The 229,298-nt window shown below is 71.6% G+C and carries 197 protein-coding genes, 1 tRNA gene, 1 rRNA gene and 3 pseudogenes (1 of these 202 running past the window's edge); 123 read left to right on the forward strand and 79 right to left on the reverse strand.

Features of this window, described 5'->3' with window-relative positions; genetic code table 11:
- From rrf to ACIBN2_RS22880, 3 genes are all read left to right on the forward strand, one after another.
- Positions 1-91, forward strand: a 5S ribosomal RNA gene (gene rrf / locus ACIBN2_RS22870); the annotation flags it as partial.
- Positions 92-321: 230 nt separating this feature from the next.
- Positions 322-1,302, forward strand: coding sequence for a hypothetical protein (locus tag ACIBN2_RS22875; protein WP_399137472.1), 981 nt, complete (start codon positions 322-324; stop codon positions 1,300-1,302).
- Positions 1,281-2,147, forward strand: coding sequence for a hypothetical protein (locus tag ACIBN2_RS22880; RefSeq protein ID WP_399137443.1), 867 nt, complete (start codon positions 1,281-1,283; stop codon positions 2,145-2,147). Before ACIBN2_RS22875 ends, ACIBN2_RS22880 begins: the two co-directional genes overlap by 22 nt.
- A gap of 61 nt (positions 2,148-2,208) precedes the next feature.
- Here the strand turns inward: ACIBN2_RS22880 and ACIBN2_RS22885 are convergent, their stop codons facing one another.
- On the reverse strand, positions 2,209-3,501 hold the full coding sequence (locus ACIBN2_RS22885) for a DUF1015 domain-containing protein (protein WP_399136712.1): 1,293 nt from the start codon (positions 3,499-3,501) through the stop codon (positions 2,209-2,211).
- 72 nt (positions 3,502-3,573) lie between these two features.
- Between ACIBN2_RS22885 and ACIBN2_RS22890 the strand changes: the two genes are divergently transcribed.
- The 4 genes from ACIBN2_RS22890 to ACIBN2_RS22905 all read left to right on the forward strand — a co-directional run bounded on the left by ACIBN2_RS22890 (position 3,574) and on the right by ACIBN2_RS22905 (position 7,589).
- Positions 3,574-4,602 carry an HAD-IIA family hydrolase gene (locus ACIBN2_RS22890; RefSeq protein WP_399136714.1) on the forward strand — a complete coding sequence of 343 codons (1,029 nt, stop codon included), beginning with the start codon at positions 3,574-3,576 and terminating at the stop codon, positions 4,600-4,602.
- A gap of 61 nt (positions 4,603-4,663) precedes the next feature.
- A complete protein-coding gene (locus tag ACIBN2_RS22895) occupies positions 4,664-5,707 on the forward strand; it encodes a FecCD family ABC transporter permease (RefSeq protein ID WP_399136716.1) in 1,044 nt (347 codons plus the stop codon).
- Positions 5,704-6,741: a FecCD family ABC transporter permease gene (locus tag ACIBN2_RS22900; protein ID WP_399136718.1), complete on the forward strand. Its 1,038-nt coding sequence runs from the start codon at positions 5,704-5,706 to the stop codon at positions 6,739-6,741. Before ACIBN2_RS22895 ends, ACIBN2_RS22900 begins: the two co-directional genes overlap by 4 nt.
- On the forward strand, positions 6,738-7,589 hold the full coding sequence (locus ACIBN2_RS22905) for an ABC transporter ATP-binding protein (protein ID WP_399136719.1): 852 nt from the start codon (positions 6,738-6,740) through the stop codon (positions 7,587-7,589). The genes ACIBN2_RS22900 and ACIBN2_RS22905 overlap by 4 nt, the downstream gene beginning before the upstream one ends.
- Here ACIBN2_RS22905 and ACIBN2_RS22910 read toward each other — a convergent pair.
- The gene (locus ACIBN2_RS22910) at positions 7,573-7,920 is read right to left on the reverse strand and encodes an SCP2 sterol-binding domain-containing protein (protein WP_399136720.1); all 348 of its coding nucleotides are present in this window, start codon (positions 7,918-7,920) and stop codon (positions 7,573-7,575) included. The two genes, ACIBN2_RS22905 and ACIBN2_RS22910, sit on opposite strands and share 17 nt — an antisense overlap.
- Positions 7,921-7,962: 42 nt before the next feature.
- Between ACIBN2_RS22910 and ACIBN2_RS22915 the strand changes: the two genes are divergently transcribed.
- The 6 genes from ACIBN2_RS22915 (at position 7,963) to ACIBN2_RS22940 (ending at position 13,999) form a co-directional block, all read left to right on the forward strand.
- Positions 7,963-8,262 carry a hypothetical protein gene (locus ACIBN2_RS22915; protein ID WP_399136722.1) on the forward strand — a complete coding sequence of 100 codons (300 nt, stop codon included), beginning with the start codon at positions 7,963-7,965 and terminating at the stop codon, positions 8,260-8,262.
- Positions 8,263-8,269: 7 nt separating this feature from the next.
- Positions 8,270-9,085 carry a TlyA family RNA methyltransferase gene (locus ACIBN2_RS22920; RefSeq protein ID WP_399136723.1) on the forward strand — a complete coding sequence of 272 codons (816 nt, stop codon included), beginning with the start codon at positions 8,270-8,272 and terminating at the stop codon, positions 9,083-9,085.
- Positions 9,082-9,987, forward strand: coding sequence for an NAD kinase (locus ACIBN2_RS22925; protein WP_399136725.1), 906 nt, complete (start codon positions 9,082-9,084; stop codon positions 9,985-9,987). The genes ACIBN2_RS22920 and ACIBN2_RS22925 overlap by 4 nt, the downstream gene beginning before the upstream one ends.
- 135 nt (positions 9,988-10,122) lie before the next feature.
- Positions 10,123-11,841 (forward strand): DNA repair protein RecN, encoded by a 1,719-nt coding sequence (recN, locus tag ACIBN2_RS22930; protein WP_399137445.1) that lies wholly within the window; start codon positions 10,123-10,125, stop codon positions 11,839-11,841.
- A gap of 43 nt (positions 11,842-11,884) precedes the next feature.
- Complete coding sequence (locus ACIBN2_RS22935) at positions 11,885-12,649, forward strand: hypothetical protein (protein ID WP_399136727.1); 765 nt, start codon at positions 11,885-11,887, stop codon at positions 12,647-12,649.
- 213 nt (positions 12,650-12,862) lie between these two features.
- Positions 12,863-13,999: a glycosyltransferase family 4 protein gene (locus tag ACIBN2_RS22940; RefSeq protein WP_399136728.1), complete on the forward strand. Its 1,137-nt coding sequence runs from the start codon at positions 12,863-12,865 to the stop codon at positions 13,997-13,999.
- 30 nt (positions 14,000-14,029) lie between these two features.
- Here ACIBN2_RS22940 and ACIBN2_RS22945 read toward each other — a convergent pair whose 3' ends face one another.
- Both ACIBN2_RS22945 and ACIBN2_RS22950 read right to left on the reverse strand, forming a co-directional pair.
- Positions 14,030-15,673 (reverse strand): PucR family transcriptional regulator, encoded by a 1,644-nt coding sequence (locus tag ACIBN2_RS22945; RefSeq protein WP_399136730.1) that lies wholly within the window; start codon positions 15,671-15,673, stop codon positions 14,030-14,032.
- A gap of 120 nt (positions 15,674-15,793) precedes the next feature.
- The gene (locus ACIBN2_RS22950) at positions 15,794-17,596 is read right to left on the reverse strand and encodes a glycoside hydrolase family 15 protein (RefSeq protein WP_399137446.1); all 1,803 of its coding nucleotides are present in this window, start codon (positions 17,594-17,596) and stop codon (positions 15,794-15,796) included.
- 464 nt (positions 17,597-18,060) lie between these two features.
- On the opposite strand from ACIBN2_RS22950, the gene ACIBN2_RS22955 reads away from it, so the two are divergent.
- The 10 genes from ACIBN2_RS22955 to ACIBN2_RS23000 all read left to right on the forward strand — a co-directional run bounded on the left by ACIBN2_RS22955 (position 18,061) and on the right by ACIBN2_RS23000 (position 29,734).
- Positions 18,061-19,725 carry a CTP synthase gene (locus tag ACIBN2_RS22955; protein ID WP_399136732.1) on the forward strand — a complete coding sequence of 555 codons (1,665 nt, stop codon included), beginning with the start codon at positions 18,061-18,063 and terminating at the stop codon, positions 19,723-19,725.
- Positions 19,726-19,808: 83 nt separating this feature from the next.
- Complete coding sequence (locus ACIBN2_RS22960) at positions 19,809-20,435, forward strand: NUDIX domain-containing protein (RefSeq protein ID WP_399136734.1); 627 nt, start codon at positions 19,809-19,811, stop codon at positions 20,433-20,435.
- A gap of 172 nt (positions 20,436-20,607) precedes the next feature.
- A complete protein-coding gene (locus ACIBN2_RS22965) occupies positions 20,608-22,680 on the forward strand; it encodes a tetratricopeptide repeat protein (RefSeq protein WP_399136735.1) in 2,073 nt (690 codons plus the stop codon).
- Between the two features lie 132 nt (positions 22,681-22,812).
- Positions 22,813-23,937: an alanine dehydrogenase gene (gene ald / locus ACIBN2_RS22970; protein WP_399136737.1), complete on the forward strand. Its 1,125-nt coding sequence runs from the start codon at positions 22,813-22,815 to the stop codon at positions 23,935-23,937.
- Positions 23,938-24,489: 552 nt separating this feature from the next.
- Positions 24,490-25,482, forward strand: a complete 993-nt coding sequence (locus tag ACIBN2_RS22975; RefSeq protein ID WP_399137447.1) for a ParA family protein — start codon at positions 24,490-24,492, stop codon at positions 25,480-25,482.
- Positions 25,467-26,054, forward strand: a complete 588-nt coding sequence (locus tag ACIBN2_RS22980) for a hypothetical protein (RefSeq protein WP_399136739.1) — start codon at positions 25,467-25,469, stop codon at positions 26,052-26,054. The genes ACIBN2_RS22975 and ACIBN2_RS22980 overlap by 16 nt, the downstream gene beginning before the upstream one ends.
- A gap of 18 nt (positions 26,055-26,072) precedes the next feature.
- Complete coding sequence (locus ACIBN2_RS22985; RefSeq protein WP_399136741.1) at positions 26,073-27,158, forward strand: segregation and condensation protein A; 1,086 nt, start codon at positions 26,073-26,075, stop codon at positions 27,156-27,158.
- Positions 27,155-27,808, forward strand: coding sequence for an SMC-Scp complex subunit ScpB (gene scpB / locus ACIBN2_RS22990; protein ID WP_399136742.1), 654 nt, complete (start codon positions 27,155-27,157; stop codon positions 27,806-27,808). Before ACIBN2_RS22985 ends, scpB begins: the two co-directional genes overlap by 4 nt.
- Entirely contained in the window at positions 27,808-28,929 is a 1,122-nt protein-coding gene (locus ACIBN2_RS22995) for a pseudouridine synthase (RefSeq protein ID WP_399136744.1), read from the forward strand. Before scpB ends, ACIBN2_RS22995 begins: the two co-directional genes overlap by 1 nt.
- 259 nt (positions 28,930-29,188) lie before the next feature.
- The gene (locus ACIBN2_RS23000) at positions 29,189-29,734 is read left to right on the forward strand and encodes a TIGR03086 family metal-binding protein (RefSeq protein ID WP_399136745.1); all 546 of its coding nucleotides are present in this window, start codon (positions 29,189-29,191) and stop codon (positions 29,732-29,734) included.
- A 6-nt stretch (positions 29,735-29,740) separates the two neighbouring features.
- On the opposite strand, the gene ACIBN2_RS23005 is transcribed toward ACIBN2_RS23000, so the two are convergent.
- Complete coding sequence (locus tag ACIBN2_RS23005) at positions 29,741-30,631, reverse strand: DUF72 domain-containing protein (RefSeq protein WP_399136747.1); 891 nt, start codon at positions 30,629-30,631, stop codon at positions 29,741-29,743.
- A gap of 84 nt (positions 30,632-30,715) precedes the next feature.
- On the opposite strand from ACIBN2_RS23005, the gene ACIBN2_RS23010 reads away from it, so the two are divergent.
- The 3 genes and pseudogenes from ACIBN2_RS23010 (at position 30,716) to ACIBN2_RS23020 (ending at position 33,128) form a co-directional block, all read left to right on the forward strand.
- Positions 30,716-31,462: an NUDIX hydrolase gene (locus ACIBN2_RS23010; protein WP_399136748.1), complete on the forward strand. Its 747-nt coding sequence runs from the start codon at positions 30,716-30,718 to the stop codon at positions 31,460-31,462.
- Positions 31,459-32,478 (forward strand): ADP-ribosylglycohydrolase family protein, encoded by a 1,020-nt coding sequence (locus tag ACIBN2_RS23015; protein ID WP_399136750.1) that lies wholly within the window; start codon positions 31,459-31,461, stop codon positions 32,476-32,478. Before ACIBN2_RS23010 ends, ACIBN2_RS23015 begins: the two co-directional genes overlap by 4 nt.
- Positions 32,479-32,481: 3 nt before the next feature.
- Positions 32,482-33,128, forward strand: a pseudogene (locus tag ACIBN2_RS23020) (DNA polymerase beta superfamily protein).
- Here ACIBN2_RS23020 and ACIBN2_RS23025 read toward each other — a convergent pair.
- Genes ACIBN2_RS23025 through ACIBN2_RS23040 form a run of 4 tightly spaced genes read right to left on the reverse strand, consistent with a single transcriptional unit; the run spans position 33,057 to position 35,496 of the window.
- Positions 33,057-33,794 (reverse strand): DNA polymerase beta superfamily protein, encoded by a 738-nt coding sequence (locus tag ACIBN2_RS23025; protein WP_399136751.1) that lies wholly within the window; start codon positions 33,792-33,794, stop codon positions 33,057-33,059. The pseudogene ACIBN2_RS23020 and the gene ACIBN2_RS23025 sit on opposite strands and share 72 nt — an antisense overlap.
- 22 nt (positions 33,795-33,816) lie before the next feature.
- The gene (locus ACIBN2_RS23030; RefSeq protein ID WP_399136753.1) at positions 33,817-34,227 is read right to left on the reverse strand and encodes a Rieske (2Fe-2S) protein; all 411 of its coding nucleotides are present in this window, start codon (positions 34,225-34,227) and stop codon (positions 33,817-33,819) included.
- Entirely contained in the window at positions 34,224-34,808 is a 585-nt protein-coding gene (locus ACIBN2_RS23035) for a DUF6529 family protein (RefSeq protein ID WP_399136755.1), read from the reverse strand. The genes ACIBN2_RS23030 and ACIBN2_RS23035 overlap by 4 nt, the downstream gene beginning before the upstream one ends.
- A gap of 28 nt (positions 34,809-34,836) precedes the next feature.
- Positions 34,837-35,496 (reverse strand): hypothetical protein, encoded by a 660-nt coding sequence (locus tag ACIBN2_RS23040; RefSeq protein WP_399136756.1) that lies wholly within the window; start codon positions 35,494-35,496, stop codon positions 34,837-34,839.
- A gap of 259 nt (positions 35,497-35,755) precedes the next feature.
- Between ACIBN2_RS23040 and aroH the strand changes: the two genes are divergently transcribed.
- The 5 genes from aroH (at position 35,756) to der (ending at position 40,271) form a co-directional block, all read left to right on the forward strand.
- Positions 35,756-36,118: a chorismate mutase gene (aroH, locus tag ACIBN2_RS23045; RefSeq protein WP_399136758.1), complete on the forward strand. Its 363-nt coding sequence runs from the start codon at positions 35,756-35,758 to the stop codon at positions 36,116-36,118.
- A complete protein-coding gene (locus ACIBN2_RS23050; protein WP_399136760.1) occupies positions 36,115-37,200 on the forward strand; it encodes a prephenate dehydrogenase in 1,086 nt (361 codons plus the stop codon). Before aroH ends, ACIBN2_RS23050 begins: the two co-directional genes overlap by 4 nt.
- Before the next feature lie 133 nt (positions 37,201-37,333).
- Positions 37,334-38,020 carry a (d)CMP kinase gene (gene cmk, locus ACIBN2_RS23055; RefSeq protein WP_399136762.1) on the forward strand — a complete coding sequence of 229 codons (687 nt, stop codon included), beginning with the start codon at positions 37,334-37,336 and terminating at the stop codon, positions 38,018-38,020.
- Positions 37,978-38,715 carry a lysophospholipid acyltransferase family protein gene (locus tag ACIBN2_RS23060; RefSeq protein WP_399136764.1) on the forward strand — a complete coding sequence of 246 codons (738 nt, stop codon included), beginning with the start codon at positions 37,978-37,980 and terminating at the stop codon, positions 38,713-38,715. Before cmk ends, ACIBN2_RS23060 begins: the two co-directional genes overlap by 43 nt.
- A gap of 77 nt (positions 38,716-38,792) precedes the next feature.
- The gene (gene der, locus ACIBN2_RS23065) at positions 38,793-40,271 is read left to right on the forward strand and encodes a ribosome biogenesis GTPase Der (RefSeq protein ID WP_399136766.1); all 1,479 of its coding nucleotides are present in this window, start codon (positions 38,793-38,795) and stop codon (positions 40,269-40,271) included.
- Between the two features lie 58 nt (positions 40,272-40,329).
- Here the strand turns inward: der and ACIBN2_RS23070 are convergent, their stop codons facing one another.
- Both ACIBN2_RS23070 and ACIBN2_RS23075 read right to left on the reverse strand, forming a co-directional pair.
- Positions 40,330-40,716: a hypothetical protein gene (locus ACIBN2_RS23070; protein ID WP_399136767.1), complete on the reverse strand. Its 387-nt coding sequence runs from the start codon at positions 40,714-40,716 to the stop codon at positions 40,330-40,332.
- Between the two features lie 74 nt (positions 40,717-40,790).
- Positions 40,791-41,570 carry a hypothetical protein gene (locus ACIBN2_RS23075; RefSeq protein ID WP_399136769.1) on the reverse strand — a complete coding sequence of 260 codons (780 nt, stop codon included), beginning with the start codon at positions 41,568-41,570 and terminating at the stop codon, positions 40,791-40,793.
- Positions 41,571-42,106: 536 nt separating this feature from the next.
- On the opposite strand from ACIBN2_RS23075, the gene ACIBN2_RS23080 reads away from it, so the two are divergent.
- Both ACIBN2_RS23080 and ACIBN2_RS23085 read left to right on the forward strand, forming a co-directional pair.
- Complete coding sequence (locus ACIBN2_RS23080) at positions 42,107-42,787, forward strand: transglycosylase family protein (protein WP_399136771.1); 681 nt, start codon at positions 42,107-42,109, stop codon at positions 42,785-42,787.
- 113 nt (positions 42,788-42,900) lie between these two features.
- Positions 42,901-43,590, forward strand: a complete 690-nt coding sequence (locus ACIBN2_RS23085) for a transglycosylase family protein (protein ID WP_399136772.1) — start codon at positions 42,901-42,903, stop codon at positions 43,588-43,590.
- On the opposite strand, the gene ACIBN2_RS23090 is transcribed toward ACIBN2_RS23085, so the two are convergent.
- Genes ACIBN2_RS23090 through ACIBN2_RS23100 form a run of 3 tightly spaced genes read right to left on the reverse strand, consistent with a single transcriptional unit; the run spans position 43,493 to position 47,348 of the window.
- Complete coding sequence (locus tag ACIBN2_RS23090; RefSeq protein WP_399136774.1) at positions 43,493-44,203, reverse strand: ABC transporter ATP-binding protein; 711 nt, start codon at positions 44,201-44,203, stop codon at positions 43,493-43,495. The genes ACIBN2_RS23085 and ACIBN2_RS23090 overlap by 98 nt on opposite strands.
- Positions 44,200-46,869 carry an ATP-binding cassette domain-containing protein gene (locus tag ACIBN2_RS23095; protein WP_399137449.1) on the reverse strand — a complete coding sequence of 890 codons (2,670 nt, stop codon included), beginning with the start codon at positions 46,867-46,869 and terminating at the stop codon, positions 44,200-44,202. The genes ACIBN2_RS23090 and ACIBN2_RS23095 overlap by 4 nt, the downstream gene beginning before the upstream one ends.
- Positions 46,869-47,348, reverse strand: a complete 480-nt coding sequence (locus ACIBN2_RS23100) for a hypothetical protein (protein ID WP_399136776.1) — start codon at positions 47,346-47,348, stop codon at positions 46,869-46,871. The genes ACIBN2_RS23095 and ACIBN2_RS23100 overlap by 1 nt, the downstream gene beginning before the upstream one ends.
- A 143-nt stretch (positions 47,349-47,491) precedes the next feature.
- Here ACIBN2_RS23100 and ACIBN2_RS23105 point away from each other — a divergent pair, with 143 nt between their 5' ends.
- The 3 genes from ACIBN2_RS23105 to ACIBN2_RS23115 all read left to right on the forward strand — a co-directional run bounded on the left by ACIBN2_RS23105 (position 47,492) and on the right by ACIBN2_RS23115 (position 50,232).
- On the forward strand, positions 47,492-48,067 hold the full coding sequence (locus ACIBN2_RS23105; protein ID WP_399136778.1) for a hypothetical protein: 576 nt from the start codon (positions 47,492-47,494) through the stop codon (positions 48,065-48,067).
- On the forward strand, positions 48,036-49,331 hold the full coding sequence (locus ACIBN2_RS23110; RefSeq protein ID WP_399136780.1) for an ABC transporter substrate-binding protein: 1,296 nt from the start codon (positions 48,036-48,038) through the stop codon (positions 49,329-49,331). The genes ACIBN2_RS23105 and ACIBN2_RS23110 overlap by 32 nt, the downstream gene beginning before the upstream one ends.
- A 91-nt stretch (positions 49,332-49,422) precedes the next feature.
- Positions 49,423-50,232 (forward strand): hypothetical protein, encoded by an 810-nt coding sequence (locus ACIBN2_RS23115; RefSeq protein ID WP_399136781.1) that lies wholly within the window; start codon positions 49,423-49,425, stop codon positions 50,230-50,232.
- Here the strand turns inward: ACIBN2_RS23115 and ACIBN2_RS23120 are convergent.
- Positions 50,221-51,354 carry an epoxide hydrolase family protein gene (locus ACIBN2_RS23120; RefSeq protein WP_399136783.1) on the reverse strand — a complete coding sequence of 378 codons (1,134 nt, stop codon included), beginning with the start codon at positions 51,352-51,354 and terminating at the stop codon, positions 50,221-50,223. The two genes, ACIBN2_RS23115 and ACIBN2_RS23120, sit on opposite strands and share 12 nt — an antisense overlap.
- Positions 51,355-51,417: 63 nt before the next feature.
- Here ACIBN2_RS23120 and ACIBN2_RS23125 point away from each other — a divergent pair, with 63 nt between their 5' ends.
- Positions 51,418-52,458, forward strand: coding sequence for a helix-turn-helix transcriptional regulator (locus ACIBN2_RS23125; protein ID WP_399136785.1), 1,041 nt, complete (start codon positions 51,418-51,420; stop codon positions 52,456-52,458).
- Here the strand turns inward: ACIBN2_RS23125 and ctaD are convergent.
- Positions 52,352-54,028 (reverse strand): annotated as a pseudogene (ctaD, locus tag ACIBN2_RS23130) (cytochrome c oxidase subunit I); the annotation flags it as partial. The gene ACIBN2_RS23125 and the pseudogene ctaD sit on opposite strands and share 107 nt — an antisense overlap.
- 422 nt (positions 54,029-54,450) lie before the next feature.
- On the opposite strand from ctaD, the gene ACIBN2_RS23135 reads away from it, so the two are divergent.
- Complete coding sequence (locus ACIBN2_RS23135) at positions 54,451-54,666, forward strand: I78 family peptidase inhibitor (RefSeq protein ID WP_399136786.1); 216 nt, start codon at positions 54,451-54,453, stop codon at positions 54,664-54,666.
- A 91-nt stretch (positions 54,667-54,757) separates the two neighbouring features.
- On the opposite strand, the gene ACIBN2_RS23140 is transcribed toward ACIBN2_RS23135, so the two are convergent.
- Positions 54,758-55,783 (reverse strand): phosphatase PAP2 family protein, encoded by a 1,026-nt coding sequence (locus tag ACIBN2_RS23140; protein ID WP_399136788.1) that lies wholly within the window; start codon positions 55,781-55,783, stop codon positions 54,758-54,760.
- Between the two features lie 239 nt (positions 55,784-56,022).
- Entirely contained in the window at positions 56,023-57,291 is a 1,269-nt protein-coding gene (locus tag ACIBN2_RS23145; RefSeq protein WP_399136790.1) for a hypothetical protein, read from the reverse strand.
- A gap of 261 nt (positions 57,292-57,552) precedes the next feature.
- On the opposite strand from ACIBN2_RS23145, the gene ACIBN2_RS23150 reads away from it, so the two are divergent.
- Positions 57,553-59,160, forward strand: a complete 1,608-nt coding sequence (locus ACIBN2_RS23150) for an MFS transporter (protein ID WP_399136791.1) — start codon at positions 57,553-57,555, stop codon at positions 59,158-59,160.
- Between the two features lie 96 nt (positions 59,161-59,256).
- On the forward strand, positions 59,257-60,447 hold the full coding sequence (locus tag ACIBN2_RS23155) for an acyl-CoA dehydrogenase family protein (RefSeq protein ID WP_399136793.1): 1,191 nt from the start codon (positions 59,257-59,259) through the stop codon (positions 60,445-60,447).
- A 37-nt stretch (positions 60,448-60,484) separates the two neighbouring features.
- Here the strand turns inward: ACIBN2_RS23155 and ACIBN2_RS23160 are convergent, their stop codons facing one another.
- On the reverse strand, positions 60,485-60,925 hold the full coding sequence (locus ACIBN2_RS23160; RefSeq protein WP_399136795.1) for a cell division protein SepF: 441 nt from the start codon (positions 60,923-60,925) through the stop codon (positions 60,485-60,487).
- Positions 60,926-61,262: 337 nt separating this feature from the next.
- Here ACIBN2_RS23160 and ACIBN2_RS23165 point away from each other — a divergent pair, with 337 nt between their 5' ends.
- The 5 genes from ACIBN2_RS23165 to ACIBN2_RS23185 all read left to right on the forward strand — a co-directional run bounded on the left by ACIBN2_RS23165 (position 61,263) and on the right by ACIBN2_RS23185 (position 66,848).
- Positions 61,263-62,435: a DUF5685 family protein gene (locus ACIBN2_RS23165; protein WP_399136797.1), complete on the forward strand. Its 1,173-nt coding sequence runs from the start codon at positions 61,263-61,265 to the stop codon at positions 62,433-62,435.
- Positions 62,436-62,534: 99 nt separating this feature from the next.
- Positions 62,535-63,170, forward strand: a complete 636-nt coding sequence (locus ACIBN2_RS23170) for a GTP-binding protein (RefSeq protein WP_399136798.1) — start codon at positions 62,535-62,537, stop codon at positions 63,168-63,170.
- 370 nt (positions 63,171-63,540) lie between these two features.
- Positions 63,541-64,440 (forward strand): S1 family peptidase, encoded by a 900-nt coding sequence (locus tag ACIBN2_RS23175; RefSeq protein WP_399136800.1) that lies wholly within the window; start codon positions 63,541-63,543, stop codon positions 64,438-64,440.
- Positions 64,441-64,612: 172 nt separating this feature from the next.
- Positions 64,613-65,536: an SPFH domain-containing protein gene (locus tag ACIBN2_RS23180; RefSeq protein ID WP_399136802.1), complete on the forward strand. Its 924-nt coding sequence runs from the start codon at positions 64,613-64,615 to the stop codon at positions 65,534-65,536.
- Positions 65,537-65,768: 232 nt separating this feature from the next.
- Entirely contained in the window at positions 65,769-66,848 is a 1,080-nt protein-coding gene (locus ACIBN2_RS23185; protein WP_399136804.1) for a S1 family peptidase, read from the forward strand.
- A gap of 70 nt (positions 66,849-66,918) precedes the next feature.
- Here the strand turns inward: ACIBN2_RS23185 and ACIBN2_RS23190 are convergent, their stop codons facing one another.
- Positions 66,919-67,947 carry a DUF3533 domain-containing protein gene (locus ACIBN2_RS23190; protein ID WP_399136805.1) on the reverse strand — a complete coding sequence of 343 codons (1,029 nt, stop codon included), beginning with the start codon at positions 67,945-67,947 and terminating at the stop codon, positions 66,919-66,921.
- Between the two features lie 134 nt (positions 67,948-68,081).
- Between ACIBN2_RS23190 and ACIBN2_RS23195 the strand changes: the two genes are divergently transcribed.
- Together ACIBN2_RS23195 and ACIBN2_RS23200 are read left to right on the forward strand one after the other, a co-directional pair.
- Complete coding sequence (locus tag ACIBN2_RS23195) at positions 68,082-71,594, forward strand: DNA polymerase III subunit alpha (RefSeq protein ID WP_399136806.1); 3,513 nt, start codon at positions 68,082-68,084, stop codon at positions 71,592-71,594.
- On the forward strand, positions 71,591-72,565 hold the full coding sequence (locus ACIBN2_RS23200) for a DNA polymerase thumb domain-containing protein (protein WP_399136808.1): 975 nt from the start codon (positions 71,591-71,593) through the stop codon (positions 72,563-72,565). The genes ACIBN2_RS23195 and ACIBN2_RS23200 overlap by 4 nt, the downstream gene beginning before the upstream one ends.
- 3 nt (positions 72,566-72,568) lie before the next feature.
- On the opposite strand, the gene ACIBN2_RS23205 is transcribed toward ACIBN2_RS23200, so the two are convergent.
- The gene (locus ACIBN2_RS23205; protein WP_399136810.1) at positions 72,569-72,943 is read right to left on the reverse strand and encodes a cupin domain-containing protein; all 375 of its coding nucleotides are present in this window, start codon (positions 72,941-72,943) and stop codon (positions 72,569-72,571) included.
- Positions 72,944-73,038: 95 nt separating this feature from the next.
- Here ACIBN2_RS23205 and ACIBN2_RS23210 point away from each other — a divergent pair, with 95 nt between their 5' ends.
- Together ACIBN2_RS23210 and ACIBN2_RS23215 are read left to right on the forward strand one after the other, a co-directional pair.
- Positions 73,039-73,485: a MarR family winged helix-turn-helix transcriptional regulator gene (locus tag ACIBN2_RS23210; protein ID WP_399136812.1), complete on the forward strand. Its 447-nt coding sequence runs from the start codon at positions 73,039-73,041 to the stop codon at positions 73,483-73,485.
- Positions 73,486-73,657: 172 nt separating this feature from the next.
- The gene (locus ACIBN2_RS23215; protein ID WP_399136813.1) at positions 73,658-74,521 is read left to right on the forward strand and encodes an esterase/lipase family protein; all 864 of its coding nucleotides are present in this window, start codon (positions 73,658-73,660) and stop codon (positions 74,519-74,521) included.
- 60 nt (positions 74,522-74,581) lie between these two features.
- On the opposite strand, the gene ACIBN2_RS23220 is transcribed toward ACIBN2_RS23215, so the two are convergent.
- Positions 74,582-75,622, reverse strand: a complete 1,041-nt coding sequence (locus ACIBN2_RS23220; RefSeq protein ID WP_399136815.1) for a lytic polysaccharide monooxygenase — start codon at positions 75,620-75,622, stop codon at positions 74,582-74,584.
- Positions 75,623-75,791: 169 nt separating this feature from the next.
- Between ACIBN2_RS23220 and ACIBN2_RS23225 the strand changes: the two genes are divergently transcribed.
- Positions 75,792-76,241 (forward strand): GNAT family N-acetyltransferase, encoded by a 450-nt coding sequence (locus ACIBN2_RS23225; RefSeq protein WP_399136817.1) that lies wholly within the window; start codon positions 75,792-75,794, stop codon positions 76,239-76,241.
- 6 nt (positions 76,242-76,247) lie between these two features.
- Here ACIBN2_RS23225 and ACIBN2_RS23230 read toward each other — a convergent pair whose 3' ends face one another.
- Entirely contained in the window at positions 76,248-76,382 is a 135-nt protein-coding gene (locus ACIBN2_RS23230; protein WP_399136818.1) for a hypothetical protein, read from the reverse strand.
- 139 nt (positions 76,383-76,521) lie between these two features.
- Between ACIBN2_RS23230 and ACIBN2_RS23235 the strand changes: the two genes are divergently transcribed.
- The gene (locus ACIBN2_RS23235) at positions 76,522-77,139 is read left to right on the forward strand and encodes a class I SAM-dependent methyltransferase (protein ID WP_399136820.1); all 618 of its coding nucleotides are present in this window, start codon (positions 76,522-76,524) and stop codon (positions 77,137-77,139) included.
- Between the two features lie 51 nt (positions 77,140-77,190).
- Here the strand turns inward: ACIBN2_RS23235 and ACIBN2_RS23240 are convergent, their stop codons facing one another.
- Positions 77,191-77,691 carry a DUF402 domain-containing protein gene (locus ACIBN2_RS23240; RefSeq protein WP_399136822.1) on the reverse strand — a complete coding sequence of 167 codons (501 nt, stop codon included), beginning with the start codon at positions 77,689-77,691 and terminating at the stop codon, positions 77,191-77,193.
- Entirely contained in the window at positions 77,672-78,604 is a 933-nt protein-coding gene (locus ACIBN2_RS23245; RefSeq protein WP_399136824.1) for a GNAT family N-acetyltransferase, read from the reverse strand. Before ACIBN2_RS23245 ends, ACIBN2_RS23240 begins: the two co-directional genes overlap by 20 nt.
- A 71-nt stretch (positions 78,605-78,675) precedes the next feature.
- On the opposite strand from ACIBN2_RS23245, the gene ACIBN2_RS23250 reads away from it, so the two are divergent.
- On the forward strand, positions 78,676-79,047 hold the full coding sequence (locus ACIBN2_RS23250; RefSeq protein ID WP_399136825.1) for a GntR family transcriptional regulator: 372 nt from the start codon (positions 78,676-78,678) through the stop codon (positions 79,045-79,047).
- A gap of 71 nt (positions 79,048-79,118) precedes the next feature.
- Here ACIBN2_RS23250 and ACIBN2_RS23255 read toward each other — a convergent pair whose 3' ends face one another.
- Together ACIBN2_RS23255 and ACIBN2_RS23260 are read right to left on the reverse strand one after the other, a co-directional pair.
- Positions 79,119-79,871, reverse strand: a complete 753-nt coding sequence (locus ACIBN2_RS23255; RefSeq protein ID WP_399136827.1) for a DUF72 domain-containing protein — start codon at positions 79,869-79,871, stop codon at positions 79,119-79,121.
- Positions 79,872-79,886: 15 nt separating this feature from the next.
- Positions 79,887-80,981 (reverse strand): DUF5925 domain-containing protein, encoded by a 1,095-nt coding sequence (locus ACIBN2_RS23260; RefSeq protein WP_399136829.1) that lies wholly within the window; start codon positions 80,979-80,981, stop codon positions 79,887-79,889.
- Positions 80,982-81,168: 187 nt separating this feature from the next.
- Between ACIBN2_RS23260 and ACIBN2_RS23265 the strand changes: the two are divergent.
- Positions 81,169-82,575 (forward strand): annotated as a pseudogene (locus tag ACIBN2_RS23265) (xylan 1,4-beta-xylosidase); the annotation flags it as partial.
- 132 nt (positions 82,576-82,707) lie between these two features.
- Here the strand turns inward: ACIBN2_RS23265 and ACIBN2_RS23270 are convergent.
- From ACIBN2_RS23270 to ACIBN2_RS23290, 5 genes are all read right to left on the reverse strand, one after another.
- Positions 82,708-86,511, reverse strand: coding sequence for a lipopolysaccharide biosynthesis protein (locus tag ACIBN2_RS23270; RefSeq protein ID WP_399136831.1), 3,804 nt, complete (start codon positions 86,509-86,511; stop codon positions 82,708-82,710).
- Positions 86,504-87,304: a polysaccharide deacetylase family protein gene (locus ACIBN2_RS23275; RefSeq protein WP_399136833.1), complete on the reverse strand. Its 801-nt coding sequence runs from the start codon at positions 87,302-87,304 to the stop codon at positions 86,504-86,506. Before ACIBN2_RS23275 ends, ACIBN2_RS23270 begins: the two co-directional genes overlap by 8 nt.
- Positions 87,297-88,286, reverse strand: coding sequence for a glycosyltransferase family 2 protein (locus ACIBN2_RS23280; protein WP_399136835.1), 990 nt, complete (start codon positions 88,284-88,286; stop codon positions 87,297-87,299). The genes ACIBN2_RS23275 and ACIBN2_RS23280 overlap by 8 nt, the downstream gene beginning before the upstream one ends.
- Positions 88,283-89,134, reverse strand: a complete 852-nt coding sequence (locus ACIBN2_RS23285; RefSeq protein WP_399136837.1) for a glycosyltransferase family 2 protein — start codon at positions 89,132-89,134, stop codon at positions 88,283-88,285. The genes ACIBN2_RS23280 and ACIBN2_RS23285 overlap by 4 nt, the downstream gene beginning before the upstream one ends.
- A 345-nt stretch (positions 89,135-89,479) precedes the next feature.
- Complete coding sequence (locus ACIBN2_RS23290) at positions 89,480-89,884, reverse strand: hypothetical protein (protein ID WP_399136838.1); 405 nt, start codon at positions 89,882-89,884, stop codon at positions 89,480-89,482.
- 252 nt (positions 89,885-90,136) lie between these two features.
- Here ACIBN2_RS23290 and ACIBN2_RS23295 point away from each other — a divergent pair, with 252 nt between their 5' ends.
- Positions 90,137-90,943, forward strand: coding sequence for an SGNH/GDSL hydrolase family protein (locus ACIBN2_RS23295; protein WP_399136840.1), 807 nt, complete (start codon positions 90,137-90,139; stop codon positions 90,941-90,943).
- On the opposite strand, the gene ACIBN2_RS23300 is transcribed toward ACIBN2_RS23295, so the two are convergent.
- From ACIBN2_RS23300 to ACIBN2_RS23315, 4 genes are all read right to left on the reverse strand, one after another.
- Positions 90,944-92,548, reverse strand: coding sequence for a serine/threonine-protein kinase (locus ACIBN2_RS23300; protein ID WP_399136842.1), 1,605 nt, complete (start codon positions 92,546-92,548; stop codon positions 90,944-90,946).
- Between the two features lie 63 nt (positions 92,549-92,611).
- On the reverse strand, positions 92,612-94,342 hold the full coding sequence (locus ACIBN2_RS23305) for a sulfite exporter TauE/SafE family protein (protein WP_399136844.1): 1,731 nt from the start codon (positions 94,340-94,342) through the stop codon (positions 92,612-92,614).
- Positions 94,339-95,850: a tetratricopeptide repeat protein gene (locus tag ACIBN2_RS23310; protein ID WP_399136846.1), complete on the reverse strand. Its 1,512-nt coding sequence runs from the start codon at positions 95,848-95,850 to the stop codon at positions 94,339-94,341. Before ACIBN2_RS23310 ends, ACIBN2_RS23305 begins: the two co-directional genes overlap by 4 nt.
- Before the next feature lie 189 nt (positions 95,851-96,039).
- Positions 96,040-97,575 (reverse strand): DUF4331 domain-containing protein, encoded by a 1,536-nt coding sequence (locus ACIBN2_RS23315; protein WP_399136848.1) that lies wholly within the window; start codon positions 97,573-97,575, stop codon positions 96,040-96,042.
- Between the two features lie 228 nt (positions 97,576-97,803).
- On the opposite strand from ACIBN2_RS23315, the gene ACIBN2_RS23320 reads away from it, so the two are divergent.
- The 3 genes from ACIBN2_RS23320 (at position 97,804) to ACIBN2_RS23330 (ending at position 99,551) form a co-directional block, all read left to right on the forward strand.
- Positions 97,804-98,346 carry a sigma-70 family RNA polymerase sigma factor gene (locus tag ACIBN2_RS23320; RefSeq protein ID WP_399136849.1) on the forward strand — a complete coding sequence of 181 codons (543 nt, stop codon included), beginning with the start codon at positions 97,804-97,806 and terminating at the stop codon, positions 98,344-98,346.
- Positions 98,343-99,155 carry an anti-sigma factor domain-containing protein gene (locus tag ACIBN2_RS23325; protein WP_399136851.1) on the forward strand — a complete coding sequence of 271 codons (813 nt, stop codon included), beginning with the start codon at positions 98,343-98,345 and terminating at the stop codon, positions 99,153-99,155. Before ACIBN2_RS23320 ends, ACIBN2_RS23325 begins: the two co-directional genes overlap by 4 nt.
- A gap of 126 nt (positions 99,156-99,281) precedes the next feature.
- Positions 99,282-99,551: a hypothetical protein gene (locus ACIBN2_RS23330; protein WP_384252993.1), complete on the forward strand. Its 270-nt coding sequence runs from the start codon at positions 99,282-99,284 to the stop codon at positions 99,549-99,551.
- 247 nt (positions 99,552-99,798) lie between these two features.
- Here ACIBN2_RS23330 and ACIBN2_RS23335 read toward each other — a convergent pair whose 3' ends face one another.
- The 3 genes from ACIBN2_RS23335 to hmgA all read right to left on the reverse strand — a co-directional run bounded on the left by ACIBN2_RS23335 (position 99,799) and on the right by hmgA (position 103,161).
- A complete protein-coding gene (locus ACIBN2_RS23335; RefSeq protein ID WP_399136853.1) occupies positions 99,799-100,959 on the reverse strand; it encodes a type ISP restriction/modification enzyme in 1,161 nt (386 codons plus the stop codon).
- A 40-nt stretch (positions 100,960-100,999) separates the two neighbouring features.
- Positions 101,000-101,749 carry a GntR family transcriptional regulator gene (locus ACIBN2_RS23340; RefSeq protein WP_399136854.1) on the reverse strand — a complete coding sequence of 250 codons (750 nt, stop codon included), beginning with the start codon at positions 101,747-101,749 and terminating at the stop codon, positions 101,000-101,002.
- Between the two features lie 74 nt (positions 101,750-101,823).
- Entirely contained in the window at positions 101,824-103,161 is a 1,338-nt protein-coding gene (hmgA, locus tag ACIBN2_RS23345; RefSeq protein ID WP_399136856.1) for a homogentisate 1,2-dioxygenase, read from the reverse strand.
- Between the two features lie 184 nt (positions 103,162-103,345).
- Here hmgA and ACIBN2_RS23350 point away from each other — a divergent pair, with 184 nt between their 5' ends.
- The 10 genes from ACIBN2_RS23350 to ACIBN2_RS23395 all read left to right on the forward strand — a co-directional run bounded on the left by ACIBN2_RS23350 (position 103,346) and on the right by ACIBN2_RS23395 (position 115,411).
- The gene (locus tag ACIBN2_RS23350; RefSeq protein WP_399136858.1) at positions 103,346-103,951 is read left to right on the forward strand and encodes a hypothetical protein; all 606 of its coding nucleotides are present in this window, start codon (positions 103,346-103,348) and stop codon (positions 103,949-103,951) included.
- The gene (locus ACIBN2_RS23355) at positions 103,948-104,565 is read left to right on the forward strand and encodes a TetR family transcriptional regulator (RefSeq protein WP_399136859.1); all 618 of its coding nucleotides are present in this window, start codon (positions 103,948-103,950) and stop codon (positions 104,563-104,565) included. Before ACIBN2_RS23350 ends, ACIBN2_RS23355 begins: the two co-directional genes overlap by 4 nt.
- 156 nt (positions 104,566-104,721) lie before the next feature.
- Positions 104,722-106,974 (forward strand): molybdopterin oxidoreductase family protein, encoded by a 2,253-nt coding sequence (locus ACIBN2_RS23360; protein WP_399136861.1) that lies wholly within the window; start codon positions 104,722-104,724, stop codon positions 106,972-106,974.
- Between the two features lie 133 nt (positions 106,975-107,107).
- Complete coding sequence (locus ACIBN2_RS23365; RefSeq protein WP_399136862.1) at positions 107,108-108,529, forward strand: CitMHS family transporter; 1,422 nt, start codon at positions 107,108-107,110, stop codon at positions 108,527-108,529.
- A 32-nt stretch (positions 108,530-108,561) separates the two neighbouring features.
- Entirely contained in the window at positions 108,562-109,806 is a 1,245-nt protein-coding gene (locus ACIBN2_RS23370) for an MFS transporter (protein ID WP_399136864.1), read from the forward strand.
- A 103-nt stretch (positions 109,807-109,909) separates the two neighbouring features.
- Positions 109,910-110,587 carry a hypothetical protein gene (locus ACIBN2_RS23375; RefSeq protein WP_399136866.1) on the forward strand — a complete coding sequence of 226 codons (678 nt, stop codon included), beginning with the start codon at positions 109,910-109,912 and terminating at the stop codon, positions 110,585-110,587.
- Complete coding sequence (locus tag ACIBN2_RS23380) at positions 110,577-111,284, forward strand: class F sortase (RefSeq protein WP_399136867.1); 708 nt, start codon at positions 110,577-110,579, stop codon at positions 111,282-111,284. Before ACIBN2_RS23375 ends, ACIBN2_RS23380 begins: the two co-directional genes overlap by 11 nt.
- Positions 111,285-111,465: 181 nt before the next feature.
- On the forward strand, positions 111,466-112,809 hold the full coding sequence (locus ACIBN2_RS23385; RefSeq protein WP_399136869.1) for an ABC transporter ATP-binding protein: 1,344 nt from the start codon (positions 111,466-111,468) through the stop codon (positions 112,807-112,809).
- Positions 112,810-112,927: 118 nt separating this feature from the next.
- Positions 112,928-114,316, forward strand: a complete 1,389-nt coding sequence (locus ACIBN2_RS23390) for an aldehyde dehydrogenase family protein (protein WP_399136871.1) — start codon at positions 112,928-112,930, stop codon at positions 114,314-114,316.
- Positions 114,317-114,328: 12 nt separating this feature from the next.
- Positions 114,329-115,411 carry a zinc-binding dehydrogenase gene (locus tag ACIBN2_RS23395; RefSeq protein WP_399136873.1) on the forward strand — a complete coding sequence of 361 codons (1,083 nt, stop codon included), beginning with the start codon at positions 114,329-114,331 and terminating at the stop codon, positions 115,409-115,411.
- A gap of 39 nt (positions 115,412-115,450) precedes the next feature.
- Here ACIBN2_RS23395 and ACIBN2_RS23400 read toward each other — a convergent pair whose 3' ends face one another.
- From ACIBN2_RS23400 to ACIBN2_RS23410, 3 genes are all read right to left on the reverse strand, one after another.
- The gene (locus tag ACIBN2_RS23400) at positions 115,451-116,401 is read right to left on the reverse strand and encodes a DMT family transporter (RefSeq protein WP_399137451.1); all 951 of its coding nucleotides are present in this window, start codon (positions 116,399-116,401) and stop codon (positions 115,451-115,453) included.
- Positions 116,402-116,527: 126 nt separating this feature from the next.
- The gene (locus ACIBN2_RS23405; protein ID WP_399136875.1) at positions 116,528-117,244 is read right to left on the reverse strand and encodes an ArsR/SmtB family transcription factor; all 717 of its coding nucleotides are present in this window, start codon (positions 117,242-117,244) and stop codon (positions 116,528-116,530) included.
- Between the two features lie 46 nt (positions 117,245-117,290).
- Complete coding sequence (locus ACIBN2_RS23410; protein WP_399136877.1) at positions 117,291-117,932, reverse strand: TetR/AcrR family transcriptional regulator; 642 nt, start codon at positions 117,930-117,932, stop codon at positions 117,291-117,293.
- A gap of 89 nt (positions 117,933-118,021) precedes the next feature.
- On the opposite strand from ACIBN2_RS23410, the gene ACIBN2_RS23415 reads away from it, so the two are divergent.
- The 3 genes from ACIBN2_RS23415 (at position 118,022) to ACIBN2_RS23425 (ending at position 120,259) form a co-directional block, all read left to right on the forward strand.
- A complete protein-coding gene (locus ACIBN2_RS23415; RefSeq protein ID WP_399136878.1) occupies positions 118,022-119,173 on the forward strand; it encodes an acyl-CoA dehydrogenase family protein in 1,152 nt (383 codons plus the stop codon).
- Positions 119,174-119,254: 81 nt separating this feature from the next.
- On the forward strand, positions 119,255-119,542 hold the full coding sequence (locus ACIBN2_RS23420; protein WP_399136880.1) for a YiaA/YiaB family inner membrane protein: 288 nt from the start codon (positions 119,255-119,257) through the stop codon (positions 119,540-119,542).
- Positions 119,543-119,635: 93 nt separating this feature from the next.
- Positions 119,636-120,259, forward strand: coding sequence for a TetR/AcrR family transcriptional regulator (locus ACIBN2_RS23425; protein WP_399136882.1), 624 nt, complete (start codon positions 119,636-119,638; stop codon positions 120,257-120,259).
- Between the two features lie 9 nt (positions 120,260-120,268).
- Here the strand turns inward: ACIBN2_RS23425 and ACIBN2_RS23430 are convergent, their stop codons facing one another.
- Entirely contained in the window at positions 120,269-120,730 is a 462-nt protein-coding gene (locus ACIBN2_RS23430) for a MaoC family dehydratase (RefSeq protein WP_399136884.1), read from the reverse strand.
- 108 nt (positions 120,731-120,838) lie between these two features.
- Between ACIBN2_RS23430 and soxR the strand changes: the two genes are divergently transcribed.
- Complete coding sequence (soxR, locus tag ACIBN2_RS23435; RefSeq protein ID WP_399136885.1) at positions 120,839-121,324, forward strand: redox-sensitive transcriptional activator SoxR; 486 nt, start codon at positions 120,839-120,841, stop codon at positions 121,322-121,324.
- Between the two features lie 41 nt (positions 121,325-121,365).
- Here soxR and ACIBN2_RS23440 read toward each other — a convergent pair whose 3' ends face one another.
- The 3 genes from ACIBN2_RS23440 to ACIBN2_RS23450 all read right to left on the reverse strand — a co-directional run bounded on the left by ACIBN2_RS23440 (position 121,366) and on the right by ACIBN2_RS23450 (position 124,179).
- Entirely contained in the window at positions 121,366-122,433 is a 1,068-nt protein-coding gene (locus ACIBN2_RS23440; protein ID WP_399136887.1) for an RNA ligase (ATP), read from the reverse strand.
- Positions 122,434-122,528: 95 nt separating this feature from the next.
- Positions 122,529-123,257, reverse strand: a complete 729-nt coding sequence (locus ACIBN2_RS23445) for a 3-keto-5-aminohexanoate cleavage protein (RefSeq protein WP_399136889.1) — start codon at positions 123,255-123,257, stop codon at positions 122,529-122,531.
- Positions 123,258-123,576: 319 nt separating this feature from the next.
- Positions 123,577-124,179 (reverse strand): hypothetical protein, encoded by a 603-nt coding sequence (locus ACIBN2_RS23450; protein WP_399136890.1) that lies wholly within the window; start codon positions 124,177-124,179, stop codon positions 123,577-123,579.
- 222 nt (positions 124,180-124,401) lie between these two features.
- On the opposite strand from ACIBN2_RS23450, the gene ACIBN2_RS23455 reads away from it, so the two are divergent.
- Positions 124,402-127,185: a penicillin acylase family protein gene (locus ACIBN2_RS23455; protein WP_399136892.1), complete on the forward strand. Its 2,784-nt coding sequence runs from the start codon at positions 124,402-124,404 to the stop codon at positions 127,183-127,185.
- A 33-nt stretch (positions 127,186-127,218) separates the two neighbouring features.
- Here the strand turns inward: ACIBN2_RS23455 and ACIBN2_RS23460 are convergent, their stop codons facing one another.
- Entirely contained in the window at positions 127,219-128,541 is a 1,323-nt protein-coding gene (locus tag ACIBN2_RS23460) for a serine-threonine protein kinase (RefSeq protein ID WP_399136894.1), read from the reverse strand.
- Between the two features lie 81 nt (positions 128,542-128,622).
- Positions 128,623-129,867 (reverse strand): exo-beta-N-acetylmuramidase NamZ domain-containing protein, encoded by a 1,245-nt coding sequence (locus tag ACIBN2_RS23465; RefSeq protein ID WP_399136896.1) that lies wholly within the window; start codon positions 129,865-129,867, stop codon positions 128,623-128,625.
- A 174-nt stretch (positions 129,868-130,041) separates the two neighbouring features.
- On the opposite strand from ACIBN2_RS23465, the gene ACIBN2_RS23470 reads away from it, so the two are divergent.
- The 3 genes from ACIBN2_RS23470 to ACIBN2_RS23480 are packed head-to-tail and all read left to right on the forward strand — an operon-like array spanning position 130,042 to position 133,118.
- Positions 130,042-130,815 (forward strand): SDR family oxidoreductase, encoded by a 774-nt coding sequence (locus ACIBN2_RS23470; RefSeq protein ID WP_399136898.1) that lies wholly within the window; start codon positions 130,042-130,044, stop codon positions 130,813-130,815.
- Positions 130,812-132,479, forward strand: a complete 1,668-nt coding sequence (locus tag ACIBN2_RS23475) for a class I adenylate-forming enzyme family protein (RefSeq protein ID WP_399136900.1) — start codon at positions 130,812-130,814, stop codon at positions 132,477-132,479. Before ACIBN2_RS23470 ends, ACIBN2_RS23475 begins: the two co-directional genes overlap by 4 nt.
- A 45-nt stretch (positions 132,480-132,524) precedes the next feature.
- The gene (locus tag ACIBN2_RS23480) at positions 132,525-133,118 is read left to right on the forward strand and encodes a TetR/AcrR family transcriptional regulator (protein ID WP_399136901.1); all 594 of its coding nucleotides are present in this window, start codon (positions 132,525-132,527) and stop codon (positions 133,116-133,118) included.
- Positions 133,119-133,188: 70 nt separating this feature from the next.
- Here the strand turns inward: ACIBN2_RS23480 and ACIBN2_RS23485 are convergent, their stop codons facing one another.
- The 3 genes from ACIBN2_RS23485 to ACIBN2_RS23495 form a co-directional block, all read right to left on the reverse strand.
- Positions 133,189-134,403: an acyl-CoA dehydrogenase family protein gene (locus ACIBN2_RS23485; protein ID WP_399136903.1), complete on the reverse strand. Its 1,215-nt coding sequence runs from the start codon at positions 134,401-134,403 to the stop codon at positions 133,189-133,191.
- 6 nt (positions 134,404-134,409) lie between these two features.
- Positions 134,410-135,432 (reverse strand): phosphotransferase family protein, encoded by a 1,023-nt coding sequence (locus ACIBN2_RS23490; RefSeq protein ID WP_399136905.1) that lies wholly within the window; start codon positions 135,430-135,432, stop codon positions 134,410-134,412.
- 189 nt (positions 135,433-135,621) lie between these two features.
- Positions 135,622-135,918: a hypothetical protein gene (locus ACIBN2_RS23495; RefSeq protein ID WP_399136907.1), complete on the reverse strand. Its 297-nt coding sequence runs from the start codon at positions 135,916-135,918 to the stop codon at positions 135,622-135,624.
- Positions 135,919-136,032: 114 nt separating this feature from the next.
- Between ACIBN2_RS23495 and ACIBN2_RS23500 the strand changes: the two genes are divergently transcribed.
- A complete protein-coding gene (locus ACIBN2_RS23500) occupies positions 136,033-136,971 on the forward strand; it encodes an NADP-dependent oxidoreductase (RefSeq protein WP_399136909.1) in 939 nt (312 codons plus the stop codon).
- Between the two features lie 66 nt (positions 136,972-137,037).
- Here the strand turns inward: ACIBN2_RS23500 and ACIBN2_RS23505 are convergent, their stop codons facing one another.
- Genes ACIBN2_RS23505 through ACIBN2_RS23520 form a run of 4 tightly spaced genes read right to left on the reverse strand, consistent with a single transcriptional unit; the run spans position 137,038 to position 139,190 of the window.
- Positions 137,038-137,355 (reverse strand): DUF202 domain-containing protein, encoded by a 318-nt coding sequence (locus ACIBN2_RS23505; protein WP_399136910.1) that lies wholly within the window; start codon positions 137,353-137,355, stop codon positions 137,038-137,040.
- Positions 137,352-137,744, reverse strand: a complete 393-nt coding sequence (locus ACIBN2_RS23510) for a YidH family protein (RefSeq protein WP_399136911.1) — start codon at positions 137,742-137,744, stop codon at positions 137,352-137,354. Before ACIBN2_RS23510 ends, ACIBN2_RS23505 begins: the two co-directional genes overlap by 4 nt.
- A 10-nt stretch (positions 137,745-137,754) precedes the next feature.
- Complete coding sequence (locus ACIBN2_RS23515) at positions 137,755-138,273, reverse strand: NUDIX hydrolase (RefSeq protein WP_399136913.1); 519 nt, start codon at positions 138,271-138,273, stop codon at positions 137,755-137,757.
- Positions 138,274-138,296: 23 nt separating this feature from the next.
- Positions 138,297-139,190, reverse strand: coding sequence for a DMT family transporter (locus tag ACIBN2_RS23520; protein WP_399136915.1), 894 nt, complete (start codon positions 139,188-139,190; stop codon positions 138,297-138,299).
- Positions 139,191-139,495: 305 nt separating this feature from the next.
- Between ACIBN2_RS23520 and ACIBN2_RS23525 the strand changes: the two genes are divergently transcribed.
- From ACIBN2_RS23525 to ACIBN2_RS23540, 4 genes are all read left to right on the forward strand, one after another.
- Entirely contained in the window at positions 139,496-140,446 is a 951-nt protein-coding gene (locus ACIBN2_RS23525; RefSeq protein ID WP_399136917.1) for a hypothetical protein, read from the forward strand.
- Between the two features lie 34 nt (positions 140,447-140,480).
- Positions 140,481-142,022 carry an APC family permease gene (locus ACIBN2_RS23530; protein ID WP_399136919.1) on the forward strand — a complete coding sequence of 514 codons (1,542 nt, stop codon included), beginning with the start codon at positions 140,481-140,483 and terminating at the stop codon, positions 142,020-142,022.
- A 166-nt stretch (positions 142,023-142,188) separates the two neighbouring features.
- On the forward strand, positions 142,189-142,941 hold the full coding sequence (locus ACIBN2_RS23535; protein ID WP_399136921.1) for a molybdopterin-dependent oxidoreductase: 753 nt from the start codon (positions 142,189-142,191) through the stop codon (positions 142,939-142,941).
- Entirely contained in the window at positions 142,925-143,551 is a 627-nt protein-coding gene (locus ACIBN2_RS23540; protein ID WP_399136923.1) for a cytochrome b/b6 domain-containing protein, read from the forward strand. Before ACIBN2_RS23535 ends, ACIBN2_RS23540 begins: the two co-directional genes overlap by 17 nt.
- Here the strand turns inward: ACIBN2_RS23540 and ACIBN2_RS23545 are convergent.
- The 5 genes from ACIBN2_RS23545 to ACIBN2_RS23565 form a co-directional block, all read right to left on the reverse strand.
- The gene (locus ACIBN2_RS23545) at positions 143,489-144,565 is read right to left on the reverse strand and encodes a hypothetical protein (protein ID WP_399136925.1); all 1,077 of its coding nucleotides are present in this window, start codon (positions 144,563-144,565) and stop codon (positions 143,489-143,491) included. The genes ACIBN2_RS23540 and ACIBN2_RS23545 overlap by 63 nt on opposite strands.
- Before the next feature lie 112 nt (positions 144,566-144,677).
- On the reverse strand, positions 144,678-145,712 hold the full coding sequence (locus tag ACIBN2_RS23550; protein WP_399137453.1) for an L-idonate 5-dehydrogenase: 1,035 nt from the start codon (positions 145,710-145,712) through the stop codon (positions 144,678-144,680).
- A 23-nt stretch (positions 145,713-145,735) separates the two neighbouring features.
- Entirely contained in the window at positions 145,736-146,494 is a 759-nt protein-coding gene (locus ACIBN2_RS23555) for an SDR family oxidoreductase (RefSeq protein ID WP_399136927.1), read from the reverse strand.
- Between the two features lie 10 nt (positions 146,495-146,504).
- Positions 146,505-147,902 (reverse strand): GntP family permease, encoded by a 1,398-nt coding sequence (locus ACIBN2_RS23560; RefSeq protein ID WP_399136929.1) that lies wholly within the window; start codon positions 147,900-147,902, stop codon positions 146,505-146,507.
- A gap of 38 nt (positions 147,903-147,940) precedes the next feature.
- Positions 147,941-148,459, reverse strand: a complete 519-nt coding sequence (locus ACIBN2_RS23565) for a gluconokinase (RefSeq protein ID WP_399136931.1) — start codon at positions 148,457-148,459, stop codon at positions 147,941-147,943.
- A 148-nt stretch (positions 148,460-148,607) separates the two neighbouring features.
- On the opposite strand from ACIBN2_RS23565, the gene ACIBN2_RS23570 reads away from it, so the two are divergent.
- The gene (locus tag ACIBN2_RS23570) at positions 148,608-149,309 is read left to right on the forward strand and encodes a FadR/GntR family transcriptional regulator (RefSeq protein WP_399136932.1); all 702 of its coding nucleotides are present in this window, start codon (positions 148,608-148,610) and stop codon (positions 149,307-149,309) included.
- Between the two features lie 35 nt (positions 149,310-149,344).
- Here the strand turns inward: ACIBN2_RS23570 and ACIBN2_RS23575 are convergent, their stop codons facing one another.
- Positions 149,345-149,803, reverse strand: a complete 459-nt coding sequence (locus tag ACIBN2_RS23575) for a YchJ family protein (RefSeq protein ID WP_399136934.1) — start codon at positions 149,801-149,803, stop codon at positions 149,345-149,347.
- A 372-nt stretch (positions 149,804-150,175) separates the two neighbouring features.
- Here ACIBN2_RS23575 and ACIBN2_RS23580 point away from each other — a divergent pair, with 372 nt between their 5' ends.
- The 20 genes from ACIBN2_RS23580 (at position 150,176) to ACIBN2_RS23675 (ending at position 179,535) form a co-directional block, all read left to right on the forward strand.
- The gene (locus tag ACIBN2_RS23580) at positions 150,176-152,041 is read left to right on the forward strand and encodes a phage tail sheath family protein (RefSeq protein WP_399136936.1); all 1,866 of its coding nucleotides are present in this window, start codon (positions 150,176-150,178) and stop codon (positions 152,039-152,041) included.
- A 34-nt stretch (positions 152,042-152,075) separates the two neighbouring features.
- Positions 152,076-152,600 carry a phage tail protein gene (locus ACIBN2_RS23585; RefSeq protein ID WP_016434446.1) on the forward strand — a complete coding sequence of 175 codons (525 nt, stop codon included), beginning with the start codon at positions 152,076-152,078 and terminating at the stop codon, positions 152,598-152,600.
- Positions 152,601-152,631: 31 nt separating this feature from the next.
- A complete protein-coding gene (locus ACIBN2_RS23590; RefSeq protein ID WP_399136938.1) occupies positions 152,632-153,360 on the forward strand; it encodes a hypothetical protein in 729 nt (242 codons plus the stop codon).
- A 682-nt stretch (positions 153,361-154,042) separates the two neighbouring features.
- Complete coding sequence (locus ACIBN2_RS23595) at positions 154,043-154,168, forward strand: hypothetical protein (protein ID WP_399136940.1); 126 nt, start codon at positions 154,043-154,045, stop codon at positions 154,166-154,168.
- A 48-nt stretch (positions 154,169-154,216) separates the two neighbouring features.
- Complete coding sequence (locus ACIBN2_RS23600; protein WP_399136941.1) at positions 154,217-155,074, forward strand: DUF4255 domain-containing protein; 858 nt, start codon at positions 154,217-154,219, stop codon at positions 155,072-155,074.
- 33 nt (positions 155,075-155,107) lie between these two features.
- Positions 155,108-157,039, forward strand: coding sequence for an ATP-binding protein (locus ACIBN2_RS23605; RefSeq protein WP_399136943.1), 1,932 nt, complete (start codon positions 155,108-155,110; stop codon positions 157,037-157,039).
- Complete coding sequence (locus tag ACIBN2_RS23610) at positions 157,030-157,326, forward strand: hypothetical protein (RefSeq protein WP_399136945.1); 297 nt, start codon at positions 157,030-157,032, stop codon at positions 157,324-157,326. Before ACIBN2_RS23605 ends, ACIBN2_RS23610 begins: the two co-directional genes overlap by 10 nt.
- A complete protein-coding gene (locus tag ACIBN2_RS23615; RefSeq protein ID WP_399136946.1) occupies positions 157,323-163,865 on the forward strand; it encodes a DUF4157 domain-containing protein in 6,543 nt (2,180 codons plus the stop codon). Before ACIBN2_RS23610 ends, ACIBN2_RS23615 begins: the two co-directional genes overlap by 4 nt.
- Positions 163,862-164,461, forward strand: a complete 600-nt coding sequence (locus ACIBN2_RS23620) for a hypothetical protein (protein ID WP_399136948.1) — start codon at positions 163,862-163,864, stop codon at positions 164,459-164,461. Before ACIBN2_RS23615 ends, ACIBN2_RS23620 begins: the two co-directional genes overlap by 4 nt.
- The gene (locus ACIBN2_RS23625; protein WP_399136949.1) at positions 164,458-165,144 is read left to right on the forward strand and encodes a hypothetical protein; all 687 of its coding nucleotides are present in this window, start codon (positions 164,458-164,460) and stop codon (positions 165,142-165,144) included. Before ACIBN2_RS23620 ends, ACIBN2_RS23625 begins: the two co-directional genes overlap by 4 nt.
- A 10-nt stretch (positions 165,145-165,154) precedes the next feature.
- Positions 165,155-165,508 (forward strand): hypothetical protein, encoded by a 354-nt coding sequence (locus ACIBN2_RS23630; RefSeq protein WP_399136950.1) that lies wholly within the window; start codon positions 165,155-165,157, stop codon positions 165,506-165,508.
- Entirely contained in the window at positions 165,501-166,640 is a 1,140-nt protein-coding gene (locus tag ACIBN2_RS23635; RefSeq protein ID WP_399136951.1) for a hypothetical protein, read from the forward strand. Before ACIBN2_RS23630 ends, ACIBN2_RS23635 begins: the two co-directional genes overlap by 8 nt.
- Positions 166,641-166,683: 43 nt before the next feature.
- Positions 166,684-167,220 carry a phage baseplate assembly protein V gene (locus tag ACIBN2_RS23640; RefSeq protein WP_399136952.1) on the forward strand — a complete coding sequence of 179 codons (537 nt, stop codon included), beginning with the start codon at positions 166,684-166,686 and terminating at the stop codon, positions 167,218-167,220.
- A gap of 20 nt (positions 167,221-167,240) precedes the next feature.
- Entirely contained in the window at positions 167,241-167,576 is a 336-nt protein-coding gene (locus ACIBN2_RS23645; protein ID WP_399136954.1) for a hypothetical protein, read from the forward strand.
- Positions 167,573-168,001 carry a GPW/gp25 family protein gene (locus ACIBN2_RS23650; RefSeq protein WP_399136956.1) on the forward strand — a complete coding sequence of 143 codons (429 nt, stop codon included), beginning with the start codon at positions 167,573-167,575 and terminating at the stop codon, positions 167,999-168,001. Before ACIBN2_RS23645 ends, ACIBN2_RS23650 begins: the two co-directional genes overlap by 4 nt.
- Positions 167,998-171,114 (forward strand): putative baseplate assembly protein, encoded by a 3,117-nt coding sequence (locus ACIBN2_RS23655; protein WP_399136958.1) that lies wholly within the window; start codon positions 167,998-168,000, stop codon positions 171,112-171,114. Before ACIBN2_RS23650 ends, ACIBN2_RS23655 begins: the two co-directional genes overlap by 4 nt.
- Positions 171,111-174,869, forward strand: a complete 3,759-nt coding sequence (locus ACIBN2_RS23660) for a putative baseplate assembly protein (RefSeq protein ID WP_399136960.1) — start codon at positions 171,111-171,113, stop codon at positions 174,867-174,869. The genes ACIBN2_RS23655 and ACIBN2_RS23660 overlap by 4 nt, the downstream gene beginning before the upstream one ends.
- Positions 174,869-177,031, forward strand: a complete 2,163-nt coding sequence (locus ACIBN2_RS23665) for a hypothetical protein (RefSeq protein WP_399136961.1) — start codon at positions 174,869-174,871, stop codon at positions 177,029-177,031. The genes ACIBN2_RS23660 and ACIBN2_RS23665 overlap by 1 nt, the downstream gene beginning before the upstream one ends.
- Positions 177,032-177,085: 54 nt before the next feature.
- Positions 177,086-178,642 (forward strand): DUF6519 domain-containing protein, encoded by a 1,557-nt coding sequence (locus ACIBN2_RS23670; RefSeq protein WP_399136962.1) that lies wholly within the window; start codon positions 177,086-177,088, stop codon positions 178,640-178,642.
- Positions 178,642-179,535, forward strand: coding sequence for a peptidoglycan-binding protein (locus ACIBN2_RS23675; RefSeq protein ID WP_399136963.1), 894 nt, complete (start codon positions 178,642-178,644; stop codon positions 179,533-179,535). The genes ACIBN2_RS23670 and ACIBN2_RS23675 overlap by 1 nt, the downstream gene beginning before the upstream one ends.
- Positions 179,536-179,553: 18 nt before the next feature.
- On the opposite strand, the gene ACIBN2_RS23680 is transcribed toward ACIBN2_RS23675, so the two are convergent.
- The 3 genes from ACIBN2_RS23680 to ACIBN2_RS23690 form a co-directional block, all read right to left on the reverse strand.
- Positions 179,554-180,924, reverse strand: a complete 1,371-nt coding sequence (locus tag ACIBN2_RS23680; RefSeq protein WP_399136965.1) for a M1 family metallopeptidase — start codon at positions 180,922-180,924, stop codon at positions 179,554-179,556.
- 71 nt (positions 180,925-180,995) lie between these two features.
- Entirely contained in the window at positions 180,996-184,874 is a 3,879-nt protein-coding gene (locus ACIBN2_RS23685; RefSeq protein WP_399136967.1) for a Pls/PosA family non-ribosomal peptide synthetase, read from the reverse strand.
- A gap of 269 nt (positions 184,875-185,143) precedes the next feature.
- Positions 185,144-185,228, reverse strand: a tRNA-Leu gene (locus ACIBN2_RS23690).
- A gap of 188 nt (positions 185,229-185,416) precedes the next feature.
- On the opposite strand from ACIBN2_RS23690, the gene ACIBN2_RS23695 reads away from it, so the two are divergent.
- From ACIBN2_RS23695 to ACIBN2_RS23705, 3 genes are all read left to right on the forward strand, one after another.
- A complete protein-coding gene (locus tag ACIBN2_RS23695; RefSeq protein ID WP_399136969.1) occupies positions 185,417-186,742 on the forward strand; it encodes a M20/M25/M40 family metallo-hydrolase in 1,326 nt (441 codons plus the stop codon).
- Positions 186,743-186,881: 139 nt separating this feature from the next.
- A complete protein-coding gene (gene chpH / locus ACIBN2_RS23700) occupies positions 186,882-187,115 on the forward strand; it encodes a chaplin ChpH (protein WP_393865039.1) in 234 nt (77 codons plus the stop codon).
- A gap of 151 nt (positions 187,116-187,266) precedes the next feature.
- Positions 187,267-188,100, forward strand: a complete 834-nt coding sequence (locus ACIBN2_RS23705; protein ID WP_399136971.1) for a chaplin — start codon at positions 187,267-187,269, stop codon at positions 188,098-188,100.
- A gap of 114 nt (positions 188,101-188,214) precedes the next feature.
- Here the strand turns inward: ACIBN2_RS23705 and ACIBN2_RS23710 are convergent, their stop codons facing one another.
- Positions 188,215-188,403, reverse strand: a complete 189-nt coding sequence (locus ACIBN2_RS23710; RefSeq protein WP_005485166.1) for a DUF5703 family protein — start codon at positions 188,401-188,403, stop codon at positions 188,215-188,217.
- Between the two features lie 47 nt (positions 188,404-188,450).
- On the opposite strand from ACIBN2_RS23710, the gene ACIBN2_RS23715 reads away from it, so the two are divergent.
- Positions 188,451-189,170, forward strand: a complete 720-nt coding sequence (locus ACIBN2_RS23715; protein ID WP_399136972.1) for a hypothetical protein — start codon at positions 188,451-188,453, stop codon at positions 189,168-189,170.
- Positions 189,171-189,256: 86 nt separating this feature from the next.
- Here ACIBN2_RS23715 and ACIBN2_RS23720 read toward each other — a convergent pair whose 3' ends face one another.
- Both ACIBN2_RS23720 and ACIBN2_RS23725 read right to left on the reverse strand, forming a co-directional pair.
- Positions 189,257-191,509, reverse strand: coding sequence for a helix-hairpin-helix domain-containing protein (locus ACIBN2_RS23720; RefSeq protein WP_399136974.1), 2,253 nt, complete (start codon positions 191,507-191,509; stop codon positions 189,257-189,259).
- Positions 191,506-192,492, reverse strand: coding sequence for an aldo/keto reductase (locus tag ACIBN2_RS23725; protein WP_399136975.1), 987 nt, complete (start codon positions 192,490-192,492; stop codon positions 191,506-191,508). Before ACIBN2_RS23725 ends, ACIBN2_RS23720 begins: the two co-directional genes overlap by 4 nt.
- A gap of 112 nt (positions 192,493-192,604) precedes the next feature.
- Between ACIBN2_RS23725 and ACIBN2_RS23730 the strand changes: the two genes are divergently transcribed.
- Positions 192,605-193,660: an LLM class F420-dependent oxidoreductase gene (locus tag ACIBN2_RS23730; RefSeq protein WP_399136976.1), complete on the forward strand. Its 1,056-nt coding sequence runs from the start codon at positions 192,605-192,607 to the stop codon at positions 193,658-193,660.
- A 255-nt stretch (positions 193,661-193,915) separates the two neighbouring features.
- Positions 193,916-194,704, forward strand: a complete 789-nt coding sequence (locus ACIBN2_RS23735; RefSeq protein ID WP_399136978.1) for a ferritin-like domain-containing protein — start codon at positions 193,916-193,918, stop codon at positions 194,702-194,704.
- Between the two features lie 30 nt (positions 194,705-194,734).
- Here ACIBN2_RS23735 and corA read toward each other — a convergent pair whose 3' ends face one another.
- Complete coding sequence (gene corA, locus ACIBN2_RS23740) at positions 194,735-195,733, reverse strand: magnesium/cobalt transporter CorA (protein WP_399136981.1); 999 nt, start codon at positions 195,731-195,733, stop codon at positions 194,735-194,737.
- A gap of 62 nt (positions 195,734-195,795) precedes the next feature.
- Here corA and ACIBN2_RS23745 point away from each other — a divergent pair, with 62 nt between their 5' ends.
- The 4 genes from ACIBN2_RS23745 to mshC all read left to right on the forward strand — a co-directional run bounded on the left by ACIBN2_RS23745 (position 195,796) and on the right by mshC (position 199,289).
- Complete coding sequence (locus ACIBN2_RS23745) at positions 195,796-196,482, forward strand: histidine phosphatase family protein (RefSeq protein WP_399136982.1); 687 nt, start codon at positions 195,796-195,798, stop codon at positions 196,480-196,482.
- Between the two features lie 110 nt (positions 196,483-196,592).
- Entirely contained in the window at positions 196,593-197,183 is a 591-nt protein-coding gene (locus ACIBN2_RS23750; RefSeq protein WP_399136983.1) for a DUF3090 domain-containing protein, read from the forward strand.
- A complete protein-coding gene (locus ACIBN2_RS23755) occupies positions 197,147-197,965 on the forward strand; it encodes an SCO1664 family protein (RefSeq protein ID WP_399136985.1) in 819 nt (272 codons plus the stop codon). Before ACIBN2_RS23750 ends, ACIBN2_RS23755 begins: the two co-directional genes overlap by 37 nt.
- 94 nt (positions 197,966-198,059) lie before the next feature.
- Positions 198,060-199,289 carry a cysteine--1-D-myo-inosityl 2-amino-2-deoxy-alpha-D-glucopyranoside ligase gene (mshC, locus tag ACIBN2_RS23760; protein ID WP_399136987.1) on the forward strand — a complete coding sequence of 410 codons (1,230 nt, stop codon included), beginning with the start codon at positions 198,060-198,062 and terminating at the stop codon, positions 199,287-199,289.
- Between the two features lie 85 nt (positions 199,290-199,374).
- Here mshC and ACIBN2_RS23765 read toward each other — a convergent pair whose 3' ends face one another.
- From ACIBN2_RS23765 to ACIBN2_RS23800, 8 genes are all read right to left on the reverse strand, one after another.
- Entirely contained in the window at positions 199,375-199,995 is a 621-nt protein-coding gene (locus tag ACIBN2_RS23765; RefSeq protein WP_399136989.1) for a hypothetical protein, read from the reverse strand.
- 33 nt (positions 199,996-200,028) lie between these two features.
- Complete coding sequence (locus ACIBN2_RS23770; RefSeq protein ID WP_399136991.1) at positions 200,029-201,753, reverse strand: S8 family peptidase; 1,725 nt, start codon at positions 201,751-201,753, stop codon at positions 200,029-200,031.
- A gap of 262 nt (positions 201,754-202,015) precedes the next feature.
- Positions 202,016-202,996 carry a PAC2 family protein gene (locus ACIBN2_RS23775; RefSeq protein ID WP_399136993.1) on the reverse strand — a complete coding sequence of 327 codons (981 nt, stop codon included), beginning with the start codon at positions 202,994-202,996 and terminating at the stop codon, positions 202,016-202,018.
- A 142-nt stretch (positions 202,997-203,138) separates the two neighbouring features.
- Positions 203,139-203,810, reverse strand: a complete 672-nt coding sequence (locus ACIBN2_RS23780) for a FadR/GntR family transcriptional regulator (RefSeq protein WP_399136995.1) — start codon at positions 203,808-203,810, stop codon at positions 203,139-203,141.
- Between the two features lie 225 nt (positions 203,811-204,035).
- Positions 204,036-205,652: an FAD-dependent oxidoreductase gene (locus tag ACIBN2_RS23785; RefSeq protein WP_399136997.1), complete on the reverse strand. Its 1,617-nt coding sequence runs from the start codon at positions 205,650-205,652 to the stop codon at positions 204,036-204,038.
- Between the two features lie 51 nt (positions 205,653-205,703).
- Positions 205,704-207,242, reverse strand: coding sequence for a glycerol kinase GlpK (gene glpK, locus ACIBN2_RS23790; RefSeq protein ID WP_399136999.1), 1,539 nt, complete (start codon positions 207,240-207,242; stop codon positions 205,704-205,706).
- Positions 207,243-207,292: 50 nt separating this feature from the next.
- Entirely contained in the window at positions 207,293-208,087 is a 795-nt protein-coding gene (locus tag ACIBN2_RS23795) for an MIP/aquaporin family protein (protein WP_399137001.1), read from the reverse strand.
- Between the two features lie 407 nt (positions 208,088-208,494).
- A complete protein-coding gene (locus ACIBN2_RS23800; protein ID WP_399137002.1) occupies positions 208,495-209,259 on the reverse strand; it encodes an IclR family transcriptional regulator in 765 nt (254 codons plus the stop codon).
- A 295-nt stretch (positions 209,260-209,554) separates the two neighbouring features.
- Here ACIBN2_RS23800 and metH point away from each other — a divergent pair, with 295 nt between their 5' ends.
- The 4 genes from metH (at position 209,555) to ACIBN2_RS23820 (ending at position 217,703) form a co-directional block, all read left to right on the forward strand.
- Positions 209,555-213,070, forward strand: a complete 3,516-nt coding sequence (gene metH, locus ACIBN2_RS23805; RefSeq protein WP_399137004.1) for a methionine synthase — start codon at positions 209,555-209,557, stop codon at positions 213,068-213,070.
- 195 nt (positions 213,071-213,265) lie between these two features.
- Positions 213,266-213,961 carry an HAD family hydrolase gene (locus ACIBN2_RS23810; RefSeq protein WP_399137006.1) on the forward strand — a complete coding sequence of 232 codons (696 nt, stop codon included), beginning with the start codon at positions 213,266-213,268 and terminating at the stop codon, positions 213,959-213,961.
- Between the two features lie 489 nt (positions 213,962-214,450).
- Entirely contained in the window at positions 214,451-216,055 is a 1,605-nt protein-coding gene (locus ACIBN2_RS23815) for an ABC transporter substrate-binding protein (protein ID WP_399137007.1), read from the forward strand.
- A 67-nt stretch (positions 216,056-216,122) separates the two neighbouring features.
- Positions 216,123-217,703, forward strand: a complete 1,581-nt coding sequence (locus ACIBN2_RS23820; protein WP_399137009.1) for an ABC transporter substrate-binding protein — start codon at positions 216,123-216,125, stop codon at positions 217,701-217,703.
- A 128-nt stretch (positions 217,704-217,831) separates the two neighbouring features.
- On the opposite strand, the gene ACIBN2_RS23825 is transcribed toward ACIBN2_RS23820, so the two are convergent.
- Together ACIBN2_RS23825 and ACIBN2_RS23830 are read right to left on the reverse strand one after the other, a co-directional pair.
- Positions 217,832-218,503 (reverse strand): response regulator transcription factor, encoded by a 672-nt coding sequence (locus tag ACIBN2_RS23825; protein WP_020939010.1) that lies wholly within the window; start codon positions 218,501-218,503, stop codon positions 217,832-217,834.
- Between the two features lie 14 nt (positions 218,504-218,517).
- The gene (locus ACIBN2_RS23830) at positions 218,518-219,603 is read right to left on the reverse strand and encodes a PD-(D/E)XK nuclease family protein (RefSeq protein WP_399137011.1); all 1,086 of its coding nucleotides are present in this window, start codon (positions 219,601-219,603) and stop codon (positions 218,518-218,520) included.
- A 174-nt stretch (positions 219,604-219,777) separates the two neighbouring features.
- Between ACIBN2_RS23830 and ACIBN2_RS23835 the strand changes: the two genes are divergently transcribed.
- The 3 genes from ACIBN2_RS23835 (at position 219,778) to ACIBN2_RS23845 (ending at position 223,070) form a co-directional block, all read left to right on the forward strand.
- Positions 219,778-221,334 carry a site-2 protease family protein gene (locus tag ACIBN2_RS23835; protein ID WP_399137013.1) on the forward strand — a complete coding sequence of 519 codons (1,557 nt, stop codon included), beginning with the start codon at positions 219,778-219,780 and terminating at the stop codon, positions 221,332-221,334.
- Between the two features lie 38 nt (positions 221,335-221,372).
- Positions 221,373-222,275, forward strand: coding sequence for a tRNA (adenine-N1)-methyltransferase (locus tag ACIBN2_RS23840; protein ID WP_384253267.1), 903 nt, complete (start codon positions 221,373-221,375; stop codon positions 222,273-222,275).
- A 219-nt stretch (positions 222,276-222,494) separates the two neighbouring features.
- The gene (locus tag ACIBN2_RS23845) at positions 222,495-223,070 is read left to right on the forward strand and encodes a hypothetical protein (RefSeq protein ID WP_399137014.1); all 576 of its coding nucleotides are present in this window, start codon (positions 222,495-222,497) and stop codon (positions 223,068-223,070) included.
- Between the two features lie 56 nt (positions 223,071-223,126).
- Here ACIBN2_RS23845 and ACIBN2_RS23850 read toward each other — a convergent pair whose 3' ends face one another.
- Positions 223,127-223,429, reverse strand: a complete 303-nt coding sequence (locus ACIBN2_RS23850; RefSeq protein WP_399137016.1) for a ferredoxin — start codon at positions 223,427-223,429, stop codon at positions 223,127-223,129.
- A gap of 244 nt (positions 223,430-223,673) precedes the next feature.
- On the opposite strand from ACIBN2_RS23850, the gene arc reads away from it, so the two are divergent.
- The 5 genes from arc to prcA all read left to right on the forward strand — a co-directional run.
- The gene (arc, locus tag ACIBN2_RS23855; RefSeq protein ID WP_399137018.1) at positions 223,674-225,440 is read left to right on the forward strand and encodes a proteasome ATPase; all 1,767 of its coding nucleotides are present in this window, start codon (positions 223,674-223,676) and stop codon (positions 225,438-225,440) included.
- A gap of 234 nt (positions 225,441-225,674) precedes the next feature.
- Positions 225,675-227,186, forward strand: a complete 1,512-nt coding sequence (gene dop, locus ACIBN2_RS23860; RefSeq protein WP_399137020.1) for a depupylase/deamidase Dop — start codon at positions 225,675-225,677, stop codon at positions 227,184-227,186.
- A 156-nt stretch (positions 227,187-227,342) separates the two neighbouring features.
- Positions 227,343-227,561 (forward strand): ubiquitin-like protein Pup, encoded by a 219-nt coding sequence (locus ACIBN2_RS23865; RefSeq protein WP_028801616.1) that lies wholly within the window; start codon positions 227,343-227,345, stop codon positions 227,559-227,561.
- Positions 227,562-227,713: 152 nt separating this feature from the next.
- Entirely contained in the window at positions 227,714-228,559 is an 846-nt protein-coding gene (prcB, locus tag ACIBN2_RS23870; RefSeq protein WP_399137022.1) for a proteasome subunit beta, read from the forward strand.
- A gap of 61 nt (positions 228,560-228,620) precedes the next feature.
- A protein-coding gene (gene prcA / locus ACIBN2_RS23875) for a proteasome subunit alpha (RefSeq protein ID WP_399137023.1) crosses the window boundary here: on the forward strand, positions 228,621-229,298 show its 5' portion. The gene runs 84 nt beyond the window's last position; 678 of the gene's 762 nt are visible here — the first part of the coding sequence; the start codon lies at positions 228,621-228,623; the stop codon falls past the right edge of the window.

Raw genomic sequence — 229,298 nt, forward strand, 5'->3', positions numbered from 1 at the left:
GCCCGGTTACATTTCGAACCCGGAAGCTAAGCCTTACAGCGCCGATGGTACTGCAGGGGGGACCCTGTGGGAGAGTAGGACGCCGCCGAACAATCTTTGGAAGGACCCCTGGTCCCAGCGTTCAGCTGGGACCAGGGGTCCTTTCGTTTTTACAATGCTTGCGGTACCGAAGACAGGAGTCACCCATGTCCACCAACTCTCCCGACGATCGACCGGAGCGCGACCAGCGGCGACGGGACAGTGGGGACCGCGGCGAGCGTGGCGGCTACCGCGAGAACCGCGGTGGCTTCCGTCGCGACGACCGCCGGGACGATCGTCGCGATGACAACCGGCGTGACGACAACCGCGGTGGCGGGTACGGCCGGCGTGACGACAACCGACGTGACGACCGACGCGAGGGGGACCGTGGGGGCCGTCCGGCGTTCCAGCGCGACGACCGTGACCGCGGTCCGCGTCGTGACGACCGCGGTGACCGTCCGTCCTTCCGCCGCGACGACCGGCGTGACGACCGTGGCGAGCGTCGCGACAACGACCGCGGTGGCTTCCGGCGCGACGACAACCGCGGTGGTGGCACCGGCCGTACGGACGACCGGCGGGGCGGGCCCGACCGTGGTGGGTACGGTCGGCGCGATGACCGTGACCGTGGTTTCCGTGGCGACGACCGAGGTGACCGCGGCCCGCGTCGTGACGACCGCGGTGACCGTCCGTCCTTCCGTCGCGATGACCGGCGTGACGACCGTCGCGATGATCGCGGTGACCGTCCGTCCTTCCGCCGCGACGACCGGCGTGACGACCGTCGCGATGATCGCGGTGACCGTCCGTCCTTCCGTCGCGATGACCGCGGTGACCGTCCGTCGTACCGCCGTGACGACCGAGGTGACCGTCCGACCTTCCGCCGCGACGACCGGCGTGACGACCGAGGTGACCGCCCGTCCTTCCGTCGCGATGACCGTCGTGACGACCGCAGGGACGACCGTGGCGAGCGTCGTGACGGTGGCGACCGTGGGGGCTTCCGCCGCGACGACCGCAGGGACGACCGTGGCGAGCGTCGTGACGGTGGCGACCGTGGGGGCTTCCGGCGCGATGACAGCAGGGGCGAGCGCGGTGGGTTCCGTGGTCGTGACGACCGGGGTGGTCGCGGTGGTCCACGGCGTGACGATCGTGGTGGGCGTCCCGGTGGCTTCCGTGGCCGTGACGACCGGCGCGGTGGCGGCGGCCGGTTCCGGGACGAGGGGCCCCGGGACCGTGACCGTGACCGGGACCGGGAGCCGATCAAGCGGCTGCCGATCCCCGAGGACGTGACCGGCGACGAGATCGACAAGGACGTACGGCAGGAGCTGCAGAGCCTGCCGAAGACGCTCGCGGAGGACGTCGCCAAGAACCTGGTGATGGTCGCCCGGCTCATCGACGAGGCCCCGGAGGGCGCCTACGCCTACTCCAGGATCGCTCTGCGGCTGGCGTCGCGCGTCGCCGCCGTACGCGAGGCGGCCGGGTTCGCCGCGTACGCGAACCAGAAGTACTCCGAGGCGCTGGCCGAGTTCCGGGCCGCGCGGCGGATGACCGGCACCGTGGAGCTGTGGCCCGTGATGGCCGACTGCGAGCGTGGACTCGGGCGGCCGGAGAAGGCGCTCGACATGGCCGGGGCGCCCGAGGTGCAGAAGCTGGACAAGGCCGGGCAGGTCGAGATGCGGCTCGTCGCGGCCGGCGCCCGGCGTGACATGGAGCAGCTGGACGCGGCCATCGTGACGCTGCAGAGCCCCGAGCTCGCCTCCAACTCCGTGCAGCCGTGGACCGCGCGGCTGCGGTACGCGTACGCGGACGCGTTGCTCGCCGCCGGTCGTGAGTCCGAGGCGCGGGAGTGGTTCGCGAAGGCCGTGGAGGCCGACAAGGACGGCAGCACGGACGCCTCGGACCGGCTCGCCGAGCTGGACGGCGTGGAGTTCGTCGACGCCTTCGACGCGAGTGACGAGAGCGGAGAGGGTGACGAGAGCGGAGAGGGTGACGAGAGCGGAGACGTCGGCGGCGTGAAGGCCGAGGCGGACTCCGACACCGAGACCGACTCTGAAACCGACCCCGAGACCGACCCCGAGACCGACACCGAGGTCGACGACGAGACCGACACCGAGGTCGACGACGACGAGGACTGATCCGTAGTGCGAAAGGGGCGGGACCGAGTGGTCCCGCCCCTTTCGTATGTCTGAGACCGGTTCAGAGGTCCAGCGTGCGCAGGACCAGTCCCGATGCCGGCTTGGGGCCGAACGACGTCGACTTGCGGGGCATCGTCACGCCCTGGCGGGCCAGGTCGCGGACGACCTCCTCGCGGACGGGGTGCAGCAGGACGGCGGTGCCGCCGTCGCGTTCGGCCTTCTCGACGGTGGCCGCCGTGTCGTGGATGTAGGCGATGCGGGCCGGGTCGTCCTCGGGGATGTCCCAGACGTGGTCGAGAAGCGTGGCGTGCAGGACCGTGGCGTCCAGGGTGCGCCAGGCGACGGGGTGGTCGGCGGGGATCGTACGGGCCAGGAGGTCCGGGTCCGGGCGGTCGACCAGGTGGAAGGCGCCGTCGCCCGCGAGCAGGAACGCGTTGCCGGCGCACGCGCTGTCCGCCAGTGCCTCCAGGGCTTCCGGGAGGGACACGGGCAGGTGCCGTATGCGGAACCGGCCCTCCAGAGCGGCGAGGGCGTCGGCGACCGGCAGGCCGTGCAGGAGGCGGTGGATGGCGCGGACGCGCAGCGGGTAGCGGGCCGTGTCGACGAGCAGGACGAGGCCGTAGTCCCAGGGGCTCGGGGAGCTGTGCTCCGTGCGCAGGCGGAGGTAGGTCGCCCAGCGGTGGTGGCCGTCGGCGATCAGCGCCTGGTGCTGGGCCAGGTCGGACTGGACGCGGGCCAGGTCGGCCGGATCGGTGATCGACCACAGGCGGTGGCTGTAGCCGTCCTCGGTGGTGGTGGCGAGGAGCGGCGGGTGGCCGACCACGCGTTCCACGAGTTCGGCGGCGGACGACGTCGAGCCGTTGCCGCGGTAGGTCAGGAGCAGGGGCTCGAGGTTGGCGGAGGTGGCGCGCATCAGGTCCGCGCGGTCGGCGACCACGTGCGGCATGACGTCCTCGTGCGGCAGCACCACGCCTTCCGACGGGTCCGAGACCTGCAGGGCACCGATGATGCCGCGCTGGAGCATGCCGTTGCCGTCGTGCTGCTCGTAGACGTACAGGCCGGGTTCGGGGTCGGCGGTCAGGACTCCCTCGGAGAGCCAGCGGCGCAGGGTGTCGGACGCCTGCTCGTTGCGCGCGCCGGCCGTCGGGGCCTGCGGCAGGATCAGGCGGACGATGTTGTACGGGTCCGCGGACTGGAGGTGGTGCAGGCCGTCAGGTCGTACGACGACGTCGTACGGCGGCGACGTCACGGCGGCCAGGCTGCCGACCCGGTCCGGGTCGTAACGAAGGCCTCGGAACGGGGTGAGTTCCAGGCCCCGGCGCGCCGTTGCTTCCGAGTGACCTGCTGTGTTCATCCCGGCATCGTACGTGTGTCAGAGGCGTGAGGGATGATCGGGGGAAAGCCGTCGAACGAGGAGCGATGTGGAATGAGCCAGAGCGTCAGGACGAGGCCCGAGGGCTGTGGCCAGGCCCTGAGCGAGGCGTACGACACCGCGCTGCTCGACCTGGACGGGGTGGTGTACGCGGGCGGCCGTGCCATCGCGCACGCCGTCGAGTCGCTGGAGAGGGCCAGGGCGGGCGGGATGCATCTCGCGTACGTCACCAACAACGCCCTGCGGACGCCGGACGCGGTGGCGGACCACCTGACCGAGCTGGGGATACCGACCGGTGCCGAGGACGTCATCACCTCCGCGCAGGCCGTGGCGCGGCTGATCAGCGAGCAGGTGCCGGCGGGGTCGCGGGTGCTGGTCATCGGCGGCGACGGGCTGCGGGTCGCTCTGCGGGAACGCGGGCTGGAGCCCGTCGAGTCGGCGGATGACGACCCGGCGGCGGTCGTGCAGGGATACGGCGGGCCCGAGCTGCAGTGGAAGCGGTTCGCCGAGGCGTGCTACGCCATCGCGCGCGGGGTGCCGTGGTATGCGTCCAACACCGACCTGACGATTCCCGGCGACCGAGGCATCGCGCCGGGCAACGGCGCCGCGGTGGAGGTCGTGCGGATAGCGACGGGCGCCGAACCGCAGGTCGCGGGCAAGCCGTTGCCGCCCATGCACCGGGAGACGATCCTGCGGACGGGCGCCGAGCGGCCGCTGGTGGTCGGGGACCGGCTGGACACGGACATCGAGGGGGCGTTCAACGGCGAGGTGGACTCGCTGCTCGTCCTGACCGGCGTCACCGACGGCGCGCAGCTGCTCGCCGCACCGCCGCAGCACCGGCCGACGTACGTCGACGCCGACCTGCGCGGCATGCTCGCGGGACAGCCGGAGGTCGAGGAGGCGGGTGACGGCTTCCGGTGCGGTGGCTGGACGGCCACGGCGGCCTCGGACCGGCTGGAACTGGAGGGTGACGGCGCGCCCTTGGACGGCCTGCGGGCGCTGTGCGCTGCGGCCTGGACGGCGGCCGGGGACGGCGTGTGCGAGCTGGATGCGGGGAAGGCGCTGGCGCGGCTGGAGTTGTGAACCGTAGGGCGTGGGTGGCGGTCCATCGAAGGGGTATGCGAGGGTAGGCTAACCTAACTACGTGTTGGTCGACAGTCCTCCCGAACAGCGCGCGGAGACCGCCCCCGCGCCCCCAACCCGCCGGGCGATACGTGCCGTTGGGCTCTTCGTCGCTCTCGCCGTCCTGGTGCTCGTCGCATCGGCGAGCATCGCGATCGGCGCGAAGGAGCTCTCCCTGCAACAGGTCTGGCACGGGCTGTTCCAGGACACGGGGACGTACGGCGACGTGGTCGTGGACGAGCGGCTGGCGCGGACCGCCCTCGGGCTGCTCGCCGGCGCGGCGCTCGGGCTCTCCGGCGCGGTGCTCCAGGCGCTCACCCGCAACCCGCTGGCCGACCCCGGCCTGCTCGGTATCAACGCGGGCGCCTCGGCCGCGGTCGTCACCGCCATCACGTACTTCGGTGTCACGAGCCTCAACGGCTATGTGTGGTTCGCCTTCGTCGGCGCGGCCGCCGTGGGGGCCCTGGTGTGGTTCCTCGGTGGCAGCCGGAGCGCGACGCCGGTGCGGCTCGCGCTCGCCGGCACCGCCGTCAGCGCGGCGCTCTACGGCTATCTGCAGGCCGTGATGATCACGGACCAGGCGGCGCTCAACAAGATGCGCTTCTGGACGGTCGGTTCGCTCGCGTCGGCGACCGACTCGACCACCCTGCGGGTGCTGCCGTTCATCGCGGTCGGCTCGGTCCTCTCCCTCGTGCTCGCCCGGCCGCTCAACGCCGTGGCCATGGGTGACGACACGGCCAAGGCGCTCGGCGCCAACCTGAACCGCACCCGGGCGCTGTCCATGCTCGCCGCGACCGTGCTGTGCGGGGCGGCCACGGCGGCCTGCGGACCGATCGCCTTCGTGGGGCTCATGGTCCCGCACGTCGTACGGTCGTTCACCGGCCCCGACCTGCGCTGGATCCTGCCGTACGCCGCGCTCCTGTCGCCCGTGCTGCTGCTCGGCGCCGACGTGCTCGGCCGGATCGTCGCCCGCCCCTCGGAGCTGCAGGTCGGCATCGTCACCGCGATCATCGGCGGCCCGGTCTTCATCTTTCTGGTACGACGGCGGAGGACGGCGCAGCTGTGAAGAGCAACCGTGTGGTGAGGACCCCGGGCGGGCTCTCCGTGCGCCTGGACGTCCGGGCCGCCGTCGTGGTCGCCGCGCTGCTGCTCGCCGCGCTCGCCGCGAGCGTCCTGCTGATCGGCACCGGCGACTTCCCGATCTCGGCCGGCGACGTGCTCAAGACCCTGGCGGGGAACGGGAATGCGGGGCAGGAGTTCATCGTCGGCGAGCTGCGTCTGCCGCGCGTCCTGGTCGGGCTGCTGGTCGGCGCCTCGCTCGGGCTCGGCGGCGCGCTGTTCCAGGCCGTCACCCGCAATCCGCTGGGCAGCCCGGACGTGCTCGGCCTCGGACAAGGGGCGACGGCCGGGGCGCTCGTGATGATCGTGCTGTTCTCCGGCAGCGCCGCCCAGGTCACCATGGGCGCGCTGGCGGGCGGGCTGGCGACCGGGCTCGCCATCTATCTGCTCGCCTGGAAGCGGGGCGTGCACGGCTACCGTCTGGTCCTGGTCGGCATCGGCGTCTCCGCGATCGTCACGGCCGTCAACGGCTATCTGCTCACGGTGTCCGACATCGTCGACGCCCAGCGTGCGGTGGTCTGGATGACCGGCTCGCTCAGCGGCCGTGACTGGGACCAGGTCTGGCCGCTGCTCGCGCTGTGCGCCGTGCTCGTCCCGCTCGTCCTCGCCAACGCGCGCGGGCTGCGGCTGATGGAGATGGGCGACGACGTGTCGCACGCGCTCGGGGTGCGCGTGGAGCGCGTACGGGCGCTGCTGATGGTGGCCGCCGTGCTGCTCACCGCGACCGCCACGGCCGCCGCGGGCCCCGTCAGCTTCGTGGCGCTCACCGCGCCGCAGCTCGCCCGCCGCCTGACCCGCTCGCCGGGCCCCAATCTGCTGTCGTCCCTGTGCATGGGCGCCGCCCTGCTGGTCACCGCCGACTGGGCCTCGCAGCGGATCTTCGGCGCCGACCAGCTGCCCGTCGGCGTGGTCACCGGCGTCCTCGGCGGCGTCTACCTGCTGTGGCTGCTGGTCGCCGAACGCAAGGCGGGCCGGATATGAGCGCCTCCACGAAGCCGGACCCGAACCCCCGAAGGAGCACAGTGAACCGCCTGTCCGCCGAGAACGTCACCCTCGCCTACGACCAGCGGGTCATCGCCGAGCAGCTCTCGGTGGAGATCCCGGACAACTCCTTCACGGTGATCGTCGGACCCAACGCGTGCGGCAAGTCGACATTGCTGCGGGCCCTTTCGCGCATGCTGAAGCCGAGCCGGGGCCGGGTGCTGCTGGACGGGCAGGTCATCCAGTCGATGCCGGCCAAGAAGGTCGCGCGGGCGCTGGGCCTGCTGCCGCAGTCGTCGATCGCGCCCGACGGCATCACCGTCGCCGACCTGGTGGGCCGCGGCCGCTACCCGCATCAGGGCGTCCTGCGCCAGTGGTCGGCCGAGGACGAGCGGGTCGTACGGGAGTCGATGGCGCGGACCGGGGTCGCCGAACTCGCCGATCGTCATGTCGACGAATTGTCCGGCGGTCAGCGGCAGCGCGTGTGGATCGCCATGGCGCTCGCCCAGCAGACGCCGCTGCTGCTCCTCGACGAGCCGACGACGTACCTCGACATCCATCACCAGATCGACGTCCTCGACCTGTGCGCCGAACTGCACGAGGAGCAGGGCCGCACGCTGGTCGCCGTGCTGCACGACCTCAACCACGCCGCGCGGTACGCCACCCACCTCATCGCGCTGCGCGAGGGGCGGGTCGTCGCCGAGGGCGCGCCGAAGGACGTCGTCACGGCCGGGCTGGTCGAGGAGGTCTTCGGGCTGCGCTGCCAGATCATCGACGACCCGGAGACGGGAACGCCGCTGGTCGTGCCGGCGGCGCGCAGGGCGCGGGCCGCTACAGCAGCTTCCTGAGCAGGAACAGGTCGCGCAGGCCGGCCTCCAGTTTCACCCGGCCCGAGCCCCAGGCCCGGGCGAAGTTCAGCTCGCCGTCGACCATCGCGACCAGGTCGTCGCCCTTCATGGTCAGCCTGATCTGGGCCTTCTCCCGCGGAGGGCCCTGGATCGTGTCCTGCACCACGATCCGGCCACCGGTCATCCTGCCGGCGAACGTGACGTCGAGGTCGGTGATCCGGCAGCTCACCGAGCGGTCCAGGGCGGCGGCCGTGCGGACGTCCCCTTCGGCGCGGTTCATGTTGTCCGAGAGCTTTTCCAGCGCGGCGCGGCATTCTTCGATCGTGGCCATCGAGATCGACGGTACCCCAGGGCTTCGGGGTAGCGTCTGGGCATGAGCGACACTGTGCCCGAGCCCACGGCGAGTGACGAGACGGCCGAGGCCGAGGCCGAGTCCGTGCGCGACCACGACCCCGCCGCTCCCGCCCCGCTGAACGTGCCCCGCACCCCGACCGGCAACGCCGAGGTCGACGCGCAGCTGGAGCGGCTCGGCGACGCCGACCACCTCGCCACCGACGGACACATCGAGGTGTACGAGGATGTACACCGGGGGCTGCGCGACACGCTCACCGCGCTCGACGCCCGCCCGGGACCTCCGGCCCCCTCACCGTCGTACGGACAACACAGGAGCTGAACCGAACGTGGCAGGAGTCGCACGCCGTCGTCTGGACGCGGAGCTGGTGCGCCGCAAGCTCGCGCGCTCGCGCGAGCACGCGAGCCAGCTGATCGCCGCAGGGCGGGTCGAAGTCGGCAAGACCGTGGCGACCAAGCCGGCCACGCAGGTGGAGACCGCGGCGGCGATCGTCGTCACCTCCGACGACAGCGACCCCGACTACGTCTCCCGCGGCGGCCACAAGCTCGCGGGCGCGCTGGCGGCCTTCGCGCCGCGGGGCCTCGTCGTCGAGGGGCGGCGGGCGCTCGACGCCGGCGCGTCGACCGGCGGCTTCACGGACGTCCTGCTGCGGTCGGGGGCCGCGCACGTCGTCGCCGTCGACGTCGGATACGGACAACTCGCCTGGACTCTGCAGAGCGATGAACGCGTCACCGTCAAGGACCGTACGAACGTACGCGAGTTGACGCTCGAAGCGATCGATGGGGAGCCTGTGGATCTTGTCGTGGGGGATCTGTCCTTCATCCCGCTCGGCCTGGTACTGCCTGCCTTGGTGCGGTGCGTGAAGCCGGACGCCGACCTGGTGATGATGGTCAAGCCGCAGTTCGAGGTGGGGAAGGAACGGCTGGGCAGCGGGGGAGTCGTACGCAGTACGCAGCTGCGGGCGGAGGCCGTGCGGGGAGTGGCCCAGAAGGCGTGGGAACTCGGGCTCGGGGTGAAGGGTGTCACCGCCAGTCCGCTGCCCGGACCATCCGGGAACGTCGAGTACTTTCTGTGGCTGCGGGCCGGGGCACCCGAACTGGACCCGGCCGATGTTGACCGTGCAGTGGCGGAGGGGCCGCGTTGACACAGAACCGAGCTCGTACTGTTTTCCTGCTCGCCCACACAGGGCGGCCCGCGGCCATCCGCAGCGCCGAACTGGTCGTGAAGGGGCTGCTGCGCGAGGGCATCGGCGTGCGCGTCCTGGAGTACGAGGCGCGCGACCTGCCGCTTCCCCAGGAGGTGGAGCTGGTCAAGGAGGCCACCCCGCAGTGCCTCGACGGATGCGAGCTGCTGATCGTGCTGGGCGGTGACGGGACGCTGCTGCGCGGCGCCGAGTTCGCCCGGGCCTCCGGGGTGCCGATGCTCGGCGTCAACCTCGGGCGGGTCGGGTTCCTCGCGGAGGCCGAGCGGGACGATCTCGACAAGGTCGTCGACCGGGTGGTGACGAAGGCGTACGAGGTCGAGGAGCGGATGACCGTCGACGTCGTCGTCCACCGCAACGGCGACATCGTGCACACGGACTGGGCTCTGAACGAGGCGGCCGTGCAGAAGGTGTCCGCCGAGAAGCTCCTCGAGGTGGTGCTGGAGATCGACGGGCGGCCGGTCACCGGGTTCGGCTGCGACGGGATCGTGCTGTCCACCCCGACGGGGTCGACCGCGTATGCGTTCTCCGCGGGCGGGCCGGTGGTGTGGCCGGAGGTCGAGGCGCTGCTGATGGTGCCCATCTCGGCGCACGCGCTGTTCGCGAAGCCGTTGGTCACCTCGCCGGACTCCGTGCTGGCCGTCGAGGTGCTGCCCCATATTCCGCCCGGGGTGCTGTGGTGCGACGGGCGGCGGACGGTCGAGCTGCCGCCGGGGGCGCGGGTGGAGGTGCGGCGCGGGGCCGTGCCGGTGCGGCTGGCCCGGCTGCATCACGCGTCGTTCACGGATCGGCTCGTGGCGAAGTTCGCGCTGCCGGTTTCCGGGTGGCGCGGGGCGCCGCACTAGCCAAAAGCCGTGCACTCGCGTGGGTGACAATGTGCTGTCCATGGGCATTCGTCACCTGCACCTTCACACAACCGGGACGGGGGCCGTCGCACTTCCCGGTGCCGACCTCGTAAGGTCGTAACCGTGCTGGAAGAGATGCGGATACGGTCGCTCGGAGTCATCGACGACGCGGTCGTCGAACTGTCGCCCGGGTTCACCGCCGTCACCGGTGAGACGGGTGCCGGCAAGACCATGGTGGTCACCAGCCTCGGGCTGCTGCTGGGTGGACGGGCGGACGCTGCGCTCGTGCGGATCGGGGCCGACAGGGCGGTGGTGGAGGGGCGGATCGCCGTTCCCACCGGCTCCTCGGCCGGCGTACGCGCCGAGGAGGCGGGGGCCGAGCTCGACGACGGGGCGCTGCTGATCAGCCGTACCGTTTCCGCCGAGGGGCGGTCGCGGGCGCACGTGGGCGGGCGCAGTGTTCCGGTCGGGCTGCTGGCCGAGCTCGCCGACGATCTGGTGGCCGTGCACGGGCAGACCGATCAGCAGGGGCTGCTGAAGCTGACGCGGCAGCGGCAGGCGCTCGACCGGTACGCCGGGGAGGCCGTCGCCGGGCCGCTGGCGAAGTACGGCGAGGCGTACCGGCGGCTGCGGGCCGTCTCCGTCGAGCTGGAGGAGATCGTCACGCGCGCGCGTGAGCGGGCCCAGGAGGCCGACATGCTGCGCTACGGCCTCGACGAGATCGCCGGCGTGGAGCCGCGGGCCGGGGAGGACGTGGAGCTGGCGGAGGAGGCGGAGCGGCTCGGGCACGCGGAGGCGCTGTCGTCGGCCGCCACGGCCGCACACGCCGCGCTCGCCGGGAACCCCGAGGACCCCGAGGGCATCGACGCCGCCACGCTCGTCGCGGGCGCCCAGCGGGCGCTCGACGCCGTGCGCTCGCACGACCCGGCGCTGTCGGCGCTGGCCGACCGGATCGGCGAGATCGGGATCCTGCTCGGCGACGTCGCGGGGGAGTTGGCGGGGTACGCCGACGACCTGGACGCGGATCCCCTGCGGCTGGCGGCAGTTGAGGAACGGCGCGCCGCGCTGGGCGCGTTGACGCGGAAGTACGGCGAGGACGTCGCCTCGGTGCTGGCATGGGCCGAGCAGAGTGCCACGCGGCTGACGCAGCTGGACAGCGACGACGAGCGGATCGCGGAGCTGACCGCCGAGCGGGACGCGCTGCGCGGCGAACTGGGCGGGCTGGCCCAGGCGTTGTCGGACGCGCGGGCGGAGGCCGCCGAACGGTTCGCGGCAGCCGTGACGGCCGAACTGGCCTCGCTCGCCATGCCGCACGCGCGGGTGTCCTTCGAGATCCGGCAGACCGAGGACCCGGAGGGCGTGGAGGTCGGCGGGCGCACCGTCGTCTGCGGGCCGTCCGGTGTCGACGAGGTCGAGCTGCTGCTCGCCCCGCACCCCGGTGCGCCGCCGCGGCCGATCGCCAAGGGCGCGTCCGGCGGTGAGCTGTCGCGCGTGATGCTCGCCGTCGAGGTCGTGTTCGCGGGGACGGACCCCGTGCCGACGTACCTCTTCGACGAGGTCGACGCCGGTGTCGGCGGCAAGGCCGCGGTCGAGATCGGGCGCCGCCTGGCGCGGCTGGCGAAGAGCGCGCAGGTCGTGGTCGTCACGCACCTTCCGCAGGTGGCCGCCTTCGCCGACCGGCAGTTGCTGGTCGAGAAGACCGACGACGGGTCGGTGACGCGGTCCGGCGTGAAGGTCCTCGAGGGCGAGGAGCGGGTGCGTGAACTGTCGCGCATGCTGGCCGGTCAGGAGAACTCGGAGACGGCCCGGGCGCACGCGGAGGAGCTGCTGGCCACGGCCAGGGCGGACGGCTAGTACGGGAGTCGGGCCGCCCCGGCCCACGGACTAGGGTGGCCCGATGGCCAACCGTGCACGCAGAACAAGGTCGTTCGCACTCGCCGCCGCGCTCACCCGCGCGGGAATCGCCGGGCTGCGGGCCAACGCCCCCGGCGGACGCGGGCGTTGGGAGCGGAAGAACCACGCCGGGCGGACCGTCGGGCTGTACGCCGGGCCTGCGGCCGGGCTGGCCGCCGCGGTGGGGGCCGCGCGGGTGCGTCCCGCCGCCGGGTTCGCGGTGCTTGCGGCCGGGCTCTGCGGGGCCTACGACGACGTGGCGGGCGCCGGTGACCCACGGCGCGGGTTCCGCGACCATCTGTCCGCGCTCCGGGACGGCGAGGTCACCAGTGGCGCGGTCAAGCTCTTCGGGATCTCCGCGGCAGGGCTCGTCGCCGGCGCATTGCTCAAGGAGCGGGCCGTGGACAAGGCGCTCGCGGGGATCGTGATCGCCGGGGCCGCCCACTTCGTGAACCTCGTGGACGTACGGCCGGGGACGGCCGCCACGGCGGTGGTCGGGCTCGGGGCACCGGGACTGCTGCGTTCCGGCCCCGGCGCGGAACTGGCCGCCGTCACCACGGGCGCCGGCGCGGCCGTCCTGCCCGACGATCTGGGTGAGCGCGTGATGCTCGGCGACACCGGCGCGCACGCGCTGGGCGCGGCTCTGGGCACGGCCGTCGTGGCGAGCAACGGGCGCGCCGGAATGCTCGCCCATGCCGTGGCGTTCGTCACCGCGGCCGTATACGGGGACAAAGTGAGCGAGGCGGCGCGGTCGCTGAGCCTGGAGTGAAGCGTGCGCCGGAATGTGCCCCGTCTTCACTCGTGTGAGTGACCAACCCCACCGTCGCGCGGCCTCCGCATCGCCTCCACGTTGCCGGAACACCCGTGCGTGCTGGCATCCTTGACGTCGTACGTGGAGGAAACCGCGCGGTACACCCCCTCCGCTCGTTCCTTCTGTACTTTCGTCGTGACCGCCCGACGCCGAACCAGGAGCCCCGGCCACGTGACCCCCGTGAGCAGCCACTCACCGCACGGCCAGTCGTCGCTGCGCACCGTGCAGGTGCTGGGCGGCGGCAACGCCCGCAGCAGCGCGCACGTGCGGTCGCTGGCGTCGGGCCTGGTCGCACGGGGCGTGCGGGTCACCGTGTGCGCCCCCGTCGAGGCCGATCGTGCCTACGACTTCACGGGCACCGGCGCAGAACACGTGCACGTGCCGCGCAGCAGCGACCCGGGAGCCGTGGCCGCGCTGCGGGCGGTCTGCGCCGACGCCGACCTCGTGCACGCGCACGGACTGCACGCCTCCTTCCGCGCCGCGCTCGCCCTCAGCGGCCGGCGCACCCCGTTCGTCGTCACCTGGCACGACCGCGCGTACGCCGAAGGCGCCCGCGCCCATCTGCTGCGCCTCCTGGAGCGGCGGGTGGTGAAGGCGGCCACCGTGGTGCTCGGCGCCTCCTCGGACCTGGTGGACCGGGCCCGCCGGAGCGGAGCGCGGGACGCGCGGCTCGCCGCCGTCGCCCTGCCGGTGCCGCGCCGGACCCCCGACGCGGAGGACCCCGACCGTCCGGGCCTGAAGATCCGGGCGGAACTCGGCGCCACCGGGCGTCCGTTGCTGATGGCCGTCGGCTCCCTCGACCGGCGACGGGGCTACGACACCCTGCTGGACGCCACGCGCGCGTGGCGTCGCCTCGACCCCGTGCCGCTCGTGGTGATCGCGGGCGAGGGACCGCTGCGGGCCCTGCTCCAGCGGCGTATCGAGGACGAAGGGCTGCCGGTCCGGCTCATCGGACGGCGTGAGAACGTCGCCCAACTGCTCGCTGCCGCCGACGTCGCGCTGCTGCCCAGCAGCTGGGAGTCGCGCTCCGTCCTCGCGCAGGAGGCCCTCCACGCGCGCGTGCCGCTTGTCGCGACGCGCGTCGGCGGCATCCCCGAACTCGTCGGCGACGCCGCCGAACTCGTCCCGTACGGCGACGCCGAGGCGCTCGCCGACGCCGTCACCGGGCTCCTCGGCGACCCCGGCCGCTGCGAGGAACTCAAGGACCGGGGCACCCGGCAGGCCGCCACCTGGCCGACCGAGGACGAGACGGTCGCCCAAGTGCTGAGCGTCTACGACGAGTTGACGCGGCCGCGGGTACTGATCTGACCCGTCGGGCCGGGGATGGTCAGACACTCCCTAGGGCACGTGCCGGCGTGCCCGCAGGGCCAGGCTCAACGCCATCACCGTCTGCGGGTCGTCGAGGTCCGTGCCGAGCAACTCGCCGATGCGGGCGAGGCGGTTGTAGAGCGTCTGCCGGTTGAGGTGGAGTTCGCGGGCGGTCTCCGCCTTGCGGCCGGCGTGCGCCAAGTACGTCTCCAGCGTGGGCAGCAGAGGCGGCCGGGAGCGGTCGTCGTGGTCGCGGAGCGGGCCGATCGCACGGTCCACGAAGGCCGCCAGGTCCGGGTGGTCGCGCAGCCGCCACAGCAGCAGGTCGATGTCCAGGCGGCGGGCGTCGTACCAGGGGCGGTCCGACAGGCCCTGCGCCGCCGTCGCCGTCTCCGCCGCGTGTCTGAGGCCCGCCGACGCCGCCGCCCAGCTGCCCGCCGTCGCGACGACCACCACCGGCGGCTGCGCCCCGGGCCGGTGCATCCCGGCCCGCTCCACACCCGCCCGCAGCGCCGTCGCGACCCGGTCCGCGACCGCCGGGCGCTCCGACTCCGACCGCAGGCCGAGCAGCACGAGCACGCGGCCCTCGACGGGCCGTACGCCCAGCAGGACCGGGACGCCGACGGACGCCAGCTCCTCGGACACCGCGCGCGCCAGCACCGCCCAGCCTCCGCCGGGCGCGAGCGCGTCGCCCAGCCGCATGACGACGGGCAGGAGCGGGCTGTTCCCCGGCTTGAAGCCCAGCACGCGCGCCTGCGCGGGCGCGTCCTCCGCGGTGATCCGGCCCTCGGCGAGGTCGGTGAGGAAGTCGCCGCGGCCGCGCGCCGCCAGCTCCTCCTCCTGCCGGGCCTGCATCAGGACGACCGCCAGAATGCCCGCCGCCCGCTCGGCCGCCATGCGGTGCACCAGCGCCAGCGGGGCCCGTACCGGAAGGATGACCAGGCGCGCCCGGACCGACCCCGTCCCGGGCCCGCCTCCGGGCACGTCCACCAGCACCGACCCGGACGGCGGCGGGGTGTCCTTGCGCTGGCCGCGCAGCCCCTCCCACACCTGGAGCGGGTCCGCGCCCTCGGGCCCCGACCCGGCGGCGTACAGCAGCTGCCCGTCCGTCGTCTCCAGGAAGACCGGGTTGCCGCCGAAGCCGGCCAGGATGCCGAGCACCTGGGGCACCCCGCCGCCCCCGAGCAGGGCCTCGGTGCAGCGGCGGTGCACCTCCTCCGCCTGCTGGAGCAGCGCGTAGTGGCCGTTGACGATCTCGGTGTGGACCTCCTCGGTGACCGTCACGAAGGGCACCTCGCGGTGCAGCTGGACGAGCGGGAGCCCGGCCGAGCGCGCCGTGTCGACGAGCGCGGCGGGCAGGCGTGCGAAGCGCGGGCCGAGCTCCACGACGAGGGCCGCGATGCCGCGCTCGGCCAGGGTGCGCACGAACGCCCGCTGGTCGGCCGGACGCGTGCCGAGCCCGTACCCCGTGGTGAGCAGCAGCTCGCCGCCCTTGAGCAGCGAGGCGATGTTCGGCACCTCGCCCGCGTGCACCCAGCGCACGGTGCGCTGCAGCCGGTCGGCGCCCGCGAGCACCTCCGGCAGGCCGCTGCGCAGACCGGGCAGCTCCAGCGCCCGCTGAACGGTGATCCCGGCGCCGTGGGACTCGGGTCTGCTGTCCGTACCGCTGTGCATAGCCGGACGCTACCTGCGCGGATGCCCCCAGGACAGCTCCGGGCGGTCACGGGGGTTACGGCCGGGGTGGCGGGCGGGGGAGGAGTCCACGTGGGACTCCTGCACCACCGGACCGTGGGGTCAGCCGCCGTAGGCCCCCGAAGCCGTCAGGCGCAGGGCCGTGTCGATGAGCGGCACATGGCTGAAGGCCTGCGGGAAGTTGCCGACCTGGCGCTGGAGGCGCGGGTCCCACTCCTCGGCGAGCAGGCCCAGGTCGTTGCGGAGCGCGAGCAGCTTCTCGAACAGCTTGCGGGCCTCGTCCACCCGGCCGATCATCGCCAGGTCGTCCGCCATCCAGAACGAGCAGGCCAGGAACGCCCCTTCGTCACCGGGGAGGCCGTCGACGCCCTCGCTGGAGCCCTCCGTCGGGTAGCGCAGGATGAAGCCGTCCGGCGTGGACAGCTCGCGCTGGATCGCCTCGATGGTGCCGATCACGCGCTTGTCGTCCGGCGGCAGGAAGCCCATCTGCGGGATCAGCAGCAGCGACGCGTCCAGCTCCCTCGAGCCGTACGACTGCGTGAAGGTGTTGCGCTCCTTGTCGTAACCCTTCTCACACACGTCCCGGTGGATGTCGTCCCGCAGCCCGCGCCAGCGCTCCAGCGGGCCGTCGGCCTCCCCGGACTCCAGAAGCTTGATGGTGCGGTCGACGGCGACCCAGGCCATGACCTTGGAGTGCACGAAGTGCCGGCGCGGGCCGCGCACCTCCCAGATGCCCTCGTCGGGCTCCTCCCAGTGCTGCTCCAGGTAGCGGATCAGCTTCAGCTGGAGCAGCGAGGCGTAGTCGCTGCGGGCCAGGCCGGTCATGTGACCGAGGTGCAGGGCCTCGGTGACCTCGCCGTACACGTCCAGCTGGAGCTGGTGCGCGGCGCCGTTGCCGACCCGTACCGGTGCCGAGTTCTCGTAGCCGGGCAGCCAGTCCAGTTCCGCCTCGCCGAGCTCCCGCTCGCCCGCGATGCCGTACATGATCTGCAGGTTCTCGGGGTCGCCCGCCACCGCGCGCAGCAGCCACTCGCGCCAGGCCCGGGCCTCCTCGCGGTAGCCGGTGCGCAGCAGCGAGGACAGGGTGATGGCCGCGTCCCGCAGCCAGGTGTAGCGGTAGTCCCAGTTGCGGACGCCGCCGATGTCCTCGGGCAGGGAGGTGGTGGGGGCGGCCACGATGCCGCCGGTCGGCGCGTACGTCAGGGCCTTCAGCGTGATCAGGGAGCGGATCACGGCCTCGCGGTACGGGCCGTGGTACGTGCAGTGCTCCACCCATTCGCGCCAGAAGTCCTCCGTCGCCTGCAGCGAGCCCTCCGGGTCCGGCAGCGCGGGCGGCTGCTTGTGCGAGGGCTCCCAGGAGATCGTGAACGCGATCCGGTCACCCGGAGCGACCGTGAAGTCCGAGTACGTGGTCAGGGACTTTCCGTAGGTCTCGCACTCGGTGTCGAACCACACCGAGTCGGGTCCCGCCACGGCGACCGTGCGCCCGTCGTGCTTGTGCACCCACGGCACCACACGCCCATAGCTGAAACGCATCCGGAGGGCCGAACGCATCGGGACGCGGCCCGAGACGCCCTCGACGATGCGGATCAGCTGCGGGGCGCCGTCACGCGGGGGCATGAAATCGGTCACCCTGACCGTGCCGCGCGGGGTGTCCCACTCCGATTCGAGGATCAGGGAGTCGCCGCGGTAGCTGCGCCGGGCCGCGGTGGGCGGCTGCGCGTCGGAGGCGTGCGCGGGCCCGAGCCGCCAGAAGCCGTGCTCCTCGGTGCCCAGCAGGCCGGCGAAGATGGCATGCGAGTCGAAGCGGGGCAGGCACAGCCAGTCGACTGTGCCGTCCCGGCAGACCAGGGCAGCGGTCTGCATGTCTCCGATGAGTGCGTAGTCTTCGATGCGCCCGGCCACGTGCAACTCCAGTCGAACGGCCACGTCAGACCCCCATGCGGGGGCTGTCGCCAAGTCGGTCAAGGGGTTTTTTCCATGCGTCGTTGAGCGGTGAAGCAAAGCAGGCGTCCAGCCGTGTGGCAAAACGACGATTGTTGCTCAACGAACTGACGAGCTCTCGTTGTTCCGGAGCAAACGGACGGGGGTGGTGCCGTGTTGCCGGCCGGGCTCGGCAGCGAGTGTCCGAGCAGGATACGACGCACGTAGATGATCTGCGTGCCCCTCGGGACAACCCGGATAGGCCGAACGGGTGAGCAACGGGTGAGAAACCCGGGAGACCGTGCGGGTCCGTGGTGACTCGTGTGCGGAGCGTGGCCGGAAGCCATCTCCTCCGGGCGCTGATACCCTGGTAGCCCGTGGACCGGTGGGCGAGAAAACCCCGGAACCGCACCCCAGACCGAGACCACGGGAGCCCCCCTTTGGCCATGACGCCCAAATCCACGACGACCAAGCACATCTTCGTCACCGGGGGTGTCGCCTCCTCGCTCGGCAAGGGCCTCACCGCCTCCAGCCTCGGCATGCTGCTCAAGGCCCGCGGCCTGCGCGTGGTGATGCAGAAGCTCGACCCGTACCTGAACGTCGACCCGGGCACGATGAACCCCTTCCAGCACGGTGAGGTGTTCGTCACGAACGACGGCGCCGAGACGGACCTGGACATCGGACACTACGAGCGTTTCCTGGACCGTGACTTGGACGGCTCCGCCAATGTCACTACAGGCCAGGTCTACTCGACGGTGATCGCCAAGGAGCGGCGCGGCGAGTACCTGGGCGACACCGTGCAGGTCATCCCGCACATCACCAACGAGATCAAGCACCGCATCCGCCGCATGGCCACGGACGAGGTGGACGTCGTCATCACCGAGGTCGGCGGCACGGTCGGCGACATCGAGTCGCTGCCCTTCCTGGAGACGGTCCGCCAGGTGCGCCACGAGGTCGGCCGGGACAACGTCTTCGTCGTTCACATCTCGCTCCTGCCGTACATCGGCCCCTCGGGAGAGCTGAAGACGAAGCCGACGCAGCACTCGGTTGCGGCCCTGCGCAACATCGGTATCCAGCCGGACGCCATCGTGCTGCGCTGCGACCGCGAGGTGCCCACCGCGATCAAGCGCAAGATCTCGCTGATGTGCGACGTCGACGAGGCCGCCGTGGTGGCCTGCCCCGACGCCCGCTCGATCTACGACATCCCGAAGACCGTGCACGGCGAGGGCCTGGACGCCTATGTCGTCCGCAAGCTGGACCTGCCGTTCCGCGACGTGGACTGGACGACCTGGGACGACCTGCTCGACCGCGTCCACAAGCCCGACCACGAGGTCACCCTCGCTCTGGTCGGCAAGTACATCGACCTGCCCGACGCCTACCTCTCGGTCATCGAGGCGCTGCGCGCGGGCGGCTTCGCCAACCGGGCCCGCGTGAAGATCAAGTGGGTCACCTCGGACGACTGCAAGACCCCGGCCGGTGCCGCGGCGCAGCTCGCCGACGTCGACGGCATCTGCATCCCGGGCGGCTTCGGCGACCGCGGTGTGCTCGGCAAGGTCGGCGCGATCAAGTACGCCCGCGAGAACAGGGTCCCGCTGCTCGGCCTCTGCCTGGGCCTGCAGTGCATCGTGATCGAGGCCGCGCGCAACCTGGCCGACATCACCGACGCCAACTCCACCGAGTTCGACTCGGCCACCGGCCACCCGGTCATCTCCACCATGGCGGAGCAGCTCGACATCGTCGCCGGCGAGGGCGACATGGGCGGCACCATGCGGCTGGGCATGTACCCGGCGAAGCTGGCCGAGGGCTCGATCGTGCGCGAGGTGTACGACGGCAAGGAGTACGTCGAGGAGCGGCACCGTCACCGGTACGAGGTCAACAACGCCTACCGCGCGGAGCTGGAGAAGAAGGCCGGCATCCTGTTCTCCGGCACGTCGCCCGACGGCAAGCTCGTGGAGTACGTGGAGTACCCGCGCGAGACGCACCCCTATCTGGTGGCGACCCAGGCGCACCCCGAGCTGCGTTCGCGCCCGACCCGCCCGCACCCGCTGTTCGCGGGTCTGGTGAAGGCCGCCGTCCAGCGCCAGCAGGACGAGGGCAAGAGTTCCGAGTAGCACGACAGTTGTACGGTGGCCGGGGTGCTCGCATTCAAAAGGTGAGCACCCCGGCTTCGTTTGCGCGTGCGGAAGGACAGGGCATGACGATCAAGGACACCCCGGAGGAGTGGGAGATCCGGGCGACGGACACCCCCTTCGTGGGCAACAAGACCTCCGTCCGCACCGACGACGTGGTCATGCCCGACGGCCATGTGGCCCGCCGCGACTATCAGGTCCACCCCGGCTCGGTCGCCGTCCTCGCCCTCGACGGCGCGGGCCGGGTCGTGGTCATCCGCCAGTACCGCCACCCCGTGCGGCAGAAGCTGTGGGAGATCCCGGCCGGCCTGCTCGACGTCCCGGGCGAGAACCCGCTGCACGCCGCCCAGCGCGAGCTGTACGAGGAAGCGCACGTCAAGGCCGAGGACTGGCGCGTGCTGACCGACGTCTACACCACGGCCGGCGGGTGCGACGAGGCGGTGCGCATCTTCCTCGCCCGCGAGCTGTCCGAGGCCGAGGGCGACCGCTTCGAGGTCGAGCACGAAGAGGCCGACATGGAGCTCGATCGGGTGCCCCTCGAAGACCTCGTACGGGGCGTGCTGGCGGGGGAGCTGCACAACAACTGCCTTGTCGTCGGCGTCCTTTCGCTGGTCGCCGCGCAGAACGGGGACGGGCTCGACGCACTGCGCCCGGCCGAGGCGCCGTGGCCCGCGCGTCCCTTCGAGTCCTGAACGCACCGTCCCGCACCCGTTTCCCCTACCGGTGTGACCATCTGCTGATCCGATCGGGGGACCTGTCCGCCGCGCTCCGCACGGAACGTAGCAGAGCGTGAACTAGGCTCTGAGCACGCCCGAACCGGAGTCCCGGCGGGCTTGCGCGTGCGGTGGGACGGGAGTGTGGCCCGTGACGGATCAGGCGGTGGACACAGACGGTGTACGGCCGGCGGGGCGCGCTGCTGACGAGGACCGATTCCTCGGCCGTACAAGGGAGTTGAAGGAGCTTCGCGCCGACATCGAGCGCGCGGGCCTGGACACCCTCTCCGGCCGCAAGGCCCCACGCGCGCGCGTGCTGCTCATCGCGGGCAGGCCCGGTTCCGGACGCACCGCGCTCGCCGGGGAACTGGTGCGGCTGGTTGCGGACCGTTACGACGACGGGGTGCTCCGGGCGCGGCTGAGCGGACACGACGGCACGCCCGTCCCGGTCGGCCAGACCGCCCGCGAACTGCTCGCCGCCCTGGACCTGCCCGCACCCGCCGGAGCCGGTGAGGACGACCTGGCCGGGGAACTGCGCACGGCACTCGCCGACCGCCGGGCCCTGGTGCTGCTCGACGACGCGGCCGACGCCGCGCAGGTGGACGCCCTGCTGCCGGACACCCCGGACTGCCTGGTCGTGGCCGTCTCCGGCGGTCCCCTCACCGGAATCTCCGACGTCCGCCCCTGCACCCTCGGCGGCCTCGACACCAAGTCCGCCGTGGAGCTGCTCAGCCGGCACACCGGTTCGGTCCGCATCACCGTCGACCCCCGGGCGGCCGAGAGCCTCGTCGAGGTGTGCCAGGGCCAGCCTGCCGCGCTGAGGCTGGCCGGCGGCTGGCTCGCCACCCGCCCCAAGGCGACCGTCGCCGACCTCGCCAAGCAGGTGCACACGGAGGGTGACGAGGGCACCCCGCTCAGCCGGGTCTTCCGGCTCGTCCACGCCTCGCTGCCCGCGGCGAACGCCCGGATGCTGCGGCTGCTCGCCCTCGCCCCGGCCGGCCTGGTCGACCCGCACACCGCCTCCGCGCTGGCCGGCTGCTCGGTGAACGACGCCCGCGGCGCGCTGGACGGCTTCGTCACCCTCGGGCTGCTGCGGCCGGTCCGGTCGCCGCTGCCGCAGTACGAGGTGCCGGGCTGCCTGTACCCCCTGCTGAAAAGGCTCACCGAGACCCTGGACCGGCCCGGCGAGCTGCAGCTGGCCCGGGCCCGCATGCTGGAGCGGACGGTACGGCTGCTGCAGTCCTGCCGGACGATCACCGAGACCGACGACGCCGAGGCGCGCGAGAAGCTCCAGGGGATGCCGCCCTCCGTGCGCTTCCCGAACCCGAGGGCCGCCGAGGAGTGGCTGCGCATCCGCAGGCCCGCGCTGCTGGCCGCGGCCCGGCTCGCCGTCGCGGACGGGGAGCTGGACACCCTCGCCCGCCGGCTGATGTCGCAGCTGGTCAAGGCCATGGTGGCGCACTTCGGCACCCATGCCGCCGCCCCGGACCTGTACGGCATCCACCGGCTGGTGCTGGACGTCGCCGAGCGGCAGAAGCTGCCCCGGGAGCAGGCCGCGGCCCTGCTGAACCTCGGCGACCTGGACGCCCGGACCGGCCGTACCCGGGACGCGCTGGCGCGGTACCGGGCAGCGCTGGACGCCGGACGGCAGGCAAACGACCCGTACGCGACCGGCCGCGCAATGGAATCCGTAGGTGGCGCACACCTGGAGCTCGGGGACTACGACCGCGCGGCCGACTGGTTCGGCCGCGCCCTCGCCGACTGCCTCGCCCGGGACGAGCGCGAGGGCGCGGCCCGGCTCTACGGCCGGATCGCCGTGGCGCACACCTACGCGGGCCGCTACGGGGAGGCCCTGCGCGGCTGGCGTGCCGCGATCGCCGGTTACCGCAAGGGCGGCAATGTCGCCGCCCACGCGCGGGCGTTGAGCGAAGTCGCCCGCGTCCAGGAGTACGCGGGACGGCCCGAGGAGTCGCTGCTCACCTGTCACGAGGCGGTGGAGCTGGCTCGCCGGGCCGAGGACGTACGGCTCCAGGCGGCGCTCCAGCTGCGGCTCGCGGACACCCTCGAGCGCCTCGGTGACCCCGCCTCGGCGCAGCTGCACCGGGGCACCGCGGAGCGGCTGCTGGGCGAGGAATCGCAGGACCTGGAGGGTCCGGAAGAGATCGAAGACGCGAAACAGGACGGTGATGCCTGCGAAATCCGCAGTGCATCCGCTGAAGATTGATGCAATGAAAGGCTAGACAGCGGGAACACCTTCATTAGACTGGCTCTGCCGCACCTTCTCCTGCGGTGTCTCCTGGTGTGCCCATGCATGCCTGGGTATGTGTTGTATTGCCCCATCCACGAGCCAAGGACCGTGATCGACGTGAAGGTCGGCATCCCCCGCGAGGTCAAGAACAACGAGTTCCGGGTGGCCATCACCCCCGCCGGAGTGCACGAACTGGTGCGCAACGGCCACCAGGTCGTCATCGAGCGCGGCGCCGGCGTCGGCTCGTCGATCCCGGACGAGGAGTACGTCTCCGCCGGTGCGCACATCCTCGAGACGGCCGACGAGGTGTGGGCCGCCGCCGACCTGCTGCTGAAGGTCAAGGAGCCCATCGCCGAGGAGTACCACCGCCTCCGCAAGGACCAGACCCTCTTCACCTACCTGCACCTGGCCGCCTCCAAGGAGTGCACGGACGCGCTCATCGAGTCCGGCACCACGGCGATCGCCTACGAGACCGTGGAGCTCCCGAGCCGCGCGCTGCCGCTGCTCGCCCCCATGTCCGAGGTCGCGGGCCGGCTGGCCCCGCAGGTCGGCGCCTACCACCTGATGCGCTTCAACGGCGGCCGCGGTGTGCTGCCCGGCGGCGTCCCCGGCACCCAGCCCGCGAAGGCCGTCGTCATCGGCGGTGGCGTCTCCGGCTGGAACGCCACCCAGATCGCCGTCGGCATGGGCTTCCACGTCACGCTGCTCGACCGCGACATCAACAAGCTGCGCGAGGCGGACAAGGTGTTCGGCACCAAGGTCCGGGCGATCATGTCCAACTCCTTCGAGCTGGAGAAGGCCGTCCTGGACGCCGACCTCGTCATCGGCGCCGTCCTCATCCCGGGCGCCAAGGCCCCCAAGCTCGTCACCAACGAGCTCGTGGCGCGCATGAAGCCGGGAAGTGTTCTTGTCGACATCGCGATCGACCAGGGCGGCTGCTTCGAGGACTCGCGTCCGACCACGCACGCCGAGCCGACCTTCAAGGTCCACGACTCGGTCTTCTACTGCGTCGCCAACATGCCGGGTGCGGTGCCCAACACCTCCACCTACGCGCTCACCAACGCCACGCTGCCCTACATCGTCGAACTGGCCAACCGTGGCTGGGTCGAGGCGCTGCGCCGCGACCCCGCGCTGGCCAAGGGCCTCAACACGCATGACGGCAAGGTCGTTTACCGCGAGGTCGCGGAGGCGCACGGCCTGGAGCACGTCGAGCTCGAGGCGCTGCTCGGCTGACCGGACGGTCGTCGAGCCGCTAAGTCACCATTCGGTAAAAGGCGATACGTCAACACAGGTCGTCAACACCGCCCACACGGCCGGACCTTGCCCGACAAGGTCCGGCCGGATGTGTGTATGGTCACTTTGCGGCTCTAGGTCAACTCGCCTCGAACGTAACCCTTTGGTCGATTCGCACACCGGCGAAACCTGCCGTGCGACGGCCGTACGCCCTTGACAGAGGGATGTTTCATTGCCGACACATCCTGCCGGGTCCGGCGGATTGTGTTGCTGCGGACGCCCGACACGCCATAGAGTCGCCAACCGTCGGCATGGTGCCACGCTGACCTGTCTAGAAGTTTCCTGGTCACCAAGGAGGTAAGACGACTTGTGAATGAGTCGACATTTTCTCCCGGGGGTGGTCAACCAGGAGCGCCTGTACGGGACCAGGGTCCCGCGGGGTTCGAGGCTGTCGGCTCCGTTGCTGTGCGCACCTTCGCAGCCCACCAGAGCCCGGGTCCTCAGGTGATCCGGACTGCACACCAGAGCATGGATGGCCATCACGTGAACGCCATGGCCGGCGACGGAAGTGGCGCGCCCCACAACCATTTCGCCGACTACGACGAACTGCCCGAAGGGCACTTCTACGACCCCGACGCGGAGTACGAGCCCGACCCCGAGTACGCGGCCACGCTCGCGCCCGACGCTGCCCGCCAGCGCCGTGAGCGCGTCGGCCCGACCGGACGTCCGCTGCCGTACTTCCCGATCCCGGGCCCGCTGACCGACCACGGCCCCGCGAAGATCATCGCGATGTGCAACCAGAAGGGCGGCGTCGGCAAGACGACGTCGACCATCAATCTGGGTGCCGCGCTCGCGGAGTACGGACGTCGGGTGCTGCTCGTGGACTTCGACCCGCAGGGCGCGCTGTCGGTGGGCCTCGGAGTCAACCCGATGGAGCTCGACCTCACCGTCTACAACCTGCTCATGGAGCGGGGCATGGCGGCCGACGAGGTGCTCCTGAAGACGGCGGTCCCGAACATGGACCTGCTGCCCAGCAACATCGACCTGTCCGCCGCCGAGGTGCAGCTGGTGAGCGAGGTCGCGCGAGAGTCGACACTCCAGCGCGCCCTGAAGCCGCTCATGGCCGACTACGACTACGTCGTGATCGACTGTCAGCCCTCCCTCGGCCTGCTCACCGTCAACGCGCTGACCGCGGCGCACAAGGTGATCGTGCCGCTCGAGTGCGAGTTCTTCGCACTGCGTGGTGTGGCGCTGCTGACCGAGACCATCGAGAAGGTCCAGGAGCGACTCAACCCGGATCTGGAGCTCGACGGGATCCTCGCGACCATGTACGACTCGCGCACCGTGCACAGCCGTGAGGTGCTCGCGCGTGTCGTCGAGGCGTTCGACGACCACGTCTACCACACGGTCATCGGGCGCACGGTCCGCTTCCCGGAGACCACGGTCGCCGGTGAGCCGATCACCACGTACGCCTCCAACTCAGTCGGTGCCGCCGCCTACCGCCAGCTCGCCAGGGAGGTGCTCGCCCGGTGTCACGCCGAGTGAGTCTGCCGGGGGCCGACGAACTCTTCCGTACGACCGGGGGAATGGCACTCCAGCCGTCCACTCCGCGGCGGGGGGCCAACGGAGAAGCCCGGGTGCCCGCGCCCGCCGGGGAGAGTGACGGGGCCGCGGCCGCGTCGCCCGAGGACGCGCCGCATTCGGTGCCCGCACAGGGCGGCGACGGCGAGGGCGCGGAGCACGTGGCCGCGGAGCCGGAGCCGGCCGACGCCGGTGAGTCCCGCAGCCGCACCGCGTCCGGGGAGCGTCCCGCGCGACGTCAGGGGGCGCAGGAAGGTTCTGCCGCCTCCTCCGGCAACGCCCAGCCCCGCAAGCGCGGCCGGTCGTCCCCCTCGCGCCGGCCCAGTGGGCGGGAGCGGCACGACGAGAAGATCACCGTGTACGTGTCCGCCGAGGAGCTCATGGACCTGGAGCACGCGCGTCTGGTGCTCCGCGGTGAGCACGGGCTGGCGGTCGACCGCGGGCGCATCGTCCGTGAGGCGGTCGCCGTCGTGCTGGCCGACCTGGAGTCCCGCGGGGACGCGAGCATCCTCGTACGTCGGCTGCGCGGGCGGTAGCGGTAGCCTGCGGGGGCCATGACCTCGAACGACTCTCCCGCCCCCGGCGCCGGTGCCTCCGGCGGTCGGCGGCGTGTGCTGGGGCGGGGTCCGGGCGCGGCACCTGGTGCTCCGCCGGTCGAGCCGGAGCCGGAGTTCGTGGAGCGGGAACCGGTGGTCCCGGAACCCGTGATGCCGGAACCCGCGGTCGTCGCACCCGAGCCGGAGCCGGAGCCGGAGCCGCTGCCTGAGGCTCCTGTTCCTGTTGTTCCGGTTCCTGCTTCTGCTCCCGCCGCCGATCCCGAAGAACCGGACGACGGTGTCTTCAAGGTCCGGCTCTCCAACTTCGAGGGCCCCTTCGACCTGCTGCTGCAGCTGATCTCCAAGCACAAGCTGGACGTCACCGAGGTCGCGCTGTCGAAGGTGACCGACGAGTTCATGGCGCACATCCGGGCGATGGGGCCGGACTGGGACCTGGACCAGACGACCGAGTTCCTGGTCGTAGCGGCGACGCTGCTCGACCTGAAGGCCGCCCGGCTGCTGCCCTCCGCCGAGGTCGAGGACGAGGCGGACCTCGCGCTGCTGGAGGCCCGCGACCTGCTGTTCGCGCGGCTTCTGCAGTACCGCGCGTACAAGCAGATCGCCGACATCTTCAACGCGAGGCTGGCGGAGGAGGCCCGCCGCTACCCCCGTACCGTCGGCCTCGAACCGCACCACGCCGAGCTGCTGCCCGAAGTGGTCATCAGCATCGGCCCCGAGGGCTTCGCGAAGCTCGCGGTCAAGGCGATGCAGCCCAAGCCCAAGCCGCAGGTGTACGTCGACCACATCCACGCGCCCTTGGTGAGCGTGCAGGAGCAGGCCGGGATCGTGATCGCGCGCCTGCGGGAACTCGGCGAGGCCAGTTTCCGGGCCCTGGTCGAGGACACCGACGACACCCTGACCGTCGTGGCGAGGTTCCTGGCGTTGCTGGAGTTGTACCGCGAGAAGGCCGTCGCACTGGACCAGGAGACCGCGCTCGGCGACCTGATCGTGCGCTGGACCGGCGGGGAGGGCGACGGGGCGCCGACGGTGACCGACGAGTTCGACCGGCCGCCCGAGGTCCCCAAGGAGGAGAAGAAGGCATGACCGAGGAGACCGCGGACCTCCCGGCGGGGCTGCGCAGCGTCGCCGACCTCGACCTCAAGCCGGCCCTGGAGGCCGTCCTCATGGTCGTGGACGAGCCCGCGAGCGAGGAGCACCTGGCGAAGATCCTGGAGCGGCCCAAGCGGCAGATCGGCGACGCGCTGCGGGAGCTGGCCGACGACTACGCCGTGCAGGGCCGCGGCTTCGAGCTGCGGTTCGTGGCCGGCGGCTGGCGTTTCTACAGCCGCGCCGAGTACGCGCCCGCCGTCGAGCGGCTCGTGCTGGACGGCCAGACGGCCCGCCTGACCCAGGCCGCCCTGGAGACCCTCGCGGTCGTCGCCTACCGCCAGCCGGTCAGCCGCAGCCGCGTCTCGGCGGTACGGGGAGTCAACTGTGACGGGGTCATGCGGACCCTCCTGCAGCGGGGTCTGGTCCAGGAGGCGGGCACGGAACCCGAAACAGGTGCGATCCTGTACACGACGACGAACTACTTCCTGGAGCGGATGGGCCTGCGCGGTCTGGACGAGCTCCCGGAGCTCGCGCCCTTCCTCCCGGAGGCGGAGGCGATCGAGGCCGAGACACTGGAAGGGGTCCCGTCGTTCGATCCGGACGCTCCGGATTCCGAGGACGCAGACGACAAGACGGAACTTTGATGCGAAGCAGCAGCGGCAGGAACAGCAGCGGAAACAACGGCGGGAGCCGTGGTGGCAACAGCGGCGGCCGCGGCGGGAGCAGCGGTGGCCGCGGCAATTACCGCGGCGCCGGCAACTCCCGTGACGACAAGCAGGGAGGCCGGCCGAAGAAGCCGCGCCCGGAGGAGCGGCGCTACGACGTCGGCCCCGGCGCCACCCAGGACGGCCCGAAGTCGGGTCGCGGCGCCTCGGCGCGCGGCGGCGCCAAGGGCGGGCCGAGGCAAGGGCAGGGCACCGGGCGCGGCCGTACGGCTCCGGCGAGTTCCCGTGAGTACGACGCCCGTGCCGAGGAGCGCAACCGGGAGCGGTACGCCGGCAAGAAGGACGTGAAGGTGCCCAAGACCTTCCCGGGCGCCGAGCAGGAGGGCGAGCGGCTGCAGAAGGTCCTCGCGCGCGCGGGCTACGGCTCCCGGCGTGCCTGCGAGGAGCTGATCGAGCAGGCGCGGGTCGAGGTCAACGGCGAGATCGTGCTGGAGCAGGGCAAGCGGGTCGACCCGGAGAGCGACGAGGTCAAGGTCGACGGCCTGACGGTCGCGACGCAGTCGTACCAGTTCTTCTCGCTGAACAAGCCGGCCGGTGTCGTGTCGACGATGGAGGACCCCGAGGGCCGGCAGTGCCTCGGTGACTACGTCACCAACCGCGAGACCCGGCTCTTCCACGTCGGGCGGCTCGACACCGAGACCGAGGGCGTCATCCTGCTCACCAACCACGGCGAGCTGGCGCACCGGCTGACGCACCCCAAGTACGGGGTGAAGAAGACCTACCTCGCCGCCATCGTCGGCCCGATCCCGCGCGACCTCGGCAAGAAGCTCAAGGACGGCATCCAGCTGGAGGACGGGTACGCGCGCGCGGACCACTTCCGGGTCGTCGAGCAGACCGGCAAGAACTACCTGGTCGAGGTCACCCTGCACGAGGGCCGCAAGCACATCGTGCGCCGCATGCTCGCGGAGGCCGGCTACCCGGTCGAGAAGCTGGTGCGCACCTCCTTCGGGCCGATCACCCTGGGCGACCAGAAGTCGGGCTGGCTGCGGCGGCTGTCGAACACCGAGGTCGGCATGCTGATGCAGGAAGTCGATCTCTGACGGTTCGCGCTTGGGCGGGTCGTGGCCGATGCGTTTTCGCCCTCTCGCCGGTCTGTAGTGCGTGACCGGCGAGAGGAGTGGCAGGCATGGCTACGACGACGGACCGCGACGATCACGGCAGGACGGCCGCCCATGCGGGTCCTACGGCGCCGGAGCGCCCCGCCGGGCGCCCGCAGCCCGGCGGTGGGCCGGGCGAGCCGCCACAGGCGCCTGAGGGGCCGCTGAGGGCCCGTGTCGCGCGTGCTGCGCGGGTGCCGTCGTGAACGCGGGGGAGCTGCTGGAGCGGTCGCTCGCCTACGCGCTGGGCAGCGTCGCCGACGTCGTACCCGGACGTCTGGAGCGCGGTACGCCGTGCGCCGGATGGGACCTGCGGGAGCTGCTGGGGCATCTCCACGACTCGCTGGACACCCTGTACGAGGGGCTGACGGGCGGGCGGATCGAGCTGTTCCCGCACGAGCCGGAGGGGGCCGATCCGGCCTGTGCGTTCCGCACGCGCGCGTGCGCCGTGCTCGGCGCCTGGGCCGCCGGGCCGGGGGAGCGGGTCGTGGTGGGTGAACTGCCGCTGGACATGCGGCTGATGGCGGCCGTGGGGTCGGTGGAGATCGCCGTCCACGGATGGGACGTCGCGCAGTCCTGCGGGCGACCGCGCCCCATCCCGGCCTTGCTCGCGGGCGAACTGCTGCCCGTCGCGCGGTGCGTGGTCGCCGACGAGGACCGGGGCGTGCGGTTCGCCGCGCCGGTCACCGTACCGCCGTGCGCCTCGCCCGGCGCACGGCTGCTGGCCTTCCTGGGCCGGCGCGGCTGAGGGCCGTCACGGCTCGCCCGCCGTCTCCGTGGGCTGCGCGCCGGCACCGCGGGCGGCGCCGAGCAGCCGTCGCATCCGCCCGGCGGCGCGGACGGCGGCGGCTCCGCAGCAGTTGTTGAACAGCACGTGCACCTGGTCGACCTGCCGGGCCAGGTCCCGCAGTCTGGGGAGCCAGTCGGCGAGTTCGTCCTCGTCGTAGTCGTGGCGGAACCTGTCCTCCTTGCTTCCGGTGCCCCAGTCCAGGCTGCGGCCGTGGAAGCGGACGACCGACAGCCGCGGCGAGGTGACCGGTGTGACGGGCGGGACGGACGTGGGGAGCGTCTGTGTCATGTCGACCGCGACGGCCGTCATGCCGTACCGGCTCAGCAGGGCCCGTGTCGCGTCCGCCCACTCCGCCCGCCACCAGCCGGGGTGCCGGAACTCCACGGAGACCGGCCAGCCCGCGGTTCGCTCGACGCACTCCTGCAGGAACTCACCGGCCCGCTTTCCGGGCCGGAACCACGGCGGCAGCTGGAAGAGCACGCTGCCGAGCCGCCCGGCCGCGCGCAGCGGCTCGATCCCCTCGGTGAACAGCGCCCACACCTCGTCCAGCACCTTCGGGTCCCGGGGCTCGGGCGGCAGCCCGTCCGGCATCGCGGCGCGGCGCGTGGGGTGTCCGGTGAGGAGCGAGAACGCCTTCACGTCGAAGACGAAGCCGTCCGGGGTGCGTTCGGCCCACAGCCGGCTGGTACGCGCGGCGGGCAGTGCGTAGTACGCCGAGTCGACCTCGACGACCGGGAACTGCTCGGCGTAGTGGCGCAGTCGGCCCTCCGGGTCCCGCCGCCCCTTCGGATACCACCCGCTGCCGATCAGTGCCCGATCCGTCCACGAACAGGTGCCCACCAGGATCTCGCCCATGGAAGCCCGGTTACCCCGGCCGGCCTTGTGGAAGCCCACCTATCGTGTTTATAGTCGTAGTGACCATTAAAGGGGTGGGTGTGCATGGCCTTCGACCGAGCGAGCCGTGACCACGCGGGCTACGACAAGTACGCCTACGAGCCCTTCGCCGTCACCGTCGACCTCGCCGTCCTCACCGTCCGCGACGGCGCCCTGCACGTCCTGCTCGTCGAGCGCGGGCAGGAGCCCTACGCCGGCCGCTGGGCGCTGCCCGGCGGCTTCGTGGAGCCGCGGGAGTCGGCCGAGACGGCGGCCCGCCGCGAACTCGCCGAGGAGACCGGCCTGTCGGACGTCGCCGGCCTCCACCTGGAGCAGCTGCGGACGTACAGCGAGCCCGGCCGCGACCCCCGTATGCGGGTCGTGTCCGTCGCCTTCACCGCGCTGCTGCCCGACGCGCCCGAGCCGCACGCGGGCACGGACGCGGCACGGGCGAGCTGGCTGCCGTACGACTCGGCGGGCCCGCTCGCCTTCGATCACGACGTGATCCTGGCCGACGCCCACGAACGCGTCGGCGCCAAGCTCGAGTACACCTGCCTCGCCACCGCCTTCTGCCCGCCCGAGTTCACCCTCGGCGAGCTTCAGCAGGTCTACGAGACGGTGTGGGGCACCACGCTCGACCGGCCCAACTTCCGCCGCAAGGTGCTCGCCACACCCGGTTTCGTCGAACCCGTCGCGGGTGGCGCCCGGTTGACCGGCGGCCGCGGCAAACCCGCCGCGCTCTACCGCGCGGGACCGGCCACGACCCTGCACCCGCCCCTCCTGAGACCGTCCCCGGAAGGACGTCCCGCATGAACGACCTCGTCGACAAGCAAGCCGCCACCGGGGCGCTGACCGGTCTCGCCCTCGGGGACGCGCTCGGCTACCCGACCGAGTTCGACGACGTGCCCTCGATCCTCGCCAAGTGCGGGCCGTGGCGGCAGATGCGACTGCCGACGCCCGCGCTCGTCAGCGACGACACGCAGATGACCCTGGCCGTGGGGCGGGCGCTGCGCACGGCCATGGACCGCGGGGTGCTCTCGCCGAAGGGCCTGGAGCGGCCGCTGCGCGAGGAGTTCGTGAAGTGGTACCAGTCGCCGGACAACAACCGGGCGCCGGGCAACACCTGCCTGCGGGCCTGCGGCCTGCTGAAGGACGAACACCGCCCCTGGCAGGAGGCGAGCCAGACCGACTCCAAGGGCTGCGGCGCCAACATGCGGGTGGCGCCCATCGGGCTCACCCCCGGTCTGAGCGACGAACAGCGCGCGGGCGCGGCCCAGTTGCAGGCCGCACTGACGCACGGGCATCCGACGGCGCTCGCCGCGTCCGACCTCACCGCCCACGCCGTACGGCTGCTCGCCCAGGACAGCGAGCCGACCGGACTCGTCGGCCGGCTGCGGTCGTACGCCATCGAGAACCGCAGCCGCTACCACCAGCCCTGGCTCGGCGACCTGTGGACCCGCGCCGGCGACGCCTCGCCCCAGGCGTTCATCGCGCGGGGCTGGGACGAGTGCCTGGCGATCCTCGGCCGCCTCGGGGACGCCGTGCGCACGGTCTCCCCCGAGATCGACCCGTGCCTGGCCACCGGCGCGGGCTGGGTCGCCGAAGAGGCCCTGGCGACCGGCCTGTTGTGCTTCCTGCTGTTCGTCGACGAACCGGTCACGGCCGTTCGGCGGGCCGCCTGCACCTCCGGCGACTCCGACTCCGTCGCCGCGCTCGCGGGTGCCTTCGCGGGCGCCTGGACCGGGGCGGACGCCTGGCCGAGCGAGTGGGCCGACCGCGTCGAGTACGGGAGCGACCTGCTGACCCTCGGGGCCCTCTGGGATTCTTGAGAGATGATCGACGCCCTCTCCATCGACCTCACGCCGGTGGTCGCCGAACAGCCCGACCCGGTGCTGTTCGCGACCGTCTCCGGCGCACATCTCTACGGCTTCCCGTCCCGCGACTCGGACGTGGACCTGCGCGGCGCGCACCTGCTGCCGGCCGCGGACCTCGTCGGGCTGCGGGAGCCCGAGGAGACCCGGTCCCGGATGTGGGACCGGGACGGCGTCGAGATGGACCTCGTCACGCACGACGTACGCAAGTTCGTCCGGCTGATGCTGCGCCGCAACGGCTACGTCCTGGAGCCGCGACCACGCAGTGGCGGCTGTTCGGAAAGACCGGCGAACTCAAGCCGCTGCTCTACACGTTCAGGGTGCTGCTCACCGGCATCCATCTGATGCGCAGCGGCGAGGTGCAGGCCCACCTGCCCACGCTGCTCGGCGAGGTGGACGCGCCGGCCTACCTGCCGGACCTGATCGCGGCGAAGGCGGAACGGGAGCACGGGGCCGCCGAGGTCGATCACGCGCGCGTGCAGGCGGACGTCGAGCGGCTGCACGCCGCGCTGGACGAGGCGCAGGCCGCCTCGGCGCTACCCGGGGCCGCGACCGTCCACGACGCCCTGCACGACTTCCTCGTACGCATCCGGCTGGAGGGCCGATGAGCGGCGGACCCGTACGAGGAAGGCCTCGACGCGGCGCCTGTCCGGTTCCTCGGGAAGCGGGCTGTGACGGGCGGCCTCGTCCGCCTCGCCCGCCAGCCGGTTCATCCGGGACTCGACCTCGGGCCAGGGGACTTCGCCCCGCTTGACGGCCAGCAGTGACTCGCGCTGGTCGCCGACGTCGATGGTCAGGGCGCCCGTGCGCAGCAGGTCGCGGGAGGTCATCAGCAGGCGCAGCAGATGCATGGCGTGCTTCCAGCGCGGGGCGCCGTGGATGCGGATGTGCGCCTCCAGCTTCCTGCGCTGGCCGAGCGCGTAGCGCGTGAAGGTCTCCTGGGCCCGGCGGGAGAGGAACGCCTCGCGCAGCGCGAGGAGTTCACGGCCGGTGTCGTCGACGTGCTCCACGAACGGGGAGTGCAGGCACTCCAGGATGTTCGGGTTCGCGCGCAGCGCCAGTTCGCAGAAGCGCTCCAGCTCCCAGCTGAACTGCTCCTCGGCCGGGCCCTCGACATGCGTCGGCGGCTTATCGAAGCGCCAGAACAGCGGCGTGGGCGCGAGGAACACGCCCCGCCGGTCGGTGTCGCTGCCCTCCGTCGCCAGACCGAAGGCGCGCGAGCCCATCACGCAGGCGTAGATCGTGTGGTCGCGTACCAGGGTCTCGGGTTGCATGCCGGGGAGCGTACGTGGCGCCTCACGCCAGCCGGATCGAATTTCCCTGCACGTCGATCTGCTCCGCGGGCAGCGGCTTCGGCGCCGGGCCGCCCGCCACCGACCCGTCCGCGATGTGGTACTTGCTGCCGTGGCAGGGGCAGTTGATGGTGCCGTCCGCGACGGCGCTCACCGTGCAGCCCTGGTGCGTGCAGATCGCCGAGAAGGCCTTGAACTCGTCCTTCTTCGGCTGCGTCACCACGACCTTCTCGTTCTTGAAGATCTTGCCGCCGCCGACCGGGATGTCGGCCGTCTTCGCCAGCTCCTGCCCGCCGGAGGCCTGCACGGAGGACGATCCGGAGTCGTTGCTGCCGCCGTACTTGCTGCAGCCCGCGGCGAGCGTCGCGGCGCCCGTCGCGAGCAGGACCGTGCGTCGGGTCGAGCGGTCGGTCATGTCGTCACTCCGAACGTACGGAAGAACCAGAGGGCGGACGTCAGCCAGATCAGGGTGAGCGCGGTGAAGACCAGTCCGCCGACGAGCGGCAGCAACCAGCCCGGCAGCCGCTCCGAGCGGAGCAGCAGCATCTTTGCACTGAAAACACCGAAGAAGAAACAACCCAGGACGGAATGGGCCATCACCCGTGTTTCGTACGTCTGATAACCCAGCGCGTACAGGCAGTGGACGGCGACCGGGACGGCCACGACGAACGCGATCCGTCCCGACCAGCGGTGCAGTCTCGGCGCCCAGCGCGGGCCGGGCAGCTTGCCGTACACCATGAAGGCGCTGACCAACTGCACGAGCGCGAAGAAGAACGCGGTCGTCGCAAGCCAGGACTTCACGGCGCCCGTGCTGCTGAAGCCCGCGATGTTGAAGGCGGTCCCGGCCGGGTCGTGCGTCCGGCCGTAGACGCCGAGGGCGACCGCCACCGAGGCGGCCACCAGGGCCGGGACGAGGTAGCGGGCGGGGCCCGGGGCGCGGCGGGCCGGCTCCTGGGGCGGGAAGCTCTGCGTGGCGGCGTTCGGGTCGACGGTCATGGTCGGCTCCCTGGGGCGGACGGTGGTGTCAGGGGTTCACAGGACGTGCCGTGAGCTGCTGTCCGCCGACCGTCACCGCACCCGTGCCCGGGTCGATGGTGGGCGCGGCCTCGGCTGTCCCGTCGCGGGTGACGACGCCGACCTGCCTGCCGTTCTGCAGGACGATCCAGCCGCCGTCGATCTTCGCCCCGCGCACGGTGGCCGTCGCCCGGTACAGCCCGGACGGCTTCTTGGCCTTGTCGGCGGTGAAGGCGTAGTGCCCGCCGCCGATGTCGACAGAGCCGCGGATGCGCTTGTTCTCCTTCACGGTGCCGTTCAGCTCGGCGCCGTCCGTGCCGGTCAGCCGCATGCTGCCGTCGGCCCTGACGTCGCCCTTCAGCCACGACTCCTTGGAGCGGCCGTCGCAGAAGTACGCGATCGCCCTGCCGTCGCGCACCGAGACGGCGACGGCGGACGAGTCGTCGTCCGTCCGTCCGGCGTAACTTGCGTCGCTCACCCGAGACCGCGACGGCGACGGCTTCGGAGACGCGGTGGACCTCGCCGGAGACGGCGAGGCCGTGGCGGCAGGCGGCTCCTTCTTGTACGTGGACGAGGCGGCTTCCGTCCCCGTCGTCGTGTTGAGAATCAGCATGAACAGGCCGAGCAGCAGTCCCGCGAGCAAGGTGAGCAGCGGTCCAGGACGCTTCATACGGGCCTCCCCCGAGGCGAGTGTCCTGCCATCAGAGCGGACCGCGGGCCCGGCGTAAAGAGGCGCACAGGGGCGTCTCACGCCAAGTAGCGGAATTGGGGCGATTCGGTGACATTGGCAATGTCTCCGGTACCCGCGGCGGGCGGTGTGCGCGGTGCTCTCCCGTCTCAGCGGGCGGGCGCCGCCCACCCGCTCGCCGCGGGCTTGACTACGCTGGACGGTCGTAGAGCCGATCCGTAGAGCAGCAAGGAGCCAAGCCGTGGCGGTACGAGCGGTCCGGGGAGCCGTCCAACTGGAGCGGGACGAGGCCGGCCACATGGACGAGCAGGTCGGGGCCCTGCTCACCGCCATCATCGAGCGCAACGCCCTGACCCCGGACGACCTGATCAGCATCTGGTTCACGGCCACGCCCGATCTGCACAGCGACTTCCCGGCGGCCGCCGCCCGCAAGCTCGGCATCGTCGACGTGCCGCTGATCTGCGCGCAGGAGCTGGACATCGAGGGCGCCATGCCCCGCGTCGTCCGCGTCCTCGCGCACATCGAGTCCGACCGGTCCCGCGCCGACATCGCGCATGTCTACCTCGGCGCCGCGGCCGCCCTGCGCAAGGACATCGCCCAGTGAGAACCGCGCTCGTCATCGGCACCGGTCTCATCGGCACGTCCGCCGCCATCGCCCTGTCCCAGCGGGGCGTCGTCGTCCACCTCGCCGACCACGACCCCGGACAGGCCCGTACGGCCGCCGCGCTCGGCGCCGGCACCGACGAGGCCCCCGAAGGACCCGTCGACCTCGCGATCGTCGCCGCGCCCCCCGCCCATGTGGCCGGCGTGCTGGCCGACGTCATGCGCCGGGGTGCGGCCCGCGGCTACCTCGACGTGGCCAGCGTCAAGGGCGGCCCGCGGCGCGAGCTGGAGGCGCTGGGCCTGGACCTGTCGGCGTACATCGGGACGCACCCCATGTCGGGCCGCGAGAAGTCCGGCCCGCTGGCGGCGACCGGCGACCTGTTCGAGGGCCGCCCCTGGGTGCTCACCCCGACCCGGGACACCGACACCGAGGTGCTGAACCTCGCCCTGGAGCTGGTCTCGCACTGCCGTGCCGTGCCGGTCGTCATGGACGCCGACGCCCACGACCGCGCGGTCGCCCTGGTCTCCCACATGCCCCACCTGGTCTCCAGCATGGTGGCGGCGCGGCTGGAGAACGCCGAGGAGGCGGCCGTACGGCTGTGCGGTCAGGGCATCCGGGACGTCACCCGGATCGCCGCGTCCGACCCCCGGATGTGGATCGACATCCTGTCCGCGAACCCCGGGCCGGTGGCGGACCTGCTCTCCGAAGTCGCCGCCGACCTCGACGAGACGGTCCAGGCCCTGCGGTCCCTGCAGTCCTCCGACGAGGCCAAGCGGGGCGAGGGCACGGCCGGCATCCGGGACGTCCTGCGGCGCGGCAACGCCGGGCAGGTGCGGGTCCCGGGCAAGCACGGGTCCGCACCTCGGGCCTACGAGGTCGTGGCCGTCCTCATCGACGACCAGCCCGGTCAGCTGGCCCGGATCTTCGCCGACGCCGGCCGGGCCGGGGTCAACATCGAGGACGTGCGCATCGAGCACGCGACCGGTCAGCAGGCGGGTCTGGTGCAGCTGATGGTGGAGCCGCAGACGGCGCCGGTCCTCACGGCGGCGCTGCGCGAGCGGGGCTGGGCCATCCGGCAGTGACCAGGCCCACCCCGCCCCGGTGATCACCCGGATCATCCGCCTGTAAGAAGGGTGCCGGCGAGCCAGTAACCTTGTGCGGGGCGCCCTCGTGCCCCGCCCCCCTCGCCACACTGCACCAGGAAGGTGTCCCCCCGTGGAAAACGGCGCCGCCCAGCCCGTGATTGTCGCCATCGACGGCCCCGCAGGCACCGGCAAGTCGAGCACGTCGAAGGCCGTCGCCGCGCAGCTCGGCCTGAGCTACCTGGACACCGGGGCCCAGTACCGGGCGATCACCTGGTGGATGGTGACCAACGGGATCGACGTCGACGACCCGTCCGCGATCGCCGCCGTGGCCGGCAAGCCCGAGATCGTCTCCGGCACGGACCCGGCGCACCCCACGATCACGGTCGACGGCGTGGACGTGGCCGGACCGATCCGCACCCAGGAGGTCTCCTCCCAGGTCAGCGCCGTCAGCGCGGTGCCCGAGGTGCGGGCCCGGATCACCGAGCTGCAGCGCTCGGTGGCCACAGCGGCGGAGAAGGGCATCGTGGTCGAGGGCCGTGACATCGGTACGACCGTGCTGCCGGACGCCGACCTGAAGATCTTCCTCACCGCCTCTCCCGAGGCCCGCGCCGCACGCCGCAGCGGCGAGCTCAAGGGTGCCGACGTGCACGCCACCCGCGAGGCGCTGATCAAGCGCGACGCGGCCGACTCCTCCCGCAAGACCTCGCCGCTCGCCAAGGCGGACGACGCGGTCGAGGTGGACACCACCGAACTCACGCTGACCCAGGTCATCGAGTGCGTCGTCACCCTCGTCGAGGAGAAGCGGGCCGGGAAGTGACAGCCCACCCGTCACCCGACCACCGCCCCTCATCGAGGCGCTACGCGCCGCCCCGGCAGCCTTCCGAGAAAGGTGCCGAGGTCGGGCGGCGCATCGGCGTCGGCCTGATGTACGGCCTGTGGCGGCCGCGCGTGCTCGGCGCCTGGAAGGTACCGGCGACCGGTCCGGCGATCTACGCCGTCAACCACGCGCACAACATCGACGGCCCGATGGTCCTCGGCGTCTCGCCCCGGCCGATGCACTTCCTGATCAAGAAGGAAGCGTTCGTCGGGCCGCTGGGGCCGTTCCTGACGGGCATCGGCCAGCTGAAGGTGGACCGCTCGGCCGCCGACCGCACGGCCATAACCCAGGCCCTGGACGTGCTGTCGGGCGGCGGGATCCTCGGCATCTTCCCGGAGGGCACCCGCGGCGAGGGCGACTTCGCCTCCCTGCGCGCCGGGCTCGCGTACTTCGCCGTCCGCAGCGGCGCCCCGGTCGTGCCGGTCGCCGTGCTGGGAAGTTCCGAGCGGCGGGGACGGTTGGTGAAGGGGCTGCCTCCGCTGCGCAGCCGTGTCGACGTCGTCTTCGGCGACCCCTTCGAGGCGGGCGACGGAAGCGGACGGCGTACGCGCAAGGCGCTCGACGAGGCGACCGAGCGCATCCAGAAACAGCTCGGCGCGCACCTGGAAAACGCCAGGCGGCTCACCAGCCGCTAGGCGACACTGAGTAGTGGATCAACCGGGCGAAACCCGCGTGTTCCACCGACCACCACGATGAACGAGGTACGGACTTCATGAACGACCACATCCACTCCGAGGGCTCTTCCGAAGAGCACGACCACGGAGAACTTGGCGATGCCGAGTACGCGGAGTTCATGGAGCTCGCCGCGGAAGAGGGCTTCGACCTCGAGGACGTGGAGGGCGCCATCGAGGCGGCCGGTCACGGACCGCTGCCCGTCCTCGCCGTCGTCGGCCGCCCCAATGTCGGCAAGTCGACCCTCGTGAACCGGATCATCGGCCGCCGCGAGGCGGTCGTCGAGGACAAGCCCGGCGTCACCCGCGACCGCGTCACCTACGAGGCGGAGTGGGCGGGCCGCCGCTTCAAGGTCGTCGACACCGGCGGCTGGGAGCAGGACGTCCTCGGTATCGACGCCTCCGTGGCCGCCCAGGCCGAGTACGCGATCGAGGCCGCCGACGCCGTCGTGTTCGTCGTCGACGCCAAGGTCGGCGCCACCGACACCGACGAGGCGGTCGTACGGCTGCTGCGCAAGGCGGGCAAGCCCGTCGTGCTGGCCGCCAACAAGGTCGACGGCCCGAGCGGCGAGGCGGACGCGTCCTACCTGTGGTCGCTGGGCCTCGGCGAGCCGCACCCGGTCTCCGCCCTGCACGGCCGCGGCACCGGCGACATGCTGGACGCCGTCCTGGAGGCGCTGCCGGACGCTCCCGAGCAGACCTTCGGCGGCGCCGGGATCGGCGGCCCCCGCCGTATCGCCCTCATCGGCCGCCCGAACGTCGGCAAGTCCTCCCTGCTCAACAAGGTGGCGGGCGAGGAGCGCGTCGTCGTCAACGAGATGGCGGGCACCACCCGCGACCCGGTCGACGAGCTCATCGAACTCGGCGGCGTCACCTGGAAGTTCGTCGACACGGCCGGCATCCGCAAGCGCGTCCACCTCCAGCAGGGCGCCGACTACTACGCCTCGCTGCGTACCGCGGCCGCCGTCGAGAAGGCCGAGGTGGCGGTCATCCTGATCGACGCCTCCGAGTCCATCTCCGTCCAGGACCAGCGGATCGTCACCATGGCGGTCGAGGCGGGCCGCGCCCTGGTCATCGCCTACAACAAGTGGGACACCCTCGACGAGGAGCGCCGCTACTACCTGGAGCGGGAGATCGAGACCGAGTTCGCCCAGGTGGCCTGGGCGCCCCGGGTCAACGTCTCGGCGCAGACCGGCCGCCACATGGAGAAGCTGGTCCCGGCGATCGAGACGGCGCTCGCGGGCTGGGAGACCCGCGTGCCCACCGGCCGTCTGAACGCCTTCCTCGGCGAGCTGGTCGCCTCCCACCCCCACCCGGTCCGCGGCGGCAAGCAGCCCCGCATCCTCTTCGGCACGCAGGCCGGCACCAAGCCCCCGCGGTTCGTGCTGTTCGCCTCCGGTTTCATCGAGGCGGGCTACCGGCGCTTCGTCGAGCGCCGGCTGCGTGAGGAGTTCGGCTTCGACGGGACGCCGATCCACATCTCGGTGCGGGTGCGCGAGAAGCGCGGCAGGAAGAAGTAGCGCGGCATGGCGAAGGGGCGGTCCCGGCCGGGACCGCCCCTCCGCCATGTCCGTGGCGTCAGTGGACGCCGCGCGGGCCGGGCGGCAGCGCCGCCGGCGAGTGGTGCAGCCCCGTGGCCTGCTGCCCGGCCGACCCGACGCGCTGCCACTGCGACTGCTGCCGGGCACTGACGGCCCCCGCGCTGTAGGCGCTGTAGGAGCTGCTGAAGGAGCCCGGCCGGTGTCTGGCGTACATCCCCGCACCGTGCATGTTCCCGAAAGCGGTGAACCCCAGCTCCTCCTCGCCGCTGCGGTCACCCGGCAGCGTACGAAAGGACCTCACGTACTCGGCGTAGAGCGCGTCGTAGATGGGCGTGGCCGATGAGCCGCCCGAGACGTCCTGGGCCGACCGCGCGGACGGAATCGGCTGGAGGGACTGGCGGCGGGGAACGTCGTATGGGTGCACGTATGTCCAAACGACCCCGGACTTCAAGGGATGCGGTCAGGACCGGCCCCGTTGGGCGCACGCGCAGGGCGCACTCACGTCCCGGCGAGAGGCATGGCGACACCGACCAGCTTGCCGTTGGCCGCCGCCTTGTCCAGCGCGTCCCGCAGCAGGTCCTCGCGGGGCTGGCGGCCGATGGAGCCCACCGGGGCGGCGAACAGGAGCACCTGCTGGAGCTTGTTGGCGGCGGCCCGCCAGCCCTCGGTGACCTGGAGCGGCTGATGCGCCTGCCACCAGGCCACCGGCTGCCCGCCGTTGCTGCCGGGCTGGAGCACCGCGTGCAGCTGGCCCATGGCGAGCAGCACCGACCAGCCGTGCAGCACCGGCGGCACCTCGGTCAGCTGCATCAGCGGCATGAAACCCTGCTCGATGAGCAGCGGCAGGAAGTCGTCGCCGGCCCCCGTGGTGCCGGGCCGCACGATGGGTCCGGTCGGCTCGACGACCAGCGCCGGGTGCAACTCCCCGGAGATCAGGACGAGTCCGCTCGTCACGCCGAGCACGGCCTGCTCCGGAACGGCCTGCGCGGTGTCCATGTCCACGGTGTTCCCCGAGATGGACCGCACCGCGCCCTGCAGCTGCTCCTCGGTGACCTGGACGACCTGCGAGGGCAGGCAGGTGGCGTGGGCGAAGGCGAGGACCGCGGTCTCCTCGCCGATGAACAGGACGGTGCTGGTGCGCTCCTGTTCGGAGTCGCCCGGGGTGCGGCAGGACGTGCAGTCGTAACTGCCCGGGTTCTCTCCGGCGAGCAGCCGGTCGGCTTCTTCGTCGCCGATCTCGGCGCGTACCTGGTCGCTGACGTCGAGCATGCGCGGCACGGGTGGCTCCCTCGGGGTCGTGGTGCGCGGCGGGGCCGGGTGGCTCCCGGCCCGTGAACCGGGTGGACCCGGGCTCATGAAGAAGACAACGGGTGATCTGTGGCGGGAGTCACGCCTGACGGCGAACGGAATCGAACCATCCACCGCACAGTGTCACCGCAGGTACGGAATCGGGCACTCACCGTCAAGTCCTCGGAAATCCAGGGAAGTTGGTTTCGTGAGGTGAGTCACAGATCGCCCCGGTGTCAGGCCGACAAATCATGAAATCAACGAATGAAGTGGGTGTCCGGAAGTCGCTGATACCGGCGGTAACGGCGAACTGGCCTGGAATGACAAGGAGTTGGTTGCTGACGGGTCGACAGGCTCTCTAGATTCCTCCGCCGTGTGCAACGAGCACCGCTCGGGTACGTCCGCCGGCCGCAACACGCCAGCTCAGCATCACCTCCGGCGGACGGGGCGGGGCGTGACGACCACTCAGGTGAGGGGGAGGGCGCGCCCGGCTCAGGGGGACCCCGGGTTGTTCGAGAGGGAACTTCATGTCCGAATGTGCCGATACCACTCACGGCAGCGCTCGTCACGACAACGCTCGCAGGACGCCGACTCGTACGACGGCGGTTCTCGCCGGGGCCGCGCTGCTCGCCGCCCCGCTCGGGCTGCTGGCCGCGACCGGAAACGCCGCGGCTGCCGACAACGGAGTGTGGGACCGCATCGCCCGGTGCGAGAGCGGCGGCAACTGGCACATCAACACCGGTAACGGCTACTACGGCGGGCTCCAGTTCTCCGCCGGCACCTGGCGCGCGTACGGCGGAGCGGCCTACGCGTCGACGGCCGACAGGGCCTCCAAGGGCCAGCAGATCGCCGTCGCGAGCAAGGTCCAGCGTGCCCAGGGTTGGGGCGCGTGGCCCGTCTGTTCGGCCCGGGCCGGAGCGTACGGAAGTGCGCCGGCCTCCTCCGGCTCGGTGACCACCGACTCGGCCGGGACCACGAAGACCACCAAGGCAGCCCCGTCGAAGAAGCCGTCGAAGGCGCCGGCACGCTCGACGGGCCATGCGAGCCGTGGCTCCTCCCGCGGTGACTACACCGTCCGCCCGGGCGACACCCTGAGCAAGATCGCCGCCCGGCACGGGACCACCTGGCAGAAGCTGTACGCCGCCAACAGGACCGTCATCGGCGGTGACCCCGATGTGATCGTGCCCGGGCAGCAGCTCCAGCTCTGAGCCGCTCCCCGCGCCGGGCACGGGCCCCCTCCGGTCGTCCGACCGGGTGGGGCCCGTGGCCGCTCCGGACGCGCCGGAGCGGCCACGGGCCGACCAGTGCTTACGTTGGGCCGATGTTGCGCACGCACCGCAGGCACGGCACGCCCCGCAGGCACCGCACGCTCCACAGGTGTCGCACCTACGGCACGCCGATCGCACTCGTCGTGGCCGCCGCCCTCTCCGGCCTCCTCGCCCCCGCCGCCGCCCAGGCCGCGCCGGCACCCCTGACTTCCCGCGCGCTTCCGGCGCGCGCGGCCCACGAATGCGCCAAGGACCACTGGCCCTGGGGCTGTCTCGCCGAGTGCGAGAGCGGCCGGCGCTGGAACGCCAACACCGGGAACGGCTACTACGGGGGCCTGCAGTTCGCGCAGTCCACCTGGAAGGCGTTCGGCGGGCTGAAGTTCGCCGCGCGCGCGGACCTCGCCTCGCGCGAGGAGCAGATCAGCGTCGCCAAGAAGGTGCTGGCCGAGCAGGGCTGGAACTCCTGGCCCGTCTGCTCGGACCGGTACCGGCTGGAGGGACGCGTGCTCGCGGCGCGACCCGGCCGGACGCTGGCGTCGATCGTGGAACTGCTCGGCGTCCACGGCGGCCTGCCCGGGCTCTACCCGTCCGACGACGACATGACCGGCAGCAGCCCGGACCAGGCGGACCCCGGCACGCTGCCGGTCACGCCGGAGGACTCGGACGGCGCTCAGGAGCCGCACCCCCGCGCGGAGTTCGGCCCGCCCCTGACCGACGCTCCAGCTCACCCGGCTCGCCGCTGAACACGACGGCGCCCCGCCGCAGTTCGTACACCAGCACCCCGGCGCGGTCCTGGAGCCCTGGCGGCAACCGCTGCTCCGCCACCACGACGCACGCGTCGAGGGCGCCCAGGAGTTCGTACGTGCGGGCCGCGACCGTGGGCGACATGCCCTGCGCGGGCTCGTCGACGAGCACCACGCGCGCGCGTGCCAGCAGGGCACGGGAGAGGGCGAGCATGCGCTGCTCGCCGCCGGAGAGGGTGCCGGCGCGGCGGGGGAGCAGGGGCGCCAGCTGCGGATAGGCGTCGAGGGCGGCGGCGTGGTCGCGGGCGGTCAGCTCCAGGTTCTCGCGCACCGTCAGGGAGCCGAAGACCGCCAGTCGCTCGGGGACCAGGCACAGTCCGCGGCGGGCCCGCTCGAAGGCCGGCATCCGGCTCACGTCGACGCCGTCCCAGACCACCGCGCCACCGGACAGCGGCACCGTTCCGGCCAGTGCGCGCAGGGCCGTCGTACGGCCGGAGCCGTTGCGGCCGAGCAGGACGGTGAGGCCGGGGCCCGGGGCGGCGAGGGTGACGCCGTGCAGGGCCTCCAGGGGGCCGTAGCGCACGCGCGCGTGCCGCAGCGAGAGGGTGGTCATGCACCCGCCCCCGTGGTGCCGAGCGCGTCGAGCACGTGGGCGGGCGGGCCCGAGGCGATGATGCGGCCGGCCGTCATCACGTGCACGACGTCCGCGAGGTCGGAGACCAGGTCGAGGTCGTGCTCGACGACGAGGAGGGCGGTGCCGTCCGCCGCGAGGGCCTTCAGCACGCGGGCCAGGGCGGTGACTTCGGCGCTGTCGAGGCCGGCCGCGGGCTCGTCGAGCAGCAGGACGCGGGGGCTGCCGGCCACGGCCCGGGCGAGTTCGACGCGGCGCAGCGTGCCGGTGGGGAGCCCGGCGGCGGGAAGCGACCGCTGCGGCCCGTCGAGGGCCAGCAGCCGCAGTGCGCGCTCCACGGCTCCCGGGTCGCGCAGGCGGCCCTGTTCGGCGCCTACGCGGACGTTCTCGGCGACGGTCAGGGAGGGGAAGACGGCGAGTTGCTGGAAGGTCCGGGCGATGCCGAGGCGGGTGCGGGCGTGCGCGGGGAGGCGGGTGATGTCGCGTGCGCCGAGGCCCACTCGGCCGTGGGTGGGGCGCAGAGTGCCTGCGAGGCAGTGGAACAGGGTGCTCTTGCCCGCGCCGTTGGGGCCCACGATCGCGGTGATCCGGCCGGGGGTGACGTTCAGGTCCACGCCGTCCAGGGCGGTGAAGGTGCCGTAGCGGGCGTGCAGGGCCTGAGCTGTGAGAGTTGGTGCGGGTTCGGTTTGGTGCACCCGGCCTTCGGCCGCATCTGTGTTCCCACCCGCACCACCGGTATCCCTTTCGATCTCGGGTGCGGGTGGCCCCTGTGGGGGCCGGCCACCGTCGGCGGCTGCCGGCCGTAGCCGGTTGCGTGCGCGCAACCCCACCGGCGTCAACCGTGCGCTCCGGCGCAGACGCAGGCGTTCCGCCCCCGTCCGCAGCGCCTCGTACGGCCCTCCCGGGAACCGTCCGACCAGGACCGCCAGTACGCCGATCAGGGCCGCCGCCACACCGCCCCTCGCGCCCGCGTCCAGGCCCACCAGCAAGGCGGCCGCCAGGAGGGCGCCCAGGGTGCTGTCGGCGCCCAGGACCACCACCGCGGCGAACCACAGCAGGCCGCGGACGGGGTCGTAGGCGGTGGGGTCGAAGGCGCGGACGCCCATGCCGAGCAGGCCGCCGCCGAGGGCGGCCAGCGCGGCGCCCGAGACGAAGGCCAGGAGTTTGAGCGAGGGGACCTGGACGCCCGCCGCCGAGGCGCCCGCCTCGTGGTCCCTCATGGCCGCCAGGGCCCGGCCCGTGCGGCCCCGGCGCAGTGCCCGGGTCGCCAGCAACGCGGCTGCCAGCAGGGCCAGTTCGAGGACGTAGTAGGCGTGGTCGCCGTCGAAGCCCGCCGGGCGGCCCAGCGCGAGCCCGGAGGTGGCGTACGGCTGGGCGAAGACGAAGCGGCTCACGCCGACGCCCACCGCGAACGTCGCGAGCGCGAGGGCGAGGCCCCGGCGGCCGATGGCCGGCCAGCCGGTCAGCAGGCCGAGGGGGGCGACGAGGACCACCGCCGCGGCCAGCGCGGCCAGTTCGGGCAGCCGGGGCAGCCCCGGGAAGCGGCCCGCCGCGAGCAGCGCCGTGAACAGGGCGCCCAGACCCGCGTACGCCGCCTGCCCCAGCGAGATCTGGCCGCCGCGGCCGGTGACCACCACCAGGGAGAGCAGGACCACGCCCAGCGCCGGCACCTGGACGGACGTGTGCAGGTCGGGGCCGGCGAAGCCGAGCGGCAGCAGGAAGAGGACGACCGCCACGATCCACGCGCCCTGCGGCGTCGGCACGCGCGCGGAGGCCGTGCGGGGCAGGGCGTCGCGCGTGCCGATGCGGGGGAGGGCCAGGGCCGCCACCAGCAGGGCCACCACGAACAGGTTCGCGCCCACCGCCTGCAGCAGGGGTTCGCCCCAGCCGGAGGGATGCAGCCGCGTCAGCTGGCTCTGTGCGACCCCGATGCCCAGGGCGACGACGACGGCCACCGGCAGGCTGCGCATCCGCGCCGCCACCGCGACCGCCACGACCTCCATGACGAGCAGCGGCAGCCCGTACGGGTCGAGGCGGACGTAGGGCGCCAGCAGCACGCCCGTCAGGCCCGCCGTGAAGGAACCGAACGCCCAGCCCGCGGCCGCCACCCGGTCCGCGTCGATCCCGCCGAGCACCGCGAGCTGCCGGTCGTCGACCACGGCCCGCAGCTCCGTGCCGAACCGCGTCCGGCGGATCACCGTCCCGACCCCCGCGGCCAGCACGAGCGCCACGCCCAGCTGCCCCCACGGATCGGCCGACACCAGCTCCGGTGCGTCGTCCCGTGCGCCCTGCCCCCACAGCACCGCCGCGCCGCCGACCAGCAGCACGAAGACCCCGATCGAGGCGACGAGCGTCTGCGCCGGGTCGCCGCCCAGGACCGCCAGCGGCCGGAACACGAACCGCTCCAGGGCCACGCCGATTCCCGGAGCCAGGAACACGAGCGTCACCGTCGCCGCCAGCCACAGCGGCCAGCCCCACTCGACCACGCACTGCCGCAGCACGTACGCGCACACCATCGCGATCGCGCCGTGCGCGAAGTTGAGCACCCCGGTCGCGCGGTACGTCACGATCAGGCCGATTCCGGTGAGCGCGGCCGCGCTGCCGACGGAGAGGCCGGCCAGCGTCAGGTCGTAGGTCAGCGAGGACATCAGTCGGTGTCGCCGGTGGGCTCGCAGATCGGGCACGGGCCCAGTTCACCGCTCGTGATCAGCTTCGTGTCCACCGGCACGGCCTCCACCTTCCCGGCCACCAGCGGGCAGTCGGCGCGGTGCCAGAGCGTGCCGCCCGGCACCATCAGCAGGTCGCCGCTCACCGCGAGGGGCAGGGCGGCCGCCGCGGGTCCCGACTCCTCGGCGTCGGCGGAACCGGCGGCCACCAGCAGGCCGTACAACTCCTCCACGCGCGCGGCGGCCAGCGCGTTGCGCCCCTGGGTGAGCAGTACCGCACCGGCGACGATCAGTGCCGCGCCTGGGACCGTGCAGGAGGCGAGGTAGGGCAACTGGCGCTCCGCGTACCGCTCGCCGGAGATGCCGTACCAGCCGATGACGCACAGCACCGCGCCCGTGGCGAGCGCGGCCCAGCCGGCCCACAGGACGGGGTGCACACTCCGCAGTCGGCCTGTCCGCATCGCTGGCTCCCACACGTCGCGTTCCGGTGCATGTGTCTGGAGGTATTCCATGTAAGCCGATGGACTTGCACTATGCCCTGTGGAAGCTGACCCTGAAAGCACCGGGCGCACCTTGCCCGGACCGACACCCGGTGGTGAGCCAGATGGTTCTCGGGAGCGACCTCAGGCGGGGGAAGGCACAAGTGGGGCGCGGTCCAAGGGCGGTGGGGCGGGGCACGGCGGCGCTCGCCGCCCTCGTGCTCGTCTTCGTCCCGGTCCTTGCGGCGTGCAGCGACAACAGCGGCGGCGGCAGCGCGAGCGCTCCTCCCACTCCGTCCGTGCAGCGGACGACGAGCGCCCCGGCGACGGCGCCGGCCGATCCGGCGGCCGCCACGAAGCAGATCCGGGAGAACTGGAAGAAGTTCTTCGACCCGGCCACGTCCACCAAGGACAAGCAGGCGGTCCTGGAGAACGGCGACAGGATGGGCCCGGTCATGCAGGCCTTCGGCGGTGACCAGCGTGGCGGCGAGGTGCAGGCCAAGGTGACGAAGGTCGAGTTCACCTCGCCGGCCAAGGCGACCGTGACCTACGACCTGACCCTGAAGGGCGCGACCGCGCTGCCGAACGCCTCCGGGACGGCCGTCGAGCAGGACGGCACCTGGAAGGTCTCCGTCAACACCCTGTGCGCACTGGTCGGCATGAGCGGAAATGCCTCGGCTTCGGCGCTCCCCGGCTGCTGAGACCGCCGCCGCGGTGCTGCTGCTCCTGATGGGCACGGCCTGCGGCAGCCGGCTGCCGGAGAGCGACTTCGAGCACGGCCGGACGAACGCGCCCGCGTCGAGCGGCGCCGCGCCCGTCCGCGTCGGCATCGTCACGAGCGCCACCAGCCCGGTCGGGGGCAACACCTTCACGGGCCCGCGCGACGGCGCCAAGGCGTGGTTCGACCGGCTCAACGCGCAAGGGGGCATCGACGGTCACCCCGTCGAGGTGCGTGAGTGCGACGACGGCGGCAGCGGCGTCGGCAACAACACCTGCGTGCGCCGGCTGATCGACGACGACAAGGTGGTCGCCCTCGTCGCCACCACGGCCCTGGACTACGAGGGCGCCTCCCGCGTCTCCCAGGCGCGCGTGCCCGACATCGGCGGTCAGCCCATCGGCGCGGCCTACGACACCTGGCCCCACCTGTACGGCATCTACGGCAGCCTCGCGCCCCGCGACGGCACCTCCGGCTGGGGCGGGAAGCTCTACGGCGGCACGGAGGTCTACCGCTACTTCAAGCGCGAGAAGGGCGCCCGCACGGCGGCCGTGGTGTCGTACAACCAGGCGTCCTCCGCGGCCTACGCCCGCCTCGTCGTGCAGGGCCTGAAGGCCGAGGGCTACAAGGTGGTCACCGAGGAGGTCGACTTCGCGCTGCCCAACTTCCGTGCCGCCGCAGCCGACTTGAAGGATCAGGGTGCCGACCTGGTCTTCGACGCCATCGACACCCACGGCAACGCCCAGCTGTGCCGGGCGATGGACCAGGTCGGCGCCAAGGTGATCGCCAAGGTCACCAACGTGCAGAACTGGACGTCCACCGTCGCCGACGACTACAAGGACTCCCCGCGGTGCCGCAACGCGCTCTGGGCGACCGGCTCCAGCCGCAACTACCAGGACACGGGCAACGCGGCCGTGCGGCGGTTCAGGGACGCCACCAAGGGGCTGAAGACGCACTCCCAGTGGCAGTTGGAGGGCTGGGCGGCCGGCATGTGGTTCACGGACGCCGCCAAGTCCTGTGCGCGGAAGGGGATCACGCGCGCGTGCGTCGACGCCTTCATGAACCGCAGCGAGAACTACACCGCCGGCGGACTGCTGGTTCCGGTCGCGTTCGATCGGCTGGCCGAGCCGCCGAAGCACCGCAGAACCTGCCTGTCGGTGGCCCGTTGGCAGGACGGCAAGGGCTGGGTGTCCCAGGGCGACATGAACAGCACCTGCTTCGACGTGCCCCAACTGCCCTACCGGCCGTAGATCCGCGGGCACGGAACGCAACCAAATTGCCGGGCCGCGGGTCTGACCGGGCAGCACAGGCCGAGGGAGGACGAGGGAGGATCTTGACCGGATGAGGACGCTGGCTCCGCGGTCCGTACCGCTGCGCGCCGACTGCGTCGCCGACTCGGCGGGCGGGCTGACCTTCGACGTCCCCGCCGCCGGCGAGGCCGCGGGCGCGCACATGGTGCTGCGCCGGCGCGAGGGCCACGAGGAGGTGAGCCTGCCGCTGACCCCGGCCGGGGACGGCCGGCTGCGCGCCGCGCTGCCCAGCAGCGTCGCCCTCTCCGAGGGGCGCTGGGACGCCTACGCGCGCGTGGACGCCGGTGAGCCGCGCCGCCTGCAACTCGGCGCCACCGACCTGCACTCGCTCGCCGCGCGCACCCCCAGCGGCTCCCGCGGCCACGTCGCCGTCCGCATCCCCTACGCCAACCGCCAGGGCAGGCTCATCGTCCGCAGCTGGCTGCGCGCGCCGCACGCCGAGGTGGGCGAACTGCTGGTCAGGCAGGGCGTGCTGACCGTGTCGGGGCGGATGTACGGCACCGGGCTCGGCCCGCACGCCCACGCCGAGATCCACGGCCGGCACGCGTCCGTCCCGGTTCGGCGGGCCGAAGTCCTCGCCGACCACGCCGGGTTCCGCTTCAAGGTGGTCTACGCGGCCCTGGAACCGGGCGTGTGGGACCTGTGGCTGAGGCCCGCGGGCGAGACCGGACCGGCGGTGCGGGTCGCGCGGCTGCTCGACGACGTGGCCGACAAGAAGCCTGTGTTCACCTATCCACGCGCGCGCGTGGACGCGCCGTACGGCCCGGTGGAGGCCGGGCCGTACTACACGCGGGACAACGACCTGTCGGTGTCCGTCACCGCATGCGCCTCACCGCAGTGAGCCGAAGAACTCCCTGACGTCGCCCGTCAGCAGGTCGGGGGCCTCCAGGGCGGCGAAGTGGCCGCCGCGGTCGAACTCCGTCCAGCGGGCGACGGTGTTGGACTGCTCGGCCCAGCGGCGGATCGCGACGTCCTCGGCGAAGTTCGCCACCGCGGTCGGCACACCGGACGGCGCGGTCGGGAACCAGTCGGGGACATGGCTGTTCTCGTAGTAGATCCGGGCCGCCGAGCCGGCCGTGCCGGTCAGCCAGTACAGCATCACGTTCGTGAGCAGCGTGTCGCGGTCGATCGCGTCCTCGGGCAGCGCGGCCGAGGAGTGCGTCCATGCCTGGAACTTCTCCATGATCCAGGCGAGTTGACCGCCGGGCGAGTCCGTCAGGGCGTAGGAGAGGGTCTGCGGGCGGGTCGACTGGAGGACGTTGTAGCCGAAGCCGTCGGTGGTGAACTCGGCGATCCTGGCCAGGCGTTGCCGCTCCCGGTCGGTCAGCTCCTGCCGCGTCCCGTCGTCGACCGGGCCGAGCGGGATGAAGCCGACGGACGCGGCGTTCACATGGACGCCGGCCACGGACTCGGGCGCGACGCGGGCGAGTTCGGGGGAGATGAGGGCGCCCATGTCGCCGCCCTGGGCGCCGTAGCGCTCGTAGCCGAGCCTGCGCATCAGCTCGGCCCACGCGCGTGCCGTGCGCGCGACGTTCCAGCCCTTCTCGCGGGTCGGCCCCGAGAAGCCGAAGCCCGGGATGGACGGGATCACGAGGTGGAACTCCTCGCTCAGCGGGCCGATCAGGCCGAGGAACTCCACGACGGAGCCCGGCCAGCCGTGCGTCAGGATCAGCGGCAGCGCGTCCGGCTCGGGGGAGCGGACGTGCAGGAAGTGCACCGTGGCGCCGTCGATCTCCGTGGTGTACTGCGGGATCTCGTTGAGCGCGGCCTCGTGCACGCGCCAGTCGTAGCCGCCGCGCCAGTACGCCGCCAGGCCGCGGAGGTAGGGCAGCGAGGCACCGTACTCCCAGCCCGCGTCCGGGAGTTCGTCCGGCCAGCGGGTCAGGTCCAGGCGGGTGTGCAGGTCGTCGAGCCGTGCCTGCGGGATGTCGATCCGGAAGCTGTGCACGCTGTTGTCTGCCATGAATCCCACGCTAGGGACCCTTGCGGACAGCCTCTGTCCGCAATCCCTGGCAGACTCGGATCCATGTTGGAGACCTCGGCACGACTCCTGCGGCTGCTCTCGCTCCTCCAGGCCCACCGCGAATGGTCCGGCGCCGACCTCGCCGATCGCCTCGGCGTCACCGCGCGCACGGTGCGCCGCGACGTCGACCGGCTGCGCGAGCTGGGCTATCCCGTCAACGCCAGCCCCGGCACCGGGGGCGGCTACCAGCTCGGCGCGGGCGCCGAGCTGCCGCCGCTGCTGCTGGACGACGACGAGGCGGTCGCCGTCGCCGTCGGGCTGCGCACGGCCGCCGGTCAGGGCATCGAGGGCATCGGTGAGACCTCGGTGCGGGCCCTCGCCAAGCTGGAGCAGGTCCTGCCGGGCCGGCTGCGCCGCCGCGTGGGCGCCCTGAACGCCTTCACCGTGCCGATGCTGCGCGGCCCCCAGACCTCCGCCGTCGACCCGGGCGTCCTGACCGAGCTGGCCAACCTCTGCCGGGACGCCGAGCGCCTGCGCTTCGAGTACAGCGACCACGGCGGCAACGCCACCCGCCGCACCGTGGAACCGCACCGCCTGGTGTGCAGCGAGCGCCGCTGGTACCTGGTCGCCTGGGACCTGGACCGCGACGACTGGCGTACGTTCCGCGTCGACCGCATCACACCGAAGCCGCCGCACGGCCCGCGCTTCACGCAGCGCACCCCGCCCGCCGAGGACCTCGCCGCGTACGTCTCCAAGGGCGTCTCCACGCGCGCGTACGCCTCGCACGCCGTCGTCCGGCTGCTGGTGCCCCTGGAGGAGGCCGTGGAGCGCGTCTCGCCCACGGCGGGCCGCCTCGAGGCGGACGGCCCGGACAGCTGCATCCTGCGCACCGGGGCGGCGAGCCTGGACGTGATGGTCATCCACGTCATGCTGATGGGATTCGAGTTCGAGGTGCTCGAGCCCGCCGAGCTCACCGGGGCGATCAGGACCGCCCGGGACCGGCTTGCTCGCTCGCTGGCTCGGGCTGCGGAGTCTGCGCCGCGTACTCGGGATGGTGCAGGTCGAACGCCGGGGACTCCGAGCGGACCCTCGGCAGGGTGCTGAAGTTGTGCCGCGGCGGCGGGCAGGAGGTCGCCCACTCCAGGGAGCGGCCGTAGCCCCAGGGGTCGTCGGTGTCGACCGGCACGCCGTACTTGGCGGTCCTCCAGACGTTGTAGAGGAACGGCAGCGTCGACAGGCCCAGCAGGAAGGCGCCGATGGAGGAGATCGTGTTGAGGGCCGTGAACCCGTCCGCCGCGAGGTAGTCGGCGTACCGGCGCGGCATGCCCTCCGCGCCCAGCCAGTGCTGCACCAGGAACGTGGTGTGGAAGCCCACGAACAGCGTCCAGAAGTGGATCTTCCCCAGCCGCTCGTCGAGCATCTTGCCGGTGAACTTGGGCCACCAGAAGTAGAAGCCGCCGAAGATCGCGAAGACGACTGTGCCGAACACCACGTAGTGGAAGTGGGCGACCACGAAGTAGCTGTCCGAGACGTGGAAGTCCAGCGGCGGCGACGCCAGGATCACCCCGGTCAGACCGCCGAACAGGAACGTCACCAGGAAGCCGTTGGCCCACAGCATCGGTGTCTCGAAGGACAGCGAGCCCTTGATCATCGTGCCGATCCAGTTGAAGAACTTCACCCCGGTGGGCACGGCGATGAGGAACGTCATGAAGGAGAAGAACGGCAGCAGCACCGCGCCGGTGACGAACATGTGGTGCGCCCACACCACCACGGACAGACCGGTGATCGCCATCGTCGCGCCGACCAGCGTGAGATAGCCGAAGAGCGGCTTGCGGCTGAAGACCGGGAGGATCTCCGTGACGATGCCGAAGAACGGCAGCGCGATGATGTACACCTCGGGATGGCCGAAGAACCAGAACAGGTGCTGCCACAGCAGCGCCCCGCCGTTGGCCGCGTCGAAGACCTGCGCCCCGAACCGCCGGTCCGCCTCCAGGCACAGCAGCGCGGCCGCGAGCACCGGGAACGCCATCAGGATCAGGATCGACGTGAAGAGCGTGTTCCAGGTGAAGATCGACATCCGGAACATGGTCATGCCGGGGGCGCGCATCCCGATGATGGTGGTGATGAAGTTGACCGCGCCGAGGATCGTGCCGAAGCCGGCCAGCGCGAGCCCCATGATCCACAGGTCGGGTCCGAGACCGGGCGAGCGCACCGCGCTGTTGAGCGGCGCGTAGGCGAACCAGCCGAAGGCGGCGGGACCGCCGGGCACGATCAGCGAGCCGAGCACGATCAGGCCGCCGAACAGGAAGAACCAGTACGACAGCATGTTCAGGCGCGGGAAGGCGACGTCCGGGGAGCCGATCTGCAGCGGCATCAGCTCGTTGGCGAAACCCGCGAACATCGGGGTCGCGAACAGCAGCAGCATCACCGTGCCGTGCATCGTGAACAGCTGGTTGTACTGGTTGTTGTCCATGATCTGGAGCCCCGGCCGGGCGAGTTCGGCGCGCATCAGCAGCGCCATCACCCCGCCGATCAGGAAGAAGACGAACGAGGTGATCAGGTAGAGGTGCCCGATCTTCTTGTGGTCGGTGGTCGTCAGCCAGTCGACGATCAGACGCCCCTGCTCACTGATATGCGCGGGTCGCGCCGCCGCCTGCACGGTCTGGGTCCCCATCGCTCGCCCCTTCGCTTGTCGCGCCCCGGGTCCGCCGACGCCCGCGCTTGCCTGGCCGCGGGCTCACGCCATGATGCTCGCGCCCCCGCACGCTCCGACAGGGGGCGTGCGGAGGTTCTGTGCTGAAGACGTGCATTTCCTATGCGGTGTCAGCTTCCGCGTACCCGTCCGGATTCGGCCGGGAAAGAAGTCCGGGGCAGTTCTCCGGGCACTTTCCGACGGGGTATTCGATGAGCTGCCGCGACACGCGGGAATTACGTTCGATTGCCTGCGGAAGGCGTACGGATCCGCCCGTACGGGTGACGCCGACGGGGCGAAACGCGTGTCGTGATCCTGTGACAGAAGTGTGACCGGAGGGGGATGCGGGGTCCGTGGGACACCCCCTGCTTCCCTGCCCGGCGGACAGGGCCTAGCGTGGCGGCATGGCACCGATTCCCACTCCGCAGGCGGAGCCCCAGGACGATCCGGACGCGTACGTCGGCCTCGATGCGGCCGGCGCCGAACGGCGCGCGAGGGAACGCGGATGGTCCACGGTGCGCTCCCTGCCACCGGGAGCGATCATCACGATGGAGTACCGCGTGGGCCGGCTGAACTTCGAGGTGAAGGACGACCGCGTGGTGCGGTCCTGGAAGGGCTGACACAGGCGAAGGCCCCGGTTCCTGGACGGAACCGGGGCCTTCGCCGTGCGGGGGTTGGGTTGTGCGTACCGACCCCGCTGCCGGTGGACGGTCAGGCGCCCGGCACGGGGCGGGCCGTCGAGGTGGTCGCGCCGCGCGGGACGCGGTCCGAGTGCGGCGGGCGGCGGCTGCCCGCCGGAGTGACCGGCGTGCGCTCCGAGCGGGTCGTGTGCGGGCCGGGGGCCAGATAGACCGGCTGCCGGGCGGCGCGGGCCGCGGACGCCCCGCGCGCGGTGGCCTCGTCCTGCGGTGCGGTGGCACGCGGCTGGAGCAGCACCGGGGTGCCGACCGGAGCGGCCGGGGCCGGGGCCGGGGCGGTGCCGCGGGCCCGCCAGCGGTCGCGCAGGTCGAAGAGGCCGACCTCGGCACGGGCGATCAGCGGCTCGCACCAGGGCAGGGCCAGCAGGATCAGCAGTCCGGCGGTCCAGCCGAGGAGCACGTCGCTCAGCCAGTGCGTACCGAGGTAGACCGTGGCCATCCCGACGCCCAGCGCGGTGAGCGCGGACAGCGCGGACAGCCAGCGGCGGGCTCTGGGGGTGGAGGCCAGGTAGGCCAGGATTCCCCAGGTCACCACAGCGTTCGCGGTGTGACCGCTCGGAAATATATCGCCGCCCAGGCCCATCTCGTTCGAGCCGATCATGGTCGCGTAGTGCGGTCCCAGGCGGCCCATGCCGAGCTTCGCGGCGCCGACCGTGATGTTCAGCAGCAGCAGCGCGGTGCCCAGCGTCAGCAGCGGGCGCAGCGTGTGCTGCCGCCAGGAACGCCAGCCCAGCCAGGCCGCGACCATCACCGCGGTGGGGCCGCGCTGGCCGAGCACCACGTAGTAGTCGACGAACCAGTGGATATGCGCCCACTGCTGGTACGGCCGGAAGAACATGACCTGCCAGTCCAGGCGGACCAGCCAGGAGGTGGTCACCACGGCCCACACGATCGCCAGGTAGAAGGCCAGGGTCCCGGTCAGCAACGCGACCCGGTGCCTGCTCATCTTCGGCACATCGATGAGGGCCGGGCGTTCCGGCTCCCGGTCCAGTCTGGCGAACACCCGGTCCAGACGGGTGAGGTTTCGTTCGGTACGCACCCAATCGACGTTACAGCGAGTGAGCTCAGTTCTCCGGCGAATCAGCGGCTTTGTGATGACGATGTGATGTGGGATTCCTCTCAGTAGCCGCTTTATTTCCAAGGAATCCGTAATGCCCGGCCCCAGGCCCCTTCAATTCCTTTGATCATTCTGCGACTCGGTTTTATGGGACTTATGAATTCGTTCACCGAATGCTGGGGCGGATTTCCCCGTACGCTCACCGGGGTCCGGCGAGTCGATCATGGAGGACCGGAGCCGTTCAGCCAGAACGCTCCGTAGACGGCCGATGCCACCGCGACACCGCCCACCACCAGTGCCGACCGGGAGGCGCGCAGCCGGGCCAGGGCCAGGGCGAGCGGCAGCAGCAGCGGGAAGGCCGGCAGCAGCAGGCGCGGCTTCGAGCCGAAATAGCTCGATGCGCACAGGGCCAGTCCAGTGACCACGCCCGCGTACACCAGCAGCGGGAGCGGCTGGCGCTGCCGTACGCAGACGACGTACAGCCAGACCACCAGGGCGACCCCGGCGATCAGTCCGACGCCCGCGAGGGCCGACGGGAACGACGTGAACCTGCCGGCCACGAAGCGGGCGAAGGCGGCGCCGCCGTCGAAGCCGTTGCGCCAGCCCGCCTGGACGTCCAGATAACCCAGCGGGCCCTTGCCGGTGCGGTGGCCGACCCACAGGACGTAGCCCGCGGCGCCCAGCGGGGCCACGAGCATCGCCGCGGCGAGGCGTGCCGTGCCGGGGGCGCGCGAGGTGTCCGGCGCGCCCCCGGATGTCGTGGCGCGCCCCGACGGACCGTCCGCGGACGGCGCGGGGGCGCGTTCGTCCCCGCGGACGGCGCCCGCGTCCGCGGTGCTCCGCTCTCGCCCGAACGAGGCGGCACCGGCGGCCCACACCGCGGCGACGACGGCGAGCCCGACCGGCCGGGTCAGCCCCGCCAGCGCGGCGAGCGTGCCCGCGGTCAGCCAGCGGCCGGTCAGGATCGCGTACAGCGACCAGGCGGCGAGCGCGGTGAACAGTGACTCGCTGTACGCCATCGACTGCACGATCCCCACGGGCAGCACGGCCCACAGCAGCACGGCGCAGATCCCCGCCCTGCGGCCGTACACATGGTCCGCGACCGCGAAGATCCCCCAGGCCGCCGCGAGCGAGGCGAGCAGGGCGACCGCGAAGCCGGCGTCCGCGTACGACAGGGGCGTGGCCGCGTGCAGCAGCCGCTCGAGCCAGGGCAGCAGCGGGAAGAACGCCAGATTCGAGTGCACGTCGCCGTTCGGTAGCCGTACCTCGTAGCCGTACCCGAGATCGGCGACCCGGGTGTACCAGAGCGCGTCCCAGCGGGCGGTCAGCAGGGTGTACGCGCTCTTGCCGCGTGCGGCGCTCCACACCGCCAGCACGGCCAGGCCCAGGGCGCGCACGGCCGCGTACCCGAGGAGGGCCGGGGCCGCACGGCGCAGGGCCCCGGCGCGGGGATCGCGGGGTAGCGCCGTACGCGTCGCAAGATCGGTCACGGGCTCGATTATCGGTGCCGCCGGAACCGGTGAACCCGGCGGGGCATGGGCGAAAGGGGCGGAGAAGTGGCGTATGCCACACGAGTCGGGCCGAACTCTGAGAGGTCCGCCACGTGACCCCGGCGGGAATGCGCGTACGCTGACGTGTCACTCGCCTTCGTTGCGCGGGCCGGAGACCACCGCTCCTCTCCGGCCGAGTCATGGGGAGTCCCCGCCCCATGTGCCCCGCCGAACGCGAGGGAACATCTGGGAGGTACGTACATGTCCGGGACGACCACGGCCGCCGCTGCGCTGCGCCGACGGGCGGCCGGGGCCGGTGCCAACCGCTGGGTCGTCCTCGTCGTCCTCTGTGTGAGCCTGCTGCTGGTCGCGGTCGACGCGACCGTGCTGCACGTCGCGGTGCCCGCCGTCACCGAGGACCTCAAGCCCGGCGCGATAGAGCTGCTCTGGATCGTCGACATCTACCCCCTCGTCTGCGCCTCGCTGCTGATCCTCTTCGGCACGCTCGGCGACCGCGTCGGCCGCAGACGCATCCTCCTTCTCGGATACGGCCTCTTCGGCCTCGCCTCCGGTCTCGCGGCGCTCGCCCACGACCCGCAGGTCCTGATCCTGGCGCGGGCACTGCTCGGCGTCGGCGGCGCGATGATCATGCCCGCGACGCTCTCGATCCTCCGCCAGGTCTTCCCCGACCGGCGTGAGCGGGCGCTCGCGATCGGCATCTGGAGCGCGGTCGCCGCGGTCGGCGCGGCGGTCGGCCCGCTGCTCGGCGGCTTCCTGCTGGAGCACTTCTGGTGGGGCTCGGTCTTCCTCGTCAACATCCCGCTGATGCTGGTCAGCCTGCCGGTCGGACGGCTTCTGCTGCCCGAGTCGAGGGGCGCCTCCGACGGCCCCTGGGACGTGGTCGGCGCGCTGACCGCCGCGGCCGGGCTCTTCGGCGTGGTCTTCGGCGTGAAGCGGCTGGGCGGCGGCGAGCTGGGCCTTCTCACCGTGGTGCCGCTTGTCCTGGGCGCCGTGCTGCTGGTCCTCTTCGTGCGACGGCAGCGCCGCCGTGCGCATCCGCTGGTGGACCTCGGCATGTTCGCCCGGCCCGCCTTCAGCACGTCCGTGGGCTGCATCGTCCTGGCCATGCTCGCCCTGGTCGGACTGGAACTGATCGCGGCGCAGTATCTCCAGCTGGTGCTGGGGCTGTCGCCGCTGGAGACCGGGCTGCGGCTGCTGCCGCTGACGTTCGCCGCGATGGCCGCCGGGCTCGCGGGAGCGCGGATGCTGCGGCGGTTCGGGCCGCGCCGGATGGTGTGCTTCGGGTTCTGCCTGACGGCCGTGTCGGTGCTGCTGCTGACGGCGATGGGCGGCACGGACAACCCGGGCCTGCTGGTGTCCGCCTTCGTCGTCCTCGGCTTCGGCCTGGAGACCACGCTCTTCGGCGCCTACGAGTCGATGCTGAGCGAGGCGCCGCCGGACCAGGCCGGTGGGGCCGCGGCCGTGGGGGAGACGTCGTACCAGCTCGGCGCGGGGATCGGCATAGCGCTGCTCGGCAGCGTGATGAACGCGGCGTACGCGCCGGGGCTGTCGTCCGTGCCCGGTGTCCCGTCGGACGCCTCGGCCGCGGCGGGCCACTCGCTGGGCGAGGCGTACGCGGTCGCCGGGCGGCTGGGCGGACCGGTCGGAGTGGCGCTGCGCCGGGCCGCACAGGACTCCTTCGTGCACGGGCTGCATGTGACGCTGCTGGTGAGCGCGGGCCTGCTGCTCGTGGGCGCGGCCATGGCACTGCGGCTGCCGCGGATCATGCAGTGCGGCGAGACGGAGCCGAAGGTGGAGCTGCCGGTGCCGCGGCAGAGGGAACTGGCGGACTCCCGCGTCTCCGCATGAGCCGGAGGCACTGGACGTGCGGGACACTGCGTCGTAACGTCGGCTCCGGAATCTAACTAGCGATGCTAGTTTTTATGAGTGTCGGAGGGTGTCCCCATGGCCGCGTCCGCGAAGTTGCCCCCGTTCGACCCCGCCGACCCGCTCGGCATCGACGACCTGCTGGAGCCCGAGGACCTCGCCGTCCGGGACACCGTGCGCTCCTGGGCGGGCGACCGCGTGCTGCCCCACGTGGCCGAGTGGTACGAGCGGGGCGAGCTGCCCGCCATCCGGGAGCTCGCGAAGGAACTCGGCGCGCTGGGCGCGCTCGGCATGTCGCTCACCGGGTACGGATGCGCGGGCGCGAGCGCCGTGCAGTACGGCCTCGCCTGTCTGGAGCTGGAGGCCGCCGACTCCGGCATCCGGTCCCTCGTCTCCGTGCAGGGCTCGCTCGCGATGTACGCCGTCCACCGGTTCGGCAGCGAGGAGCAGAAGCAGCAGTGGCTGCCGCGCATGGCCGCCGGCGAGGTCATCGGGTGCTTCGGGCTGACCGAGCCGGACCACGGGTCCGACCCCGCCTCGATGCGGACGTACGCCAAGCGCGACGGCGGGGACTGGGTGCTCAACGGGCGCAAGATGTGGATCACCAACGGTTCCGTTGCCGGTGTCGCCGTCGTCTGGGCGCAGACCGACGACGGCATCCGCGGGTTCGTGGTGCCCACTGACAGCGCCGGGTTCTCCGCGCCCGAGATCAAGCACAAGTGGTCGCTGCGCGCCAGCGTCACCAGCGAACTGGTCATGGACGACGTACGGCTGCCCGCCGACGCCGTGCTGCCGGAGGTCGTCGGCCTCAAGGGCCCGCTCAGCTGTCTCTCGCACGCCCGCTACGGCATCGTCTGGGGAGCCATGGGCGCGGCGCGCAGCTCGTTCGAGGCGGCCGTCGACTACGCGAAGTCGCGGGAGCAGTTCGGGCGGCCCATCGGGGGGTTCCAGCTCACCCAGGCCAAACTCGCCGACATGGCGGTCGAACTGCACAAGGGGATTCTGCTCGCCCACCATCTGGGGCGGCGCATGGACGCCGGCCGCCTGCGTCCCGAGCAGGTCAGCTTCGGCAAGCTCAACAACGTACGAGAGGCGATCGAGATCTGCCGTACGGCGCGCACCATCCTCGGCGCCAACGGGATCTCGCTCGAATACCCCGTCATGCGGCACGCGACCAACCTCGAGTCGGTGCTGACGTACGAAGGCACCGTCGAGATGCACCAGCTCGTGCTGGGCAAGGCGCTCACCGGACTCGACGCCTTCCGGTGAACCCTGCGCGAGGGCAGGGCCGGTGAGCGGCCCTGCCTCAGCTCTGGTTGAAGAATCCGTCCGCGCGGTGCGCCGCCGGATCCCCGCTCACGATCTCCGTGTCGGCCGGAGTCAGCAGGAACACGCGGTTGGAGACGCGGTCGATCGAACCGCGCAGGCCGAAGATGAGCCCGGCCGCGAAGTCGACGACGCGCTTGGCGTCGGAGGCCTCCATGGCGGTGAGGTTCACGATGACCGGAACGCCCTCGCGGAACAGCTCGCCGATGGCGCGGGCGTCCCGGAAGCTGTCGGGGGTCACCGTGCCGATACGGCGGCCCTTCTCCTCGGCGGTGTCCGAGGCGACCTTGACCCGCGGGTCGGTGACCCAGGCATCCCCGGGCTGCTCGGTCCCTTCGGAGTAGTCGTCGTCGTAGTAACGCTCGTCATCGTTGTCGTCGACGAGGCCAAGCCAGGCACTCGCCTTGCGTACCGATCCCATGGACGCCTCCTCTCACAGCGGTTCTTCTGCTTTCCGCATCCCTATGGTCATCCATGATGCGGTTGGCGCGCCAAGTGGATAGACGCCGCGCGGGGGGTTTGTGACGGTACTGGTGCAGAGCGAATCCGTCGAGAGCCCGGGTGCCCCAAGGGTCCCGCAGTATGCGGATGCTGACTGTGAGTGAAATATGATTCTTCACGGCGTACGGGTGATGGCTGGGGCGTACGAGTGAACGGAGTGGTCGATACGATGCGGCAGCTCAACTCCGTATCGGCCGCCTCAGCCGCAACAGCCTGACGGGCCGCATCGGATGGCGCATGTCACGGGGGAGATCGTCATGTTCGGAATAGTCAGGCCCTGCCGTCATCGGCTCGGCGAAAGCCTCAAGTCCCAATGGATGGCGCACTTGTGCGGGCTGTGTCTCGCGCTGCGCAAGGATCACGGCCAGTTCGCGCGCGTCGTGACCAACTACGACGGGTTGCTGATCTCGGTTCTGACGGAGGCTCAGGCCGAGCGGGCGGACGGTTGGCGGCGTACGGCGGGGCCTTGTCCGCTGCGCGGGATGCGGACCGCCTCCGTCGCACAGGGTGAGGGGGCCCGGCTCGCGGCGGCCGTCTCGCTGGTGCTCGCCTCGGCCAAGGTGCGCGATCACGTCGCCGACGGGGACGGGTTGCTGGCGCGCAGGCCGGTGGCGCTCGCCGCGCGCCGGGTGGCGTCGAGCTGGGGTGCCGCGGGCGCTCGTACGGGATCCGACGTCGGGTTCGACACGGCCGTCCTGGTGGACGCCGTGGACCGGCAGATCGGCATCGAGGCGCTCGCCGGGCCCGGGACACCGATCCTCACGGTGACCGAGCCGACCGAGACGGCGACCGGCGCGGCCTTCGCGCACACCGCCGTGCTCGCGGGGCGGCCGGGCAACGCCGAGCCGCTCGCCGAGGCCGGGCGGCTGTTCGGGCGGCTCGCGCACCTGCTGGACGCCGTGGAGGACAGGGAAGCTGACGCCGCGTCGGGTGCCTGGAATCCGCTGGCCGCGACCGGCACCTCGCTGGAGGAGGCCCGACGGCTCGCCGGCGACGCGCTGCACGGGATACGGCTCGCGCTGCGCGAGGTGGAGTTCACCGAGGGCAAGCTGGCGCACCGGCTGCTCGTGCACGAACTGCGCAGCTCCGTGGACCGCGCCTTCGGTACGGCCTCGTGCGGGCACGGCTCGGCGCAGTCACCGGCGGGGGCGTATGCGCCGCCCGGCGGTCCGGGTGGGCCGGGGCTGCCCCCGGGACCGCCGCGGCGCGACCGGCGCGGGCTGCTGGCGGGCTGTGCGGTGTGGGCGGGGCTGGCCTGCACGTGCCAGATGTGCTGCGGCGAGTACGACGACCCGTGGAGCCGTGAGCGCAAGGACGGTCTCTGCAAGGACGTTGACTGCGGCGACTGCTGTGACTGCTGCAACTGCTGTGACTGCGACTGCTGCGACGGGTGCGACTGCTGCGACTGCGGGTGCGACTGCAGCTGCTGACCGGGATGCGCGGTGCCGCGGTGAACGGTGAACTCCCCTGAGACGTAGAGCTGGTTGAGGACGTCGGAACCGTCCGGCCGCTCGAAAGGATCTGGGACCATGCCCGGCCGCTGTGACAGGACCGTCCCGCTCGCCGTGAAGGTCGTGGTGAGCGGGGGACTCGGGGTGGGCAAGTCCACGTTCATCAAGGCGATCTCGGAGATCGAACCGCTGGACACGGAGGCGGCGATCACGCAGGTGTCGGTGGGCGTCGACTCGCTCGACGGGGTCGAGTCGAAGACGACCACGACCGTCGCGCTCGACTTCGGGCGGATCACTCTCGATCCGTCGATCGCGCTGTATCTGTTCGGGACGCCCGGGCAGCGGCGGTACTCGTTCATGTGGGAGGAGCTGGCGGAGGGCGCGCTCGGGACGGTGGTGCTCGCCGATACCCGGCGGATCGGGGAATGCTTCCCCGCCCTCGACTATTTCGAGGACCGGGGCGTGCCGTTCGTGCTGGCCGTGAATCGGTTCGACGGCGCCGAACGGGTCGGGCTGAAGCAGGTCCGGGAGGTTCTGGGGCTTCGCCGCGAGGTGCCGGTGCTCGAATGCGACGCGCGCGAAAGGGATTCGGTGCGGGATGTTCTGGGTGCGCTGATGGACCGGGTGATGGGGGTCCGGGCCGCGCCCGGGAAACGGGCGGTGACGATGCCTCGACGGGCGCGGCCGGCCGAGGCCCGGTCGGTCAGTTCCTGAGTTCCGGCGGGGAGTCAGGTCCGTACGCAAGAGCTTCGGCGCGACACCATGCGGGACTTGGCCCAACAGGGCACCGCGATGATCGTCGTCACCCACGAGATCGGATTCGCCCGCTAGATCGCCGACACCGTCGGTCCTACGAATCCCAGGGGCCCGTATGACGGGGCCCGTATGGCCGGAACCCGTAGTTCGTTCAACGGTTGACGGCCGAAAGGCACTCTTGCGCCTACCGGTCGGTCGGCCGAATACTCCCGGCAAGCGCTTGTCAGGAGCACGGCTTGTCCGAAACCCGGACGTCGTGCGTCCTGGCTGCGCCTCACGGGGCCCCGACCCCACGCGGGCCCCCCGACTTCCCCCTGGGAGGAACGAAGTGAGGATCAAGCGCACCACCCCCCGCAGCGGCATTACGAGACGGACCCGGCTGATCGCCGTCACCACCGGACTCGTGGCCGCCGCCGCGATCGCGGTCCCCAGCGCGAACGCGTCCACCGCCACCCCCTTCAGCACCACCCAGCTCAAGAGCGCCGACGCCTCGGTGCTCAAGGCCGATGTGCCGGGCACCGCCTGGGCCGTCGACAGCAAGACCAACCGTGTCGTCGTCACCGTCGACAGCACGGTCTCCAAGGCCGAGATCGCCAAGATCAAGCGGCAGGCCGGCAGCAACTCCGGCGCCCTGACCATCAAGCACACGCCGGGCACGTTCAAGAAGCTGATCACCGGCGGCGACGCGATCTACGGCGGCCAGTACCGCTGCTCCCTGGGCTTCAACGTGCACAGCGGGAGCACCTACTACTTCCTGACCGCCGGTCACTGCGGTCAGGTCGCGTCCACCTGGTACTCCAATTCCGGCCACACCACGGTGCTGGGTACCAACGTGAGTTACAGCTTCCCGAACAACGACTTCGCGCTGGTCCGCTACACCAACTCCTCGATCGCGCACCCGAGCGCGGTCGGCAGCCAGACCATCACCAGCGCGGCCACCCCGAGTGTCGGCACGACGGTCTACCGTCGCGGCTCCACCACCGGCACCCACAGCGGCCGTGTCACCGCGCTGAACGCCACCGTCAACTACGGCAGCGGCGACGTCGTCTACGGCATGATCCAGACCACGGTCTGCGCCGAGGGCGGCGACAGCGGCGGCCCGCTGTACGGCGGTTCGACGGCGTACGGCCTGACCTCCGGCGGCAGCGGCAACTGCACCTCCGGCGGCACGACCTTCTTCCAGCCGGTCACCGAGGCGCTGAGCTACTACGGCGTGAGCGTCGGCTGACGAGCCGTCCCGGCACACGCACCAGCCAGCAGGCGAGCCCCCGCAGCAACTGCCGTGCGGGGGCTCGCCCTTGTCGGTACCCGGGAGTTACCTTCGAAGTACAGGCGGTACGTCTGTGTCTTGACGTCTCTGCAATACGCCCATACGCCCACTTCGGACCCTGGGGGCCGACATGGTCGAGGAGCTGGTGGCCACGGGAGTGGTCCTCGCGTCCGCCGGAGCGGTGTACCTGATGGCCGCCGCGCGAGTCGTCAAACAGTACGAACGTGGCGTGGTCTTCCGGCTCGGCAGGCTCCGCGAGCAGGTGCGCGGGCCGGGCTTCACGATGATCGTGCCGCTCGTCGACCGGCTCCAGAAGGTCAACATGCAGGTCGTGACGATGCCGGTGCCCGCGCAGGAGGGCATCACCCGGGACAACGTCACGGTGCGGGTGGACGCCGTCGTCTACTTCAAGGTGGCCGCGCCGGCCGAGGCGATCGTGCGGGTCGAGGACTACCGGTTCGCGGTGGCGCAGATGGCGCAGACCTCGCTCAGGTCCATCATCGGCAAGAGCGAGCTCGACGACCTGCTCTCCAACCGCGAAAAGCTCAATCAGGGGCTGGAGTTGATGATCGACAGCCCGGCCGTGGAGTGGGGCGTCACCATCGACCGCGTCGAGATCAAGGACGTCTCGCTGCCCGAGACCATGAAGCGGTCGATGGCCCGGCAGGCCGAGGCCGACCGGGACCGCCGGGCCCGCGTCATCAACGCGGACGCCGAGTTCCAGGCGTCGAAGAAGCTGGCCGAGGCGGCACAGCAGATGGCGGACACGCCCGCCGCGCTCCAACTGCGCCTGCTGCAGACGGTGACGGCGGTCGCCGCCGAGAAGAACTCCACCCTCGTCCTGCCCTTCCCGGTCGAGCTGCTGCGGTTCCTGGAGAGGGCGCAGCACGCTTCCGGGGCGCCTCAGCAGCCGGTTGCGGCGCCTCAGCAGCCGGTCGAGGCACCTCAGCAGACACCGCCGCAGATCGCGCAGCAACCGGTGCAGGAGCAACTGCCTCCGTCGGAACCCCGCTTGGACCAGGACTCCGGAGGGTCGAATTCCGGACAGGGCTAGACCGTATCGGGTGTGCGTTTATTACTCAGTCGTAGCCTTTGCAGAGCGAACACCCCTGATGTGACCGTGGACTGTCAAGAACCCGGGGGCGCATAACGTACGTTCTACGCGCGTCTCGAAGAAGCCCTTGTGTGCTCCCTGCCGGGCTCGGGATAGTGGCTGCTGTTCAACGCCTTCCGGTTCGTGAGGTCCCCACAACCTTCCGGACCGACCCCCCACAGGAGGACGTCAGTTGAAGCACCGACGCATACCCAGGCGCCGCCTCGTCGTGGCAGGTGCGGGCGCCACCGCGCTCGTCGCCGCGGCAGTAACCTTCCAGACTGCGAACGCCAGTGAGGCCCCGAAGGGCTCCGCACCCCAGCCCCTGTCGGCCGTGGCGGCCGGAAAGCTCGCCTCGACCCTCGGCAAGGACCTCGGCACCGACGCGGCCGGCACGTTCTACGACGCGAAGGCCAAGAGCCTCGTGGTGAACGTCCTGAACGGGACCGCCGCCAAGACCGTCGAGGCGGCGGGCGCCAAGGCCAGAATCGTCCAGAACTCCCTCGCCGAGCTCAACAGCGCGCGTACGACGCTGACCAAGGACGCCACCATTCCCGGCACGTCCTGGTCGACCGACCCCGTCAGCAACAAGGTCGTCGTCATCGCCGACAGGACCGTGTCCAAGACCGCGTGGGCCAAGCTCTCCAAGGTCGTCGACGGACTCGGCGCCAAGGCCGAAGTCAAGCGCACGAAGGGGGAGTTCAAGCCCTTCATCGCGGGCGGTGACGCCATCTCCGGCTCGGGCGGCCGCTGTTCGCTCGGCTTCAATGTGACCAAGGGTGGCGAGCCGTACTTCCTCACCGCCGGGCACTGCACCGACGCCATCAAGACCTGGTCGGACTCCAGCGGCAACCAGATCGGTGAGAACGCCGACTCCCAGTTCCCGGACAACGACTTCGGCCTGGTGAAGTACACCGGCAGCACGGACCACCCGAGCGAGGTGGACCTCTACAACGGCTCCACGCAGAAGATCACCAAGGCCGCCGAGGCCACGGTCGGTGAGAAGGTGCAGCGCAGCGGCTCGACCACCCAGGTGCACGACGGCACGGTCAAGGCCCTGAACGCCACCGTGAACTACTCGGAGGGCACGGTCAACGGCCTCATCCAGACCGACGTCTGTGCCGAGCCCGGTGACAGCGGCGGCTCGCTCTTCGACGGCGAGTCGGCCATCGGCCTCACCTCCGGCGGCAGCGGTGACTGCAGCGCCGGCGGCGAGACCTTCTTCCAGCCGGTGACCGAGGCGCTGTCGGCCGAGGGCGCCCAGATCGGCTGACCGCCCGCTGTCCCTGTGAAGTCCCGCCCCGCGCGCGAGGGGCGGGACTTTGCCCTGTGGGTTTCTGGCGCTACGTCACCGGTGTGACGGTTTCCGTGCGCCGCCCTCGCAGCACCGCCGCCAGCAGCGTGACCACGATCCCGGCCGCGGCCCACGCGGACAGCACCAGCAGGGCGCCGGTCGTGGCGTTGCCCTCGAAGTACGCGATCGAGCGCGCCACCCAGGTGCCGGCTCCCGGTGGCAGCGCCGGTCCGATCGCCTTCCAGAACGGTGGCAGCATCGGCAGCGGGAAGGCGCCGCCCGCGCTCGGATTGCCCGCGACCACCACGATCAGGATCGCCAGGCCGATGCCGACGATCCCGAACAGCCCCTGGAGGGCGAGCGTCGCCGCCCCGACCGCGAAGGTGACCAGGGCGCCGAGCCCCCAGAAGGCCATGACGCTCCCCGGCAGGGCGCCCAGGATCGGCCCCACGATCACCGCACCGCCGAGCCCGCCGACGATCGAGACCAGCGCCATGACGAGCAGCCGGATCACCGCGCGGCTCAGGTTGGCGGGCCGCGCGCCCGAGCTGATCGCCAGGATCGAGGCGCACAGATAGCCGCCCACGCACCAGCCCACGACCACATAGAAGGACGACAGCCCGTCGAAGTCCTCGGACGAGGCCGGTGCCACGTCGACGGTCCGGAGGGCCCGCTGCTGGGACGCCTCCAGGACGGTGAAGTACTTCTGCAGGGTGTTCGCGAGGACCGTGCCGCCGCCACTGGCCACCAGCAGCGTGTCGGTGGTGCGGGCCGGGTTGATCAGCAGTGCGCCGTCGATGTCCCGGTTCAGGATCTGCTTGCGGGCCGTGGCCTCGTCGGCGACCACCCGCGGGTCCAGCGGCGAGCCGGGCAGCTGCTCCAGCCGGGTCACCGCCTGCTGCGCCGCGGCCCCGGGCGCCACCACCCCGAAGGGCACGTCCTTGGGCTCGGGGTTGTGCAGCGCGCCCACGTAGGAGGCGATGAACAGCAGCTGGAGGGCGATCACGCCGATGACCAGCAGCGTGGCGCGCAGGCTGACCGCGTCCCGCACCTCGGCGAGCAGGGTCCTCTGTGTCATGTCCCCACAGTCCGAGGTGGCGGGCGTTCCCGCAGGTGGGGAGGGGCCGAACGGCTGTCGTACATGCATTCGAATTTTGGTCTATGGTGGGGGTGGGGCAGTCGGGAACTGATGTTCGATAGTAGGAGGTGCGGGTGCCAGGCTTCACTCATCTGCACACCGTCTCCGGGTTCTCCCTGCGCTACGGCGCCTCGCATCCGGAGCGGCTGGCGGAGCGCGCCTCCGAGCGGGGCATGGACGCCCTCGCGCTCACCGACCGCGACACCCTCGCCGGCACGGTCCGCTTCACCAAGGCCTGCGCGAAGGCGGGCGTCCGCCCGCTGTTCGGCGTCGACCTGGCGGTGGAGCGGCCCGCACGGATGCGGGAGGACGATCCCGTACGCCGGGAAAGGCGCCGCACCCCGGTACGCGGCGGCGTCTTCATCGACGAGTCGGCACCCCGCGCCACCTTCCTCGCCCGGGACGGCGCCCGCGGCTGGGCAGACCTGTGCCGGCTGGTCAGCGCGGCCCACCGTACCGAGGGTCCACCCCTGCTGCCCTGGGCCGGCAACCGCGCCGACGGCCTGACCGTCCTGCTCGGCCCCGCCTCCGACGTCGGCCTCGCGCTTGCCGCAGGGCGTGCGGACCGCGCCGCCAAGCTCCTCGCCCCCTGGCGCGAGATCTACGGCGACGCCCTGCGCCTGGAGGTCGTCTGGCACGGCCGCAAGGGCACCGGCCCCGGCTCCCTGCGCCTGGCGGCCCGCACCGTCGGCTTCGCCGCCGAGCAGCACGTCCGCCCGGTGCTGAGCAACGCCGTCCGCTACGCCGACCCGGGCCTCGGGCCGGTCGCCGACGTACTGGACGCGGCCCGCCGGCTGGTCCCGGTCGACCCGGCGAAGGGGCTGGACTCCGGGGAGGCCTGGCTCAAGGACGCCGGCTCCATGCGGCACGCGGCCGAGCGGATCGTGGAGGCTGCGGGCTACCGGCGCGACACCGCCGACCAGCTGCTGGAGCAGACGCAGGCGACGGCCGCCGAGTGCCTGGTGGACCCCGACGACGACCTCGGCATGGGCGCGGTCCACTTCCCCGAGGCGCACCTCGTCGGCGCGGGCCGCCGCACCGCCCAGCGGGCGCTGGCCTCACGGGCGGCGGCCGGGATGGTGCGGCACGGCTACGCGGGCAGGCGCGCCTACTGGGAGCGGATGCACCACGAGCTGGACATCATCGCCCACCACGGCTTCGCCTCGTACTTCCTGACGGTCTCTCAAGTGGTGGACGACGTAAGGGACATGGGCATCCGGGTCGCGGCGCGCGGCTCCGGCGCGGGCTCCCTGGTCAACCACCTCCTCGGCATCGCGAACGCCGATCCGGTGGAGCACGGACTGCTGATGGAGCGCTTCCTGTCCAAGGAGCGCGTCGTGCTCCCCGACATCGACATCGACGTGGAGTCCGCGCGCCGGCTGGAGGTCTACCGCGCGATCATCGACCGGTTCGGCGAGGAGCGGGTCGCGACCGTGGCGATGCCGGAGACCTACCGGGTCCGGCACGCGATCCGCGACGTCGGCGCGGCCCTGTCCATGGACCCTGCCGAGATCGACCGCGTCGCCAAGTCCTTCCCGCACATCCGCGCCCGCGACGCCCGCGCGGCCCTCGATGAACTGCCCGAACTCAAGGCGCTGGCAGGGGAGAAGGAGCGGTACGGGCGGCTCTGGGAACTGGTCGAGGCGCTCGACGCCCTGCCGCGCGGAGTCGCCATGCACCCTTGCGGAGTGCTCCTGTCCGACGCCTCCCTCCTCTCCCGTACGCCGGTCGTGCCGACCAGCGGCGAGGGGCTGCCCATGTCGCAGTTCGACAAGGACGACGTGGAGGACCTCGGGCTGCTCAAGCTCGACGTGCTCGGCGTGCGGATGCAGTCGGCGATGGCGCACGCGGTCGCCGAGGTGGAGCGGGCGACGGGGGAGCGGGTCGACCTGGACTCGCTGCCGGACGGCGACCCGGCGACGTATCAACTCATCCGGTCCACCGAGACGCTGGGCTGCTTCCAGATCGAGTCGCCGGGCCAGCGGGACCTGGTGGGGCGGCTCCAGCCGGCCACCTTCCACGACCTCGTCGTCGACATCTCGCTCTTCCGGCCCGGCCCGGTCGCCGCCGACATGGTGCGGCCGTTCATCGAGGCGCGGCACGGGCGGGCGCCCGTCGCATACCCGCACCCGGATCTGCGGGAGCCGCTGAAGGGGACGTACGGCGTCGTCGTCTTCCACGAGCAGATCATCGACATCATCGCCGTCATGACCGGCTGCGGGCGGGGCGAGGCGGACCGGGTGCGGCGCGGGCTGTCGGACCCCGAGTCCCAGGGCCGTATCAAGGTGTGGTTCGCGCAGCACGCGGCGGCCGGCGGATATGACGCAGAAACGATTCGGCGCACCTGGGAGATCGTCGAGGCGTTCGGCAGCTACGGCTTCTGCAAGGCGCACGCGGTCGCCTTCGCGGTGCCGACCTACCAGTCCGCCTGGCTGAAGGCGCACCACCCGGCCGCCTTCTATGCGGGCCTGCTCACGCACGACCCGGGGATGTATCCCAAGCGGCTGCTGCTGGCCGACGCGCGGCGGCGCGGGGTGCCGGTGCTGCCGCTGGACGTGAACAGGTCGGCGGTCGCACACTCTATCGAACTGGTGTCTGAATCACCCGTGCGGTGGGGGTTGCGGCTGGCCCTCTCCGACGTGCACGGCATCAGCGAGGCCGAGGCGGCGCGGATCGCGGACGGGCAGCCGTACGCCTCGCTGCTGGACTTCTGGGAACGCGCCCGCCCGAGCCGGCCGCTCGCCCAACGGCTCGCGCAGGTAGGCGCGTTGGACGCCTTCGGGGCCAACCGTCGTGACCTGCAACTGCACTTGACAGAGCTGCACCGGGGCGCCCGGGGCGCGGGCGGCGGCCAACTCCCGCTGGCCGGAGGGCGGAAGACGGCGCCGGCCGGTCTGCCGGATCTGTCGGAGGCGGAGAAGCTGAGCGCCGAGCTGGGGGTGCTGTCGATGGACGCCTCGCGCAACCTCATGGACGACCACCGGGCCTTCCTCGACGAGCTGGGCGTGGTGTCGGCCCGCCGGCTGCGTGATGCCCGGCACGGTGAGACGGTGCTGGTCGCGGGGGCCAAGGCGGCGACCCAGACCCCGCCGATCCGCTCCGGCAAGCGGGTCATCTTCTCCACCCTGGACGACGGCACGGGCCTGGTCGACCTCGCCTTCTTCGACGACTCCCACGACGCCTGCGCCCACACCGTCTTCCACTCCTGGCTGCTGCTGGTGCGTGGAGTGGTGCAGCGGCGCGGCCCGCGCAGCCTCAGCGTGGTGGGCTCCGCCGCCTGGAACCTCGCGGATCTGCTGGAGGTGCGCGGCGAGGAGGGGCTCGACGGGGTCGCGGCCCGGCTCGCCGAGCCGCCCGCCGGTGACGGCTCCGCGGCGGACGGCGGCGGTTCGTCACCGGCCCGCCTCGCCGGTTCGGACGGGCGGCCGGCGCCCGCGGGCGCCGCGGCCCGCGACCCGGTGGAGGACCGGAGGATCCGCATGTCCACGGGGTACGAGATGCACCCCTGGGCGGATCTGCGTCCCGCGGGTGAAGGGCCCGCGGTGGGAAGGAAGTTGTGGCACCAGAGTCCGGGGAGTGCGGGATGACCGTTCTGTGTGTACGTTTCCAGCCGGCTTCGCCGGACGAGGCGGCCCTGCCGGGGCTGCTCGAACTCCTGGAGGAGTTCACCCCGGTCGTCGAGGCGCTGCCGCCGGACGGGGCGCTCGCCGATCTGCGCGGCGCCGAGCGGTACTTCGGGCGCAGCGCGGTCGAGCTGGCGGCGGTGATCCGCGTGCGCGCCCTGGCCCTGTACGGCGTCGACTGCGTGATCGGTGCCGGGCCGGGCCCGATGCTGGCCCGCGTGGCGCTGCGCGACGCCCGGCCGGGGGTGACACGTGCGGTGCCCGAAGACCCGGACGGCATCGCGGAGTTCCTCGCGGACCGGCCGGTCACCGCGCTCCCCGGCGTCGGCACCGCCACCGCGCGCACCCTGTACGACTACGGCCTCGACACACTGGGCCGGGTCGCCGCCGCGCCGCTCGCCACGCTTCAGCGCCTGATCGGTGCGAAGGCGGCCCGCGACCTGCACGAGAAGGCCGGCGGCGTCGACCGCGGCCGGGTCGTCCCCAACGCCGTCTCCCGTTCCCTGGCCACCGAACGCCCCTTCACCCGCGACGAGTTGTCCCCGGAACGACACCGGCGCGCACTGCTGTCCGCAGCCGAGGAACTCGGGTCCCGGCTGCGTGCCCTCGACAAGGTCTGCGGCACGCTCACCCTCACCGTGCGCTATGCCGACCGCACCTCGACGACCCGCACCCGCACGCTGAAGGAACCCACCGCCCACTCCGCCGCCCTGACCAGGACGGCGTACGACATGTACGAGACGCTCGGCCTCCAGCGCGCCCGGGTCCGCGCCCTGGTCCTGCGCGCCGAGTCCCTCGCCCCCGCCGAACAGTCCTCCTACCAGCTCACCTTCGACCCGGTGGACGAGAAGGCCCGCCGCATCGAGGAGGTGACGGACCGTGTGCGGGCGAAGTTCGGACCGCGCGCGGTGATGCCGGGGGCGATGGTGGCGTAGCCGTCAGTGCGCCCACGGGGGTGCGATGCGGGTGCCGTCGGCGAGCTCGGCCTCCAGGCCGACGGAGGTCGTGACCCAGGTGACCGCGGTCCGGTCGCCCGGGTTCTCCACGGCGAGGGTCGCGCCGGGATTGACGATCAGGGTGTCGCCTGCGGTGACATGGACGGTCTGTCCGTCGAGCACGACGAGCAGTTCGCCGTCGAGGACATGCAGGATCTCCTCCCGGCTGACGGTGTGCACGGGCGCCTTGGTGCCCGCCGGAATCTCACCGCGCCAGGCGCACAGCTCCTTGCTTCCGGTGAGCGTGGTGGCGTGCGAGACGAAGCGGGCACCGTGCAGTTCATGGACCTGGGCCTCCGACGATCGGACGACGGGCATGTGATGCCTCCATTATGGTCAAGCTGCTTGACTATATTTCTTGTCCCTATGGTCAAGCTGCTTGACCGATTCGTCAAGGGTGTTTCAATGCCTCCGTGCAGAACTCCGAGGCCATGGCCCTGTCCGCCGCCCTGCTCGCCGTCGCCGGTGAGCTCACCCAGCGCATCAACGAGGGGGTGGTCGCGCGCGGCTTCGAGGGGGTCCGGCCCGCGCACGGGTTCGCCTTCACCCGGCTCGCCCCGGACGGCGCGACCGTGACCGAGCTGGCCGCCCATCTCGGGGTGACCAAGCAGGCCGCGAGCCAGCTCGTCGACGAGATCGTACGCAAGGGGTACGCCGAGCGGCGGTCGCATCCGGACGACGCCAGGGCCCGGCTGGTGGTGCTGACCGAGCGGGGCTGGGCGTGCACCCGGGCTGCGGAGGAGGCCGCCGCGGAGGTCGTGCGGGCATGGGGGCGCCTGTTGGGAGAAGGTCAAGTGCGGTCACTGCGGGATCAGTTGACGCGGATCGCGCCCTACGGGCCCATCCGACCTGCCTGGTGACGGTGTGTCAGTGGCTACCGGCGAGTCGGTTATCACTGGAAGTTTTTACTGACGCGTAACTTCACACTTGCACTACTCGCCCGTAACTTGACGAGTGAACAGCATCCTTCGTGATCCGGATCACAGGGCGTAAGGCCATCGCAACTCCCTTGAGCCGCAAGGAGATCACACGATGCTGCCCTGGAATCGAATGCTCAGACCCCTGGCCGCCCTGCTGCTGGCGGCCTCGGTCGCCGTCGTCCCCGCCGCCACCGTCGCACACGCCGCCGGCGCTCCGAGCTCCGGCTGGAACGACTACTCCTGCAAGCCCTCCGCCGCTCATCCGCGCCCCGTCGTCCTGGTCCACGGCACCCTCGGCAACTCAGTCGACAACTGGCTCGCCCTCGCACCCTACTTGGAGGACCGGGGCTACTGCGTCTTCTCCATGGACTACGGCCAGCTGTCAGGTGTCCCCGTCTTCTACGGCCTCGGCCCCATCGACAAGTCGGCGGAACAGCTCTCCGCCTACGTCGACAAGGTGCTCACCGCGACCGGCACGAACAAAGTCGATGTCGTCGGTCACTCGCAGGGCGGCATGATGCCCCGCTACTACCTCAAGTTCCTCGGCGGAGCCGCCAAGGTGAACTCCCTGATCGGCATCGCGCCGGACAACCACGGCACCGACCTGGACGGCCTGACCAACCTGCTCCCGTACTTCCCGGGCGCCGCCGACCTGCTGTCCAAGAACACGCCCGGCCTGGCCGACCAGATGGTCGGCTCCGCCTTCCTCACCAAGCTCAACGCGGGCGGCGACACCGTCCCCGGAGTCCACTACACGGTCATCGCCACCAAGCACGACGAGGTGGTCACGCCGTACGGCAGCCAGTTCCTGAGCGGTTCCGACGTGCACAACGTCCTGATCCAGAACCTGTGCTCGCTCGACCTCTCGGAGCACGTCCTGATCGGTCTCACCGACCGGATCGCCTTCCATGAGGTGGCCAACGCGCTCGACCCGGCCCACGCCACCACGACCACCTGCGCGTCGGTGCTGAGCTGACGCACACATCGGGGCCTGTCCGGCCTGAGCCGCCGGACAGGCCCCGCCCCCCGTGGGGCCCTACGGCCGGCCGTGCCGTCCGTAGCCGGTCGCTCGCCTGCGGACGGAGGCGAACAGGGCCGCCGCGCCGAGGGCCAGAGCGGCCGCTCCGCCCATGGCGAGGTACGGGGTGCTGCCGCTGTCCCCGGTCTCGGCGAGGTTCTGCGAAGCACCGGCCGCCGTCGGTTCGTCGGCGGCGGCCGCCTCGGCGGTGATCCGGGGCTCGGCCGACGTGCCGGCGTCCTGGTCACCGTGACCGTGGTGCTCGACGGTCGACTTGTCCGCACCCGCGGCGATCTGCGCGTCGGAGGGCACGGAGGCGGCCGGTTCGGGCGTCGAACTGCCTGTCGTACCACTGCCGTTGCTGTGGGTGCCGGTGTTTCCGCTGCTGCCGGTGTTTCCGCCGCCGCTGCTCGCGGTGGCGCCGCCGAAGGTGACGTCCGAGCAGGAGTAGAAGGCCTCCGGGCTGTCCGAGCGCTGCCAGATCGCATACAGCAGCTGCTTGCCGGAGCGCTGGGGGAGCGCGCCGGAGAAGGTGTAGAAGCCGCCGGAGGCGACCGGGTCGGTGGCCGTCGCCACCGGGTGCTCCAGGTCCAGGTCCGACCAGGCCAGTGGCTTCGCCGGGTCGTAACCGGCCTTGGTCAGGTACACCTTGAACGTGCCCTTGTGCGGGGCGGTCACGCGGTACTTGAAGGTGTACGCGCCGCTACGCACGCCCGTCGCGGGCCAGTCGGTGCGAGCCAGGTCGAGGCCCTTGAACTCCTCGTTGTTCGCGCTGCACAGCTTGCCGTCCGGGATCAGCGCCTGGTGCCGCCCGCCGGCGTCGCCGATGCGGATGCCGTTCCAGTCGTAGAGCGCCTGGGTGCCGCCGGCCGAGACCGCGGCCTTGCACGCGGCCGACCTGGGGCTCTCCGGGCCCTCCGCGTAACACTGCGAGACCCGGCTGACCGGGTCGCCCATCGTGCCGTGCGCGGATGCGGGGGCGGCGGCGAGCGCGGTCAGGGCGAGCGGGGCGGCGCCGAGAACGGCGAGCGCGGCGACCTCGCGGCGGCGTGCGGGCATGCGGAATCTCCTCGGAACGGTCCTGATGCGTGGGGGTGGATCCCGTGGGGTGCGATCAGAAACTAGCCCCAGGAACTCGTGAAATCGCCTGCTGGAGGCGGGTGATGGAGATCCTTATGGTCGCGTTAAGGGAGTGCTGAGACTGGGATCAGGTAATACCGTGCGCGGCATGGGAGACGACGAGATCCGGCCGGCCGTCGCCGCCGACGTGGCGGCCGTGAAGGCCGTGACCGACGCCGCGTACCACGGCTACATCGAGCGCATCGGTGTGGTGCCGGTGCCCATGGAGGCGGACCACGCGGCGAACGTGGCCGCGGGGAAGGTGTTCGTGACCGGGGACCCCGTCACGGGGCTCGTGGTGCTCGAGGAGCACGACGACCATCTGTTCCTGGACAGCATCGCCGTCCACCCCGACGCACACGGCGGCGGAGTGGGACGGCGGCTGCTGCGGTTCGTGGACGCACGCGCGCGTGCGCTCGGTCTGCCCGAGGTCAGGCTCTACACCAACGCGATGATGTGGGAGAACCAGAAGATCTATCCGAAGTACGGCTACGAGATCGTGGAGCAGCGCGTGGACGGTCCCTACGACCGCATCCACTACCGCAAGCGGCTGGACTGACCGGCGTCAGCCGTCCGGCCACCAGGTTCGCGCGATGTCTCGGCGCACCTCCGGACGTCCGGAAGGACGGTCGTCGGCCTCGTCGCGGACCCTGCGCGAGTCCGTCTTCTTCAGGGGCTTCTGCACAGTGGTCCGGCGCATGGCTGCCTCCTTCAGTGCCCACCGAGTTCCGCGTTCTCACGGAGGTAGACCCTTTTCGGGAGGGTGACTCATCGGTGCGGGTCTGTCTGTGGCCGCTGTCACCATTCGACTGTCAGTGGCGGGTGTCACTCTTGGGCGCATGACGGATGACAATGTGGGCCTGACCGGCGCGGACGTCGACTGGGACGCGCAGGCCGCCTCCTTCGACGACGAGCCGGACCACGGACTGCGCGATCCGGAGGTCCGGCGGGCATGGGCCGGCCGCCTCGCCTCCTGGCTGCCCGCGCGGGCGAGCGACGTCCTCGATCTCGGCTGCGGCACGGGCAGTCTCTCGCTCCTCGCGGCCGAGCAGGGACACCGCGTGACCGGCGTGGACGCGTCACCGGCGATGGTCGGCCGCGCCAGAGCCAAGCTGGCCGGACGTGACGCCGTGTTCCTCACCGGTGACGCGGCGGCACCGCCGGTGGGGGAGCAGCGCTTCGACGTCGTGCTCGTACGGCACGTGCTGTGGGCGCTGCCCGACCCCGGCCGCGCCCTGCGTCACTGGCGCGGGCTGCTGCGGCCGGGAGGCAGGCTCGTCCTGGTCGAGGGCGTCTGGGGCACGACCGCCCCGGTGGGCATACCGGCCGGCGTCCTGACCGGCCTCCTGGCCCCGCTCGTGACGGGCGAGGTGCGGGTGGAGCGGCTGTCCGGGGAGACGGCGCTGTGGGGGAGGGAAGTGGCGGACGAGAGGTATGCGGTGGTGGCCGTGGTGTGAGGCCGGCCGGTTCGGCCGGCCGTGCGCCGAGGCCGCGTGCGCGCGCCGCCCTCAGCGCACCAGCGCCTCGAAGTCACCCCCGCGCGCCAGGTCCTCCAGCTCGTCCAGCGCGGCCACCGCCGCCGCCGCGGCCTCCGGGTCCGTCTCGGTCAGCCCGCTCGCCTCGAACTCGTCCTCGTCCAGACGGCGTACGTCGCTGCCGTCGGCCGAGCGCCACAGGTCCAGGTCGAGGTCCTCGACGACCAGTTCGGTGCCGGAGAGCACGGCGGGGCGGGTGATGTCGCAGTACCAGCCCTTCAGCACGCCCGCGGAGTCGCGTACCTCCTTCACCGCGTACCAGCGGTCCCGCCAGTAGTGCTCCGTGAAGACGTCGCCCTTCTCGAAGCGCACGAAACCGAAGTCGCGGACGCCCTCGCCCGCCCAGGGGGCGCGGACGGCGATGCGCGTGCCGTCGTCGCCGAGCAGCTCCGCCTCGTAACGGATCTTCGTACGGCCCGCCTTGACGAGGACGACGTCCAGCCGGGCGTCCCGCTCAGCCGAGTTCACGGACATACCGCACCTCCGTCGCGCAGATCTCGTACCCGAACCACTTGTTGATCGCGAGCATCGGGTCGTTGCCCACGTCGTTGCCCGTGAGCGCCTGGGTGTAGCCGGCGGCGCGGGCGCGGTGCAGCGAGTCGTTCTTGGCGAGCTTGGCCAGGCCGCGGCCGCGGAGGGCGCGGGCGGTGCCGGTCATGGCGGTGACGTAGCGTCCGGTCGAGGCATCCGTGTACGCCACGCTGAAGGCGGCCGGGCGGCCTTCGACGAAGGCGACGGTGGTCAGCTCCCGGTTCAGCAGCGGGTGCTTCCAGTTCTCCTCGATCCAGTTCTCGTAGTCGGTCAACTCGGTGTCCACGTCGCTCGGTTCGTCCTGCGTGGTCTCCGCGTCCAGCTCGAACAGCGGGCGCGGATCGTCCGCGAAGTCGGCCGCCGAGCGCAACTCGACGCCGGGCGGCGGGGGTTGGAGCGGCGGCAGGGAGTCCCCGGCCAGGTCCAGACGGAGAAAGTGGGCGGAGCGTCCGGCGCCGTAGCCGTGCCGCTCGGCGAAGGCACGGTTGGCCGGCTCGTCCAGTACCCATGCGAACAGCTTCGTCGCGCCGTGCGCGGTGAGGTGCTCCTCGGCGGCGCGGACCAGCAGTTCGCCGGCGCCGCGGCGCGTTCGGTCCGGGTGGACGTAGACGTTGAGCATTCCCTGGCCCGGTTCCGGGCTGTCGTGCGCCAGTTGCACCTGGGCCGTGCCGATCACCTCGCCGTCCTCCTCGGCCACGAGCGACCGGAAGCGGGCGTCGGGATGGCTGTGGGAGAGACGGTGCAGCACCGCGTCCGCGGTCCAGAGGATGTACGGAAGGGCGAGGTGCCGTACCCGGGCGAAGGCCTCGACGTCGGACCGGTCTTCGGGGCGCAGGTCGCGCACGATCACAGTCATGTGGGCGCACGCTACGGGGGGACACGTCCCTGCGCCTCTCATTTTCCTGCGGGTGCGGGAGAATCGGCAGCGTGACCTTGAAGATCCACATCGACGACAGTGCCGCGCCGTACGAGCAGGTGCGGGCGCAGATCTCCGAGCAGGCGCGGTCGGGCGTGCTGCCGGTGGGCTACCGGCTGCCGACCGTGCGGGGGCTGGCCGAATCGCTCGGCCTCGCGGCGAACACGGTCGCCAAGGCCTACCGCGCACTGGAGAGCGACGGGGTGATCGAGACCCGGGGGCGCAACGGCACGTATGTGGCTGCCGCCGGCTCGGCCGCGGAACGGGAGCTGGCGTCGGCCGCACAGACGTACGCGGAGCGTGCACGCCGGCTGGGGCTGACGGAGGCGGATGCGTCGGCCGCCGTGCGGGATGCCCTGCGGGCGGCTTACCGGGAGGAGTGAGCGGAGTCCGGCACCGCCGCACCGCGCCGTCGTGACCGATCGCTGTCGCGGCGGACGGGATGGCGCGGAGGTCAGGCGGTGCGGGTGACCCGCAGGTCGCTCGCGCGTGCTGCCGCCGCGAAAGTGACGGCGTCCTCCACCGCCGCGGCGTTCGGGTCGTTGTTGAAGTACGCGTACACGTCGTCGCCGGGACCCCAGGTCCCCGCGATCCGCTCCGCCCACGTCCGCAGCGCCTGGCGCCCGTAGTGCGGCCAGGTCTGCGCGCGTCCCTCGTGGAAGCGGACGTAGCCCCAGTCGGTGGTGCGCCACAGCGGGGTGCTCGGGCGGGCTCGCACATCGGCCCAGCACAGGGCCGCGCCGCGGGCCCGGAGGACCTCGCGGATCTCCGCCGTCCACCAGGAGTCGTGGCGTGGCTCGACCGCCACCCGTGTGCCGGACGGGAAGCAGGCCAGGCACTCGTCCAGCAGCCCCGGGTCCGCCTTCAGCGTCGGCGGGAGCTGGAGGAGGAACGGGCCCAGGCGGTCGCCGAGGCCGGTCGCACGGCTCATCAGGCGCTCGACCGGTTCCTTCGGTTCGCGCAGCCGCCTGATGTGGGTCAGATACCGGCTGACCTTGACCGCGACCACGAAGTCCCGCGGCACCCGCTCCCGCCAGGCCGCGAAGTTCTCCCGGGTCGGCAGGCGGTAGAACGCGTTGTTGATCTCCACCGTGGCGAAGTGCTCCGTGTACTCCTCCAGCCACAGGCGCTGAGGGCACCCGTCCGGGTAGAAGACGCCCCGCCAGTCCTTGTACTGCCACCCCGACGTCCCGACGAACAGGGTCATGCCTCCATCAAAGCACTACAGGTACAGCCCCGCGTCCGCCCCGTCCCGCGGCTCCGGCAGCGCGGTCGGGGACGTCCCCCGGCGCAGTGCGTACAGCTCCGCCAGCGTGGCGCCCTCGCGGCCCACACCCTCCTCGGTGCCCAGCCAGTTCACCGCCTCCCGGCGGGTCAGCGACCCCACCTCGATACGGGCCAGACAGCGGCCGGGGCGGACCACGGCCGGGTGCAGGCGCTCCAGGTCCTCGTTGGTCGTCACGCCGACCAGGACGTTGCGGCCCTGGCCCAGCAGGCCGTCGGTCAGGTTGAGCAGCCGGGACAGGGCCTGGCCGGCCGTGTGCTTGGCCTCGCCGCGGATCAGCTCGTCGCAGTCCTCCAGGAGCAGCAGCCGCCAGCGGCCCTTGCCCGTCCCGTCCTCCTCACCGATCGCGATGTCCATCAGATAGCCGACGTCGGAGAACAGCCGCTCGGGGTCGAGCACGCAGTCCACCTGGCACCAGTCCCGCCAGGAGCGCGCGAGGGTGCGCAGCGCCGAGGTCTTGCCGGTGCCGGGCGGGCCGTGCAGCAGGAGCAGGCGGCCCGCGATGTTCTCCGGCGTCGTCTTCATCAGGTGCTCCATCGCCTCGGCCACCGGTGCGGTGTAGTTCTCCCGCACCTCGTCCCAGGTGCCCGCGGAGATCTGCCGGGTGGTGCGGTGCGGGCCGCGCCGCGGGGAGACGTACCAGAAGCCCATGGTCACGTTCTCCGGCTGGGGTTCGGGTTCGTCCGCCGCGCCGTCCGTGGCCTGGTCGAGGACCTTCTGCGCGAGTTCCTCATCGGTCGCCGTCACCGTGACGTCCGCGCCGCGGTTCCAGCGGGAGATCAGCAGCGTCCAGCCGTCGCCCTCCGCCAGCGTCGCGCTGCGGTCGTCGTCGCGGGCCACGCGCAGCACGCGGGCGCCCGGCGGCAGGAGCGTGGCCCCGGACCGGACGCGGTCGATGTTCGCCGCGTGCGAGTACGGCTGCTCGCCCGTCGCGAACCGGCCGAGGAAGAGCGCGTCGACGACGTCCGACGGCGAGTCGCTGTCGTCGACGTTGAGCCGGATCGGCAGAGCTTCGTGCGGGTTCGCAGACATGGCGTCCATGATCCGTCACGAGGACGCCGCATGCACCCGGTTTCCGCCGTGCGCCGGGTGTGTCGGCCGTGTCCGCCGTGCCGGGTGCTTCCGGTTCGCCCGCCTTGTATCGCGTCCGCCCTGTTACAGACCTGTGCATTCACAACATCTGCCCTACCTGGCGGCTACACGGTTACTGTTGCCCTCAATGGGACGTCATGAGTGGACTTCGGGGGCACGGCGGTGGCGGCTCACCGCGCTGCTCGGGGTGGGCGTGGCCGCGCTGGCGCTGATCGTGACCCTGGTCAACACGCTGCCGGGCGGCGGAAGCACGGCGGGCACCTCGCGCAACGGCGACTCGGTGCACGGCACCCCGGTGACCCCGCCCGACCAGGACAAGCCCGACGTGGGCTGGGGCTTCACGCACACCCAGTACAGCGCCGACGAGGGCGACCCGTCCGCCACCGACCGGGTGGAGCAGCTGATCTCGGGTGCCGGGGGCATGCCGCAGGACCAGGCGGTCATGGGCTGGGGCGCCGACAACCCCGAGCCGGTGAAGGGGCGTTACGACTTCGGCGCGATGGACCGCCGGATCGACTTCATCCGCAAGTCCGGCGGCACGCCGGTCGTCACGCTGTGCTGCTCCCCGGACTGGATGAAGGGCGGCAAGGCCGGCGTCGACAACACGAACTGGAGCCAGTCCGCGCTGGAGACGGCCCCCGAACCGCAGCACTACGCCGACTTCGCCGCGCTGGCCGCGACCGTCGCCAAGCGCTATCCGGACGTACGCCACTTCATCGTCTGGAACGAGTTCAAGGGCTTCTGGAACGATGCCAAGGGCCGCTGGGACTACGAGGGTTACACCAAGCTCTACAACCTGGTCTACAAAGCCCTGAAGAAGGTCGACAAGAAGATCATGGTCGGCGGGCCGTACCTGGTCATGGACAGCGTCGACCCGCGCGCGGGCGAGGCATCCGCGACCTTCAAGGGGCCCTGGGGCGCCATGGACCAGCGCGTCCTCGACGCCTTCGACTACTGGAACAAGAACAAGGCGGGCGCCGACTTCGTCGTCGTGGACGGCTCCAGCTACACCAACGACGACGAGATGCTGCCGAACGAGTTCGCCGCGACGGACAAGTTCACCGCCGTCGGCAATTGGGTGCGGCAGCGGACGGGCAACCTGCCGCTGTGGTGGTCCGAGTACTACGTCGAGCCCGCCGACGGCAAGGACGAGCGCAAGGGCTGGTCGGAGACCCGCCGCGTCGCCGTCCAGGCCGCCGGGATGATCGCCATGGTCAAGGGCGGCGCCTCCTCCGGGTTCTACTGGAACCCGGAGGACGAGAAGGGCGACGGCTGCGCCGGCTGCCTGTGGACGCCGACCGACCGCTCGGACGGCGGCCGGAAACTGCCCATGTTCGACTTGGTCTCCCGCTTCCACCAGGCGTTCCCGCCCGGCACGAAGTACACGAGTGTCCCCGTCGCCGCGGACGACGTGCCCAACGTCCGCGTCCTGGCCACCGACAGGACCGTCCTGGTGGTCAACACCCTCGACCGGTCGATCAGCGCGAAGGTCGACGGCAAACGCTTCGACATGCAGGCGTACGAGGTGAAGTGGGGGGGCCCCCCCCGCGGGGGGGGGGGGGGGCGGCCGTGGGGCCCCCCCCCCCCCGCACCCCCACAGCCACACCCGCGGCCCCCCCCCCCCCCCCCCCCCCCCCCCCCCCCCCCCACTTCACGGCACGTGGCCTCACTTCATCGTCATGAACCGCTGCACCAGCGAGGCCAGGAACACCGCCAGCAGCGGCAGCGAGAACCAGTAACTGCTCTGCAGCCACCGCAGTTGCCGCACGCTCGGCCGCAGCGCGATCCGCACGACCTCGCGTGCCGTCAGCAGCACGATGAGCGCGAGGGCCGCCAGGGCGCCGACGACCGACCAGGGCGTCCAGGTGATCTGCGGCCCGATCGGGCCCGGGTCCGGCTTGGGCACCTTGCCCGCGGGCTGCTTCGCCAGGGCGTAGATCGTCGCGTCCGCGTTGACGTAGACCTTCTCCAACTCCGGCCGCCGGTCCAGGTTCTGGATCAGCCGGGGCTCCCAGGTGTCCGAATAGCCCACGTCCATCCGCAGGTAGGTCGTCTGGCTCTCGTTGATCATCAGGTACGAGTTCGGACCCGCGTCCTTGAGCGCCTTGACCAGGCCGGACACCAGCACCGGGTCGGGCGGGGCCAGCGTGGGCACGTAGTTCACCCGCTCCATGTCCTTCGCGCCCCACGGCATCGCCGGCGTCACGTCGTTGACCGTGTCGTTGCTCAGCCACAGCAGGCGGACGGTCGGCTTGTCGTGGGCGTACACGTAGTCCATGGCCGCGACCTCGCCGGGCCGGACCCGCTCGAACGGCTCGTTGCCCCAGCGGGCCACCAGGAAGCCGCCCATGAGGAGCAGTCCCGCCATGAGCGCAGCCAGCGGGGCGAGGCTCACCCGGTCCTTGTCCCGCTCCTCGGCGGTGACGCCGGTGCGCGGGAACAGGGCGAGACCGGCCAGCAGCGCGGCGCCCGGCACGGCGAACATGAAGACCCGCAGCGCCATCTCGCCGCCGTAGGACTGCATGCCGAAGCCCAGGAACGGGACGAAGGTCAGCACCAGCAGTGACCGCTCGCGGTACTTGTGGTCGCGCCGGCGCCACCAGCCCCAGCAGGCGAACGTCATCACCGCGCCGGCCAGCAGCACGCGCGTGTACAGCACGAGCTTGTGGGTCGAATCGCCGCCCTGGATGCGGCCGGAGACCGACGTGGAGACGTTGCTGCCGACGCCGCCGACCCCGCCGAACAGTTCGTTGAAGTGCCCGGACCAGTACGGCTCGGCCATGAAGCCCAGCCAGGCCGCGACCATGACGCCGAACAGGATGGGCAGGCCCCGCAGTTCGGACCGGCCGATCACCACGAGCACCGCGAGCACGCCCAGCATCATGAACGGCGTGAGCTGGTGGGCCGGGACGCTCGCCGCGTACAGGCCGATCAGCGCGCCGAGCAGGGCGGCCCTCTGGCGACGGGTCGTCGGCTCGACCTCCGCCTCGCCCGGGCGCCTCTTCGTCCACAGCACCCGTGGCTCGCGGAACCAGACCAGCAGGATCGCCACGAACGCCAGGTAGAGGAGATAGGTGAAGCCCTGCGGCGAGAAGTAGTCCTGACCCACCCAGCCGCTCAGCACGAAGATCCAGATGCCGGTCCACTTGGCCCGCCAGCTCGCCCGCATCGAGCGCACGAGCAGGAACATCGGTGCCAGATACAGGAGCTGGATGGTCAGCGGCCACCAGCGGATGACCTCGGTGAGGTCGGTGACCCCGCAGGCCTTCGCGACGAACGCGGCCACCGCGAAGAAGCCCGGCCAGCTCCAGCGCGCGTCCAGATCCGGTACGGCGGAGCCGGTGCGGTCGATGTAGTCGAGGAAGCCCAGGTGCTGCCAGGCCGTCGGGAAGCGCGGCTCGGTCTCGATCACCGCGGGCAGCGCGTGCAGTGAGATCACCGTCGCCAGCAGCGTGACCAGGAGCAGCGCCTTGTGCTCCCGGCCCGTCCAGAGCAGCGAGGCGAACACCGCGACCAGCAGCGCGGCACCGATCAGCGTCGGCAGCGGCAGGACCGAGATGAGGCCGAGCCCGCCCATCGCCTCCAGGTCGGCCTCGCCGAGCCCCAGCACGGGCACCCAGTACAGGAGCAGCGCGGCGGTCAGCAGACAGCCCAGGACGACTCCGAGGCGGCTCGGCCGCAGGCGCTCGCGCCAGGACAGGGCGGGCGGTTCGGGCTCCCGCACCTCCTCGGGCGGCTCCTCCTGGCCGAGCGGCGCCTCCTCCTCCCGTACGGGCTCCTCGCCGAAGGCCGCTCCGAACGGCGCGTCCACCTCGGCGGGCCCCAGCGAGGCCTCGGACCCGGGCTCCCTCTCCTCGACGGGCAGGCCGAGTGCCGGGTTCTTCGCCCAGGTGGGCCGGTGGTCGAGAGGCATGACCGGGGTCCCGGTGGGCGGGGTCCCGGGCCCCGGCCGCACGTCCGGCCGCCGCTCCACATGGTCGAAGTCGACGTGGATGCCCAGTGCGAGGGTGTCGGAGTCCAGCGCCCAGGCGGGCCCGCGCCGGCGTGGCGTGTCGGTGGCCGGGACCTCGCGCGCCCCCAGGTCGGCGAGGTCCCCGTCGGGTGCCGCGTGCTCGGGCACGTCGGCGACCGGAGCGGCGCGCAGGATGCGGTACAGCTTCGGGGCGGCGATCGTGACGATCACCGCGAGCGAGGAGATCTCGGCGACACCGGCGCCGGTCAGGCCCATGCGGGGGAGCAGCAGCAGCGTCAGACCGAGCACCAGGAGGCACAACAGGCCCTGCAGCCAGGCGAGTCCGGCGGTACGGCTCTGCGCGCGCAGCACCGCGAAGTACGTCTCCATGACGACCCGCAGCAGCGCGCCCACCGCGAACCAGCGCAGCAGCGGCGTCGCCGCGTCCGCGTAGCCCGCGCCGAAGACGCCCAGGATCCACGGCGCTCCGATGAACAGCACCCCGCAGATCGGCAGCATGATCCGGGCCATCCGCCTGAGCGCGGCACGGGTGTTGGCGGCCAGCCGGGCCGGGTCGTGCGAGCTCTCGACGGTCAGCGAGGCGCCCATGTTGATGGCGAGCAGGTTGACCGTGCCGCCGATCGTGGTGGTGATGTAGAAGTACGCGTTGTCCTTGGAGCTGACCTGCGAGGCGATGATGACCGGGATCAGGTAGACCACGGCGAGCGAGAAGAGCGAGCCGGTGTAGTCGCCCGAGAGGAACTTCCCGACCTCCCGCAGCGTCGGCGGCTTCGCATGGTCCTCGGTCGCCTTCACATGCCGCGGCACCAGGCGCCGGAAGACCAGCCAGCCGAGCGGGACCACGGAGGTGGCGATCGCGGCGACCCAGGAGACGAAGATGCCGGTCGTCGGGATCGCCACGGCGAGCGCGACCAGCAGACCCAGCTTCACCGCGGAGAACACGGTGTTGCCCACCGGAACCCACGGCGCGCTTCTGAGCCCCGTCAGCACTCCGTCCTGCAGCGTGAGCAGGTTCCAGGCCATGACGGCCACGATGAACCCGAGGCCGTGCACCGGCCCGTGCAGGAAGCGGTACGACGGTCCCCACATGTCCAGCGTCAGCAGGAAGATCCCCGCTCCGACCGCCACGACCAGCGAACTGCCCGCGTACGTACGGAAGATCAGCCGCCCGGTGGTGCGCCCGGCGATCGGGATGAACCGGGCCAGCGCGCCGGTCAGCGTCACCGCCGTCAGGCCCGCGAGGAACTTCATCGCGGCGATCGCGGCCGAGCTCTGGCCGACCGCGTCCTCGGAGTAGTAGCGGGCCGCGGCCAGCCAGAAGCCGAGGCCGAGCACGGCGGAGATGCCGGTGTTCAGCATCAGCGCATAGGCGTTGCGGAACAGCTGGTTGCCGCCCTGTCTGCGGCCCAGTCCGGGCAGGCGAAGACGGCGCCCCGACTGCGCGGGCGTCTCGGTCGGGGACGACGCTGCCTCGGTCGTGGTCGTCGTGTCAGACACGGGAACGGCTGGCCTTCCGGCGGACCTGGCGTGCTCTGCGGACCATCGCGTACCCCTTGGTGAGCACGCGGTCCCTGGCGAAGTTGCGGGCGATCGCGCGGCCTTCGACCAGCCGCTCGAACTCCTCGATGCCCGTGCCGCGGCGCACGGTCACGCGCTGCACGGCGTACGGGCCCTGGCGGCGGCGCGCGAGGCCGTTGCCGACGGCGAGCGCCTGGGCGTACCCCGTCTCGCGCACGGCCTCGCGCACCCGGCGGCTGGAGTACCCGTACGGGTAGGCGAACGAGAGCGGAACGGTGCCCAGTTCGTCGGCGACGATCTCCTTGCAGTGGATCAGTTCGTGGCGCAGGGCGCCGTCGTCGAGCTGGTCGAGCTGCGGATGGGTGTGGCTGTGCCCGCCGATCTCCACGTCCGCGGCCGCCAGTTCGCGCACCTGGTCCCAGTCCAGCATGGTGTCCAGGCCGCCGCCCATGTCGTACGCGCCCTTGATCCAGCCCGTGGAGACGAACAGGGTGGACGCGAAGCCGTGCTTGGCGAGCACGGGCAGGGCGTGCCGGTGCACGCCCTCGTAGCCGTCGTCGAAGGTGATCAGCACGGGCCGCGGCGGCAGCGGGCGCCCCGAACGCCAACTCGCCGCCAGATCGGCCGTGCTGATCGGTGTCAGCCCGCGGTCCCCGATGCACGCCATCTGCTCGGCGAACGCCTCGGGCGCCACCGACAGCGCGCGGGTGGCGTCGTTCGGGGCGGTCGCCACCGAGTGGTACATCAGGATCGGCACCGGTGCTTCAGTCATGAGATCCCCCCTCGATCTCGACGACGGAGAACGTTCCTCCGCCATGGCGTGCCCGGACGCTCCCCACCACGTACCCGCCGGCCGCGGTGAGCACCCCGGCGACGATCGCACCCGCACGGCCCGCGCCCCCCGGGCGGACCAGCAAGGCGTCGCGCAGACCCCGGACCACACCGGCCGGCAGCACTCTGGTGGCGTACCGGCGCTCGGACTCGAGTCCCTTCTCCGCGCCCACACTGCGCGCCACCAGCGCCTTGGACAGGCCCTCGGCGTAGGCACGGGTGCGGAAGTACCCGAAGTGCTCGCGCGCCTCGGGCACCCTGTGGTGGATCACCGCGCGGTCGTCGATCAGCAGGATCGCGTCCGGTCTGGCGCGGGTGAGCCGGATGCACAGTTCCGTCTCCTCGCAGCCGAGCGGCCGCTTGTCGCCGTCGCGGCCGATGCCGGTCGCGAAGCCGCCGGCCGCGTCGAACGCCGTACGGCGGAAGGAGGCGTTGCCCCCGAGGACGTTGCGCACCCGGACCAGGCCCGGCGGCAGGCCCTTGTAGGTGCAGCCGACCACCCAGTCGAACTCCTCGGGGAACCAGGCCGGACGGCGGCCCGAGGCCCAGATCGGCATCGTACGGCCGCCGACGGCCATCACCCGCGGATCGGCGTAGCCCTCGGCGAAGCGGCGCAGCCAGTCCCGCTCGGCCACGGCGTCGTCGTCGAGGAAGGCGATCACCTCGCCGCGGGAGGCCGCGATCCCGGTGTTGCGGCCCGCTGACAGGCCGCGCGGGCCCGCGTTGGCGAGCACCCGTACGTCGCCGGCCTCCTTGTACTCCTTGGCCAGCCGGTCCAGCAGCGCCGGGTTGTGGTCGACGGCCAGCAGCGTCTCCATGGCAGGGTGCGACTGCGCCCGCACCGAGGAGACCGCCGCGAGAATGTCCTCCCAGCGGTCCTCGGTGTACACGCAGATCACGACGGAGATGTCGAGATCGCTCAAGACACCTCTCCCTGGGCCGAGTCGAGAGGGGCCGGGTCGAGCGGAACCGACTCGAGCATCGGCGAGTGACGCTCCTGGCTGCGCAGTTCCTTCCGGTTCGACCGCTCCTTGAGGATGACCTTGAGCACCCGGAACCCGTCGCGCACGGCCCGCAGATTGCTCGCGCCGTGGATGCGCAGATACTCGTGGCTCGGGATCTCCTGCACCTTCAGACCGGCCTTGACCACGCGGATGTTGATCAGGGTCTCGATCTCGAATCCGGTGCAGTCGAGGGAGATCTTGTCCAGGCAGTGCCGCCAGAACGCGTTGTATCCGTAGCAGAGATCCGTGTAGCGGGCGCCGAACTTGCGGTTGACGATCGTGCACAACGCCCAGTTGCCGAGCTTGCGTATGAACGTCATGTCGTCGGTGCCGCCGCCGTTGGCGAAGCGGGATCCCTTGGCGAAGTCGGCGCCGGAGACCAGGGCGGAGACGTAGCTGACGATCTCGTTGCCGTCCGCCGAGCCGTCCGCGTCGACCATCACGATGATGTCGCCGGTGCAGGCCTCGAAGCCGGTGATCAGCGCGTCGCCCTTGCCCTTGCCACGCTGCTCGACGACCTTGACCTCGGGCCACAGGCCACGGGCCACTTCGACGGTGTCGTCCGTCGAATTGCCGTCCACCAGAACGACTTCGTGTATCCAGTCGGGAAGTGTCTTGAACACGTAGGGGAGATTCTCCGCCTCATTCATGGCGGGAATCACCACGCTCACCGGTGGCGCGATGGCCAGGTGAGAAGAGATCGGCCGGTATTTGCTGGCAATTAACGGATCCTGGCCCGTGGTCGCCGGCCGAAGAACAGAACTCATGAGTCTGGTCCCTCTCGTCCGGGTGGACCGCCCGCCCCTGGGCGGCCCGGTTATGTGTCCGGTTCGAAAGGGGGGTTCACGCCCGTGACATGCAGAAATGGATCTCCGTGCACGCCGAGGCGAGCTGGCAAAGCTGGCCGTCTGCCGTGGAACGGCAGCCGGTCTCGCGGCACGACTCGGTCACAAGTGCGGTCACCGAGCACGGCACCCCCCTACCGCGCCCCACGCCGGATCCATCGCGGTCCTTGAGCCCTCCCCTAGAGCCGCGTGGTGATGGACCGATGCGGGTGAGATGTACGACGGTATTGATGATTGAACCCCTATGGCAAGGCCTGGAACGAGACCTCACGTTTTTGTTGGTTTGACCGTTACACAGCCCATCAAAAGACAGAAACTGATCACGGTCACTGCGATGATTCCCCCGTTCACCGACCATCGGTGAACGGCCAACATGCCCTGCGCCACGAGCATGTCGAGGACGATCGCCCCCGCGATCGCGCCGATGGCGCGACCGAGAGGCTCCAGCCCGCGCAGCGCGGCCCCGATGGCCGTGGTGGGCGCGGCGAGCAGGAAGAACAGGGTGAACGGGCCGCGCAGCGGTGAGTCCGAGCCGGCGAGCGCCAGAAGCGCGCCGCAGCCCCCCACAGCCGTCGCGGCGCCGGCGAGCAGTGGCGACAGGTCCCTCCCCGGTCCCGTCCGCTCCCGCTCGGCGCCCGCTGTTGATGCTCTCTTGATACGGATGGTCTGCATTGGCGACTTTGCCCCCCGACGCGCCGGATGCCGGGCTTCAGAGTCGCGCAGCCCGTCAGCGGCCGTCAAGGTCCGAACGGCCCCCGTGGGCAGTTCTTGTGCATTCTTGAACCAGCCACCACCGGGGTGCCGCGCCGGAAGAAGTCCGGATTCGAACGGTAGTTGGCTCGAAAGTCTTGACATGGACACTTCCCGTCGACACGCGTAGTTGGTACGACGGTTATGGCAGAGATCCTGCTAAAGGGAGGTTCCATGAGACGTTCCCGAATTGCCGTCTTCGTGAGTTCGATCCTCCTCGCCGCCGGCACGGCCCTCACCGGGGCCAACGCGGCGCAGGCGTCCCAAGACGCCGCAGCGACCGGCTATGTGGCCCTCGGCGACTCCTACTCCTCCGGGGTCGGGTCGGGCAGCTACATCAGCTCCAGCGGCGACTGCAAGCGCAGCACGAAGGCCTACCCCTACCTCTGGGCGGCCGCCCACTCACCCTCGACGTTCGACTTCACCGCCTGCTCCGGCGCCCGTACGGGTGATGTTCTGGCCGGGCAGCTGGGCCCGCTCAGCACCGCCACGGGCCTGGTCTCCATCAGCATCGGCGGCAACGACGCCGGTTTCTCCGACGTCATGACGACCTGTGTGCTCCAGTCCGACAGCACCTGCCTGTCCCGGATCGACACCGCGAAGGCGTACGTCGACTCGACGCTCCCCGGACAGCTGGACAACGTCTACAACGCGATCAGCGCCAAGGCCCCGAACGCCCATGTGGTCGTCCTCGGCTATCCCCGCTTCTACAAGCTCGGCACCACCTGTGTCGGCCTCTCCGAGACCAAGCGTCAGGCGATCAACGGCGCGGCCGACTACCTCGACACGGCCATCGCCAAGGCCGCCGCCGGCCACGGGTTCACCTTCGGCGACGTCCGCTCCACCTTCACCGGCCACGAGATCTGCTCGGGCAGCTCCTGGCTGCACAGCGTCGAATGGCTCAACATCGGCGAGTCCTACCACCCGACCGCGGCCGGCCAGTCCGGCGGCTTCCTGCCGGTCATGACCGGCGCCGCCTGATCACGGCGACGTCGACGTCGACGGCGACGCACTGGAGGAGGCCCCGCCCGTCGGGGTCTCCGCCACGCAAGTCACCGAGAACGGAACCGAGTTGGACGTCGTCGTCACCGGTGAGCGCACCTCGACGCTGATCTCGTTGCGGAACGTCCCCGTGCTGTCGTAGGTCGTCACGAAGGCCCTGTCCTGCTTGGTCTTCGAGCCGCCCTCCGGGAAGGACAGGGTCTTCCACCCCTGGTCCATCACCTGGCCGTCCTTCGACACCCAGCGGTAGCTCACCTCCGCCGGCAGCTTCCCCACCGTGAACGTCGCCGTGAAGGCGGGCGCCTGGCCGCTCGCCGGCGGACAGCTGCCGGAGTAGGAGGTGTTCGCGCCCGCGAGGGTGACCTGCACGGTCTGGGGCGCCGACGTCGTACGGCTGGTGCTCGGGCTCGGCGAGTGGGTGGAGGCACCGCCACCGGCCGGGTTCGAGGTGGTGGGCGTCTGCGAAGTCCCGCCCCCGGAACGGGTGTTGTCACCGCTGGCGTTCCCGCCACCGCCGCCGCGGTTCAGCAGCGCGTACGTCAGACCGCCCAGCGCCAGCGCGAGCACGAGAAGTCCGGCGATCAGGGCGAAGACGGCCTTGCGGTTGCGCCTCTCCGGCTCGGTCGTGACCGTCGTCGCGGGCCCGGCCGCTTGTGCCGTCCCGTACGGCGTCGGCGAGGTCGGCGCTCCCCCTTCCGGGTATCCGGCGATCGTCGGGGTGTAGGGGACGGTCGGCGCCCCGTACACACCGGGCGTGCCGCCCGCCGCGACGAGCCGCAGCTCCTCCTCGGCCCGGTCGGCCGTCATCCGCTCGGCCGGATCCTTGCGCAGCAGCCCCTCGATGACGGGGGCGAGCGGCCCGGCCTGCCACGGCGGCGCCAGCTCCTCGTCGACGATCGCCCGCAGGGTGTTGAGCGGGGTGTCCTGGCGGAACGGGGAGTTGCCCTGGACGGCCGCGTACAGCAGGACGCCCAGCGACCACAGGTCGGACTCCGGGCCGGGCGTGCGGCCCAACGCCCGCTCCGGCGCGAGGAATTCGGGCGAGCCGATGACCTCACCGGTCATGGTCAGGGCGGAACTGCCCTCCACCCGGGCGATGCCGAAGTCGGTGAGCACCACCCGGCCGTCGTTCGACATCAGCACGTTGGCCGGTTTCACGTCGCGGTGCAGCACGCCCGCCGCGTGCGCCGCCCGCAGCGCGGACAGCACCTCGGCGCCGATGTGCGCGGCGCGTTGCGGCGGCAGCGGCCCCTCGGACTCCAGGACGTCGGCGAGGGAGACGCCGCGGACCAGCTCCATGACGATCCAGGGCCGGCCGTCCTCGGTGGCGACGTCGTACACCGTGACGACGTTGCGGTTGGCGACCCGGGCGGCCGCCCACGCCTCGCGTTCGAGACGGGCGTACATCCGCTCGACGTCCGGGGCCCCGAGTCCGGCGGGTGCGCGCACCTCCTTGACGGCGACCTCACGGTGCAGCACCTCGTCCCTGGCGCGCCACACGGTTCCCATGCCGCCCTGGCCGAGGGGGGTCAGGAGGCGGTAGCGGCCGGCGATCACACGTTCACTGCCCGGTTCTTCGGACACGGGCGTCCCCCATTCGCATCCGCGGGTTGTCTCCACTCCGTGTGATTCCTCCACAAACGTAGCTCAGCCGAGTGCGGATGCGGCCCCCTTGAGCACCAGTCCGACGCCCAGGGCGACGACGAGGAACGCCGATCCCAGCGGTGCGGTCCTGCGGACCAGGGACGCGAGGGGGTGGCCGGTCCAGCGGGGGCGCCGGTCCAGCAGCCGGTTCATGCCGGTGCCCAGCTTGACGACGGCGAACCCGGCCGCGGTGAGGGTGAGGGCGAGCCCGATGCCGTACGCGACGACGAGCAGCAGCCCGAACCAGGCCTGTCCGAGCGCCGCGGCGCCGACGAGCACGACGACGGCGGAGGGGCTCGGCACGAGACCGCCGGCGAAGCCGAGCAGGAGCGTGCCGCGGAGTGTGGGGGCGGTGGAGTGGGTGTGGGTGAAGCCGCCGTGGGTGTGTTCGACGGTGTGGGAGTCGGGGTGCGGGTGGGCGTGTCCGTGATCGTGGTCGTGGGGGTGGCTGTGGCCGTGGGGGTGTGCGTGATCGTGCGGGTGCGGGTGGCCGTGATCGTGGTCGGGTGCGTGGGTGTGGGTGTGGGTGGGGGTCTCCGCGGTCGCCGGGGCCGGCTCGGAGTGTGCGGCCACCAGGACCAACTTCCGCTCCTCGCCGGTCCCGTGGGGGTGCGTGTGGCCGCCGGAGCCGTGCGGACGGGGGTGCGGACGGTCATGGCCGTGCGTGTGACCGTGTCCGTGGCCGTGCGGGTGACCGGGGCCGCGGTTGCGCCAGGCACGGCGTACGAGGGTGGCGCCCGCGGAGGCCACCATGACGCCGCTCGCGATGCCCAGCCAGGCGATCACCGAGGGCGTCGCCCCCGAGCCGGCCGTGACCAGGAGGCCGAGCGCGACCACGCCCAGGGTGTGGGTGACCGTCACCGAGGCGGCCAGCGGCAGGACGTCCTTGAGGCGGGCGCGGCCGCCGCGGGCGGCCGCCGTCGCGGCCATCAGGGTCTTTCCGTGGCCCGGGGCGAGCGCGTGCATCGCGCCGAGGACGATCGCGATGAGCAGGGCGAGCGCGGCGAAGCCGACGGTGAGGTCGTGCCGGGCGACCAGGGAGTCCAGGGCGCGGGTCCAGCGGTCGGCGCCGCGCGGCAGGACGGAGGCGGCGGGGGCGTCCTGCCGCTCCTCGGCAAGGGCGGGCCCGCCGGTGCGCACGCGCAGGGCGGCCGACGAGGTGTCGGCGGGGGAGGAGAGCAACTGCTTCGGGTAGCTGGTGAGTTCGTGGGACACCGACGCCTTCGGCACGTCCGTGGCGGTCAGTGTCATACGGTCGCCGCGCGCGGTGATCTCGCGCCAGCCGGGCCCGGAGGACGCGCCCGCGCTGTGGAAACCGACCTTCACGGTGTCCCTCGCGGGCAGCGGCGCGGTCAGCGCGCACTCCACCCGGAGCGTGTTCAACCCCGCCTGCCCGGGCCGCAGATGCGCCTTGCTGCTGCCCACGGTCAGCGTGGCGGCCCGTCCGTCGACGGTGACCCTGCTGCCGCCGGCCGCCTTCGCGCACCGCTCCCGCGCCCACTCGGTCATGCCGAGCCGCTCGATGTCGGGCTTGGCCTGGGTCGCCGGGATCTCGGCCAGGTCCTCGACGTGCGCGACGCGGAGCGTGCCCGGGGCGGCGACCAGGCCGTCGTAGCGGTTGACGGTGAAGTTGCCGAGGGGGTGCGCGCTCGCGCTGGTGGAAGGAAGCAGCGCGAGCGCGCAGGCCGCCGTGAGGACGGCCCCGGTGGAGGCGAGCAGCCGACGAGGGGTCACCGCGCCGCCTCCAGGTCCTTGACTGTCTTACGGGCTTCGCGGGCGCCCAACGGCGAGAAGCCGGGGTTCAGTTCGAGCGCCGCCGTCAGGGAGGCGCGGGCGTCCTTCGCATGGCCGGTGGCGCGTTCGATCATGCCGCGGTGGTAGAGAAACGCGGCGTTGCGGTATCCCGTGGCCGTCGCCTGCCGGGCGTACGGCAGGGCTTCCGCGTCCTTGCCGTTGACGTGCAGGGCCCAGGCCAGGGCGTCCGCCGTGTGCACGGTGTGCCGGCGGGCCCACTCGGCGCGGGCGGCGCGCAGCGCGGCGGCCTTGCTGCCGTGGTCGGCCGCGGCGAGCGCGGTGTCGAGATCGGCGTTGACGCCGTAGGCGCGGGCGAGCGCGATCCAGGCGTCGACCAGGGCGTACTGGTCGTGGGCCTTCGTCGTGTCGCCCTCGGCGCCGCGGTCCTGGTACATCTCGCCGAGCTCGACCAGCGGCTGCGGCAGCGGGTAGCGGGCGACGACCTGCTCCATGCCCTTGATCGCGGCGGCGTGGTCGCCGCTCGCGTACTGGGCGCGGGCGCGGCCCTCCAGCGCGGGGAGGTAGTTCTCGTCGGCGGCGAGCGCCCGGGCGTAGTAGGTGAGCGCGCTCTTGTAGTCGCCCTGGTTCCAGGCGAGCAGGCCGAGCTGGGCGGCGACGTAGGAGACGTCGCCGCGGGCGGTGGAGGTGGCGAGCGCCTGCTGCAGGACCTGCCGTGCCGTCTTCACGTCGCCGCGCAGCTCGTGCACGTAGGCGTACCGCGTGAAGACCGGGACGCCCGGGCGCCGGGAGTCGGCGGTGTCGGCGGCCTTCGACGCGTCGGCGTAGCGGCCGAGTTCGACGAGGGCGTCGATGCGGGAGGACAGGGCGCGCTCGCTGTAGGGGTTCTCCTTGAGCACGCTGTCCGCGTACGTCAGGGCGTGCGCGAAGTCGTGCCGGGCCGCGGCGAGGGCGGCCTGACCGGTGACGGCCTGCTCGTTGCCGGGCTTCAGGACCAGCGAGCGCCGCAGGGCCTTCTCGGCCTGCGGGTAGCGCGACGGGTCGCCCTTCGTACGGGCCTGCTCGACGTACGCCAGGCCGAGCGTGGCCCAGCTCCCGAAGTCCTTCGGCTGCGTCTTGAGCTGGGCCTGCAGCGAGGCGATGCTCGCGTCGAGGCTGCCGCCGGTCAGCAGCGCCGGGGACGCGGCACTCGGGGCGGACGCGACGGTCGCGCCGTGGTGGTCCCGCAGCGCCCCGACCGCGATGGACCCGCAGGTCAGCGCCACGGCCAGCAGCACGGTGGTCCCCCCGAGCCGCATGGCCCTCAGCCGCCGCCCGGCCTCCCCCACCCGCCGCACGGCGGCGACCCGGGGATCGACGGCCGCGCTCTCGTCCGGGACGGCACCGCTCCCGGGCTCCTCGGTGGGCGGCGCGGCCTCGGGTGCCGTCGGGGGAGGCGGCGGGGTGCCGGTCTCCTGCTCCGGGGCGGTGTCGTTCGTGCGCGGGGCCATGCCCTCTCCTCAATCGACATGCTGCGTAGGGCTGTTGAGCGGCGCGGCCCGGCCGTGGGGGATGGGTACGAACGGGCCGCGCCAGTCGGTGGGGCCGGGCCGGAGCCCGGCCGAAGGGGCGCGGGGAACTGCGCGACCAGCCACGACGCCGCTGCGGGCGGGCGACGGCCGGCAGTCCCCCTGCGAGCGTCAGTACGCACGCCCCCGCATCCGGCGCCACCACATCAGGCCGGCGCCGACCAGGGCGATCCCGGCCGCGCCCGCGCCCGCGGAGGCGGCGATCAGACCGGTGTTGCTCATGCCGCCGGAGGAACCGGCCGGCTGGAGCGCGTCGCCGAGCTGGTTGCGGACGTCGTTGCCGCTGCTGACACCCTTGGCGGTGGCACCGCGCGAGCCGGCCGTCGGGTTGGCCAGGTACGGGAAGGAGTGGCCGAAGTTCTTGTCGTTCTTGTCGACCGCGTCGCCCAAGTCGTTCTTGGAGCCGACCAGTTCGCCCTCGACGACCTGCAGTGCCTCGTCGACCACGTCGTCGGTGAGACGGCGGCCGTTCGGGAAGCCGGCGTTGTCACCGTCGAGCACACCCAGCCGCTTCGGGCTGGCGGCGGGCTTGATCGAGGTGTTCAGGCGCAGCTCCTCCGCCGGGCGCACCTTCGGCGGCTGGTTGAGCCCCTTCACGCCCTTGAGGAAGACGTCGACCAGGTCGTTGCGCGGCTCCGCCGGTGCCTTGATCTTGTAGATCGACTCGATGAGCTTGGGCAGCTCGGGGTTGGTCACGTTCTTCAGGAACTGGCCGTCGTTCCAGGGCGAGGACGCGTTGAACTTGTCCTTGTCCTTCAGCGGGTTGACCACCTCGTTGACCAGCGGGTTGCCGAGGCGTGAGACCTGCTCGTAGTAGCCCCGGGCGTTCTTGCGCTGGGTGGTCGACCAGATGCCCACGACCGGCTGGTCCTTGGACTCCGTGATCATGTCGGTCGGGACCTGCAGGGCGATGGAGTTGACGTTGTAGCCCTTGAGGGTGTCCCGCCCGACCTCCGACAGGTTCCCGCCGTACAGCAGGTCGAAGACCCTGAGGTCCAGGAAGAACGGGTCGTCGGCCTGGCCCGCGAACGTCTGGGCGCCGCTGGCGAGTTTGTGCACCGCCTGCTTGCGCAGGGTGTTGTAGTCCGGCATCGACGCCTTGCCGACGTTCGACGGTGCCACCGGCACGTCGTCGGCGAGCTTGGTCTTCGCGACCACCTTCTGGTTGTGCAGCTTGATGAGGTCGATGTCGTACGTCTGCGTCACGTTCAGGTCGGGGTCGTCAAGGCTGGTGACCGCGCCCGTGTTGTAGAGGAACGTCTTCTTGTTCTTCGTGTGCGTCTTGAAGGTGTAGCGCAGCAGCAACTCGCCCTGTGCGTCACCGTTGTTGTCGATGTGGATGTCGTACTGCGCGTCGTCGGCGAACGTGTAGAAGTTCGGCCCGCCCGCCGGGTCCTCGAACGGGATCCAGTTGGCGATGATCGTCGTCGTGTCCGGCTTGTCCGGGCTGACGAACGCGTACACGTCGGTGTTGTCGTACTGCGGCTGCCCCGAGATCAGCGGAGCCTCCCGGTGGCTGGAGGCGGAGGCCGCCCCCGGTTCCAGCGTGGCCACGCCGGCGGCCGCGAGCCCCCCGGCGGCCAGCGCGCCGGCTATCAGGGTCGCGATGCTCCCGCGTCCCGCACCGCTCCTGGAGATAGGTGTCATGCCGTCCGTCCTCAGTCCCAACTTGCCTGACGCACGCTGATTCGGAGCGGTCGGCAGGGTGGATTGGTCGAATCCCAAAGGTCTTTACGGCGCGTAGGGAATCTTGTTTCATCCAGCGGCGACTGGCGTTTTCGGCCCGCCCATCCGTAACCCCATCCGGAGGTGCGTTCGTTGCGAATGCCTGGTGTGACGGGACGGGGCCCTTGCGGCCGGGGAGAGGGGAACCGCGTGGAGGCGGACGAGCTTCTGCTGCTCGTGGCGGGCGGCGACCAGAAAGCATTCGAGGAGCTGTACGGACTGGTGTCCGGGCCGGTGTTCGGACTGGTGCGCCGGGTCGTGCGCGACCTCGCGCAGTCGGAGGAGGTGGCCCAGGAGGTGCTGCTCGAACTGTGGCGGTCCGCCGCCCGGTTCGACCCCGCCCGCGGCAGCGCCCTGTCCTGGATCCTCACCCTCGCCCACCGCCGGGCCGTCGACCGGGTGCGCAGTGCCCGCGCGGCCGGCGAACGCGAGCAGCGCGAGGCACGGCGGGCCCACCACCCGGCCTTCGACCAGGTCACCGAGGAGGTCGAGGCCGGCCTCGAACGCGAATGGGTACGCCGCTGCCTGGACCGGCTCACCGACCTCCAGCGCCAGTCCGTCACCCTCGCCTACTACGACGGCTACACGTACCGTGAGGTGGCGGAGCGGCTGTCGCTGCCGCTGGGCACGGTCAAGACCCGTATGCGCGACGGGCTCACCCAGCTGCGCAAGTGCCTGGGAGGTGTCGCATGAGTCTCCTGAAGAAGCTGCTGGGCAGCGAGGATCCGCACTCGCTCGCGGCCCCCTACGCGCTCGACGCCCTGGCGCCCGCCGAGCGGGTCCGCTTCGAGAAGCACCTCGCCTCGTGCGAGATCTGCGACGCCGAGGTGCGGGCCCTGTCCGAGGACGCCGTCCGCCTCGCCTGGTCGACGGCCGCCCCGGCGCCGGCCGCGATGCGCAACAGGGTGCTGGCCGCCGTCCGGGCGACCCCGCAGGAGCCGGCGCGTGAGCACACGCCCCGGCTGCCGCCCCACGTCTGGGGCACGCAGCCGCCGCCGGCACGCTCCCGTGCGCCCCGTGAGCGCCGCCCGCTCTTCGTCCCCTTCGCCACGGCGACCGCCGCGGCGGCCCTCGTGGTCGCCTCGCTCTTCGCCGTGCAGGCGAACCGGACGCAGGACCAGCTGGACGCCGCGAGGTCCCAGTCACGTGAGATCGCCCACGTTCTCGCAGCTCCCGACGCACGCGCGACCGCCGGACAGGACAAGCAGGGCCGCGCCCTCTCGGTGGTCGCCTCCGCGTCCGAGGGGCAGGCGGTCGTCACCCTCAGCGGATACGGCAGTCCGCCCGGCGGACGCGTGCACCAGCTCTGGCTCATGCGCCCCGGTGCGCAACCACGCTCCCTCGGGCTGTTCCAGGGCGGCGACACGCCCTTGGTCGCGACCGGCCTCGACAAGGCGGCCACATCACTCGCTGTGACCGTGGAGCCCGGCGGTGGCTCGGCACAGCCCACCAGCCAGCCCGTTGTCCAACTCGCCCTGAAATCGGTTGGATTCGGAGAGTGACGAACGTGGAGTCGTCAACATCCTTACGGGGAAGGTGAATCCTGTGACCGCGATACACGAGTGCCCCGGGGGAGCGATAGGGTTACTCTGCCCGGGCCGGGTGGACTCGTACGGGTGGGGAGTGACATGGAACAGATAACAGTGCGCAGCAGGGCGAGGGTCCCTGCGATCACGTGCGGGAGCAGCGCGACCAGCTCGCGCCTCGACCGGCATCTCTCGGTGCTGTCGGGTCCCGCCGTGCCGCAGCAGAAGGTGGCCGAGGCGACCTCGCTGATGCGTGAGCTCACCGCGCGCGACACCCCGCAGGAGCGCAGTGCCAGGGGGACGCGGATCAGCCGTGTCCTGCTCTTCGCGCCGCTGCGCCGACTGCGCCGTTCGCTCTTCGGCGGGCGCTGAGCCGTACCGGCGCTCCCCGCGGGCCCGTACCCGGGTGACCGCACCGTCCCGGCGCATCGCTGCGCACTCGTCTCCGTCATCCCCGGCACTGCAGCGATGCCCAGGTGCGACACCGGGCGCGGGCCCGCGCGCCGTCCCTGACATGCCGTCCCCGCCCGGCCCCGACGGCTGTCAACTCCCCCCAAGGGGAGGACTGTTCACCGTACGCGTACACCCTCCCCGCACCACGAGCTGCTCCCGCTCGCGGCTAGATGAGCGCGAACTGCCCCTCCGGGCCCTCCTCGTGGTGATCGAGGACCGAGGCCGGCCTGCGGGCCGCCTCCGTCGGCGGCAGCACCTCCGCCTGGTGCAGCTCGGATGCCGTGACGGGTGACGTCACCGTCAACTCCTCCTGCTGCGGCCGCAGTTCGGCGAGCAGAGCCAGGACCGTGATCAGCTCCAGCAGCTCCGAGGTCCAGGTCTGCGGCCAGGTGGCCGGACGGATCGCGGCCAGCGTGCCCGGCTCCGGCTCCGCGGTCCGCGCGGTGAACCATTGCTCCAGAACCCGGACCCCGGCCGTCTCGAAGTCCCATGCCTCGGGCGGCACCGGGGAGATGCGGCCCTCGTCGACCAGCAGGGTCTCCTCGTCACGGTCGTAGTCGACGACGAGCGGGCGGGACGGCAGCGGGGCGCGGACGTACGGGCGGCGGCCGCCGGGCAGCTTGGGGCGGTCGCCGTCGCGGCGCATCAGCCAGAGGATGCGGCGGCCCAACTCGACTCCGCGTGAGAAGAGTTCGGCGTCCTCGGTGAGCGGGACCGTCAGGTCCGGGCGGGCCACCGCCATGATCCAGGCGAGGACGTCCGGCGGGGCGACGGAGTGGCCGAGGCGCGTGCCCAGGTGGTCCAGCAGACCCGGCGCCAGGTTGGGTTCCGTGCCGCCGGGCCGGCGGTACAGGGGGCGGATGCGGCCGGGGCGCAGGAACGGGACGCAGGAGGTGGCCAGCACCTGCGGGCCGCCCGCCCCGGAGGGGCTCTCCACGACGAAGATCTGGTGCTCGTCCGCCACCCGCCACAGCTCCGGGCGGGCGGCGTCGATCAGGCGGTGGTCGGGCAGCAGCCACTGCTCGTCGAAGGGCGCGTGCAGGACGCGCACCGGTTCCGGGCCGGGGCCTGTGGCGCGGACGAGCTTCTCAGTGCCGCTCGGCCTGCCCGGCAGCTGGCCGACCGCCGAGTGCAGGGTGCGCGAGCGGGTCGGCTCGAAGAGGGCCTCCCGGTCCGGGCCCTCGGCCTTCAGCAGGGCGTCCCAGCGGGCTTTCAGGGATGCCGCGTCGGGGGCCGTCGGCCACCTCCGGCCGAGCCGCGGCGGTGCGACGGACCACGGCATGAGGTCCGCCAGCGGCGGAGCGTCGTCGTGCGTCACGCTGGGCATCGTACGGCCTGTCGCCTGCGGCGGGTCGGGGACAGCGGGTTCAGGTGGCGTCCAGGGTCACCGTGAAGGAGAAGCGGTCGCCCCGGTAGTGGATCACCGCGGCGTCCAGCACCCGCCCGCCGGCGTCGTACGTCACGCCCGTGTAGTGCAGGATCGGGCTGAGCAGCGGGACTTGGAGCAGCCGTGCCGTCTCCGGGTCGGCCAGCCGGGCCTCCACGGTGTCCGTGATCCGGCTGATGTCCGCCCGCACGATGTCCCGCAGCACCTTGGTCATCGGCCAGCGCAGCAGGTCGGCCGGGTCGATCCGGGCGGCCACGTCCGGCCGCACGTAGTTGTGCGCGTGGTTGGTCGGCTCGCCCGTCTCCTCGTCGCTACGCAGGCGGTGGTACGTGGCCACCTCGTCGGTCTCCGGGAAGAACTCGGCGAGTTCGGGCGGCACGGGCGCGCGGCCGTGGTCCAGCAGTTCGGTCGTCATGCCGGACTGCTGGGCCACGATCGCGTCCACCGAGCCGAGCAGCCGGACCGGGGCGCCCCTGCGGGCGTCGGGCTCGATGAAGGTGCCCCGGCGCCGGTGCCGGGTGATCAGGCCCTCGTCCTCCAGCTCCTTCAGCGCCTGCCGCATGGTCAGCACGCTCACTCCGTAGTGCTCCGCCAACTGCTCCTCGGTGGGCAGGCGGAGGGGGTCCTGCGGCGAGCGGCCGAGTATCGAGGCGCGCAGGGACTGCGACACCTGGTACCAGAGCGGCAGCTTGCGGTTCAGGACGATCGAGTCCGGGGCGAAGGAGGTCACGGGCCATCCGTACCGGTCGGGGATCTTCAGTGCAACCGAGCGGGCCGGAGAAGCACTCCGGCGGCGAACGGCGGTCAGCGCGCGCGGAAGTGGCGTTCGAGGCCCTGCCACACGTCGTCGTAGTGCTGCTGGAGGTGGTCCGCGTCCGCGGCGTGCGCGGTGAGCGTGACGGGCCAGCGGGTCTCGAACATGAACGCCAGCCCGTCGTCCACCTTCTGCGGCTTCAGTTCGGCCGCGCTCGCCCGGTCGAACGTCTCCCGGTCCGGACCGTGCGCCGACATCATGTTGTGCAGCGAGCCGCCGCCGGGCACGAAGCCCTCCGCCTTCGCGTCGTAGGCGCCCTCGATCAGGCCCATGTACTCGCTCATCACGTTCCGGTGGAAGTACGGCGGCCGGAAGGTGTCCTCGCCCACCAGCCATCGCGGCGCGAAGACCACGAAGTCGACCCCGGCCAGCCCCGGGGTGTCCGACGGGGACGTCAGCACCGTGAAGACCGACGGGTCGGGGTGGTCGTAGGAGATGGTGCCGATGACGTTGAAGCGGCGCAGGTCGTAGACGTACGGCACATGGTTGCCGTGCCAGGCGACCACGTCGAGCGGCGAGTGCTCGTAGGTCGCCTTCCAGAGGTTGCCGCAGAACTTGTTGACCACCTCCACCGGGCCCTCGACGTCCTCGTACGCGGCGACCGGGGCCTTGAAGTCCCGGGCGTTGGCCAGTCCGTTGGCGCCGATCGGGCCGAGGTCGGGGAGCTGGAAGGGGGCGCCGTAGTTCTCGCACACATAGCCGCGGGCGGTCGGGCTCTGTCCGCCGTCCGGCGTGGCGTCCAGGAGCTCCACGCGGAAGCGCACCCCGCGCGGGACGAGCGCCACATGCCCGGGCTCCACGTGCAGCAGCCCGAACTCCGTGTGCAGCAGCAGCCCGCCCCGCTCCGGGACGATCAGCAACTCGCCGTCCGCGTCGCTGAAGACGCGGTCCATCGAGGCGTTGGCGTGGTACAGGTGCACGGCCATGCCGGTGCGCTGGGTGGCGTCGCCGTTGCCGCCCAGGGTCCACAGGCCGGCCAGGAAGTCGGTGCCGTCGGCGGGGTCGGGGAGGGGGTTCCAGCGCAGCCGGTTGGGGTCGGGGACGGACTCCGTGAAGGGGGCCGTGCGGATCCAGCCGTTGTGGGTGTGCGTGAACGCCGGGTGCGCGGCCGACGGGCGGATGCGGTACAGCCAGGAACGGCGGTTGTGGGCCCGCGGCTCGGTGAACGCCGACCCGCTGAGCTGTTCCGCGTAGAGCCCGAGCGGTGCGCGCTGGGGTGAGTTGCGGCCCTCCGGCAGGGCACCGGGCACGGCTTCGGAACTGTGCTCGTTGCCGAAGCCGGAGAGGTAGGTCAGCCCCTCGGCCGTCTTGCGCGCTTCCCCGCTCATCGTCGCTCCCTTGCGGACTGCTGCGGTCTGATTCCTATGGAACACCGTAGGATTGCGCTTCCGCCGGCGCAAGAGGGTCTTGAGCCTCTCCACCAGGCATGCTTCCGGGCCTCCTCGTCAAGGAGGAGCGAGAACCCGACTCCAGGGGGATCCGGCTGTCGGACCGGTGTTCTAGTCTCCGGGCATGTCGTGGACGCGGGGTCTGTTCGCCGCGCTCGCGGTCTGTGTCCTGCTGCTGACCGGATCCGCGGGCTGCGGTTCCAGTGCTGCGCACGAGGGGAAGAACGGGGAGTCGACCTCGCCGGTGGGCAAGGTCCTGGACGACACGGACAAGGAGGGGCGGCACTACCGTGAGGTGCAGAAGAAGGGCGCGCCCGAGGTCGGGATCCAGGTGCAGCCGGACACCGGCGACACCTGGGACGTGCGCCTGGCCGTCCGCAACTTCCACTTCTCGCCGGTCGGTACGAAGCCGCGGGCGACGGCCGGCCGCGGCGTCGCGTACGTCTTCGTCGACGACCGGCTCGTCAGCCGCCTCCGCGGCCTGAACTGCCGCCTCCCGGCCAGGCTCGTCCCGCGCGGCACCCATCACGTCACCGCGCGGCTCTACGCCGACGACGGCACCGTGTGGGCCGTGAAGGGCCGGCCGATCGAGAGCACGGCGGACATCACGGCGTCGCAGGCGGCGGGCACGCCGGGGGGCCCTTCGGGCACGACGGCACTGAGTGCAACCGACAGGTATGCGCGGAGCGGGGGGCGAGGTTCTCCGGAGCGCGCCGGAAAGGCATCATGAAGTCCGTGCCCCACGCGACATCGCTACGCCGTGCGCCCGTGCAGCGGCGCAGTGCCGAACGACTCACCCGGATCCTCGACGCCTGCGCCGCACTCCTCGACGAGGTCGGCTACGACGCCCTGAGCACCCGGGCCGTCGCCCTGCGCGCGGAAGTCCCCATCGGCTCGGTCTACCGGTTCTTCGGCAACAAACGGCAGATGGTCGACGCCCTCGCCCAGCGCAATCTCGAGCGGTTCAGCGAGCAGGTCACCGAGCGGCTGAAGACGGCCGGCGACGGAGGCTGGCGCTCGGCGATGGACGCCGTGCTCGACGAGTACCTGGCCATGAAGCGCACCGCTCCCGGCTTCTCCCTCGTCGACTTCGGCAACCAGATCCCGGTCGGCGCCCGCAGCGCCGAACCCAACCACCGCGTCGCCGACCGTCTCACCGACCTGCTCTCCGGCTACCTCGACCGGGAGCCGGACGAGGATCTGCGCCGCACCTTCCTCATCGCGGTGGAGACCGCCGACACCCTCGTCCACCTGGCCTTCCGGATGGCGCCGGAGGGCGACGCGAAAATAATCGAGGAGGCGCGGGGGCTGCTCCAGGCGTATCTGGCGCGGGTGCTGGACTGAGGCCGGGCCCCCCGCGCCGGGCCCGTGGCACCCCCACGACCCCCGGCGAACGGCCCGCGAATTTCCGACGTCATCCCCGAGGGGCCTCCCCAGCATGCCAACCGGTCGGTATGCTCGACCGTGCCCAGGCGCCGTCACCGCCCACCGGGAGGACCCGTGTCCCGCACCGCTCTGCGTATCTGCCCCTTGTGCGAGGCCACCTGCGGGCTGACCCTCACCATCGACGGGACCCGTGTCACCGGCGCCCGCGGTGATCGCGAGGACGTGTTCAGCAAGGGCTTCATCTGCCCCAAGGGCGCCTCCTTCGGCGCCGTCGACGGCGACCCCGACCGGCTGCGCGCCCCGCTCGTGCGCAAGGACGGCGAGCTGCGCGAGGTCACCTGGGAGGAGGCCTTCGACGCGGTGGCCGCGGGCCTGCGCCCCGTCGTCGAGCGGTACGGCCCGCACGCGGTGGGCGTCGTCCTCGGCAACCCGAACGTGCACACCATGGCCGGCGCCCTCTACCCGCCGGTCCTGCTCGCCGGCCTCGGCACCCGCAGCGTCTTCACCGCGTCCACGGTCGACCAGATGCCCAAGCACGTCTCCAGCGGGCTGCTCTTCGGCGACGCCAACGCCATCCCCGTGCCGGACCTCGACCACACCGGCCATCTGCTCCTCATCGGCGCCAACCCGCTGGAGTCCAACGGGAGTCTGTGCACCGCCCCCGACTTCCCCGGCAAGCTCAAGGCCCTCAAGGCGCGCGGCGGCACGCTCACCGTCATCGACCCGCGCCGCACCCGCACGGCCAAGCTCGCCGACCGGCACCTCGCGATCCGCCCCGGCACCGACGCGCTGCTGCTCGCGGCGATGGCACACGTCCTGTTCGAGGAGGACCTCGTCGACCTCGGGGAACTGGCCCCGCACCTCGAGGGCCTCGACGAACTGCGCGCGGCCGTGCGGGAGTTCACGCCCGAGGCCGTCGCCGCCGCGTGCGACGTGGACGCCGGGGTGACACGTACGCTCGCCCGTGAACTCGCCGCCGCGCCCACCGCTGCCGTCTACGGCCGCATCGGCAGCTGCACCGTCCCGTACGGCACCCTCGGCAGCTGGCTCGTCGACGTCCTCAACATCCTCACCGGCAACCTCGACCGGCCCGGCGGCGCCCTCTTCCCGCAGGCGGCCACCGACCGGACACCCCGCCCGGCCGGCCCGAGCCACGGCTTCGCGCTCGGCCGCTGGCACTCGCGGGTCAGCAAGTACCCCGAGGCGAAGGGGGAGTTGCCGCTCTCCGCGCTCGCCGAGGAGATCGACACCGCGACCGGGGAGGGCGAGCCGATCCGGGCGCTCGTCTCCGTCGCCGCCAACCCCGTGCTGTCCGCGCCCGACGGCGACCGGCTCGACAAGGCCCTGGACTCCCTGGACTTCATGGTCAGCGTCGACCCCTACCTCAACGAGACCTCGCGCCACGCCCACGTCGTGCTGCCGCCGCCCCCGCCCTCCCAGAGCCCGCACCACGACTTCGCCTTCAACACGCTCGCCGTGCGCAACCAGGTCCGCTACACGCGCCCCGCCGTGCCCCTGGAGCCCGGCCGCAGGGCCGAAACCGAGATCCTCGCCCGGCTGATCCTGGCGGCGACCGGCATGCACGGCGCCGACCCGTCCGCCGTCGACGACATGGTCATCGGCCAGACCCTCGGCAAGGCGGTCAAGGAGCCCCACTCGCCCGTGCACGGCCGCGACCCGAAGGAACTCACCGCTCAACTGACCGGTGTGAGCGGCCCCGAGCGGCGGCTCGACATGATGCTGCGCCTCGGCCCCTACGGCGACGGCTTCGGCGTACGGCCCGACGGACTGTCGCTGGAGCGGCTGCTCGCGCATCCGCACGGCATCGACCTCGGCCCGCTCGGCTCGCGCCTCCCGCAGCCGCTGAAGACCAGGAGCGGCAGGATCGAGCTGCTGCCGCGGCCGATCGCGGACGACCTGCCGCGGCTGCGCGAGGCGCTGGACCGGCTCCCCGACGAGCTCGTCCTCGTCGGCCGCCGCCATCTGCGCTCCAACAACAGCTGGATGCACAACGTCCCCGCCCTGACCGGCGGCAGCAACCGCTGCACCCTGCACATCCACCCCGAGGACGCCGAGCGCCTCGGTGTGCGGGACGGGGCCGCCGTGCGCGTCAAGGGCGCCGGGGGAGAGGTGACCGCCCCCGCGGAGGTCACGGACGGGGTGCGCCCGGGCGTGGTGAGCCTGCCGCACGGCTGGGGCCACAACCGTCCCGGCACCCGGATGAGCCACGCCGCGGCCGATCCCGGCGTCAACGTCAACCAGCTCCTCGACGGCAGCCTGCTCGACCCGCTGTCGGGCAACGCGGTCCTCAACGGAGTGCCGGTGGAGGTCACCGCCGTGGCCGAATCGATCATGTCGCTGACCTGAGCAAAGCCCTGACCTGGAGTTTTGCGCTTATTGCTCGCACGTCAACGTCTTGTTAACGCCGTTTGCACCGACCTAACGTCGTCGCACCGCCTGCCCGGTGGGATGTTCAAGGGCGAACGTTAGGTATCCACTCATGCTGACCCTGCTCGGCTTTGCCATGATCGCGACCTTCCTGGTCCTGATCATGATGAAGAAGATGTCGCCGATCGCGGCGCTCGTGCTGATCCCGGCGCTGTTCTGCGTCTTCGTCGGAAAGGGCGCCCGGCTCGGCGACTACGTCATCGACGGCGTCACCAGCCTCGCCCCCACCGCGGCGATGCTCATGTTCGCGATCGTCTACTTCGGCGTGATGATCGACGTCGGCCTCTTCGACCCGATCGTCCGGGGCATCCTGAAGTTCTGCAGGGCCGACCCGCTGCGCATCGTCGTCGGTACGGCCCTGCTCGCGGCGATCGTCTCGCTCGACGGCGACGGCTCGACCACCTTCATGATCACCGTCTCGGCGATGTACCCGCTGTACAAGCGCCTGAAGATGAGCCTGGTCGTCATGACCGGTGTCGCCGCCATGGCCAACGGCGTGATGAACACCCTGCCCTGGGGCGGCCCGACCGCTCGCGCGGCCACCGCACTCAAGCTGGACGCCGGCGACATCTTCGTGCCGATGATCCCGGCGCTGGCCATGGGACTGCTGTTCGTCCTGGCGCTCTCGTACGTCCTCGGCCGCCGTGAGCGCAAGCGGCTCGGCGTGCTGACCCTGGACGAGGTCCTGGTCGAGGAGAAGGAGACCGAGACGGTGCTCGTGGGCGCGGGCGGCGGCTCAGGCCGCGGCAAGTCCCCCGTGCGCGGCGGCGGTTCGGGCAGCGGCACCGTCGCGGACCGCACGGACGAGGAGGACGAGGAGGACGACGAGCGCTTCCAGGGCCTCGACCCCGACCGGCCTACCCTGCGGCCCAGGCTGTACTGGTTCAACGCGCTGCTCACGGTGGTCCTGCTCACCGCCATGATCATGGAGTTGCTGCCGATCCCGGTGCTGTTCCTGCTCGCCGCCGCGACCGCGCTGACCGTCAACTTCCCGCACGTGCCCGATCAGAAGGCCCGTATCGCGGCGCACGCCGAGAACGTCCTCAACGTCTCCGGCATGGTCTTCGCCGCCGCCGTCTTCACGGGCGTCCTCCAGGGCACCGGCATGGTCGACCACATGGCCAAGTGGCTGGTCGGCAACATCCCCGGCGGCATGGGCCCGCACATGGCCTTCGTCACCGGCATCCTGAGCATCCCGCTGACGTACTTCATGTCCAACGACGGCTTCTACTTCGGCATCCTCCCCGTCCTCGCCGAGGCCGGACAGGCCCACGGCGTCTCGTCGCTGGAGATCGCCCGCGCCTCGCTCGTCGCCCAGCCGCTGCACATGTCGAGCCCGCTGGTCCCGGCGGTGTACGTCCTGGTCGGCATGGCCAAGGTCGAGTTCGGCGACCACACCAGGTTCGTCGTGAAGTGGGCCGTGCTCACCTCACTGGTGATCCTCGGGGCAGGAATCCTGTTCGGCATCATCTGATCCATCGCACGCATCTTCTGGAGGACTTCACCATGGGGCCCGGTGGGAACCGCGGCTGGCTGCTCCGCCTCGTCATCGCCTTCGGCTTCGCGCAGGGGGCGGTGTCGATGGCCCGGCCCGCCGTCTCCTACCGGGCCCTCGCGCTGGGCGCCGACGAGCGCGCGGTCGGCGTCATCGCGGGCGTCTACGCCCTGCTTCCGCTCTTCGCCGCGGTACCGCTGGGCCGCCGCACCGACCACGGCCGCTGCGCACCCCTGCTGCCGGCCGGCGTGGTGCTCATCGCCGGCGGCTGCGCGCTGAGCGGGCTCGCCGGCTCCCTGTGGACGATGGCGGTCTGGAGCGGGGTGATGGGCCTCGGCCACCTCTGCTTCGTGATCGGCTCCCAGTCGCTCGTCGCCCGCCGGTCCGCCCCGCACGAACAGGACCGCAACTTCGGGCACTTCACCATCGGCGCCTCGCTCGGCCAGCTGGTCGGCCCGGTCGCCGCGGGCGCGCTGATCGGCGGTCCGGACAGGGCGGGCACCAGCGCGCTGGCCCTGCTGGTGGCGGGCGCGGGGGCCGCGGTCGCGTTCACGTCGCTGTGGCGCATCGAGGACCGTACGGCGGCCGTGTCCCCTGCGGGCGCCCGAGCCCGGGTCCCGGTCGGCGGCATCCTGCGCGCCCGGGGCGTGCCCGCGGGCATGCTCGTCAGCCTCTCGGTGCTCTCCGCCACCGACATCCTCACCGCCTATCTGCCGGTGGTCGGCGAGCACCGGGGCATCGCGCCGTCGGTGATCGGCGTCCTGCTCAGCGTGCGCGCGGGCGCCACCGTCGCCTGCCGCCTGGTCCTCACGCCGCTGCTGCGACTGCTCGGCAGGCCCGCCCTGCTCACCGTGACCTGTCTGCTGGCGGCCCTGCTGTGCGCGGGCATCGCCCTGCCGATGCCGGTGTGGGCGCTCGGCGTGCTGCTGGCCGCCCTCGGGTTCTGCCTCGGCGTCGGTCAGCCGCTGTCCATGACGACGGTCGTGCAGGCCGCTCCCGACGGCGCCCGCTCCACGGCCCTCGCGCTGCGCCTGACCGGCAACCGCCTCGGCCAGGTCGCCGCGCCCGCCGCGGCGGGCCTGGTCGCCGGGGCCGCGGGAGTGGCGGCGCCGTTCGTCATGCTCGGGGCCCTGCTGTTGCTGTCGGCGGGCGGTGCGCTGCGCGCGCCCTCCGCCCCGGGCGGCGGTCAGGTGGCCCGGGGTGCCGTCGGCGCGCGTCCGGAGAGAGCGCCGTTGCGCCGGTCGAGCGACATGTGACGGCGCGTCGGGCGATGGTCGCACCGGTTCCCGGGGTGGATGTGAAAGAGAGTCAGGTGAAAGAGCGATTTGTATGAAAATCGTCTGACTCGGAGGAACATCCATGCCCCCCTTGATGCCCCCGTCCGTCGGCGCCCGTCTCGGAGCCGCTGCCCTCACCGTACTCACCGCGGCCGGGGCCTCCTGGCTCGCGACGACGGCCGCCGTGGCGGCCCCCGGCGACGGTGCCGACATCAGGATCCACAACGAGCGGGTGCCCTACGGCGTCTCCAAGGACGATCCCGAGGTGTGCAAGTTCTACCTCGACGCCGCCAACTTCGGCACGGTGACCAGCGTCGACTACACCATCACGGCGCAGCCCCCGCTGCCCACCGCGGCCACGGTGAGCGGCACGATCTCCCTGGCCGGCGGCGCCGGGCACACCGACACGCTGGGCCTGGCCGACGGCAGGTACACCTTGCAGTGGACCGTTCCGCCGACCCTGCCCGGCGCGGCGGCCACCCCGCCGAAGGAGAAGGTCTTCACGGTCAACTGCCACAGCAGGAACGACCGCGGGCAGCAGGGACCCAACCGGACCATCGAGGACCACGGCCCCGGCCCCGGCGCCGGGCACGAGGGCGGCGGGCCGAGGGGCGGTGTCCACGCCGGCGGCGGCGGCCTCGTCGACACCGTGCAGTCGTACACCCCGCTGAGCGCGGCGGCGGGCGTCGGACTGGTCGCGGTCGGCGGTGCCGTGTACGTCCGCACGCTGATCCGCCGCCGTTCGCACGGTGCTTCCTAGGCGCAGACGCAGGCCCTGGCACCGGACCCGGGCCTACCGCCTCACCAGGACGGCCCTCATCGTGGCCGTCCTGGTGACGGTCGTCCGGTGCGGCGGGCACCACCCCCCGGTCCCCTCCGTCCGGGCCGGGGGGCCGGCCGCCGCGGCGCCCGCCGAGCCGGTGCCCGGCGTCGCCGACGAGCGTCCCGGGGCCGACGGGCCGAGCCCGTCGGCCGAGCCCGCCCCGCCGCCCGACCCGCTGCCCAGGTCGCCGGCGACCGGCCTGCGTGTGCCGTCCCTGGGCATCGACGCGCCGATCGTCGCCGTGAAGGTCGGCGCCGACCAGCAGCTCGAGACACCGCCGCTCGACAAGCCCAAGCTCGTCGGCTGGTACCAGGACGGCGCCTCACCGGGCGAGGTGGGCACCGCCATCGCCGTCGGGCACCGGGACACCAGGACCGGCGCCGCGGTCTTCGCCGCGCTCGCGCAGGTGCGCCCCGGCCGCACGATCGAGGCCCGGCGCCTGGACGGCCGCACCGCGGTCTACACCGTGGACCGCGTACGGGTCTTCGACAAGGCCCGCTTCCCCGACAAGGAGGTCTACGGCCCCAGCAGGCGCCCCGAGTTGCGGGTGCTCACCTGCGGCGGGCTGTTCAGCCGCAGAACGGGCTACACCAGCAACGTCGTCGTCTTCGCCCATCTGACCGCGACCCGCTGACGCGGCGATGCGGTGCGTCCGGTTTCTCACTGGGCGGAATGAAGTGGCCGATTGTGTCGTGTGTCTTCCGCTGGGTCCGCACGGTCCGTTAACTTCCGTGACTCACAGCCCGTACGACCCGCACGGGCCGTTTTGCCGCCGAGCATCAGCACTCGCTCAGAACGCCTCCGGGGGCAGTGTCATGACGCGCGCCATCTCCCTGCACGACGTGAGCAAGACGTACACGCGAGGTGTTCGCGTGGTGGACCGGCTGTCGCTGGACATCAGGCCGGGAGAGTTCCTCGTGCTGCTCGGGCCGTCGGGCTGCGGCAAGTCCACCGTGCTGAGAATGATCGCCGGGCTGGAGGAGATCACCGAGGGCAGACTCCTGCTGGACGGCGAGTGCGGCAACGACCTGCTCCCGTCCGACCGGAACATGGCGATGGTGTTCCAGAACTTCGCCCTCTATCCGAACATGACGAGCCGCGGCAACATCGGCTTCCCGCTGCGCGTGGAGAACCCCGGGGAGGACCCCCGCCCGCGCGTGGACGCCACCGCCCGCATGCTGGGCATAGAGGACCTCCTCGACCGCTTCCCGAGTCAGCTCTCCGGCGGCGAGCGCCAGCGCGTCGCGATGGGCCGGGCCATCGCCCGCCACCCCTCCGCCTTCCTGATGGACGAGCCGCTGTCCAACCTCGACGCCAAGCTCCGCAACCATCTGCGGGCGGAGATCTCCAAACTCACCCGGGAACTGGGCGTCACCACGGTCTACGTCACCCACGACCAGGCCGAGGCCATGTCGCTCGGCGACCGGGTCGCCGTACTGCGCGGCGGGGTGCTCCAGCAGGTGGGCACACCACGCGTGGTCTACGCCCTGCCCCGCAACGTCTTCGTCGCCGCCTTCATCGGCACACCGCGCATCAACCTGCTGCGCGGTGTGGTCCGGGCCCCGCTCGACGGCGCGATGACCATCAGCCTCGGCAAGCAGTATCTGCGGCTGCCCGAACCCCTCACCCTGGACCACCAGTTGCTGCGGGTGCAGCAGGGCCGGGAGGTGATCGTCGGGCTGCGCTCCGAGGCCGTCCGGATCGCCAAGCACGCCTCCGCCCGGACCGGCGAGGTGCCGCTCACCGGGCTGGTGGAGCACGTGGAGTTCCAGGGGCACGAGGTCCTGGTGCACTTCAACACCGGTTCCCGGCCCGCCGTCGTACCGGATCTGGAGGCGCCGCGCATCGCGCCCCGGCCCTCCCGGCGCCGTCGCCGGGACGGCGGCACGACGGTGCTGGCACGCATCCGGGAGCGGGCGGAGGCCCTGCGTGCCGGGCCGGTGGTGGTCATGGACGACGCCGGCGACACGGGTTCCGAGACCGCGGGCGCGGAGGCCCGCCTCCCGGGCGACCTGGTGGTCCGCACCACCCCCGACATCGAACTCCGCCACGGCATGCAGGTCCCGCTCCTGGTCGACCTGGCCCATCTGTTCGTCTTCGACCAGCACGGCGAGCGGATCTGCCCGTCCCCGGCGCGACTGCCCGACCTGGACGAGTAGGGGCTCCCCGAGGCTCCCGGGGAGGGGGGGCGTCTGGCGCCGGAAAACTATCGCCGCTAGTTTATGTGGCGTCGGTAGGTTTGACGCGCACGACGCACCCCGCCCCCGGAGGAGCACCATGAAGGCACACGACGGCATGTACATCGGCGGCGCCTGGCGCCCCGCCGTCGGCACGGAGACGATCGAGGTCGTGAACCCGGTCGACGAGCAGGTGGTCGCCCGGGTGCCGGCGGGCACCGCCGAGGACGTCGACCAGGCCGTACGGGCCGCCCGCGCCGCCTTCCCGGCCTGGGCCGCGACATCGCCGGCCGAGCGGGCCGCCCGGCTGGCCGCCCTGCGGGACGTCCTCGCGGCGCGCAAGGACGAGATCGCCGAGACGGTCACCACCGAGCTCGGCTCGCCGCTGAAGTTCTCGCAGGGCGTCCACGCGGCGGTGCCGATCGCCGTGGCCGGCTCGTACGCCGAGCTGGCGGCGACGTACGCCTTCGAGGAGAAGGCCGGGAACTCGACCGTCCATCTGGAGCCGGTCGGCGTGGTCGGCGCGATCACGCCGTGGAACTACCCCCTGCACCAGATCGTCGCCAAGGTCGCCCCGGCGCTCACGGCGGGCTGCACGGTGGTGCTGAAGCCCGCCGAGGACACCCCGCTCGTCGCCCAGCTCTTCGCCGAGGCGGTACACGAAGCGGGCGTCCCCGCAGGGGTGTTCAACCTGGTCACCGGCCTCGGCCCGGTCGCGGGACAGGCCCTCGCCGAGCACCCCGAGGTCGACCTCGTCTCCTTCACCGGCTCCACCGCGGTCGGCCGGCGGATCGGCGCGACGGCCGGCGCCGCGATCAAGCGCGTCGCCCTGGAGCTGGGCGGCAAGTCCGCCAACGTCATCCTGCCGAGCGCCGACCTCGCGAAGGCGGTCAACGTCGGCGTCGCCAACGTCATGTCCAACTCCGGCCAGACGTGCAGCGCCTGGACCCGGATGCTGGTGCACCGGGACCAGTACGACGAGGCGGTCGGCCTCGCCGCGGCCGCCGCCGCCAAGTACGGCGAGCGCATCGGCCCGGTGGTGAACGCCAAGCAGCAGGCGCGGGTGCGCGGTTACATCGAGAAGGGCGTCGCGGAGGGCGCGCGGCTGGTCGCCGGCGGCCCCGAATCGCCGCGCGAGCAGGGCTACTTCGTCTCGCCCACCGTCTTCGCCGACGTCACGCCCGAGATGACCATCGCCCAGGAGGAGATCTTCGGCCCCGTCCTGTCGATCCTCCCGTACGAGGACGAGGAGGACGCCCTGCGCATCGCCAACGGCACGGTCTACGGCCTTGCGGGTGCCGTCTGGGCCGGTGACGAGGACGAGGCGGTGGCCTTCGCCCGCCGGATGCAGACCGGCCAGGTCGACATCAACGGCGGCCGCTTCAACCCCCTTGCCCCCTTCGGCGGTTACAAGCAGTCGGGCGTCGGCCGTGAACTCGGTGCGCACGGCCTGTCCGAGTACCTGCAGACCAAGTCCCTCCAGTTCTGAAGGAGCCTTCCCGTGGTTCGCGCAGCAGTTCTCCCCGCCGTGGGCGCTCCTTTGGAGATCACCGGGATCGACCTCCCGGACCCCGGCCCCGGCCAGGTCCGCGTCCGTCTCGCCGCGGCCGGGGTGTGCCACTCCGACCTGTCCCTGTCCAACGGCACCATGCGGGTGCCGGTCCCCGCCGTCCTCGGCCATGAGGGCGCGGGCACCGTCGTCGCCGTCGGCGAGGGCGTCACCCATGTCGCGCCCGGCGCCGAGGTCGTCCTCAACTGGGCGCCGTCCTGCGGAAGTTGCCACGCCTGCTCGCTCGGCGAGGTGTGGCTGTGCGCCAACGCCCTGAACGGCGCCGCCGACGTCTACGCCCACCGCGCCTCCGACGGCTCGGACCTGCACCCCGGCCTGAACGTCGCCGCGTTCGCCGAGGAGACCGTCGTTTCGGCCGGGTGCGTCCTGCCGCTGCCCGACGGCATCCCGCTCACCGACGCCGCGCTGCTGGGCTGCGCGGTCCTCACCGGCTACGGCGCCGTCCACCACTCGGCGCGGGTGAAGGCCGGGGAGACCGTGGCGGTGTACGGCGTCGGGGGAGTGGGCCTGGCCGCACTCCAGGCGGCCCGGATCGCGGGTGCCGCGCGCATCGTCGCCGTGGACGTCTCCCCGGAGAAGGAGGAGCTGGCGCGCGGCGCGGGCGCCACGGACTACGTCCTCGCCTCCGACACGACGGCCCGCGAGATCCGCGGCCTGACGGACAAGCAGGGCGTCGACGTCGCGATCGAGTGCGTGGGCCGCGCGGCCACGATCCGCACGGCCTGGGACTCCACCCGCCGCGGCGGCCGTACGACGGTCGTCGGCATCGGCGGCAAGGACCAGCAGGTCACCTTCAACGCCCTGGAGATCTTCCACTGGGGCCGGACGCTGGCCGGGTGCGTGTACGGCAACTCGGACCCCGCGAAGGACCTGCCGGTGCTGGCCGATCACGTCCGGGCCGGCCGGCTGGACCTCGGCGCGCTGGTCACGGAGCGGATCGGCCTGGACGGCATCCCGGCGGCGTTCGAGAACATGCTGGCGGGCAGGGGCGGCCGGGCGCTGGTGGTGTTCTAGGGCCTGCTGCCCGCCAAGGGCCCTACAGACTGGGTGCGTTCACGCGGATTCCGCGGCGCCCTCGGGCTGCGGCTCCGGAGCCTGCTTCGGCGCCGCGGCCCGGACGACCGTCCGGCTCCTCGGCCGGGACCGGGACACCGCCACGCCCGCCAGGCACAGCACACCACCGCCCAGCGTGAGCAGTCCCGGCACCTCACCGAGCGCCAGCCACGACATCAGGACGACCAGCGCGGGCACCGCGTACGTGGTCGCGCCCATGCGGGAAGCGGTCGTACGGGCCAGCGCGTAGGCCCAGGTCGTGAAGGCGAGCGCGGTCGGGAACACTCCCAGGTAGACCATGTTCAGGGTCGCGGAGACCGGCGCGCCGGCGGCCTCGCCGATCAGTTGCCCGGCGAACGGCAGGCAGCCCACCGCGCCGATCAGGCACCCGAACGTCGTCACCTGCAGCGCGCTCGCCCTGCCCAGTGCCGGCTTCTGCGCGACGACCCCGGCCGCGTAGCCGACCGCCGCGAGCAGGCACAGCAGCACCCCGAGCACCGACGAGCCGCCGTCGCCCGACATCGACAGCCCGACCGCCACCGCGCCCGCGAACGACACCGCCATACCGGCGAGCAGCCGCGGCGGCATGGGATCGCCGAGCAGCCGCGTACCGAGCAGCGCGATGAGGATGGGGCCGATGTTCACGACCAGCGCCGCCGTACCGGCGTCCACCTGCTGTTCGCCCCAGTTCAGGACCACCATGTAGAAGCCGAACCACAGCGCCCCGGATATCGCGATCCCGCGCCAGGCCGGCCGCGGCGGCAGCCCTTCTCCGCGGACGATCAGCAGCACCCCGAGCACCAGTGCCCCGGACAGCAGCCGCCCGAGCGCCAGCGCCCCCGGCGAGTACGCGGCCCCCGCACTACGGATCGAAACGAAGGCGGAGGCCCACAACACGACGGTGACCAGGGCGGCACCTGGAGCGAGCAGCTCGGTACGACGGATGTTCATCATGCTCCAGAGGCTAGAAGGGAGAGGAAGGAAGAGCTCGCGGATTTCGGACGGGGGGTTCGTACAGCGCCGCCAGGGGCGCGGGGAACTGCGCGATCAGCCACAACACACCCGCAGAGGCACAACTCAGCGCAGCGAATCGGCGCTGATGCCCAGCAGTTCACGCAGGGCCCCCTCACCCTCCGGGGTCACCTTCACCGCCCGCTCCGAGCCGATCCGCACACACCACCCCGCATCCAGTGCATGCCGGCACAGCGCGGCACCCGCCACCCCCGCCAGATGCGGCCGCCGCTCCGTCCAGTCCAGACACGCCCGCGCCAGCGGCCGCCGCCCCCTGCGGTCGAGCGTGATGCCCGCGGTGCCGAACCACTCGACTCCCGCGTCCGTCAAGGCGAAACCCGTGTCCTGCCGCAGCAGCCCGCGCAGCGTCAGCGCCTCCGTGACCGCGATCCCCAGCCGCCCCGCCAGATGGTCGTAGCAGGTGCGCCCCCGCGCCATCGCCGCCCCGGCACTCGACTCCCGCAGCGTGCGTGGCCGTGGTCGTACGGAATCGGCCGGGGCCGCCTGCGCCGCGAGGTCCTCGACGAGCTGCGCGACCCGGGTGCCGGCGAGGCGCACGTAGCGGTGCCGTCCCTGCCGGTCCTCGGTGAGCAGCCCGCCCGCGACGAGCTTGCCCAGGTGCTCGCTCAGCGTCGACGCGGCGACGCCCGCGTGCCGTGCCAGCTCGCTCGCGGTCCAGGCCCGCCCGTCGAGCAGCGCCAGCAGACACGCGGCGCGGGTCTCGTCGGCGATCAGCCCGGCGAGCCGGGCCAGCTGCGGTGCCTGCGGATCCCTGGTGGTCATGCATCCCAGGATGGGGCACGGACACTTCGGCGCAGGCCGAAGTGTCTCAGGCGTTCCGCCGGGCCTGCTCGTACTGCTGCACCAGCCCGTCGAGCAGCGCCGTGAGACCCGTTTCGAAGGCCCGCTCGTCGATCTTCTCCTGCTGCTCGGCGAGCAGGTGGGCCTGCCCGAGGTGCGGGTAGTCGGCCGGGTCGTAGGCGCCGGCGTCGGCGACGAAGCCCCCGGCGAAGGAGCCGAGGGCGGAGCCCATGATGAAGTACCGCATCAGCGCGCCGATGGAGGTGGCCTGCGCGGGCGGCCAGCCGGCGTGGACCATCGCCCCGTAGACCGCGTCCGCGAGCCGCAGTCCGGCCGGGCGGCGGCCGGGCCCGGTGGCGAGCACCGGGACGATGTTGGGGTGGTCGCGCAGGGCGGTCCGGTAGGAGGTCGCCCAGTCGTGCAGCGCGGTCCGCCACTCCCGGCCGTCCTCGAACATCGACAGGTCGACCTGCGCGCTCACCGAGTCGGCGACCGCCTCCAGGATCTCGTCCTTGGTGCGGAAGTGGTTGTAGAGCGAGGGCCCGCTCACCCCCAGCTGCGCGGCGAGCCGGCGCGTGGAGACGGCCGCGAGCCCCTCCGCGTCCACCAGCGCACGTGCCGTCTCGACGATGCGGTCGGTGCTGAGCAAGGGCTTGCGCGGTCGGGCCATGGCGCACATAGTAGGGCTGCACTCGGAAACTAGCAGTGCTAATTTAAATGTACGGCTTTCAAGGTCCGTCAACTGTGGGGTGACTCGGCATGAACCTGGAGCTCAGCGAGGAGCAGACCGCCGTCCGGCGGCTCGCCCGGGACTTCGTGGACCGCGAGATCGCCCCGCACGTCATCGCCTGGGACCGGGCGGAGGAGGTCGACCGGTCCATCGTGAAGAAGCTCGGCGAGGTCGGCTTCCTGGGCCTCACGATCGACGAGGAGTACGGCGGCTCCGGCGGCGACCATCTCGCGTACTGCCTGGTGACGGAGGAGCTGGGGCGCGGTGACTCCTCCGTGCGCGGCATCGTGTCCGTCTCGCTCGGGCTGGTCGCGAAGACGGTCGCGGCCTGGGGGAGCGAGGAGCAGAGGCGGCGGTGGCTGCCGGGGCTCACCTCCGGCGAGCACGTCGGCTGCTTCGGCCTGACCGAGCCGGGCACCGGCTCCGACGCAGGGAACCTCTCCACGCGCGCGGTGCGCGACGGCGACGACTACGTCCTCGACGGCACCAAGATGTTCATCACCAACGGCACCTGGGCCGATGTGGTGCTCCTGTTCGCCCGCTCCACCGACGCCCCCGGCCACAAGGGCGTCTCCGCCTTCCTGGTGCCCGCGGACAGCCCCGGCCTGACCCGCCGCACCATCCACGGCAAGCTCGGCCTGCGCGGCCAGGCCACCGCGGAACTGGTCCTGGAGGGCGTGCGCGTCCCCGCCTCGGCGATGCTGGGCGAGGAGGGCAAGGGCTTCTCGGTGGCCATGTCCGCCCTGGCCAAGGGGCGGATGTCGGTCGCGGCGGGCTGCGTGGGCATAGCGCAGGCCGCGCTGGACGCGGCCGTGACGTACGCGGGCGAGCGCGAGCAGTTCGGCACGCCCATCGCCGGGCACCAGCTGGTGCAGGAGCTGATCAGCGACATCGCCGTGGACGTGGACGCGGCGCGCCTGCTCACCTGGCGGGTGGCCGACCTGATCGACCGCGGGCAGCCCTTCGCGGTCGAGTCCTCCAAGGCCAAGCTCTTCGCCTCCGAGGCGGCGGTCCGCGCAGCCAACAACGCCCTCCAGGTCTTCGGCGGCTACGGCTACATCGACGAGTACCCGGCGGGCAAGCTGCTGCGCGACGCCCGCGTGATGACCCTCTACGAGGGCACCAGCCAGATCCAGAAACTGCTCATCGGGCGTGCGCTGACCGGGGTTTCGGCGTTCTGAGGACCTGCCGAGGACTTTCTGAGTAGCCGGATGAGTATCTCGGCGGATGTGGTTCCGGCCACGTCCGCCGACCCTTGTCGCATGAGTGACACACCGGTCAAGCAGCAGAGCACGGCCGCCTTCTACGGCCAGGCCGTCGCTTCCTTCGCCGTCGCCATGGTCGCGACCGCCGTCGGGATCTTCCGGCTGGACGCCGACACCTGGGTGCGGGCCTTCCTCGGGATCGCCGTCCTGTACCTCGTCACCTCCGCCTTCACGCTCGCCAAGGTGATCCGGGACCGGCAGGAGGCGGGGCAGATCGTCAGCCGGGTCGACCAGGCGCGGCTGGAGAAGCTGCTGGCCGATCACGACCCCTTCGAGAAGCTGTGAAAAGCCCTGAGGAGCTCTGAGCGGGCACACTAAGCGCCCGCTCACCTTCAGCGGTATGGTGGGGTCTCTGTCTGTGAGAGGGGTCGGCGAGCGATGAGTACGGCGGAGGAGACGGTCGGCGGCGAGGCGTCCGCGTGGGGCGAGGTCACGCCCGACGCGGCCCGGCGACTGCTGGTCGCCGCGGTGGAGGCCTTCGCCGAACGGGGGTACCACGCCACCACGACCCGGGACATCGCGGGCCGCGCGGGCATGAGCCCGGCCGCGCTCTACATCCACTACAAGACCAAGGAAGAGCTGCTGCACCGGATCAGCCGGATCGGTCACGAGAAGGCGCTGGAGATCCTGCAGACGGCGGCCCGGCGCGAGGGCACCGCGACCGAGCGGCTCGCGGACGCGGTGAGCTCCTTCGTCCGCTGGCACGCGGGCGGCCGTACGACCGCCCGGGTCGTGCAGTACGAGCTGGACTCGCTCGGCCCCGAGGCCCGCGAGGAGATCCTCGCGCTGCGCCGCAAGTGCGACGCCGAGGTGCGCGCGGTCATCGAGGAGGGCGTGGCGGTCGGCGAGTTCGACGTACTGGACGTGAAGGGCTCCACCCTCGCCGTCCTGTCGCTGTGCATCGACGTCGCCCGCTGGTTCAACGTCGACGGCCCCTGGACGCCGGACGAGGTCGGCGCGCTCTACGCCGACCTCGTGCTGCGCATGGTGGGGGTCAAGTAGCCGCCGCGCTCAGAGGTAGAAGCGGGCCACCGACTCGGCCACGCAGACCGGCTTGTCCCCGCCCTCGCGCTCCACGCTGTAGGCGACGGCCACCTGGACACCGCCCGGCACGTCCTCGACGCTGCTGATCCTCGCGGTGGCACGCAGGCGCGAGCCGACCGGCACGGGCGCGGGGAAACGGACCTTGTTGGTGCCGTAGTTGACGCCCATCCGCACGCCCTCGACACCCATCAGCTGCGGGCCGAAGAGCGGGAGGAGGGAGAGGGTCAGATAGCCGTGCGCGATGGTGGTCCCGAAGGGCCCGGCGGCGGCCTTCTCCGGGTCGACGTGGATCCACTGGTGGTCCCCGGTGGCCTCCGCGAAGAGATCGATCCGCTTCTGGTCGATCTCCAGCCAGTCCGTGTACCCCAGCTGCTCTCCCACCGCCGCCTTCAGCTCGTCGACGGACCTGAAGATCCTCGGCTCTGCCATGTCCCGGCCTCCCGTGCCTCGCAATGTCTAAGCAACTGCTTAGCATGGTCGGGCGGGCATCCGATGTCAACGGACCGCCACGGGGAGCCGGTGGGTAGGGTTCGAGGGGTGCCCCAGATTCCCGAGAAGATCCACGAGCTCACGGTCGGCCAGCTCGCCGCGCGGAGCGGCGCCGCCGTCTCCGCCCTGCACTTCTACGAGTCCAAGGGCCTGATCAGCAGCCGCCGGACCACGGGCAACCAGCGCCGCTACCACCGTGACACGCTGCGCCGGGTCGCCTTCGTACGGGCCGCGCAGCGCGTCGGCATCCCGCTGGCCACGATCCGTGAGGCGCTCGCCGAGCTTCCCGAGGAGCGCACCCCCACCCGGGAGGACTGGGCCCGCCTCTCCGAGGCCTGGCGCACCGAGCTCGACGAGCGCATCAAGCAGCTCAACCGCCTGCGCGACCACCTCACCGACTGCATCGGCTGCGGCTGCCTGTCCCTGGACACCTGCGTCCTGTCCAATCCGGACGACGCGTTCGGGCAGAGCCGTTCGGGGTCGCGGCTCATGGTCGAGCCGGGCGGGAGCCGGAAGCGGCAGGAGCAGAGCTGATCCGATCCGGGCGGCGGGCCTGCCGCCCGGGCCGGACCTGCTCACTCGTACTCGGTGCCGCCCTTCCTCGTCAGGTAGGCCGCGCTGACCGCCTTGGCGATCGCCCTGCCGCCGGTCACCGGGCTGTACCGCTCCGCCGCCGGACGGATCACGACCCCCTCGCGCAGATGCAGTTCCCGCCCGGACACGGTCTCCCGGCCGCTCGCGATCCCCAGCACCCGCTCGATGTCGTACGGCCCCTCGTACAGCCGGGGCACCAACGGCAGCTCCCCGCCGAGCAGTTCGCCCGCGTCCAGCCACCGCACCGTGCCGTCGATCTCCGCGCTGACGTCGAACACGGCGTACCCGAGCGTCTCGCGGCGCCCGTCGGCGCCGTAGGTCAGGTCCTGGACCCCCGCGCCGTACACCTCGCCGAAGACGCCGACCCGGCGCGCGCCGAGCCGCTCGGTGAGCCGGGCCGCGGCCCGGGCGACGCCGTGGCCGTGCACCGCCCGCCAGTACAGGTTGCGCGGATCCTCCTTCAGGGCCAGGGACTTGGCGCCGAAGCCCTTGGAGGAGACGTGCACCCGGTCCTCGTCGGCGAGATAGGTCAGCAGACAGGCCGAGCCGTGCAGCTTCTCGGTCAGGACCACATCCTCGCCCGCTGCGAAGATGTCCGGAAACCGCTGGATGTTCTCGATGTCCACCCAGGGCAGCAGATCGGGCGCGGACTCGACCTCGCCGTTCATGGTGGGCGGGATCGGCGGCACCCACTTGGTGATGCCCAGCCGCTCGGCGAAGTCCGTGCCGTCCAGGGCGGCCCGCGCCAGGTCGACGTCCGCGAGCGCCCGCGGCCGGCACACGATGCCCTGCGACAGCTCGCCGCGCAGCCGCACCGCCTTCACCCGGTCCGCGTTGCCGCCCGCCAGCCGACCGGTCAGCCCCAGCTCCTCGATCAGCCCGGCCGGCAGCACGGACTGCTCGGGGATGTAGAGGGCGGCGTCGCCGGTGCGGTAGGCGCCCTTGGCGACGACCGCCCGGTACAGGCCCACCTGGGCCAGCTCGAGCGCGTCGGCGTTCGGATGCTCGTGGATCGTCAGCACTTCGGCGGTGACGCGGAGCGTCGACATCGGAAGTCCCCCTCGGCAGTCGGTTTCTCAGGCGTGTTGCATCGCCTCCCAACCATCCGGACCGGAAAGGGGTGGAGCGAGCGGATTTGCCGGTGCTAGCTTCGAGGGCGGTACCGGGCCAGGGCCTCCGTCACCAACTGCGCGTTGGATCGGGCCTGTTGGCCGTCCGGCAGCAGCAGGGTGTCCTCCAGGCCGATGCGGGTGGCGAGCCCCAGGCGGCCGGCGAGGCGCAGCACCGGCCAGGCGCCGCCGTCCTCGCCGTGCAGCAGCACCGGGCGGCCGTGCGCGGAGCCCAGGCCGGACAGCAGGGTGCGCGCCGTGTCCTCGGCCGTGTCCGCCGAGGTGTCCGTCACCTCGGCCAGCACCCGCAGCACTCGCGGGCCGAGCGGGGAGACGGCGAACCTGGCCGCCCCGTCCGTCCCGGACCAGATGCCGGCCTCGACGCCCACCCCGAGCCCGATCAGCGTGGCGGCGATCTCCTCCGCGCCCTGCTCATGCCAGTTGACCGAGGCGTGGTCGGGCAGCTCGGGCAGGCCGGCCCAGCTCCGGACCCGCTCCAGCCGGGCCGCCGCATCCGGCTCGGCCCAGGCGCCCGTTGTGACACCGACCGGCACCGGCACCCGCGCCCGGATCGCCTCCAGCGTCGGCGCGAGCACCCGGGGCGAGAGCGAGTCGTGGCCGCAAGGCGACTTGGGATGGACATGGAGATCGGTCGCCCCGGCCGCGACGGCTCGCGCCGCGGACTCGGCCATCGCCCGAGGGGTCAGCGGCACCCTCGCACCGTCGGCGGACCCGCGCGGTCCGTTCAGACACACCTGCAGCATGGCCCAAGCCTCGCAGGCGTCACCGACAACTACCCGGTGGCCACCGGGGGTCAGGGTTTTCAGGGGGTGCGGCATCCCCGGCGCACCCCCGCCGTACTCAGGGCCTGGCCGGCGGATCAGGCCGGCGTCGCGGGGTCTGGCACGCACATCTGCCGCGTTGTCGTCGGTTGCCGACTCCCCCGCTCTCGACTTCGCTCGACCGGGGGGACCCCCATCGCGTCGACGCCCTCCTCCGCCTTGCAGCTGCACGCACCAGACCCCGCTCGAGTAGATCAAGAGGCGCCGTGTCTTACAGCCGGCCTGATCCGCCGGCCAGGCCCTAGGCCGACACGAGCAGCCTTCCGCGCCTTGCGTCCGCCAGGGCCTCGGGCTTGAGCACGGGCCGTGGCACGAGAATTCCACAGTGTGTGCAGACCGGACCGGCCGAGGGTTCGTGGTCCAGGCCGTACTTCCAGATCAGGCGCTCGTCGCCGCACACCGGGCAGACAGCCCCCGGTTCGCGCTCCAGGGCGGCGATCAGCCGGCGCAGCACTTCGGCCAGCGGTTCCCTGGGATGCACCCGCGGATCGTCGCACCAGGCGACACCGAATCCGCCCCAGGTCATCCGGTGCCAGTCGTCAACCGTGCCCGGCCGGCGAAGTCCGTCGTGCTTCTCCTTCTTGCGCCGCTCGGCGAAATCCCCCTCGTAGGCCAGCCAGACCGAGCGCGCTTCTTCCAGTTCCTCCAGTGCGGCCACGAGCCGCACCGGGTCGGGGGAGCGGTCCTCGGGACCGAACCCTGCCCGGGAGCACAAATGGTCCCAGGTCGCCCTGTGCCCGTAAGGAGCGAACCGCTCAAGGCACTTGCGCAGTGAGTAGCGCCGCAGTGCCAGATCGCACCGCGGGTCGCGGACCTGTCTCGCCAGACTCCGGAAACCGGCCATCGCCCTGCACCTCCGTCACACCTGCACCTGTACTTCGGTCACTTCGGCGTCGTCGTACGGACGTCGCCGAATAGACGTATCGACAAGCGAATCGGCTCCATCCGATTTCCGATGCCCTCCATAAGCCCGTCGTACGACTCCAAAACTTGACGCATGTTCATCTTCACTCCCGGGGATACCGCCGGTAACGTCCCGGCTCACCCCACGTCGGTAGGAGCTGCCATGCCACGACGCACCTCTCGTAGCGCCCTGTTCAGACTGAGAACTCCCGGCGGACTCGCCGGGTTCCTGAAGACGGCATCCATATGCGTCCTGATTGCTGGTCTTTTGTCCCCGCTGGCCCAGGCGACGGCAGCCGCCGCCACGGCCTCGAACGACTACTGCGGCGGTCAGTGCTCCGACATCGTGCCGCCGGGTGAGAACGGCAACGCGACGCTGGCGCAGATCCTGCTCAACCAGGCCTTCGGAACCCAGCCCGACCATGCGGAGGACCAGCTCGGGCCCTATGCGAACCTCGCCTCGGGGTACTCCACGCTCACCGACACGAAGATCAACAACTTCTTCAACGACGCGTCGTTCGGGGTCGCTTCCGACCAGGTCGCCTCCTCGGAGAAGCCGGCCGGACGCGGTGACGTCACGATCGTCCGCGACAAGAAGACGGGTGTGCCGCACATCACCGGCACCACCCGTTACGGCACCGAGTTCGGGGCGGGGTACGCCGCGGCCGAGGACCGGCTGTGGCTGATGGATCTGTTCCGGCACGTGGGGCGCGGCCAGCTGACCTCGTTCGCCGGTGGCGCGGCCGCCAACCAGGGGCTGGAGCAGCAGTTCTACCGCAACGCCCCCTACACCGAGGCCGACCTGCAGGCCCAGATCGACAACGCGGTCGCGAACAACGGCGCCCGCGGCCAGCAGGCCCTCGCCGACGCGAACGCCTACCTCGCCGGCATCAACTCCTACATCGACGCCTCGGACTCCGGCCGCTACTTCCCCGGCGAGTACGTCCTGACCGGCCACAAGGACGCGGTCACCAACGCCGGCACGATCGACCACTTCAAGGTGACCGACCTGGTGGCCCTGGCCTCGGTGATCGGCTCCCTGTTCGGCTCCGGCGGTGGCGGCGAGGTCAACAACGCCCTCTCGCTGATCGCCGCCCAGTCCAAGTACGGGGTGGAGGAGGGCACCAAGGTCTGGGAGTCCTTCCGCGAGCGCAACGACCCCGAGGCCGTCCTCACCGTCCACGACGGCCAGAGCTTCCCCTACGGCACCAAGCCCGCGAACGCGCAGGGCCAGGCGCTGCCCGACGCCGGCTCGGTGACGACGGAGCCGCTGGTCTACGACGCCACCGGCACCGGCGCGAGCCAGAGCGCCACCGCGGCCGCCCGGCAGGCGACCGCGACCGCCCTCAGCTCCGCGAAGCGCGGCATGTCCAACGCCCTCGTCGTCAGCGGCAAGTACACCGCGAGCGGCCATCCCGTCGCCGTCTTCGGACCGCAGACCGGCTACTTCGCCCCGCAGCTGCTCATGCTCCAGGAGATCCAGGGCCCGGGCATCAGCGCGCGTGGCGCGTCCTTCGCGGGCCTGAGCATGTACGTCGAACTCGGCCGCGGCCAGGACTACTCGTGGTCCGCGACCACCTCGGGCCAGGACATCATCGACACCTACGCCGTCGAACTGTGCCAGGACGACTACCACTACCTGTACCACGGCACCTGCACGGCCATGGACAAGATCGAGCAGAAGAACGCCTGGAAGCCGACCACGGCCGACGGCACCGCCGCCGGGTCGTACACCATGCGCGTGTGGAGAACGAAGTACGGACCCGTCTCCTACCGGGCGACCGTCGGCGGCAAGAAGGTCGCCTACACCACCCTGCGCTCCTCCTACCTGCACGAGGCCGACTCGATCATCGGCTTCCAGATGCTCAACGACCCCGACTACGTGAAGAGCCCCCAGACCTTCCAGTCCGCGGTGCAGCACATCAACTACACCTTCAACTGGTTCTACGCCGACTCCCAGCACACCGCGTACTACAACAGCGGCGACAACCCGGTGCGCGCGAGCGGCGTCGACACCGAGTTCCCGGTGTGGGGGCAGGCCGCCTACGAGTGGAGGAACTGGGACCCGGCCACCAACACGGCGGCCTACACGCCCGCCTCGCAGCACCCCAACTCCATCGACCAGGACTACTACGTCTCCTGGAACAACAAGCAGGCCATGGACTACACGACCGCGAGCTGGGGCGACGGCTCGGTCCACCGCGGGAACCTGCTGGAGGACCGGGTGAAGAAGCTGGTCGCGGCCGGCGGGGTGACCCGTACGAAGCTGGTGCAGGCCATGGCGGACGCGGCGCTCGCCGATCTGCGCGCCGAGGACGTGCTGCCGGACCTGCTGAAGGTGGTCAACAGCAGCACGGTGACCGACCCTACGGCCGCGGCGGCCGTGAGCAAGCTGCAGACCTGGCTCACGGCGGGCGTGAAACGCACGGAGACGTCGGCGGGTTCGAAGACGTACGCCGACTCCGACGCGATCCGCATCCTGGACGCGTGGTGGCCGCTGCTGGTGAAGGCCGAGTTCCAGCCCGGACTCGGCGACGACCTGTACACCGCGCTCACCGCCAACCTGCCGATCGACGAATCGCCGTCGGCAGGGCACGGGCCCACCGGCTCGCACGCCGGCAGCTCCTTCCAGTACGGCTGGTGGAGCTACGTCGACAAGGACATCCGGGCGGTGCTGGGCGGGTCGGTGAAGGGCCCGCTGGCCGAGAAGTACTGCGGCGGCGGCAGCCTGAGCGACTGCCGGGACGCATTGATCAGCACGCTGAAGGAGGCGGCCGGCAAGTCCGCGTCCGAGGTCTACCCCGGCGACGACCTGTGCTCCGCGGGCGACCAGTGGTGCGCCGACTCGATCAACCAGCGCACCCTGGGCGGCATCAAGCACCACAACATCAGCTGGCAGAACCGGCCCACCTTCCAGCAGGTGGTGGAGTACACCTCGCACCGGTGACGTACGGCGGACGAGGTCAGGAGCGGCGGCGGGTCAGCGGATGCGGCCCGCCGCCAGCACCATCCGGGCCAGTTCCGGGTGTGCGATGTCGCTGTGCGCACCGGCGGGCGGCCCGCCCGTCCGCACCACGGTCGCGGCGTCCACGTTGACGCAGCCCGACGCCGGCAGCGTCGCCTCCAGCGCGTCGGCGAGCTTGTACGCGCGCGTGCCGGTCACCGCCTGCACGCCGTCGTGCCCCATCGCCCCCCACCGGGCGCCCAGCAGGTCCGTGAGGCCGAAGCCCCCGATCACCCCCTGCGCGTCGTCCGCCATGCGCGAGGCCAGCGGATAGATCGTGCCGAGCGCCGAGTCGAAGTGGGAGAAGCAGCACACCAGCGGGCCGTCGACACGGTTCTGCTGACCCTGGAGCACGCCGCCCGCGTGCGGGTCGTGCGGCAGCCGGGCCGCGAACGCGTAGTGCGAGAAGGCGCCTTGGAGCAGCGTCACGGACTTCACCGAGCGGATGCCGTTTGGCAGGCCGCGCAGCGCGAACGACACCAGCCGGCCACCGAAGCTGTGCCCGACGAGATGCACCCGCACCGAGGGCGCCGCGCCGGCCAACTGCCCGACCAGGGGCCCGAGTCCACGCTCGCCGACGGTGCCGGCGCGCCGCTTCATCGCGTAGTACGTGGCTTGCCGCAGCAGTTCCTTCGCCCCGTCCCAGGGGTTCGGCAGACCGAACTCCGCGGTGTCACCGCCGGATCGCAGGGCCGCCAGCGCCTGGGCGAACTCGTCGCAGAGCGTCGCGGCGTCCCCGGTGAACAGCACCGGATCACTCTGCGGCACGCCCTCGCAGAGCGTGTCCGCCGCGAACAGGGGCTGCGGGCCGCCCGGCACGACCTCCACCAGCAGCCGCACCAGCCGCCCGAACTCCTCGATCTCGTTCTCCGGCCGCTGGTCCAGCATCCGCGCGATCTGGTCGACCACGGTGGCCCGGCCGGGGAAGGTCTCCAGCAGCGCGTGCCGGGTGTCCTTGTCGAGAGAGGGGCCCGGCACGGCCTCCGCCTCCGTGGCCACCACGGACTTGGGGAAGTGGGGGATCGGTTCGTCGCTGAAGCGCATCGACGGCCAGATCACGCCCACGTATCCGATCTTCGCGTTCGGCACGAGGTCCGGTATCGGCGCGAAGAACCGCCGGTACAGCGCGGTGGCGCCCGAACGGTCGTTGTTCCAGCCGTGCGCGAAGACGATCAGGTCGCGGACGCCGCGGCGGGTGACCTCGCCCAGCAGCGTGTCCCGCTCCCGGCCGTCGACGTCCCCGTCCGCGTCGAAGGTCAGCTCCCAGTAGGGAGTCACACTCATCTGCGGCTGTGCCATGACAGGCCCCCTCGACCCCCGTAGCGATGCGTGGTGGGCGCATCGTCCTGCCGGCGGGCGAGGTTGGCCATACGTCACGACTCACTTGTAGAGGAGGTAATCCTTTCGAATGCGGCGGAAAGCGGTCAGTTCCTCCTGCCAGCCCGCCACCACCTCGTCCGTGCTCGCCCCGGCGTCGATCGCCGTGCGCACGTGGGTGGAGCCCGTCAGCTTGTCGATCCAGTTGTCGGACCGCCAGGCGAAGCCGCTCCACACCCTCTTGGCGGTCACCAGCAGCGCGACGCCGGTGCGCACGGGGTCGTACGCCGCGCGGTCGTCCACATGGATCTGCACCCCGCCGACCGTCTTGCCCTGGAACTTGGAGAACGTCGGCGCGAAGTACGCCTCCCTGAAGTGCACGCCGGGGAGGTGGAGTTCGTTCGCCGCGGCGGCCCAGCGGCCGTCGATGCCGTCCGCGCCGAGGAGTTCGAAGGGCCGGGTCGTGCCGCGCCCCTCCGACAGGTTCGTGCCCTCGAACATGCACGTCCCCGAGTAGACCAACGCCGTGTCCGGAGTGGGCATGTTGGGACTCGGCGGCACCCACGGGAGGGCGGAGGCGTCGTAGAACTCCGCGCGCCTCCAGCCCGTCATCAGGACGGTCTCCAGCGGGACGGGCGCGCTCAGGAACTCCCCGTTGAACAGCCGGGCCAGCTCGCACACGGTCATGCCGTGCGCCTGGGAGATCGGCTGCCTGCCCACGAAGGTCGCGAACTCCTTGTGCAGCACCGGGCCCTGGGCCGACCGCCCGGTCACCGGGTTGGGCCGGTCCAGCACCACGAAGCGCCTGCCCGCCAGCGCGGCCGCCTCCATGCAGTCGTACAGCGTCCAGATGTACGTGTAGAAGCGGGCACCGGCGTCCTGGATGTCGAAGACGACCGTGTCGACGCCGGCGGTGGTGAAGACGTCGGCGAGGGCCTGACCGCTCTTGAGGTACGTGTCGTAGACGGGCAGACCGGTGGCGGGATCGTCGTAGCGGCCCTCGGAGCCGCCGGCCTGGGCGGTGCCGCGGAAGCCGTGTTCGGGGCCGAAGACGGCCGTCAGCTCGACGCGGGGGTCCGCGTGCATGACGTCGACGATGTGGCGGACGTCCCGGGTGACGCCGGTGGGGTTGGTGACGATGCCCACGCGTTGTCCCCGCAGGGGCGCGTAGGCGCTTGCCCTGAGGTTCTCGAAGCCGGTGCGCAGTTGTCTGTGGCGGTCGCGGTCGGCGGCGGTGGCCGGAGGTGCTGCGGTGAAGGATGCTGCTGCCGTTGTCGCTGCGAGGAGAGCTCGTCTGGATAGGCGCATGGGGTGCAAGGTATTGCTCCCGCGGGTTGTGGGGAAGGTGCGGGTCGGTCGTGGCTCGTCGCCCAGCTCCCCGCGCCCCCAAACACCTTCCCGGCCCCCCTTTCTTGATACATACCGACCGGTTAGTCTGACCGTCGCGGGGGTGCTGGAGCCGAGCCTTGCCGAAGGAGACCGATGGTGGAAGCCGTTCGAGGTGCTGGTGTCGTCGTCACGGGGGCCGGGGGTGGGATCGGGGCCGCGATCGCGCGGCGGTACGCCGCCGAGGGGGCCCGGGTCGTCGTGAACGACCTCGACGGGGCCCGGGCCGCGGCCGTCGCCGACGAGATCGGGGGCATCGCGGTGCCCGGCGACGCCTCCGAGATCGTGGCCGCGGCGCGGGACGCGCTGGGCGGCACCGTCGACGTGTACTGCGCCAACGCCGGGGTCGCCTTCGAGGACGGGGCCCAGGGGCTGTCCGCCGACGAGAAGTCGTGGGCGACCTCCTGGGACGTCAACGTGATGGCGCACGTCCGTGCCGCGGACCGGTTGCTGCCCGCCTGGCTGGAGCGCGGGAGCGGACGGTTCGTCTCGACCGTCTCCGCCGCCGGGCTGCTCACGATGATCGGCGCGCCCTCCTACAGCGTCACCAAGCACGGGGCCTACGCCTTCGCCGAGTGGCTGTCGCTGACCTACCGCCACCGCGGGATCAAGGTGCACGCGATCTGCCCGCAGGGCGTCCGCACCGACATGCTGGCCGCCACCGGCGCCGCGGGCGACCTGGTGCTCAAGCCGACCGCGGTCGAGCCCTCCGACGTCGCGGACGCCCTGTTCAAGGGCATCGACGAGGACCGGTTCCTGATCCTGCCGCACCCCGAGGTCGCCGCGTACTACCAGGCCCGGGCCGCCGAGCCGGACCGCTGGCTGACCGGCATGAACCACCTTCAGCAGAAGTGGGAGGAGGTGCGATGACGGGCTCCCGATACGAGGCCAGGCCCTGGGTGGCCCTGCTGAGCGACGCCCAGCGCGCGCCGATCCGGCCCGACCGCTCCCTGGTGCACTCCCTGCGGCGGGTCGCCGCCGAGGCCCCCGAGCGGGACTTCCTCGCCTACTTCGACGGGCGGCTGAGCTACCGCGAGGCCGACGAGCTGAGCGACTCGGTCGCCGGGCACCTGGCCGCCCGCGGACTGGAGCGCGGCGACCGGGTGGCGATCCTGCTGCAGAACTCCCCGCAGTTCGTCCTCGCCCTGCTGGGCGCGTGGAAGGCCGGCGCGACCGTGGTGCCCGTCAACCCCATGTACAAGTCGGGGGAGGTGGGACACGTCCTGCGGGACGGCGAGGTGGCCGCGCTGATCTGCTCGGACCGCGCCTGGGAGACGTATCTGCGCGAGACGGCCGCCGACTCGCCGGTGCGGATCGTGCTGACCGGGTGCGAGCTGGACTTCCAGACGCGCGGCGACGCGCGCGTGCTGACCTTCGAGCGGCAGCCGCAGGCCGCGGACGCCGCCGACCTGACCACCGTGGCCCGGGCCGGCTACGAGGCGCCCGAGGGTCGCGAACCCGGCCCGTCGGACATCGCGCTGATCAGCTACACCTCCGGCACCAGCGGCACCCCCAAGGGCGCCACCAACACGCACGGCAACATCATGTACAACGCCGAGCGGCAGCGGACGGGCCTCGGCCTGCCGGACGCGCCCGTCTACTACGCGCTGGCGCCGCTGTTCCACATCACCGGGATGGTGTGCCAGCTCGGGGCGTGCCTCAACAGCGCGGGGACGCTCGTGCTGACGTACCGCTTCGAACCGGGCGTCGTGCTGGATGCGTTCGCCGAGCACCGGCCGCACTACACGGTGGGTCCGTCCACGGCCTTCATGGCGCTGGCCGCGCACCCGGACGTACTCCCGGACCACTTCTCCTCCTTCGTGGTCATCTCCAGCGGCGGCGCGCCGCTCCCGCCGGCCCTGGTGGAGAAGTTCCGGGCGGGCTTCGGGCCGTACATCCGCAACGGCTACGGCCTGACCGAGTGCACCGCGCCCTGCGCCTCCGTCCCGCCCGGCCTGGAGGCGCCCGTCGACCCGGTCTCGGGGACGCTGGCCGTGGGCCTGCCGGGGCCCGAGACGGTCGTGCGGATCGTCGACGACCAGGGGCAGGAGCTGCCCTTCGGCGAGCAGGGCGAGATCGTCGTGCGCGGGCCGCAGGTCGTGCCCGGTTACTGGCGGCGGCCCGACGCGACAGCCGAAACGTTTCCGGGCGGCGAGCTGCGCACCGGCGACATCGGGTTCATGGACGAGCAGGGCTGGCTGTACGTCGTCGACCGCAAGAAGGACATGATCAACGCGTCCGGCTTCAAGGTGTGGCCGCGCGAGGTCGAGGACGTGCTGTACACGCATCCGGCGGTGCGCGAGGCGGCCGTCGTCGGCGTGCCCGACGGCTACCGAGGCGAGACCGTCAAGGCGTACATCAGCCTCCGGCCGGGAACGGATACGGACCCCGGTGAACTCGCGATGTACTGCAAGGAGAGACTGGCTGCCTACAAATACCCGCGGCAGGTGGAGATCCTGCCCGACTTGCCGAAGACGGCCAGTGGGAAGATCCTCCGTCGGGAGCTCCGTTCCCGCCCGCAGCACAGCGAATAAGTACGTCGAGAACTGCAGAAAGCCCGGAAGGCAGGTGGCGGCACAGTGCCCAGGACGACGGACGGTGACGGCACGCCCGTCCCGCAGCGGCTGCTGGCCGCCGCCACCCGGCTCTTCGCCGAGCAAGGCTACGACCGCACCTCCGTGCAGGAGATCGTCGAGGCGGCCGGCGTCACCAAGGGGGCGCTGTACCACTACTTCGGCTCCAAGGACGACCTCCTGCACGAGGTGTACGCGCGCGTGCTGCGCGTGCAGCAGGAGCGGCTCGACGCCTTCGCGGACGCGGACGAGCCGATCGAGAAGCGGCTGCGGGGCGCGGCGGCCGACGTCGTCGTCACCACGATCGAGAACCTAGACGACGCGATGATCTTCTTCCGCTCCATGCACCATCTCAGCCCGGAGAAGAACAAGCAGGTGCGCGCGGAGCGCCGGCGCTACCACGAGCGCTTCCGTGCGCTGGTGGAGGAGGGCCAGCAGACGGGCGTCTTCTCCAAGGCGACCCCGGCCGACCTGGTCGTGGACTACCACTTCGGCTCCGTCCACCACCTGTCCACCTGGTACCGCCCGGACGGCCCGATGGGCCCGCAGGAGGTCGCCGACCACCTGGCGGACCTGCTGCTGCGGGCGCTGCGCCCGTAGGTGGCGCAGAAGTCTGGAAGTGCGGAAGTAAGGGGCGGTCGCCGCGGCGACCGCCCCTTACCCCCGTGCCCTACAGGTACTTCTTCAGCTCCCGCCGTGCCAGCGACCGCTGGTGCACCTCGTCCGGGCCGTCGGCCAGCATCAGGGTGCGGGCGGCGGCGTACAGCTCGGCGAGGGGGAAGTCCTGGCTGAGGCCGCCCGCGCCGTGCAGCTGGATCGCGCGGTCGAGGATGTCCACGACCGTGCGGGGCGTGGCGATCTTGATGGCCTGGATCTCGGTGTGGGCGCCCCTGTTGCCCACGGTGTCCATCATCCAGGCCGTCTTCAGCACCAGCAGGCGCAGCTGCTCGACCGCCACGCGCGCGTCCGCGATCCAGTTCTGCACCACGCCCTGCTGGGCGAGCGCCTTGCCGAAGGCGTTGCGCGAGACGGCCCGGCGGCACATCAGCTCGATGGCCCGCTCCGCCATGCCGATCAGTCGCATGCAGTGGTGGATGCGGCCCGGACCGAGGCGGGCCTGGGCGATGGCGAAGCCGCCGCCCTCCTCGCCGATCAGGCTGGAGACGGGCACGCGCGCGTGGTCGAAGATCACCTCGGCGTGGCCGCCGTGGTAGTGGTCCTCGTAGCCGAACACCTGCATGGCGCGCTTCACCGTGACACCCGGGGTGTCCCGCGGGACCAGGACCATGGACTGCTGGCGGCGGATGTCCGCGCCGTCCGGGTCCGTCTTGCCCATCACGATGAAGATCTTGCAGTCCGGGTTCATCGCCCCGGAGATGTACCACTTGCGGCCGGTGACGACGTAGTCGTCGCCGTCGCGCTCGATGTGCGTGGTGATGTTCGTGGCGTCGGACGACGCCACCTCCGGCTCGGTCATGGCGAACGCCGACCGGATCTCACCGGCGAGCAGCGGCTCCAGCCACTGCTTCTTCTGCCGCTCGTCACCGAACTGTGCGAGCACCTCCATGTTGCCGGTGTCGGGCGCCGCGCAGTTGGTGGCCGTCGGCGCCAGCTGCGGGCTGCGGCCGGTGATCTCGGCCAGCGGTGCGTACTGGAGGTTGGTCAGGCCGGCGCCGTGCTCGGCGTCCGGCAGGAACAGGTTCCACAGACCCTGCCTGCGCGCCTCCGCCTTGAGCTCCTCCACCACGGCCGGGGTGTCCCACGGGGACGCCAGCGCGGCCCGCTGCTCCTCGGCCACCGCCTCGGCCGGGTAGACGTACTCGTCCATGAAGGCGAGGAGTTTGGCGCGCAGCTCCTCGGTGCGTGCGTCGAACGCGAAGTCCATGACTGATCAGCCTTCCTGAAGAGTGGTCAGGCCGTGCTCGATGAAGACGGGCACCAGGTCACCGATGCGGTCGAAGCCGCGGCCGACCGTCTGGCCCAGGGTGTAGCGGTAGTGGATGCCCTCCAGGATCACGGCCAGCTTGAACCAGGCGAACGCCGTGTACCAGGAGACCGCGGAGACGTCGCGCCCCGAGCGCGCGGCGTACCGCTCGATCAGCTCGGCCGGGTCCGGGTGCCCGGGGGCCTCGGCCGTGGTGGAGACGGGGGACTTCGGCAGTCCCAGGGGCATGCTGTACATCACCAGCAGGCCGAGGTCGGTGAGCGGGTCGCCGAGCGTGGACATCTCCCAGTCGAGGATCGCCTTGATCCGGTCGTCGTCACCGATCAGGACGTTGTCGAGCCGGTAGTCGCCGTGCACCACGGCGGGCGCGGGGGACTGGGGCAGGTGCCGGCCGAGCGTCGCCTGCAGCTCGTCGATGCCGGCCAGTTCGCGGTTGCGGGAGGCGTCCAGCTGCTTGCCCCAGCGGCGCAGCTGCCGGTCCAGGAAGCCCTCGGGGCGGCCGAAGTCGGCGAGGCCCACCTCGGCGGGGTCCACCGCGTGCAGCTCGACCAGGGTGTCCACCAGGGAGAGCACGGCGTCCCGGGTGCGCTCCGGGCCGAGGGGGGCGAGCTGGTCGGCGGTGCGGTACGGGGTGCCCTCCACGAACTCCATGACGTAGAACGGGGACCCGAGCACCTGCTCGTCCTCGCACAGCAGGATCGGGCGCGGCACCGGGACGTCCGTCGGGTGCAGCGCGCTGATCACGCGGTGCTCGCGCTTCATGTCGTGCGCGGTGGCCAGCACATGGCCGAGCGGGGGCCGCCGTACGACCCACCGGGACGTGCCGTCCGAGACCGAGTACGTGAGGTTCGACCGTCCGCCCTCGATCAGCCGGCCGGTCAGGGGGCCCTGCACCAGACCGGGCCGCTCCTGGTCGAGCAGGCCGCGCAGCCGGTCGAGATCGAGACCTGGCGGGTGGTCGGGGCTCATCGGTGCTCCTTCGCGGGCGTGTGAACGTGTCCCGACCAATGATGCCGACCGGTCGGTATGCCGTCCAGTGCGGGAGGCGAACGTGATCCGGGCCACGATAGGCCGACAGCTCCCCGCGCGGTGCCGCGGGGAGCTGTCGCGGGGCCGCCCGGCCGGGCGCCGGTGGCCGTCAGTGGCTGTCGGGCGGCGTCAGTGGTCGTCCCAGTGGCCGTCGTGCGCGGCGTGCCGGTGACCGTCGTGGAGGTAGTCGACGTGGTCGCCGTGCAGGATGCTCTCGTGGCCGCAGCCCTCGCCGTGCCGGTGGTCGTGGCCCTCGTGCGGGACATGCCCCTCGGCCTCGCACTCGTCCCAGTGGCCGCCGTGCTCCCGGTGCAGATGGCCGCCGTGCGCGTAGTCGACGTGGTCGCCGTGCGGCACCTCCGTGTGGCCGCAGCCCGGACCGTGGTCGTGTGCGTGGGAGGCGTGTTCCCGGTGATCGGTGGTCATCGTGCTCGCCTTCAGGGGTACGGGGGTGATGACGACGCACAGGCTGCCACGCATTCGCCGCATATCAAGGCATCCCGGTTGCGTGGCGCCGGGGGACCCCGGAGGGTCGGTGGCATGAAGGGCATCAGTTACAGCCGGTACGGCGGACCCGACGTGCTCGAGTACGGCGAGGTGCGCGACCCGAAGGTCGGTCCCGACGCGGTACTGGTCGAGGTCCGTGCGGCCGCCGTCAATCCCGTCGACTGGAAGTGCCGCGAGGGACATCTCGACGCGATGGTGGACGCCGTCTTCCCGGTGGTCCCCGGCTGGGACGTGTCCGGTGTGGTGGTGCGGCCGGGCGTCTCCGTGCGGGAGTTCACCGCCGGGGAGGAGGTCATCGGGTACGTGCGGGAGGACTTCCTCTCGCGCGGCACCTTCGCCCAGTACGTCGCCGCCCCCGTGCGCACCCTCGCCCGCAAGCCGCGCAACCTGTCTTTCGAGGAGGCCGCCGGGCTGCCGCTGGCGGGACTCACCGCCTACCAGGTGCTCGTCAAGGCGCTCCAGGTCAGGCGGGGCGAGACCGTGCTGGTGCACGCGGCCGCGGGCGGCGTCGGCTCCATCGCCGTCCAGCTGGTCCGGCATCTCGGCGGCCGGCCGATCGGCACGGCGAGCGAGCGCAACCACGACTTCCTCCGCGGGCTCGGCTGCGAACCGGTGGAGTACGGCGACGGGCTGGCCGAGCGGGTGCGCGGGCTGGCCCCCGAGGGCGTGCACGCCGTCTTCGACACGGTCGGCGGTGACGCCCTGAAGGTCTCGGCCGGCCTGCTCGCGCCGGAGGGCCGCCTGGCGTCGATCGCCGACGGCGACGTCACCGGCTACGGCGGCCTGTACTGCTGGGTCCGCCCGGACGCGCAGGACCTGCTGCACCTGACCGAACTCGTGGAACAGGGCGCTCTCACCGTCCACGTGTCCCGGACGTTCCCGCTGGAGCGGGCGGCGGAGGCGCACCGGCTCAGCCAGGAGGGCCGCACACGCGGCAAGATCGTGGTGACGGTCCCGGAACCGGCCCGCTGAGCGTCCGCCGGCAGTGCCGCCCGCGCCCCTCCGGGCGCTGCCGAACCGCAGGGGCGTGGTCGCCGGTCAGAGGACGAGTGCCACGCCGCACACCGCCATCGCCACCATGCACAGGGTCGCGGCCATGGCGTGCCGCGGGGTGAGGGCCCGGGGGCTGCCGGCCGCGGCCAGGGCACCGATGCGCCGGTGCGCCACGAGCAGGAAGCCGACCCACAGGCCGCAGATCACCGCGCAGGCGACGACCCCCGCCGCGGAGGCACCGCCGTGCAGGGCGGTCTTCGCGGCGAGCACGGCGGCGACGGTGCTCGCCAGCGTCGTACGCCGCCAGGCCAGGCGGGTGCGCTCCGGCTGGAGGCCGGGGTCGCGCTCGGCGCCGGCGCTCATCCCTCCCACCCGACGAGCACCACCACGACCATCGCGACGGCCACCACGGCGACCACGACGCTCAGCACCGCCGGGAACCGGGAGACCGGCAGATCCTCCCCGCGGCGCATCGCCCGTTCGCAGCGCATCCAGTGGTTGACCGCACGCAGGGAGCACAGCGCGCCCGCGCCGAGCAGCGCCAGCGCCAGCCCGGCGCGCCAGGCCCAGCGCAGGTCGGGCAGGAACTGGTCCACCGCGAAGCCGCCGCCGATCAGGGCGAGCGCGGTGCGCACCCAGGCCAGGAAGGTGCGCTCGTTCGCCAGCGAGAAGCGGTAGTCGGGCGTGCTGCCCTCCTCGCGCACGTCCTCGGGCGCGAACCACAGGCGGACGTTCCGTACGAATGCGATCACGCGAAGGACTTTATCCGGCGGACCGGAACGCCTTCAGGCGCCGGTACGCGGCCAGCCCGTCCGGCACCCAGTCCCACTCCGCCAGACGCCTCTCCACCTCCGCCTCCGGCAGGAAGTCGTGCCAGGCCACCTCCTCGGCCTGCGGGCTGACCGGCAGCTCGCAGCGCACCTCGTACACCGCCGACCACCAGCTGTGGCCGGAGCCGTCGTCGTAGAGGAACTTGAAGCGGAAGCGCGGGCGCGGGAGGCCGGAGACGCCGAGTTCCTCCTCGGCCTCGCGCAGCGCCGCGTCGTCGTAGGACTCGCCCGCGCCGACCACGCCGCCGACGAACATGTCGTAGCGGGAGGGGAAGACCAGCTTGGTCGGGGTGCGGCGGTGGACGAAGAGGCGGTCCTGCGCGTCCCTGGCCTCGATGAACACACAGCGGTGGCGCAGGCCCCGGGCGTACGCCTCGCCGCGCGGGGACTGCCGGACGACCTGGTCGTGCTCGTCGACGATGTCGAGGATCTCGTCTGCGGGGCTCGTCATACGGCCATCCAAGCAGGGCCGTCTCAGTTCGGCTGGAGGTCCCGGACCCGCTCCGGCCGGGCCGCGCCGCTGGGCATGCACGGGTGCAGGCCCAGCAGGACGATGCCGCCGACGATCGCGGCGAGTCCGGCCGCCTCCCAGGCGAGGGCGCCCGCGTCGGTGCGCAGCCGGTCGCCGAGGAAGCCGACCCCGCAGGCGATGCCGGCGAGGGGCTGGGCGGCGGTGAGGGCGGGCAGCGACATGCGCAGCGGCGCGGTCTCGAAGGCGCTCTGGACCAGGATCAGGCCGGTGACGCCGATGACGGCGACGCCGTACGGCTGCCAGGTGGTGACCAGCTCGGTCAGGCCGCCCTCGGAGAAGCGCTGGCCGCTGATCCGGGTGAGGGCGTCCTGGACGCCGTACAGGAGACCCGCCGCGACGGCCAGGAGGACCGGGGCGGCGCTCAGACGCGAGCGCTTCGCGTAGGTGGTCAGCAGGAGCGCGATCCCGACCATGGCGCCGATGATCAGCCAGTGCCGGAAGGGGTCGGAGACCGCGGTGCCGCCGCGCGGCTCGCCCGCGACGATGAAGGCGGTGACGCCGCCCGCGAGCAGGGCCAGTCCCGTCCAGCCCTGGCGGCCGAGCGACTGTCTGGTCTGCATGCGGGACAGGCCCAGCGCGAACAGCAGGTTGGTGGCCAGGAGGGGCTCGACCAGGGAGATCTCGCCCTGGCTCAGCGCGATCGCGCCGAGCACCATGCCGGCCACCATCAGGGCTATGCCGCCCAGCCAGCGCGGCACCTGCATCAGGTCGAAGAGCAGGCGTGGCGAGAGGAAGTCGCTGAGGGGCGCCCGCTGGGCCGCGTTCTGCTGGAGCACGAATCCGAGGCCGAGGCAGCAGGCCGCGCTCACGGCGAGAATCAGAACCAGAACGGACACGCGCGTACCTCGATCGTCGGGGGGTCTCGGGGTGCGTTTGGGTGACTGTAGCGTCCCCTCGCCGTCCCGTCATGGTGAGGCGCCCGTACCTGCTCCGCCATGGCGTACGCCACATGCCTGAAACGGATATTCGGAACGTCAGTGCGCCGTCCGGTTGTAAGTGCCCCTCCCGTCACGGGAGTTGACGCGTGTAACACCCTTTCGTCCCTTGACGCGAACCAATGGCTGCGGGTTTGCTGTGCGTGACCAGTCGACGGCACATCGATATCAGGCGACGAGCAGCGTCGCGTGAGGACGTTCCCGCGGTGTCTCCACCCCCGCCACCCCTCGGCCGGGGCCGCAAGCGCGCGGCCCAGGCCCTCGACGCGGCGCTGGACGACGCCGGGCTCCACGCGGCCCGCGCCGCGCTGGCCCAGGGCCGGTGGCAGGCCGCCCGGTCGCTGCTCGTCCAGACGGGCGACGACTGGGAAAGCCGCGGCCACCGGGTCACGGTGCTGGCGCTGGAGCCCTATGCGCAGGCGTGGGCCCGCGACTGGCTGCTCGCCGAGCCCGACTCCACCGACGCGGCCCTGCTGCTCGCCGTCGCCCTGGTGCAGCGCGCCCTGCGCCGCAAGGAGAAGCCGGAGCGCGCCCGCGAGGCCTGCCGGGCGGCCGCGGCCCGCGTGCCCGCGGACCCCACCCCGTGGCTCGGCCTGCTCATGCTGGAGCGCGGGACCGGCACCGGCGACGACACCGCACGCCTCTTCGACCAGGTCCGCGGCCGCTACCCCGACCACCACCACGCCCACCACCTGATGGTCGCCCACCTCGCCGAGCGGCACCCCGGCGCGGGCCCGGACCCGCTGCACGAGGTCTACGACTTCGCCAACTGGGCCGCCGAACAGGCCCCCGCCGATTCCCCGCTCGCCATCCTGCCCGTCGTCGCGCACGCCGAGCGCTACCGCGTCCTCGCCGCCGCCGGGCACGAGTCCCCGGACCCCGCGGCCTCGGGGCACTGGAGCGGACGCCGGGCCCGGCAGGTGATGAAGGCCGCCTTCGACTGGTGGCTGGAGTGGGAGCACGAGGGCCACCCGCGCCGCCTGGTCGACCTCAACTTCCTCGCCCACGCCAAGTTCTGCGAGGGCCGGGGCGCCGAGGCGGCCGCCCTCTTCCACCGCATCGGCGGGCACGCCACCCCCGCCCCGTGGTCGTACCCGGACCGCGATCCGCACTCCGCCTTCCGTGCCGCTCGCGCCGCCGCGCTCGGCACGGCATGACACTCCCGACTCCGACAGAAGGACGGTCCCCGCGATGACCACGGGCAGTTCCAGCGCGAGCAGATCCACCTCCGACGGCATCAGTACCTATCTGGGCGAGGAGCGCGCCCTGCGCGCCGACCGTCTCGGCACGGGGGGCCTGCTGCTCTCCGTGCTCGCCGCGACCGCCCCGCTCATGGTGGTCGCCGGTGTCATGCCCACCACATTCGCGGTGATGGGCATCGTCGGGCAGCCCCTGCTGTTCGTCGCCCTCGGCGTGGTCCTGATCCTCTTCAGCGTCGGCTACGCCGAGATGAGCCGGCACGTCCACAACGCGGGCGCCTTCTACGCCTACATCTCCCGCGGCCTCGGCGGCACGGCCGGAGCGAGCGCGGCCCTGGTGGCCCTGGTCGCCTACAACGCCCTCCAGGTGGGCATCTACGGCATCTTCGGCTTCGAGACCTCCGGGCTCCTGGACAAGTACGCCGGCCTTTCGGTCGCCTGGTGGATACCGTCGCTGGTGGCCCTCGTGGTCGTCGGCCTGCTGGGCTGGCTGAAGATCGACGTCAACGCGCGCGTGCTCGGCGTGCTGCTGGTCGTCGAGGTGATCCTGGTGGTGATCTTCGACGTCGCGGCGATCGGCGACCCGGCGGGCGAGGGCCTGTCGCTGCACGCCTTCAACCCCGACACGCTCAGCGGCGCGGGCGTGGGCACCGCGCTGTGCTTCTGCATCGCGGCCTTCCTCGGCTTCGAGCAGGCGCCCGTGTACGCGGAGGAGACCAGCCGGCCGCACATCCTGGTGCCGCGCGTGATGTTCTACGCGGTCGGCGGCGTCGCCGTCTTCTTCGCCGTCAGCAGCTGGGCGCTGACCGTCGCCGCCGGTCCCTCGAAGGTCGTCGGCGTGGCGCAGAAGGAGAGCGCCGGCATGCTCTTCTCGCTGACCGACTCCCGGCTCGGCGGAGCCTTCACCGACGTCCTGCACATCCTGTTCGTGACGGGCATGTTCGCGGCCATGCTCAGCTTCCACAACGTCGTCGCCCGGTACACCTTCGCGATGGGCCGCGAGGGCCTGCTCCCGCGCACCTTCGGCCGGACCACCGGCTCCAGCGGCGCCCCCGGCACCGGTTCCCTGCTCCAGACGGCCGTGGCGGCGGTGGTCGTGATCGTCTTCGCGGTCGCCGACGACAAGCCCGCCGGGGACCCGACCGCGCCGGTCCTGCACCTGTTCACCTGGTTCGGCAACGTCGGCGCCCTCGGCGTGATCCTGCTCATGGCGGCCGCCTCGGTGTCGGTCATCGTCTTCTTCGCCCGGCGCGGGGCCGCGGGCGCCCAGTCCTGGCGCCTGGTCACCTCCGCGCTCGCGGCCGTCGCGCTGCTGGTGATCGCCGGCTACACGGTCAAGGACTTCGACGTCCTGGTCGGCGCGGGCCCCGGCTCGACGCTGAGCTGGGCGCTGCCCGGCATCATCGGGCTCGCCCTGGCCGTGGGCCTGGTCCAGGGCCTCTACCTGCGCTCCCGCTCGCCCGAGGCGCACGCCCGCATCGGGCTCGGCAACGAGGCGTTCCAGCTGGACAAGGCGGCGCAGGAGACGCCGTAGCCACGCCTCCTGGACCGGCTCGGTACGTCGGTCTCCGAGGAGGCGGTAGGCCGGTCTCCGAGGAAGCGGTACGCCGTTTCTGAGGAGCCGGTAAGAAGATGACGGAATCCTGACGAGCACCCGCGATCCCTGGCCCCGCCCGGGCCGCGGGTGTTCGAATGGACACGTGAACTCCGAACAGCCCGAGGAGCCCGGCGAGCCGAGACCCGCGGCGGAACGGGGCACTCCGATCGGCCGCCGGGTCCTGCTCGGCACCATCGGCCTGGGTGCCCTCGGCGTGGTCGCCGCGCCCACGCTGCAGCGCGCGCTCGAAGGCTTCCTCGGCGCCGCGGCCGACAAGGACCCCACCGGCCTGACCGGCCTGCTGCCCAACGGAGGCGGCTTCCGCTACTACTCCGTCGCCTCCTCCGTGCCGCACAAGGACGCCTCGGACTACCGCCTCACCGTCGACGGCCTGGTGGACCGCCCGAAGACCTACACGCTCGACGACCTGCGCGCCCTGCCGCAGACCAAGCTGGTCAAGGACGTCCAGTGCGTCACCGGCTGGCGCGTCCCCCACACCCCCTTCGAAGGGGTACGGCTGTCCCGGCTGCTGGACGCCGCCGGGGTGCACGGCTCGGCGGGTGCCGTGCGCTTCACCTGCTTCGACGGCACGTACACCGAGAGCCTCACGCTCGACCAGGCGCGCCGCTCCGACATCCTGGTGGCGCTGCGCATGCAGAACAAGGACATCGGCCACGCCCACGGCGGCCCGGTCCGCCTCTACGTGGCGCCGATGTACTTCTACAAGTCCGCCAAGTGGCTCTCCGGGATCACGGTCACCGAGCATGTGAAGCCGGGCTACTGGGAGCACCTCGGCTACGACGTCGACGCCTGGGTCGGCCGTTCGAACGGACGCGACGATGACCCTACGAGCTGAGGCGCACACCCAGCAGGCCGCCGAGGTTCGCCGGTTCGGGCCCGCGCAGCGCTGGGTGCACCGCACGACGGCCGCGCTGATGGGCGTGTGCGTGGTGACGGCGGCCTTCCTCTACATCCCGCAGTTCGCCGAACTGGTCGGCCGCCGCGAGCTGGTGGTCCGCGTCCACGAGTGCGCCGGGCTCGCCCTGCCCGTGCCGGTCCTCCTGGGCCTGGTCTCCCGTCACTTCCGCGCGGACCTCGGGCATCTGAACCGCTTCGGGCCGCACGACCGGATCTGGCTGCGCGCTGCGCTGCGCCGCGACAAGCGCCGCTCCTCGCGGCCGGCGGCCAAGTTCAACGCTGGACAGAAGATCTACGCGGCCTGGATCGCCGGGGCGTCGCTGGTGATGCTCGGCACGGGCCTGATCATGTGGTTCACCCATCTCACCCCGATCATGTGGCGCACCAGCGCCACCTTCGTCCACGACTGGCTGGCCCTGACCATCGGGATCGTCCTGGCCGGGCACATCGGCATGGCGATCGGGGACCCGCAGGCCCGCGGCGGGCTACGGACCGGAAGGGTCGACCGGGAGTGGGCCGAGCGTGAGCACCCCCTGTGGCGTCCCTGACGGCACGCCCGGCGACGGCACCACGGCGGGCGCCGTGACGGTGAAGGCGTTCTTCAGCCGCACCTCGGTGCCGCCGTACCGGACGGCCACGTCGACCGTCCGCGGGTAGCGGTCCAGGGACGGCACCACGACGGCCAGCACCAGGCGGTCGCCCGACCGCGACCGCGGCACGGACGGCCCGGCGAGCTGCCGCCCGCCGATGGACACGCTCCCGAACCGCGGCAGTTCGGCCTGGTCGAAGTAGGTGTCGCGGAGCTCGACGGCGACCGTGCCGCCCGGCCGTGCCGTGCCGGCGCCGCCGGTGTCCACGCCGGCGATCCGGTAGGCGCAGGCAGGAGCGGTGCCCGGGGAGGCCGTCAACCGCACGGTGCCTCCCGGATGCCGCCGGTGGAAGTCCAGCAGCCCGCCGAGCACGGCGTAGGCCGCCCGGCCCTTGCAGGTGCGGACCTTCCCGGCCAGGTCGGCGTGGTCCTTGCCCAGGGTGTTCCAGCCGCCGCCCCGGCCCTGCACGGTCAGGCACGCGGTGGCGAGGGCGCGCAGCACCCGCCACTCGGGGTCGGCGGACGTCACGGGGATCACGTCGAGGGCGGCCCCGCACCGGTGCGGGTCACGCAGCCGGTCGTAGACGCTCGACGGGTCGGGCACCGAGTCGGCGTCGGGCGAGACGGGGCCGGGCGGGAGCCAATTGGGGCTCACGAGCAGCCTGTTGACGGAGGTGGGCGTGGGGGAGGTGCGAGGCGAAGGCGGAGGCGGTGCGGTGGTCCCAGCGGTGTGGCTCGCGGCTGTCGGTGGCACGGCGGCGCTCGCCGCGCCGGCGGGTGACTGCCGCGGGGTGGGGGATGCGGAAGCCGCGAGGGGTCGGGCGGTCTGCGACGGCCCGACCGTCACGATCCTGGCGTCCCCGCCTCCTCTGTCCGGTGTGCCACTTCCGTCACCGGTGAAGGCCGCGTAGGCCACCGCCACCGCTCCGGCCACGAGCAGCCCCGAGATACGCATCCCGAGGGAGATCGCCATGACGCCCCCTCGACACAGACGACCCCCGGACGCCCGGGTCCAGGAGGTCTTCACATCATCGGGCCCACGGCGCCGCCGGGGAAGGCGTCTTCCGCAGAACCTCGGCCGAAATTCAGGCGCCGAAGTCCAGCAGCACCTTGCAGGAACGGCCGCGGTCCGCCGCGAGTGCGAACGCCGACTCCGTCTCCGTCACCGGGACCACCGCGCTGACCAGCCCGTCGAAGGCGGGCTCGGCCGCGAGCAGCCGCAGCGCCTCGTCGAACTCCGTGTCGAAGCGGAGCGCGCCCCGCAGTTCGATCTCCCGGCTCACGACGAGGTTCCCGGCGAACGGGGTCGGGCCGGGCGGCAGCATGCCCAGTTGCACCACGACCCCGCCGCGCCGCACCAGGCGCAGACAGGTGTCGAGGCCGGCCGCCGCGCCGGACGCCTCCACGGCCACGTCCACCTCGTACTCGGAGGGCCACCCGGCGTCGGCCGGGTCGTCGGCGCGTACGACGGTGTCGGCGCCCGCGAGACGCGCGTACTCCAGGGCCGCGGGGAGGAGGTCGGTGACCGTGATCCGGGCGGCGCCCGCCGCCCTGGCCGCGGCGACGACCAGGCAGCCGATGGGGCCCGATCCGGTGACCAGGACGTGCCGCCCGCTCACGGCTCCGGACCGGCGCACCGCGTGCAGCGCGACCGACAGCGGCTCGGCGAGCGCGGCCCGCCGCAGCTCCAGGCCCTCGGGGAGGGGCCTCAACTGCCCGGCGGGGACGACGATCCGGGCCGCGAAACCGCCCTGCACGTGCGGGAAGCGTGCGGCGCTGCCCAGGTACCGGGTGTCACGGCAGACGTGCCGCCGTCCGTCGGCGCACTCCGGGCAGACCCCGCACGGCGTCGCCGGGTGCACCGCGACCGCCGTACCTGGGGCCGGGGCCGACGCGTCCGGGGAGCCGTACGCGACGACCGTCCCGACCACCTCGTGCCCGAGCAGCATCGGCTCCTTCAGGAGGAAGTCGCCGACGCCGCCGTGCCGCCAGTAGTGCAGGTCCGAGCCGCAGACGCCGCCGTAGCGGACGGCGACGAGCGCCTCGCCGGGCCCGGGCTGCGGGACCGGCAGCTCCTCGACGCGCAGGTCGCCGGGTCCGTGGATCACACAACCGAGCATCCGCGTCATGCCGGTGGCCCCCTTCACAGCACGCTCGTCATTCCGCCGTCGACGTACAGGATCTGGCCGCTGACGAAGTCCGCGGCGGGCGAGGCGAGGAACAGCACCCCGCCCACCAGGTCCTCGGTACGGCCCCAGCGGCCGGCGGGCGTACGGCGGCGCACCCAGGCGCTGAACTCCTCGTCCTCGACGAGGGCCCGGGTCAGCTCGGTCTCGATGTAGCCGGGGCCGAGGCCGTTGACCTGGACGCCGTAGGGGCCCCAGTCGGCGCACATGCCCTTGGTGAGCATCTTCAGGGCGCCCTTGGTGGCCGCGTAGGGCGCGATGCCGGGGCGGGCCACCTCGCTCTGCAGCGAGCAGATGTTGACGATCTTGCCGTGGCCGCGCTCCGTCATCCGGCGGGCCGCCTCGCGGCCGACCAGGAACGCGCTGGTGAGGTTGGTGTCCAGGACGCGGTGCCAGTCCGCGTCCGTGAACTGGAGGAGCGGGGCGCGCAGTTGCATGCCCGCGTTGTTGACCAGGATGTCCAGCGGGCCGACCCGCTGTTCGACATCCGCGATGCCGGCGGCCACCGACGGACCGTCGGTCACGTCGAACACGGCGGTGTGGACGTCGCCGGGCAGGTCCGCCGCCGCCTCGGTGAGGCGGCCGGCGTCCCGTCCGTTGAGGATCACCGTGCAGCCGGCCTCGGCCAGTCCGCGGGCCAGGGCGAGCCCGATGCCGCGGCTGGAGCCGGTGACCAGGGCCGTGCGGCCGCTGATGTCGAACAGCGGGTGACTCATCGTCGTTCTCCTAAATGATCAACGAGAGGAGCAGGACCAGGCCGCCTCCGACCACCGAGATGATCGTCTCCATGACGGACCAGCTCTTGATGGTCTGACCGATGCTCAGGCCGAAGTACTCCTTCACCAGCCAGAAGCCGGCGTCGTTGACATGGCTGAAGAAGAGCGAACCGCAACCGATCGCCAGGACGAGCAGGGCGGCGTGCGTGGTCGACATGTCGGCCGCGAGCGGGGCCGCCAGGCCGGCCGCCGAGACCGTCGCCACCGTCGCCGAACCGGTCGCGAGACGGATGATCACCGCGATCAGCCAGCCCAGCAGCAGCGCCGGGATCGACCAGTCCTTGGAGATGTCCAGGATCATCTGGCCCACGCCCGAGTCGATCAGCGTCTGCTTGAAGCCGCCGCCCGCGGCGACGATCAGCAGGATGCCCGCGATCGGCACGAGGCCCTTCTCGACGGTGTCGCTGATCCGCTCCCTGGTGAACCCGGCCGCGCGGCCCAGCGTGAACATGCCGACGAGCACGGCGGCGAGCAGGGCGATCAGCGGGTTGCCGATGACGTCGAAGACGCGCTGGGTGAGGTTGGCGGGGTCGTCCACGACGATGTCGACGAGCGCCTTGAGCAGCATCAGCACGACCGGCAGCAGCACGGTGGCCAGGGTGGCGCCGAAGCTCGGGCGCTTCTCCAGCTCCTCGGAGGCGCGCGGGGGCAGCATCCGCTCGGGAACCGGGACGTCCACCCAGCGGGCCGCGACCTTCGAGAACAGCGGACCGGCGATGATCACCGTCGGTATGGCCACGAGGATGCCGAGCGCCAACGTCACACCGAGGTTGGCCTTCACCGCGTCGATCGCGACCAGCGGACCGGGGTGTGGCGGGACCAGACCGTGCATCACGGACAGACCGGCGAGCGCCGGGATGCCGATGCGCATCAGGTTGTAGTTGCCGCGCTTGGCGACCATCAGCACCACCGGGATCAGCAGCACGATGCCGACCTCGAAGAACAGCGGCAGGCCGATCAGGGAGGCGATCAGGACCATCGCCCACGGCATGGCCCGCCCGCTCGCCTTCGCGAGGATCGTGTCGACGATCTCGTCCGCGCCGCCGGAGTCGGCCAGCAGCTTGCCGAGGATCGAACCGAGGGCGATCAGCACGCCCACGCTCGCGACCGTGGCGCCGAGCCCGGTGGTGAAGCTGATGATCACCTTGTCGAGGGGGGCGCCCGCGACCGCGCCGAGCACCAGCGAGCCGATCGTCAGGGACAGGAAGGCGTGCAGTTTGAACTTGGTGATGAGCACGACGATGACGGCGATGCCCACCAGTACGGCGATGCCCAGCTGAGCATGGCCGGCCGAGGTGATCGGCGGAGGCGCGTCCGCTGCCAGCATCTCGACGCTGAGTCTGGTCACGGTGTTTCCCTTGCAGGTACGGGGACGGGGGGAGGGTGTTACTGGGCCGGGTGGGGGAGGCCTTCCAGCGCCTTCATGGCCCGTGCGGTGATCTCCTCGGGGCTCCCGGCGACGCTCACGGCGACGCCCGCCTCGTCCGGCTGGAGCGGTTCGAGCGTGGCGAACTGGGAGTCGAGCAGCGCGGTGGGCATGAAGTGGCCCTGCCGGTGCGACATCCGCTCCTCGATGAGGGCGCGGTCGCCCGTCAGGTGCACGAAGACGACACCGGGTGCGGCGGCGCGGAGCCGGTCGCGGTACGCCCGCTTCAGCGCCGAGCTGCTGACCACTCCGCCGAGCCCGGCCCGCCCGTGCGCCCAGGAGCCGATGGCGTCGAGCCACGGCCACCGGTCGTCGTCGTCGAGCGGGATGCCGGCCGACATCTTGCTGATGTTGGCCTCCGGGTGGAAGTCGTCGCCCTCGGCGTACGGGACGCCGAGCCTGGCCGCAAGAAGGGGACCGATGGTGGTCTTCCCGGTGCCTGCGACGCCCATCACCACGACGACATGGGGGGTGCTCATCGCTGCCTCACTGTCTGCTGTCTTCTTCGACACCTGATGTCGACCTGATGTCGACGACACTGAAACCGATTAGGTACGACGAATTCAAGAGTCTGTGACAAATAAGTCTGACTTTTTGTTCCCGTGATCTGCCCCGTACGCTGAGTGCATGAGCACACCGGGCCGGGGGCTGCACGGCCATGTACTGGACTCCCTCGGCCCCGCGATCACCGCGGGGGAGTACCCGCCGGGCAGCGTTCTCCGCACCGACGAGCTGGCCCAGAACTTCGACGTGTCACGCTCCGTGATGCGGGAGGCGGTGCGGGTGCTCGAGTCCATGCATCTGGTCGAGTCGCGCCGGCGCGTGGGCGTGACCGTCCGTCCGAAGGCCGAGTGGAACGTCTACGACCCACAGGTCATCCGCTGGCGGCTGGCCGGCGCCGACCGCCCCCATCAGCTGCGCTCGCTGACCGTCCTGCGCTCGGCCGTCGAGCCGGTCGCCGCGGCCCTGGCCGCCCGGCACGCGTCCGCCGAGCAGTGTGCCGAGCTCACCGAGTGCGCGCTGGGCATGGTCGCCAACTCGCGCGGCCACCAGCTCGAGGCGTACCTCGTCCACGACATGGCCTTCCACCGGGTGATCCTCACGGCGTCGGGCAACGAGATGTTCGCGCGGCTCGGTGACGTCGTCGCCGAGGTCCTCGCGGGCCGCACCCACCACGAGGTCATGTTCGAGGACCCCGACCCGGCCGCCGTCACCCTGCACGTCCAGGTCGCCGAGGCGGTCCGGGCGGGCGACGCGGCCCGCGCGGAGCAGCTGACCCGGGAGATCACGGTGGGCGCCCTCCAGGAGCTGGACATCCTGGCGCCCTAGGGAGCGGTCAGGCACTCCCCAGGGACTGGCGGGCCTCAGTCGAGGAACTCTCCGTCCACGTAAGCCCACGCCCCCTCCACGCGCTCGAACCGGCTCCGCTCATGGAGCGATCCGCCCTTGAAGGACGCCCGGAACGTCACCGTGCCGGTGGTGTGGAAGGCGGAACCGTCGGTCGTGGCCAGGATCTCCAGGCCCGTCCACCGCATCCCCGCGTCGAGTTTGAGTTCCGCGGGGCGGGTACTCGGGTGCCAAGTCCTCAGCAGATAAGGCTCGTTGCGCTTCACGAAGGCGCAGTAGCGCGAGCGCATCAGCGCCTCGGCCGTCGGCGCCGCGGCCTCACCCATGGGGGTCCCCCCGGTCGAGTTCGTTCGAGACTGGGGGAGGAATCGGCCACAGCACTTCTCGTACGTCTCCGCAAGACCGCAAGGGCAGGAGGGGTTGTGGACTGGGGCGGAGCCGTGCTGCCGCCGGGATTGCGAGGTACGTCGGGACATGGGCTCCATTCTGCTGCACCATGCGCTGTGTGAGACCTGTGAAGCGCCTGATCCGACATGCGCACATCGCGTGTGGGTCGTGAACGCGGACTTTCATCGAACCTCCTTTCGGGCTGGCGTGAACCCGCCTTGCTTGTGCAACCGTCAACTCCTCAAGGTGGAAGAGCACTTGAGCACCAGGAGTCACAAGCGTGGTTGCTTGGCCCGGACGGCCGTCCGTCCGGGACAATGACGGGGGAACGCTGAAACGGGGTGTGCGGGCCGGCGCGGCATGACGCGTCGGACGTCTGCCGCCTGCCGCTGTGCCGAAACCTCTCCCTCTGCCGTCTCTTGGTGCCTTCGACCGGTGCCTGAAAAGGGATTGGAGGGGGAATGCCGACGAATGCCGTGAGCGCCGCGAGGCCGACGTATCCGGGTGTCTACGTCGAAGAGCTTCCCAGCAGCACCCGCACCATCTCCGCCGTGACCACGTCGGTGACCGCCTTCGTCGGGCACACCCGGCGCGGCCCGCTCAACGAGGCGGTACGCGTCACCGGATTCGCCGACTTCGAGCGGCGTTTCGGGGGGCTGAGCGCGCAGAGCCCGCTCGCCTACGCCGTGCACCAGTTCTTCGGCAACGGCGGCTCCGTCGCCGTGATCGTCCGGGTCGCCAAGGCCGGCAGCGGCAAGGCCGCGTGCGTCGTCCTGGAGTCCACCGAGGGCCACAGCGAGAGCCGTGTGCTCGAGGTCCATGCCAAGGAACCCGGCGTGTGGGGCAACGGCCTGCGTGTCGCCGTCGACTATGACACCGCGGCCTGCGACGAGACCTTCAACCTGCGTGTCTTCGACGCCAAGGGTGACGCCCGCGAGAGCTTCAACGGCCTGTCCATGGACGACGGCAGCGGGAGCTACGCGCCCACCGTCGTCAACGCCGGCTCGCGCCTGATCCGCGTCGAGGCCGTCGGCGAGGGCCGGCCCGACCCGTCCGGCACCGTCTCCAAGCCGTTCGGCCACGAACTGCCCGACCTCGCCGTCGACCTGACGGTGAAGATCGGCGACGTGGAGCGCGAGTTCACGCTCTACGACGCCGACTGCGACGGCGAAGCCCCGTCCTCCGTGGCCGAGTTGGCGCTGCTCCTGGAGCGCAAGCTGCGGGCGCTGCCCGACGTGCCGGGCAAGCACGCCTTCGCGGGCGTCGAGGTCACCGCCTTCGGCCGCCGGATCCAGGTGGTCGCCGGCTCCACCGATCCCGAGGACGTCGTCCGCTTCCTCGGCGAGTGCGCCAACGACCTGGGTCTGGAGGCCTCGGTCAACCCGCCGGTGTTCCCGCTGGAGGGCGGCGAGGACGGCGAGGCTCCCGGCCCGCGCGACCTCATCGGCTCCGAGGCCGGCAAGACCGGCATCCAGGCGCTGCGCGGGGTGGCCGACGTCAACCTGCTCTCTCTGCCGGAACTGGCGTCGTACGAGAAGACCGAGGACGCGCTCACCGTGGTCTCGGCCGCCGAGCGGCTGTGCGCGGAGCGGCGGATCTTCCTGCTCGTCGACGCGCCCAGCACCTGGGTGAGCGTGGACTCGGCGCGTGCGGGGCTGTCCGCCTTCGACGCCGTCCGCGGCAACCACGCGGGGCTGTACTTCCCGCACATCCAGCTCACCGACCCGCTCACCGGGCGGCTGCGCGCCTTCCCGCCGTCCGGAGCGGTCGCGGGCGTCATCGCGCGCACCGACTCCGAGCGCGGTGTCTGGAAGGCGCCGGCCGGCACCGAGGCGCAGCTCGTCGGGGTGCACTCCCTCACCGTCGACCTGACGGACCGGGAGACCGGGCTGCTCAACCCGCTCGGCGTCAACTGCCTGCGCACCTTCCCGCTCACCGGTCCGCTGGTGTGGGGCGCCCGCACGCTGGAGGGCTCCGACGCCCTCGACAGCGCGTGGAAGTACGTGCCCGTGCGGCGGCTCGCCCTGCACGTGGAGGAGAGCCTCCAACGCGGCCTGCAGTGGGTGGTGTTCGAACCCAACGACGAGAGCCTGTGGCAGCAGATCCGGCTCAGCGCCTCCTCGTACCTGCACACGCTCTTCCGCCAGGGCGCCTTCAAGGGCAGCACCCCGCGCGAGGCGTACTTCGTCAAGTGCGACAGCGAGACCACGACGGACGAGGACGTCGCGAACGGCGTCGTCAACGTGCTCGTGGGCATCGCACCGGTCCGCCCGGCCGAGTTCGTGGTCGTCAAGATCCAGCAGACGTCGGGGCAGTTCGCGCTGTAGCGCCCGCAGAACCATGGAGAGCTGAAGGAATCCGATGGCTGAGTTCACGGTCAACGCGCATCGATTCGACCCCTACAAGAACTTCAAGTTCCTGGTGCTGTGGGACGGTCGGACGGTCGCCGGCATCAGCAAGATCAGTCCGCTGAAGCGGACCACGGAGGTCGTCAAGCACCGTCACGGCGGCGACCCCTCCTCCCCGCGCAAGTCGCCGGGCCGCTCGGAGTTCGAGGGCATCACCCTCGAGCGCGGGGTCACCCACGACCCCGAGTTCGACCGCTGGGCCAACAAGGTCTGGCAGGTCGGCGCGGGCCTCGGCTCCGAGGTGTCCCTCGCGGACTTCCGCAAGGACATCGTCATCCAGGTCCTCAACGAGGCCGGCCAGGTCGCCGTCTCGCACAAGCTCTACCGGACCTGGCCGAGCGAGTACCAGGTCCTCGGCGAGATGGACGCCAACGCCAACGCGGTGGCCATCCAGTCGCTGAAGCTCGAGTGCGAGGGCTGGGAGCGGGACTACGAGGTGCCCGAGCCCGAGGAGCCCTCGTTCCTCAACCCGGCCTGACAGCACGGAAGTTCGGAAAGCGGGGGAGGACATGGCGATCACCGGGGCGGCCGAACTGCTGGCCGCCTGGGAGACGGGGCTCGGCGAGGCGCCCGTCGGACGGGCGCTGCTGCTGCACCGCGCGGCACGCCCGGACGTGGACGTCTCGCGGCTGCCCGCCGTTCCCGTGGGCGAGCGCGAGGCGGACCTGTTCGCCCTGCGCCGGGCGCTGTTCGGCGAGCGGATGCAGGTGCGCCTGGAGTGCGCCGCCTGCGGCCAGGACATGGAGTTCGACCTGGACGCAGGCGAGCTCGCCGGATCGCTGGGCGGGCGCGGCGAGCAGGTCGTACGGGTCCGGGAGGGCGGCTGGGACGTCGAGTTCCGGCTGCCCGGGATCGCCGACCTGCAGGCCGCGGCCCGGTCGGCGGACCCGCGGACGGCCCTGCTCGCCCGGTGCCTGGTGTCGGCGGCGCGCGGCGGAACCGCCGTGGCCGGCCCGGAGCTGCCCGCCGCGGTGCAGCGCCGGATCGCCGAGGCCGTCGAGGCGGCCGACCCGGCCGCCGACCTCGTGCTCGACATCGCCTGTCCCGAGTGTGGCGCGGCCACCCGCGCCGAACTCGACATCGCCTCCTACCTGTGGACCGAACTGGACGCCTGGGCACGGGACGTGCTGCTCGACGTCCACCTGCTCGCCACCGCCTACGGGTGGAGCGAGCCGGAGATCCTGGCGCTCAGCCCGACGCGGCGCCGCTACTACCTGGAGCTGTGTGCGGATGTCTGACTCAACGGGCACCCCGGACTCCCCGGACTTCCTCGACCGGCTGATCGCGCGGCACGCGGCCCCGCGACCGGCCGCGACGCGGGTGCGGCCCCGGCTGCCCGGCCCGTTCGAGCGGGTCGAGGCGGTACGGCAGCGGGCGGCGGCGCCCGATGAGGACACGCTGCTGTGGCCCGCGGTCACGCCGGCCGCACCGCCCGCGGACGTACCGCGGACCGCGGCCGCCGGAACCAGCACGCACACCGAACGGGAGCACACCGTCGTACGCACCGAACGCGAACCGGCCGGCCCGGACCCGCGTCCGTCCGCGCCGGCCCGCGCCGAGGCGCCCCTGCTGCGCCCCGCCGCGCCCGTCGCGCCGGGACCGCGGCCCGCGGCCGGCACCGCGCGGCGTGCGGCGGGGCGGGGACGGGCGGAGCAGCCGGAACCCGCACAGACCGCGGTCCCTTCGCCCATCCCCCCGGGCGCGGAGACCGCCCCTCACGCCGTGGGGGGGGGGGGGGGGCCCCCCCCCCCCCCCCCCCCCCGCCGCCCCCCCCCCCCCCCCCGCGGCGCGCCCCCCCCCCCCCCCGGGGGGGGGCGCGGCGCCCCCCCCCCCCCCCCCCCCCCCACGGCGGCGGCACGCGACGCCCTACGGCAGGCCGCGGCCCGGCGTCCGGCACGCGCCACCGAGCAGGTGGTCCAGGTGCAGATCGGGCGGCTGGAAGTGACCGCGCAGCCCTCGGGCGGCGGGGGGCGGGGGACGCCCGCGAAGGAGCGGGCCGGGACGACGCTGAGCCTCGCCGAGTATCTGGCGCGGGGGCGCGAGTGAACCACGGACAGGGACCAGCAGGCCGAGAGGAACCGAGGAACTGACGTCATGAGCAACGCACTTGCCATCGCCCATGTCACCCAGGCCCTCGCGCTGCTGATCGAGAACAACGTGGGGCCGGAGTTCGGCGAGGCCGTCAAGGTCGAACCGCGCAAGCCGCCCGCCGACCCGCAGCTGGAGCAGCCGACGATCTCGGTGTTCCTCTACCAGGTCACGCCCAACACCTCGCAGCGCAACAACGACCTCCCGACCCGGGCCTGGGACGGCACCCTGGTCAAGCGGCCCGCCGCGGCGCTCGACCTGCACTACGTGATCAGCGCGTACGGGGACGAGAGGGAGCTGGTCGGGCAGCGGCTGATCGGGTCCGTGGTGCGCACCCTGCACGAGATCCCGATCCTGCCCAAGGACGTCATCGAACAGGCCGGTGAGCGGCCCTACTTGGCGGGCAGCGACCTCGCCGCGGCGGCGCAGCGGGTGCGGTTCACCCCGACCGTGATGGACGTCGACGAGACGTCGAAGCTGTGGGGGATGCTCTACCAGACGCCGTACACGCTGTCCGTCGTCTACCAGGCGACGCTCGTCCTCATCGACGGACGCCGGATTCCGGTGGCGGGCAAGCCGGTCGAACGGCCCGAGGTGAGGGTGCTGCCCTTCGGGGCACCGGGAGCGCCGGTCCCTCCAGGGGCCGAGCCGACGGACCACTCGCTGCCAAGTGACGGCGATTCCAAGTCGGTTGAGGATGGCCGGCCCGAACCGCCTGCTCCGCCGGCGGCGAAGAAGGCGGCCAAGGCCCCGGCGAAGACCGTCGCGAAGACCGCCGCCAGGTCCCCGGCGAGAGCCCGGAAGGCGGCGCCCCGGGCCGGCAGGCAGACCCCGCGGCAGGGCGACGACAGCACGGAGAAGTGAGGCGGCATGACGACGACGGGGGCAGGTGAGGGCATGGGAACGACCGAGCAGGGGACGACGCTGACCACGGAGATCCGCCGTGTCCTGGACCGGGTCGACGCACACGCGGCGCGGACCGACCCGAAGGGCGACGCACCCGGTGCCGAGCTGGCCCCCGCCGAGGGCCCCGGCACCGCCCCCCTCGACGCCCTCGTGTCCTGCTTCGGCCTCACCGCCTTCGAGCGCGACCTCGTACTCCTCGCCGCCGCCCACGAGTTGGAGCCCACCGCCGCCGCCCGGTGCGCCGCAGCCTGCGGTGACCCCGAACGCGCGTACCCCACCTTCTCGCTCGCCCTGGCGGCCCTCGCCGAACCGCACTGGAGCGCGCTGACGCCCGTGGCGCCCCTCAGGCGCTGGCGGATCGCCGAGCTGGACGACGAGAGCCGGCTCACCACCTCCCGGCTGCGGCTCGACGAGCGCATCCTGCACTTCCTGCTGGGCTCGCCCTACCTGGACGCGCGGCTGCACGGTCAGCTGCGTCGCACCCCGGTACCGCAGGCGCTGACGCCGTCGTACGACCTGGCGGCGAACCGGCTCGCCGAGGGCTGGACGACCGGGGCGGGCGCCGAGGCACCGATCGTCGAGGTGACCGGCGGGGATCTGCGCAGCCGCGCGGACATCGCCGCGGCGGCCGCCGCCCGCTCGGGGCTCGGGTTGTACGCGATGAGCGCCGACGACATCCCCGCCGAGCCCGTGGAGCGCGACCGGCTCGCCCGGCTGTGGCAGCGCGAGGCGATCCTGCTGCCCTCGGCGCTGCTCGTCGAGGTGGGCGAGCTGGACCGCGACCAGCGGGCGGCGACGGAGTCCTTCCTGGCCGGCGCCGCCGTACCGGTGGTCGTGTCGAGCGAGGACCCGCTGCGCTCCGAGCGCTCCTACCGGGCCCGGGCCGCCGTGCCGCGGCTCGACGACGACGAGCAACTCGCCCTGTGGTCCGGCGCCTTCGAGGAGACCGACCTGGAGGAGGGTGAACTGCGCTCCCTCGTCGCCCAGTTCCAGCTGCCCCCGCACGTCGTACGGTCCGCGGCGGCCACCGTGCGCCGCCTGCTGCCGCAGGAGGACGAACTCGACGCGGCCGAACTCGCCTGGCGGGCCGGGCTCGACGAGGCGCGCATCGGCATGGACGAACTCGGCCGGCGGATCACGCCCGCGGCCGGCTGGGACGACCTGGTGCTGCACGAGCGGCAGACCGGCGTACTGCGGGAGATCGTGGCGCACGTGCGGCAGCGTGCGACCGTCCACCAGGAGTGGGGGTTCGCCGCCACCCTGCGACGCGGCCTCGGCGTGACCGCGATGTTCGCGGGCGGCTCCGGCACCGGAAAGACCCTGGCCGCCGAGGTCATGGCGAACGAGCTCGGCCTCGACCTGTTCGTCATCGACCTCTCGCAGGTCGTCAGCAAGTACATCGGCGAGACCGAGAAGAACCTCCGCCGGGTCTTCGACGCCGCCGAACGCGGCGGCGCGCTGCTGCTGTTCGACGAGGCCGACGCGCTGTTCGGCAAGCGCAGCGAGGTCAAGGACAGCCACGACCGGTACGCCAACCTCGAGGTCAGCTATCTGCTGATGCGCATGGAGGCCTACCGCGGCCTCGCCGTCCTCACCACCAACATGAAGAACGCCCTCGACACCGCCTTCCTGCGGCGCATCCGCTTCGTCGTCGACTTCCCCTTCCCGGCCGAGCACGAGCGGGCCGAGATCTGGCGGCGCGTGCTTCCGCCGCAGGCGCCGGTGAAGGACATCGACCCCAGGCTGCTCGCGCAGCTCACCGTCGCCGGCGGCTCGATCCGCAACATCGCCCTGTCCGGGGCGTTCCTCGCCGCCGAGGAGGGCGACCGGCTGCAGATGCGGCACATGCTCGCCGCCGCCCGCACCGAGTATCTGAAGCTGGAGCGCTCGCTGACGCCCACGGAGGTCCGCGGATGGGTGTGAACTCCGGCCCCGGCAAGGAGCCTTCGGCGATCCTCGTCGACATCGGCGAACTCGTCCTCGACGGCTTCCGGGCCGACCCGGACCGGGTGTCGGCCGCCTTCGAGACCGAACTGACCCGTCTCGTACGGCTGCACGGTGTGCCGCTGGCCGCACGGGGCGCCCTCGCCGTCGACGCACTGTCCGGGCTGCCGCCCCTGCCGGCCGGGCTGTCCGCGCGCCGTCTCGGCCAGGAGCTGGCGCGTGCCGTGCACGAGGGCCTGAGCGGTCACGGGGAGGTGGGCCCGTGAGCTCCCGTACCCAGGACGGCCAGGCGGAACAGAGCGCCGAACAGCGCCGCCGCAAGCGCAGGGAACGCGCCGCCAAGTCCCGTGCGCCCGAGCCGAAGAACATCGTCAGCGGCGCCGGGCAGCCGCTGGACCCCGGCATCCGGCGGGAACTGGAGGAGCAGCTCGGCCACGACCTCGGCCGGGTACGGCTGCACACCGGCCGGGACGCCGGGCAGCTGACCGAGCTGCTCGGCGCGGACGCGGTCGCCGTCGGCCAGGACGTGTTCTTCCGCGAGGGCGCCTTCCGCCCCGGCACCGACGAGGGCCGGCGCCTGCTCGCCCACGAGCTCCAGCACACGGTGCAGAACCCGCACGGCCTCGGCACCCTGCGGGCCGGCCGCGAGCTCGGTGCGGTGAGCCTGCCGCAGCAGGCCATCGAGCGGGAGGCGGAAGAGGCCGCGCAGGCGGCCGTACGGCCCGATTCCCTTCTGCCGTCGGAGCCGGCCCCGCAGGTCGAGGAGGGGCAGGACACCCCCGGCTGGCTGCGCTACGCCACCGTCGACGCCGACCGGATGCGCACCGAGGCCGTCGACCCGGCGACCCTCGTCGACCGGATCGCGGGCCACGTGCTGCGCAGCCTGCGGGGCGACCCCACCGACGCCTCCGGTCGAGTACGACTGCAACTGGCTCGGATGTCACCGGAGTTGGAGGACGCGGTCGTCGAGCGGCTGGAGAACAGGCTGCTCACCCCCGAGTACGACCGGCTGCTGGAGATCGCGGACCAGGCCCGCCCCGGCCCCGTCGAACTCCAGCCCGCCGAGACGCCGTTGCCCGAGTACGACCTCTTCGAAGAACTCGGCGTCGAACGCACCCAGTGGCAGCGGAAGCAGGAGTCCGACCGAGGCTCCGCCGAGCGGCGGGCCGACGACACGCGCGAGGAGCAGCGGGACGCCACAACGCGCGACGCCAAGAGCAGCAGCGACCGCAGCCGGGCCGGCGCGGACGCGGCCACGGAGGATCAGGACGCGGCACGGCGCACCGAGCAGGAGGACACCCGCAACGCCTCCCGGCAGCAGGCCAAGGAGGAGCAGCAGCAGGAGGACGAGCAGTCCGCCACCGACCGCGCGCGCACCGACCAGGCGTCCGACGAGCGCGGCCAGGCCCGGCAGGAGGGCACCGAGCAGGCCAAGGAGGAGCGCAAGGAGCAGCGCGAGCGGGAGGAGGCCGACCCGCGGCAGGCCAGTGCGCCCGGCTCCGACAAACGCAAGCGGCAGGACGACCAGACCCAGCCGGCCGCCGGTTCCAGGCGCGAGGAGCCGGACCCCAAGCAGAAGGCCCAGCCCGGACCCGTACGCCCGGAGAAGGTCGACGAACGCGCCGAGCAGCCCGACTCCGCGCTGTCCGAGCACGGCCTGAACGAGAAGGACGAGGACGGCGGCGCCGAGGCCGAACCGCGCGAGGAGGAACGGCCGCTCGGTCTCGAGGCGGGCGCCGACCAGGAGGTCGCGGGCGGCGAGGACGAGGCCCGGGCGCCGGGCGGGAAGGACGAGCCCGCGCTCAGGCCCGAGGACTACCTGCCCGAGGCCGACCTCGACCTGTCCGCCGTGCCCACCGCGGACCAGCTCGCACCGGGGACCACCGAGCCGTCGCTGCCCTCCTTCCCCACCCCGCCGCCGACGAAGGCCGAGAGGACCGAGCAGGAGCGGGAGAAGAACGAGCGGGAGCAGGACGAGGACGACGCCGGGCCCGAGCCGAAGGCGCCCGGACAGGACGAGGGACCGGTCGCGGGCGAGGCACCGCAGCCTGAGAACGGGCCCGTCGCGCAGTCCGGGGACCGCGCCACCAAGGACCTCCAGGAGACCGACAAGCCGCTCGACCAGGAGGTCGGCCCCGACCTCGCGACCCAGGACAAGGAGCGGCCCGAGCCGGAGACCGAGCGGCCGGACCCGGAGCAGCGGCAGGAGCGGGAGCAGACCAAGGACGCGGACGACACCGCTTCCGACGGGACGGACGGCGACGACGAGCGGCCGGACGCCAGGGACGAGCAGGAGGAGGCGGACCGGCAGCGGGAACGTACGGCCGCCGAGTCCCGTACGACCGCTGCGGCTCCGGGGCCCGTGCCCTCGGTGGCGACCCCCGTCGCGGCCGCCGTGTCCCGGCCGGCCGGTGCGCAGACGCCGAAGACCCCCGTCGAGGACCGCGACCCCTCGCCGGCCGCCCGCCGGGGTGCCGAGCCGCCCCGCTCCGAGCGCGAGGCGCCGCAGGCCAAGAGCCAGGTGCCCAAGGAGAGCGGGCCCGGCGCCGTACCCCGCGGACCGGTCGGCGCATCGGAGAAGACCGGGCCCGCGGTCGCCGCGGGCCCGGGGGCCGCGCCGTCCGTCGCCCAGGCGGCGGTGAGCCCGGCCGCGGAGCAGGCCGACGGGCCGGGCCAGACCGCGGCGACCGACGCGCCACGGCCCGAAGCCTCCCTGGAGAAGGACGGAGGCGGCTGCGCGCCGCCCGCGCCCGCACCCGAGAAGGACGAGGGGCAGCAGGGCAGTTGCGGGGGCGGCGGCGGGACCGCGCCCGAGGAGAAGCAGCAGGAGCCGCCGGACGTCTCGGGGCAGGACCCCAAGACCGCCGTGCAGACCGTGAGCAAGCTGGCACCCGACCAGGCGGCCGCGGCCATGCCCGGCGTCGACAAGGCCGCGGACAAGAAGATCGCCGACGAGCAGAAGCGGCTCGACGCGGCACCACCGACGCGTGAACGTCCCTCCGGGGCGCCGCAGACGCGGTCCGCACCGCCCCAGGCCGCGCCCGCCGCCGCCCAGGTCACCGGCAAGGTGGAGCGGATCGGCCCCGAGGACCAGGCCGACAAGCAGAAGGCGAAGGGCGGCGTCAAGGCGGAGGGCAGGCAGCCCGCCTCGGACGTGCCTCCGCCGCCGCCACCCGCCGTACCGGACAAGGGACTCAGCGAGGCCGAGGCGAAGAACGTCGAAGCGGCGGCCGACGCGGTCCCGACCACCGACCCCGCACTGGAGAACAAGACGGTCGGCCCGGCTCCCAAGATCCGGCTGGAGGGCCCCAGCGACCCGACCCGTACCGACGACCAGGCCAAGGCGCTCAAGGACAAGCAGTCCGACCTGCAGGGCACCGGCCGCGAGGACGCCGCCAAGCCGATGGGCGAGGACCAGGTCTTCCCCGACGCGCCCAGGGAACAGCTCACCGGCAAGGCCTCCGGCGGCTCCGGCGGCGGCAAGGGCGGTGCGCTCGCGGCCACGTCCGCGCCGAAGGCCGGCGTCGGCGCCGTCGCCAAGCAGGAGAAGGGCACCGAGATCACCGGTGCCGCGGGCAAGGCGCAGGGCGACCTCGGTGCCAGGGACAAGGAGCACCAGCAGAGCGAGCAGAAGGCCAAGCAGGACAAGCAGACCGAGATCGACCGCGAGGTCGAGCGCAACACCGCGCAGCAGACCGCCGAACGCGGGCGCGTCGCTCAGGAGACGCAGAAGCAGCGCGAGGACTGGCGGTCCGAGCAGGACAAGAAGGTCGAGGACGCGGACAAGCAGTCCGGCGACGAGCACGACAAGAAGAACAAGGACATCGTCAAGGCGCGCGACGACAAGGACAAGGAGATCGGCGCGCGCAAGGACAAGGACAACGGCCAGATCGACACGGAGCGGGAGAACGCCGAGAAGGAGGCCAGGAAGAAGAAGGAGGAGAAGAAGCCCTCCGGAGGCCTGTTCGGCTGGATCGCCGACAAGGTGGCCGACTTCTTCAAGGGCCTGCTCGCGGCGGTCACCGCGGTCTTCGACGCCGCCCGCAAGGCGGTCAACGGCATCATCGACAAGTTCAAGGACTGGGCCAACCAGGCCATCGACTTCGTACGGGACCTGGCGGTCAAGGCGATCAACGCCCTGGCGGACGTCCTGATAGCGATCGGCGACACGCTCCTGTCGGCCTTCCCGGAACTCCGGGACCGCTTCCGCAAGGCGATCGAGGGCCTGCGGGACGCGGCGATCGCGACGGTGAACCGCCTTGCGGACGGCCTGAAGAAGGCCGTGAACGCGCTGCTGGACACCTTGGCGGCGGGCCTGAACAAGCTCCTCGACGTCCTGGAAGCCGGCGTCAAGGCGGTGATCAAGGCCTACCAGGCGATCATCGTGGGCGCGATCAAGTTCGCGCAGGCGGCGATCGAGGCGCTGGGGAAGTTCGCGGCGCTGGTGGCGGACATCGCGCCGGACCCGGGTGGCTGGATCTCGAAGGCGGGCAGCGCGGCCAAGACCGGCATCACCGACCACCTCTGGGGCGCCATCAAGGTGGCGGTCAAGGGATGGTTCGACACGAAGGTCGAGGGCATCCTCGGCCTCGGCAAAGCCGTGATCGACGTGCTGGTCAAGGGCTGCGTGTCGCTCAAGCAGATCGGCAAGATGGCCTGGGACGCGATCATCGCGTCGCTGCCGATGATGATCGCCGGCCTGGTCATCGAGAAGGTCGTCTCGATGATCGTGCCGGCGGCCGGGGCGATCCTGACGATCATCCAGGGACTGATGGCGGCCTGGTCGACGGTCAGTTCGATCCTCTCGGCGTTCTCGAAGTTCTGGGCGTACCTGACGGCGGTGAAGGCGGGCCCGGCGGCGTGCCTGTTCGCCGAGGCGGTCGCCGCGGGCGTGGTGGCGTTGCTGGACTTCATCACCAACTTCCTTCTCCAGAAGCTGTCTTCGGCGACCAAGGGCGTGGGCAAACGCCTCAAGGGCATGGCCCAGAAGATCATGGACGGCCTGAAGAAGGTCGGCGGCGGAGCGAAGAAGGCGGCGGGAGCCGCGGTCAACTCCGCCCGAGGCGCCCTGCGCAAGGCCCGCCAGGCCCTGGGCCGCCCGGGCACGGAGCCCCACCCGAAGGGCCACGCTTCGCCGGACCCGAAGTCCCCGGTGAAACCGAAGGATCACGCGACACCGAAGGGTCCGGCGAAGAAGCCGGACGCTGCGGAGACCCGGCCGAAGGAGAGAGCGCCGGAGCGGGAGCCGTCGAACGAACGGGCTCCGGAGAAGGAAGGGGCGCCCGGCAAGGACCGGACTCCGGACAGGGAGAAGGGCCCGGGCCGGGACACCAAGGACGAGAAGCCCGACGCGACCCACAAGAAGAAGAAAGAGACCGAGGGCCCCAAGCCGACCAAGCCCAAGAAGCCCAAGTCCCCGGTCGGTAAGGCCCTCTCGAAGGCCAAGGGCGCCGTCAAGTCCGCCCTGAAGAAGGCCGGCAACGCCGCGAAGACCCTCGGCCGCAAGCTCAAGAAGTCGAAGCTGGGCAAGGCCCTCAAGAACGGCGCGTCCAAGCTGCGCAACTTCTTCAAGAGGAAGAAGGACCAGTTCCGGGACCACAAGAAGCGCCGGCACGAGGAGAAGAGGCGCAAGGAGGACCAGCGCAAGAAGGACGAGAAGTCGAAGGAGTCCAAGGAGGCGCGGCTGCAGAAGATCGTGGCTCGCATCGAGCCGCAGCTGAAGCGACTTCTCGATCGGGGAGTCGCCAGGCCGGTGCTCCGTGCGGTGCTTCTCGGTCTTCGGACCTGGAACCGGCTGACCGGGCTGGAGTCGCTGGGAGACCTGCGTCTTCGTCTCCGCGCCTGGCTCAACCCGGACATAGTCTTCTTGAACGGTGTCGCCTTCGCCACCGACGACCTCGTTCGATACGTTCGCCAAGTCGGTGCCGAAGTACTCAAGGCACAGAGTTGGCAACGTGGTCAAGGAAGTCAGCAAGGTCCGCTCCCGGCGCCCACGCCCGGGACCAATGCCAACGGCAAGCCGTTCGACACCTACGAACTGGGCGATCGCAGCGCCGGGAACGTTCAGGAAGGTCTGCGTGGCCGGCCCGGTTCGACCATGTGGCAAGTGGATGTAATGCGTTACCGAGATGCCGCGAACCAGCCTCTCGACGTGCGGTGGCAGCAATGGTTCCACCGTACGATCAAGAATCGGGGAGTATGGTTCGGCATCCCGTTGAGCATGAAACAGACGTGGCGCGCGAAGATGAGGCCAGGGCTGTCGTACACCGAATTGGCTGCTCTCTTCGCGTCGTGGAAGGGATCTCACGGAAAGCGGAAGCAGCAGGTAATCGCCAAGCAGGCACTCGACATGCTGGGCGGTCGTATGCCTGGCGGGTCCAACAGGCGCTTCACGGCTGAACTCACCGCGCTGATGATCCAGCAGGAAGGTCTCCGCAATGTCGGCACGATGACCACCGGGGCAATGCTGCTGGACATGGCTTCCCGAGGAAGCATCTCGATGGAGGACGCCGCGCGTATGCATCCGATGGCGCCCGGCGGTTCCATGGCACGCTCACGGGAGCTCAGGGCAAATCTCTTCAGGAATGAGGCCAGGACGACCGGAGCGGACGCGCTGAGGCTTCGCGAAGCAACGGTCGTGGAAGCCTGGGTACGCAGCCTCGGGGACGAGATCGTCGTGGACTCCTTCGCCACCGCGGAAGAAAAGAAGCGAAGGATACGGCAGGAGATCCGGGAGCGGATCCACAGAATCTACGGGGTCGATCCGAGGTATACCGCATTGCGTCAAGGGATGGATGTCCAGTGAGTGGCAAGAGATTCGCTTCGAGCAGGTTCGTCCTGCGCTCCTACCCGGCTCGGGAGGAAGTGCAGTATTTCGCGGAATCGCTCGGCTGGGTTGTGGCGTCAACGGAAAAGAAAGCCCCTCCCTTCTCTGGGACGGAGATCATCTGGTCGTCCTCCGGTGGTGAGGCCCTCCGATATATGGAGGACGAAATGACCGGTAACTGCTATGTCACTGTTGAGGCTTCGACCGGCGAAGAAGTGCAGAGACTGGGAGAGGCTGTCGTGGACGAACTCCTTCCGTGGGAGCGGGAGGAGCTCGTTTTCGCCGTGGACACTGCCTCCGATGAGATGGAATTCGGACTGGCAGTGATCCGGCTCAGCATCGCTGCGCCCCGTCGAACGGACGAAACAATCCTTCAACGGGTGCGGTCCGCCCTCACCCACGACGACGCGCGGGTACGGGACATGGGCATTGTGGCGACCACATACTCCCCCTGGCCGGAATATGTACCCTTGCTGAGGGATATCGCGCAGGGAGACTCCGAACACAAGCTGCGGGAGCGCAGCAGGTCCGTTCTCGAGTCCTACGCCGCCGCGGGTGTCGGGGAGGACGAATGACCCGCTACGCAGACATCCCCAAACCCATCCGCTCCGGAATGGTCGTCGTCGACCCCGACCGCGGCACCCCCCAACGCGTCATCGTCCTGCAGTTCAACCCCGACACCCTGGAGCGCAGCATCGCGCCGCAGTCGGCCGGGGACAGTGGTGACAGCGTGAGTGGGGGGACCGGGAGCGGGGACCGTAACGAGGCGCTCCGGCTCAAGGGTCCCGCCGAGGAGACCTGGAAGTTCACCGCCGAGATCGATGCCACGGATCAGCTGGAGATCGCGGCGCCCGACGGCATCCACCCCCAACTGGCCGCACTCGAGATGCTCGTGCAGCCGACGACCGCCCAGCTGCGCGCCGCGAGCCGGCTGTCGCAGAAGGGGACCATCGAGATCAGCCCGATCGAGATGCCGCTGACGCTGTTCACGTGGGGCAGCAAGCGGGTCCTGCCCGTGCGGCTCACCGAGCTGTCCGTCAACGAGTCCGCCTTCGACGTGAACCTCAATCCCATACGGGCCTCGCTGAGCATCGGCATGAAGATCCTCACCGTCAGCGACCTGCCCGCCGGCCACCGCGGCGCCGACCTCTACATGGCCCACCTCGCGCAGAAGGAACGGCTCGCCGCCACCGCCCGCGGCGGCAGCCTCGGGGCCCTCGGACTGCCCGGTGCCGACGTACTGAGTGGAAGGGGCTGAGCCCACAGACATGGCCGACATCGAGTCCTACGAGAGCGCCCTCGGCGCGATACCCGGCGCCCACCCGTACCCCCGCACCAGCCGCTACCACGATGCCGAGATCGGGATCCACCGGCTTCCCGACGGCACCGAGGTGCGCTACGCCAAGCGCCGCCTGCTGCCCCCGCTCGACGCACAGGAGACACAGGAGCATGTCGTGGGTGCGCGGGAGCGGCCCGATCTGCTCGCCCAGCGCTTCTACGGCGACCCCGGCCAGTGGTGGCGCATCGCCGACGCCAACCCCGTACTCGATCCACGGGAGTTGACCGACGAAGCGGGGCGGGTCGTCGAGATCCCCGAGCCCGGAGGGCACCGGCGTGTCTGAACAGCCCGTCGGGCAGGGCCCCGTCCACATCACACTGCTCATGGGGCCGAAGCTCGCCCGTCCCGTCCCGGCCGAGGTGACCGAGGCCCTGCTGTCCGCCCAGATCACCGCCACCGCCGGCGAACGCAGCGGATTTCAGCTGGCCTTCGACCTCACCAAGAACGGGATCATCAACCAGCGGCTGCTGCCCGAGGGGTTCTTCGACCCCAAGACCCGGCTCATCGTCACCGTCAGTGTCCGGGGGACGCCCGACGTCCTGTTCGACGGCCTCGTCGTCCGGCAGGAGGTCGGCGCCAGCAACCAGCCCGGCCACTCCACCCTCACCGTCACCGGCGAGGACCTGACCCTGCTGATGGATCTGGAGGAGCGGACCGCCCGGTACCCCAACCTCCCGCCCTCCGAGCGGGTTCTGAGCATCCTGCGGCGCTACTCCGACTACGGCATCCGGCCCGACGTCTACGCCGAGAAGATCGCCCAGCCCCCGCACCAGGACCTCCGCGTCCACTACCAGACCGGCACCGACCTCCAGTACGTCACCGACCTGGCCCGCGCCAACGGGTACACCTTCTACCTCGACCCCGGCCCCAACCCCGGCCAGTCCTCGGCCCGTTGGGGACCCGAGGTCCGTCTCGGCATCCGTCAGCACGCCCTCAACGTCAACATGGACGCCAACACGACAGTGGACCAGCTGACGTTCTCGTACGACGGGACGGCGCGAGAAGAGCCGCAGGCGCGGTGGCAGGACCCGGGGACCCGCGTGTCCACCCTCCTTCCCCAGCCGCCGATCAGCCCACTGCGGCCGCCCCTCGGCCGCCGCCCCACCCCCGCCCTCAAGCGCAGGACCCTCACGGGCACCGCCAAGCAGCAGCGCGAACAGGCAGAGGCCGAACTCCTCGCCCGCGCCGCCGTCTCCGCCGACGTGGTCTCCGGCTCCGGCTCGCTCGACGTCAACCGGCACGGCTACATCCTGCAGCCCCGCCAACTGGTCGGCGTGCGCGGTTCGGGGCGGGCGTACGACGGCGACTACTACGTCAAGTCCGTCACGCACAACCTGCGTCCGGGCTCCTTCCAGCAGAACTTCACCCTCTCCAGGGAGGGGCTGGAAGCCCGCAGCGACTACGTCCGGCCGTAGGACACATCCCGCATTCGACCCACCCGATCAGGAGCAGTTCAGCATGGCGGCAAACGGCAATCGCTACCTCGGCAAGTTCCGCGGCCGGGTCGTCGACAACAACGACCCGCTGCGGATCGGGCGGATCACCGTCGAGGTGCCCGACGTGCTCGGTGACGAGGCGTCCACCTGGGCGCTGCCCTGCCTGCCGTTCACCGGGCCCGAGTCGGGCCAGTTCGTGGTGCCGCCGCCCGGCGCCGGTGTGTGGGTGGAGTTCGAGCAGGGGGACCCCAGCTTCCCGGTGTGGACCGGATGCTGGTACGGAGCCGCCGAGGAACTGCCGCCCGACGCGCGCCGAGCCCTCCAGGCGAACTCGCCGGACAAGCCCGTCGTCGTGCAGACGCCGGGCGCGCACAAGATCGTGATGAACGACACTGCCGGCGCCGAGCAGGGAATCCTGCTCCAGGCCCAGGGCGGCGCCTACGTCCACATCACCAAGGAAGCCGTGGTCATCGCGACCGGCGCAGGCGCCGAGATCGTGCTCCGCGGCAAGGAAGTGACCATCAACGAGGGCCAGTTGACCGTGCTCTCGAAGCGATAGAAGACGGGGGACGCACCAAGTTGTCCGGGAGTCTGCTCGACGCCGGCGCCGTGATCGGCTGCCCGCACGGCGGCCGGGTCACCGCCGCCACCACGCCCTCCGGCGGCGTACGCATCGGGGGTGCCGCCGTCGCGACGGCCAGGCACGCGTACGTCGTCGCAGGCTGCCCGCACACCGTCGGCGGTGTGCCCACGCCCTGCGTGACGGTCCGCTGGACCGCCGACGGCAGCGGCATCACGGTCGACGGCGCCCCCGTGCTGCTCGACACCTCCGCGGCCCTGTGCTTCAGCGCGGCCCTCGTGCCGCAGGGCCCGCCCGTCGTCCTGGCCGCACCGCGAAAGGTGACCGCCCGATGAGTCAGCCGAGCCGGGCGGCACGCCCGCGCACCGACATCGCGTTCCCCTTCCGCGCCGACCGCCGGGGACGCACCGCCCTCCCCCACTCTCGACTCCGCTCGAGCGGGGGGACCCCCATCGGGCACGCCAAGCACCTCCACGACCTGATCGAGCAACTGCTGTTCACCAGCCCGGGGGAGCGCGTGATGCGCCCCGACTTCGGTTGCGGGCTGCTCGACCTCGTCTTCGCCCCCAACAGCCCGGAACTCGTGAGCACCCTCGAACTCTCCGTGCAGGCATCGCTGCAGCGCTGGCTCGGCGACCTGATCGACGTCGTCGCACTCGACGTGGTGAGCGACGGCGACGCCGTACGCGTCCATCTGTCCTACGTCCTGCGCGCCACCGGTGCCCGCACCGACGACGTGTTCGAGGGGAGGTCCGCATGACCACCGCCACGTCCCGCCGCGCGAAGGTACGCGCCGCTCAGCTCAACGGAGTCGACGCCGTGGAGGTGAGCGACGACGGGCTCCTGCTCACCGTCACCTTCCTCGGCAAGGCCCCGCACGGCCTCGCTCCGGAGAACGTCCGCATCGAGGGCGGCCGCCGGATCTCCGGACTCAGCGACATCACCGTCGTCGACGTCGGTGTCGAACGCGAGGAGGACCCGGAGCTCGACGACCGGCTCTACGTCACCCTCGACCGGACCGGCGACACCTCGCGGTACGTGTTCGCCCTCGTCGAGACAGACCCGTACGGCCGCCCGGGCACGGAACCCTTCCGCGGCTTCGACCAGCGCTACCACCGCGCCTCCTTCTCCTTCCGGCCGGACTGCCCAACTCCGTTCGACTGCAGGGAAGATGACGTGGAGCAGCCGGAGTTCCCGGCCGCGCCCGTCGTCGACTACACCGCCCGCGACTACGACACCATCCGCAAGCTGCTCCTGGACCGGCTCGCGCTCACCACCCCGGACTGGATCGAGCGCAACCCCGCCGACCTCGGCGTCACCCTGGTCGAGCTGCTCGCGTACACCGGCGACCAGATCAGCTACCAGCAGGACGCGGTGGCCACCGAGGCCTATCTGGACACCGCGCGCCGCCGGGTCTCCGTGCGGCGGCACGTCCGGCTCATCGACTACGCCATGCACGACGGCTGCACGGCGCGCGCCTATGTGACCGTCCGGACCGCCGGCGACGCCACCCTCGCCCCGGGCACCTTCCGCTTCGCCTCCGTCGACGTCCGCGCCCTCGACCCGCACGACCGGCCCGAACCGGGTCCGGTGATCGACGAGAACGACCTCGGTGACCTGGACGAGCGGGGCTCGGTACAGGTCTTCGAGCCGGTCGTCGCCGAGGACCCGCTGGAGCTGAGGGTCGCGCACAACGCGATCCGCCTGTGGACCTGGGGCGGCGAGGCGTGCGCCCTGCCCAAGGGCGCGACCGCCGCCACCCTGCGCGACGAATGGGACGACCCGGAGACCTGCCGAGAACGCCAACTCGCCCTCAACCCAGGTGACTTGCTGATCCTGGAGGAGATCAAGGGCCCGCGTACCGGCACCCCCGGGGACCAGGACCCGAGCCACCGCCAGGCCGTCCGCCTCACCTCCGTCACCCCGGGCGTCGACCGCATCGAGGACCAGCCGGTCCTGGAGGTCACCTGGGCCGCCGAGGACGCGCTGCGCTTCCCGCTCTGCCTCAGCACCCGCGGCGGCCGCGACTGCCTGCCCGTCGAGGACGTGACCCTGGCCCGCGGCAACGTCGTGCTCGTCGACCACGGCCGCACTGTCACCGGCCTCCCGGAGACGGTCACCGTGCCGCCCGAGCCGGCCGTGGTCGCGCCCTGCGATCCTCCCGTCTTCGGCTGCGCCGACCGGGAGGAGGGCAACGCGCCCGCCCGGCTGATCAACTCCCTCACCGACAAGACGGAGAGAGGAGAGGCACTGCGGCCCGACGACGTGCGCGAGCTGTTCGAAACCGTGGGCGAGACCGCGACCGTACGCGCCGGAATCGGTCTGGAGCGCGCCGGGCAGCGGCACGAACGCGTGGTGCCCGGCACGGCGTACGCCCAGGCGGCCGCCCTGCGCACCCTCCTCGCGCAGTCCGTCCACCCGGGCATCCGGCCCCGCTTCCGCCCGGTCCTCGGCCGCTCCCCGGTCGTCCAGGCGGTGCCCTTCCCGGACCCCGGGGCCGTGGCCGCCGGGCAGGCCGAGCGCATCGCCGCGATCCCGGGGCGGGTGCGGCAGCGGCTCGTCGAGCTGTGGCGCAGCGCCCGCGACCGCGACGGCCTCGGGGACGAGGAGATCGCCGAACTCACCGTCGTCTACGGCCTGAAGACCGTCGAGCGCTACGAGCTCCGGACGCATCCCGTCCGGGCGCTGCGCGAACTCCTGCACCGCAACGACGAGTTGCTCGACACGAAGCTGCGCCGGGTGGCGGTCCTCGCCGCCCGCGCCCGGGCGGGCACGGTCCTCGACGGGCACATCGCCTGGGAGATCGCGCACAGTTGGGGCCCGGCCTACGCAGCCGGGCTGCACCCCGGCGAGCCGGTTCTGCGCGGCTCCGCGACCGCCGCCCTCGACCAGGACCCGCGCGCCGCGCTGCCCGCCGTACGCGTCGTGGACGGCGACCTGACCTGGCTGCCCCGCCGCGACCTGCTGCACAGCGGCCCCCGCGACCGGCACTTCGTCGGCGAGCTGGAGGACGACGGCCGGCTCGCGCTGCGCTTCGGCGACGGCCGGCACGGCGCCAGGCCCGAACCGGGCCGCCGCCTGGTCCTGCACCACCGTCTGGGCGGCGGCGTCGCGGGCAACGTGGGCGCGGAGGCCATCAACCACCTGGTGATCCAGAGCGACTGCGCGCATCCGCCGACGGCACTCGTGCGCAACCCGCTGCCCGCCGTGGGCGGCACCGAACCCGAACCCGTCGAACAGGCACGCCAGTTGGCCCCGCTCGACCTGCGCCGCACCCGGCTGCGCGCGGTCACCGCCGAGGACTACACGGCCCTCGCCTGCGCGCTGCCCGGCGTGCAGCGGGCCGCCGCCGAGATCCGCTGGACGGGCAGCGTCCAGGAGGCGCACGTCGCGATCGACGCGTACGGCGGCGCGGAGCCTTCGGCCCGGCTGCTCGCGCAGGTGGAGCAGGGCCTGGAGGCGTACCGGCGCATCGGCCACGACGTCGTGGTCGGCCCGGCCCGCCTGGTGCCGCTCGACCTCGCGCTGCGCGTGTGCGCCGCGCCCGGCCACCAGCACGGGCAGATCCTGGCCGAGCTGTACCGCGTCCTCGGCAGCGGCCGGCTCGCGGACGGCCGGCTCGGGTTCTTCCACCCGGACGCGCAGACCTTCGGCGAGCCCGTACGACTCAGCCGCCTGGTCGCCGTCGCCGCCGCCGTACCCGGTGTGCTGAGCGTCGAAGTCACCCGGCTGCGGCGGCTGTTCGAGCAGGAACGAGGAGAGAGGGAGGACGGCGTGCTGCGGCTCGGCCCGCTGGAGGTCGCCACCTGCGACAACGATCCGGACCGGCCGGAGAACGGCCTGCTGGCGATATCCCTGGGAGGTGCCCGATGAGCCGGACGTGCTCCTGCCAAGGGGCGTGCGGCGGCCACGACGAGCGCCTCGCGCCCGCCCCCCTGTACAACCCGCCCGGCCGCACCGCCCTCGACCACCGCGTCGGCGAGTACGGCTCCTTCCTGGCGGCCCTGCTCGACCGGCTCGCCTCACCGGCGTACCCGGCGCTCGACGGTGTGACGGTGCGCACGCCCGACGACCCGGCGATCGGTCTGCTCGACGCCGCCGCGGTCCTCGGTGACCTGCTCACCTTCCACTCGGAGCGGATCGCCGACGAGTCCTACGTCCGTACGGCCAACGAGCACCGCTCGCTGGTCCTGCTCGGCCGGCTCGTCGGCCACCGGCCGCGGCCCGGGGTCGCCGCCGCCACCCACCTCGCGTACACCCTCGAACGAGACCCGCGCGCGGAGACGCTCCAGGTCGTGATCCCGCGCGGCGCGCGCACGCACAGCGTGCCGGCCTCCGCCGACGAGCAGTCCGTGACCTTCGAGACCGGCCGGGACCTCACCGCCCGCTGGGACTGGAACGAGCTCAAGGTGCGCAGGCGCCGGCCGGCGCTGGTCACGCCAGACGACCTGGAGCGCCGCTCCGAGATCTTCGTCGAGGGGACGACCAACTCTCTGCAGACCGGTGACCAGCTGCTGTTCGTGTTCGGTGAACAGGCGGGCGGCGAGCGCAAGTTGCTGCCCGTCGCGGGCGTGCGCATCGACCGGGACGAGGACGTCACGGCGCTCACCCTGCCGAAGTCGGCGCCGCCCACGCTGAAGGAGCTGGTCGACGAGGTTCGGCGATGGATCGCGGAGCCCTCGGCCCCGGGCGAGCCGGGCGAGGAGCCGCCGACGCCCGAGGTGCCGAATCCGCGGCCGGTGAGCCGGCTGATCGAGGACTTCGAGGACCAGGTGCTGGCGCCGCTGCGGGCGGCTCTGGACGGGGTGAAGACGCCGGAGAGCCTTGCCGCGGCGCTGGCGGAACCCGTCGCCCGGCTCGGTGAGGCGGAGGTGCTGGCCGAGCCGTGGGAGGAGGTTGCGGCCTGGTTCGAGCAACTGCAGGCCGTCCTTGACGAACTCGGCCGCCGCGCGATGGGGCTGGCGCCGGCGCAGAGCGTTGACCTTCAGGCTTCCACCAAGGCGACGAGCACCACGAACCCCCGTGACGCCGCCTTCAGCGCGCTGGCCGCCGTTCTTCCCGCCCTGCGTGCCCGGACCCCCGCTTCGGCCGCCGGCACCGGTGACCGGCGCCCCGGTGCGGACACCGCCCGGCTGCTCGCGGCTCTCAACCCGGGCCTCAGCAGCCTGTATCCGGCCTGGCGCAAGGCGGCCGCCGCCACGTCCGGCAGCGCACAGATCCTGCGTGACCTGCTCGTCATGCGGGTCGGCGCCGCGCCGTTCGGCGCCACCGCCCCGCTCAAGCCCGTCCAGGACGACAAGGGGCGGGTCATCCGGTCCACGGACTGGCCGCTCACGGGGGCCGCGCTCACCGGTCTGCGGATCGTCTACGACACCGGGGGCAAGGCCCCCGTCCGGGCCGAGTTCCAGCACGTCGAGGGCAACAGCTCCGACCAGCGGGCGGTGACACTGCCGCTCACCCAGCAGGTCAGCTTCGCGCTCGGGCCGGGCCAGGTCGACCTGTCGACGCGGGCCGCCCAGGACCACGACCTGAGCTGGCTCACCCGGCGCCCCTCCGACTCCCAGGAGCCCGGCGTCACCGTCCGCCTGCGCGACGGGCTGCCCAACCGCTCCCTGTTCGTGTCCCGCCCGGACGAGCACGGCGCGATCCACGTCGGCATCAACAACGGCTCGGCCCGCGAGGAGTCCCTCCAGCCGGGCGACACACGGCAGTTCACGCACGGCGAGTACGAGGTGAGCCTGCGGTACACCGTGGGCAGCACCGAGCCCAACGTCGAGATCGTCATCGCGAGCAAGCCGGCACCCGTGAACCGCAAGGTGCTCCAGCTGGACACCGTGCACACCGGCATCACCGTCGGCAGCTGGGTCGCGATCCAGCGCCCCACCAAGGGCACCCAGGAGGGCATCCCCGGTGATGCCGAGCTGGCGTTCGTCACCACCCAGGTCGTGTCGGTGCGTACGGCGGCGTACACCAACTACGGCATCACCGGCCGCGGCACCGAACTCACCCTCGCCGACCCGTGGCTGGACGAGTTCGACGTCCTGCTCTCGCACATCCGCGACACCACGGTGTACGCGGCGGGCGAGCCGCTGCGCCCGGCGGACGAGCCGCTCGGCGAGGACGTGCACGGCAACGAGATCGAACTCGCCCAGCTCTACGACGGGTTGACCGCCGGCCGGCTCCTGGTCGTCACCGGCGAGCGCAGCGACATCCCCGGCACGGCCGGTGTCACGGCGACCGAGGTCGTCACGATCGCCTCCGCCGATCCGGCCGTCGATCCACGGCTGCCCGGCGACCGCGTGCACACCAGCCTGACCCTGACCACCGACCTCGCCCACCGCTACCGCCGCGAGACGGTCCGCGTCCTGGGCAACGTCGTCGAGGCCACGCACGGCGAGAGCCGTCAGGAGGCCATCGGCAGCGGCGACTCCGACCGCGTGGGCCAGACCTTCGCGCTCTGGCAGTCCCCGCTGACCTGGCTCGCCGACGACAACCCCCTGGGCGCCACACCGGTGCTGGAGATCCGGGTGGACGGCGTGCTCTGGCACGAGGTGGACAGCCTCGCCGGGCGCGGCCCGCGCGACCGCGTGTACATCACCGGCACCGCCTCCGACGGACGTACGACGGTCAGCTTCGGCGACGGCGTGCACGGCGCCCGCCTGCCCAGCGGCCATGAGAACGTCCACGCGAGCTACCGCTTCGGCACCGGCAAGGCCGCCAACGTGCCCGCGGACCGGCTCACCCAGCCCCTGACGCGGCCGCTCGGCGTCACCGCCGTCACCAACCCCCGCCCGGCGACGGGCGGCGCGGACGCGGACGGTCCGGGCCTGACCCGCCGGACGATCCCGCTGGCCGTCTCGGCCCTCGACCGGCTCGTCTCGCCGGCCGACTACGAGGACTTCGCCCGCTCCCGGGCCGGCATCGGCCGGGCCGCCGCGCGCGAACTCTTCGACGGACGGCGGCGCGTGCTGCACGTGACCGTCGCGGGCACCGACGACGTGCCCCTGGACGGCGGTTCGGACATCCTGCGCGCCCTGCGCGGCGCCCTCACCGAGTTCGGCGACGCCGACCTGACCGTCCGCGTGGACGTACGCGAACTGGTCCTGCTGCTCGCCGCGGCCAAGGTGAAGGTGGCTCCGGACCACGCCTGGGAGTACGTCGAGCCACGGCTGCGTCAGGCCCTGCTCAGCCGACTCGGCTACGAGGGAAGGGAGTTGGGGGAGCCGGCCCGGCTCTCCGACCTCCTCGCCACGGCCCACGGCGTGCCGGGTGTCGACTACGTCGACGTCGACGTCTTCACCGGCGTCCCCGCCTCCGCCACCCCGGAGGAACTGGCCGCGGTGCTCACCGACCCCGGCCCGCCGAGGGCCTCGGTGCCGGCCCACCCGGCGACGTACGACGAGAAGATCCACACCGTCCGTGCCGCGAACGGCGAGACGCTGTCGGAGATCTGCAGGCGCTACGGCATCCCGCTCGCCGAACTCCTGCGCCTGAACCCCGACATCACCGACACCCGGCGCCTGAAGAAGGGCCGTCCGGTGCTCGTCTTCCGCGGCATCCGCCCGGCCCAGCTCGCCCTGCTGTCCCCACGGGCGGCTGACACCCTCATCCTCACGGAGGTCAAGTGATGGCCGCGAACCCTGCGGACGTCCAGTTCGACACGGTCACCCCGGCGGTGTCCCGGGAGCCCGACGGCCTCGCCGCCCTGCTGCCCCGCTGGCACCTTCTGCGCGACGCCGAGGAGGGCGAGCCGCTGCGCGCGCTGCTCGCGGTGATCGCCGAGCAGCTGGACCGGGTCCGCGACGGGGTCGAGCAGGGCTACGAGGACCTGTTCGTGGAGACGGCGGCGCCCTGGGCGCTGCCCTACCTCGGCGACCTGGTCGGCTACCGCACCCTGCCCGGCTACGAGCGGGTCCTCACCACCGGCCTGCACGACGGCGGCCGGGACGCGCTCGCCGAGGCCGTCGCACCGCGCGCCGACGTGGCCGCGACGGTCGCGAGCCGCCGCCGCAAGGGCACGCTGCACCTGCTGGAGGAGATCTCCGAGCAGGTCGCGGGCTGGCCCGCGCGGGCCGTCGAGCTGTCGCGGCTGGTCGCCCAGAACCAGTCGGTGAAGCTGTACCGGGACACCGGACGCGGCCGCCTGCTCGACCTGCGGGACGGCTCGGCGCTCGCGCTCACCGGGGGGCCGTTCGCGACGACGGCCCGCACGGTCGACGTCCGCCGCGCCAACTCCGCCCGCAGCCAGGGTGGTTGGACGCCCGCCGGGGTCGGTCTCTTCGTCTGGCGGCTCAAGGCGTACTCGGTGACCTCGTCCCCGGCGTACTGCATCGACCGCGCCCGCAACCTGTACACGTTCTCGATCCTCGGCAACGACGGCCCGCTGGTGACCGAGCCGGTCCCGGAGCCCTCGCCCACCCACATCGCCACCGTCGACAACGTCCCGGCCTTCATCACCCGCAGGCTGCTCCACGACCGGCTGCTCGACTACTACGGCCCCGGCAAGAGCTTCGTGATCCGGCGCGACGGCGAGGACCAGCCCGTACCGCCGTCGGACATCGTGGTCGCGGACCTGTCGGACTGGCGTTACCGGCCCAAGCGCGGCCAGATCGCGGTCGATCCGGAGCTGGGGCGGATCGCGTTCGGCTCCAGGTCAGCGCCCCGGCAGGGCGTGTGGGTGGACTACCACTACGCGTGCGGCGCCGACCTCGGCGGCGGCGAGTACGAGCGGCCCGACCGGGTGGACCGGCCCGACGCCGCCTTCTACCGGGTCGGCCCGGGGCAGCCGTACCGCCAGATCATGGACGCCTACCGGGCCTGGCAGCACGACCGCCGGGCGGGCGACACCGGCCCCGACGGCATCATCGAGATCACGCACAGCGGCGCCTACCAGGAGCAGCTGGACTTCGACCTCGATCCCGGCGACCGGCTGGAGCTGCGAGCGGCCGAGGGCACCCGGCCGGTGATCCGGCTCCTCGACTGGTACAGCAACCGTCCCGACGCCCTCAACATCCGTGCCGTGGAAGGGGATTGCGCCCCGCACGAGCGGCCCCGCATCGTCCTCGACGGGCTGCTCGTCGCCGGGCGCGGCATCAACGTCACCGGGCCGATGGGAGCCGTCGTCGTACGGCACTCCACCCTGGTGCCGGGCTGGTCCCTGGAACCCGAGTGCGAGCCGCACTCGCCCGACGAGCCCAGCATCGTCCTGGACCGCACCACCGCCTGCGTCCAGATCGAGCACAGCATCCTCGGCACCATCGAGGTCATCGGCGACGAGGTGAGCGAGGACCCCCTCGACATCCATCTGCGCGACAGCATCCTGGACGCCACCGGGGACGACCGCGAGGCCCTGTCCGCCCCGGACTGCCGGCACGCCCACGCCGTGCTGCACCTGCACCGCACGACCGTGATCGGCGAAGTCCACACGCACGCCGTGGAGATCGCCGAGAACTCGGTCTTCACCGGGAAGCTGCACGTGGCCCGGCGCGGCGTCGGCTGCCTGCGGTACTCCTACGTCCCCGCCGGCTCGCGCACCCCGCGTCGGCACCGCTGCCGGCCCGATCTCACGCCGGACGTACGGCCGTTGTTCGCCGCCGTTCGCTACGGGACGCCCTGGTACGGGCAGTTGGCCGACGGCTGCCCCGAGGAGATCCGGCGCGGGGCCGACGACGGCGCCGAGATGGGTGCCTTCCACGACCTGTACCGGCCGCAGCGCGAGGACGGTCTGCGCGCGCGGCTTGCGGAGTACACGCCCGCGGGTGCCGACGCCGGGATCTTCTTCGTGACATGAGCAGTGCCGCCCAACGACTCACCCGCATTTTCCTGAACCAGGGGGACCCCCTTCATGCACGCTGATCTCTCCCGTCTCACCTTCCGGCCGGAGCGGCACTACTCCGCGGTCGTCGCCCAGCAGGGCCGGGTCCAGCTCGACGCCGACGCCAACGAGCAGACCGCGATCCAGCTCCACCAGGCCCGCACCCTCGCCGCCGACCTGATCGGCCGGCACGGCGGGCCGCGCGACGCGGCGGGCTTCCGCATCGAGTACGTCGGCGGCAAGCACGACATCGACACGCTGTACATCCACGGCGGGCGCTACTACGTCGACGGCATCCTCGTCGACGCGGGCCGCCCGGCGCCGGGCACGCCCGTGCCGGACGAGGACGCCGAGGACGCGGCGGAGGACACTCCGGCGCCGCCGTCGTACTGGACCTACTGGGACCAGCCCGACGCCTTCCGCGATCCGGAAAGGCCCGGCGACCGGCTGCCCTCACCCGCGCAATCGCCGTTCCTGGTCTACCTGAACGTGTGGGAGCGCTCGGTGAACGCGGCCGAGGACCCGGCGCTGCGCGAGGTGGCCCTCGGCGCGGCGATGCCGGACACGGCCGCCCGCGTCAAGGTGGTCTGGCAGGTGCTGCCGCTCTCCCTCGGCGAGCTGGCGATCGAGGACGCCGACCCGTCGAAGGAGGTGGTCCGCGCCGCCTTCGAGAAGTGGGCGCAGCGCCGGACGCTGTCCTCGGCCCGGCTGGCCGCCCGCAGCGAGCGGCCCGACCACGCCGACGAGGACCCCTGCCTGGTCAGGCCGGACGCCCGCTACCGCGGACCGGAGAACCAGCTCTACCGGGTCGAGGTGCACGCCGGCGGCGACGCCAAGGACGCCACCTTCAAGTGGTCCCGCGAGAACGGCTCCGTCGTCTTCCCGGTGGACGAACTCGACGGCACCTGGGTGCAGTTGGCGTCGCTCGGGAACGACGGCAAGCTGGACCTGGACGTCGGCGACCGGGTGGAGTTCACGGACACGGCGTACTCCTCCCGGCTGGAGGCCCTGCCGCTGCTGCGCGTCGAGGAGCTCGACCTGCCCGGCCGCCGTGTCCGGCTCTCCGCCGAGCCCGATCCGGGTGTGGGGCGGCTGCCCGGACTCAACCCGTTCCTGCGCCGCTGGGACCATCACGAGGGGCCGAGGCGCAAGGGCCGTACGGCAGACCTCAAGGCTGGCGCCGTCCCCGTCACGGAGGGGGAGTGGCTGCCCCTGGAGGACGGTGTCGAGGTGTACTTCGCCAAGGGCGGCGCCTACCGCACCGGCGACCACTGGCTGATCCCGGCCCGCACCGCCACCGGCGCCGTCGAATGGCCGGCCGACCCGGCCCGCCGCCCGCTGCTCCAGGCACCCGCCGGCATCGCCCGCCACCTCGCCCCGCTGGCCCTGGTCAAGGGCGAGGAGAGCGCCGTCGACCTTCGGCTCGCCTTCGGCCCGCTGGCCAGCAGCATCCCCGCCGCGGACAAGGCCGCCCTCGCCGCGGAGGAGCAGGCGCGGCGCGAGGAGACGGCGGCGGAGGACCCGTCGCACGGGAGGTCGCAGACCACGGCGCAGGCGGAGGCGGCGGCGGAGGAAGGAGACAACTGATGGCCACGCCCATGAGCGCGTCCAAGCTGATGGAGATCCTGCGTGCGGAGGGCCTGACGGTCCACGAGGTGCGCAACTGGCGTACCCACAACCGCAATACGAAGGGACCCTGGGGTCCGGTGAACGGCGTGATGATCCACCACACCGTCACCTCGGGCACCGCGAACTCCGTCGACATCTGTTACAACGGCTACTCCGGGCTGCCCGGCCCGCTGTGCCACGGCGTCATCGACAAGAAGGGCGAGGTCCACCTCGTCGGCAACGGCCGTGCCAACCATGCCGGGTTGGGCGACAGCGACGTCCTGCGAGCCGTCGTCGACGAGTCGAGGCTGCCGCACGACAACGAGGCCGACACCGACGGCAACCGGCACTTCTACGGCTTCGAGTGCGTCAACCTCGGTGATGGCAGGGACCCTTGGCCCGAGGCGCAGAAGGAGGCCATCGAGAAGGTCTCGGCGGCGATCTGCCGGCACTACGGCTGGAGCGAGCGTTCGGTCATCGGCCACAAGGAGTGGCAGCCGGGCAAGCAGGACCCGCGCGGCTTCACGATGGACGGGATGCGCAAGCGCATCGCCGAACGGCTGGCCGGCAAGGGCGGCGGCGGAGGAGGCGGGACGGGCGACCCGAAGCCGCCGTCCAAGCCCCGGTACGCGCCCTTCCCCGGCGGCGGCTTCTTCCACGACGGTCAGAAGTCGCCGCTCATCACCGCGATGGGCGAGCGCCTGGCCGCCGAGGGCTGCGACCACTACGAGTCGGGGCCGGGCCCGGAGTGGACCGACGCCGACCGCAAGTCGTACCAGGCGTGGCAGCACAAGCTCGGTTTCAAGGGCAAGGACGCCGACGGCATCCCGGGCAAGGTCAGCTGGGACAAGCTGAAGGTGCCCGCGAGCTGACCCGGACGGCCCGCCCGCCTACGCCGACTCGGCGTTGGTGGGCGGGTGCGTGGGGCGCGCCGGCATCTGCGTGGGCAGCGGCGGCAGCTCCGCGTCGTACAGCCACGCCTCGAAGAGGCTGTCCAGCGGCTCGTCCGCGAACCGGTTGACATGGGCCGTGAAGGTCTTGGTCGTCACGGCCCCGTCCCGGTGCAGCACCGCCCAGTTGCGCAGCATGCGGAAGAACGCGTCGTCGCCCATCGCGCAGCGCACCGCGTGCACGGTCAGGCCGCCGCGCTCGTAGAGCCGGTCGTCGAACATCGACTTGCGGCCCGGATCGGCCAGCCGCAGGTCCTGCGGCCGCGCGGACAGCAACCGGTGTGCGACGGCGGCGAGTTGCTGCGCGCTGCGCCCGCCGGACCGCTCCGACCACAGCCACTCGGCGTACTTGGCGAACCCCTCGTTGAGCCAGATCTGCCGCCAGTCCGCGATCGACACGCTGTTGCCGAACCACTGGTGCGCCAGTTCGTGCGCCACCAGCCGCTCCGAACCCCGCGCGCCGTCCACGTGGTTGGCGCCGAACAGCGACAACCCCTGTGCCTCGACGGGGACGTCGAGCTCCTCCTCGGTCACCACGACGGCGTACTCGCCGAACGGGTACGGCCCGAAGAGCTCCTGGAAGAAGTCCATCATCTGCGGCTGCCGCGCGAAGTCCCGGGAGAACTGCGGCAGCAGATGCGCCGGGATGTGCCCGTGCTGCGGCACCCCGCCCGGCCCCGGGTCGCCGAGCAGCACCGTCTGGTACTTGCCGATCGCGAGCCCCACCAGATAGCTCGACGTCGGTGCGGACTGCTCGTACACCCAGGTCGTCGTGGACGCCCGTGTCGTACGGGTCAGCAGCCGGCCGCCCGCCACCACCGCGTACGCCGACGGCGTGGTGACCGAGATCTGGTACGCGGCCTTGTCGGCGGGCCGGTCGTTGCACGGGTACCAGGACGGCGCCCCGATCGGCTGGCTCGCCACCAGCGCCCCGTCCTCCAGCTCCTCCCAGCCGAGACCGCCCCACGGGCTGCTCACCGGCTTGGGGTTGCCGGACCACTGCACCTCGACGGTGAAGGCGGCGCCGGCCCGCACCGGCTTGGCCGGGCGGACCCGCAGCTTCCCGCCGCGGTGCGTGTAGTGCGGCTGCCGCCCGTCGACCCGGACCCGGCCGACCTTGAAGTCGGACAGGTTGAGGAAGAACTCGGACAGCGGCGACCGGCCCGCTATGGCGTTGACGCGGGCGGTCCCGGCCAGCCGGTTCGGGCCCGGGCGGTAGTCCAGCGTGAGCTCGTAGCGGTGCACCCGGTACCGGGCGTCACCGTGGTCCGGGAAGTACGGGTCCGAACCCGCCTGCTGCTGAACTGCCACTGCCGCTTCTGCTCCCTGCGCCGTATCGCCACTCGCCGATGCCTCGCTCACCGGTTCCGAGTGACCCGCGCTCAGGGACGCCATGCCTCGATCGGGTTGCCCAGCCAGCGGGAGTCGTCCGGGACGGACTCCGCTGCCATGACGAGCGACGCGGGGCCCAGCGTGGTGCGGGCCCCGATCGTGCTGCCGGGCAGCACGATCCCGCCAGGGCCCAGCGTGGCGCCCTCACGGAGAACCACAGTATCCGTCCGCAAGATCCGGTCGTGGAAGAGGTGGGTCTGCAGGACGCAGCCCCGGTTCACGGTGGCCGCGTCCCCGAGGGTCACCAGATCGGTCTCCGGCAACCAGTAGCTCTCCACCCACACCCCCCTGCCGATCCGGGCGCCGAGGCCGCGCAGCCAGCCCGTCATCAGCGGCGTCCCCGGCACCATGGCCGCCAGCCACGGCACGGCCACCACCTCGACGAAGGTGTCCGCCAGCTCGTTGCGCCACACGAAGCCGCTCCACAGCGGGTGCTCACCGGTGCGGTGCCGCCCCACGAGCAGCCACTTCGCGACGATCGAGACGAGGGCCGCGGCACCGCCGGACGCGAGCAGCACGAGGCCGGACAGCAGCGGGACCCACGGCCCGAGCAGGCACAGCAGCGCCAGCGTCGCGACGGCGAGCGCCGCCGAGCAGAACACCGGCACGATCCGGCACAGCTCCACCAGACCGCGCGCCCACAGCAGCCGGGCGGGCGGGTCGTAGGTCCGGCTCTGGTCGCCGGACCCGGCGCTGCGCGGCAGCCTCACCGGCGGCAGCCCCAGGTAGGAGCTGCCCTTCTTCGCCTTCTTCGGCGTCGCCGACAGCACCCCGACCAGCCCGCCGTCCGGCACGCTCCGCCCCGGCGCCGTCATCCCGGAGTTCCCGAGGAACGCCCGACGCCCGATCTGCGCCCGACCGATCCGCATCCAGCCACGGCCCAGCTCGTACGGCGCGGTCAGTGTGTCGTCGGCCAGGAACGCGCCCTCGCCGACCGTCGTCAGACTCGGCAGCGCGAGCACCGTGGAGACTTCGGCGCCGCGCCCGACGCGCATCCCGAGCAGCCGCAGCCACACCGGCGTGACCAGCCCGGCGTACAGCGGGAACAGCGTCTCCCGGGAGCGGTCCATCAGCTGCGTGACGGTCCAGGCCTGCCAGCCGGTACGGCTGTGCGTCGGATACGTGCCCTCGCGCAGCCCCAGGCTCAGCAGCCGTACGGCGACCAGGATCAGCAGCGCGTACGCCGCCCCGAAGGCCAGCGTCGCCGGGACCAGGGCGAGCAAGGCACCCCGCGCCGGCGCTGCCGGGTCGACGAGCGCACGCGCCACGAGGAACGCGGCCCCGCCCGCCAGCAGCGGCAGCGCGGAGAGCGCGAGGCCCGTCAGGCCGTACATCACCCGCCAGTACGTGCCCCGCTGCGGGCGCTCCTTGGGCCAGTGCCGCTTGGCCTTGCCGAGCTTGACCGCGGGCGCGCCGGCCCAGCGCTGGCCGGTCGGGATCTGCCCGGTGACCGCCGAACCGGGCGCCACCTCGGCGCGCTTGCCCACGCGGGCGCCCGGGAAGAGCATGCTGCGGGTGCCGACGGTGGCGTGCGCGCCGACCTTGACCGCACCGATCTCCAGCCGGTCGCCGTCGAGCCAGTGCCCGGACAGGTCGACCTCGGACTCCACGGCCGCGCCCCGGCCCAGCTTGAGCAGACCGGTGACGGGGGGCAGCGAGTGCAGGTCGACGTCCTGGCCGACCTTGGCGCCCAGCGCCCGCGCGTACCGCTCCAGCCAGGAGCCGGTCAGCGAGGTCGCCCCGCTGAACTCGGCCAGCCGCTCGGCCGTCCACAGGCGCAGATGCACGCCGCCGCCGCGCGGGTACCGGCCGGGCTCCACGCCCCGCAGCAGCAGCCGCGCACCGCCCGCGGCGATCGCGAGGCGCCCGGGCGGGGTGGACAGCACCGCGGCACCGGCCGCGAGCAGCCACCAGGGGGCCGTCGGCAGCCAGGCGTAGGCCGGCAGCAGATTCCCGGCCGCGGCGAGCGCGATCGTCCAGCGCAGGCCGAGCAGGGTGAACAGGGGGACCAGCAGCAGGAGCTGGATCACCTTGGCGCGGACCGGCACCGGGACGACGGTGCGCCGGGCACCGTCGTCGGTCACCGACTCCTCGAGCCGGCGGGCCAGCTTGCGCAGGGTGGGCTGCTGGTAGATGTCGAGGACGGCCGCGCTCGGATAGCGGGTGCGCAGCTTCGTGGTCAGCTGGGCGGCGGCCAGGCTGCCGCCGCCGATCGCGAAGAAGTCGTCGCGGGCACTGGTGACGGGGATGCCGAGGACTTCCGTCCACTGCTCGGCCAGCCACGCCTCGGTGCCGTAGAGCTGCTCGGCGGGCCCGCCGGTCTCCAGGCCCTCCAGGGGCCAGGGCAGCGCGTCGCGGTCGACCTTGCCGCTGGTCCGCGTCGGCAGGTCGCCGACCGGGGCCAGCAGCGGCACGAGCGCGGCGGGCAGTTCGGCGCGCAGCTTCTCCACGGCCGTCGCGTGGTCCCAGCCGTCCTGGGTGACGACGTAGCCGACGAGGAGCTGGTTGCCGCTGCGCGCGGTGCGCACGGCCGCCGCGGCGCCCGCGACGCCGGGCAGCGCCTGCAGCGCGGAGTCCACCTCGCCGAGCTCGATCCGGCGCCCGCCGAGCTTGATCTGCTCGTCGGCCCGCCCGAGGAAGACAAGGCCCTCCGGCTCGGCCTTGACCAGGTCACCGCTGCGGTACGCCCGCTCCCAGCCCAGCGAAACCAGCGGCGCGTACTTCTCCGCGTCCTTCTCGGCATCGAGATACCGGGCGAGCCCGACCCCGCCGATCACCAGCTGCCCGCTGCCGCCCATCAGTACGGGCTCCCCGGCCTCGTCGACGACGGCCAGCTCGTAGCCGTCCAGCGGCAGCCCGATCCGGATCGGCTCCTCGCCGGACAGCAGCGCGGCGCAGGCCACGACGGTCGCCTCGGTCGGCCCGTACGTGTTCCAGACCTCGCGCCCCTCGGTCACCAGCCGCTGCACCAGTTCGGGCGGGCAGGCCTCGCCGCCGAAGATCAGCAGGCGTACGTCGTTGAGGGTCTCGGACTCCCAGAGCGAGGCGAGCGTCGGGACCGTGGACACCACGGTGATCTCCTGCTCGACCAGCCAGGGCCCGAGGTCGGCCCCGCTGCGCACCTGCGAGCGCGGCACGGGCACCAGACAGGCGCCGTAGCGCCATGCCAGCCACATCTCCTCGCAGGAGGCGTCGAAGGCGACGGACAGCCCGGCCATGACCCGGTCGCCGGGGCCGATCGGGTCGTCGGTGAGGAACAGCGCGGCCTCGGCGTCCACGAACGCGGCGGCACTGCGGTGACTGACCGCGACGCCCTTGGGCTTCCCGGTGGAGCCGGAGGTGAAGATGATCCACGCGTCGTGCTCGCCACCGGGCCGCGCGGCGGGCACCTCGCTGCGCCCGGTCACGGTCAGCTCGTGCCTGGCCCCGACCACGGCCCGCACCCCGGCCTCCCCGAACACCAGCTCGGCCCGCTCGTCGGGGTCCTCCGCGTCCACGGGGACGTAGGCCGCGCCCGCGGCGAGGACCGCCAGGACGGCCACGTAGAGGTCGTTGGTGCCGGAGGGAACCCGGACGCCCACCCGGTCGCCGAGACCGACCCCGGCCGCGGCGAGCCGCCTGCGCAGCTGCTCGACCTCGGCGGCCAGCGCACGGTAGGTGAGCCGTGTCGTGCCGTCGTCGAGGGCGAGCTCGTCCGGGCAGGAGCGCACGGAGGCGTCGAAGATGTCGACGAGCGTCCGCGAAGAGGCCGCCTGACCTCCCGAAAAGCGGGCGATGTCGCCGAACTGCTGGTCGATCTCCTGGTGGATCTCAGCGCTGAGCTCTTCGTCGAGCAGGCCGAGAGCGGTGCTCTCGTGTATGGCTGCCATCGGTCCTCGCGTCTCGATCCCGGAAACCTCCGGGGCGCTGGCGGGCCCGCAGGTCTGCCTGGGGTTGTCCGGCTCCAGCTCCGTAACAAGCCGGAAATTTTAGTACGAACGCTAGGTTCGGCCCCGTGAATCGGCCACTCGAACGGGCCGCCCGGGGTGCGGGAGGGCCCGTGCGAGGCGGCTGACCTGGTCATCTTCCGGGGAAGGAGATATGCCCCACACGACGAGTGAGGCCGTGACCCCGGGGGGTCACGGCCTCACTTCCGATGTGTCCGAGGGGGGACTTGAACCCCCACGCCCGATAAAGGGCACTAGCACCTCAAGCTAGCGCGTCTGCCATTCCGCCACCCGGACAAGGTGTCTGTCGTGCGCGGGGAGTGCCCGCGGCGACGAGGGAAACACTACCAGGCTTTGAAGGGGTCCCTGGTCACCCCCTGTCCGGCGTGAACGGCGCGTGACGGGCGGGGTCCGCTCTTGGGGAGCGACCGGCCGGAGAGGGAGGATGAGGGGAACCACCAGCAGTGACAGCGGGAGGAAGCAGCGTGAGCGAGACGGACACGGCCAAGGGCGTCTCCGGCGAGGACGAGGTCGTGGACCTCTGCCGCGAGCTGATCCAGATCGACACCAGCAACTACGGTGACCACTCGGGTCCGGGTGAGCGCAAGGCGGCCGAGTACGTCGCCGGGAAGCTCGCCGAGGTGGGTCTCGAACCTGAGATCTTCGAGTCGCACCCGGGCCGGGCCTCCACGGTGGCCCGTATCGAGGGCGAGGACCCCTCGCGGCCCGCGCTCCTCATCCACGGTCACCTCGACGTCGTGCCGGCCAACGCCGACGACTGGACCCACCACCCCTTCTCCGGCGAGGTCGCCGACGGATGCGTGTGGGGCCGCGGCGCCGTCGACATGAAGGACATGGACGCCATGACCCTGGCGGTCGTGCGCGACCGGCTGCGCAGCGGCCGCAGGCCCCCGCGCGACATCGTCCTCGCCTTCCTCGCCGACGAGGAGGCCGGCGGCACGTACGGCGCCAAGCACCTCGTCGACAGGCACCCCGGCCTCTTCGAGGGCGTGACCGAGGCGATCAGCGAGGTGGGCGGCTTCTCGTTCACGGTCAGCGAGCAGCGGCGGCTGTATCTGATCCAGACGGCCGAGAAGGGCATGCACTGGATGAAGCTGACCGTGGCCGGCACCGCCGGGCACGGGTCGATGATCCACCGGGACAACGCGATCACCGAGCTGTCGGAGGCCGTCGCGCGCCTGGGCCGGCACAGGTTCCCGGTCCGCGTCACCAAGACGACCCGGGCCTTCCTCGACGAACTCGGCGACGCGCTCGGCACCGAGCTGGACCCGGAGGACATGGAGTCCACGCTGGCCAGGCTCGGCGGCATCGCCAAGCTCATCGGCGCGACCCTGAGCAACACCGCCAACCCCACCCAGCTCGGTGCGGGCTACAAGGTCAACGTCATCCCGGGCGAGGCCACGGCCCATGTCGACGGGCGCTTCCTGCCCGGCTTCGAGGAGGAGTTCCTGACCGACCTCGACAAGATCCTGGGTCCCCAGGTGAAGCGCGAGGACGTGCACGCCGACAAGGCCGTCGAGACGACCTTCGACGGGGCGCTGGTGGAGGCCATGCAGTCCGCGCTGGTGGCCGAGGACCCGGCCGCCAAGGCGATCCCGTACATGCTCTCCGGCGGCACGGACGCCAAGTCCTTCGACGACCTGGGCATCCGCGGCTTCGGCTTCGCGCCGCTCAAGCTGCCCCCGGAGCTGGACTTCGCGGGCATGTTCCACGGCGTCGACGAGCGGGTGCCGGTCGACGGCCTCCAGTTCGGCGTGCGCGTCCTCGACCGGTTCATCGACGCGTCGTGACCTTCGTAATCGGCAGCGCGTACGGAGCCGGACCGAGAAGAGTGAATGCGACGATCAGCTCGTAGCTCCATCACTCCCTCCTCGTTACAGGTAATGCGATCAGCGACACGGGATCGCTTTTGCCAACAAGGAGGAAGTAATGATCAAGAAGGTCGTCGCTGCTGCGGCTGCCACTGGTGGTCTGGTTCTCGCGGGTGCGGGCCTGGCCGTCGCCGACTCCGGTGCTCAGGGTGCCGCGGTGCACTCCCCGGGCATCGTGTCCGGCAACGTCGTTCAGGTTCCGGTTCACATCCCGGTGAACGTCTGCGGCAACACGGTCTCCGTGATCGGGCTGCTGAACCCCGCCTTCGGCAACACCTGCATCAACAAGTGACGTCGATCCGCTGAGGATCGCTCACGCCGTCGGCTCCGGAGCGCGCGCCACGCGCTTCGGGGCCGACCGGCTGTTGCCGTGGATTTCTTCGAACGATTTCGCGGGATGCGCGAGATTCCAGGTCAGGATCGAAGGCAGGGAGAATTCAGCAATGCGACAGGTCACCCGCAAGGGCTTGATGACCGTGGCGGCCGCGACCGGCGTGCTCGCCGCAGCGGGCGGCTACGCCCACGCCGACTCGGGCGCGATCGGCTCCAGTTCCAATTCGCCGGGCATCCTGTCCGGCAACACCGTGCAGGCTCCGGTGCACGTGCCGGTGAACGTCTGCGGCAACACCGTGAACGTCGTCGGGATCCTCAACCCGGCCATGGGCAACTCCTGCGCCAACGAGGGCGGCGGCAGCGGCTCCTCCGGGTCGCACGGCGGTTCCCACGCCGGCGGGCACGCCAGTGACTCGCCCGGCATCGGCTCGGGCAACCACGTCCAGGTGCCGATCGACGTGCCGGTGAACGTCTGCGGGAACAGCGTGAACGTCGTCGGCGTCGGCAACGCCGTGAAGGGCAACGACTGCTCCAACGGCGGTTCGGGCGGCGGGCACAAGACGCCTCCCGGCCACCCCGGTCACCCGGGCCACCCGGGCAGTCCTGGTCACCCCGGCCACCCCGGTCACCCGTGTCACCCGGGCCACCCCGGTCACCCCTCGCACCCGGGCACCCCGAGCACCCCGCCCCAGACCGGCGGCTCCACGCCGGGAGGCTCCACGCCGGGAGGCTCCACGCCGGGAGGCTCCACGCCGGGCACCTCCACGCCGGGAGGCTCCACGCAGGTCAACCTCCCGGGCACGCAGACGGTCGCCCAGCCCAAGGGCGGTGCGCAGCTCGCGCACACGGGCAGCGACCTGCCGATCGGCGTCGTGCTGCCGGTGGGCGCGGGTGCGCTGCTGGCCGGCGCGGTCATGTACCGCAAGGCGCGCGCTTCGGTGTAAACCGGCGCAAGTAGTTGTGAAGCACCGCGAACTTCCCCCACGGTGCGCAGAACGGAGCGGGCCCCGTGCAGGCGGGGCCCGCTCCGTTTCCGTCGTCGCGTCCTGGGCCTCAGCTCACCACGTGGCGCGCACCTGGCGGATGATCCGCCGGCGCAACCGCACTCTGCGGCTGCCGTCGCGCAGCAGGCTCAGACGGTCCAACTCCCAGTGTCCGTACTCGGCATGGTCCGTCAGCAGGCGTGTGGCGTCCTTGCGGGAAACCCCGCGCGGCACGTACACGTCGACAAATTCGTATTCCGGCATCGCATCTATTGTGCGGGCTGGGGCCCGGTACGGATAGCGTCTGCACTATGTCTGATGCTGCGCAGCCCACCGCTGCCGAGGTACGAGCCGCCGCCGAGGCGGTCAAGACCGCGCTCGACCGCCACCTGGCCGCGGTCGAACGCAGGTCCGGGGAGGACGACCCGGCCGTCTACGAGGCGTTCAACGAGCTCGCCGGGGCCGCCGAGACGTACGACGAGCTGCTCTACGACCGCTACGACGAGGTCACGCCGTTCGAGATCCCCGGCGCGGAGGACGCGCTGCCGCCGTACACGGGTCCCGAGGAGCCGAACGCCCTGAGCGTGCTCATCCGCCGCGACTACGCGGTGGTGGAGCCGCAGCGGCTGCTGGCGCAGGCACAGCGGGTGGAGGCGGTGGACTCGGACGACTCCCGGGGCAGCGGCGCGGAGGCCTCGGCGACGGTGCACGGTGCGCTGGGCATCCTCTTCGGCGAGTTCGAACCGGACGAGATCGCCTCGCGGCACAAGGAGTTCGGGCTGGAGGAGGGCGACTCCACGCTCTGGGTGACGGCCACGGACGAACAGCCCGAGCCCGGCGAGTGGCTAGAGGCGCCGTTCGAGCAGATCGACCCGCAGCGGGTGGTCTGCCGCTTCGACGTCAGCGCGGTGTTCGACGACGAGCTCGACGACGTCGACCTCGAGGACGTGGAGGACGAGGATCTCGAGGACGACCTCGACGCGGACCTGGACGGCGAGGAGGACCTGGAGCCGCTGGACGCGGAGCGCTGACGCCGGGCACCGGCATCGCGGCCCGACGGCTGCGGTCCCTGGGGGAGACCCCCGGGCCCGCAGCCGTCGCCGTTCCGGCGGGTGCGTCAGCCGGCGGCCGGTGCCTGGGTCGCCAGCAGCAGCGGGAGGCGGGTGGTGCGGGGCTTGGCCAGGACCTCGGCCACGGCGCGGGGGAGCGCCTGTTCCACGCCGTGGACCACGGACAGATGTCTGCCCGCCCTGCCGAACGCCGTGTAGACCCACGGGCGGCTCAGGGCCTGCGCCGCGTCCCCGGGCAGCACCACGACCGCCGCGGGCCAGCGGTCGCCCACCGCCTGGTGCGCGGTCAGCGCCCACCCGTGCCGCACGGACTGCTCCACCCGCTCCTTCGCCACGACGACGGGGGTGCCGGCGCACGACAGGTGCAGCCCGTCGGCGTCGGCCTTCACGACGGTGCCCGGCACCGTACGGCCCGGCGCGGGGGAGTAGGCGATCCGGTCGCCGGGGTCGAAGCCGCCGAAGCGGCCTGGGCCGGGGTTGAGGCGTTCCTTCAGCGCCGCGTTGAGGGCTCGCGTCCCCGCCGCTCCGCCGTGGCCCGGAGTGATCACCACGGTCTGCTCGGACGGGACGCCGATCGCCCGCGGCACCGAGTCCGCGACGAGCTGCACGGTCCGGTGCACGGCCTCGCCCGCGTCCCGCACGGGCACGATGACGACCTCCTTGCCGGGAGCCTCGACCTGCTGGAGCTCGCCGATGCCGACGCCGGAGACCAGCTCGCCCAAGGGGCCCGGGTCCGGTCGCCGGGAGGCGATCCGCGGGCAGATCCCCGCCCCCAGCAGATCGGCGAACACCCGCCCGGGCCCGGCCGACCACAGCACCGCCGGGTCACCTGCCAGCACCAGCCGGGCGCCGTCCGGGAGCGACTCGAGCAGCAGGGCGCCCGTCTCGACGTCGAGCTGGGGCGCGTCGAGCACGACGAGGAGGTCGAGGTCCAGCGCGCCGTCGGCGTCCCGACCGGGGCCCTCGGCGCCGGAGAGCAGACCGGCGACGGTGGCGACGGACGCGGCGTCCGGCCCGGGGCCTTCCTGCCCCTGCCCGGCCCAGAGTGCCGCGAACCGCTCGCGGCCGCCGGGGGCGTGCGTGGCCGCCCAGGCACGCAGTCCGAGGCCGGCCGCCGCCCGCAGGAGGGCCGCCGGTTCGGCCAGGGAGGCCTCGCCGCCGGTATGCAGCACCAGGCCGTGGCCGGCGACCGCACGCAGGAGTTCGGCGGTGGAGCCCTTTGCCGCGGCGGCGGCCTGCTCCCAGTCCTCGGCGGAACCGTCCTGCTTGGGCACCGAGTTGATCAGCCGGGCCAGACCGTCGGCGAGGCTCTCCTCCGCGAGGGCGCAGCGCTCCAGGCCGATCAGGATACGGACCGGGCGCTCCTCTGCCTCCTCGCCGTCCTCGCCCGCCTGCGGCTCCGGCGCGGTCGGGTCGAGAGCGTCCTGGAAGACCAGCGCCTCGCCCTCCGCGACGGCGCTCTGCACGGCCGCCTCGGTGTCGGGCACGCCCCGCTGGGCCAGCGCCGCGGTGAGCGCGGACATCTCCAGGGCCGTGTGCCCGGCGAGCGCCGCCTGCTCCAGCAGCCAGCCCGTCAGCGCCCGGCCCCGCCGCTCGTCGTCCGGCCGGCAGTCCGCACCGAGCAGCGCCCGCGCGAAGCCGTCGGCCTGCTCGGGCCGCACCCCGCCGACGCGCAGCAACAGCCAGGGATCGGCGCGCAGTTGCTCGTCCGCGTCCTCACCGAGAGCGGCGGCGGCCGGTGCGGCGAGGGCGTCCGGGGCGCCGCCGTCGGCGAGGACGCGCCCCACCGCGCCGACCGCTTCCGGCGCGGGACCGCCGGCCGGTGCGACCGCCTGCGTGGGCTGCGGCCGCCGTACCGGCTCGGGGGCGGGGCGGCGGGGAGCGGGCCCGGGCTCCTCGAAGACGGCGGCGACGGGCTTGCCGCCGCTCTCCACGGCCCGCACGGCGGCGAGCAGATCGGCGGCCTTCCCGCTGAGCTTCGCGCCGCTGTCGACGGGTGCCGCCTTCTCGGCCTTGCGCCGCTCGATCCGCTCCCGCTCGACCCGCTGCGCCGCCAACTCGGCCTCGGCCTCGGACTTTTCGGCCGCGCCCGCACCGTCGGCCCCGGCGGCAGGCGTGCTCTCGCCCCCGGCCGCAGACGTGCCCTCTTCCTCGGTCGCCGGCGTGCTCCCGTCTTCGGCCGCCGCCTCCGCGGTGGCGTCCGCCACCGCGGTGGCGTCCGCTTCCTGTGCGTCGTTCTCCGCAGCCGCGCCCGGCGTCCCCGGCTCGGCGTTCTCCGTGGTCTCGGGGTCCGTGCTCACAGCGTGCTCCAGTCGTGATCGGGATAGCGGTGCACGGGCGCCGACACATCGTCGAGAGCCCGGCAGATCTCGTCAGGAAGACTAAGGGCCTCCACTGACAATGCCGCCGTGAGCTGCTGCGCGTTGCGCGGACCGATGACGGGGGCGGTCACCCCGGGCCGGTCGCGGATCCAGGCGAGGGCGACCTGAAGGGGCGTCACCGCGAGCCCGTCCGCGGCGGTCTGCACGGCGTCCACGATGCGGCTCGCCGTGTCGTCGAGGTACGGCGCGACGAAGGGCGCCAGATGGTCCGAGGCGCCGCGCGAGTCGGGAGGCATGGCGTCGCCCCGGTACTTGCCCGTCAGGACCCCGCGGCCCAGCGGCGAGGAAGGCAGCAGGCCGATGCCCAGGTCCAGCGCGGCCGGCAGCACCTCGCGCTCCACGCCGCGCTGCAGCAGCGAGTACTCCATCTGCGCACTCGCCAGGCGGGTCCGGGTGCCGGGAACCGCGAGCTGCCACGTCCCCGCCTTCGCGAGCTGCCAGCCGCAGAAGTTGGAGACACCGGCATAGCGCGCGCGACCGCTGCTGACCGCCAGGTCGAGGGCGTGGAGCGTCTCGTCGAGCGGGGTGCAGGTGTCGTAGGCGTGGATGTGCCAGACGTCGACGTAGTCCGTGCCGAGGCGGGCGAGCGAGGCGTCCAGGGCGGAGAGCAGATGGCCGCGCGAGCCGTCGACGCGGCGGTCCGGGTCCGGCACGCTGCCGGCCTTGGTCGAGATCACCAGGTCCCGGCGCGGGACCAGGCCTTCTATGAGCCGTCCGAGCAGGTACTCGGCCTCCCCGTCGCCGTACACGTCCGCAGTGTCGACGAGGTTCCCGCCCGCTTCCCAGAACGACTTCAAGAGGTCCGCGGCGTCGTGCTCGTCGGTGTCCCTGCCCCAGGTGAGGGTGCCGAGTCCGATGCGGGACACGCGAAGACCGGTACGGCCGAGATGCCTCTGCTCCATGAACGCCGAGATTACTGGCCAGAACCTATGGTGTGGGTGCCTGTGGACAACCAGTTTCCACGCGCTAGGGTCTGCCGAACAGGCACGTTACTGATCGGTAAGGGGATGCGGCATGCAGCTCGGGATCAACCTCGGCTACTGGGGTGCCGGAATGGACGCGGACAACCTCGCGGTCGCCAAGGAGGCCGACCGGCTCGGGTACGCCGTGTGCTGGGCCGCGGAGGCCTACGGGTCGGACGCGGCCACCGTGCTCAGCTGGGTCGCCGCCCAGACCGAGCGCATCGACATCGGTTCGGCCATCTTCCAGATCCCGGCCCGCCAGCCCGCGATGGCCGCGATGACCGCGGCCACGCTGGACTCGCTCTCCGGCGGCCGTTTCCGCCTCGGCCTCGGCGTGTCCGGTCCGCAGGTCTCCGAGGGCTGGTACGGCGTCAAGTTCGACAAGCCGCTGGCGCGCACGCGTGAGTACGTGGAGATCGTGCGCAAGGCGATGACCCGCGAGCGGCTGACGTACGAGGGCGAGCACTGGACGCTGCCGCTGCCCGGCGGTCCGGGCAAGCCGATCAAGCTGACCGTGCACCCGCAGCGCGAGCACATCCCGCTGTACATCGCCGCGATCGGCCCGAAGAACCTCGAGCAGACCGGTGAGATCGCCGAGGGAGCCCTGCTGATCTTCCCCTCCGCCGCGCACCTGGGGGAGACCACGATCAAGTATCTGCGGGCCGGGCGCGAGAAGGCCGGAAAGACGATGGAGGGCTTCGACGTCCACCCGACGCTGCCCCTGGCCGTCGGAGAGGACAAGGACGTGTCCACGCTCGCCGACGCCTTCCGTCCCTACACGGCGCTGTACGTGGGCGGCATGGGCAGCGCCAAGCAGAACTTCTACAACCAGCTCGCCCAGCGCATGGGCTTCGAGGCCGCGGCCGCCGAGGTCCAGGAGAAGTACCTCTCCGGCGACAAGCAGGGCGCCGCGGCCGCCGTCCCGCACGACCTGATCGACCAGACGACGCTGCTCGGCTCCGTGGACCGCATCGCGGACCGGATGAAGGAGTACGCCGCGGCCGGTGTCACCACCCTGAGCCTGAACCCGGCGGGCTTCACGCTCGACGAGCGGCTCGCGTCGCTCCGCGCCGGCACCGAGGCCCTGGAGCGCGCCGGACTGGCGTGACGCGGGGCTGCGGGCGGGGCATGCGGCGAGTGAAGTTTTCTGCGGCCGTGGTGGGGGCTCGGGGGTCTTCCCCGCCACGGCCGTCACCGTGAACAACGCGCCCGGGCCCCGGTGGTTACGCACCCGTGCGAGCGCGCGGGTCCTCCTTTTGGCGGAGTTGTCCGACACAGCTGTTGCAGCACCTCTCGAGCCGCATTTGACTCGGTCTTCGCGGAATCCGGCGGAATTGCGCGAGCCTGCAGAGAGGTGCCCACGATGCTTTCGGCAAAGAGCCTGTTCCAGGAGATTCTCGACAACGACGACTCCTTCGCCCTGTTCTGCTCCATCGCGGCCGGCGGTGAGGCCCAGGGCGGCTGGGAGAACGCCCGCATCGCCGCGCTCGTGCCGGAGAGCGAACGCCGGCTGGCTCCCAAGATCACCCGGCACGGTGCCGACGAGGACAAGCACGGGCGGATCTTCAACGCGCTGATCAGGAAGCGCGGGCTCGAACCCGTCCCGGTACCGCCCGAGACCGACTACACGATGCTCCTGGAGAAGCACGGCATCGGCCTGGCCCACGACAAGCTCAGCGGCGACGAGCCGCTCACCGTGCAGGACATCGTCGTCTACCTCGCCCACAGCCGGGTCACCGAACAGCGCGCCTCCGAGCAGATGGAACTGCTGCGCAGGCACTTCGCCGACCACCCCGACATCGGGCGCGCGGTGATGATGATCTCCACCGACGAGGACAGCCATCTGGCCTACTGCCACGAGGAGTTGCTCCGCTTCGCGCGCGCCGGGCACGGCCGGGCGATCCAGCGGACGCTGCGGGAGTGCGCGCTCGCCGAGATCCGCGTCTACCGCGACGTCAGCATCGCCGTCATGCAGCACATGGGCCGCGTTCTCGGCTGGTCCCGGGCGAAGTCGGCCCTGCTCACCGCGGGCATCCAGGCCGTCTACGGGTACGAGCGGATCGCGGGCTGGCGGCGGATGGTCAGCCTGAGGATGCCGGAGCGGCGCGACGCGCTCGGCGGACCCGCCACCACCGCCCCCGAGTTCGCCTGATGCCCCGCGGCTTCCCCGCGACCGCACACTTCACAGCCAGCCCCGGCGCTTGAACAGCCGGTACAGCAGCACCTCCAGCACGGCCATCAGCAGAATCACCGCCGGATACGACACCGTCCAGTGCAGCTCCGGCATGTGGTCGAAGTTCATTCCGTAGATGCCCGCGATCATCGTGGGGACCGCGGCCATGGCCGCCCAGGCGGAGATCTTCCGCATGTCGTCGTTCTGCCGGACGCTCATCTGCGCGAGATGCGCGGAGAGCACGTCCGAGACCAGCCGGTCCAGGCCCTCCACCGCCTCGTTCACGCGCGTGAGGTGGTCGCTCACGTCCCGGAAGAACGGCCGTGCCTTCTCATGCACGAAGGGCACCTTCACGCCGAACAGCCCGTCGCCCACGAGCCGGGTCAGCGGCTGGGCCAGCGGGCCCGTGGCCCGGCGGAACTCCAGCACCTGCCGTTTGAAGGCGTAGATCCGGGACGCCGTGTGCCGCGAGCCGCCGCCGGTCGGCGAGAACACCTCCGCCTCCAGCTCCTCCAGGTCGGTGCCCAGTTCGTCCGCCACCTCCACGTAGTGGTCGACCACGGCGTCGGAGATCGCGTAGAGCACGGCCGTGGGGCCGTGCCGGAGCATGTCGGGCTCCTCCTCGAGACGGTGCCGTACGTCCGCGAGGGGCGACTCCTCGCCGTGGCGAACGGTCACCACGAACGAGTCGCCGAGGAAGACCATGACCTCGCCGGAGGTCACGATGTCGCTCTTGGCCTCGTATCCGACCGGCTTGAGGACCACGAACAGCGAGTCGTCGTACACCTCGAGCTTGGGGCGCTGATGCGCGTTCAGGGCGTCCTCGACGGCCAGCGGGTGCAGTGCGAACTCCTGGGTGACCTTGCGGAACTCCTTCTCGGTCGGCTCGTAGAGGCCGATCCAGACGAAGGCGTCGCCGCCGCGGCGGCACATGTCGAGGGCGTCGGAGAAGTCCTCGGGCCCCTCCGTACGGCGCCCGTCGCGGTAGATGGCGCAGTCGACGATCACGGAGCGTATTCTCCCGCCGTCCACCCGTGGACGCACCCGGGCGTGCGCCTACGCTTGGCCGCATGCCCACGCTGATCCTGGTCCGGCACGGACGTTCCACCGCCAACACCGAGGGGGTGCTCGCGGGCTGGACGCCCGGCGTCGCCCTCGACGAACGCGGGGCCGCGCAGGCCGCCGCACTCCCCGGGCGCCTCGCCGAGCTGCCCCTCTCCGAGGTGGTGAGCAGCCCGCTCCAGCGCTGCCAGGAGACCCTCCGGCCGCTTCTTCTGGCCCGGCCGGAGCTCACCGTCCACACCGAGGAGCGGATCGGGGAGGCGCACTACGGCGACTGGACCGGCCGCAAGCTCGCCGAGCTGGGGGACGAGCCGCTGATGCAGGTCGTGCAGGCGCACCCGTCGGCCGCCGCGTTCCCGGGCGGCGAGTCGATGCGTGCGATGCAGACCCGCGCCGCCGAAGCCGTACGCGAGTGGAACGCGCGCGTGGAGCGCGACCACGGCGCCGACGCCGTCTACGTGATGTGTTCGCACGGCGACATCATCAAGTCGCTCGTGGCGGACGCACTTGGACTTCATCTCGACCTCTTCCAGAGGATTTCCGTTGAACCGTGTTCCATCACAGCGATCCGTTACACACGACTGCGGCCGTTCCTCGTCCGCCTCGGTGACACCGGCGACTTCACGTCCCTGGTGCCGCGCGAGGAACCCCCGGCCGGTGACGCCCCGGTCGGGGGCGGTGCGGGCGCACCGTGATCGTCGGGCGCAGTAGGGTGAAGCGGTCGCATTAGCGCCGCACCCCTCCGCCCGTGCGGTCCGTGCGGTCATCCGGTCCGATGCCGATCCATGAATCCAGGAGACAGGACGTGTCCCGTCAGGTGTTCCTTTTCGACCCGCCGGACCGCTTCGTGGCGGGTACGGTCGGGCTGCCCGGACGCCGTACGTTCTTCCTCCAGGCCACCGCGGGCCCCCGTGTGACCAGCGTGGCCCTGGAGAAGACCCAGGTCGCCGCCCTCGCCGAGCGCATGGACGAACTGCTCGACGAGGTCGTACGGCGCAGTGGCGGCAGCGCCGCCGTGCCGGCCGTGGCCTCCGCGGAGGTCGGTGACAACGACCCGCTGGACACCCCCGTGGAGGAGGAGTTCCGGGTCGGCACCATGGCCCTCGCCTGGGACGGCGAGGAACAGCGCATGATCGTCGAGGCGCAGGCTCTCGTGGAGCTCGACGCGGACTCCGAGGAGGACCTCGCCGAGGCCGAGGAGCGCCTGCTCCAGGACGAGGAGAACGGACCCCCGATGCTGCGGGTCCGGCTGACCGGCGCGCAGGCGAGGGCCTTCGCCAAGCGCGCCCTGGACGTCGTCAACGCCGGGCGGCCGCCGTGCCCGCTGTGCAGCCTCCCGCTCGACCCGGAAGGACACGTATGTCCGCGCCAGAACGGATACCGCCGCGGAGCGTGACCGGCGTCGACCTGCTCGCGGAGGGTGAGCTCACCGTTCGCGGCCGTATCCGCGAGGCGTCCAACACCGCGCTGTACTGCACGGTCTCCCACGACGGCCGGGAGGCGGCCTGCATCTACAAGCCCGTGGCCGGGGAGCGGCCGCTGTGGGACTTCCCCGACGGCACCCTGGCCCAGCGTGAGGTGGCCGCCTACGAGGTCTCCGCGGCGACCGGCTGGGGTCTCGTCCCGCCGACCGTGCTGCGCGAGGGGCCGTACGGCGAGGGGATGGTCCAGCTGTGGGTCGAGGTGACTCCCGAGGCGGAGCTGCTCGCTCTCGTGGACGGTGAGGAGCCCGAGCCGGGCTGGAAGGCGATCGGCTTCGCCGAGGTGGGCGAGGGACGGACGGCGCTCCTGGTGCACGCCGACGACGAGCGGCTGCGCCGGCTCGCGGTGCTCGACGCCGTGATCAACAACGCGGACCGCAAGGGCGGCCATCTGCTGCCCACGGCCGAGGGCCGGCTGTACGCGATCGACCACGGGGTGACCTTCAACACCGAGAACAAGCTCAGGACGTTGCTGTGGGGGTGGGCGGGCGAACCCCTGGCCCCGGACGCGGTCGACGTACTCAAGGCCCTTCAGGAGTCCCTGGGCGAGCGGGGAGCACTGGCCGCGCGGCTGTCCGGGCTGATCACCGCCGCCGAAGTGGACGCCACGCGCGCGCGGGTCGCCGTACTGCTGGAGTCCGGCAGGCACCCGGAGCCCGGCGGGGAGTGGCCGGCCATTCCCTGGCCGCCGGTCTAGGAGCAGAGCGGCGGGTAGCGCGCAAGAGCGCCCTACCGGCCATCCGGCCCGGTCCGGTTCGTATACGGAACTTCCGTCCGGTTAGGCTCATGACATGCATGCCTGGCCCGCTTCCGAGGTCCCCGCCCTGCCTGGTCAGGGCCGCGACCTGAGGATCCACGACACCGCGACCGGCGGTCTTGTCTCCCTCGACCCCGGTCCCGTCGCCCGTATCTACGTCTGCGGCATCACTCCGTACGACGCGACCCACATGGGTCACGCGGCGACCTACAACGCGTTCGACCTCGTGCAGCGCGTGTGGCTCGACACCAAGCGGCAGGTTCACTACGTCCAGAACGTCACCGACGTCGACGATCCGCTCCTGGAGCGGGCCCAGCGGGACGGCGTCGACTGGGTCGCCCTCGCCGAGCAGGAGACGACCCTCTTCCGCGAGGACATGACGGCCCTGCGGATGCTGCCCCCGCAGCACTACATAGGCGCGGTCGAGGCGATACCCGGCATCGTCCCGCTCGTCGAGCGGCTGCGGGACGCGGGCGCCGCCTACGAACTCGAGGGCGACGTCTACTTCTCCGTCGAGTCCGACCCGAACTTCGGCAAGGTCTCGAACCTCGACGCGGCCGCCATGCGGCTGCTGTCCGCCGAGCGCGGCGGCGACCCGGACCGCCCGGGCAAGAAGAACCCGCTCGACCCGATGCTGTGGATGACCGCCCGCGAGGGCGAGCCGAGCTGGGACGGCGGCTCGCTCGGCCCCGGCCGGCCCGGCTGGCACATCGAGTGCGTCGCCATCGCCCTGGACCACCTCGGCATGGGCTTCGACGTCCAGGGCGGCGGCTCCGACCTCGCCTTCCCGCACCACGAGATGGGCGCCTCGCACGCCCAGGTGCTGACCGGCGAGTTCCCCATGGCCAAGGCGTACGTCCACGCCGGCATGGTCGCCCTGGACGGCGAGAAGATGTCCAAGTCCAAGGGCAATCTGGTCTTCGTGTCCGCGCTGCGGCGCGACGGGGTGGACCCGGCCGCGATCCGGCTGGCGCTGCTCGCCCACCACTACCGGTCCGACTGGGAGTGGACCGACCAGGTCCTCCCGGACGCCGTGGCCCGGCTCGGCCGCTGGCGCGCCGCGGTCTCCCGGCCCGACGGCCCGCCGGCCGAGGCCCTGGTCGAGGAGATCCGCGAGGCGCTCGCGAACGACCTGGACGCACCGGCCGCGCTCGCCGCGGTCGACCGCTGGGCCGCCCGCCAGGACGCCGAGGGCGGTACCGACACCGGCGCTCCCGGTGTCGTGTCGCGCGCCGTGGACGCCCTGCTGGGCGTGGCCCTGTAGCGCGCTCGTCGCACACGGAAAGGGGCGCTTCCTCCCGGGAGGAAGCGCCCCTCGTGTTTACTTCGCGCGGGTCAGGCCCAGCGGGTCAGATCCTGCGGATCTGGATGCTGCGCAGGATGTGCGGCGAGTTGGAGTCCCAGATGCCGACCACCTGGTGGCCGAACGCGAAGGCCTGCTGGACCTGGTCGTGGGTCTGGGGGGTCGGGTTGGCGAAGACCCTGAGCTGGCCGCTGATGCGCAGCACGATGACGCTGGGCTGCCCCGGCAGCGGCTGCACGACGTCGATGTAGCCGTCGGCCACGCCGCTTTGCAGCGCCTGGATCTGCTGCTGGACGTGCTGCACGGCGGCCTGGACGATCTGGTGGACGTGCTGCTGCACCTGCTGTTCGACCTGCTGCTGCCCCTGTTGCTGCCCCTGTTGCTGCCCCTGCTGCTGCCCCATCTGGGGCTGGCCGAGCTGCTGAAGGAGGCCCTGGTAGGGCTGCTGCTGGCCGAGCTGCTGGAGCTGCTCGAGCGAGCCGCTCATACCCATACCCATGGGCTGCTGGCCGGGGCCCTGCTGGCCGGGGCCCTGCTGCCCGAACGGCTGCTGGCCGAAGCCCTGCTGCCCGAACGGCTGCTGCTGGTACTGCTGGTAGGGCGACGTGCTCGGGTTCTGCTGTCCTTGCTGCTGTCCCAGTTGGCTCATCTGCGGGGTGGTGCTCATGCGGGTGTCACCTTCCCTGATGGTTGGGATACGTCAGCCCGTGACGACCAGGCCGACGATCTCGTCGTCCGAGAACCACACTCGGACGTCTGGCCGTCCCCCCGCGAAGGCGGAGTGCACCGCCTGGCGGATATCGGGGGACGGGTGGTTGAGGTTCCGCCAGGCGCCGGCCACGAACAGCCTCAGCCTCGGCGGGAGTTCGCGCGGATACGGCAGTAGCTCGTCCCAGTACCGCTCGGCCCGCCCCGAGCCGACGGACTGCGGCAGCAGACGGTTGACCGCCGCCTTGATGTCGGGCCGGTTGCCGATCCGCTGGGAGGCGGGCCGGCCGGGTGCGTCCTGCTGCGGCGAGCCCGTCGCGCGCAGCACCTCACGGGCACGTTCCGGGGACATCGGCGCCTGGCCGGCCGTCTTGAGCATGCCCTGCAGCGCGGCCAGTGCGCCGACCACGACCGGGGAGGCGGCGGATGTCCCCGAGAACGTGTCCGTGTACCAGGCGACCTCCTCGGGCCCGCCCTGCAGATCGCCGGGCTGGTCCCAGAAGCCGCCGGTGGTCGTGACCTCGCGGCCCCAGCCCTGGGTGTCCACGCGGGCACCGTAGTTGGAGAACGCGAGCCTGGACCGGTCGGGTCCGTGGTCACGGCCGTGCGTGCCGGGCGGCGGTGCGCCCGCGCCGACCAGGACCGCGCCGGAGGACTGGTTGGAGGGGTTGAACGGATTGCGCCACCACTCGGGGAACTCGTCGGGGCGGCGCTCGTAGACCGCGTCGTCCAGCGACTCGCCGCCGTTGCCCGCGGCCGCGACGACGACGATGCCCCGGGCGGTGGCGTACCGGACGGCCGCGAAGTCGTCCGGCCACCACTCCAGCGGGATGTAGCCGCGCTGGTCGTCGCGCTCGGCGTACTCGAATCGCGGCCCCGGGCGATGGAGTTCGACCAGGACGATGTCGCCGGGGCCGAGCCGGTCGGCCGCCGCGTGGATCGCGGCCGCCGTGCCGATCTCCTGGAAGGACGCGGCCGCGGTCACGGCCTCGGGCACGATGCCGCACACGCCGTACTCGTTGCGGTCGCCGCCGATCACGCCGATCACGGCGGTGCCGTGGTTGCGCCAGGCGAGGTCGGTCAGCGGGGTGCCGACCACGATGCCGGACAGCTTGGCGGCCAGGTCCTCGTGACCGAGTTGCCAGGCTCCCTCGACGTCGACGACCGTCACCCCCTGACCCGAACCACCGGGCCGGTGCCATGCCCAGTGGGCGTCGATCCCGTCGGGGGCGGGACGCAGATAGCCCTGCCGGCCGCTGAAGTCCGGTGTGACCGGGGCGCCTTCCTTCAGGCGGCGGTCGTCGTCGGACACCGTTGCGGGGACGGCGCCCGGCTTCACGTAGGCCGTGTCGATCCCCGGCAGGGCCGCGATCCGCGACCGCAGCTCCTGGGCGCGGCTCTCCCCGCCCCGCACCCGGTAGAACAGCGCGAGGTCGGGCACGCTCTGCTCGCCCGGCGCTGCGGACGTCTGCTGGAGCCGCTCCTCGCTGCCGAACAGCGGTTGCAGCCGCAGCTGTTCGTCGCTGAGGAACATGTTGAGGGCCGTGACGTCGGCACCGGCCGCCGAGCGGACGCCTTCGGTGCGGGCGCGCAGCCGGGCCTCGGCGCCGGCGACGACGATCAGTTCCTGCTCGGCTCCTCGATAGGTGAATCCCGCTCCGTCGGGTCCGGGGCCGCCGGCCCCGGGACCCGCTGCCGGCTCTACCTGGTCGCTCATCGGTGCCGCTCCCTTCGGTTCGGTCCGTGCGAGTGCGCCGTCGCTCCACAACCAAGCACGCGTGCGCCGATGCGTAAAGGCTGTTTTCGCCAACTCCGTTTGAAACAAGTTGAATTGGGTAACGTGTGCATTCCGACCGGAAGTAGCGGTCACGTCCCATTCCGGCCAAAGTCACCGGCGTCCTGACGCGCCGGGCGGCCGTACGGGCGACAAGAAGGGCGGTGCGCCACCGGCGCACCGCCCTCACTCGGCCCTCACTCGCTCATTCCTCCGAGGACTCGTCGTCCTCCGCCCCCGGCTTCGGCGGCTTGGGCGGTTTCGCCCGGCCGCCGGGGTTGTCCCGCAGGTAGGGCGTGCTGTCGCTGCCGTCCGCGGTGGCGTGCCCGCCGCCCGACGGGCCCGATCCGTCCCGGCGCCGCAGATACCGCTCGAACTCGCGGGCGATCGCCTCGCCCGACGCCTCCGGCAGCTCCGCGGTGTCCCGCGCCTCCTCCAGCGTCTGGACGTACTCGGCGACCTCGCTGTCCTCGGCGGCCAGCTGGTCCACGCCCACCTGCCAGGCGCGCGCGTCCTCGGGCAGCTCGCCCAGCGGGATGCGCACGTCGATCAGGTCCTCCAGGCGGTTGAGCAGGGCCAGCGTCGCCTTCGGGTTCGGCGGCTGCGACACGTAGTGCGGCACGGCCGCCCAGAGCGACACGGCCGGCACGCCCGCGTGCGTACATGCCTCCTGGAGGATCCCGACGATGCCCGTGGGCCCCTCGTACTTCGTCTCCTCCAGGTCCATGCGGCGCGCCAGGTCCGCGTCGGACGTGGTGCCGCTGATCGGGACCGGACGTGTGTGCGGGGTGTCACCGAGCAGGGCGCCCAGTACGACCACCAGCTCCACGCCGAGTTCGTGCGCGAAGCCCAGCAGCTCGTTGCAGAACGAGCGCCAGCGCATGGACGGTTCGATGCCACGGACGAGTACGAGGTCGCGTGGCTTGTCGCCGCCGACCCGGACCACCGAGAGGCGCGTGGTCGGCCACGTGATCTTGCGCACGCCACCGTCCATCCACACCGTGGGGCGGTTCACCTGGAAGTCGTAGTAGTCCTCGGCGTCCAGCGCCGCGAACACCTCGCCCTTCCACTCCTTGTCCAGATGCGCGACCGCGGCGGAGGCTGCGTCGCCGGCATCGTTCCAGCCTTCGAACGCGGCCACCATGACCGGGTCGATCAGCTCGGGAACCCCCTCGAGCTCGATCACCCAGGCCTCCTTCCGACGTGCCCTCGCTTGACCACCCAACCTTACGGCGTGCGACGGGGGCGCCCGCAGCCCCCTTGCACGGGCGGGTGAACGGATCACTGCCCTGTTCGGGAGCCCCGGACACCCTCGCCTTCCGCGTACCTCACAGCGTGGAACGCAACCACTGCTCGACACTCGCGATGTGCACCGTGGCCCACGACCGCGCCGCCTCCGCGTCCCGGTCGCGCAGCGCGGCCAGGATCGCCCGGTGCTCGTGCAGGGTGCGGCTCACCGCGTCCTCCTGGGTCAGACCGCGCCAGATGCGGGCCCGGGTGGTCGGCCCGGACAGGCCGTCCAGCAGCGAGCAGAGCACGGAGTTGCCGGAGCTCTGCACGATGCCGCGATGGAAGTCGAGGTCGCAGGCGACCAGCTCCTCCACCGACGGCGCGTCCCCCAGTTTGTCCAACTGGGCCGTCAGCGCGTCCAGTTGCTGCTCGCTGACGCGCGAGGCGGCCATCGCCGTGGCGGCCGGCTCCAGGATGCGCCGCACCGCCAGGAACTCCAGCACGGTGTCGTCGCGGTGGAAGTCGACGACGAAGCTCAGGGCCTCCAGCAGCAACTGCGGGTCGAGGCTGGTCACATAGGTGCCGTCACCCTGCCGTACGTCCAGGATCCGGATCAGCGACAGGGCGCGCACCGCCTCCCGCAGGGAGTTGCGGGACAGCCCGAGCTCGGCCGCCAGCTCGCTCTCCTTGGGCAGCCGGTCGCCGGGGCGCAGCGCGCCGGAGACGATCATCCCCTTGATCTTCTCGATCGCCTCGTCGGTGACCGCCATGTCCCGCCTCCCTGTCGTTCAGACATCCGATGTCTCACGCCATTATGGCGTCCAGCGGGCTGAACGGGGCGCCGAATGCTCAGCTCAGGCCCGGAATCCGCGGCCACGCGAAAGGGGCGGCTCCGTCGGCGCGGAGCCGCCCCCTCCCGCGGAGCCGGCCCCCTAGGGGAGAGGGGCCGTTCCGTGGTCGTGCCGGCCCTGGCCAGGGGAAGGACCGGCACGAGGTCACTTTTTGTCGAGCAGGTCCTGGACCTTCGCGCGGACCTCGTCCGTGGCCAGTCCCCGGATCGTCAGCGTCGTACGGCGGCGCAGCACGTCGTCCGGTGTCTCGGCCCACTCGTTGTCCCGGGCGTAGACGACCTGCGCCCAGATCTCCGGAGCGTCGGGGTGCACCCGCCGGCCCAGCTCCGGGTCCTCGTTCGCCAGCCGGGCGATGTCGAAGGCCAGCGAACCGTAGTGCGTGGCAAGGTGCTTGGCCGTGTCGGCGGCCATCCGCGGCCCGGGGGCCGGGTTGTCCACCAGCAGCCGGTGCGCGACCGCGCGCGGGTTGGCGACCCCCGGCAGCGGCAGCTTCTTCGGCAGCGAGGCGATGGGCTCGAAGTCGTCGCCCAGCGGGGCGCCCGGCAGCGACTCCAGCTTCTTCATGACCGTACGGCCGATGTGGCGGAAGGTCGTCCACTTGCCACCCGCGACGGACAGCATGCCGCCGCGGCCCTCCGTGACCACGGTCTCGCGCTTGGCCTTCGCCGTGCTGCCGGGGCCGCCGGGAAGCACCCGCAGACCCGCGAAGGAGTACGTGATCAGATCCCGGGAGAGCTGCTGGTCGCGGACGGAGAAGGCGGCCTCGTCGAGGATCTGGGATATGTCCTTGTCGGTGACCGCGACGTCCGCCGGGTCGCCCTCGAACTCCTCGTCGGTGGTGCCGAGAAGCAGCATGTCCTCCCAGGGGAGGGCGAAGGTGATGCGGTACTTGTCGATCGGGGTGGCCAGGGCGGCCTTCCACGGGGAGGTCCGCTTCAGGACCAGATGCGCGCCCTTCGACAGCCGGATCGACGGTGCCGCATTCGCGTCCTCCATCCTGCGCAGGTGATCGACCCACGGGCCGGTCGCGTTCAGTACGAGCCGGGCGTCCACGCCGAACTCGTCGCCCGAGGTGCGGTCGCGCAGCTCGGCACCGGTCACCCGGCCCCGGGTGAAGCGCAGGCCGGTCACCTCGGCGTGGTTGAGGACGACGGCGCCCGACTCGACGGCCGCGCGGACCGTCATCAGCGCCATGCGCGCGTCGTTCATCTGGTCGTCGCCGTACACGGCCACGGCCTTGAGGTTCTCGGTGCGCAGCTCGGGCACGTCCTGCGCCGCCTTGGCGGGGGAGAGGAGGTGGCCGACGCCGTCACCGAACGCGGAGAGCGCGGAGTAGGCGAAGACGCCCGCCCCGAGCTTCGCAGCGCCGTGCGGCCCGCCCTTGTACACGGGGAGGTAGAACGTGAGCGGATTCGCCAGGTGAGGTGCCACCTGGCGGGAGACCGCACGGCGCTCGAAGTGGTTCTCCGCCACCAGCTTCACCGCGCCGGTCTGCAGATAGCGCAGACCGCCGTGGAGCAGCTTGGAGGAGGCGGAAGAGGTGGCACCGGCGAAGTCGCCGGCGTCGACCAGAGCCACCCTGAGGCCGGACTGCGCGGCGTGCCAGGCGGTGGAGATGCCCAGGATGCCGCCGCCGATCACAAGAAGGTCGAACGACGCCTTGGCGAGCTGCTCCCGGGTCTCGGCGCGGCTCGCGGTGAAGCCGGAGGCCGGGCGGGTGCCCAGGGCAGGCACGGACTGCAGGGTGGACTGACTGGTCATTTCGGGTTCTTACTCCTCATCAGAGCCGGCTGCGCCTTCGCGGGGCCCTTGTCAGCTCTCGTCCTCGAGCCAGCCCATGGTCCGCTCGACGGCCTTGAGCCAGTTCTTGTACTCACGGTCGCGGGTGTCCGCGTCCATCTGGGGGGTCCACTCGGCGGCCCGGCGCCAGTTGGCGCGCAGTTCGTCGGTGCTGGACCAGAAGCCGACGGCCAGGCCGGCGGCGTAGGCGGCGCCGAGGCAGGTGGTCTCGGCGACCATCGGGCGCACCACCGGTGCGTCCAGAACGTCGGCGAGGGTCTGCATCAGCAGGTTGTTGGAGGTCATGCCGCCGTCGACCTTCAGGGTCACCAGCTCGTCGCCGGAGTCCTTGACCATCGCGTCGGCGATCTCCCGGGTCTGCCAGGCGGTCGCCTCCAGGACCGCACGGGCCAGGTGCGCCTTGGTGACGTACCGGGTCAGGCCGGCGATCACACCGCGGGCGTCGGAACGCCAGTGCGGGGCGAACAGGCCGGAGAAGGCCGGCACGAAGTAGGCGCCGCCGTTGTCCTCGACCGACAGCGCGAGCGTCTCGATCTCGGCGGCGGTGGAGATCAGGCCCATCTGGTCGCGCATCCACTGCACCAGGGACCCGGTGACGGCGATCGAGCCCTCGAGCGCGTAGACCGTCTTCTGCTCGCCGATCTTGTAGCCGACGGTGGTGAGCAGGCCGGCGTACGAGTTGATGATCTTGTCGCCGGTGTTCATCACCATGAAGGTGCCGGTGCCGTACGTCGACTTGGTCTCGCCCTCGGCGAAACAGGTCTGGCCGAACAGGGCCGCCTGCTGGTCGCCGAGCGCGGAGGCGACCGGGATGCCGCCGAGCAGGTCGCCCAGCTTGCCGCCGGTGATCTCGCCGTAGACCTCGGCGGAGGAGCGGATCTCGGGCAGGATCTGCAGCGGCACGCCGATCGACTCGGCGATCTTGTCGTCCCACTCCATGGTGTGGAGGTTCATCAGCATGGTGCGGGAGGCGTTGGTGACGTCCGTGACGTGCTTGCCGCCGTCCGGGCCGCCGGTCAGGTTCCAGATGACCCAGGTGTCCATGGTGCCGAAGAGGATGTCCCCGGCCTCGGCGCGCTCCTGCAGGCCCTCGACGTTGTCCAGCAGCCAGCGGGCCTTGGGACCGGCGAAGTAGGAGGCGAGGGGAAGGCCGGTCTCGCGGCGGAAGCGGTCCTGGCCGACGTTGCGGCCGAGCTCCTTGCACAGGGCGTCGGTGCGGGTGTCCTGCCACACGATGGCGTTGTGGACGGGCTCACCGGTGTTCTTGTCCCACAGCACGGTGGTCTCGCGCTGGTTGGTGATGCCGATGGCCTTGATGTCGTCGCGGGTGATGCCGGCCTTGGCGATGGCTCCGGCGACGACCTCCTGGACGTTGGTCCAGATCTCGGTGGCGTTGTGCTCGACCCAGCCCGGCTTCGGGAAGATCTGCTCGTGCTCCTTCTGGTCGACGGAGACGATACGGCCGTCCCGGTCGAAGACGATGCAGCGCGAAGAGGTCGTGCCCTGGTCGATGGCGGCGATGAAGGGGCCGGCAGTGTGGGCGTCGGTCACTGTGTGCTCCTGGGATTCACTGAGTTGAGAGGGGACTGTTCCACCGTGCTTTAAGCAAAAGCGACGTTGTAGATGCCTGCACCGATGGCGCCGCCGATCAGCGGACCGACCACCGGGATCCAGGCGTAGCCCCAGTCGGAGCCGCCCTTGTTGGGCAGGGGCAGAAGGGCGTGCACGATGCGCGGGCCGAGGTCACGGGCCGGGTTGATCGCGTAGCCCGTCGGGCCACCGAGCGAGAGGCCGATGGAGACGACCACGAGTGCGGTGATCAGGCCACCGAGGACACCGAGGCCGTTGCCCTTGTCGTTCAGGCCCTGCGTGAGGACCGCGAGGATCAGCACGACGGTGCCGATGATCTCGGTGAGGAGGTTCTGCACCGCGTTCCGGATCTCCGGACCGGTGGAGAAGATGCCCAGGACCGGGCCGGCACCCGTCTCCTGCGCCTCGACGGCCTTGACCTTCGTGGCCTGTGCGCCCGGGCCGCCGACGATCTCCTTGTCGGTCAGGTGCGCGTGGAACTGTCCGTAGTAGGCGACCCACACCAGAGTCGCGCCGATCATCGCGCCGAGCAGCTGGCCGGCGAAGTAGACCGGGACGTTGCTCCAGTCGCTGTCCTTGATGGCCAGGGCGACGGTGACCGCCGGGTTGAGATGGGCGCCGGAGAGGGGGCCGGAGATGTAGACCGCCGTCAGAACGGCGAAGCCCCACCCGAAGGCGATGGCGAGCCAGCCGGCGTTGCGGGCCTTGGAGGCCTTCAGCGTCACGGCGGCGCAGACGCCACCGCCGAGCAGGATGAGTATGGCGGTACCGATGGTCTCGCCGATGAAGATGTCGGAGCTGGACACCCGCGACTCCTTTGTCCTTCGTCCAGGGGACCGAACCCCGGGTCCCTCCGGGAGTTCGAGCTGCCCTCGGGGGTGAGAGCGATGCCGGCCCTTGGCGTTGTCACACTCTAGCGCGTATTGCCGTTAGGTGTTCGACAATGCCGACCGATGGACGGGAGTCTTGCCCCGCGGTCGCGTGCCCGTCAAGGGTCATGTTGGCGAAAATGCGATCGTTATCGATCGGCGAGAAATGTCGATCTTGCAGGTCAGCTGCGTACGGCGGGGTAACAAGCACGGTGCGTACCGACCGGGCGGTCCGTACCGCACGGCGCACGCCGGTGCGGAGGGCGCGGAGGGCGCGAGGATGGGGCGCGGAGGTGCGGAGGGTGCGGAGGGCGCGGGGGATGGGGTGCGGAGGTGCGGAGGAGTCAGAACCGTCCGGCGCCCAGGTCCCGCGACACCGCGCGGGCGCAGTCCCGTACCGCGGCGACGAGTTCGGGGCGCAGCTCGCCGTCCCGGCACAGCCGCTCCACGGCGCCGGTGATGCCCACGGCGCCCACCGGCATCCGCCGCCGGTCGTGGATGGGCGCCGCGACGGACGCGACGCCCTCCCAGGTCTCCTCGACGTCGGCCGCGTAGCCACGCGCGCGTGACATGTCGAGGATGTGCTCGAAGTCCTCCAGGTCGCACACCGTACGGTCGGTGAAGGCCTTGCGGTCGGCCTCGATCGCCTCGCTGTGCGCGACCGGGTCGTAGGCCGACAGGACCTTGCCGAGGGCCGTGGAGTGCAGCGGCTGCATGGCCCCGATCTCCAGCACCTGACGGCTGTCGTCGGGCCGGAAGACGTGGTGCACGATCAGCACGCCGTGCTGGTGCAGGACGCCGAGGTAGACGCTCTCCCCGCTGGAGCGGGCCAGGTCGTCCGTCCACACCAGGGCGCGCGCCCGCAACTCGTGCACGTCGAGGTAGGTGGTGCCCAGGCGCAGCAGTTCGGCGCCCAGCTGATAGCGCCCTGAGGCGTCGTCCTGCTCGACGAAGCCCTCCTGCTGGAGGGTGCGCAGAATCCCGTGGGCGGTGCCCTTGGCGAGGCCCAGCGAGGAGGCGATGTCCGAGAGGCCGAGCCGTCGCTCGCCACCCGCGAGCAGCCGCAGCATCGCGGCCGCCCGTTCGAGCGACTGGATGTTCCGTGCCATCCCCGTGCTGCCTCCGTCCCCTTCGACCGTCGACGAAACGACGTCGCTGCCGCTGTTCGGCAATGCCGAACACTACCGGTCGTTGTCGACCTCTCGCCAATGATCGGCCGTCATCCGTCGAGATCTGTTGCGTCACTCGTATCCCGCAGGTGGCCCGCCCGTCATCCTCGTCCGCGTCGTGGACGCCCCGTCCGTCCCCGTCCGGACCCGGCTACCCTGGCGAGGTGTGCCCACCGCGGAAGATCCGCGGGCGGACGCAAAGCCGACAGCCGTCGCACTTCAAGGGAGCCCCTTCATGGCCTCGTCGCCACTGACCCCTTCCGCCGACAGCCGGACCCGTGTGTCCGCGCTCCGTGAGGCGCTCGCCACCCGGGTGGTGGTAGCCGACGGAGCCATGGGCACCATGCTCCAGGCCCAGGACCCCACCCTCGAGGACTTCCAGAACCTCGAGGGCTGCAACGAGATCCTGAACCTGACCCGCCCCGACATCGTCCGTTCGGTGCACGAGGAGTACTTCGACGCCGGCGTGGACTGCGTCGAGACGAACACCTTCGGCGCCAACTACGCGGCGATGGCCGAATACGACATCCCCGAGCGGGTCTACGAGCTGTCCGAGGCGGGTGCCCGCATCGCCCGCGAGACCGCCGACGGCTACCTCGCCCGGGACGGCCGCCAGCGCTGGGTGCTGGGCTCCATCGGCCCCGGCACCAAGCTGCCCACGCTCGGCCACATCGGGTACACCACGATCCGCGACGCCTTCCAGCAGAACGCCGAGGGCCTGATCGCCGGCGGCGCCGACGCGCTGATCGTGGAGACCACCCAGGACCTGCTGCAGACCAAGGCCGCCGTGATCGGCGCCCAGCGCGCCCGCGAGATCTCCGGCCTGGACCTCCCGATCATCGTCTCCGTCACCGTCGAGACGACCGGCACCATGCTGCTGGGCTCCGAGATCGGCGCCGCGCTGACCGCGCTGGAGCCGCTCGGCATCGACATGATCGGCATGAACTGCGCCACCGGCCCCGCCGAGATGAGCGAGCACCTGCGCTACCTCTCCCGGCACTCGCGCATCCCGCTGTCCTGCATGCCGAACGCCGGCCTCCCGGTCCTCGGCAAGAACGGCGCCAGCTACCCGCTCGGCCCGTCCGAGCTGGCCGACGCCCACGAGACCTTCGTACGCGACTACGGCCTCTCCCTCGTCGGCGGCTGCTGCGGCACCACCCCCGAGCACCTGCGCCAGCTGGTGGAGCGGGTCCGGGCGACCACCCCGACCGAGCGCGACCCGCGGCCCGAGCCCGGTGCCGCCTCGCTCTACCAGACGGTGCCGTTCCGCCAGGACACCGCGTACCTCGCGATCGGTGAGCGCACCAACGCCAACGGATCGAAGAAGTTCCGCGAGGCGATGCTGGAGGGCCGCTGGGACGACTGTGTGGAGATGGCCCGCGACCAGATCCGCGAGGGCGCCCACATGCTGGACCTGTGTGTGGACTACGTCGGCCGGGACGGCGTCGCCGACATGGAGGAACTGGCCGGCCGCTTCGCCACCGCCTCCACCCTGCCGATCGTGCTGGACTCCACCGAGGTCCCCGTCATCAGGGCCGGCCTGGAGAAGCTCGGCGGCCGCGCGGTCATCAACTCCGTCAACTACGAGGACGGCGACGGCCCCGAGTCCCGGTTCGCGCGCGTCACGCAGCTGGCCCGGGAGCACGGCGCCGCGCTGATCGCGCTCACCATCGACGAGGAGGGCCAGGCCAGGACCCCGGAGAAGAAGGTCGAGATCGCCGAGCGGCTGATCGAGGACCTGACGGGGAACTGGGGCATCCACGAGTCGGACATCCTCATCGACACCCTGACCTTCACCATCTGCACCGGCCAGGAGGAGTCCCGCAAGGACGGCCTGGCCACCATCGAGGCGATCCGCGAGCTCAAGCGCCGCCATCCGGACGTGCAGACCACGCTGGGCCTGTCGAACATCTCGTTCGGCCTCAACCCGGCCGCCCGCATCCTGCTCAACTCCGTCTTCCTGGACGAGTGCGTCAAGGCGGGCCTGGACTCGGCGATCGTGCACGCCTCCAAGATCCTGCCGATCGCCCGCTTCGACGAGGAGCAGGTCACCACCGCCCTCGACCTGATCTACGACCGCCGCGCCGAGGGCTACGACCCGCTGCAGAAGCTCATGCAGCTGTTCGAGGGCGCCACCGCGAAGTCGCTGAAGGCCGGCAAGGCGGAGGAGCTGGCGGCGCTGCCGCTGGACGAGCGCCTCAAGCGGCGCATCATCGACGGTGAGCGCAACGGCCTGGAGGCCGACCTCGACGAGGCCCTGCAGACCCGCCCGGCGCTGGACATCGTCAACGAGACGCTGCTGGACGGCATGAAGGTCGTCGGCGAGCTCTTCGGCTCCGGCCAGATGCAGCTGCCGTTCGTGCTCCAGTCCGCCGAGGTGATGAAGACCGCCGTCGCCCACCTCGAGCCGCACATGGAGAAGTCCGACGCCGACGGCAAGGGCACCATCGTGCTGGCCACCGTACGCGGCGACGTGCACGACATCGGCAAGAACCTGGTCGACATCATCCTGTCCAACAACGGCTACAACGTCGTCAACCTCGGTATCAAGCAGCCGGTCTCCGCGATCCTGGACGCCGCCGCCGAGCACCGGGCCGACGTCATCGGCATGTCGGGGCTCCTGGTCAAGTCCACGGTGATCATGAAGGAGAACCTGGAGGAGCTCAACCAGCGCGGTCTGGCGGCCGACTTCCCGGTCATCCTGGGCGGCGCGGCCCTCACGCGCGCGTACGTCGAGCAGGATCTGCACGAGGTCTACGACGGCGAGGTCCGCTACGCCCGCGACGCGTTCGAGGGCCTGCGCCTGATGGACGCGCTCATCGGCGTCAAGCGCGGCGTGCCCGGCGCGAAGCTGCCCGAACTGAAGCAGCGCCGTGTGCGGGCGACCGCGCCCGCCGAGGTGGAGGAGCGCCCCGAGGAGGGCCACGTCCGCTCCGACGTCGCCACCGACAACCGCATTCCGGAGCCGCCGTTCTGGGGCACCCGCGTCATCAAGGGCATCCAGCTCAAGGAGTACGCGAGCTGGCTCGACGAGGGCGCGCTGTTCAAGGGCCAGTGGGGCCTGAAGCAGGCCCGTACGGGCGAGGGACCGTCGTACGAGGAACTGGTCGAGACCGACGGCCGGCCGCGGCTGCGCGGTCTGCTCGACAAGCTCCAGACCGAGAACCTGCTCGAAGCGGCCGTCGTCCACGGCTACTTCCCGTGCGTCTCCAAGGACGACGACCTGATCATCCTGGACGAGCACGGCAACGAGCGCACCCGCTTCACCTTCCCGCGCCAGCGCCGCGGCCGCCGACTGTGCCTCGCGGACTTCTTCCGTCCGCAGGAGTCCGGCGAGACGGACGTCGTCGGCCTTCAGGTCGTCACCGTCGGCTCGCGGATCGGCGAGGAGACGGCGCGCATGTTCGAGGCGAACGCCTACCGCGACTACCTCGAACTGCACGGCCTGTCCGTCCAGTTGGCCGAGGCGCTCGCCGAGTACTGGCACGCGCGCGTGCGTTCGGAACTGGGCTTCGCCGGTGAGGACCCGGGCGAGATGGAGGACATGTTCGCCCTGAAGTACCGGGGCGCCCGCTTCTCCCTCGGCTACGGAGCGTGTCCGAACCTGGAGGACCGGGCCAAGATCGCGGACCTGCTGGAGCCCGAGCGGATCGGTGTCCAGCTCTCCGAGGAGTTCCAGCTGCACCCCGAGCAGTCCACGGACGCGATCGTGATCCACCACCCGGAGGCGAAGTACTTCAACGCGCGCTGACAAAGCGCTGGCCAACGCGCACCGGATCCGGCGAAGGCGCAGCTCACAGCATCCCTCGGCGTAAAGAGGGTGTGCCCCGGACCACGTCGGATAAACGAGGCACTTCGGCCGCGACAGTCGTACACTGGTCGGTCCACTGCAGGCCGGTTCCCGTGCGGGAACCGGCCTGGTCGTCCCTCAAGGAGGTGCGCCCGGATGACCAGTACGGTCCCCGCGCTCGGAACCCGTACGGCCGAAGGCTCCGCTCTTCAGGCCGTGCTCCTCGACATGGACGGAACCCTGGTGGACACCGAGGGCTTCTGGTGGGACGTCGAGGTCGAGATCTTCGCCGGCCTCGGCCACACCCTCGACGACTCCTGGCGTCATGTCGTGGTCGGCGGGCCGATGACCCGCAGTGCGGGGTTCCTGATCGAGGCCACCGGCGCCGACATCACCTTCGCCGAGCTCTCGGTCCTGCTCAACCAGGGGTTCGAGAGCCGTATCGACCGCGCCCTGCCGCTGATGCCGGGCGCCGCCAGGCTCCTCGCCGAGCTCTCCGAGTACGAGATCCCGACGGCCCTGGTCTCCGCCTCCCACCGGCGCATCATCGACCGGGTGCTCACCTCGCTCGGCCCCCACCACTTCGCCCTGTCGGTGGCCGGCGACGAGGTGCCGCGCACCAAGCCGCACCCCGACCCCTACCTGGCCGCGGCCGCCGGACTCGGCGTGGACCCGGCCAGATGCGCGGTCGTCGAGGACACCGCGACCGGCGTCGCGGCGGCCGAGGCCGCGGGCTGCCATGTGGTCGTGGTGCCCTCGGTGGCCGCCATCGCCCCCGCCGTCCGGCGCACCGTCGTCACGACCCTCGAAGACGTGGACCTGACATTTCTGCGCGGTCTGATCACCCTGTGACGACAGGGCTGCCGACAGAGTCGATGACAGAGTTGATGACAGAGCTGATGACAGAAATGCGCTGAGCGTTCACCCAGTGTGCAGATTCGAAAGACAGGAATTCCGGAGTCCGGGTGTGCGAAGGAATTCGAATCAGGACGGGCGGCCGAATTCCGGTGCCGATCACGCCTGTTGAAGGTGTGACGTTCGCCACTCGCACGGGGGTCGACAGGTCGGACGGTGTGTGCAGACAGCCCCGTTTCGGGGAGGTTCCGTGTGCCCTTGCGTCCCGATTGATGGAAAGCTGCACTAATTCTTCCCGTCGCGGGCTTCCGGTCTGTCCACGGCCGGTTCCGCTGTGTGATGGTTGCTCAACTCCAGTGACTGCGAACCCTCGTGCAGGTGCGGACTAATCTCGTCGCGAGAACCATCGCCCCTACCCCCGTGATCCGCCGCGACACCCCTGCATGCCGGGTACACGGACCTGAACAGCTCTGGAGAAACACGAGCATGAACCGCAAGACATTGGTGCTGCCGGCCGTGGTCGGCCTGCTCGCGCCCGTGCTCGCCGCCTGTGGTGGTTCCGACAGCGGCAGCAGCGGTGGGGACGCGATCGTCGTCGGGACGACAGACCAGTTCACCGCCACCAAGGACGCTCCCGCGCCGCTCGATCCGGCGTACGCGTACGACGTGGGCACCTGGAACATCCTGCGCCAGACCGTGCAGACGCTGATGATCCAGCCGCGCGGCGAGGGTGAACCCGTCCCCGAGGCCGCCGAGAGCTGCGGATTCACCGACTCCGGCAACGAGCGCTACGCCTGCAAGCTGCGTGAGGGCCTGAAGTTCGCCAACGGCGACGCCATCACCGCGCAGGACGTCAAGTACTCCATCGACCGCGTGCGGGCCATCAACGCCGAGGGCGGCCCGGTCGGCCTGCTCTCCACCATCGACACGGTGGAGGCCAAGGGCGACCGCGACGTCATCTTCCACCTGAAGACCGCCGACGCCACCTTCCCGTACAAGCTGTCGACCCCGGTCGCCGGCATCGTCAACCCCGACGACTACGAGAAGAAGAAGCTGCGCGACGGCTTCGACGTCGACGGCTCCGGTCCGTACACCCTGCAGAGCGACGTCAAGAACGACTCGCTCGTCAAGGCCACGTTCACCAAGAACCCCAACTACAAGGGGACTCTCAAGGTGAACAACTCCAAGGCCGAGATGGTCTCCTTCGCGGACGCCGACGCGATGGGCAAGGCGCTCGCCAAGGGTGACATCGACGTCATGACCCGCAGCATGTCGCCGGAGCAGATCCAGAAGCTGTCCAACGACTCGGACAACAGCGTCGACCTCGTCGAGATGGCCGGCCTCGAGATCCGCTACCTCGCCTTCAACACCAACGCCCCGAGCGTGAAGTCGAAGGCCGTCCGCCAGGCGATGGCCCAGCTGATCAACCGCGGCGAGCTCGTCTCCAAGGTCTACGGCACCCAGGCCGAGCCGCTGTTCACGCTGGTCCCGGCCAGCATCACCGGCCACTCCAACTCGTTCTTCAACAAGTACGGCGACCCGAGCAACGCCAAGGCGAAGTCCCTGCTGGCGGCGGCCAACATCACCACCCCGGTGAAGCTGACGCTGCATTACACGACCGACCACTACGGCTCGGCCACCAAGAAGGAATTCGAGATCCTTCAGAAGCAGCTCAACAGCAGCGGCCTGTTCGACGTCAGCATCCAGGGCGCGCTCTGGAAGGACTACATCCCGGCCGAGCGCAAGGGCTCCTACGACGTCTGGGGCATGGGCTGGTTCCCCGACTTCCCGGACGCCGACAACTACCTGGCGCCGTTCCTGGACAAGGACAACTTCCTCAAGCTGCCGTACCGCAACAGCAAGATCATCAACAACCTCATTCCGGCGTCCCGCCGCGAGGCCGACCGCATCGCCGCTTCCCCCGACCTGACGCAGATCCAGGACACCGTCGCCGACGACGTTCCGATCCTGCCGCTGTGGCAGGGCAAGCAGTACGTGGCCGCCCGCGACGACGTCACCGGCACCGCGTACGCTCTCAACTCCTCCTCGACTCTCCAGTTGTGGGAACTCAGCCGTGGCGTGAGCGGCTGACCTCCGTCCCCGGGGCCCCAGGGACGGCGGCCCCGGGAGTCCTGACACCGACGAGAAGGCTTTTGTCGTGAAGATGCGCAACCAGTGGCTGGTCCTGCCCGTAGTGGCAGGGCTGGCCTCCGGGCTTTTGACGGGCTGCGGAGCCGGCAGCGGCGATTCCGGGGGGACCGGGTCCTCGGTCGTCATGGGAATGTCGGACGACGTGCTGGCCACCGACCCCGCCTCCGGTTACGACCCAGGGTCCTGGCTGCTCTTCAACAACGTCTTCCAGTCGCTGCTCAGTTTTCCCAACGGAGGCACCGAGCCCGAGCCGGAGGCGGCCGAGTCGTGCGACTTCACCGACGCCTCGACCAAGGTCTACAAGTGCACCCTCAGGGACGGCCTGAAGTTCAGCAACGGTGACAAGCTCACCTCCGAGGACGTGAAGTTCTCCTTCGACCGCCTGCTCAAGATCAACGACGCGGCGGGTCCGGCGATCATGTTCCCCATGCTGGAGAAGGTGGAGGCGCCGGACGAGAAGACCGTCGTCTTCCGGCTGAAGGTCCCCGACGCCACCTTCCCGAGCAAGATCGCCTCCGGCGCGGGCTCGATCGTCGACCACACCCAGTACGACGGCGGCAAGCTGCGCAAGGACGGCAAGGCGATCGGCTCCGGCCCGTACAAGCTGGACTCCTTCGACAAGGCGAAGGCCGTCTTCTCGGTCAACGACAAGTACAAGGGCACGGCCAAGGTCAAGAACTCCGGCGTGACGCTGAAGTTCTTCCACGGCAACCAGTCCGCGCTGAAGAAGGCCCTCCAGGACGACAAGGTCGACATCGCCTACCGCGGTCTGACCGCCAAGGACGTCGCCGACCTGCAGAACGCCAACAACGACTCCAAGGTCGAGGTCGTCGAGGGCAGCAGCGCCGAGGTCCAGCACCTGGTCTTCAACATGAAGGACCCGGTCGCCGGAAAGATCGGCGTGCGCAAGGCCATCGCCTATCTGCTCGACCGCGACGCCCTCATCAAGGACGTCTACCAGGGCACGGCCACCCCGCTGTACTCGATCATCCCGGCGGGCATCGCGGGCCACAACACGGCGTTCTTCGACACCTACGGCGCCAGTCCCTCGCCGGCCAAGGCCGCCGGCGCCCTGAAGGCCGACGGCATCACCGGCAAGGTGAAGCTGACCCTGTGGTCCACCCCGTCGCGCTACGGCCCGGCCACCGACGAGGAGCTGAAGGCGATCGCCAAGCAGCTCAACGACAGCGGCCTGTTCGAGGCCGACGTGAAGTCCGTCGCCTTCGACCAGTACGAGAAGGACATAGCCAAGGGCAAGTACGGCGTGTACGTGAAGGGCTGGGTGCCGGACTACCCGGACGCCGACAACTTCACCGCGCCGTTCTTCGGCAAGGGCAACGTGCTGAGCAACAACTACAGCAACAACATGATCACCGGCACGCTCATCCCGCGCACCGCCGCCCAGAGCGACCGCTCAGCGACCGACAACGACTACGGCCGGCTCCAGGACATCGTCGCCGACCAGCTGCCGGTCCTCCCGGTCTGGCAGGCCAAGCAGTACGCCGTGACCCGGGAGAACGTCTACGGCCTCGAGTACTGCCTCGACGCCTCGACGGTGTTCCGGTTCTGGGAGCTCAGCAAGGACTGAGGGGCCGCGGGCCGTACACACGGAAAAGCCGTACACACGGAAAAGCCGTACACACGGAAAGAAGGGCGCCCCTCGGCGGGGACGCCCTTCTTTTCCGTCACGGTGGTTCCTGCCTGCGGCTGCGACGCCTACTGCGCGCCGGGACGCACCAGCCCGCTCTCGTACGCGTACACCGCGGCCTGCACCCGGTCGCGCAGCCCCAGCTTGGTCAGCACATGGCCGACGTGCGTCTTCACCGTGGTCTCGCTGACGAACAGGTCGGCGGCGATCTCGGCGTTGGACAGCCCGCGCGCCACCAGCTTCAGCACCTCCACCTCGCGGTCGGTGAGGGTGTGCAGCGTGTCGGGCACGGGCTCCTCGCCGGAGGGCAGGTGAGTGGCGTACTTGTCGAGCAGCCGCCGGGTGATGCTCGGCGCGAGCATGGCCTCGCCGCCGGCCACCACCCGGATCGCCTGCACCAGTTCGTTGGCCGGCGCGTCCTTCAGCAGGAAGCCGCTGGCACCCGCGCGCAGCGCCTCCACCACGTACTCGTCGAGGTCGAAGGTGGTCAGCACCAGCACCTTCGCCGGGCCGTCCCGCCCGGGCCCGGTGATCTGCCGGGTCGCCTCCACCCCGTCCATGCGGGGCATGCGGATGTCCATCAGGACCACGTCGGGCTGCAGTGCCCGCACCTGGTCGAGAGCCTGGAGGCCGTCTCCGGCCTCGCCGACGACCGCGATGTCCTGCTCGGCCTCCAGGATCATCCTGAAGCCCGTGCGCAGCAGCGGCTGGTCGTCGACCAGTAGGACGCGGATGGCCACGTAAGTCTCCTTCGCTAGTCCGGCCCCATTCTGCCCTGCGCGGCGGCATCGGACTCGACCGCCCTCACGGCCGCCGGCTGTGCCTCCCGGGTGCCGGCGTCCGGGTCCGCCGTGGGGTCCGGATCGGCGGTGGGTCCCGGGCCGGGCGCCCGCACCGCCAGCGGATACGGCGGGGGAGTGCCGCCGAACTCCGGGCAGTGCGGCTGGTGGTCGCACCAGCCGCACAGCTTGGTGGGGCGCGGGCGCCACTCGCCGGACTCCGTCGCCCTGCGGATCGCCTCCCACAGGGCGAGCAGCTTGCGCTCCACGCGCTCCAGGTCGGCGAGCACGGGATCGTAGGTGAGCACGTCACCGCTGCCGAGGTAGACCAGTTGCAGCCGCCGCGGGACGACGTTCTTCAGCCGCCACACCACGAGGGCGTAGAACTTCATCTGGAACAGCGCACCCTCGGCGTACTCGGGCCGGGGCGCCTTCCCCGTCTTGTAGTCGACGATCCGGACCTCGCCCGTGGGCGCCACGTCGACCCGGTCGATGATCCCGCGCAGCGTCAGCCCCGAGTCCAGCTCGGTCTCGACGAACAGCTCCCGCTCGACCGGCTCGAGCCGGGTCGGGTCCTCGAGGGTGAACCAGCGCTCGACGAGCTGCTCCGCCTCGCCCAGCCAGCGCGCCAGCCGCTCGCCCTCGGGGTCGTCCGCGAACAGCTCCACCACTTCGGGCCTGGTCTCGCGCAGCCGGTCCCACTGCCCGGGGATCAGGGACTTGGCACGCGGGGCGGTGCGGTCCGCGGCCGGGGCGTCGAAGAGCCGCTCCAGCACCGCGTGCACCAGCGTGCCCCGGGTCGCCGCCTCGCTCGGCTTCTCGGGCAGCCGGTCGATGACGCGGAAGCGGTAGAGCAGGGGGCACTGCATGAAGTCACTGGCACGCGACGGCGACAGGCTCGCGGGCGCTATGGCCACCGGCACCGGCCTGCTCGCCGCGCCGGGCGCAGCGTCCACTGCCACCGCCGCCACCGGCTCCCCGCGTTCCCCGGGAACCGGTGCCTCCTCCTGCGCCGCACCGCTGCTGCGGGCCTCCGCCGTGCCCTCCGCGCTCGTCTCCATGCCCCAGACCTTACGGCCCGCCACTGACAGTGACCCAGCCGCGCCCGTGACGGGTGCGACGCCCGGGAAAACAGAGGGGGTGCCGGGGCGGAAGACGCCGCGACGGCCGCATACCATCGACCCCAGACCCCTCCGCCCGGCAGGCGCGGAGGACGCTTCGAACGAGGGGACATCGTGGACGAGAGCGGCGGGAGCGGGCAGCCGCGGTCCGGCACCGACGAGCCGGCCGAGCACCACGCAGGGCCGGTGGCCCCGGCCGCCCCCTCAGCCACCCCGGCCGACGGACGGCCCGCGCAGGCCACCGAGGGGGAGGACGGCGGCGGGGCCACGGACAACGACGGGCGGGACACCTCCCACGGTGCCGGCCCGGAGTCGACCCCTGCGGACGGCCCCGAAGGCAGGAGCTCCGCGGAGGGCCACGCCACCGCGGACGGGCCCCCAACCGGCCACGACCACCCCGCCCACGACCACCCCGCCGACGACCGCTCCACGCAGGACCACGCCTCCCACGACCCCGGTCACGAGCGCACCCTCGCCCACTCCGGCTCCACCAGGACCCGCCCGCCCCGGCGCCCCGAATCCCCCCGAGGCGGCCTGCTCATGGGCCGCCCCTTCGGCGTGCCCGTGTACGTGGCGCCCAGCTGGTTCCTCGTGGCCGCCCTGATCACCTGGGTGTTCGGCGGCCAGCTCGACCGCGTGCTGCCCGAACTCGGCGCCGCCCGCTACCTCGTCTCCCTCTTCTTCGCCGTCGCCTTCTACGCCTCCGTGCTCGTCCACGAACTGGCCCACACGGTCGCCGCCCTGCGCTTCAAGCTCCCCGTGCGCCGCATCCAGCTCCAGTTCTTCGGCGGCGTCTCCGAGATCGAGAAGGAGGCCGAGACCCCCGGCCGGGAGTTCGTCCTGGCCTTCGTCGGCCCGCTGCTCTCGCTGGTCCTCGCCGGCCTCTTCTACGTCGCCATGCAGCCCGTGGAGCCCGGCACCGTCCCCGGCGTCCTGCTGGCCGGCCTGATGGTCTCCAACCTGATCGTCGCCATCTTCAACCTGCTGCCCGGCCTGCCCCTCGACGGCGGCCGTATGCTGCGCGCGGTCGTCTGGAAGATCACCGGCAGGCCGATGGCCGGTACCGTCGCCGCCGCCTGGGTCGGCCGCGCCCTCGCCGTCTCCGTGCTGATCGGCCTCCCGCTGCTCACCCAGTCCGGCGCACTCGGCTCCACCGCCGAGGACAGCGTCGGCATGGACACCGTCACCGACGCCCTGCTCGCCGCGATCCTCGCCGCGATCATCTGGACCGGAGCCGGCAACAGCCTGCGCATGGCCCGGCTCAGGGAGCATCTGCCGGAGCTGCGTGCCCGCAACCTCACCCGGCGCGCCGTCCCGGTCGAGACCGACACCCCCCTCTCCGAGGCCCTGCGCCGCGCCAACGCCGCCGGCGCCCGCGCCCTGGTCGTCGTCGACCCCGACGGCAACCCGCTCTCCCTGGTGCGCGAGGCCGCCATCGTCGGCGTACCGGAACACCGCCGCCCCTGGGTCGCGGTCAGCGGCCTCGCCCAGGACCTCACCGACGGCATGCGCGTCTCCGCGGAACTCGCGGGCGAGGACCTCCTCGACGTCCTGCGGGCCACCCCCGCCACCGAGTACCTGGTGGTCGAGGAGACCGGCGAGATCTACGGCGTGCTGTCGGCGGCCGACGTCGAGCGGGCCTTCGTGAAGGCCATGGCCCGCCCCTCCTAGTGGTCGGAGGCCCCCACAAACCCCGGTAGGCTGTTCACATGTCCGAACCGACCGGTGCCGCCCGCAGGCGCGGGCCCTTCAAGGTCGGGGACCAGGTTCAGCTGACCGACCCCAAGGGCCGCCACTACACGTTCACGCTCGAGGCCGGGAAGAACTTCCACACCCACAAGGGTTCCTTCCCGCACGACGAGCTGATCGGCGCTCCCGAGGGCAGCGTTGTCCGCACCACCGGTAACGTCGCCTACCTCGCGCTGCGCCCCCTGCTCCCCGACTACGTCCTGTCCATGCCCCGCGGGGCAGCCGTCGTCTACCCCAAGGACGCGGGGCAGATCCTCGCCTTCGCCGACATCTTCCCCGGCGCCCGCGTCGTGGAGGCCGGTGTCGGCTCCGGCTCGCTCAGCAGCTTCCTGCTGCGTGCCATCGGCGACCAGGGCATGCTGCACAGCTACGAGCGCCGCGAGGACTTCGCCGAGATCGCCCAGCAGAACGTGGAGCGCTACTTCGGCGGCCCGCACCCCGCCTGGCAGCTCACCGTCGGCGACCTCCAGGACAACCTGTCGGACGCCGACGTCGACCGCGTCATCCTCGACATGCTCGCCCCCTGGGAGTGCCTGGAGGCCGTCTCCAAGGCGCTCGTGCCCGGCGGCATCCTGTGCTGCTACGTCGCGACCACCACCCAGCTCGCCCGGACCGTCGAGTCCATCCGCGAGATCGGCTGCTTCAACGAGCCGACCTCCTGGGAGACGATGATCCGCAACTGGCACATCGAGGGGCTGGCCGTCCGCCCGGACCACCGGATGATCGGCCACACCGGCTTCCTCCTCACCGCCCGCCGCCTCGCCGACGGCGTCGAGCCGCCCATGCGCCGCCGCCGCCCCGCCAAGGGCGCCTACGGCGAGGACTACGCCGGCCCCAACGCCGACGGGGGCTCCGGCCGCTAGGGCGGTCCGTGCCGCACTCAACGAACGGGAGCTGGGGCCGAGTTCCGGAGGACATCCGGAACTCGGCCCCAGCGCCTTTCTGTTGACATGGCGGAGCAAACCGCACCATCCCGGCGAGGAGTTGCCGAGGAACCGAACACCCCGCCGTTCCGCCGCACTGTGACGTGTGGCACGATGCAGGCCACTCCCACCGGCACAGCCCTCACAGGAGAGCTCCCAGTGCAGCAATCCGCCGTTCCGGAACTGGCACACACGCACACCCGGCCCATCCACTGGGTCGCCACCGCCACGGCCGTAGCGGGTGTCATGGCCCTCTCCTCGCTCCTGCAGCCCAACTCGGCGACCGCGGCCCAGCCGACGGCCGGCCCCGAGACCAAGGCCGCCCACGCGGCAGCGGCGCCCGGCACCGCCGGCGTCGAGTTCCCCCTCACGTGCGGCCCGGTGAAGGCCGTCGTGCAGAAGAAGGCCACCGGCGACCTCGACGGCGACGGCAACCCGGAGACGGTCGCCGTGGTGCACTGCGACGCCCCCATGGGCACCCCGCCCGACGGTGTCTACGTCCTCACACGCGCGAAGGACGGCAGGCCCCGCGTGGTGGCGACCCTCGCCGACCCCAAGACGGGGGACACGGTGAGTGACTTCGCGGTGCGTCACGGAGCGGTCTTCGCCACCCTGCTCGGCTACTCCTCGAACGACGTGCCGCGTTGCTGCCCGGACGTCACCGACCATGCGAAGTGGCAGTGGAAGAACGGCTCGTTCGAGCGCTCGACATCCGCTGCGGCGCACAGCGTGTGAGCCGCGCGGGCAGCGTGTGAGATTTCAGACAGCAGTGACGTTCCGTGTCCGGACGCTCACTCGGCGTCCGGTCCGTACACCTCGACCCTGTCCGAAACCCGCCGTACGTGGATGCAGTCGCCCGGGCACTCCCGGGCCGAGTCCACGACATCCGTGAGTAGCGGCAGGGGCACGGGCGTTGTGGCGCCCTTGTCCTGCAGGAGCTCGTCGTCGGAGCCCTTCACGTAGGCCAGCCCGTCGATGTCCAGCTCGAACACCTCGGGCGCGTACTGAGCGCAGATGCCGTCGCCGGTGCACAGGTCCTGATCGATCCAGACCTCCAGCGTCTCGCCGGGACCGGCCTCTTGCTGCACGCTCATGTCTCCTGCCGTTTATCAAGTCGGGCGGACGGGAATCCGGCCAGCTCTGAAGGGTGTTGAACACTTCGACCCTACCTGGGGCAGCTTTCCAATCATGTTCGGTGGGTATTCCCCTGGCGTGAGGGAGAGCGCAAGGGTGAAGATCGGACACACCCCGACCGTCTTTGTGATCTAGGGGTTTCAATCGACACCCACCCAGGTAGGGTCTGGAAGCGTCCAGCTCCCCTTGGAGGAGGTGAGGACCGTGGCAGCCCACGACGACGACATGAACCGCGGCATCCGCCCGGGACGAGGGTCCGAAGACCCTGCCGGGCAGATTGCCTACCTTGAGCAGGAGATCGCCGTCCTGCGACGCAAGCTCGCCGACTCTCCGCGACACACGAGGATTCTCGAAGAGCGGATCGTCGAGCTGCAGACCAACCTGGCCGGCGTGTCCGCCCAGAACGAGCGACTTGCCAACACGCTCCGTGAGGCCCGTGACCAGATCGTGGCCCTCAAGGAGGAGGTCGACCGGCTCGCACAGCCGCCCGCCGGATTCGGCGTCTTCCTGCAAGCCAACGAGGACGGCACGGCCGACATCTTCACCGGGGGCCGCAAGCTCCGGGTGAACGTCAGCCCGAGCGTCGACCTCGAAGAGCTCCGGCGCGGCCAGGAAGTGATGCTCAACGAAGCGCTCAACGTGGTCGAGGCCATGGAGTTCGAGCGCGCCGGGGACATCGTCACCCTCAAGGAGATCCTCGAGGACGGCGAGCGCGCCCTGGTGCTCGGTCACACGGACGAGGAGCGGGTGGTACGGCTCGCCGAGCCGCTGCTGGACGTGAACATCCGGCCCGGTGACGCCCTGCTGCTCGAGCCCCGTTCCGGCTATGTCTACGAGATCATTCCGAAGAGCGAGGTCGAGGAGCTCGTCCTCGAAGAGGTGCCGGACATCGGCTACGAGCAGATCGGCGGTCTGGGAGGCCAGATCGAGGCGATCCGCGACGCCGTCGAGCTCCCCTACCTCTACCCGGACCTGTTCAAGGAGCACGAACTGCGCCCGCCCAAGGGCGTCCTGCTCTACGGGCCTCCCGGATGCGGCAAGACGCTCATCGCCAAGGCCGTCGCCAACTCGCTGGCCAAGAAGGTCGCCGAGGTCACCGGCCAGGCCGCCGGCAAGAGCTTCTTCCTCAACATCAAGGGCCCCGAGCTGCTGAACAAGTACGTCGGCGAGACCGAGCGGCAGATCCGCCTGGTCTTCCAGCGTGCGCGTGAGAAGGCCAGCGAGGGCACGCCCGTCATCGTCTTCTTCGACGAGATGGAGTCGCTTTTCCGAACCCGTGGCTCCGGTGTCAGCTCGGACGTGGAGAACACCATCGTCCCGCAGCTGCTCGCCGAGATCGACGGTGTCGAGGGCCTGCAGAACGTGGTCGTGATCGGTGCCTCCAACCGTGAGGACATGATCGACCCCGCCATCCTGCGCCCCGGCCGCCTGGACGTGAAGATCAAGATCGAGCGTCCCGACGCCGAGGCCGCCAAGGACATCTTCGGCAAGTACCTCACCGAGCGCCTCCCGCTGCACGCCGACGACCTCGGCGAGCACAGCGGCAGCAGGACGACCACCGTCGAGAGCATGATCCAGACGGCCGTCGAGCAGATGTACGCGGAATCCGAGGAGAACCGCTTCCTGGAGGTCACCTACGCCAACGGTGACAAGGAAGTCCTCTACTTCAAGGACTTCAACTCCGGCGCCATGATCGAGAACATCGTCGGCCGCGCCAAGAAGATGGCGATCAAGGACTTCCTCGAGCACCGCCAGAAGGGCCTCAGGGTCTCCCACCTCCTCCAGGCCTGCGTGGACGAGTTCAAGGAGAACGAGGACCTGCCGAACACCACCAACCCGGACGACTGGGCCCGGATCTCCGGAAAGAAGGGCGAACGGATCGTCTACATCCGTACCCTCATCACCGGAAAGCAGGGGGCGGACACCGGACGCTCCATCGACACGGTGGCGAACACCGGTCAGTACCTGTAAAAGACAGGGCGGCTGCGGGTGCCCTCACCGGGTACCCGCAGCCGACTGTTTTTCAGGCCACGGCTGGAGCAAGGCAATGACGCAAATGATCTCCCCACCAGCGCAAAGCCGTTCTAGGCTCTTCGGTACCGCCGAGTCGCGCAGTGCGGGGACGGGCACCGCACACGCACCGGAGCGCCAGCGGTACTTGAGCAGCGTCCCCGACCGAGGGCGCCGCCGGGCAAGGAGGGCCGCATGACCGTACGGCGAGTAATGGGCATCGAGACGGAGTACGGCATCTCCGTCCCCGGCCACCCGAACGCCAATGCCATGCTCACCTCGTCCCAGATCGTCAACGCCTACGCGGCGGCGATGCACCGGGCCCGCCGGGCCCGCTGGGACTTCGAGGAGGAGAACCCGCTGCGGGATGCGCGGGGCTTCGACCTTGCGCGCGAGGCCGCCGACTCCAGCCAGCTCACCGACGAGGACATCGGCCTCGCCAACGTGATCCTCACCAATGGCGCCCGGCTCTACGTCGACCATGCGCACCCCGAGTACAGCGCGCCCGAGGTCACCAATCCGCGCGACGCCGTCCTCTGGGACAAGGCCGGCGAGCGCATCATGGCCGAGGCCGCCGAGCGCGCGGCCCAGCTGCCCGGGGCGCAGCCGATCCACCTTTACAAGAACAACACCGACAACAAGGGCGCCTCCTACGGCACGCACGAGAACTACCTGATGAAGCGGGAGACCCCCTTCTCGGACATCGTGCGCCACCTCACGCCCTTCTTCGTCTCCCGCCAGGTCGTCACCGGGGCCGGCCGCGTCGGCATCGGCCAGGACGGCCACGAGCACGGCTTCCAGCTCAGCCAGCGCGCGGACTACTTCGAGGTCGAGGTCGGCCTGGAGACGACCCTCAAGCGCCCGATCATCAACACACGCGACGAACCGCACGCGGACGCCGAGAAGTACCGCCGGCTGCACGTGATCATCGGCGACGCGAACCTCTCGGAGATCTCCACCTACCTCAAGCTGGGCACGACCGCCCTGGTCCTGTCCATGATCGAGGACGGCTTCATCGCGGTGGACCTGGCCGTCGACCAGCCGGTGCGCACTCTGCACCAGGTGTCGCACGACCCCTCCCTGAAGCGGCTGGTCACGCTCCGCAGCGGCCGCACGCTCACCGCGGTCCAGCTTCAGATGGAGTACTTCGAACTGTCCCGCAAGTACGTGGAGGAGCGCTTCGGCGCCGACGCGGACGAGCAGACCAAGGACGTGCTGGCCCGCTGGGAGGACACCCTCAACCGCCTGGAGAACGACCCGATGAGCCTGGCCGGCGAGCTGGACTGGGTCGCCAAACGGGAGCTCATGGAGGGCTACCGGCGCCGCGACAGCCTTGACTGGGACGCCGCCCGGCTGCACCTGGTGGACCTCCAGTACGCCGACGTACGGCCGGAGAAGGGCCTCTACAACCGTCTGGTGGCCCGCGGCCGGATGAAGCGCCTGCTGGACGAGAACGACGTCGAGAGGGCTCGTACGAGCCCTCCGGAGGACACGCGCGCGTACTTCCGCGGCCGCTGCCTGGAGCAGTACGCCGACGACGTCGCGGCGGCCTCATGGGACTCCGTGATCTTCGACCTCCCGGGCCGGGACTCGCTTCAGCGCGTCCCAACCCTCGAACCGCTTCGCGGAACGCGAAATCACGTCAAGGAGCTCCTGGACCGCTGCCGGACGGCGGAAGACCTGGTCAGGGTGCTCTCCGGCGGATGAGGGGGTACCCGGGGCCGACGCGGCCCAACAGGGTGGAAATCCTGGCGTAAGGGAATCATCGAGGTGGTCCCCGGACGTTGAGGGAACTGCGGGGCCGATGTCGGACCCTGCTTGTAGGGTCTGATCAAGAACGTCGAACCGAGCGGGGTGAGGGTTATGGCGACCAAGGACACCGGCGGCGGCCAGCAGAAGGCGACGCGCTCCACCGAAGAGGTCGAGGAGCAGGCGCAGGATGCGCAGGCCTCGGACGATCTCAAGGAGCGCCAGGAGAAGCTGAGCGACGATGTGGACTCGGTGCTGGACGAGATCGACGACGTCCTCGAGGAGAACGCTGAGGACTTCGTCCGCTCCTTCGTCCAAAAGGGCGGCGAGTAACGCCCGTCGTCCGTCCCGGTCTCGGCGCGGCGCAAGCCGGTCGACGCCGGGGCGGATGACCGGCGCGGGCACGGGTATGGTCCGTGCACGGATTTCGATGATCGGCTCGGCCGTTTTCGGCGGAGCCGCTGCCTTTACCTGGAAGGAAACGCGTGGAAGCCAATTCTCGTAGCACCGGGCGTCTGCCGGCTGCCTTCCTGACGCCCGGGTCCTCGTCCTTCATGGACTTCCTGTCGGAGCACCAGCCCGAGATGTTGCCCGGCAACCGCCAACTGCCGCCGACGCAGGGCGTGATCGAGGCGCCGCACGGCACGACCATCGTGGCCGTGGCCTTCCCGGGCGGGGTCGTGCTCGCCGGTGACCGCCGCGCCACCATGGGCAATGTGATCGCCCAGCGCGACATCGAGAAGGTGTTCCCGGCGGACGAGTACTCGGCCGTCGGTATCGCCGGCACCGCCGGTCTCGCCGTCGAGATGGTCAAACTGTTCCAGCTGGAGCTGGAGCACTTCGAGAAGGTCGAGGGAGCGCAGCTCTCCCTCGAGGGCAAGGCGAACCGGCTGTCGACCATGATCCGTTCCAACCTCGCCATGGCCATGCAGGGCCTGGCCGTGGTCCCGCTCTTCGCCGGCTACGACGTGGACCGGGAGAAGGGCCGGATCTTCTCCTACGACGTGACGGGCGGCCGCAGCGAGGAGACGGGCTATGCGGCCACGGGCTCCGGCTCGATCTTCGCGCGCGGCGCCATGAAGAAGCTCTTCCGCGACGACCTGACCGAGGACCAGGCCACCACGCTCGTGGTGCAGGCCCTCTATGACGCGGCAGACGACGACTCGGCGACCGGTGGTCCCGATGTCGCCCGCCGGATCTATCCGATCGTCACCGTGATCACCGAGGACGGCTTCCGCCGGCTGACGGACGACGAGTCCGCCCAGATCGCCCGTTCCGTGCTGGAGCGGCGGCTGGAGCAGCCCGACGGTCCGCGGGCCGCGCTGCTCTAGCCGGCGACGGGCCGTTTTCAAGGTGATCCAGTTGACCTCGACAGAAAGGGACGGATAACCGGTGTCGACGCCGTTCTATGTTTCACCCCAGCAGGCCATGGCCGACCGGGCGGAGTACGCCCGCAAGGGCATCGCCCGTGGCCGCAGCCTGGTCGTGCTGCAGTACGCCGACGGCATCGTCTTCGTCGGCGAGAACCCGTCCCGCGCGCTGCACAAGTTCAGCGAGATCTACGACCGGATCGGCTTCGCGGCCGCCGGCAAGTACAACGAGTACGAGAACCTCCGCATCGGCGGCGTGCGCTACGCCGACCTGCGCGGTTACACCTACGACCGCGATGACGTGACCGCGCGCGGTCTCGCCAACGTCTACGCCCAGACGCTGGGCACGATCTTCTCCTCGGCGGGCGAGAAGCCGTACGAGGTGGAGCTGGTGGTGGCCGAGGTCGGCGAGACCCCGGACGGCGACCAGATCTACCGGCTGCCGCACGACGGCTCGATCGTGGACGAGCACGGCTCGGTCGCGGTGGGGGGCAACGCGGAGCAGATCAGCAGCTACCTCGATCAGCGCCACCAGGACGGCATGACCCTGGCCGAGGCGCTCAGGCTGGCCGTCACGGCCCTGTCCCGCGACACGAACGGCAGCGAGCGGGAGATCCCCGCCGAGCGCCTGGAAGTGGCGGTACTGGACCGTACGCGCCCGCAGGCCCGCAAGTTCAGGCGGATCGTCGGCCGCCAGCTC

The organism is Streptomyces sp. NPDC050534, from assembly GCF_044457745.1.
Lineage (GTDB): Bacteria > Actinomycetota > Actinomycetes > Streptomycetales > Streptomycetaceae > Streptomyces.

Coding starts and splice junctions, on each gene's coding strand:
- ACIBN2_RS22875 (WP_399137472.1), top strand. CDS start 322: ATGACAACCGGCGTGACGACAACCGCGGTGGCGGGTACGGCCGGCGTG.
- ACIBN2_RS22885 (WP_399136712.1), bottom strand. CDS start 3,501: ATGAACACAGCAGGTCACTCGGAAGCAACGGCGCGCCGGGGCCTGGAA.
- ACIBN2_RS22890 (WP_399136714.1), top strand. CDS start 3,574: ATGAGCCAGAGCGTCAGGACGAGGCCCGAGGGCTGTGGCCAGGCCCTG.
- ACIBN2_RS22905 (WP_399136719.1), top strand. CDS start 6,738: ATGAGCGCCTCCACGAAGCCGGACCCGAACCCCCGAAGGAGCACAGTG.
- ACIBN2_RS22910 (WP_399136720.1), bottom strand. CDS start 7,920: ATGGCCACGATCGAAGAATGCCGCGCCGCGCTGGAAAAGCTCTCGGAC.
- ACIBN2_RS22915 (WP_399136722.1), top strand. CDS start 7,963: ATGAGCGACACTGTGCCCGAGCCCACGGCGAGTGACGAGACGGCCGAG.
- recN (WP_399137445.1), top strand. CDS start 10,123: ATGCGGATACGGTCGCTCGGAGTCATCGACGACGCGGTCGTCGAACTG.
- ACIBN2_RS22935 (WP_399136727.1), top strand. CDS start 11,885: ATGGCCAACCGTGCACGCAGAACAAGGTCGTTCGCACTCGCCGCCGCG.
- ACIBN2_RS22945 (WP_399136730.1), bottom strand. CDS start 15,673: ATGCACAGCGGTACGGACAGCAGACCCGAGTCCCACGGCGCCGGGATC.
- ACIBN2_RS22955 (WP_399136732.1), top strand. CDS start 18,061: ATGACGCCCAAATCCACGACGACCAAGCACATCTTCGTCACCGGGGGT.
- ACIBN2_RS22960 (WP_399136734.1), top strand. CDS start 19,809: ATGACGATCAAGGACACCCCGGAGGAGTGGGAGATCCGGGCGACGGAC.
- ACIBN2_RS22975 (WP_399137447.1), top strand. CDS start 24,490: ATGGCCGGCGACGGAAGTGGCGCGCCCCACAACCATTTCGCCGACTAC.
- ACIBN2_RS22985 (WP_399136741.1), top strand. CDS start 26,073: ATGACCTCGAACGACTCTCCCGCCCCCGGCGCCGGTGCCTCCGGCGGT.
- scpB (WP_399136742.1), top strand. CDS start 27,155: ATGACCGAGGAGACCGCGGACCTCCCGGCGGGGCTGCGCAGCGTCGCC.
- ACIBN2_RS22995 (WP_399136744.1), top strand. CDS start 27,808: ATGCGAAGCAGCAGCGGCAGGAACAGCAGCGGAAACAACGGCGGGAGC.
- ACIBN2_RS23005 (WP_399136747.1), bottom strand. CDS start 30,631: ATGGGCGAGATCCTGGTGGGCACCTGTTCGTGGACGGATCGGGCACTG.
- ACIBN2_RS23010 (WP_399136748.1), top strand. CDS start 30,716: ATGGCCTTCGACCGAGCGAGCCGTGACCACGCGGGCTACGACAAGTAC.
- ACIBN2_RS23015 (WP_399136750.1), top strand. CDS start 31,459: ATGAACGACCTCGTCGACAAGCAAGCCGCCACCGGGGCGCTGACCGGT.
- ACIBN2_RS23025 (WP_399136751.1), bottom strand. CDS start 33,794: ATGCAACCCGAGACCCTGGTACGCGACCACACGATCTACGCCTGCGTG.
- ACIBN2_RS23030 (WP_399136753.1), bottom strand. CDS start 34,227: ATGACCGACCGCTCGACCCGACGCACGGTCCTGCTCGCGACGGGCGCC.
- ACIBN2_RS23035 (WP_399136755.1), bottom strand. CDS start 34,808: ATGACCGTCGACCCGAACGCCGCCACGCAGAGCTTCCCGCCCCAGGAG.
- ACIBN2_RS23040 (WP_399136756.1), bottom strand. CDS start 35,496: ATGAAGCGTCCTGGACCGCTGCTCACCTTGCTCGCGGGACTGCTGCTC.
- der (WP_399136766.1), top strand. CDS start 38,793: ATGAACGACCACATCCACTCCGAGGGCTCTTCCGAAGAGCACGACCAC.
- ACIBN2_RS23080 (WP_399136771.1), top strand. CDS start 42,107: ATGTCCGAATGTGCCGATACCACTCACGGCAGCGCTCGTCACGACAAC.
- ACIBN2_RS23085 (WP_399136772.1), top strand. CDS start 42,901: ATGTTGCGCACGCACCGCAGGCACGGCACGCCCCGCAGGCACCGCACG.
- ACIBN2_RS23090 (WP_399136774.1), bottom strand. CDS start 44,203: ATGACCACCCTCTCGCTGCGGCACGCGCGCGTGCGCTACGGCCCCCTG.
- ACIBN2_RS23095 (WP_399137449.1), bottom strand. CDS start 46,869: ATGTCCTCGCTGACCTACGACCTGACGCTGGCCGGCCTCTCCGTCGGC.
- ACIBN2_RS23100 (WP_399136776.1), bottom strand. CDS start 47,348: ATGCGGACAGGCCGACTGCGGAGTGTGCACCCCGTCCTGTGGGCCGGC.
- ACIBN2_RS23105 (WP_399136778.1), top strand. CDS start 47,492: ATGGTTCTCGGGAGCGACCTCAGGCGGGGGAAGGCACAAGTGGGGCGC.
- ACIBN2_RS23110 (WP_399136780.1), top strand. CDS start 48,036: ATGCCTCGGCTTCGGCGCTCCCCGGCTGCTGAGACCGCCGCCGCGGTG.
- ACIBN2_RS23115 (WP_399136781.1), top strand. CDS start 49,423: ATGAGGACGCTGGCTCCGCGGTCCGTACCGCTGCGCGCCGACTGCGTC.
- ACIBN2_RS23120 (WP_399136783.1), bottom strand. CDS start 51,354: ATGGCAGACAACAGCGTGCACAGCTTCCGGATCGACATCCCGCAGGCA.
- ACIBN2_RS23125 (WP_399136785.1), top strand. CDS start 51,418: ATGTTGGAGACCTCGGCACGACTCCTGCGGCTGCTCTCGCTCCTCCAG.
- ACIBN2_RS23135 (WP_399136786.1), top strand. CDS start 54,451: ATGGCACCGATTCCCACTCCGCAGGCGGAGCCCCAGGACGATCCGGAC.
- ACIBN2_RS23150 (WP_399136791.1), top strand. CDS start 57,553: ATGTCCGGGACGACCACGGCCGCCGCTGCGCTGCGCCGACGGGCGGCC.
- ACIBN2_RS23155 (WP_399136793.1), top strand. CDS start 59,257: ATGGCCGCGTCCGCGAAGTTGCCCCCGTTCGACCCCGCCGACCCGCTC.
- ACIBN2_RS23160 (WP_399136795.1), bottom strand. CDS start 60,925: ATGGGATCGGTACGCAAGGCGAGTGCCTGGCTTGGCCTCGTCGACGAC.
- ACIBN2_RS23165 (WP_399136797.1), top strand. CDS start 61,263: ATGTTCGGAATAGTCAGGCCCTGCCGTCATCGGCTCGGCGAAAGCCTC.
- ACIBN2_RS23170 (WP_399136798.1), top strand. CDS start 62,535: ATGCCCGGCCGCTGTGACAGGACCGTCCCGCTCGCCGTGAAGGTCGTG.
- ACIBN2_RS23180 (WP_399136802.1), top strand. CDS start 64,613: ATGGTCGAGGAGCTGGTGGCCACGGGAGTGGTCCTCGCGTCCGCCGGA.
- ACIBN2_RS23190 (WP_399136805.1), bottom strand. CDS start 67,947: ATGACACAGAGGACCCTGCTCGCCGAGGTGCGGGACGCGGTCAGCCTG.
- ACIBN2_RS23200 (WP_399136808.1), top strand. CDS start 71,591: ATGACCGTTCTGTGTGTACGTTTCCAGCCGGCTTCGCCGGACGAGGCG.
- ACIBN2_RS23205 (WP_399136810.1), bottom strand. CDS start 72,943: ATGCCCGTCGTCCGATCGTCGGAGGCCCAGGTCCATGAACTGCACGGT.
- ACIBN2_RS23215 (WP_399136813.1), top strand. CDS start 73,658: ATGCTGCCCTGGAATCGAATGCTCAGACCCCTGGCCGCCCTGCTGCTG.
- ACIBN2_RS23220 (WP_399136815.1), bottom strand. CDS start 75,622: ATGCCCGCACGCCGCCGCGAGGTCGCCGCGCTCGCCGTTCTCGGCGCC.
- ACIBN2_RS23225 (WP_399136817.1), top strand. CDS start 75,792: ATGGGAGACGACGAGATCCGGCCGGCCGTCGCCGCCGACGTGGCGGCC.
- ACIBN2_RS23230 (WP_399136818.1), bottom strand. CDS start 76,382: ATGCGCCGGACCACTGTGCAGAAGCCCCTGAAGAAGACGGACTCGCGC.
- ACIBN2_RS23235 (WP_399136820.1), top strand. CDS start 76,522: ATGACGGATGACAATGTGGGCCTGACCGGCGCGGACGTCGACTGGGAC.
- ACIBN2_RS23240 (WP_399136822.1), bottom strand. CDS start 77,691: ATGTCCGTGAACTCGGCTGAGCGGGACGCCCGGCTGGACGTCGTCCTC.
- ACIBN2_RS23245 (WP_399136824.1), bottom strand. CDS start 78,604: ATGACTGTGATCGTGCGCGACCTGCGCCCCGAAGACCGGTCCGACGTC.
- ACIBN2_RS23255 (WP_399136827.1), bottom strand. CDS start 79,871: ATGACCCTGTTCGTCGGGACGTCGGGGTGGCAGTACAAGGACTGGCGG.
- ACIBN2_RS23260 (WP_399136829.1), bottom strand. CDS start 80,981: ATGTCTGCGAACCCGCACGAAGCTCTGCCGATCCGGCTCAACGTCGAC.
- ACIBN2_RS23275 (WP_399136833.1), bottom strand. CDS start 87,304: ATGACTGAAGCACCGGTGCCGATCCTGATGTACCACTCGGTGGCGACC.
- ACIBN2_RS23285 (WP_399136837.1), bottom strand. CDS start 89,134: ATGAGTTCTGTTCTTCGGCCGGCGACCACGGGCCAGGATCCGTTAATT.
- ACIBN2_RS23290 (WP_399136838.1), bottom strand. CDS start 89,884: ATGCAGACCATCCGTATCAAGAGAGCATCAACAGCGGGCGCCGAGCGG.
- ACIBN2_RS23295 (WP_399136840.1), top strand. CDS start 90,137: ATGAGACGTTCCCGAATTGCCGTCTTCGTGAGTTCGATCCTCCTCGCC.
- ACIBN2_RS23310 (WP_399136846.1), bottom strand. CDS start 95,850: ATGGCCCCGCGCACGAACGACACCGCCCCGGAGCAGGAGACCGGCACC.
- ACIBN2_RS23315 (WP_399136848.1), bottom strand. CDS start 97,575: ATGACACCTATCTCCAGGAGCGGTGCGGGACGCGGGAGCATCGCGACC.
- ACIBN2_RS23325 (WP_399136851.1), top strand. CDS start 98,343: ATGAGTCTCCTGAAGAAGCTGCTGGGCAGCGAGGATCCGCACTCGCTC.
- ACIBN2_RS23330 (WP_384252993.1), top strand. CDS start 99,282: ATGGAACAGATAACAGTGCGCAGCAGGGCGAGGGTCCCTGCGATCACG.
- ACIBN2_RS23335 (WP_399136853.1), bottom strand. CDS start 100,959: ATGCCCAGCGTGACGCACGACGACGCTCCGCCGCTGGCGGACCTCATG.
- hmgA (WP_399136856.1), bottom strand. CDS start 103,161: ATGAGCGGGGAAGCGCGCAAGACGGCCGAGGGGCTGACCTACCTCTCC.
- ACIBN2_RS23350 (WP_399136858.1), top strand. CDS start 103,346: ATGTCGTGGACGCGGGGTCTGTTCGCCGCGCTCGCGGTCTGTGTCCTG.
- ACIBN2_RS23355 (WP_399136859.1), top strand. CDS start 103,948: ATGAAGTCCGTGCCCCACGCGACATCGCTACGCCGTGCGCCCGTGCAG.
- ACIBN2_RS23365 (WP_399136862.1), top strand. CDS start 107,108: ATGCTGACCCTGCTCGGCTTTGCCATGATCGCGACCTTCCTGGTCCTG.
- ACIBN2_RS23370 (WP_399136864.1), top strand. CDS start 108,562: ATGGGGCCCGGTGGGAACCGCGGCTGGCTGCTCCGCCTCGTCATCGCC.
- ACIBN2_RS23375 (WP_399136866.1), top strand. CDS start 109,910: ATGCCCCCCTTGATGCCCCCGTCCGTCGGCGCCCGTCTCGGAGCCGCT.
- ACIBN2_RS23385 (WP_399136869.1), top strand. CDS start 111,466: ATGACGCGCGCCATCTCCCTGCACGACGTGAGCAAGACGTACACGCGA.
- ACIBN2_RS23390 (WP_399136871.1), top strand. CDS start 112,928: ATGAAGGCACACGACGGCATGTACATCGGCGGCGCCTGGCGCCCCGCC.
- ACIBN2_RS23400 (WP_399137451.1), bottom strand. CDS start 116,401: ATGAACATCCGTCGTACCGAGCTGCTCGCTCCAGGTGCCGCCCTGGTC.
- ACIBN2_RS23405 (WP_399136875.1), bottom strand. CDS start 117,244: ATGACCACCAGGGATCCGCAGGCACCGCAGCTGGCCCGGCTCGCCGGG.
- ACIBN2_RS23410 (WP_399136877.1), bottom strand. CDS start 117,932: ATGGCCCGACCGCGCAAGCCCTTGCTCAGCACCGACCGCATCGTCGAG.
- ACIBN2_RS23415 (WP_399136878.1), top strand. CDS start 118,022: ATGAACCTGGAGCTCAGCGAGGAGCAGACCGCCGTCCGGCGGCTCGCC.
- ACIBN2_RS23420 (WP_399136880.1), top strand. CDS start 119,255: ATGAGTGACACACCGGTCAAGCAGCAGAGCACGGCCGCCTTCTACGGC.
- ACIBN2_RS23425 (WP_399136882.1), top strand. CDS start 119,636: ATGAGTACGGCGGAGGAGACGGTCGGCGGCGAGGCGTCCGCGTGGGGC.
- ACIBN2_RS23430 (WP_399136884.1), bottom strand. CDS start 120,730: ATGGCAGAGCCGAGGATCTTCAGGTCCGTCGACGAGCTGAAGGCGGCG.
- ACIBN2_RS23440 (WP_399136887.1), bottom strand. CDS start 122,433: ATGTCGACGCTCCGCGTCACCGCCGAAGTGCTGACGATCCACGAGCAT.
- ACIBN2_RS23445 (WP_399136889.1), bottom strand. CDS start 123,257: ATGCTGCAGGTGTGTCTGAACGGACCGCGCGGGTCCGCCGACGGTGCG.
- ACIBN2_RS23450 (WP_399136890.1), bottom strand. CDS start 124,179: ATGGCCGGTTTCCGGAGTCTGGCGAGACAGGTCCGCGACCCGCGGTGC.
- ACIBN2_RS23455 (WP_399136892.1), top strand. CDS start 124,402: ATGCCACGACGCACCTCTCGTAGCGCCCTGTTCAGACTGAGAACTCCC.
- ACIBN2_RS23460 (WP_399136894.1), bottom strand. CDS start 128,541: ATGGCACAGCCGCAGATGAGTGTGACTCCCTACTGGGAGCTGACCTTC.
- ACIBN2_RS23465 (WP_399136896.1), bottom strand. CDS start 129,867: ATGCGCCTATCCAGACGAGCTCTCCTCGCAGCGACAACGGCAGCAGCA.
- ACIBN2_RS23470 (WP_399136898.1), top strand. CDS start 130,042: ATGGTGGAAGCCGTTCGAGGTGCTGGTGTCGTCGTCACGGGGGCCGGG.
- ACIBN2_RS23475 (WP_399136900.1), top strand. CDS start 130,812: ATGACGGGCTCCCGATACGAGGCCAGGCCCTGGGTGGCCCTGCTGAGC.
- ACIBN2_RS23485 (WP_399136903.1), bottom strand. CDS start 134,403: ATGGACTTCGCGTTCGACGCACGCACCGAGGAGCTGCGCGCCAAACTC.
- ACIBN2_RS23490 (WP_399136905.1), bottom strand. CDS start 135,432: ATGAGCCCCGACCACCCGCCAGGTCTCGATCTCGACCGGCTGCGCGGC.
- ACIBN2_RS23495 (WP_399136907.1), bottom strand. CDS start 135,918: ATGACCACCGATCACCGGGAACACGCCTCCCACGCACACGACCACGGT.
- ACIBN2_RS23500 (WP_399136909.1), top strand. CDS start 136,033: ATGAAGGGCATCAGTTACAGCCGGTACGGCGGACCCGACGTGCTCGAG.
- ACIBN2_RS23505 (WP_399136910.1), bottom strand. CDS start 137,355: ATGAGCGCCGGCGCCGAGCGCGACCCCGGCCTCCAGCCGGAGCGCACC.
- ACIBN2_RS23515 (WP_399136913.1), bottom strand. CDS start 138,273: ATGACGAGCCCCGCAGACGAGATCCTCGACATCGTCGACGAGCACGAC.
- ACIBN2_RS23530 (WP_399136919.1), top strand. CDS start 140,481: ATGACCACGGGCAGTTCCAGCGCGAGCAGATCCACCTCCGACGGCATC.
- ACIBN2_RS23540 (WP_399136923.1), top strand. CDS start 142,925: ATGACCCTACGAGCTGAGGCGCACACCCAGCAGGCCGCCGAGGTTCGC.
- ACIBN2_RS23545 (WP_399136925.1), bottom strand. CDS start 144,565: ATGGCGATCTCCCTCGGGATGCGTATCTCGGGGCTGCTCGTGGCCGGA.
- ACIBN2_RS23550 (WP_399137453.1), bottom strand. CDS start 145,712: ATGCTCGGTTGTGTGATCCACGGACCCGGCGACCTGCGCGTCGAGGAG.
- ACIBN2_RS23555 (WP_399136927.1), bottom strand. CDS start 146,494: ATGAGTCACCCGCTGTTCGACATCAGCGGCCGCACGGCCCTGGTCACC.
- ACIBN2_RS23565 (WP_399136931.1), bottom strand. CDS start 148,459: ATGAGCACCCCCCATGTCGTCGTGGTGATGGGCGTCGCAGGCACCGGG.
- ACIBN2_RS23570 (WP_399136932.1), top strand. CDS start 148,608: ATGAGCACACCGGGCCGGGGGCTGCACGGCCATGTACTGGACTCCCTC.
- ACIBN2_RS23575 (WP_399136934.1), bottom strand. CDS start 149,803: ATGTCCCGACGTACCTCGCAATCCCGGCGGCAGCACGGCTCCGCCCCA.
- ACIBN2_RS23580 (WP_399136936.1), top strand. CDS start 150,176: ATGCCGACGAATGCCGTGAGCGCCGCGAGGCCGACGTATCCGGGTGTC.
- ACIBN2_RS23585 (WP_016434446.1), top strand. CDS start 152,076: ATGGCTGAGTTCACGGTCAACGCGCATCGATTCGACCCCTACAAGAAC.
- ACIBN2_RS23590 (WP_399136938.1), top strand. CDS start 152,632: ATGGCGATCACCGGGGCGGCCGAACTGCTGGCCGCCTGGGAGACGGGG.
- ACIBN2_RS23600 (WP_399136941.1), top strand. CDS start 154,217: ATGAGCAACGCACTTGCCATCGCCCATGTCACCCAGGCCCTCGCGCTG.
- ACIBN2_RS23605 (WP_399136943.1), top strand. CDS start 155,108: ATGGGAACGACCGAGCAGGGGACGACGCTGACCACGGAGATCCGCCGT.
- ACIBN2_RS23610 (WP_399136945.1), top strand. CDS start 157,030: ATGGGTGTGAACTCCGGCCCCGGCAAGGAGCCTTCGGCGATCCTCGTC.
- ACIBN2_RS23625 (WP_399136949.1), top strand. CDS start 164,458: ATGACCCGCTACGCAGACATCCCCAAACCCATCCGCTCCGGAATGGTC.
- ACIBN2_RS23630 (WP_399136950.1), top strand. CDS start 165,155: ATGGCCGACATCGAGTCCTACGAGAGCGCCCTCGGCGCGATACCCGGC.
- ACIBN2_RS23640 (WP_399136952.1), top strand. CDS start 166,684: ATGGCGGCAAACGGCAATCGCTACCTCGGCAAGTTCCGCGGCCGGGTC.
- ACIBN2_RS23650 (WP_399136956.1), top strand. CDS start 167,573: ATGAGTCAGCCGAGCCGGGCGGCACGCCCGCGCACCGACATCGCGTTC.
- ACIBN2_RS23655 (WP_399136958.1), top strand. CDS start 167,998: ATGACCACCGCCACGTCCCGCCGCGCGAAGGTACGCGCCGCTCAGCTC.
- ACIBN2_RS23660 (WP_399136960.1), top strand. CDS start 171,111: ATGAGCCGGACGTGCTCCTGCCAAGGGGCGTGCGGCGGCCACGACGAG.
- ACIBN2_RS23665 (WP_399136961.1), top strand. CDS start 174,869: ATGGCCGCGAACCCTGCGGACGTCCAGTTCGACACGGTCACCCCGGCG.
- ACIBN2_RS23670 (WP_399136962.1), top strand. CDS start 177,086: ATGCACGCTGATCTCTCCCGTCTCACCTTCCGGCCGGAGCGGCACTAC.
- ACIBN2_RS23675 (WP_399136963.1), top strand. CDS start 178,642: ATGGCCACGCCCATGAGCGCGTCCAAGCTGATGGAGATCCTGCGTGCG.
- ACIBN2_RS23685 (WP_399136967.1), bottom strand. CDS start 184,874: ATGGCAGCCATACACGAGAGCACCGCTCTCGGCCTGCTCGACGAAGAG.
- chpH (WP_393865039.1), top strand. CDS start 186,882: ATGATCAAGAAGGTCGTCGCTGCTGCGGCTGCCACTGGTGGTCTGGTT.
- ACIBN2_RS23705 (WP_399136971.1), top strand. CDS start 187,267: ATGCGACAGGTCACCCGCAAGGGCTTGATGACCGTGGCGGCCGCGACC.
- ACIBN2_RS23710 (WP_005485166.1), bottom strand. CDS start 188,403: ATGCCGGAATACGAATTTGTCGACGTGTACGTGCCGCGCGGGGTTTCC.
- ACIBN2_RS23715 (WP_399136972.1), top strand. CDS start 188,451: ATGTCTGATGCTGCGCAGCCCACCGCTGCCGAGGTACGAGCCGCCGCC.
- ACIBN2_RS23725 (WP_399136975.1), bottom strand. CDS start 192,492: ATGGAGCAGAGGCATCTCGGCCGTACCGGTCTTCGCGTGTCCCGCATC.
- ACIBN2_RS23730 (WP_399136976.1), top strand. CDS start 192,605: ATGCAGCTCGGGATCAACCTCGGCTACTGGGGTGCCGGAATGGACGCG.
- ACIBN2_RS23735 (WP_399136978.1), top strand. CDS start 193,916: ATGCTTTCGGCAAAGAGCCTGTTCCAGGAGATTCTCGACAACGACGAC.
- ACIBN2_RS23745 (WP_399136982.1), top strand. CDS start 195,796: ATGCCCACGCTGATCCTGGTCCGGCACGGACGTTCCACCGCCAACACC.
- ACIBN2_RS23755 (WP_399136985.1), top strand. CDS start 197,147: ATGTCCGCGCCAGAACGGATACCGCCGCGGAGCGTGACCGGCGTCGAC.
- mshC (WP_399136987.1), top strand. CDS start 198,060: ATGCATGCCTGGCCCGCTTCCGAGGTCCCCGCCCTGCCTGGTCAGGGC.
- ACIBN2_RS23765 (WP_399136989.1), bottom strand. CDS start 199,995: ATGAGCACCACCCCGCAGATGAGCCAACTGGGACAGCAGCAAGGACAG.
- ACIBN2_RS23770 (WP_399136991.1), bottom strand. CDS start 201,753: ATGAGCGACCAGGTAGAGCCGGCAGCGGGTCCCGGGGCCGGCGGCCCC.
- ACIBN2_RS23780 (WP_399136995.1), bottom strand. CDS start 203,810: ATGGCGGTCACCGACGAGGCGATCGAGAAGATCAAGGGGATGATCGTC.
- ACIBN2_RS23785 (WP_399136997.1), bottom strand. CDS start 205,652: ATGACCAGTCAGTCCACCCTGCAGTCCGTGCCTGCCCTGGGCACCCGC.
- ACIBN2_RS23800 (WP_399137002.1), bottom strand. CDS start 209,259: ATGGCACGGAACATCCAGTCGCTCGAACGGGCGGCCGCGATGCTGCGG.
- metH (WP_399137004.1), top strand. CDS start 209,555: ATGGCCTCGTCGCCACTGACCCCTTCCGCCGACAGCCGGACCCGTGTG.
- ACIBN2_RS23810 (WP_399137006.1), top strand. CDS start 213,266: ATGACCAGTACGGTCCCCGCGCTCGGAACCCGTACGGCCGAAGGCTCC.
- ACIBN2_RS23815 (WP_399137007.1), top strand. CDS start 214,451: ATGAACCGCAAGACATTGGTGCTGCCGGCCGTGGTCGGCCTGCTCGCG.
- ACIBN2_RS23830 (WP_399137011.1), bottom strand. CDS start 219,603: ATGGAGACGAGCGCGGAGGGCACGGCGGAGGCCCGCAGCAGCGGTGCG.
- ACIBN2_RS23840 (WP_384253267.1), top strand. CDS start 221,373: ATGTCCGAACCGACCGGTGCCGCCCGCAGGCGCGGGCCCTTCAAGGTC.
- ACIBN2_RS23850 (WP_399137016.1), bottom strand. CDS start 223,429: ATGAGCGTGCAGCAAGAGGCCGGTCCCGGCGAGACGCTGGAGGTCTGG.
- dop (WP_399137020.1), top strand. CDS start 225,675: ATGACCGTACGGCGAGTAATGGGCATCGAGACGGAGTACGGCATCTCC.
- ACIBN2_RS23865 (WP_028801616.1), top strand. CDS start 227,343: ATGGCGACCAAGGACACCGGCGGCGGCCAGCAGAAGGCGACGCGCTCC.